202 protein-coding genes and 3 tRNA genes (2 of these 205 cut by a window edge) are annotated in these 230686 nt (G+C 54.8%); 76 read left to right on the top strand and 129 right to left on the bottom strand.

Going from position 1 to position 230686, the window contains the following annotated elements:
- The 3 genes from ACR3ZL_RS05445 to dusB all read left to right on the top strand — a co-directional run.
- On the top strand, positions 1 to 416 hold the final stretch of the coding sequence (locus ACR3ZL_RS05445; RefSeq protein ID WP_473648901.1) for a TIGR03546 family protein. It extends 490 nt beyond the left edge of the window; the window shows 416 of its 906 coding nt (coding positions 491–906); its start codon lies off the left edge, out of view; its stop codon occupies positions 414 to 416.
- Positions 413 to 2167 (top strand): TIGR03545 family protein, encoded by a 1755-nt coding sequence (locus tag ACR3ZL_RS05440; RefSeq protein ID WP_473648902.1) that lies wholly within the window; start codon positions 413 to 415, stop codon positions 2165 to 2167. Before ACR3ZL_RS05445 ends, ACR3ZL_RS05440 begins: the two co-directional genes overlap by 4 nt.
- Positions 2168 to 2340: 173 nt before the next feature.
- Positions 2341 to 3405: a tRNA dihydrouridine synthase DusB gene (gene dusB / locus ACR3ZL_RS05435; RefSeq protein WP_473648903.1), complete on the top strand. Its 1065-nt coding sequence runs from the start codon at positions 2341 to 2343 to the stop codon at positions 3403 to 3405.
- Here the strand turns inward: dusB and ACR3ZL_RS05430 are convergent.
- The 5 genes from ACR3ZL_RS05430 to ACR3ZL_RS05410 all read right to left on the bottom strand — a co-directional run bounded on the left by ACR3ZL_RS05430 (position 3402) and on the right by ACR3ZL_RS05410 (position 9025).
- Complete coding sequence (locus ACR3ZL_RS05430; RefSeq protein ID WP_473648904.1) at positions 3402 to 4193, bottom strand: 2-phosphosulfolactate phosphatase; 792 nt, start codon at positions 4191 to 4193, stop codon at positions 3402 to 3404. The two genes, dusB and ACR3ZL_RS05430, sit on opposite strands and share 4 nt — an antisense overlap.
- A gap of 11 nt (positions 4194 to 4204) precedes the next feature.
- Positions 4205 to 5518 carry a Fe-S cluster assembly protein SufD gene (sufD, locus tag ACR3ZL_RS05425; protein WP_473648905.1) on the bottom strand — a complete coding sequence of 438 codons (1314 nt, stop codon included), beginning with the start codon at positions 5516 to 5518 and terminating at the stop codon, positions 4205 to 4207.
- Between the two features lie 203 nt (positions 5519 to 5721).
- Complete coding sequence (sufB, locus tag ACR3ZL_RS05420; protein ID WP_283432722.1) at positions 5722 to 7128, bottom strand: Fe-S cluster assembly protein SufB; 1407 nt, start codon at positions 7126 to 7128, stop codon at positions 5722 to 5724.
- 119 nt (positions 7129 to 7247) lie between these two features.
- Positions 7248 to 8063 (bottom strand): Fe-S cluster assembly ATPase SufC, encoded by an 816-nt coding sequence (gene sufC, locus ACR3ZL_RS05415; RefSeq protein WP_473648906.1) that lies wholly within the window; start codon positions 8061 to 8063, stop codon positions 7248 to 7250.
- Between the two features lie 107 nt (positions 8064 to 8170).
- Positions 8171 to 9025 carry a helix-turn-helix transcriptional regulator gene (locus tag ACR3ZL_RS05410; RefSeq protein WP_473648907.1) on the bottom strand — a complete coding sequence of 285 codons (855 nt, stop codon included), beginning with the start codon at positions 9023 to 9025 and terminating at the stop codon, positions 8171 to 8173.
- Between the two features lie 142 nt (positions 9026 to 9167).
- Here ACR3ZL_RS05410 and ACR3ZL_RS05405 point away from each other — a divergent pair, with 142 nt between their 5' ends.
- The 4 genes from ACR3ZL_RS05405 (at position 9168) to ACR3ZL_RS05390 (ending at position 12163) form a co-directional block, all read left to right on the top strand.
- On the top strand, positions 9168 to 10271 hold the full coding sequence (locus ACR3ZL_RS05405) for a glucose 1-dehydrogenase (RefSeq protein WP_473648908.1): 1104 nt from the start codon (positions 9168 to 9170) through the stop codon (positions 10269 to 10271).
- 7 nt (positions 10272 to 10278) lie between these two features.
- The gene (locus ACR3ZL_RS05400) at positions 10279 to 11379 is read left to right on the top strand and encodes a D-2-hydroxyacid dehydrogenase (RefSeq protein WP_473648909.1); all 1101 of its coding nucleotides are present in this window, start codon (positions 10279 to 10281) and stop codon (positions 11377 to 11379) included.
- An 85-nt stretch (positions 11380 to 11464) separates the two neighbouring features.
- Positions 11465 to 11725, top strand: coding sequence for a hypothetical protein (locus ACR3ZL_RS05395; protein ID WP_473648910.1), 261 nt, complete (start codon positions 11465 to 11467; stop codon positions 11723 to 11725).
- Positions 11726 to 11794: 69 nt separating this feature from the next.
- Positions 11795 to 12163 carry a DUF3127 domain-containing protein gene (locus ACR3ZL_RS05390; RefSeq protein WP_473648911.1) on the top strand — a complete coding sequence of 123 codons (369 nt, stop codon included), beginning with the start codon at positions 11795 to 11797 and terminating at the stop codon, positions 12161 to 12163.
- Positions 12164 to 12318: 155 nt separating this feature from the next.
- On the opposite strand, the gene ACR3ZL_RS05385 is transcribed toward ACR3ZL_RS05390, so the two are convergent.
- Both ACR3ZL_RS05385 and ACR3ZL_RS05380 read right to left on the bottom strand, forming a co-directional pair.
- A complete protein-coding gene (locus ACR3ZL_RS05385) occupies positions 12319 to 13161 on the bottom strand; it encodes a PP2C family protein-serine/threonine phosphatase (RefSeq protein ID WP_473648912.1) in 843 nt (280 codons plus the stop codon).
- A 9-nt stretch (positions 13162 to 13170) separates the two neighbouring features.
- Positions 13171 to 14013 carry a serine/threonine-protein kinase gene (locus ACR3ZL_RS05380; protein WP_473648913.1) on the bottom strand — a complete coding sequence of 281 codons (843 nt, stop codon included), beginning with the start codon at positions 14011 to 14013 and terminating at the stop codon, positions 13171 to 13173.
- 177 nt (positions 14014 to 14190) lie between these two features.
- Here ACR3ZL_RS05380 and ACR3ZL_RS05375 point away from each other — a divergent pair, with 177 nt between their 5' ends.
- Positions 14191 to 15912 (top strand): vWA domain-containing protein, encoded by a 1722-nt coding sequence (locus tag ACR3ZL_RS05375; RefSeq protein ID WP_486173256.1) that lies wholly within the window; start codon positions 14191 to 14193, stop codon positions 15910 to 15912.
- Here the strand turns inward: ACR3ZL_RS05375 and ACR3ZL_RS05370 are convergent.
- Complete coding sequence (locus ACR3ZL_RS05370; protein WP_486173255.1) at positions 15909 to 16925, bottom strand: hypothetical protein; 1017 nt, start codon at positions 16923 to 16925, stop codon at positions 15909 to 15911. The genes ACR3ZL_RS05375 and ACR3ZL_RS05370 overlap by 4 nt on opposite strands.
- A 315-nt stretch (positions 16926 to 17240) precedes the next feature.
- On the opposite strand from ACR3ZL_RS05370, the gene ACR3ZL_RS05365 reads away from it, so the two are divergent.
- The 4 genes from ACR3ZL_RS05365 to ACR3ZL_RS05350 all read left to right on the top strand — a co-directional run bounded on the left by ACR3ZL_RS05365 (position 17241) and on the right by ACR3ZL_RS05350 (position 21327).
- Complete coding sequence (locus ACR3ZL_RS05365) at positions 17241 to 18434, top strand: phosphoglycerate kinase (protein WP_473648917.1); 1194 nt, start codon at positions 17241 to 17243, stop codon at positions 18432 to 18434.
- 273 nt (positions 18435 to 18707) lie between these two features.
- Positions 18708 to 19202 (top strand): hypothetical protein, encoded by a 495-nt coding sequence (locus tag ACR3ZL_RS05360; protein WP_473648918.1) that lies wholly within the window; start codon positions 18708 to 18710, stop codon positions 19200 to 19202.
- Positions 19203 to 19441: 239 nt separating this feature from the next.
- Complete coding sequence (bioB, locus tag ACR3ZL_RS05355; RefSeq protein ID WP_473648919.1) at positions 19442 to 20527, top strand: biotin synthase BioB; 1086 nt, start codon at positions 19442 to 19444, stop codon at positions 20525 to 20527.
- A complete protein-coding gene (locus ACR3ZL_RS05350) occupies positions 20524 to 21327 on the top strand; it encodes an SDR family NAD(P)-dependent oxidoreductase (RefSeq protein ID WP_486173254.1) in 804 nt (267 codons plus the stop codon). Before bioB ends, ACR3ZL_RS05350 begins: the two co-directional genes overlap by 4 nt.
- Before the next feature lie 299 nt (positions 21328 to 21626).
- Here the strand turns inward: ACR3ZL_RS05350 and ACR3ZL_RS05345 are convergent, their stop codons facing one another.
- The 4 genes from ACR3ZL_RS05345 to leuB all read right to left on the bottom strand — a co-directional run bounded on the left by ACR3ZL_RS05345 (position 21627) and on the right by leuB (position 25642).
- Positions 21627 to 22742, bottom strand: a complete 1116-nt coding sequence (locus ACR3ZL_RS05345; RefSeq protein WP_473648920.1) for a glycosyltransferase — start codon at positions 22740 to 22742, stop codon at positions 21627 to 21629.
- Between the two features lie 3 nt (positions 22743 to 22745).
- On the bottom strand, positions 22746 to 23279 hold the full coding sequence (locus ACR3ZL_RS05340) for an NADPH-dependent FMN reductase (RefSeq protein ID WP_473648921.1): 534 nt from the start codon (positions 23277 to 23279) through the stop codon (positions 22746 to 22748).
- Positions 23280 to 23489: 210 nt separating this feature from the next.
- Positions 23490 to 24449: a phosphatidate cytidylyltransferase gene (locus ACR3ZL_RS05335; RefSeq protein ID WP_473648922.1), complete on the bottom strand. Its 960-nt coding sequence runs from the start codon at positions 24447 to 24449 to the stop codon at positions 23490 to 23492.
- Positions 24450 to 24562: 113 nt separating this feature from the next.
- Complete coding sequence (leuB, locus tag ACR3ZL_RS05330) at positions 24563 to 25642, bottom strand: 3-isopropylmalate dehydrogenase (RefSeq protein WP_473648923.1); 1080 nt, start codon at positions 25640 to 25642, stop codon at positions 24563 to 24565.
- A 165-nt stretch (positions 25643 to 25807) separates the two neighbouring features.
- On the opposite strand from leuB, the gene ACR3ZL_RS05325 reads away from it, so the two are divergent.
- Complete coding sequence (locus ACR3ZL_RS05325; protein ID WP_486173253.1) at positions 25808 to 26803, top strand: alpha/beta hydrolase; 996 nt, start codon at positions 25808 to 25810, stop codon at positions 26801 to 26803.
- 114 nt (positions 26804 to 26917) lie between these two features.
- On the opposite strand, the gene ACR3ZL_RS05320 is transcribed toward ACR3ZL_RS05325, so the two are convergent.
- From ACR3ZL_RS05320 to ACR3ZL_RS05310, 3 genes are read right to left on the bottom strand one after another with little or no spacing between them, the layout of a single operon-like run.
- On the bottom strand, positions 26918 to 27895 hold the full coding sequence (locus ACR3ZL_RS05320; protein WP_486173252.1) for a hypothetical protein: 978 nt from the start codon (positions 27893 to 27895) through the stop codon (positions 26918 to 26920).
- The gene (locus ACR3ZL_RS05315; RefSeq protein ID WP_473648926.1) at positions 27892 to 28656 is read right to left on the bottom strand and encodes a hypothetical protein; all 765 of its coding nucleotides are present in this window, start codon (positions 28654 to 28656) and stop codon (positions 27892 to 27894) included. The genes ACR3ZL_RS05320 and ACR3ZL_RS05315 overlap by 4 nt, the downstream gene beginning before the upstream one ends.
- A gap of 20 nt (positions 28657 to 28676) precedes the next feature.
- Positions 28677 to 30620: a prenyltransferase/squalene oxidase repeat-containing protein gene (locus ACR3ZL_RS05310; RefSeq protein WP_473648927.1), complete on the bottom strand. Its 1944-nt coding sequence runs from the start codon at positions 30618 to 30620 to the stop codon at positions 28677 to 28679.
- Between the two features lie 580 nt (positions 30621 to 31200).
- On the opposite strand from ACR3ZL_RS05310, the gene ACR3ZL_RS05305 reads away from it, so the two are divergent.
- From ACR3ZL_RS05305 to ACR3ZL_RS05265, 9 genes are all read left to right on the top strand, one after another.
- A tRNA-Met gene (locus ACR3ZL_RS05305) sits at positions 31201 to 31274 on the top strand.
- Between the two features lie 524 nt (positions 31275 to 31798).
- Positions 31799 to 31939 carry a hypothetical protein gene (locus ACR3ZL_RS05300; protein ID WP_473648928.1) on the top strand — a complete coding sequence of 47 codons (141 nt, stop codon included), beginning with the start codon at positions 31799 to 31801 and terminating at the stop codon, positions 31937 to 31939.
- Positions 31940 to 32298: 359 nt separating this feature from the next.
- Entirely contained in the window at positions 32299 to 33495 is a 1197-nt protein-coding gene (gene tuf / locus ACR3ZL_RS05295) for an elongation factor Tu (protein WP_473648929.1), read from the top strand.
- 80 nt (positions 33496 to 33575) lie between these two features.
- Positions 33576 to 33770, top strand: coding sequence for an RNA 2'-phosphotransferase (locus ACR3ZL_RS05290; RefSeq protein ID WP_473648930.1), 195 nt, complete (start codon positions 33576 to 33578; stop codon positions 33768 to 33770).
- Positions 33745 to 34131 (top strand): RNA 2'-phosphotransferase, encoded by a 387-nt coding sequence (locus ACR3ZL_RS05285; protein ID WP_473648931.1) that lies wholly within the window; start codon positions 33745 to 33747, stop codon positions 34129 to 34131. The genes ACR3ZL_RS05290 and ACR3ZL_RS05285 overlap by 26 nt, the downstream gene beginning before the upstream one ends.
- A gap of 3 nt (positions 34132 to 34134) precedes the next feature.
- Positions 34135 to 34668: a macro domain-containing protein gene (locus tag ACR3ZL_RS05280; protein WP_473648932.1), complete on the top strand. Its 534-nt coding sequence runs from the start codon at positions 34135 to 34137 to the stop codon at positions 34666 to 34668.
- Entirely contained in the window at positions 34665 to 35324 is a 660-nt protein-coding gene (locus ACR3ZL_RS05275; protein ID WP_473648933.1) for a phosphatase domain-containing putative toxin, read from the top strand. Before ACR3ZL_RS05280 ends, ACR3ZL_RS05275 begins: the two co-directional genes overlap by 4 nt.
- On the top strand, positions 35321 to 36376 hold the full coding sequence (locus ACR3ZL_RS05270) for an ADP-ribosylglycohydrolase family protein (RefSeq protein ID WP_486173251.1): 1056 nt from the start codon (positions 35321 to 35323) through the stop codon (positions 36374 to 36376). Before ACR3ZL_RS05275 ends, ACR3ZL_RS05270 begins: the two co-directional genes overlap by 4 nt.
- A 12-nt stretch (positions 36377 to 36388) precedes the next feature.
- Positions 36389 to 37279 carry a M28 family peptidase gene (locus tag ACR3ZL_RS05265; RefSeq protein WP_473648935.1) on the top strand — a complete coding sequence of 297 codons (891 nt, stop codon included), beginning with the start codon at positions 36389 to 36391 and terminating at the stop codon, positions 37277 to 37279.
- 6 nt (positions 37280 to 37285) lie between these two features.
- Here ACR3ZL_RS05265 and ACR3ZL_RS05260 read toward each other — a convergent pair whose 3' ends face one another.
- Positions 37286 to 37546: a 4Fe-4S dicluster domain-containing protein gene (locus ACR3ZL_RS05260; protein ID WP_473648936.1), complete on the bottom strand. Its 261-nt coding sequence runs from the start codon at positions 37544 to 37546 to the stop codon at positions 37286 to 37288.
- 166 nt (positions 37547 to 37712) lie between these two features.
- Between ACR3ZL_RS05260 and ACR3ZL_RS05255 the strand changes: the two genes are divergently transcribed.
- Positions 37713 to 39146, top strand: a complete 1434-nt coding sequence (locus tag ACR3ZL_RS05255; protein ID WP_473648937.1) for a sigma-70 family RNA polymerase sigma factor — start codon at positions 37713 to 37715, stop codon at positions 39144 to 39146.
- On the opposite strand, the gene ACR3ZL_RS05250 is transcribed toward ACR3ZL_RS05255, so the two are convergent.
- The 3 genes from ACR3ZL_RS05250 to ACR3ZL_RS05240 form a co-directional block, all read right to left on the bottom strand.
- On the bottom strand, positions 39138 to 39431 hold the full coding sequence (locus ACR3ZL_RS05250; RefSeq protein WP_473648938.1) for a hypothetical protein: 294 nt from the start codon (positions 39429 to 39431) through the stop codon (positions 39138 to 39140). The two genes, ACR3ZL_RS05255 and ACR3ZL_RS05250, sit on opposite strands and share 9 nt — an antisense overlap.
- A 175-nt stretch (positions 39432 to 39606) precedes the next feature.
- A complete protein-coding gene (locus ACR3ZL_RS05245; protein ID WP_473648939.1) occupies positions 39607 to 40377 on the bottom strand; it encodes a nucleotidyltransferase domain-containing protein in 771 nt (256 codons plus the stop codon).
- Between the two features lie 56 nt (positions 40378 to 40433).
- The gene (locus ACR3ZL_RS05240; RefSeq protein WP_473648940.1) at positions 40434 to 41369 is read right to left on the bottom strand and encodes a nucleotidyltransferase domain-containing protein; all 936 of its coding nucleotides are present in this window, start codon (positions 41367 to 41369) and stop codon (positions 40434 to 40436) included.
- A gap of 152 nt (positions 41370 to 41521) precedes the next feature.
- Between ACR3ZL_RS05240 and ACR3ZL_RS05235 the strand changes: the two genes are divergently transcribed.
- From ACR3ZL_RS05235 to ACR3ZL_RS05225, 3 genes are all read left to right on the top strand, one after another.
- On the top strand, positions 41522 to 42280 hold the full coding sequence (locus tag ACR3ZL_RS05235) for a hypothetical protein (RefSeq protein WP_473648941.1): 759 nt from the start codon (positions 41522 to 41524) through the stop codon (positions 42278 to 42280).
- Positions 42281 to 42392: 112 nt separating this feature from the next.
- The gene (locus tag ACR3ZL_RS05230) at positions 42393 to 43211 is read left to right on the top strand and encodes a TIGR02452 family protein (RefSeq protein ID WP_473648942.1); all 819 of its coding nucleotides are present in this window, start codon (positions 42393 to 42395) and stop codon (positions 43209 to 43211) included.
- Positions 43212 to 43289: 78 nt separating this feature from the next.
- A complete protein-coding gene (locus ACR3ZL_RS05225; protein ID WP_473648943.1) occupies positions 43290 to 43853 on the top strand; it encodes a 3'-5' exonuclease in 564 nt (187 codons plus the stop codon).
- A gap of 73 nt (positions 43854 to 43926) precedes the next feature.
- On the opposite strand, the gene ACR3ZL_RS05220 is transcribed toward ACR3ZL_RS05225, so the two are convergent.
- The 3 genes from ACR3ZL_RS05220 to ACR3ZL_RS05210 all read right to left on the bottom strand — a co-directional run bounded on the left by ACR3ZL_RS05220 (position 43927) and on the right by ACR3ZL_RS05210 (position 46254).
- Positions 43927 to 44643 (bottom strand): hypothetical protein, encoded by a 717-nt coding sequence (locus ACR3ZL_RS05220; protein WP_473648944.1) that lies wholly within the window; start codon positions 44641 to 44643, stop codon positions 43927 to 43929.
- 91 nt (positions 44644 to 44734) lie between these two features.
- On the bottom strand, positions 44735 to 45445 hold the full coding sequence (locus ACR3ZL_RS05215; protein WP_486173250.1) for an alpha/beta fold hydrolase: 711 nt from the start codon (positions 45443 to 45445) through the stop codon (positions 44735 to 44737).
- Positions 45442 to 46254 carry an ATP-grasp domain-containing protein gene (locus tag ACR3ZL_RS05210; RefSeq protein WP_486173249.1) on the bottom strand — a complete coding sequence of 271 codons (813 nt, stop codon included), beginning with the start codon at positions 46252 to 46254 and terminating at the stop codon, positions 45442 to 45444. Before ACR3ZL_RS05210 ends, ACR3ZL_RS05215 begins: the two co-directional genes overlap by 4 nt.
- A gap of 815 nt (positions 46255 to 47069) precedes the next feature.
- Between ACR3ZL_RS05210 and ACR3ZL_RS05205 the strand changes: the two genes are divergently transcribed.
- The 8 genes from ACR3ZL_RS05205 (at position 47070) to ACR3ZL_RS05170 (ending at position 58525) form a co-directional block, all read left to right on the top strand.
- Positions 47070 to 47594: an RNA polymerase sigma factor gene (locus ACR3ZL_RS05205; protein WP_473648947.1), complete on the top strand. Its 525-nt coding sequence runs from the start codon at positions 47070 to 47072 to the stop codon at positions 47592 to 47594.
- Positions 47591 to 49291: a FecR family protein gene (locus tag ACR3ZL_RS05200; protein WP_473648948.1), complete on the top strand. Its 1701-nt coding sequence runs from the start codon at positions 47591 to 47593 to the stop codon at positions 49289 to 49291. Before ACR3ZL_RS05205 ends, ACR3ZL_RS05200 begins: the two co-directional genes overlap by 4 nt.
- 106 nt (positions 49292 to 49397) lie before the next feature.
- Positions 49398 to 51161 carry an alpha-L-fucosidase gene (locus ACR3ZL_RS05195; RefSeq protein WP_486173248.1) on the top strand — a complete coding sequence of 588 codons (1764 nt, stop codon included), beginning with the start codon at positions 49398 to 49400 and terminating at the stop codon, positions 51159 to 51161.
- Between the two features lie 116 nt (positions 51162 to 51277).
- Positions 51278 to 53053, top strand: coding sequence for a sulfatase family protein (locus ACR3ZL_RS05190; protein ID WP_473648950.1), 1776 nt, complete (start codon positions 51278 to 51280; stop codon positions 53051 to 53053).
- 385 nt (positions 53054 to 53438) lie between these two features.
- Positions 53439 to 54923, top strand: coding sequence for a sulfatase family protein (locus ACR3ZL_RS05185; protein WP_473648951.1), 1485 nt, complete (start codon positions 53439 to 53441; stop codon positions 54921 to 54923).
- Between the two features lie 415 nt (positions 54924 to 55338).
- On the top strand, positions 55339 to 57186 hold the full coding sequence (locus ACR3ZL_RS05180; RefSeq protein WP_473648952.1) for a sulfatase-like hydrolase/transferase: 1848 nt from the start codon (positions 55339 to 55341) through the stop codon (positions 57184 to 57186).
- Positions 57187 to 57966: 780 nt separating this feature from the next.
- Positions 57967 to 58257 carry a nitroreductase family protein gene (locus ACR3ZL_RS05175; RefSeq protein ID WP_473648953.1) on the top strand — a complete coding sequence of 97 codons (291 nt, stop codon included), beginning with the start codon at positions 57967 to 57969 and terminating at the stop codon, positions 58255 to 58257.
- Complete coding sequence (locus ACR3ZL_RS05170; protein WP_473648954.1) at positions 58247 to 58525, top strand: nitroreductase family protein; 279 nt, start codon at positions 58247 to 58249, stop codon at positions 58523 to 58525. Before ACR3ZL_RS05175 ends, ACR3ZL_RS05170 begins: the two co-directional genes overlap by 11 nt.
- Before the next feature lie 172 nt (positions 58526 to 58697).
- Here the strand turns inward: ACR3ZL_RS05170 and ACR3ZL_RS05165 are convergent, their stop codons facing one another.
- Positions 58698 to 59285: a transposase gene (locus ACR3ZL_RS05165; protein ID WP_473648955.1), complete on the bottom strand. Its 588-nt coding sequence runs from the start codon at positions 59283 to 59285 to the stop codon at positions 58698 to 58700.
- A 189-nt stretch (positions 59286 to 59474) separates the two neighbouring features.
- The gene (locus tag ACR3ZL_RS05160) at positions 59475 to 59990 is read right to left on the bottom strand and encodes a hypothetical protein (protein ID WP_473648956.1); all 516 of its coding nucleotides are present in this window, start codon (positions 59988 to 59990) and stop codon (positions 59475 to 59477) included.
- A 446-nt stretch (positions 59991 to 60436) separates the two neighbouring features.
- On the opposite strand from ACR3ZL_RS05160, the gene ACR3ZL_RS05155 reads away from it, so the two are divergent.
- The 3 genes from ACR3ZL_RS05155 to ACR3ZL_RS05145 are packed head-to-tail and all read left to right on the top strand — an operon-like array spanning position 60437 to position 62902.
- On the top strand, positions 60437 to 60628 hold the full coding sequence (locus tag ACR3ZL_RS05155) for a hypothetical protein (protein ID WP_473648957.1): 192 nt from the start codon (positions 60437 to 60439) through the stop codon (positions 60626 to 60628).
- Between the two features lie 43 nt (positions 60629 to 60671).
- Positions 60672 to 62408, top strand: a complete 1737-nt coding sequence (locus tag ACR3ZL_RS05150; protein WP_473648958.1) for a hypothetical protein — start codon at positions 60672 to 60674, stop codon at positions 62406 to 62408.
- Positions 62405 to 62902 (top strand): hypothetical protein, encoded by a 498-nt coding sequence (locus ACR3ZL_RS05145; protein ID WP_473648959.1) that lies wholly within the window; start codon positions 62405 to 62407, stop codon positions 62900 to 62902. The genes ACR3ZL_RS05150 and ACR3ZL_RS05145 overlap by 4 nt, the downstream gene beginning before the upstream one ends.
- Positions 62903 to 63090: 188 nt before the next feature.
- Here ACR3ZL_RS05145 and ACR3ZL_RS05140 read toward each other — a convergent pair whose 3' ends face one another.
- The 12 genes from ACR3ZL_RS05140 to ACR3ZL_RS05085 all read right to left on the bottom strand — a co-directional run bounded on the left by ACR3ZL_RS05140 (position 63091) and on the right by ACR3ZL_RS05085 (position 74733).
- Positions 63091 to 63459, bottom strand: coding sequence for a YciI family protein (locus ACR3ZL_RS05140; protein WP_473648960.1), 369 nt, complete (start codon positions 63457 to 63459; stop codon positions 63091 to 63093).
- Position 63460: 1 nt separating this feature from the next.
- Positions 63461 to 63865, bottom strand: coding sequence for a DoxX family protein (locus ACR3ZL_RS05135; RefSeq protein ID WP_473648961.1), 405 nt, complete (start codon positions 63863 to 63865; stop codon positions 63461 to 63463).
- Complete coding sequence (locus tag ACR3ZL_RS05130; protein ID WP_473648962.1) at positions 63862 to 64374, bottom strand: VOC family protein; 513 nt, start codon at positions 64372 to 64374, stop codon at positions 63862 to 63864. The genes ACR3ZL_RS05135 and ACR3ZL_RS05130 overlap by 4 nt, the downstream gene beginning before the upstream one ends.
- An 18-nt stretch (positions 64375 to 64392) precedes the next feature.
- A complete protein-coding gene (locus ACR3ZL_RS05125; RefSeq protein ID WP_473648963.1) occupies positions 64393 to 65244 on the bottom strand; it encodes a YciI family protein in 852 nt (283 codons plus the stop codon).
- Between the two features lie 24 nt (positions 65245 to 65268).
- Positions 65269 to 65655: a YciI family protein gene (locus tag ACR3ZL_RS05120; RefSeq protein WP_473648964.1), complete on the bottom strand. Its 387-nt coding sequence runs from the start codon at positions 65653 to 65655 to the stop codon at positions 65269 to 65271.
- Between the two features lie 120 nt (positions 65656 to 65775).
- Positions 65776 to 67020, bottom strand: a complete 1245-nt coding sequence (locus ACR3ZL_RS05115; RefSeq protein ID WP_473648965.1) for an RNA polymerase sigma factor — start codon at positions 67018 to 67020, stop codon at positions 65776 to 65778.
- Positions 67021 to 67407: 387 nt separating this feature from the next.
- Positions 67408 to 68127, bottom strand: a complete 720-nt coding sequence (locus tag ACR3ZL_RS05110) for a hypothetical protein (RefSeq protein WP_473648966.1) — start codon at positions 68125 to 68127, stop codon at positions 67408 to 67410.
- Positions 68128 to 68195: 68 nt separating this feature from the next.
- Entirely contained in the window at positions 68196 to 69794 is a 1599-nt protein-coding gene (locus ACR3ZL_RS05105) for a permease (RefSeq protein ID WP_473648967.1), read from the bottom strand.
- A complete protein-coding gene (locus ACR3ZL_RS05100) occupies positions 69791 to 70333 on the bottom strand; it encodes a hypothetical protein (protein WP_473648968.1) in 543 nt (180 codons plus the stop codon). Before ACR3ZL_RS05100 ends, ACR3ZL_RS05105 begins: the two co-directional genes overlap by 4 nt.
- A complete protein-coding gene (locus tag ACR3ZL_RS05095; RefSeq protein ID WP_473648969.1) occupies positions 70330 to 71283 on the bottom strand; it encodes an AAA family ATPase in 954 nt (317 codons plus the stop codon). The genes ACR3ZL_RS05100 and ACR3ZL_RS05095 overlap by 4 nt, the downstream gene beginning before the upstream one ends.
- A complete protein-coding gene (locus ACR3ZL_RS05090; RefSeq protein ID WP_486173247.1) occupies positions 71280 to 73547 on the bottom strand; it encodes a transglutaminase domain-containing protein in 2268 nt (755 codons plus the stop codon). Before ACR3ZL_RS05090 ends, ACR3ZL_RS05095 begins: the two co-directional genes overlap by 4 nt.
- Complete coding sequence (locus ACR3ZL_RS05085; protein WP_473648971.1) at positions 73528 to 74733, bottom strand: DUF58 domain-containing protein; 1206 nt, start codon at positions 74731 to 74733, stop codon at positions 73528 to 73530. Before ACR3ZL_RS05085 ends, ACR3ZL_RS05090 begins: the two co-directional genes overlap by 20 nt.
- A 310-nt stretch (positions 74734 to 75043) precedes the next feature.
- On the opposite strand from ACR3ZL_RS05085, the gene ACR3ZL_RS05080 reads away from it, so the two are divergent.
- A complete protein-coding gene (locus tag ACR3ZL_RS05080) occupies positions 75044 to 75250 on the top strand; it encodes a hypothetical protein (protein WP_473648972.1) in 207 nt (68 codons plus the stop codon).
- Positions 75251 to 75616: 366 nt separating this feature from the next.
- Here ACR3ZL_RS05080 and ACR3ZL_RS05075 read toward each other — a convergent pair whose 3' ends face one another.
- Positions 75617 to 76357, bottom strand: coding sequence for a sialate O-acetylesterase (locus ACR3ZL_RS05075; RefSeq protein WP_486173246.1), 741 nt, complete (start codon positions 76355 to 76357; stop codon positions 75617 to 75619).
- Positions 76358 to 76811: 454 nt separating this feature from the next.
- Between ACR3ZL_RS05075 and ACR3ZL_RS05070 the strand changes: the two genes are divergently transcribed.
- Entirely contained in the window at positions 76812 to 77504 is a 693-nt protein-coding gene (locus ACR3ZL_RS05070; protein ID WP_473648974.1) for a transposase, read from the top strand.
- 44 nt (positions 77505 to 77548) lie between these two features.
- Here ACR3ZL_RS05070 and rrtA read toward each other — a convergent pair whose 3' ends face one another.
- From rrtA to ACR3ZL_RS05055, 3 genes are all read right to left on the bottom strand, one after another.
- On the bottom strand, positions 77549 to 78202 hold the full coding sequence (gene rrtA, locus ACR3ZL_RS05065; protein ID WP_473648975.1) for a rhombosortase: 654 nt from the start codon (positions 78200 to 78202) through the stop codon (positions 77549 to 77551).
- The gene (locus ACR3ZL_RS05060) at positions 78199 to 80493 is read right to left on the bottom strand and encodes a VIT domain-containing protein (protein ID WP_473648976.1); all 2295 of its coding nucleotides are present in this window, start codon (positions 80491 to 80493) and stop codon (positions 78199 to 78201) included. The genes rrtA and ACR3ZL_RS05060 overlap by 4 nt, the downstream gene beginning before the upstream one ends.
- 174 nt (positions 80494 to 80667) lie before the next feature.
- Positions 80668 to 81993 carry a helix-turn-helix domain-containing protein gene (locus tag ACR3ZL_RS05055; protein WP_473648977.1) on the bottom strand — a complete coding sequence of 442 codons (1326 nt, stop codon included), beginning with the start codon at positions 81991 to 81993 and terminating at the stop codon, positions 80668 to 80670.
- Between the two features lie 165 nt (positions 81994 to 82158).
- On the opposite strand from ACR3ZL_RS05055, the gene ACR3ZL_RS05050 reads away from it, so the two are divergent.
- Positions 82159 to 82581, top strand: a complete 423-nt coding sequence (locus ACR3ZL_RS05050) for a DoxX family protein (RefSeq protein ID WP_486173245.1) — start codon at positions 82159 to 82161, stop codon at positions 82579 to 82581.
- A gap of 49 nt (positions 82582 to 82630) precedes the next feature.
- A complete protein-coding gene (gene ygiD, locus ACR3ZL_RS05045) occupies positions 82631 to 83503 on the top strand; it encodes a 4,5-DOPA-extradiol-dioxygenase (protein WP_473648979.1) in 873 nt (290 codons plus the stop codon).
- A 608-nt stretch (positions 83504 to 84111) separates the two neighbouring features.
- On the opposite strand, the gene ACR3ZL_RS05040 is transcribed toward ygiD, so the two are convergent.
- The 4 genes from ACR3ZL_RS05040 to ACR3ZL_RS05025 form a co-directional block, all read right to left on the bottom strand.
- A complete protein-coding gene (locus ACR3ZL_RS05040; RefSeq protein ID WP_473648980.1) occupies positions 84112 to 84450 on the bottom strand; it encodes a hypothetical protein in 339 nt (112 codons plus the stop codon).
- On the bottom strand, positions 84443 to 84652 hold the full coding sequence (locus ACR3ZL_RS05035) for a hypothetical protein (RefSeq protein ID WP_473648981.1): 210 nt from the start codon (positions 84650 to 84652) through the stop codon (positions 84443 to 84445). Before ACR3ZL_RS05035 ends, ACR3ZL_RS05040 begins: the two co-directional genes overlap by 8 nt.
- A gap of 318 nt (positions 84653 to 84970) precedes the next feature.
- Complete coding sequence (locus tag ACR3ZL_RS05030; RefSeq protein ID WP_473648982.1) at positions 84971 to 85987, bottom strand: DUF6807 family protein; 1017 nt, start codon at positions 85985 to 85987, stop codon at positions 84971 to 84973.
- Complete coding sequence (locus tag ACR3ZL_RS05025) at positions 85987 to 87327, bottom strand: Gfo/Idh/MocA family protein (protein ID WP_473648983.1); 1341 nt, start codon at positions 87325 to 87327, stop codon at positions 85987 to 85989. The genes ACR3ZL_RS05030 and ACR3ZL_RS05025 overlap by 1 nt, the downstream gene beginning before the upstream one ends.
- A gap of 526 nt (positions 87328 to 87853) precedes the next feature.
- Here ACR3ZL_RS05025 and ACR3ZL_RS05020 point away from each other — a divergent pair.
- Positions 87854 to 88579 carry a DNA alkylation repair protein gene (locus tag ACR3ZL_RS05020; RefSeq protein WP_473648984.1) on the top strand — a complete coding sequence of 242 codons (726 nt, stop codon included), beginning with the start codon at positions 87854 to 87856 and terminating at the stop codon, positions 88577 to 88579.
- A gap of 617 nt (positions 88580 to 89196) precedes the next feature.
- Here the strand turns inward: ACR3ZL_RS05020 and ACR3ZL_RS05015 are convergent.
- From ACR3ZL_RS05015 to ACR3ZL_RS04990, 6 genes are all read right to left on the bottom strand, one after another.
- Positions 89197 to 90210, bottom strand: coding sequence for a glycosyltransferase family 4 protein (locus ACR3ZL_RS05015; protein WP_473648985.1), 1014 nt, complete (start codon positions 90208 to 90210; stop codon positions 89197 to 89199).
- A 1-nt stretch (position 90211) separates the two neighbouring features.
- Positions 90212 to 91840, bottom strand: coding sequence for an alpha-amylase family glycosyl hydrolase (locus tag ACR3ZL_RS05010; protein ID WP_473648986.1), 1629 nt, complete (start codon positions 91838 to 91840; stop codon positions 90212 to 90214).
- Between the two features lie 102 nt (positions 91841 to 91942).
- Positions 91943 to 93388 (bottom strand): glycoside hydrolase family 130 protein, encoded by a 1446-nt coding sequence (locus ACR3ZL_RS05005; protein ID WP_473648987.1) that lies wholly within the window; start codon positions 93386 to 93388, stop codon positions 91943 to 91945.
- A gap of 112 nt (positions 93389 to 93500) precedes the next feature.
- Positions 93501 to 95765, bottom strand: coding sequence for a glycosyltransferase family 4 protein (locus ACR3ZL_RS05000; RefSeq protein WP_473648988.1), 2265 nt, complete (start codon positions 95763 to 95765; stop codon positions 93501 to 93503).
- Positions 95762 to 96910 (bottom strand): glycoside hydrolase family 130 protein, encoded by a 1149-nt coding sequence (locus ACR3ZL_RS04995; protein ID WP_473648989.1) that lies wholly within the window; start codon positions 96908 to 96910, stop codon positions 95762 to 95764. The genes ACR3ZL_RS05000 and ACR3ZL_RS04995 overlap by 4 nt, the downstream gene beginning before the upstream one ends.
- A 167-nt stretch (positions 96911 to 97077) precedes the next feature.
- Positions 97078 to 97551 (bottom strand): hypothetical protein, encoded by a 474-nt coding sequence (locus ACR3ZL_RS04990; protein ID WP_473648990.1) that lies wholly within the window; start codon positions 97549 to 97551, stop codon positions 97078 to 97080.
- A 454-nt stretch (positions 97552 to 98005) separates the two neighbouring features.
- Between ACR3ZL_RS04990 and ACR3ZL_RS04985 the strand changes: the two genes are divergently transcribed.
- Positions 98006 to 98203: a hypothetical protein gene (locus ACR3ZL_RS04985; protein WP_473648991.1), complete on the top strand. Its 198-nt coding sequence runs from the start codon at positions 98006 to 98008 to the stop codon at positions 98201 to 98203.
- Between the two features lie 227 nt (positions 98204 to 98430).
- Here ACR3ZL_RS04985 and ACR3ZL_RS04980 read toward each other — a convergent pair whose 3' ends face one another.
- The 5 genes from ACR3ZL_RS04980 to ACR3ZL_RS04960 all read right to left on the bottom strand — a co-directional run bounded on the left by ACR3ZL_RS04980 (position 98431) and on the right by ACR3ZL_RS04960 (position 108230).
- Positions 98431 to 99288, bottom strand: a complete 858-nt coding sequence (locus ACR3ZL_RS04980) for a hypothetical protein (protein ID WP_486173244.1) — start codon at positions 99286 to 99288, stop codon at positions 98431 to 98433.
- Positions 99289 to 99314: 26 nt separating this feature from the next.
- Positions 99315 to 102983 carry a secretin N-terminal domain-containing protein gene (locus ACR3ZL_RS04975; protein ID WP_473648993.1) on the bottom strand — a complete coding sequence of 1223 codons (3669 nt, stop codon included), beginning with the start codon at positions 102981 to 102983 and terminating at the stop codon, positions 99315 to 99317.
- A gap of 278 nt (positions 102984 to 103261) precedes the next feature.
- A complete protein-coding gene (locus ACR3ZL_RS04970) occupies positions 103262 to 104953 on the bottom strand; it encodes a sodium:neurotransmitter symporter family protein (RefSeq protein ID WP_473648994.1) in 1692 nt (563 codons plus the stop codon).
- Between the two features lie 227 nt (positions 104954 to 105180).
- Positions 105181 to 107328, bottom strand: a complete 2148-nt coding sequence (locus ACR3ZL_RS04965; RefSeq protein WP_473648995.1) for a vWA domain-containing protein — start codon at positions 107326 to 107328, stop codon at positions 105181 to 105183.
- Entirely contained in the window at positions 107325 to 108230 is a 906-nt protein-coding gene (locus ACR3ZL_RS04960) for a DUF58 domain-containing protein (protein WP_473653398.1), read from the bottom strand. Before ACR3ZL_RS04960 ends, ACR3ZL_RS04965 begins: the two co-directional genes overlap by 4 nt.
- A 200-nt stretch (positions 108231 to 108430) precedes the next feature.
- Between ACR3ZL_RS04960 and ACR3ZL_RS04955 the strand changes: the two genes are divergently transcribed.
- A complete protein-coding gene (locus tag ACR3ZL_RS04955) occupies positions 108431 to 109186 on the top strand; it encodes a hypothetical protein (protein WP_473648996.1) in 756 nt (251 codons plus the stop codon).
- 57 nt (positions 109187 to 109243) lie between these two features.
- Here ACR3ZL_RS04955 and ACR3ZL_RS04950 read toward each other — a convergent pair whose 3' ends face one another.
- The 8 genes from ACR3ZL_RS04950 to ACR3ZL_RS04915 form a co-directional block, all read right to left on the bottom strand.
- Positions 109244 to 110161: an SPFH domain-containing protein gene (locus ACR3ZL_RS04950; RefSeq protein ID WP_473648997.1), complete on the bottom strand. Its 918-nt coding sequence runs from the start codon at positions 110159 to 110161 to the stop codon at positions 109244 to 109246.
- A gap of 91 nt (positions 110162 to 110252) precedes the next feature.
- The gene (locus ACR3ZL_RS04945; RefSeq protein ID WP_473648998.1) at positions 110253 to 111308 is read right to left on the bottom strand and encodes an SPFH domain-containing protein; all 1056 of its coding nucleotides are present in this window, start codon (positions 111306 to 111308) and stop codon (positions 110253 to 110255) included.
- Between the two features lie 184 nt (positions 111309 to 111492).
- A tRNA-Leu gene (locus ACR3ZL_RS04940) sits at positions 111493 to 111576 on the bottom strand.
- Between the two features lie 83 nt (positions 111577 to 111659).
- Complete coding sequence (gene rplI, locus ACR3ZL_RS04935) at positions 111660 to 112202, bottom strand: 50S ribosomal protein L9 (protein WP_473648999.1); 543 nt, start codon at positions 112200 to 112202, stop codon at positions 111660 to 111662.
- A gap of 54 nt (positions 112203 to 112256) precedes the next feature.
- The gene (gene ssb / locus ACR3ZL_RS04930; protein ID WP_473649000.1) at positions 112257 to 112742 is read right to left on the bottom strand and encodes a single-stranded DNA-binding protein; all 486 of its coding nucleotides are present in this window, start codon (positions 112740 to 112742) and stop codon (positions 112257 to 112259) included.
- 69 nt (positions 112743 to 112811) lie between these two features.
- Positions 112812 to 113228, bottom strand: a complete 417-nt coding sequence (rpsF, locus tag ACR3ZL_RS04925; RefSeq protein WP_473649001.1) for a 30S ribosomal protein S6 — start codon at positions 113226 to 113228, stop codon at positions 112812 to 112814.
- A 93-nt stretch (positions 113229 to 113321) separates the two neighbouring features.
- A complete protein-coding gene (gene pth, locus ACR3ZL_RS04920) occupies positions 113322 to 113894 on the bottom strand; it encodes an aminoacyl-tRNA hydrolase (RefSeq protein ID WP_473649002.1) in 573 nt (190 codons plus the stop codon).
- A complete protein-coding gene (locus tag ACR3ZL_RS04915) occupies positions 113891 to 114520 on the bottom strand; it encodes a 50S ribosomal protein L25 (protein WP_473649003.1) in 630 nt (209 codons plus the stop codon). Before ACR3ZL_RS04915 ends, pth begins: the two co-directional genes overlap by 4 nt.
- Positions 114521 to 114754: 234 nt before the next feature.
- Between ACR3ZL_RS04915 and ACR3ZL_RS04910 the strand changes: the two genes are divergently transcribed.
- The 3 genes from ACR3ZL_RS04910 to ACR3ZL_RS04900 all read left to right on the top strand — a co-directional run bounded on the left by ACR3ZL_RS04910 (position 114755) and on the right by ACR3ZL_RS04900 (position 119112).
- A complete protein-coding gene (locus ACR3ZL_RS04910; protein WP_473649004.1) occupies positions 114755 to 116998 on the top strand; it encodes an NADP-dependent isocitrate dehydrogenase in 2244 nt (747 codons plus the stop codon).
- Positions 116999 to 117324: 326 nt separating this feature from the next.
- A complete protein-coding gene (locus ACR3ZL_RS04905) occupies positions 117325 to 118296 on the top strand; it encodes a hypothetical protein (RefSeq protein ID WP_473649005.1) in 972 nt (323 codons plus the stop codon).
- Positions 118297 to 118362: 66 nt separating this feature from the next.
- Positions 118363 to 119112 carry a 3-keto-alpha-glucoside-1,2-lyase-like domain-containing protein gene (locus ACR3ZL_RS04900; protein ID WP_473649006.1) on the top strand — a complete coding sequence of 250 codons (750 nt, stop codon included), beginning with the start codon at positions 118363 to 118365 and terminating at the stop codon, positions 119110 to 119112.
- A gap of 380 nt (positions 119113 to 119492) precedes the next feature.
- Here the strand turns inward: ACR3ZL_RS04900 and ACR3ZL_RS04895 are convergent, their stop codons facing one another.
- The 10 genes from ACR3ZL_RS04895 to ACR3ZL_RS04850 all read right to left on the bottom strand — a co-directional run bounded on the left by ACR3ZL_RS04895 (position 119493) and on the right by ACR3ZL_RS04850 (position 128186).
- Positions 119493 to 120410: an NAD(P)-dependent oxidoreductase gene (locus ACR3ZL_RS04895; RefSeq protein ID WP_473649007.1), complete on the bottom strand. Its 918-nt coding sequence runs from the start codon at positions 120408 to 120410 to the stop codon at positions 119493 to 119495.
- Between the two features lie 132 nt (positions 120411 to 120542).
- A complete protein-coding gene (locus ACR3ZL_RS04890; protein ID WP_486173243.1) occupies positions 120543 to 121379 on the bottom strand; it encodes a hypothetical protein in 837 nt (278 codons plus the stop codon).
- 14 nt (positions 121380 to 121393) lie between these two features.
- Positions 121394 to 122248 carry a DUF1559 family PulG-like putative transporter gene (locus ACR3ZL_RS04885; RefSeq protein ID WP_473649009.1) on the bottom strand — a complete coding sequence of 285 codons (855 nt, stop codon included), beginning with the start codon at positions 122246 to 122248 and terminating at the stop codon, positions 121394 to 121396.
- Between the two features lie 31 nt (positions 122249 to 122279).
- A complete protein-coding gene (locus ACR3ZL_RS04880) occupies positions 122280 to 122714 on the bottom strand; it encodes a hypothetical protein (RefSeq protein WP_473649010.1) in 435 nt (144 codons plus the stop codon).
- On the bottom strand, positions 122711 to 123256 hold the full coding sequence (locus tag ACR3ZL_RS04875) for a prepilin-type N-terminal cleavage/methylation domain-containing protein (protein ID WP_473649011.1): 546 nt from the start codon (positions 123254 to 123256) through the stop codon (positions 122711 to 122713). Before ACR3ZL_RS04875 ends, ACR3ZL_RS04880 begins: the two co-directional genes overlap by 4 nt.
- Positions 123253 to 123573: an acyltransferase gene (locus ACR3ZL_RS04870; RefSeq protein ID WP_473649012.1), complete on the bottom strand. Its 321-nt coding sequence runs from the start codon at positions 123571 to 123573 to the stop codon at positions 123253 to 123255. The genes ACR3ZL_RS04875 and ACR3ZL_RS04870 overlap by 4 nt, the downstream gene beginning before the upstream one ends.
- A gap of 59 nt (positions 123574 to 123632) precedes the next feature.
- Complete coding sequence (locus ACR3ZL_RS04865; protein WP_473649013.1) at positions 123633 to 125063, bottom strand: type II secretion system F family protein; 1431 nt, start codon at positions 125061 to 125063, stop codon at positions 123633 to 123635.
- 2 nt (positions 125064 to 125065) lie between these two features.
- Complete coding sequence (locus tag ACR3ZL_RS04860) at positions 125066 to 125899, bottom strand: hypothetical protein (protein WP_486173242.1); 834 nt, start codon at positions 125897 to 125899, stop codon at positions 125066 to 125068.
- Positions 125896 to 126954, bottom strand: a complete 1059-nt coding sequence (locus ACR3ZL_RS04855) for a type II secretion system F family protein (protein WP_473649015.1) — start codon at positions 126952 to 126954, stop codon at positions 125896 to 125898. Before ACR3ZL_RS04855 ends, ACR3ZL_RS04860 begins: the two co-directional genes overlap by 4 nt.
- Positions 126951 to 128186, bottom strand: coding sequence for a GspE/PulE family protein (locus tag ACR3ZL_RS04850; protein ID WP_473649016.1), 1236 nt, complete (start codon positions 128184 to 128186; stop codon positions 126951 to 126953). Before ACR3ZL_RS04850 ends, ACR3ZL_RS04855 begins: the two co-directional genes overlap by 4 nt.
- Before the next feature lie 89 nt (positions 128187 to 128275).
- Here ACR3ZL_RS04850 and ACR3ZL_RS04845 point away from each other — a divergent pair, with 89 nt between their 5' ends.
- Together ACR3ZL_RS04845 and ACR3ZL_RS04840 are read left to right on the top strand one after the other, a co-directional pair.
- Entirely contained in the window at positions 128276 to 129502 is a 1227-nt protein-coding gene (locus ACR3ZL_RS04845; protein ID WP_473649017.1) for a DUF1559 family PulG-like putative transporter, read from the top strand.
- 216 nt (positions 129503 to 129718) lie between these two features.
- On the top strand, positions 129719 to 130132 hold the full coding sequence (locus tag ACR3ZL_RS04840) for a hypothetical protein (protein ID WP_473649018.1): 414 nt from the start codon (positions 129719 to 129721) through the stop codon (positions 130130 to 130132).
- A gap of 47 nt (positions 130133 to 130179) precedes the next feature.
- On the opposite strand, the gene rarD is transcribed toward ACR3ZL_RS04840, so the two are convergent.
- The 14 genes from rarD to ACR3ZL_RS04770 form a co-directional block, all read right to left on the bottom strand.
- A complete protein-coding gene (gene rarD, locus ACR3ZL_RS04835) occupies positions 130180 to 131148 on the bottom strand; it encodes an EamA family transporter RarD (protein ID WP_473649019.1) in 969 nt (322 codons plus the stop codon).
- A gap of 151 nt (positions 131149 to 131299) precedes the next feature.
- On the bottom strand, positions 131300 to 132901 hold the full coding sequence (locus ACR3ZL_RS04830) for a glycerol-3-phosphate dehydrogenase/oxidase (RefSeq protein WP_473649020.1): 1602 nt from the start codon (positions 132899 to 132901) through the stop codon (positions 131300 to 131302).
- Positions 132898 to 133860: a glycerophosphodiester phosphodiesterase gene (gene glpQ, locus ACR3ZL_RS04825; protein ID WP_473649021.1), complete on the bottom strand. Its 963-nt coding sequence runs from the start codon at positions 133858 to 133860 to the stop codon at positions 132898 to 132900. The genes ACR3ZL_RS04830 and glpQ overlap by 4 nt, the downstream gene beginning before the upstream one ends.
- A 228-nt stretch (positions 133861 to 134088) precedes the next feature.
- The gene (locus ACR3ZL_RS04820) at positions 134089 to 134361 is read right to left on the bottom strand and encodes a hypothetical protein (protein WP_473649022.1); all 273 of its coding nucleotides are present in this window, start codon (positions 134359 to 134361) and stop codon (positions 134089 to 134091) included.
- 61 nt (positions 134362 to 134422) lie between these two features.
- A complete protein-coding gene (locus ACR3ZL_RS04815) occupies positions 134423 to 135379 on the bottom strand; it encodes an acetyltransferase (protein WP_473649023.1) in 957 nt (318 codons plus the stop codon).
- Between the two features lie 285 nt (positions 135380 to 135664).
- Positions 135665 to 135853 carry a hypothetical protein gene (locus tag ACR3ZL_RS04810; RefSeq protein WP_473649024.1) on the bottom strand — a complete coding sequence of 63 codons (189 nt, stop codon included), beginning with the start codon at positions 135851 to 135853 and terminating at the stop codon, positions 135665 to 135667.
- A gap of 19 nt (positions 135854 to 135872) precedes the next feature.
- Positions 135873 to 136112 carry a hypothetical protein gene (locus ACR3ZL_RS04805; protein ID WP_473649025.1) on the bottom strand — a complete coding sequence of 80 codons (240 nt, stop codon included), beginning with the start codon at positions 136110 to 136112 and terminating at the stop codon, positions 135873 to 135875.
- A gap of 518 nt (positions 136113 to 136630) precedes the next feature.
- Entirely contained in the window at positions 136631 to 140755 is a 4125-nt protein-coding gene (locus ACR3ZL_RS04800; protein WP_473649026.1) for a Kelch repeat-containing protein, read from the bottom strand.
- A gap of 162 nt (positions 140756 to 140917) precedes the next feature.
- A complete protein-coding gene (locus tag ACR3ZL_RS04795; RefSeq protein WP_473649027.1) occupies positions 140918 to 142027 on the bottom strand; it encodes an isocitrate/isopropylmalate dehydrogenase family protein in 1110 nt (369 codons plus the stop codon).
- Positions 142028 to 142030: 3 nt separating this feature from the next.
- Positions 142031 to 142333 carry a putative quinol monooxygenase gene (locus ACR3ZL_RS04790; protein ID WP_473649028.1) on the bottom strand — a complete coding sequence of 101 codons (303 nt, stop codon included), beginning with the start codon at positions 142331 to 142333 and terminating at the stop codon, positions 142031 to 142033.
- Positions 142330 to 142950, bottom strand: a complete 621-nt coding sequence (gene otnC / locus ACR3ZL_RS04785; protein ID WP_473649029.1) for a 3-oxo-tetronate 4-phosphate decarboxylase — start codon at positions 142948 to 142950, stop codon at positions 142330 to 142332. The genes ACR3ZL_RS04790 and otnC overlap by 4 nt, the downstream gene beginning before the upstream one ends.
- On the bottom strand, positions 142950 to 144278 hold the full coding sequence (gene otnK, locus ACR3ZL_RS04780; protein WP_473649030.1) for a 3-oxo-tetronate kinase: 1329 nt from the start codon (positions 144276 to 144278) through the stop codon (positions 142950 to 142952). Before otnK ends, otnC begins: the two co-directional genes overlap by 1 nt.
- Positions 144268 to 145983: a cyclase family protein gene (locus ACR3ZL_RS04775; RefSeq protein WP_473649031.1), complete on the bottom strand. Its 1716-nt coding sequence runs from the start codon at positions 145981 to 145983 to the stop codon at positions 144268 to 144270. The genes otnK and ACR3ZL_RS04775 overlap by 11 nt, the downstream gene beginning before the upstream one ends.
- Positions 145980 to 147257: an MFS transporter gene (locus tag ACR3ZL_RS04770; RefSeq protein WP_473649032.1), complete on the bottom strand. Its 1278-nt coding sequence runs from the start codon at positions 147255 to 147257 to the stop codon at positions 145980 to 145982. The genes ACR3ZL_RS04775 and ACR3ZL_RS04770 overlap by 4 nt, the downstream gene beginning before the upstream one ends.
- Before the next feature lie 206 nt (positions 147258 to 147463).
- Between ACR3ZL_RS04770 and ACR3ZL_RS04765 the strand changes: the two genes are divergently transcribed.
- Positions 147464 to 148384: a LysR family transcriptional regulator gene (locus tag ACR3ZL_RS04765; protein ID WP_473649033.1), complete on the top strand. Its 921-nt coding sequence runs from the start codon at positions 147464 to 147466 to the stop codon at positions 148382 to 148384.
- A gap of 638 nt (positions 148385 to 149022) precedes the next feature.
- Here ACR3ZL_RS04765 and ACR3ZL_RS04760 read toward each other — a convergent pair.
- Positions 149023 to 149096, bottom strand: a tRNA-Asp gene (locus tag ACR3ZL_RS04760).
- Positions 149097 to 149428: 332 nt separating this feature from the next.
- Between ACR3ZL_RS04760 and ACR3ZL_RS04755 the strand changes: the two genes are divergently transcribed.
- The gene (locus tag ACR3ZL_RS04755) at positions 149429 to 149737 is read left to right on the top strand and encodes a hypothetical protein (protein ID WP_473649034.1); all 309 of its coding nucleotides are present in this window, start codon (positions 149429 to 149431) and stop codon (positions 149735 to 149737) included.
- Between the two features lie 125 nt (positions 149738 to 149862).
- On the opposite strand, the gene ACR3ZL_RS04750 is transcribed toward ACR3ZL_RS04755, so the two are convergent.
- The 3 genes from ACR3ZL_RS04750 to ACR3ZL_RS04740 form a co-directional block, all read right to left on the bottom strand.
- Positions 149863 to 150378, bottom strand: a complete 516-nt coding sequence (locus ACR3ZL_RS04750) for a DinB family protein (RefSeq protein ID WP_473649035.1) — start codon at positions 150376 to 150378, stop codon at positions 149863 to 149865.
- A gap of 39 nt (positions 150379 to 150417) precedes the next feature.
- Positions 150418 to 151833, bottom strand: coding sequence for an acyl-CoA synthetase family protein (locus tag ACR3ZL_RS04745; RefSeq protein ID WP_473649036.1), 1416 nt, complete (start codon positions 151831 to 151833; stop codon positions 150418 to 150420).
- 322 nt (positions 151834 to 152155) lie between these two features.
- Positions 152156 to 152284, bottom strand: a complete 129-nt coding sequence (locus tag ACR3ZL_RS04740) for a hypothetical protein (protein ID WP_473649037.1) — start codon at positions 152282 to 152284, stop codon at positions 152156 to 152158.
- A 98-nt stretch (positions 152285 to 152382) separates the two neighbouring features.
- Between ACR3ZL_RS04740 and ACR3ZL_RS04735 the strand changes: the two genes are divergently transcribed.
- Genes ACR3ZL_RS04735 through ACR3ZL_RS04725 form a run of 3 tightly spaced genes read left to right on the top strand, consistent with a single transcriptional unit; the run spans position 152383 to position 154970 of the window.
- A complete protein-coding gene (locus ACR3ZL_RS04735) occupies positions 152383 to 153339 on the top strand; it encodes a hypothetical protein (RefSeq protein ID WP_473649038.1) in 957 nt (318 codons plus the stop codon).
- 2 nt (positions 153340 to 153341) lie between these two features.
- Positions 153342 to 154175 carry a hypothetical protein gene (locus ACR3ZL_RS04730; protein ID WP_473649039.1) on the top strand — a complete coding sequence of 278 codons (834 nt, stop codon included), beginning with the start codon at positions 153342 to 153344 and terminating at the stop codon, positions 154173 to 154175.
- Positions 154176 to 154199: 24 nt separating this feature from the next.
- Entirely contained in the window at positions 154200 to 154970 is a 771-nt protein-coding gene (locus tag ACR3ZL_RS04725) for a uracil-DNA glycosylase family protein (RefSeq protein WP_473653399.1), read from the top strand.
- Positions 154971 to 155003: 33 nt separating this feature from the next.
- On the opposite strand, the gene ACR3ZL_RS04720 is transcribed toward ACR3ZL_RS04725, so the two are convergent.
- Positions 155004 to 155249: a hypothetical protein gene (locus ACR3ZL_RS04720; protein WP_473649040.1), complete on the bottom strand. Its 246-nt coding sequence runs from the start codon at positions 155247 to 155249 to the stop codon at positions 155004 to 155006.
- Positions 155250 to 155453: 204 nt separating this feature from the next.
- On the opposite strand from ACR3ZL_RS04720, the gene ACR3ZL_RS04715 reads away from it, so the two are divergent.
- Entirely contained in the window at positions 155454 to 158186 is a 2733-nt protein-coding gene (locus tag ACR3ZL_RS04715) for a leucine-rich repeat domain-containing protein (RefSeq protein WP_486173241.1), read from the top strand.
- On the opposite strand, the gene ACR3ZL_RS04710 is transcribed toward ACR3ZL_RS04715, so the two are convergent.
- From ACR3ZL_RS04710 to ACR3ZL_RS04695, 4 genes are read right to left on the bottom strand one after another with little or no spacing between them, the layout of a single operon-like run.
- Positions 158187 to 161132, bottom strand: a complete 2946-nt coding sequence (locus ACR3ZL_RS04710) for a protein kinase domain-containing protein (protein ID WP_473649043.1) — start codon at positions 161130 to 161132, stop codon at positions 158187 to 158189.
- Entirely contained in the window at positions 161122 to 161772 is a 651-nt protein-coding gene (locus ACR3ZL_RS04705) for an ECF-type sigma factor (protein WP_473649044.1), read from the bottom strand. The genes ACR3ZL_RS04710 and ACR3ZL_RS04705 overlap by 11 nt, the downstream gene beginning before the upstream one ends.
- On the bottom strand, positions 161765 to 162850 hold the full coding sequence (ygfZ, locus tag ACR3ZL_RS04700; RefSeq protein WP_473649045.1) for a CAF17-like 4Fe-4S cluster assembly/insertion protein YgfZ: 1086 nt from the start codon (positions 162848 to 162850) through the stop codon (positions 161765 to 161767). The genes ACR3ZL_RS04705 and ygfZ overlap by 8 nt, the downstream gene beginning before the upstream one ends.
- Positions 162847 to 163944, bottom strand: coding sequence for an LOG family protein (locus ACR3ZL_RS04695; protein WP_473649046.1), 1098 nt, complete (start codon positions 163942 to 163944; stop codon positions 162847 to 162849). The genes ygfZ and ACR3ZL_RS04695 overlap by 4 nt, the downstream gene beginning before the upstream one ends.
- A gap of 375 nt (positions 163945 to 164319) precedes the next feature.
- Here ACR3ZL_RS04695 and ACR3ZL_RS04690 point away from each other — a divergent pair, with 375 nt between their 5' ends.
- Positions 164320 to 164907 carry a hypothetical protein gene (locus ACR3ZL_RS04690; RefSeq protein ID WP_473649047.1) on the top strand — a complete coding sequence of 196 codons (588 nt, stop codon included), beginning with the start codon at positions 164320 to 164322 and terminating at the stop codon, positions 164905 to 164907.
- Positions 164908 to 166737 carry a DEAD/DEAH box helicase gene (locus ACR3ZL_RS04685; RefSeq protein ID WP_473649048.1) on the top strand — a complete coding sequence of 610 codons (1830 nt, stop codon included), beginning with the start codon at positions 164908 to 164910 and terminating at the stop codon, positions 166735 to 166737. It abuts the gene before it with no gap.
- A 60-nt stretch (positions 166738 to 166797) separates the two neighbouring features.
- Here ACR3ZL_RS04685 and ACR3ZL_RS04680 read toward each other — a convergent pair whose 3' ends face one another.
- A complete protein-coding gene (locus ACR3ZL_RS04680; protein ID WP_473649049.1) occupies positions 166798 to 167955 on the bottom strand; it encodes a hypothetical protein in 1158 nt (385 codons plus the stop codon).
- 220 nt (positions 167956 to 168175) lie between these two features.
- Here ACR3ZL_RS04680 and ACR3ZL_RS04675 point away from each other — a divergent pair, with 220 nt between their 5' ends.
- Positions 168176 to 169090, top strand: a complete 915-nt coding sequence (locus ACR3ZL_RS04675) for a WecB/TagA/CpsF family glycosyltransferase (protein ID WP_473649050.1) — start codon at positions 168176 to 168178, stop codon at positions 169088 to 169090.
- Between the two features lie 88 nt (positions 169091 to 169178).
- Here the strand turns inward: ACR3ZL_RS04675 and ACR3ZL_RS04670 are convergent, their stop codons facing one another.
- Positions 169179 to 170639 (bottom strand): ammonium transporter, encoded by a 1461-nt coding sequence (locus ACR3ZL_RS04670; RefSeq protein ID WP_473649051.1) that lies wholly within the window; start codon positions 170637 to 170639, stop codon positions 169179 to 169181.
- Positions 170640 to 170985: 346 nt separating this feature from the next.
- Between ACR3ZL_RS04670 and ACR3ZL_RS04665 the strand changes: the two genes are divergently transcribed.
- Complete coding sequence (locus tag ACR3ZL_RS04665) at positions 170986 to 172182, top strand: PDZ domain-containing protein (RefSeq protein WP_473649052.1); 1197 nt, start codon at positions 170986 to 170988, stop codon at positions 172180 to 172182.
- Positions 172182 to 173405: an A/G-specific adenine glycosylase gene (gene mutY, locus ACR3ZL_RS04660; protein WP_473649053.1), complete on the top strand. Its 1224-nt coding sequence runs from the start codon at positions 172182 to 172184 to the stop codon at positions 173403 to 173405. The genes ACR3ZL_RS04665 and mutY overlap by 1 nt, the downstream gene beginning before the upstream one ends.
- A gap of 116 nt (positions 173406 to 173521) precedes the next feature.
- Here mutY and ACR3ZL_RS04655 read toward each other — a convergent pair whose 3' ends face one another.
- The 11 genes from ACR3ZL_RS04655 to thpR form a co-directional block, all read right to left on the bottom strand.
- Positions 173522 to 175234: a flagellar hook-length control protein FliK gene (locus ACR3ZL_RS04655; protein WP_473649054.1), complete on the bottom strand. Its 1713-nt coding sequence runs from the start codon at positions 175232 to 175234 to the stop codon at positions 173522 to 173524.
- Between the two features lie 135 nt (positions 175235 to 175369).
- Positions 175370 to 176020 (bottom strand): hypothetical protein, encoded by a 651-nt coding sequence (locus tag ACR3ZL_RS04650; protein ID WP_473649055.1) that lies wholly within the window; start codon positions 176018 to 176020, stop codon positions 175370 to 175372.
- Complete coding sequence (fliJ, locus tag ACR3ZL_RS04645) at positions 176017 to 176541, bottom strand: flagellar export protein FliJ (RefSeq protein ID WP_473649056.1); 525 nt, start codon at positions 176539 to 176541, stop codon at positions 176017 to 176019. The genes ACR3ZL_RS04650 and fliJ overlap by 4 nt, the downstream gene beginning before the upstream one ends.
- A gap of 104 nt (positions 176542 to 176645) precedes the next feature.
- Positions 176646 to 178010 carry a FliI/YscN family ATPase gene (locus ACR3ZL_RS04640; protein ID WP_473649057.1) on the bottom strand — a complete coding sequence of 455 codons (1365 nt, stop codon included), beginning with the start codon at positions 178008 to 178010 and terminating at the stop codon, positions 176646 to 176648.
- Entirely contained in the window at positions 178007 to 179026 is a 1020-nt protein-coding gene (locus ACR3ZL_RS04635; RefSeq protein ID WP_473649058.1) for a FliH/SctL family protein, read from the bottom strand. The genes ACR3ZL_RS04640 and ACR3ZL_RS04635 overlap by 4 nt, the downstream gene beginning before the upstream one ends.
- 32 nt (positions 179027 to 179058) lie before the next feature.
- Positions 179059 to 180420 carry a FliG C-terminal domain-containing protein gene (locus tag ACR3ZL_RS04630; protein WP_473649059.1) on the bottom strand — a complete coding sequence of 454 codons (1362 nt, stop codon included), beginning with the start codon at positions 180418 to 180420 and terminating at the stop codon, positions 179059 to 179061.
- A 190-nt stretch (positions 180421 to 180610) separates the two neighbouring features.
- Positions 180611 to 186310: a hypothetical protein gene (locus tag ACR3ZL_RS04625; RefSeq protein ID WP_473649060.1), complete on the bottom strand. Its 5700-nt coding sequence runs from the start codon at positions 186308 to 186310 to the stop codon at positions 180611 to 180613.
- Positions 186311 to 186591: 281 nt separating this feature from the next.
- Positions 186592 to 187908 (bottom strand): adenylosuccinate synthase, encoded by a 1317-nt coding sequence (locus tag ACR3ZL_RS04620; RefSeq protein WP_473649061.1) that lies wholly within the window; start codon positions 187906 to 187908, stop codon positions 186592 to 186594.
- Positions 187909 to 188130: 222 nt separating this feature from the next.
- Entirely contained in the window at positions 188131 to 190176 is a 2046-nt protein-coding gene (gene tkt, locus ACR3ZL_RS04615) for a transketolase (protein ID WP_473649062.1), read from the bottom strand.
- A 157-nt stretch (positions 190177 to 190333) separates the two neighbouring features.
- Positions 190334 to 191404: a tRNA (adenosine(37)-N6)-threonylcarbamoyltransferase complex transferase subunit TsaD gene (tsaD, locus tag ACR3ZL_RS04610; RefSeq protein ID WP_473649063.1), complete on the bottom strand. Its 1071-nt coding sequence runs from the start codon at positions 191402 to 191404 to the stop codon at positions 190334 to 190336.
- Positions 191405 to 191411: 7 nt separating this feature from the next.
- Positions 191412 to 192074: an RNA 2',3'-cyclic phosphodiesterase gene (thpR, locus tag ACR3ZL_RS04605; RefSeq protein ID WP_473649064.1), complete on the bottom strand. Its 663-nt coding sequence runs from the start codon at positions 192072 to 192074 to the stop codon at positions 191412 to 191414.
- Here thpR and ACR3ZL_RS04600 point away from each other — a divergent pair.
- Entirely contained in the window at positions 192073 to 193257 is a 1185-nt protein-coding gene (locus ACR3ZL_RS04600; protein WP_473649065.1) for a YheT family hydrolase, read from the top strand. The two genes, thpR and ACR3ZL_RS04600, sit on opposite strands and share 2 nt — an antisense overlap.
- Before the next feature lie 84 nt (positions 193258 to 193341).
- On the opposite strand, the gene ACR3ZL_RS04595 is transcribed toward ACR3ZL_RS04600, so the two are convergent.
- Positions 193342 to 194631: a rhamnogalacturonan acetylesterase gene (locus ACR3ZL_RS04595; RefSeq protein ID WP_473649066.1), complete on the bottom strand. Its 1290-nt coding sequence runs from the start codon at positions 194629 to 194631 to the stop codon at positions 193342 to 193344.
- Between the two features lie 515 nt (positions 194632 to 195146).
- Between ACR3ZL_RS04595 and ACR3ZL_RS04590 the strand changes: the two genes are divergently transcribed.
- Positions 195147 to 195725, top strand: coding sequence for a sigma-70 family RNA polymerase sigma factor (locus ACR3ZL_RS04590; protein WP_473649067.1), 579 nt, complete (start codon positions 195147 to 195149; stop codon positions 195723 to 195725).
- 2 nt (positions 195726 to 195727) lie between these two features.
- Complete coding sequence (locus ACR3ZL_RS04585) at positions 195728 to 197968, top strand: protein kinase domain-containing protein (protein WP_473649068.1); 2241 nt, start codon at positions 195728 to 195730, stop codon at positions 197966 to 197968.
- A gap of 108 nt (positions 197969 to 198076) precedes the next feature.
- On the opposite strand, the gene ACR3ZL_RS04580 is transcribed toward ACR3ZL_RS04585, so the two are convergent.
- Positions 198077 to 198256 carry a hypothetical protein gene (locus tag ACR3ZL_RS04580; protein ID WP_473649069.1) on the bottom strand — a complete coding sequence of 60 codons (180 nt, stop codon included), beginning with the start codon at positions 198254 to 198256 and terminating at the stop codon, positions 198077 to 198079.
- A gap of 11 nt (positions 198257 to 198267) precedes the next feature.
- On the opposite strand from ACR3ZL_RS04580, the gene ACR3ZL_RS04575 reads away from it, so the two are divergent.
- From ACR3ZL_RS04575 to ACR3ZL_RS04555, 5 genes are all read left to right on the top strand, one after another.
- Positions 198268 to 199929 (top strand): outer membrane protein assembly factor BamB family protein, encoded by a 1662-nt coding sequence (locus ACR3ZL_RS04575; protein ID WP_473649070.1) that lies wholly within the window; start codon positions 198268 to 198270, stop codon positions 199927 to 199929.
- 109 nt (positions 199930 to 200038) lie between these two features.
- A complete protein-coding gene (locus tag ACR3ZL_RS04570; RefSeq protein ID WP_473649071.1) occupies positions 200039 to 200935 on the top strand; it encodes a dienelactone hydrolase family protein in 897 nt (298 codons plus the stop codon).
- 322 nt (positions 200936 to 201257) lie between these two features.
- Positions 201258 to 201854 (top strand): sigma-70 family RNA polymerase sigma factor, encoded by a 597-nt coding sequence (locus tag ACR3ZL_RS04565; RefSeq protein WP_473649072.1) that lies wholly within the window; start codon positions 201258 to 201260, stop codon positions 201852 to 201854.
- Positions 201855 to 201870: 16 nt separating this feature from the next.
- Positions 201871 to 203361, top strand: coding sequence for a FecR domain-containing protein (locus tag ACR3ZL_RS04560; RefSeq protein WP_486173240.1), 1491 nt, complete (start codon positions 201871 to 201873; stop codon positions 203359 to 203361).
- A gap of 81 nt (positions 203362 to 203442) precedes the next feature.
- On the top strand, positions 203443 to 204912 hold the full coding sequence (locus tag ACR3ZL_RS04555) for a Gfo/Idh/MocA family protein (RefSeq protein WP_473649074.1): 1470 nt from the start codon (positions 203443 to 203445) through the stop codon (positions 204910 to 204912).
- Positions 204913 to 205025: 113 nt separating this feature from the next.
- On the opposite strand, the gene ACR3ZL_RS04550 is transcribed toward ACR3ZL_RS04555, so the two are convergent.
- The 14 genes from ACR3ZL_RS04550 to ACR3ZL_RS04485 form a co-directional block, all read right to left on the bottom strand.
- On the bottom strand, positions 205026 to 206207 hold the full coding sequence (locus ACR3ZL_RS04550) for a formylglycine-generating enzyme family protein (protein ID WP_473649075.1): 1182 nt from the start codon (positions 206205 to 206207) through the stop codon (positions 205026 to 205028).
- Between the two features lie 257 nt (positions 206208 to 206464).
- A complete protein-coding gene (locus ACR3ZL_RS04545) occupies positions 206465 to 207145 on the bottom strand; it encodes a hypothetical protein (protein WP_473649076.1) in 681 nt (226 codons plus the stop codon).
- 55 nt (positions 207146 to 207200) lie between these two features.
- Positions 207201 to 208754: an OprO/OprP family phosphate-selective porin gene (locus ACR3ZL_RS04540; RefSeq protein WP_473649077.1), complete on the bottom strand. Its 1554-nt coding sequence runs from the start codon at positions 208752 to 208754 to the stop codon at positions 207201 to 207203.
- Between the two features lie 429 nt (positions 208755 to 209183).
- Positions 209184 to 209384 carry a hypothetical protein gene (locus ACR3ZL_RS04535; protein ID WP_473649078.1) on the bottom strand — a complete coding sequence of 67 codons (201 nt, stop codon included), beginning with the start codon at positions 209382 to 209384 and terminating at the stop codon, positions 209184 to 209186.
- Between the two features lie 89 nt (positions 209385 to 209473).
- A complete protein-coding gene (locus tag ACR3ZL_RS04530; protein ID WP_473649079.1) occupies positions 209474 to 209659 on the bottom strand; it encodes a hypothetical protein in 186 nt (61 codons plus the stop codon).
- A gap of 272 nt (positions 209660 to 209931) precedes the next feature.
- Positions 209932 to 210975, bottom strand: coding sequence for an AI-2E family transporter (locus tag ACR3ZL_RS04525; protein WP_473649080.1), 1044 nt, complete (start codon positions 210973 to 210975; stop codon positions 209932 to 209934).
- A 264-nt stretch (positions 210976 to 211239) separates the two neighbouring features.
- Positions 211240 to 211488 carry a hypothetical protein gene (locus tag ACR3ZL_RS04520; RefSeq protein WP_473649081.1) on the bottom strand — a complete coding sequence of 83 codons (249 nt, stop codon included), beginning with the start codon at positions 211486 to 211488 and terminating at the stop codon, positions 211240 to 211242.
- 5 nt (positions 211489 to 211493) lie between these two features.
- The gene (locus ACR3ZL_RS04515; protein ID WP_473649082.1) at positions 211494 to 211985 is read right to left on the bottom strand and encodes a phage holin family protein; all 492 of its coding nucleotides are present in this window, start codon (positions 211983 to 211985) and stop codon (positions 211494 to 211496) included.
- Positions 211986 to 212005: 20 nt separating this feature from the next.
- Positions 212006 to 212233 carry a hypothetical protein gene (locus ACR3ZL_RS04510; protein WP_473649083.1) on the bottom strand — a complete coding sequence of 76 codons (228 nt, stop codon included), beginning with the start codon at positions 212231 to 212233 and terminating at the stop codon, positions 212006 to 212008.
- Entirely contained in the window at positions 212230 to 212661 is a 432-nt protein-coding gene (locus tag ACR3ZL_RS04505; protein ID WP_473649084.1) for a hypothetical protein, read from the bottom strand. Before ACR3ZL_RS04505 ends, ACR3ZL_RS04510 begins: the two co-directional genes overlap by 4 nt.
- 102 nt (positions 212662 to 212763) lie before the next feature.
- The gene (locus ACR3ZL_RS04500) at positions 212764 to 213201 is read right to left on the bottom strand and encodes a CsbD family protein (protein WP_473649085.1); all 438 of its coding nucleotides are present in this window, start codon (positions 213199 to 213201) and stop codon (positions 212764 to 212766) included.
- 233 nt (positions 213202 to 213434) lie between these two features.
- Entirely contained in the window at positions 213435 to 214856 is a 1422-nt protein-coding gene (locus tag ACR3ZL_RS04495; protein WP_473649086.1) for a DUF2254 domain-containing protein, read from the bottom strand.
- Positions 214857 to 214886: 30 nt separating this feature from the next.
- A complete protein-coding gene (locus tag ACR3ZL_RS04490) occupies positions 214887 to 216020 on the bottom strand; it encodes an endonuclease/exonuclease/phosphatase family protein (protein ID WP_473649087.1) in 1134 nt (377 codons plus the stop codon).
- Positions 216021 to 216101: 81 nt separating this feature from the next.
- Positions 216102 to 217316: a mechanosensitive ion channel domain-containing protein gene (locus tag ACR3ZL_RS04485; protein ID WP_473649088.1), complete on the bottom strand. Its 1215-nt coding sequence runs from the start codon at positions 217314 to 217316 to the stop codon at positions 216102 to 216104.
- Positions 217317 to 217663: 347 nt separating this feature from the next.
- On the opposite strand from ACR3ZL_RS04485, the gene ACR3ZL_RS04480 reads away from it, so the two are divergent.
- From ACR3ZL_RS04480 to ACR3ZL_RS04460, 5 genes are all read left to right on the top strand, one after another.
- Positions 217664 to 218005 (top strand): cupin domain-containing protein, encoded by a 342-nt coding sequence (locus ACR3ZL_RS04480; RefSeq protein ID WP_473649089.1) that lies wholly within the window; start codon positions 217664 to 217666, stop codon positions 218003 to 218005.
- A 272-nt stretch (positions 218006 to 218277) separates the two neighbouring features.
- Positions 218278 to 218481, top strand: a complete 204-nt coding sequence (locus ACR3ZL_RS04475; protein WP_473649090.1) for a CsbD family protein — start codon at positions 218278 to 218280, stop codon at positions 218479 to 218481.
- 79 nt (positions 218482 to 218560) lie between these two features.
- Positions 218561 to 219163: a PRC-barrel domain-containing protein gene (locus ACR3ZL_RS04470; protein ID WP_473649091.1), complete on the top strand. Its 603-nt coding sequence runs from the start codon at positions 218561 to 218563 to the stop codon at positions 219161 to 219163.
- A gap of 263 nt (positions 219164 to 219426) precedes the next feature.
- Positions 219427 to 219777, top strand: a complete 351-nt coding sequence (locus ACR3ZL_RS04465) for a hypothetical protein (protein WP_473649092.1) — start codon at positions 219427 to 219429, stop codon at positions 219775 to 219777.
- Positions 219774 to 220949, top strand: a complete 1176-nt coding sequence (locus ACR3ZL_RS04460; protein ID WP_473649093.1) for an AI-2E family transporter — start codon at positions 219774 to 219776, stop codon at positions 220947 to 220949. Before ACR3ZL_RS04465 ends, ACR3ZL_RS04460 begins: the two co-directional genes overlap by 4 nt.
- Before the next feature lie 73 nt (positions 220950 to 221022).
- Here the strand turns inward: ACR3ZL_RS04460 and ACR3ZL_RS04455 are convergent, their stop codons facing one another.
- Together ACR3ZL_RS04455 and ACR3ZL_RS04450 are read right to left on the bottom strand one after the other, a co-directional pair.
- Entirely contained in the window at positions 221023 to 222678 is a 1656-nt protein-coding gene (locus ACR3ZL_RS04455; RefSeq protein ID WP_486173239.1) for a FecR family protein, read from the bottom strand.
- A 60-nt stretch (positions 222679 to 222738) separates the two neighbouring features.
- The gene (locus ACR3ZL_RS04450) at positions 222739 to 223275 is read right to left on the bottom strand and encodes a sigma-70 family RNA polymerase sigma factor (protein ID WP_473649096.1); all 537 of its coding nucleotides are present in this window, start codon (positions 223273 to 223275) and stop codon (positions 222739 to 222741) included.
- 373 nt (positions 223276 to 223648) lie between these two features.
- Here ACR3ZL_RS04450 and ACR3ZL_RS04445 point away from each other — a divergent pair, with 373 nt between their 5' ends.
- Together ACR3ZL_RS04445 and ACR3ZL_RS04440 are read left to right on the top strand one after the other, a co-directional pair.
- The gene (locus ACR3ZL_RS04445; RefSeq protein WP_473649097.1) at positions 223649 to 224833 is read left to right on the top strand and encodes a DUF1559 family PulG-like putative transporter; all 1185 of its coding nucleotides are present in this window, start codon (positions 223649 to 223651) and stop codon (positions 224831 to 224833) included.
- 146 nt (positions 224834 to 224979) lie between these two features.
- The gene (locus ACR3ZL_RS04440; RefSeq protein ID WP_473649098.1) at positions 224980 to 225186 is read left to right on the top strand and encodes a hypothetical protein; all 207 of its coding nucleotides are present in this window, start codon (positions 224980 to 224982) and stop codon (positions 225184 to 225186) included.
- Positions 225187 to 225361: 175 nt separating this feature from the next.
- Here ACR3ZL_RS04440 and ACR3ZL_RS04435 read toward each other — a convergent pair whose 3' ends face one another.
- Positions 225362 to 225736 carry a hypothetical protein gene (locus tag ACR3ZL_RS04435; RefSeq protein WP_486173238.1) on the bottom strand — a complete coding sequence of 125 codons (375 nt, stop codon included), beginning with the start codon at positions 225734 to 225736 and terminating at the stop codon, positions 225362 to 225364.
- An 841-nt stretch (positions 225737 to 226577) separates the two neighbouring features.
- On the opposite strand from ACR3ZL_RS04435, the gene ACR3ZL_RS04430 reads away from it, so the two are divergent.
- Positions 226578 to 226997, top strand: a complete 420-nt coding sequence (locus ACR3ZL_RS04430) for a response regulator (RefSeq protein ID WP_473649100.1) — start codon at positions 226578 to 226580, stop codon at positions 226995 to 226997.
- A gap of 49 nt (positions 226998 to 227046) precedes the next feature.
- Here the strand turns inward: ACR3ZL_RS04430 and ACR3ZL_RS04425 are convergent, their stop codons facing one another.
- Positions 227047 to 230686 carry the 3' portion of a PAS domain S-box protein gene (locus ACR3ZL_RS04425; RefSeq protein WP_486173566.1) on the bottom strand. The gene runs 2168 nt beyond the window's last position, so the window shows 3640 of its 5808 coding nt (coding positions 2169–5808); its start codon lies beyond the right edge, outside the window — the gene reads right to left on this strand; it ends in the stop codon at positions 227047 to 227049.

Below are 230686 nucleotides of genomic sequence, written 5' to 3'. Positions count from 1 at the left end.
AAAGCGAGCTACACAAAGACTCAACGCCAGAACCTTTCGCAGATCAACGCACCCACGAAGCGCATCGCCAAGCCGGCCCGCATATTCGGCCAGCGACTCCGGCACATACGAACTCGAACACTTCAGGCCAGCCCACCGACACCGCGCAACGCTCGCCGATGATCGCCAGCTCAGGCCGCGTGTACGACGTCCGCCGGATCGACGACGCACAAACCGTCGCGATGCCTGCGGCTCACTCCACCGAGTCACCCAAGCAACAGCCGACCAAGGTGGCGATCGCCGCGGCCGGCTCTAGCAAATCACACATTGATGTCCAAGCTGACAATGCGTCGGCTGACGACCAGCAGAAAATTGACGAAGCACTGAATTACTTGCTTCGCCAGTTGCGAGATTCCAAAGATAAGGATGCGGCATGATTCGTTGGCGATTTATTTTGACGCGGCTCATTATCATGGTCGCCATTCTGATGATCTTGCGATGGGGCCTCGGCCCGATGGCAGGCTTCATCACCGTCACGGGACTGGAAGCCTCAACGGGCGCGAAAGCAGAGATCGGCAAGACCCGAGTGGACTTGTTTCCACCGCGGATCCGTTACACCAATCTGCACATCGCCGATCCTCGTGATGGCAAGGAACTCCGCGACGCCTTCGCCGCCGATTCGGTGGACTTGGTCATCGATGGTGACGCCTTGTTGCGTCGACGTTGGGTGATCAGCCAGGGCAAAATCTCGGGCCTCGAAATCGGATCCCAACGTGAGTTGTCTGGCCACTATGAAGAGGAAGCTCCGGCTACCGATTCGGACGGCGCTGGATCGATGATCGAAAAGCTATTAGCCAACGCCACCGAAGGTCTTGGCGACCAAGTCGAATCGATGGGCGAGAACCTGCAAACGGTTCGCACGGGTGACGAGATTCGTCGCAAGTGGAAATCGGAATACGAAACGCTCGTTACTCGAGCTCGCAACCTAGAAGAGCGCGTTCGCACCATCCGTGATGCCGCGAAGGGAATCGATAACCCTCTGCGTGATTGGCCTGAACTGGAACGCACGCTTAATGAAGCTCGCCAAGCTCGTGAAGACCTGCTTGTCGTTCGTCAAGCAATGGATCAACTTCCCGATCAAATGCGAGCTGACCTGCAACGTTTGGAACAAGCTCGCCAAGCTGACCTCGCGATGGTCGACCAATACGTCCCTGGCAACTTAGCCGACTCCAAGAACTTCGGTGTCGACCTGATCACTGCGGAGATCCGCAAATCACTAGCACAATTACGCGGCTATCTGGATGGTGGACGCACGCTGGCGAACTACACCGTGGTGGCTCCTGACGCGGAGCGAATTCGCGGTGAAGACTTCGACTTCCTAGGACGCTCGCGACGGCCCGAAATGCTGATCCGCGAATGCGAAGTCTCGGGTCTGATGCGAGCCGACGGGAAAGCCTACACCCTGACTGGTGTGGTCGAAAACATGACCCCACAACCACAACTACTCGAAACTCCAACCCGCGCACGTTTGTTGTTGGAAGGTCCTGAAACGGTCCAAGTCGATTACACCCGTGATCGTCGCGAAGGCGAGCAACTGGATCGACTGACACTCCACTGGCCGCAGATGAAAGCGGACACGATGCGTCTGGGCGATCGCAAGAAAGCTGGGTTGGCAATTTCCGGCGGTCAACGCGAAGTGTGGGTTCAACTGGACAGTCGCGGCGAAACGGTTCAAGGTCGCCTAGTCAGCAAACAAGTTGGCGTGAACTTGCACCTCGACGTCGCTGGCAAAGCCGCCACCTCGTCCGCCGTGATGAGCATGAATCAGTCTTTGGCCAACGTCGACACGATCGAAGTCGACGCCCAATTCAGAGGCGATTGGCGTGATATGGACTTGGATCTCAACACCAATTTGGGCCGTGTCTTCAACGATGCTGCCCGCGGAGTGATCGCTCAGCAAGTAGCGTCCAACAAAGCCAAGCTGACGGCCAAGGTCGAAGATGTTCACCGCGAACAAATGCTCGAACTTCGCGAATGGATGTCCAACCAACAAAACGAAGCTCAAAGCTTGCTAGCGAAGGCGGATCAATCCATCGAGGAAATGAGCCAAAAGGTCTTATCCGAAGTGGGCGACGCCGACAGCTACTTGGGCAAATTGCGAACCGCGTTTGGCAAAAGCCTACGCTAGATCCGCTACCGGTCGACATCGGGGTGGTTGAAATTCCTCGGTTTCGGCACCGGTATTTGATTTTCAATACTGGCATTCCGATCGATCGGCTGTCATCCTAAGCAGGGTTCAAGACCCTGCTTTTTTTATGCATGTGGGGTTCCTGTCTACACCGTTTCCCATCCGCCTGAACCATGCCTGTTACTGAAATTGCCCCGCTCCGAATTGGTGACCTCGTCATCGATCCGCCGATCCTGCAAGCTCCCATGGCGGGCTTTACCAACGCGGCTTTCCGCCAAATCGTGCGAGACTTTGGCGGCGCGGGATTGTTGGCGACCGAGATGGTGAACGCCCGAGGTTTTGTCTGGATGGACGAAAACGAAGCCGAACATCCCGATCGGCTTTGGGGCGTCGCTGATGAACCCCGGCCGCTAGCGGTTCAGATTTGGGACAACGATCCCGAGACCATGGCCAAGGTGGGCCGCCGACTGGTCGAGGAGTACCAGGTCAGCATCGTCGACATCAACTTTGGATGCCCCGTACGCCAGGTCACTCAAAAGGCTCACAGCGGAAGCTATCTGTTGCGTGAACCGCAGCGGATGCACGCCATCATCAGCCAGCTCGTCGAGGCGTGCTCGCCAACACCCGTGACGGCCAAGATCCGCCTGGGGTGCCATCCCGACAACATCAACTGCAACGAGATCGCCAAGGTCGTCGAAGAGGCCGGTGCGGCCGCGTTGACCGTTCACGGGCGTACGGCGGCTGACATGTTCCGAGGTAACGCCGATTGGGACCGAATCGGCGAAATCAAATCGCATCTTAGAAACATCCCGCTGATCGGCAACGGAGATCTCGACAGTGCGGAGAAGGTACTCGCCGCGTTTGAGAACTACGACGTCGACGCCGTCATGATCGCCCGTGCCTGCCTCGGTCGCCCTTGGCTGTTCGCTCAAGCAGCCGCAGCCCTACGCGGTGAGCCGGTTCCGCCAGAGCCAACCTTGGTGGAACAACGCGACGTGATGCTGCGACATTACCAATTGGTTGTTGATCGCTTTGGTGAAGAAAAAGCAACCATCCTGATGCGGAAGTACGCTTGCTGTTATGCACAAGGCAAACATGGTGCTCGCTTCTTTCGAACACACGTCGCCAAGGTATCGACCGCCGAAGAATTTCATCAGGTCGTCGACGAGTACTTTCCTGTAGCGGTCCCAGAGCCGACTGACACGCGGGCAGCGGATAAAGAGGCTCAATCGAGCTAGAGGGTGAACCGAGCCGGATCCGTTGACTGGCGAGTGGGCACGACATCGAAAACATCGATGCTCCCGCAATCAACCAGATCGTTCTGGTAGCCAGCGGCGATGAGGTTCTTCCCGCCCTGGGTCAGCGACAATCGGGTCGCAAGCGTTTCAGCGTCGGTCACCTTGTCGTGGCTAATACAGTGCTGCCAAGCGGCTAACGCGATCGCTCCGGAATCGTTGATCAAATCCAGCGGTCCGTCAAAGAAGCGTGCCGTGTCGCTAAGTTTCTTATGACAAACAGCCAGCAGGGCACCAGCCAACAAAACATCTTCGCCCGTCACGGCACCGTTGGTTCCCGCACAAACGATCCGCAGCAAACCGTCGCTGCTCATCGTGTCGGTGATCCGCTGCGCAACGGCGCTTAGATTCGCGAAGCACGCTAGCAACATTCCGTCGCAATTGGCGGCGGCCTCGATCGCACGCGTGCCATTCGTGGTCGTCATGATCAGATCACGCTCACCCACACCCGCGGGCGAATACTCGCTGGGTGAATTACCGAAATCGAATCCTTCGATTGGCTTGCACTCACGCTCACCGCACAACAACGGAACCATGTCGCCGGACGCCTCCGCCTTGATTGCGAAAGCTTCCTCGACGGACGAGCACGCCGTTATCGAGCGTGCTCCCGCGGCCATGGCCGTTGCCGCAACCGTCGTCGCTCGCAACACATCGATCACAACCGCCAGTTCCGCATGACTGCGTTCCGATGGCGCGACCGCGGACGGCGACAACCAAACTTCAACATTCACAGATCGTTGGCCTATTCGTAATCACGAACTTGTCGAGCGATCGCCAACGCCAATGCATCGCGAACACTTTCGATCGTGATCCGGTCGAAGATCTGCTGGAAGAACCCGCTAACGATCATTCGCACAGCTTCTTCCCGCGTGAAACCACGGCAAGTCGCGTAGAAGATTTGCTCTTCATCAACCTTGGCGGTCGTGCTGCCGTGAGTGCAACGCACGTCGTCAGCTTCGATCTCCAGTCCTGGAATCGAATCGGCACGTGAATGATTCGACAACACAAGGTTGTCATTACGCTGATAACCGTCGGTCTTTTGGGCTTTCTTATCGACCTTGATCATCCCACGCCAAACCGTCCGGCTCTTGTCCTGTTGAGCGGATTTATACAAGAAGTCGCTGTGACAGCTTGGTGCACGGTGATGTTGTTGCGTGTGATAAGCAATGTGCTGGCGTCCTTCGGTGAACAACACGCCATTGACTTGCGAATCCGCACCGGGACCGACCAAGTCGACGGTCTGGTTCACCTTTGCCAGGCCCGAGCCCATCGCGGCAACGGTCCACTGCAAAGTGGAATCACGATCAACGGTCGCTTTCTGGTGCGCGAAGTGATAGGTCTTGTGACCCCACTCTTGCATGTTGACGTAACGAAGGTGCGAGTTGCCTTTTTGAATAATCTCGACCGCACCCATGTGCAGTCCGCCGGCTTCGGTGTTCACGCTGTTGCACTCGTGAATCACAGTCGCTTCCGCACCTTCGTCCAAGACGATCAAGGTGTGGGACGTTTCGCTTCCGCCGTCGGTCATGACCGAACCGATGTAAAGCGGCTTCTCCAGTACGACCCCCTTGGGAACGTACAAGAATTGGCCACCGGACCAAAACGCGGCATGCAGCGCGGCGAACTTGTCGTAATCCGGATCAACAACCGTGTACAAGTACGGACGGACTTGGTCAGGCGTTTCCGAACAGTAACGTTCCAGGCTTCCGAACAGAACTCCCTTAGCAGCCAGTTCGTCGTCCAAGTGCTCGGACGTGATGCGGCTATCGACGGTCGTCATCACTCCACCGGGATCGATTCCCTCGCGAAGTTGAGCCACGTCAGGGATGTCGGCTAGGTCGGAGCCCACGCCAGGTGGCGAGTACTTCTTAAGCTGGAAGATGCGGTTGTCGGTACGAATCCATTCCTCGCTACGTCGCTCGGGCCAATCCATCGCATCAGCGTGGGAGAACGAATCACGGCGAAGGGTGGTTAACCACTCCGGCTCGCCGGCGCGAGTTTCGAGAAATGCTTCGAAGCCAACAGCGTCGAAGGTTTGGGTAGTAGTAGCAGTCATGAAAAAGATGTCAGTATTCAGATGTCAGTTAGCGGTAATAGCATGGCAGCGCCAGAAATCAGTTCCCTTGAAAGCCCGTGTGACGGGGTTTGCGATCAGCCTTTACGACGAGGCCCGGCGGCGGGCTCTTACAATCGGTCCAGGCTATGGTCAGGGATTCAGGATCAGGCATTTGTCGTGGGTTGGCATCGGCCAAGCGACCACTAGCCAACACTGCCTTCCATTTGCAATTGGATCAGGCGATTCATTTCGACGGCGTATTCCATCGGCAACTCTTTGACGAGCGGCTCGATAAAGCCGTTGACGATCATCGTGCTCGCTTCGGCCTCAGTCAGTCCACGTGAAAGCAGATAGAACATTTGCTCTTCGCCGATACGTGACACGCTCGCCTCGTGACCGATCTGCACATCTTGCTCAAGCACTTCGATGTACGGGTAGGTATCGCTGCGGCTTTGGTCATCCAGAATCAATGCGTCACAAACCACGCTGTTCTTACTGTTGTGAGCACCTGGTTCGACTCGCACTAAACCGCGATAGCTACCGCGGCCGCCATTCTTACTGATCGACTTGGAAACAATTTGGCCAGTCGTGTTCGGAGCCGCATGTACCAACTTGGCACCTGCGTCCTGGTGTTGTCCAGCACTACTGAAAGCGATCGACAGAATCTCGCCGCGAGCACCGGGTTCCATCATGTGAACCGCGGGGTACTTCATCGTCAGCTTGCTGCCCAGGTTGCCGTCGACCCATTCCATCGTCGCATCTTGGTAAGCGTATGCTCGCTTGGTCACCAAGTTGTAGATGTTATTGGCCCAGTTTTGGATCGTCGTGTAGCGGCATCGAGCGTCCTTCTTGACGACAACTTCCACCACGGCGCTGTGCAGGCTTTCCGTTGTGTACATCGGCGCGGTGCAGCCCTCGACGTAGTGAATGCTGGCACCTTCGTCGACGATGATCAACGTACGTTCGAACTGCCCCATGCTTTCCGCGTTAATGCGGAAATACGCTTGCAGTGGGAATTCGATATGAACTCCCTTAGGCACGTAGATGAACGAACCACCCGACCATACCGCACTGTTCAGGGCAGCGAACTTATTGTCCGTCGGTGGAATGATCGTACCGAAGTACTCACGCAGCAATTCGGGATGCTCGCGAACGGCGGTGTCCGTATCGGTGAAGATCACGCCTTGGTTGTGCAAGTCTTCCTGAAGCGAACCATAAACGACTTCGCTTTCAAACTGAGCCTTCACACCGGCGAGGAACTTCTTCTCCGCTTCCGGAATTCCGAGCTTATCGAAGGTGTCCTTAATCTCTTGCGGAACATCGTCCCAAGACTTCTCTTGGTTTTGAGTCGGCTTGAGATAGTAATAGATGTCTTGAAAATCAAGATCCAACGCACCGCCCCACTTGGGCATCGGGCGTGATTCGAATTCAGCCAACGACTTCAAGCGGAACTCCCGCATCCAATCGGGCTCGTTCTTGATGTCAGAGATTTGGTGAACGACTTTTTCGCTAATACCCTTTTCCGCTTTGAAAACACCCGTGGTCTCGGTGCGGAAGTTGTACTTATTGATTTCGTCGAATTCTGGCTTTTCGGTAACGTCAGTTGCCATGGGATTGCCTAGAGATTGGAGTGATGAGCGGAGGTAGAAAAGCGATTTGCTCGCGGTGAATCAACGGAGGCCAGAACCGGGAAGATTCATTCCCGGTCATGGCAACTTGCCGTTGGCCCCTACGAGACAGCTTCTTCAGCAAGCATTTCTTGGTTGGCAGCTTCGGCATCCGGATAGGATTTGCGAATGCGATCGTAGCCTTCTTCGTGCAATTCTTCGGCAAGTTCCTTGCCACCGGTTTCAACCAGCTTTCCACCCAACATCACGTGAGTGAATTCCGGTGGGTTGTGAACGAGCAGCTTGTCGTGGTGAGTGATGATCAACAATCCCATCTTTTCGCGACCGATTTCAGCGATCGACTCACTGGCCAAACGCACGGCGTCGGCGTCGAGACCCGAGTCGGTTTCGTCCAGGATCGCGAACTTAGGCTGCAACATGGCCAGTTGTAGGATTTCGGCTCGCTTCATTTCGCCGCCGGAAAATCCATCGTTGACGTAACGACGAGCGAACTCGACGTCCATGCGAAGGTGAGCCATCTTTTCCTTCAGCTCCTTACGGAACTCACGCATCGGAATCAGCTCTTCGCCTTCCTTACGGTCTGGGTTGCGAACATTGGTGGTCGCGTGACGCAAGAAGTCAGCCATCTTCACACCGGGGATCGCCATCGGGCGTTGGAACGCCATGAACAAGCCGGCACGAGCACGTTCGTCAGGAGCCATTTCGAGGACGTCGACGCCGTCCAAGGTGATCGAACCGTCGGTCACTTCGTATCCTGGGTGCCCCATGATGGCCAACCCAAGCGTGCTTTTGCCGCTACCGTTGGGACCCATCAAAGCGTGAGTTTCACCATGATTGATGGTCAGGTTGACGCCACGCAGAATCGGCTTGTCACCAACAGAAACGTGTAGATTTTCGATTTTCAAAACGTGGGACATAGCAGATTTAGCTGGGTTCTTAAAAATGGAAAGTGAGAGGGAGAATGATTCCACCAGCTCGGTTCAGGACGGCTGGCGAATCGATTAAGTCGGCTTGGGAAAGGCGACTAGGTTTCAGTAGTAAGAGACGAATCCGTCGGACGGACAGGCTGCGACTGCAGGACAGGCTTGGTTTTCGAAGCCGCCCCGGTGTCCAAAGCCGGTCTAGTTTCCGAAGCCGGTCTAGTTTCCGAAGCCGACGAAAATTGGCAACAGGAGTCGCCATCGAGCCGACATTGGCTCAGATGAACATCCTTGCCAAGGGCTTCTGAAAGCATCTTCTCTTCCAGGCGACACATCGTCCGATCGTCCGATGCGTCCGTTAGATTGGGATAAGGACATGCCTCAATATCGAGTACCGGCAAGTCCGACTCATCGCCAGGCGAAAGAATCGCGGCGATGTCGCGCACTTGCAACATCGCTGAAAGCTGCTTCATTCGCTGGGCAAACGGCCCCGGCGAGGAGGCCAGTTGTTCTTCATCGACGGTCGACGACTCTTCGTCCATTGCCGTCGCGTATTGTTGGCCCATGCGTTTCGCGATCGCGGTTACCAATCGTTCGCGAACTTCGCCTTCGGGCAATTCTAAAATTTCACGCCACATCGCTTCCGCAAGATCCGACGCGTCGGCGCCCGACTTGCGATAACCGGCAACGGTTAACAAATAACGAAACGTCGGCCGACCTCGGCCTGCGACGACCTTTTCGCGATCAATTAGCCCGGTTTCGAGCAAACGTTCGATTCGTTGCCGAATGGCAGTTGCGGTGACGCCCAGTATCTCGGTTAAATCCCCGATCGTTTTGGGTTCGCCACTTCGCAAACAGAGCAGCAATTGTCGATCCACGCTACGCACATTCACGCCATGAAGATCCACGCCAGCAAAAGCGGTGGAAGCGTGCTCGGTCGTGGGTGGCAAGGTGCTCATACAAGGTTAGTATTCACATCTCGCGATTTTTGACAAGCTTCGCTGCGAAAATTAGCGAACTGCCCCTCTCACTGGAAATGGGCGTTCTCGCTACGATACCCCCACAAGCCCCATTTATCCTCCCTTAGCCAGAGTTTAGTAGATGAAAGCCGTCGCCATTCGCCCCGGTACCCCCAACAGTGTTCACCTCCAAGATATCCCTCGTCCGTCCGTCAGCGACGTTGATGGCGGTGTCGGAGTGCTGGTGAAGGTTCTGAAGGTGGGCGTCGATGCAACCGACCGCGAGATCGCCGACGCTCTCTATGGGAACGCTCCCGAAGGCGACGACTTTTTGATCATCGGCCACGAATGCTTCGGGATTGTCGAAGAAGTAGGCCCCAACGTGAGGGGGCTCAAGCCAGGCGACTACGTTACGGCCACCGTGCGGCGTCCCGGCGGTTCGATCTATGACTTGATCGGCACCAACGACATGACCAGTGAGGAGACCTATTACGAGCGCGGCATCAACCTGCGTCACGGCTTCATGACGGAATACTTCGTCGACGACCAGGAATACATCGTTCGTGTGCCCGCCGGACTGAAACACCTTCACGTGCTTCAGGAACCAATGAGCTGCGCCGCCAAGGCCATCCATCAAGCTTACGAAGCTCAACGGCGAATGAAGGTCTGGTCACCCAAGGTTGCCTACGTTATTGGGTCGGGCCAAATTGGATTGTTGGCGACACTTAGCCTGAAGCTACGCGGATTGGAAGTTTATACGCTGTCTCGCAGCGAAGCCCCTAACCTGAAGGCGAGCATCGTCGAAGGCTTGGAAGCGACTTACGTTAGCACGAAAAAGACCCCGATGAAGGAACTGGTCGAAAAAACCGGCAAGCCAGATTTGATCATCGACGCGACCGGCTACAGCCCCATTGCGTTTGAAGCGATGGAATGCATCGGCCACAACGGCGTCGTTGTCTGGACCAGCATTACCGGTGGCGATCGCACCACCGAAGTCCCAGCGGACAAAATCAATATCGAATGGGTACTGGGCAACAAACTGCTACTTGGTAGCGTGAACGCCAACCGCACGCACTTCGAAATGGGCATCCGCGATCTGGCACTCGGCGACGTTATGTATCCCGCCGTCCTCGAAAAGATCCTGACCAATCCCGTCGACGGCATGGACAACCACGCCGAGATGATGCGATTGCTTGTTGAAGATGACGACGCTCTGAAAGTCTACGTAAACGTCGCCGACGAATAGGCCTCCCATGACCGCTACGAATCCAGCAACTGACACGAACCCAGCTCGCGACTTCAACGCCGTCAAACGCATTGTTCTGTGCTTTCCAGTCGAACAACATCACGTCGACCAGATGGCCCGAACGCTTGCGGAATTGAAGGCGGATCCCAACGTCCCGCTTCATCACGACATTGAAATCGTGGACGCGGGACAAGAGCGTGTCGACGAGTTGCTGCCATCGGCGGATATTTTCATCGGGCACGCGAAAGTCCCTGTGGATTGGGATCGCGTGCTCGCGGCTGGACGATTGCAGTGGATTCAATCGTCCGCAGCGGGACTGGATCATTGCTTGGTGCCCGGCGTGATTGCGGAACCACGAATCTTGGTCAGCAGTGCGTCAGGATTGTTTGCTCCGCAGGTTGCCGAACAAACGTTTGCATTGATGATGGGCGTTTTGCGCCGCATCGGGCTGTTTGAACGGGCTCGCCAAATCCCGGAATTCATTCGTCGTCCCACCGATGACCTTCGCGGCAAAACGGTGGGCATCGTGGGCATGGGTGGCAACGGTCGTCAAATCGCCAAGATGCTCGCACCTTGGGAAGTGAAGATCATCGCCACGGACTTCTATCCCGAACAAAAGCCCGCCGAAGTGGATTCGCTGTGGCCCGCCGATCGTGCTGACGACCTGTTCGCTCAATCGGACATTGTCATCCTGACCATGCCGCTGAACGAGTCAACGTATCGGTGCATTGATGAAAAACTGATCGCCCAAATGAAACCTGGCGGCTACCTAATCAACGTCGCTCGCGGGCAAGTCCTGAAGGAACAAGCACTTGTTGACGCCCTTAAATCCGGACACCTGGCCGGTGCTGGCGTCGACGTCACCGAAATCGAGCCACTGCCACCGGAAAGCCCACTCTGGAACGATCCCAACGTCCTGATCACACCCCACGTCGGTGCTCAATCTTCACGGCGAGTCGACGACACCGTGGACTTGGCATGCATCAATTTGCGCAGGTTCTTCACCAGCCGATCCATTTACAATCGCGTCGACAAACGCCTCGGCTTCCCGCACCCCAACGACTCTTACCGAGTCGCCGCACAAGCGGAAACGAGTCCTGAGTCCTGAGCAGCCAAAGAATCTTCCACATGTTCAGCACCTCGCCACGCCTCGATTCAAAGCCTTCATCAATTTTCCGCGAAAACCGTTTCCAATGAGTAGCAACCGTTTCTCCGTGCCGTCCGACGCCGTAGTTAGGCGAGACGAACAGCCTGTCGGAGCGATGCTGTTGCCGGAGGAAAACGGCCAATCGTTCGTCGAAGAGTTCAATCGGACCTATCGGTCGATCGGGCTGAGCTTAGAAATTTTCGAACCGGCACAGTCTGACTCGACAAGCATCTTGCGATCGCTTTCGGATGCCTCAGCCCTTCATTCCAACGCCGCGACTCCCTACACTGATTCGCTCGACAGTTGATCAGCGAGCAGCCTGTCCGATCGACTTCAGTACCTATCAACGCAACAGGCAAACCGGAACGAGTTAGTCATGAGTGAAGCAAAAGTACGAGGCGTGGTCCATTTGGTCGAGGAAACCAAGACCTACGGCCAAAAAGGGTTCCAGAAACGCATGGTGGTGCTTGAGCAAGACAAAGGCAGCTTCACCAACTACGTTCCCGTTGAGTTCACCCGCGATGGCTGCCAACTGGCTGACGGCCTGAACAAAGGCGACGAAATCGAAATCACTTATCGCTTGAACGGTCGTCGTTGGCAAAAAGACGCCAACAGCGAAGTGAAATTCTTCGTCAACCTGGAAGCCATGTCCTTCCAAACGATCACGGGTGGTTCAGCCGGTGCCAGCGGTTCGCCTAACGATGCCTTCGCCGAAGCAGTTGAAGAAGACGACGCACCATTCTAGTTCGAACTTGAGTTCGCTAGCTCCGACTTGGGCTCACTAGTCCAGGCTCGGGCTCGTCAGCTAGAACTTGGGCTCATGCTACGAAGCCCAGCTTCTGACTTGACTCGGACTGCCACCCCCATGCACTTCAACAACGGCGTCCACGTTCACGAAGCCTAAGGCGTCAACAACAACGCCGCCAAGTCATCGGGTTTACCGGGCACACCCGGTTCATCACAACGCATGCGTTGGTTGGCTAGATTGACCAACGCGTTCATCCGAGCGAGCGGTTTTCCGGATCCGGCCAAAACCGCCACTTCGGCAAGTTGCAAATTGTCGAACAAACCGTCACTGGCAATCACGACGGTGTCCCGAGCGGCCAGCGAAATCGCAGGCCCGATCTCGATGTGCATTTCTCGAGTGCCCACCAAATTCGACACAAAGTGTCGTTCGTCGTGTGTCATCGCTTCCGCTTCATCGATAGCTCCCGATTCGATCAGATAACCCACCGGTGAGTGCGACGTCGATTTCCACTTGATGCAGCCTCGTTGTCCCACCACCATCGCCATCGAGTCACCGACTTGATAGCCACGGGCAATCCCGTTTTGGACCTCGACAACGGATATCGTTGTTGCGGCCCCAGTGCCCATGTCCAAAATTTCAGCGTTGGCTCGCTCGATCCCATCCAGGATCGCTGGCCGCAAATCAGCGCCGTCGGCTCGGCCTTCCAGACTCTCTTGCAAACACTCGATCGCGATCGCCGAGGCTTTGTATCCCAACGGTGCACCGCCGACGCCATCGGCAACGGCCAAGACAATTGCACCATCAACAAGCGTGATCACCGCGGCACTGTCGTCGTTGGGCTCTTCTTTGCCCGGGCATGTTCGCGAATAGGCCACGATGTTCCCGGCTCGCCGTGACGCATCGTTGGTCAGTGCATCGGCGACCGGCCACGATAGCGGAGAATCCATCTCGCTTTCCAGGAATAGCTTCGCGGTCGTTTCAAAAGTGGTAGCCATGCCCTAATTCTACGACCCTTTCCGCTGCCGATTGGCAAATCGTGTGGCCTTCAGACGACATTTTTCCCAAGCTTCCGCTAACCGCGTCGCATCGGTGTATCGATCACGAGGTTTAATCGCAACGGATTTGCGGATCACACCAATCAAATCAGGGTGCACCCGCCGGCGTAGGTTCGCCGCCCCCGGAAGAGGCCATTCGTAGGGATATTCCGGCCACTTGCTGGAAAACATGCGATAAGCGATCAAACCGATCGAAAACACGTCCGCACGAGCCGACGGCTTGCCCATGGCCTGTTCGGGGGCCATGTAACCCAGCGTGCCGGTTCCCGCACTGGCAATCGTCTTGTGAGCGACCTTCGCGATCCCGAAGTCGCCCAGCCGCAGCCGCCCGTCATCAAACATCAAGACGTTTTCCGGCTTGATGTCACAATGAATGATTCCGCGTCCGTGAGCGTAAGAAACCGCTTCAATTAACTGCGAAGCGAAATCAAACGCGGTCTCGAACTTCATCCGCTTGCCCAGCCGATCATCGAGCGTTCGCGATGCCAACGGCGATACGATAACGAAATAATCGCCAATGAACCCTGCATCCCGAATCGGCAGGATATTGGGATGCTCCAATTCCATCGTAAGCTTAGATTCGCGGCGGAATTCGTTCAGCAATTCCTGAGAAACCCATTTCGAACTGGGGATCTTCAACGCCACCTTAATGTTCAGCAGCGTATCGCTGGCCGCATAAACATCCGCAAAGCCACCCGAACCAATTCGCTTGTCCAATCGATACTTTCCGATGCGACTGCCCACGCGTAGCTTCGGCGGCGAGTGAGTCGGTATCGGAGTGGTTCGAGCCATGTAAAAAATCCTGAGCGATTCTTCGCTTTGCTGTCGCCTACACTGTAAGGCCGATCAACCGCGAAGCCGGCAACAGCCCAATGTTCGGTCCCTTCAATCCACTTGTCCAGTGGCTCGCTGAGTTCGGCCCACTCTTTTTCAACTTCGTTTCGATTCCTTATCCCACCCGAGTCGGCCATGCCCCCTTCCAAACCGTCACCGCGACCACTGGGCGGAATCATTCACGCGTACCAAAAGTACGACCCCACTGCGTTCCCCCCGCCGACCCAAGCCCCCCCGGACCTAGTCACGCCAGCGTTCGAACAGGCGATGATGTACGGTAACTTTCAAGAGCTCACTGACGAACAACTCGCCAACGCAGTTCGCCTGGACCCGTCGCAAATTGCTGGGCTGGGTCCGAGCATCGATTTCCTTCGTGCGTTATTGGAAGAACGCAAGCGAAAGATCCTGGAAACCTACGAGTCGCAATCGGTTCAAAAGAAAGCTCGCAAGGCGTTTCACCAAGCCGCCAAACGCGTCAAGCCAACCGCCAAAATGGAAAAGCTTTTTCGCACTGCGATTAGCCAAGAGCAACCGTTCATGATCGAACGGCTTTGGTACGTCGCCGACGACGACAACGATAGTGATCTGGCTTCCAAATTGCTTTCAACCGGTGCAGCGATGCAAGATAAACACACCATCGAAGAATTAGCCACGAAGTACGACTTCACCGGCAACGAATCGATGACCGTCCCAAAAGCACTGGAGATCAAGGACGAATTGGAGAAGATCGATGAGCTGCTAAAGCAACTCGAGGAGGCCGAGAAGACGGCGCAGATCGGCATCATCGATATGGAAATGCTCAGCGAGTTCGCGCAGCCCGGCGATATGGAACAACTCGAGGAGATGCGCAACCAAATCGAAAACATGATGCGGGAACAGGCCGAACGCCAAGGCCTCGAACGCAACCCCGATGGCAAAGGCTATCGCTTAACACCGCAAGCCTACAAGATTTTCCAAGGCCGATTGCTGCAGCGAATCTTCAGCGAACTTGCCCCCTCTCGATCAGGTCGCCACGAAGGCGACGTCGTCGGTGAAGGAGCTGTCGAACTGCAACAAACCAAGGCTTATGAATTTGGCGATAGTGTTGCGAATTTGGATCTTCCGCAAACGATCATCAATTCGCTGATCCGGCAAAAAGACGAGCGTCCGCTGCGTCTGCACAGCGACGATATCGTCGTCCACAAGACTCGTAACCATCCCCGGTGCGCGACCGCAGTGGTCATGGACATGAGCGGATCGATGCGCTACGACGGCCAGTACATCAACGTCAAACGGATGGCTCTGGGACTACAGGGATTGATCAACAGCGAGTATCCCGGCGACTTCCTGAAGTTCATCGAAATGTACACGTTCGCGAAATTGCGATCGCCCGGCGAGATCGTCGAGATGATGCCCAAGATGGTCACGATCCACGACCCATGGGTGAGGCTAAAGTGCGACATGAGCAACCCGGACATTACCGAGCAACAGGTTCATCCGCACTTCACCAATATCCAGCACGCGCTTAAGCTGGCCAGACAAAACCTGGTTAACTGCGACACGCCCAACCGTCAAATTTGCCTAATCACCGACGGACTCCCAACGGCTCATTTCGAAGATGAGACGCTGTACATGCTCTACCCGCCGGACCCGCAAACGGAAATGGCGACCATGCGGGAAGCCCAGCTTTGTCACAAGGAAGGGATCACGATCAATATTTTCTTGATTCCAAGCTGGTCGCAAAGCCAGGAAGACATTCGGTTCGCTTACCGAATGGCCCAATCGACGAAAGGCCGCGTATTCTTTACCAGCGGCAAAGACCTCGACCGTTTCGTGTTATGGGACTACGTCAACAATCGCCGTGACATCATCGCCTAGCGAGTCTGCGTTTGACGTTCCGCGGCTGCCGTCGTTTGACCTCGATTCTCACGCTGCTGTTGAGCAATCGCGGCACTGCGGCGAGCGACCGTCACAATCGTATCGGAGAATGACTCACGGACCGGCGGGTCAACCTGTGGTAACCGCGACGCAATGTCGAGCATCGCCGAAGGATTGTGCGCACTGGACTGGCTCACCTGAGAAATGAACTGGGCCGTTTGCATGAAATTGCTGTCCGCTGACCGACCAATGATCGGACTGAGCGTGCGGGCGATTAAGTCCAACCCCAAACTCTCCAATTGCACGAAACAATCCAGCGTTCCTGAGATCGTGGTTTGTCCGTCCGTGCCCGCTGCATAAGTCGACCGCAACACGAACACTCCCTTGCCGCGGATCGGCGTCGGGACCATCCGCCCATCATAAGATCCGTCGACGACAAAGATATGTTGCTCGTCATCACCGTAAACCAAATCCACCCGGCAAATCGTGCCAACACCATCGCTGGCCTCTAACTGGAACGGAGCGATTCGCTTGGATTGCACTTTCGTGATCCCCATCAAATCCCACAAGCCGACCAGCACATCGGGATTGCGAGTCAGGAACAAAAACATATCCTGATCGCACGAAATGACCTGACTTGGCAATTGGCGAAACAGCGTCGGCTTTTCTGCAATGTCCAAAATTCGCTTGCGAGCATCGACGGTAAGCCGCTCCAGAGGCAGCGAGTTCAGAATCCCTTGTCGATGCGCCGCGGAACCGACACGGTGATCGTTCGCGTCTCGATTGCCCCAAGGATTCAGCAGCGAGGCACCGCCACCGGATCGCTGACCGGAATTCGCCTGCTGGGCGTAACCCACCGCCGGCGACGCGGCGATGCAAAGTGCCAACAGCGCAAGCCAGATAATCGCCGCCGATCGCCCGGCTGCCGTTGAAGCTGCCTCGCGGACGTGCTCAAGACCATATCGGCCCCCTGAGTCACTGCGGATTTCATCCATCAAGGTTCTGGATATCACCAGCACCGCCCCCGTAGGTTCGCAATCCGCCGTATTTGGCGGTGAAGATTAACAGACGCTTCGATCGCAAATCGTTCCACCAAACTTTGCGACGAATCGACACCCTCATCGCTGTTGGACACAACGAAGGACGGTATCCATCCATTTCGGTTGTGACGGTGGTAGGACGTGAGAAAAAGAATCGGCCCCTTCGCGATTGTTGCGATCTGGCCGATACTGTGGGCCGGTTCGCGGAACCTCACCAACAATCAACGAGCGTTGACGCTTTTCCGTTTCCAATCTTTAGCTTTTTCCGACAACCGGAGCAGATTCCCGATGGCCAAAAAATCAATCGACCAAACCGAAGTGCAGGGCAAAACCGTCTTGATGCGTGTGGACTTCAACGTCCCGCTCGACGATAGCTGCCAAATCACCGACGATCGCCGTATCCGAATGGCGTTGCCCAGTATCGAAAGCGTGATCAAACGCGGCGGCAAGGTCATCCTGATGAGCCACCTGGGCCGCCCCAGCGGTGGCGAGGGCGACGAAAAATACTCGCTCAAGCCCGCCGCCACCCGCCTGGGTGAAATGCTCGGCAGCCCTGTCCACTTCGCGGCCGACACCGTGGGCGACGACGCCACCGCCAAAGCTGGCGAACTGAACGACGGTGAAGTTCTCGTTCTTGAAAACCTGCGATTCAACGCCGGCGAAAAGAAGGGCGATGCCGAATTCGCTGGCAAGCTCGCCGCCATGGCCGACATTTACTGCAACGACGCCTTCGGCACCTGCCACCGCAAAGACGCTTCGATGGTCGCCGTTCCTGAAGCGATGGCGGGCAAGCCACGCGTCGTTGGCCACCTCGTCGCCAAAGAAATCCAGTACCTCAGCGATGCGATCGGAAACCCCGGACGCCCCTTCGTTGCGATCCTGGGCGGTGCCAAAGTCAGCGACAAAATTAACGTCATCAACAACCTGCTCGGGATCTGCGATTCCATCTTGATCGGTGGAGCTATGGCCTACACCTTCTCGCTCGCCCAAGGCGGCAAAGTCGGTAACAGCCTTGTCGAAAAAGATAAAGTCGATCTCGCCAAAGAATTGCTCGCCAAAGCCGACGGCAAGCTGCACCTGCCCGTCGACACCCATTGTGGCGACGACTTCGGAAACATTGCGGGCTGCAACAAGAAGGTTGTTGCCGCCGGCGAAATTCCTGACGGCATGGAAGGACTCGACATCGGCCCCGAAACCGCCAAGCAATACGCCGCCATCATCAAAGATTCCAAGACAGTTGTCTGGAACGGTCCGATGGGCGTTTTCGAAAAACCACCCATGGACGCAGGCACCAAAGCAGTCGCTCAAGCCGTTGCCGACGCCGATGCGGTCAGCATCATCGGCGGTGGCGACAGTGCCGCAGCGGTGGACCAACTCGGTTTCGCCGACCAAGTTAGCCATGTCAGCACCGGTGGCGGCGCTTCGCTAGCAATGCTGGAAGGCCAATCGTTCGCGGCAGTCGATTTGTTGGACGAAGCGTAACTCTCTTAAACGACAATTCACATCATCGAAAAGGCCAGCTCTCTCCAGAGCTGGCCTTTTTTCATAAAACGATGGCCTAGGCTTCCAGCCTGGGGTCCATTAACAACCATCTTGAAGACATGGAACACCTCCACAGGCTGGAAGCCTATGCCACTTTTCGTGATCGGTTGAGATTCGGATTGTGCTATAACGACCGCAGAAGCATCCTGCATTTTGGCTAGGCAAACAATATTTCGGCCAAACGATTCGACACTCGCCCGCCACGAAGCCACCATGGCCGCTGATCCAAAACCGCCTCCATCCGACGAACGCTCCAACGTAGTCAAAAGCGGTGAAAGCAAGCCTGGCACATCCATGCGTGCAACCTGGGCGGACTCTTTCCACTCGTTTCTGCTGGCCAGCATCCTGTTGCTGTCAGCGATCGTAGGCCTCTTGTATGTCATCTGGTCCTATAGCGGCCGAGACCCACTTGATGGAATCGAAGTGCCACCGGTGCGATTCGTCACGTCCGATCCCAGCGGAGGAGATGGGGATTCATTTGACACCCCCTCTCGGTTCGAAACCTCGCTTTTGGAACCACTCACCTTGGAACAGCGACTTGATTCGCTAGCAGCCGTTCCTGTCGATTCTGACGCACCGCTCGAATCCGACGATCCATCCGCAGTCCCCGCTCTGCCCGCAGCCATCGGGGAAATCGAAGACGAAGCTTCAATAGAAGAAGCGGCCCTACCCGATCCAACAACAGAATCAGCAGCTGATCCCAAATAGAGGTCTGCAATAAAACCGGCCAAGAGGTCAAAAGCCCCACAAACGAGGTCGATTCAGGCTAATCAGCAATAGACGCGGGCCACGTCAGCGACTGGCGAACGTGCCACCCCACCGTCACCAGTGGACTACTTGCGATTTTAGGCCGTGGCGATGACGATAGGGGCATGCTGGGCAGTGTTGACGCTGTTCGGTTCTCGTCATTCCGCCAGTCGCCGATCACTTTCGCAGGCCCCCAACGCATGAGTGTTGCTCCTTCGCCCCAATCGTCTTCCGACAACCAGCCAGCCGGAAAAACGCCAACCGGGAATCCACCTGTTTTCTCGCCTCCTGGCTACTTTGACGCGTTGGCGACCCGTGTCCTGGAGGGCTCACCGATCACGCGGCAAGAAGCGTTGTCGATTCTGAACGCGTCCGACCTAGACGTGCCCGCGATCCTGGCCGCTGGCTACCGAATCCGGCACCACTATTTCGCCAACTCGGTCCAGCTCTATTTCTTAATGAGTGCCAAGAGCGGTCTGTGCCCTGAAGATTGCCACTACTGCAGCCAATCCAAGATCTCCGAAGCACCGGTGCCGAAATACAACATTCTCAAGCGAGATGACCTGATGGAAGCGGCACGGGTGGCCGCCGAACGCGGTGCCAAGACGTACTGCCTAGTCATCAGTGCACGTGGCCCCAACGAGCGTGAAATGAAAGCGGTCGAAACCATCGTTCCCGAGATCAAGCAAAAATACAATCTCGACATCTGTGCCTGCCTGGGCCTGCTCGACGACGACCAAGCCAAACGACTAAAAGCCTGTGGTGTCGACCGAGTCAACCACAACTTGAACTCCAGCGAATCCCACTACGCCAAAATCTGCACCACCCACACTTACGAAGACCGAGTGCAGACCCTTCGCAATGTTCGCGACGCTGGCATGGAAATGTGCAGCGGTGGCATTATCGGCATGGGCGAAACCAAGGAAGACATCGTCTCGATGGCGTTCGATCTGGCCGATCTGGGTGTGCAGTCGATCCCGGTCAACATCCTCAACGCCATCGACGGCACGCCGCTCGAAGGCACCGATGCGATGTCCGCCCAGGACGCACTGAAGTCCCTGGCCATGTTCCGTTTTGTGAACCCCGATCGCGAACTGCGTATCGCCGGAGGACGAGAACTCCACCTGCGAATGCTGCAGCCAATGGGACTCTACGTGGCCAACAGTCTCTTCGTTGGCGACTACCTGACGACCAAAGGACAAGCCCCGCAAGCCGATTACGACATGATCAAGGATCTAGGCTTTGACATCACCGGATCTTGCGAAGAAGTGAGCATCGACGGTTGAGCCTTCGCGAAACGTTCGATACCGATGCCCCGGTCGCAATCGTGACCGGTTCCGGCGCACCCCGAGTTGGTCGCGTGATTGCCGAAGAACTCTCGCGACGTGGATGCCATGTCGCGTTGCATGCCAATTCCAGCGTCGACGAAGCGGAAGCCGCCGCTTCAACATGGCAATCCAAGTTTGACCGCGACGCCATTGTCGTTACCGGATCACTGGACGACGATGACGTGTGCGACGGAATCATTGATCAAGCCCACTCCCACTACGGCCGCCTGGACATCCTCGTCAACAGTGCGGCGATCTGGTCCCCCACCTCGCTGGAAGAAATCACCGGCGATGAAATCCGGCGTTACTTCCAAATCAACTCCGTCGCATCGCTCCTCTGTTCTCGCGCCGCCGGCCGACACATGGTCCAACAACCACACGGCGGTGCGATCATCCAAATCGGTGATTGGGCGACAGTGCGTCCCTACGCCGATCACGCGGCTTACTTCCCCAGCAAGGGAGCCGTTGAGGCGATGACCCGGTCGCTAGCCGTTGAACTCGGCAGCCGCAACTCGCGTGTTCGTGTGAACTGCGTGCAGCCCGGTCCGGTGCTGCTAGGCGATGACGTTCCCGCCGAAACCACTCAACAACTCATCGACAGCACACTCGCTCGCCGAATCGGCACCCCCGAAGACGTCGCCTCCGCTGTCGCCTTCTTATGCGAAAACACGTTCGTGACCGGCGTTTGCCTGCCGGTCGATGGAGGCCGAGGGATCTTCGCGCCCGACGGACTGCAAATCGGCCGCAACACCGGCTAAAGCATCTTCCCTGTAGCCACCGTCGCCAGACGGTAGACCACGTTCTGGCGAACATAGCGACATACGTTTTGAAGTTGCCATTCGCAATTGCGGACAAGCTGTAGGCCGGACCAAACGCAGCGACGTTACGGCATTCACGCGATTGCCGGATAGGCGTCGCAAAGCCTCCTTCATCCGGTCTACTTTGGGTGGTTACGTGATTGGTTTTTGTAGCTGGATTCGACCGAATTCAGAGCACCGGAGTCTGGTGACACCGCCTACATCCTTTTCTAAAACGCTCTAAACGCCCAGCTACAAAACTACTTGCAAAGCTTCGCATACAGCTCGTGATACTTGTTCACCATACACTGCACCGAAAACTCTTCACGCATGCGAAGTTGATTCGAACGTCCTATTCGGTCCGTGAGCGTTCGGTCATCCAGGAAACGGTTAAGACAACCGGCCATTGCCTCCTGATCGCCAGCCGCAAAACCCTGGTTCGGATCATCGCCAATCAATTCTTCGCTACCTTCGACCAAGCTACAGACAACCGGCTTACCCGCTGCCATCGCCTCTAATACCACGTTAGGCATCCCTTCATAGTGGCTTGGCAGCACTAGAACGCGGCACCCCGCCAAAAGTGATGCCACATCGGCTCGCCATGGCAATACGCGAACCCGGTCACCACTGACCGATTCGGACCAGTTAGTCAGCTCGGCACGTAGCGGTCCCTTTCCAATCAACACCAGTTTGCGGTTGCTGCCCGGCGGAGCAAACTGATCAATTCCCGACTGAAGCAAGCCAAGGTTTTTCTGCGGGTGCAATCTCCCAACGAACAACACGACCTCCGCATCGGAATCCCAACCGAAGGTCCGCCAATCCATCGGCGGCGCGGTCGCAAAATGATCCACATCAACGGAGTTCCCAATCACGCTGGTACGGTCCGGCGAAAGCCCCAAGTGCTGATGCGTGAACCGCTCCACGGCGCTGCTAACACAGATCGCATGATCGACTTGCCGAAGTGCACGACGCTCAATCGCACATCGCCAGCGATCAGGTTCGGCGACGCGTATCCCGGCCACCCGAGGCCCCGACGCCTTGCCTGGCTTTGCAAAGATATTAGTCAGCGTATTGGCATGAAAGAGAAACGTTTGGCAAACCGCATCGGGTCGCTGGCCAATCCACTGACGCAGCCTCCAAGCCGCTCGCGGGAACTCATGCACGCTCCTGGCATCGGCCGATTCCAGCACTACATGCTTCTCGCGAAGGGCACGCACGAGTTGATCTCGACCGTCACCGTCTTCATCGGTGGGCAGCCGACCTAGCGAATAAACGCGAACCGAATCGCCCTGTTCCTGCATACCGATGGCAAGCCGTGCAAGTGTTCGCTCAGCCCCGCCTACCTCAAACTCGGTGATGACAAAGTCGACATCCACTCGCTACACCGTCGCCGAATCACGCAGCGCGTCGGATAGACGCAGTGACTCCGACACCAACTGGTCCACCCGGCCAGCAATGTCGTCGTCAGCCAACGATTCACCTTCAAAGCTTTCTCCGGTCGCATAAACAAACCGAGGAACGATCACACACCGAAAATCCAGCATCAGGCTATTCGCCAGCCCCATCGCCGACATGTAGCTTCCCTGGCCACCAGCAGCCAACATCAGCGAAACGACTTTTCCCGTCCACGCTTTACCGGTTAACTCGACCGCATTCTTGATCGCCGCGTTAACGTCATAGTTGTAAACCGGCGACGCCACAAAAATAGATTCGGCCGAGCGAATCAACTCTGCCAATGCGATCACTTCCGGGTCGCCGTAGGCTTTCGCACCGTCACACGGCGGCAGCGTCCGCGACGAAAGATCAAAGACCTCAACTTCACGGTTCATCGCCCGCAATCGCGTCTCAACCTCACGAGCGAGAATTCGGCTGCGGCTGGTCGGGTGCAAGCTGGAACTAAGAATCAAATGCATAACGATTTAAATTAAATGTCAAACGAACGAGTAATTGAACCGGGTCGAATTTCAAGATGAGCCGCCTAGAAGCGATACCGAAATTTCAATCGCGACAAACCGCTCAGGAATCACCTCAACAAGTTTCCCCTTCTAGCGGAACGGCGAAAGCCGCCTGGTTTCGTATCGGTCCACCAACAATAAATTCGGAAACTTGTTCGTGGACGAACCTTAGGTAAAGAAGAAACGAGTGACGTGATAGAAGATCGGAGCCGCAAAACAAATGTTGTCGATCTGGTCCAAAACACCGGCGTGCCCTTGAACCAAAGTGCCTGTATCGGTGACGCCGCGGTCGCGTTTGATCGCGCTCATTGTCAGCGTTCCCACACTGGCCATGATCGTCACCACAACGCCCATCAACAACGCCTCCCACCAGAAAAACGGTGTGGCCCAGCGAAGCAGTGCGGCGATGATTCCGGTTGTCATTGCCGATCCCATCACGCCCTCCCAAGTCCGCGAGGCATTAATGCGAGGTGCGATGACGTGCCGCCCAATCCAGCTACTCCAGGCCCGTTCTAAGGTCAGCGAAAGCTGCGCGATCAACACGAAGAACATCAACAAGTTGATGTTGCTTCCATCCCAAGGAACATCGCCAGTACGAACCACATCCAAATACAACAACGCAGGGGCATGCGACAGGCAATACACACACACCAACAAACCAAACTGAATCTTCGCGCATCGCTCCAAGAACCGCTTCGCATCGCCCGCGATCGCAGCCCGCGCCGGAATGAACAAGCTCGCATAAACCGGGATCACGATGCTGTAAAACTCGTAGTACTTGCTGCCTGCGCCGATCAGGATGTATTGCAGCGGTGTGAAGATGAAGAAAATCCAGAACAGCGTCCGGTGGTCACCACGTCGCGTTGGCGTCATCGAAATAAATTCACGTAGCGCCCAAAACGATACCGCACCAAATAGCAGCACCAATCCAGTCCGCCCGGTCAATGAACCGATCACGAAAATCGCGACCATGGTCCACCACACCCGCAACTTCGCCCGAAAACGCTTCACCAACGCCGAATCGGTTTCCTCCGAACCGATACGTCCCATCACCACGCCTACGATCGTGGCGATGGACAGTGCCGCCAAGATGACGGCAATCAGCAGATAAGTCGTAAAGTCGGGCAACGATCACCTCTTCGCAGGAAATTTTTCAATACAACAACACCGACCGAAGCCGCTGTTAAGTCAGCTCGGCGGAGTGGAACTCACGCCGAACCAACAAGATTTGCAACAGCGAATTACGACGCCGCATTCACCTTGGCAACCACCGCGGCGCCCATCGCCTCGGTGCCGATCGATTCGCCACCTCGCGCCAAGTCAGCCGTTCGCAGTCCGTCGGTCAACACGCCCGCTACAGCGGCTTCGATCGCATCGGCTTCTTCATTAAGCGACAACGAGTGACGCAGCATCATCGCCGCAGCCAAGATGGTTGCCAGCGGGTTAGCAATACCCTTGCCCGCGATATCCGGTGCACTGCCGTGAATTGGTTCGTACAAACCAGGACCGTCGCTTCCCACCGAAGCACTTGGCAACATTCCCAGCGATCCAGGAAGCATCGAAGCTTCGTCAGTCAGAATGTCGCCAAACATGTTTCCGGTCACGACCACATCGAAATCGGCCGGACGGTTAATCAAGTGCATCGCCATCGAGTCCACCAACACGACGTCGTATTGCACGTCGGGGAATTCGCTGCTCATCACTTCCGCAGCCGTTCGTCGCCACAATCGACTTGGCTCCAAGACGTTTGCCTTATCAACACTGGTCAAACGATTCGAGCGTCCCTGCGCGGCCTTGGCTGCCATTCGCACAATCCGCTTCACTTCACCGACGCTGTACGTCATCGACTGATAAGCGGTCTCGTCGTCACCGCTACCGGACGATCCCGACTCGCCAAAATAAATCCCGCCGGTCAATTCACGGAAGAACAGAATATCGGTTCCGCGAACGATGTCCGCTCGCAAAGGCGACGCATCGGCAAGCTCATCAAACAACTTGATTGGACGCAAGTTGGCAAACAAACCCAACTCTTTACGAATCCGCAACAGCCCGGCTTCGGGACGAGTCTTCGCCGATGGATCATCCCACTTCGGACCACCTACAGCACCCAACAAAATCGCCGAGGCGGCCTTGCAGGCATCCACGGTCGCTTGCGGCAACGGATCACCGGTTTCATCAATCGCAATGCCGCCCAGCAAATGCGAACTGAAATTGAATTCATGACCAAAACGCTTGCCAATCGCCAAAAGGACGAGACGTGCCTGTTCGACGATTTCAGGACCAATCCCGTCACCGGGAAGAAGGACGATGTTGTGGTTCATATTCAGCGTGTGGGGGGAATGCGAGTCTGGGCGGATGAACAATCGGTCGTGTCACTCTTCGCAAAAACGGGTCGGAAGAATCGACTCCGATAGCTTAACCAACGCTTCGACGACGAACAGAAGGCACGGTTGCGGTGACACGTGAAAACACGATAGTTTGCGTCCGTGAAAAGCTGGAAAAACCTCAAACGCCACCTCGCACAACGATTTCTGGATCGCTGCGTACTTCGCCCCACCCGGAATCCCATTCCCAATGAAGACCTGATCCGCTGCCCAATCAGCCACCCTGGCATCCACATCGGGCAGAACGCCTCTCACGATGGCCCGTCCCAAAATCAGCATGGCGAAGTGCAAACCGAAGCGTATGTCTTCACGACACGCCAAGATCGCAAAACCCCACCGCTGGTTACATCCAAATCGCCGCTCGCTCCTTTGCCCCAGCCAAGGCAAGAACTTGAATCCGCCCCCAAGCATCTCGTGATCAAGTTCCCGGGCACCGGCGGCCGCGCCGAACGCAGCTCCGAAGCACCGCTGAATCTGCTGTATCCCAACCTTGCCAACACCACTCACCCAGCCGGACAACACGTCGAAGTCTGGACATGGAACCCGCCCGGCTACGGAAAATCCACGCCGCCAGCACGACTCGCCTATCAGGCTGACTTTGCCAGCGAGTTCGCTCGCCAGGTCGCAACCACATCCGGTGGCCCGCACACCAGACTTTGGCTCGCCGGCAATAGCCTCGGCTGCCTCTCGGTCCTACACCTTGCGGCCCATTTAGAAGACTGGCTGCCGGGCGATTTCCCTCGCCACCAAGTCGGTTGCTGGCTCCGTAACCCGCCGGACTTAGGCGAAGTCATCGTGCGAATATCCCAGCGTTATCACGCGGAAGGATTCATGCGCCGGGTCGTGCAGTGCCTACCGCCAACGCTCGACGCGCTGGCGAACGCGTCAGGCAGTTCGATCCCCGCTGTATTTCTGGCATCGCAAAACGACAAACTCGTGTTGCCTGAACTGCAAGACCGCATCCATCGAGCCTACTCAGGCGATAAGCAAATAATTGCTCTAGAAGGTCTCGATCACGACGGTCTTCTAGAAGAACAACACGTCCCCCCAGTACGCTCCGCAGCCCACTGGCTAGCCGACCAAACAAACCCCAAGTAACCACCAACGCCACGCCACCCAGCGTCCCTGCGTCCCTGCGTCCCTGCGGTCCTGCGGTCCTGTGGCCCTGTGGCCCTGTGGCCCTGTGGCCCTAAAATCACCATGCCCCAAAAATCACTGCAGCCCCTTTCCTCTCCCAATCGCCAAAAAACCGCAAACCAACACCCCACCATAAACCCAGTGCGATCCCAGCACTGCCAGCGTCAACGCCCAAGCCATCAACAGCCCAACGCCCATGCGGCGAGTTCGACAAACATGGCCTCGTCCCCATGCCAGCCAGACACCCAGTGGAACAGCTAAGAAAAGCCACACCGTGATCGTTTCGTACACAAGTGGATTCTGTAGAAGATCGACCATTGCGAACGTGCGAACACTTTCCGGTGCCGCCAATGCGATCGATCCCGTTCCGTTCCACCACACCGTTCCCGCCAACATCGACAACCAAGTTGCCACGGCGATCAAACTGGTTTGGACCGCCGTCAATCGGATCGCTAACCCCGTCGCAACACTCATCGGTGCCTTCGTCTCGTCGGGCATTGCTTCGTCTTTGGATACATTCGCTCTTTTAAGCGACAGCTTCCACGCCGGAGCAAAACAAGTCGAAAACAGCGTCAAGCTAAGCAGTGTCTCAGTCAGCCCGGCAAGCCACATCAAACGGTTGGCCCAAAACACCACACCCAGCCAAACAGCCACGCAAACACTCCGCCCGCCAAGCCCGAGCGTCATCAACAAGGCCAGCAAAATGGCAACCAAGCAATACGCCTGGTAAACCCAAATCGCATCCGTCCAAAACAACGGAGAGATCGAAACGGAAGCCGCATCGCCCAGCCCCGAAATCTGCAAGAATTCCGCAACGTTGCGCGAAGAGTGAACGCCATCGACTCCAAACCAGAACGCGACGTCCGTCAACGCGTCAACGAAGTACAGCATCACGGTCAGCCCCAGCCCAATCCGGATTGGCGCTATCGCTGATTGCTGCAGTGGACTCAACCACCACGCAACGCCGGCATCGAACCAACCCAAATGCTCCGACTCGACCACGTCGCTAGACCGGTCAACCATATTCGATTTCGATTTTGATTTTCTGCTCATCGTTTTGCATCCTGCTTCGAAACAGGCGGCACGAGTTGCTCGTAACTGGTGGATTTATTTGAGTCCGATCCAGATTTCCCAACTCGTGAGATTGCTGTCAATCTCTCGGGCAACAACCTCACCACTGCGATGCGATTCCCGTCCACCACCACGCGAGCCCGATAGGCGGGCGGCTCCTGATCGTCCAACACGCTGCTAAAAATCGTCGGCTCACGCAACAAACTGACGATCCCCGACTGCTCCTCCGATTCACCGGCCGGAGCAATCGCTGCAGACTCTTCAGGCAACTCAGCCAAATCGTTCTTCTGATGACGCATCAGTCCCAACATCAACTCAGCGACCAAGCTCGGCTGCTCCTCCGTCGCCAACATTCGTGCTGTCGCTAACCATCGCTGCTGACGGTCATCGGCGCCCGCACCAGGAATCGTTTCCGGCATCAGCTCGACGCCATCTAGTTCCAGCTTCAGCGGTTGTTCTTCGGGCTTACCATGGGCCAAATACACCGGGCGTCCATCAACACCGAAGTGCGTCGATTGAAGATAAACATGCCCGGCTTGCAACACACTCGACGTCCACTGTGATGGACGAACGCTCGAGCCTAGCGAGACCCAAACGAGGAACAGGTGCAACATCACCAGCAACACCAGGCATCTCGATCGCCAACCGATCGAAGGTATCGCGTTCGCGGGAGCTGAGGAACTTGCGTCACCGCTGGGACCGGACGACTGATTATTGTCTTCCGCCAAATTACCGTCTGTCATGATTCACGAAAAGTTGTTGGCTACTTGGACTCCGCTGCCTTGTACAACGGCAGGTGGCGATAGTAGACCTCCAAACAATAGATCGACAAACAGGTCGTGAACAAGCGTCCCGAATTTTTGCCCCATTCGTCCGGCTGAGGTGACCAGCTTCCCGATTCTCTCCCCTTCGTGACCTGCATCGCGGGAAGCTCCACTTTCATATTCGCATTCCAACGATCCCACAACGAACCACCGTAGTGATGCAAGGCTTGTGTCGCGTAATACCAATAGTAAACGTTCATGTCCGAGCGACTTAGCGGCCAATCAACCACAAGCGTTTCCAAACCAACTCCCATAGCCTCTTCTTCGCGTCCCCAGCCCAAATACTGGCGGCACAAAATTCCCTCGGCCGTCATTGCCGGAGTCGCCGGTCGCCCACGTTGATAGCTGTAGCCCGCTCCATCGTAGACGCCGACACTCTCAACATATCCATGAATGATCGACATCGTCGAATGAGGCACCGCTAGCCCGGCTGACTGTGCACTGGACAACGCCATCACGTACCAACCGGTTACCGACAAGTCAGAATCCTGACGAGGCTCGTATCGCCATCCGCCCTCACGCGACTGAGCTTCCAACGCGTAATCGACCGCCGCCTGAGCCGGAGCCCGCAAGGTAGAGTCGTTGGTCATCGCGTACAGTTCGCAAATTGCAATGGTCGCCTGAGCTTGCGCGTAAGACTTTTCATGGCTCGGCGCCGGAGCAACAAACACACCGTTACGTCGCGACTGAATCCGCAACAAATACTTCAGCCCGCGTTCGACCACGGTCTTGTACGGCCCGTCCAAGTGCGTGTTGCCATCACCTTGAAAAGCCAACAACGCCATCGCCGTCGCCGCCACGCGATTTTCACCATAAGAACCATCGCTGTACGGACCACGCATGCTCCAAGAACCCGCGTCGGATCCCTTCGTATCTTGTTGACGAGCCAGCCAACGCAAACCTCGCTCAACTGCGTCGATAGTTTCTTGGTTGCCGCCGTACATCGCTAACAACGCCGACTTCATCGCGCCGCTACGCCCACTGAACATTGGCTGAACCAATTCTTCAGACGCAATCCCGCCCATATCCACGGTCACCATGTCGACCGGTTCCGCAAACTCAACGGCGTCGACCAATGACTCGATATTGATCTCCGTCGGCACACTTTCTTCTGACTCATTTTCATTGAACTGCGAGTCTTCTGTTTCCAGCGAAAACTCTTCCAGCTCCAACGAATCCTGTTCCGTCGCCTCGCCAAACTCCAACACAATGCGGCTGATACCTTCGCCGATCGGCATTGTCCATAACGCCAAACCTAATAAGGCAGCGATGTGCACGATCATGCTTACCAACCAAGCCGGCATCGACTTACGAACTGGCAACAGCTTCCCGCCTTCATCATCCTGCTTTGCAGCATCCGAATCGCTGCCTGCCGAACCTTCTTCGCCTTCGGCAACCCGCCATCGCGAACGAGGTTTCGGTTGCGGCGTAACCGATGCGGGAATCGCTGCTGATGTCGCCGCCGCTTCAGCAGCAGGTGTAACCGCATTCGATACAGCGGCCTGCTGGCGTGCTGGTGCCGCTGACTTCGTTCCCGCTTGCTGATTCTTATTGTTGACCACCCGATTTGTCGGCACCGCGTTGTGAGTCGATGGTGCGGGTTGCCGTGCTCGAGGCGTTTGTACCGGCGGTAAAGTTGCTCGCGGATTCGGTGCTGGAGGGTTCGAAGCCGGTGGTTGAGGGGCTGGCGGATCCGGTGCTGGCTGCTGCACAGGCTGTGAGGACTGGACCGGAACCGGCGGCACAGGAGGCGTTGGCGGTGGCGGTGCTGGCTGTGAAGACCGAGGAGGCAACGGCGGCGGCACTGCGTCAGGACGCGCGTGCGACATTCCCGACGAAAAATCGTCCGACGAATCTGCGGTAGGCGGGTCGGAGTGCGTCATTAATGCGAAAAGCCGAGCGTTTCGAAGCCCCCTGATGAGTCAAATTAAAAGGATTATCCGTATCGACGATTGACCTCGGCGCCCATCACTTCGGCTTCCCGGAGCGAAATCTCTTCCCCGAGCAAGATCATCGAACAATACCAACACAGCCACCAGCAAAACTCGGCCGTGGTTATCAATTAGTCAACCGCCGCAATCCGAAACCAGTCGCTTCCTGCTTAAAAACAATTCACAATCCCCTCCCTGGCGCCCCTCTAGGTGGATTCCCGTCTTCCGGAACTCCACTAAAGAAGCACAAATCCGCAAACGAACCGCCAAAAAGTAGACCAGTGAACAGCGATCGAGCAACGAATAAACGTATGACTGTGCAATCCATGCTCCGAAACTCTAGGTCAGCATAGCGGATTGGCGAGACTTCACCAAAATTCTTTTGCCATGACAGCCAGTATCGGTTGACAGAACCAGCTCGATCGAGCATTCTCTGCCCCTCGACGAGGTCGCGAGGTTTTCACGAAAAATTGACAAAACGTCAAAGCAAACGTGAACCCAAAGCCAAGCAACAGCGTCGTAACTTTAATACCGCGGGATGGAGCAGCCCGGTAGCTCGCGAGGCTCATAACCTCGAGGTCGTCGGTTCGAATCCGGCTCCCGCAACTTGAGAAACCCCAGTCAAACTTCCGTGACTGCGGAGTAAACAAATTGGCCGACGATTGTTTTTTTAACGATCGTCGGCTTTTTTCGTTTATTGCAGCCTCTTTTGTGGGGTCAAACGTGGCTTGGCCGTCTCTCGTGGGTCTCTGATCGGCCGGCAGTGGAGAGTCTCAGCGGGGTTGGTCTGCTCGCATTTGGCTGCCAAATGGGCCAAGACTCTCCGCGCTCTCTGGCTCTGTGACCTCCGGCTAAGGTGAATTCCAGAGTTTTAGAGAGTCTCCACTTTTCGTCTTTCCCTGGCTGCTATTTGGGGCTTGGTTGGCGGATCCCGTTTCCGCCCAGATGAATTTGTTGAACGTACTGAGCGGGGCGTTCAGGAATCGAATCTAGGCAATTGTCCGAACACGCAAAGACTAACAGCGGAGCAACGTCAGTGCCCACCCTCAAGCTGACCCATCGCGGCTTGGCCGCTTTGAACTCCAATTCTTGCCTGCAAACATTGCAACGGTTACTCGGCTCCAGACAACTTGCCACCCGGTCACCCCGGCGAAGCCTATCCTGGAATGCCCGATTATCCCGTCGTGCATCCTGGTGATTGGGGCGACGATTGGCCGAGCTATCCCGGCATCCTCGACGACTGGCCACCGAGTTACGAAGGCGAAGGCTGAGTGAACCTCGTCGAGACCATGGTGTCTCTGTTCGCGTCCGTCATCTCTGGGAATTTGAAATGAACACTTTCACGACATTCACATCATCAACGACCGACTCGTCCTTTGAGGGCGAGGCGGGGATGGTGCGTCGTGAATAAGTTTGTTTTTTCAAAATTCTCCGCGATCCACAAAGCCCGCCTGGTGATTCACTTGGCGGGCTTTTTTTGTGTCGCAGCGACTTCTGTTTGACGGATCTCTCTGTTTCTTCGTTACCGGTCCTCTGGCGCTCATGCGAGCGAAAAGGCGACCGAGGCTGCTCACCTCGGTCGCTGGCGATCGGTGCGAAACGTTTCCTCTGAAAATGGAGTTTGCGAGCTATGGTTCAAAACGAAATGCCCCAAAAGGTCTCGGTCAACGTCGGCACCATCGGTCACATTGACCACGGGAAAACGACGCTGACGTCCGCGATTTTGCGTGTCCAAGCTGAAAAGGGTTTGGCTAAGTACAAATCGTACGAGTCGATTGCCAAGGGCGGCATTGTTCGTGACAAGAACAAGACCGTCACGGTGATCGCTTCGCACGTGAAGTACGAGACTGCCGGCAGGCGTTACGCCCACATCGACTGTCCCGGTCACGCCGACTACATCAAGAACATGATCACCGGGGCTGCCCAAATGCACGGCGCGGTGTTGTTGGTGTCGGCTGCCGACGGGCCGATGCCTCAGACACGCGAACACTTGCTGTTGGCTCGTCAGGTCGGCGTGCCTCACCTGGTTGTGTTCATGAACAAGTGTGATCTCGTCGAGGACACTGAACTGTTGGACCTAGTCGAAATGGACCTGCGTGAAATGCTCAGCGAGTACGGTTACTCGGGTGACGAAATTCCCGTGATCCGCGGCTCGGCCAAGCAGGGTCATGACGATCCCACCAACCCTGATTCGATCGCGTGCATTGAGCAATTGCTCGGCGCACTCGATGGTTCGATTCCCGATCCGCTACGACTGATCGACAAGCCGTTTTTGATGCCCATCGAAAACGTTTATTCGATCGCCGGACGCGGAACCGTGGTGACGGGTAAGATCGAGCAAGGCGTTGTGCGGGCTGGTGACAGTGTCGAAATTGTTGGCTTGGCCAGCGAGACCGGCAGCGACGTGATCACGCAAGTCGAATCGTTCGGCGAAGTGTTGGAAAGCGGCAATGCCGGTGATAACGTCGGTGTGTTGCTTCGCAAGACAGCTCACACGGCGATCACGAAGGGGCAAGTATTGGCGAAGGCTGGGAGCGTGACTCCACATCAGCAGTTTGAGGCGGAAGGCTACGTGTTGAAGAAGGAGGAAGGAGGTCGCCATACGCCGTTCTTCGACGGATACGCACCTCAGTTCTTCTTCCGAACGACGAACGTGACCGGCAGTGCATCGGTGATGGACGAAGTGCAGATGGCGATGCCCGGTGACGGCGTTCGCCTGAGCATCGCTCTGAAACAACCGATCGCCATTAGCGACGGCGACCACTTCGCCATCCGAGAAGGCGGCAAGACGGTCGGCTCGGGTGTCGTCACACGAGTCGTCGCCTAAAGAAGGACAGGCAATCGCTGAACGCCCGTGACAGAGCAATCTGTCGCGGGCGTTTCTCATTTTTCGCTACAATTCATCTCATGACAACAGACAAGAAACTGGTTTCAACCAGCAAGTTCCTCAGCCTCGTTCTTCGTCACCAACCCGAAGTCGTCGGTATGAATTTAGACGAAGAGGGCTGGCTCGAAATCAATGAACTGATCGCCAACGCAAATGCACGCGGAAAGCCTTTGTCTTTGGAGATACTTCATGATGTGGTCGCAACCAATGATTAAGAAGCGTTTCGCGTTGAGTGAGAATGGCCTGCGGATCCGAGCCAGCCAAGGCCATTCTGTGACCGGCGTGGATTTGAAATTAGACGCACAGACGCCACCCAACATGCTTTACCACGGGACGGTTGCCGCATTCATCGACAGCATTCAAGAACACGGCCTTCAAAAACGCTCACGCAACCACGTCCACCTTTCAGCCGATGAGGCGACGGCAACCAAAGTCGGTTCGCGACGCGGTAAGCCGATCATCCTTCGCGTCGATGCCAAAACGATGCACCAGGACGGACATCGCTTTTTCTTTTCGGCCAATGAAGTCTGGCTGGTCGATGCGGTGCCGCCAAGTTACTTGACCCTCCCGGAGTAGCTCATGCAGATTCAAATCCAAGTCGGCGATGTGCTCGAGACATCTGCTGATGTTTTGATTTCGACCGCGAACCCGTGGTTAAATTTATCGGGCGGCGTCAACGGAGCGATTCTTTCGGCGGTCGGGCCGACCGTTCAAGATGAACTTCATGCGTTTCTCAAACAGCAAGGCGTCTCTGCGGTGCCGGCAGCAACGGTCGTTCAAAGCCAGGCGGGAAGTCTGCCGTTTCGATTCATTCTTCATGCCGTTGCCATTGATCCGTTCTACGATTCGTCGATTGAGTTGGTGCGAAAGACCGTGGTTGCCGCTCTGCACATGGCGATTGACCAGCAAGCCAAGACGATCGCGATGCCAACCTTAGCCACCGGATACGGTCCGATGTCCATCACCGATTTCGGCAAGGCGGTCGCTCCGCTGGCCCAAGACACTCGTTTTGCTGGTCTCTCATTGACGATCGTTGTACGCAGCGAAGATCACCGAATCGAACTATCCAATGCCATTCCTGGAACCGATGTCGATCGGACGGGAGCCGAATGAAGTACGGTTTTCTTTTCTTGTTGCTGGCAATCGCCATCGGAGTCGCGGCCATTCGCGGCGGACCATGGGAGTGGCTGCTCTTTTACCCGGCGTTATCGTTTGGCGTGGTGGCTGCTGCGTATTCGTTCTCTGCACTCGGCGTCTTCGGCAAGCGTTTTGACGGGCGTCGTTCGCGGCTTGGGACGCTGTTGGTGCTGCCCTACGTTCTGTACGTGTCGGCAGTGTGGCATGTGGTTCGGTTGCTGTCGCGAGAACCCAAGATCAGCGTCCTAAATGACGACATCGTCTTGTCGCGTCGGTTGCTGGGGCATGAGATGCCGAAGAACATTGCCTCGGTCGTTGATCTGACTTGCGAGTTCACAGAACCGAAGGATGGTTGGGATCTTCAGTCCTACACGTGCTACCCGATGCTCGATGGAACCGCGTCGACATCCGCAAAGATACGTGAACTGGCGGACGAAATCATCAAAATGCCAAAGCCGGTGCTGATTCATTGCGCCCAAGGTCACGGTAGAACGGGCCTGGTCACCGCGGCCGTGTTGATTGCGTCCGGTGAGGCACAAACGGTTGGGGACGCCATCGCGATGATCCAAGCGGTTCGTTCCGGTGTCGAATTGAACAAGGCACAGCGATTGATTCTGGAAAAAAACAGATGAACCAAGACGCGATTATCGGATGCATCCTGGGTACCGCCGTTGGTGATGCTCTCGGGTTGCCGTACGAAGGCGTTTCGTCAATGCGAGCACCACGATTGCTCGGCCCGCCGGATCGCTACCGTTTCTTTTTCCGACGTGGCATGATCTCCGACGATACCGAACACACCTGCATGGTTGCGCAGTCACTGATCGAAGCGAACGGCGATGTGGATCTATTCGCACGACGTTTCGCGAGTCGGCTGCGATGGTGGATCCTGGCCTTGCCGGCCGGCGTCGGTAAAGCGACCGCTCGAGCGGGTATCAAACTCTGGTTGGGAGCCAAGCCCGAGAGCGCCGGCGTCTTCTCTGCAGGCAATGGTCCGGCGATGCGAGCGGCGATCTTCGGCGCGGCGTTCGACGACCTTCCCAAGATGCTGCAGTTCGTGCGATCTTCATCGCGTTTGACGCACACCGATCCCAAAGCGGAATACGGTGCGATCGCAGTGGCACTCGCCGCTCGACATTCTCGTGACCACGATTCGGTGGATGCGAACCTGTGGCTGTCTGATGTTGTCGATACCGTGGGCGATGACGGGTCCGAACTGACCGAGATGCTGCGTCGATCCGTCGACAGCGTGGCGGCCGGAGAATCAACCAAGTCGTTTGCTGATTCGCTGGGGTTATCGCAAGGCGTCAGCGGCTACACCTACCACACGGTCCCCGTCGCCATTCACGCATGGCTGTCGCACCCAAGAGATTATCGGCAGGCGGTCACGGCGATCATCCAGTGCGGAGGCGACGCCGACACGACCGCTGCAATTGTGGGCGGGATCGTCGGCGCCGGCGTTGGCGAGAGTGGCATTCCCCCGGAATGGCTCGCGGGCATTTGCGAATGGCCACGAAGTGTTCCTTGGATGCGGTATCTGGGTAAATCACTGGCCGACTCAACAGAAAAATCAACACAGTGCAAACCGCTCACCGTAAATCCCGTGGCCATCCTATTTCGCAACGTCCTCTTCCTGTTCATCGTCCTCTTCCACGGCTTCCGCCGACTTGCTCCGCCATACTCATGAGCTGATTCACAGATGACTGGGGACCGCAATCAAATCGAAGCCAACCTTCGTCTGCATGTCGATCGACTTGCGGGGCTGATAGGTCCGCGCACGTTGCAAAAGCCGAAAACGATTCAAGCGACCATCGGTTACATCGAAGGCCAATGGGCCGAGATGGAGTACACGAACGATCGCGAGTGCTACGACGCGATCGGCGATGAAGCCACGAACTTGATCGTCGAGCAACCCGGATCAAAACGTGCGAGTGAGATTGTTGTGCTGGGTGCTCACTACGACACCGTTTTCTCCACTCCCGGTGCCGACGACAACGCCTCCGCCGTGGCGGTGATGTTGGAAGTCAGTCGACTGCTGCGCGAGCACACCGGCAAGCGGACCGCACGTTATGTCGCGTTCGCCTGCGAAGAGCCGCCGTACTTCAACGTCGATGCGATGGGCAGCCAACACTACGCCCGCGAGTCACGCAAACGCGGCGACGACATTATCGGCATGCTGTGCTTGGAAATGGTCGGCTATTACAGCTTGCACAAAGGCTCCCAAGAAATCCCGCCAGCGATCCCAAAATTCCTCCACCGATTCTTTCCCAAACGCGGCAACTTCCTAGCCGCCGTTGGCAACATGCCGTCATGGAAACTGAACTGGCAATTCCGCCGTGGATTCAAACGAGGCACACGGCGAATGCCGCTGTTTTCAATCTGCCTACCCGAAAAGATCAACGAGATTCGGCTGAGCGACAACAGCTCGTTTTGGGACCAAGGCTATCCCGCACTGATGCTTACCGACACCAGCTACCTGCGCAATCCCAACTACCATCAAGCCACCGACACACCCGAAACACTCGACTACCCCCGCATGACCGAGGTCACGCTGGGGGTGGCGTCGGCCATGCTGCGATTGCTTGGCTAGCAGGAATCACTCGTGCGCGGACGGAAATTCCGCCGACTTGGTCGCATTGAGTGCGATGAAGCCTTTCCATTGGTCCGGCACGTCGTCTTCGTAGAAGATTGCTTCGGTCGGGCATTCAGGCACGCAGGCTCCGCAGTCGATGCATTCATCGGGGTCGATGTAGACCATGGGTTCGTCTTCGCTCGTGTGAAAACACTCGACGGGGCAAACCGGTAAGCAGGCTTTGTCTTTGCAACCGATGCAGGGCTGAGTAACCACCATTGTCATGATTTTCTCTCCATTGTCGTAGTGGATCTTGTTAAAGATCCCGAGCTGTTAGGATCTTTAACAAGATCCACTACCCAGGAAGTGAGAAAGCGAATTTGAAACCGGATACCAGTCGCGAAATAAATTCAAAATTCCCGAGTCGATCACGGATCGGCCCGATGGCTGGTTGCTGCGTGAGTGGAAATCAGGCGATGAGCGAGCCGCCGAAGTTCTGTTTGACCGCTACGCCATTCGCTTGGTGGCCTTGGTCGCCAGTCGCCTGAACCGTCGCTACCAGGCCTCGATCGATCCGAGTGACGTCGTTCAATCGGCGATGGGCAGCTTCTTCGACGCCGCCAGACATAGTCGAATCGAAGTCAGTCGAAGTGTTTCGCTGTGGCGTCTCCTCGCGACATTTGCTCGCCGAAAGATGGCTCGTTCGATTGAGCGTCAATCTGCGATCAAACGTGGCGGCGACCAGGTCCAACTTTCGCTTTCAGTAGTGGACGAGGCAACGAGTCCATTCAGTCTCGGTGCAAAAGGACTCGCTGACTCGTCCACTACAAACCATGATGAAGCAGACGTGTTTCTGACGACGTTGAAGGCAGAGCTACCGGACCATCTGTTCGTGATCATCGAGGGTGTACTGGCCGGACAGACGCAGCGGGAACTAGCCGAGTCGCTGGGGATTGACGAACGCACCGTTCGTCGCCGGCTGTCTCGTGTTCGCGAACATCTTTCCGTAGTGGATCTTGTTAAAGATCCCGCAACACTTGAAGGATCTTTAACAAGATCCACTACGGTTGTGCCAACGTTGCCGCGAGTGAATTACAACGAGTTCGTGCTCGGCAAACTGATCAGCAGCGGTGGTTTCGGAAAGGTCTACCGCGCGAGCACGCAGTCCGACGGCCGCACTGTCGTTGCAGTCAAATTCCTCCGCAAAGCGTTCTGGAAAAACGAGGGTGCTCGCGAGTCGTTCCTACGAGAGATCAACATCGCTTCACAAATCAATCATCCCGGTGTGATTCGTTACCTCGGTTACGGTGAATCGCCCCACGGCGGCCCGTACGTCATCAGCGAATGGATTGACGGACGCTCATTGCAAGACGTCACCAACGTCGCGCCGAAGCAGATCATCGACTGGCTCCGGCAGACCTGCGAAGCCATCGGAGCAGTGCATCAAGCCGGCCTGGTCCACAGCGATCTCACACCAAGCAACGTTCTCGTCGATTCAAACGACCGAATCACAATCACCGACTTTGGTTTCGCACAGGCAACAACGGATTTATCGTCACAAATGTTGGGCGGAACTCTGGGCTTTGCCGCCCCGGAGCAGATTGCTCCAGCTTTCGGCTCAATCAGCGTGAAAACAGACATCTATGCAATCGGCGGTTTGATCCACTGGCTGCTGTTCCGCACACCACCGAACCCAGGTGTCCGTTTTGAAGAAGCGTTGACGGAGACGCTTTCGGGCCTCGATTCAATAGTTCCGAAAAACGAAGCAGTCCCCGCCCCACTTCTCAGCATTCTGGCGGACACACTCCTTAAATCTCCCGCGGACCGAACGATCACGATCGCAGACATCGTGACGAAGCTCGATTCAGTTCCCCGATCAAGATGAACTCGGGACAAGAATCCTTCCTTGGTAGTGGATCGAAAAGCCTGAAGCGAACTCGCCAACCGGATCAGCGACGATGCGGACGGCGATCTCTCGCACACGCTGGTCCGAAAAAGCTCGGTGATGCCGGAACTCAATGACGCCAGGTTTGACCATCGCCGCCAACGCGTTCCGCGCCGAATCGTCTTCGTATTTCAGTCCCGCAATTTGGATATCTCGATGTTCGGTCGAGTGAGTCTGCGGATGACAACCGACGTGCACTGAATTTGAACTGGCAAGACGACTCATCTGGAATATGGCGGCGGTGACGGTGAATTCATCCTAGAGCAAACGGCAGAGGAATTCATGTTGGCTTTCGTAGTAGACGGGGCGTAAGAGACGGGGCAACAAAACCCGAGGGCTCTCGGGTCGCCGCCTCGTTCACTACCGTCGTTCACTACCGTCGTTCACTACTCATGCCAAATCATCGCGACGCGAGTCGAAGACGGACGATCAAGTCATTCAGAGCCGGCCTTGCCGATGGCAAGTCAGGAAGCGTGCAGCTGGCGTGCGAATCCTCCAGCTCGGCAGTCAGCCTTTCGTACTCACGCTCATAGAACACGAGATCCGCTGCATCGAGCGTTCCCTTCTCCGGGCCATTTGACTTTCGGTCGACCAGTTCGTCGATGTAGCTCAGTCCCGCAGTCTCGTTGAGCCGCAGGATATTGGCCTCGACTTCACCGGTACGCATCAGATGGATGCCGGTTAGCAGGACGCGGAAGACGTACAGCAGCGGTTTCACTCGCGGCGGAGACTCCTTGCCAAACAGCTTCCACTGTGTCGCTGCGAAGCCGAGGTAGTGATGGGCATGATGCTTGGTGATGCAGTCTGCAGCGATCGACTTGAGCTCCTCGTGCTCTGGAGTCGCGAAGACGACCAGCGGCGAGAATATCTGTTCGAGAACGTAGCCGTTCCGCTTCAGCATCAACGTGAAGAATTTTTCAGCGTCGTGCGTGACCAGGTCGATTTCGAGCCCGTCGTAGAAGCCCTCCTTTTCGACCGTTTGATCGCCTTCATCCAAGCCAACGACGGTTTCGAGTGGCAGCAGGTGAACGCCACGCAGATCGAAGTCCGAATCGGCCGACGGGAATCCGTACAGGTGCGCACCGCTGATCGTCACAAACAGCAGTGGATACGGATGCGATCGAACTTGGGCGATCAGCTTGTCGTTGTCGATGATTTTGGCGTCGTTCATGGTGGTAGTGGATCTTGTTAAAGATCCGTTGTGCTTGGGATCTTTAACAAGATCCACTACGGAAGTTCGGTTTCCATCGCTCGGCGTCGAGCATCGATCAGGAATGCGTTGGCTCGGTCGTAGTCGGGTCTATCGGGGAGTCCGGTTTGTTTGAAGGCGGATTCAAATTCGATTTGCAGATCTTTCCGCCAGCGATCGGCTTCGTCGAACGGCATCTCGCCGCGTTTGATCGTCAGCAGCCGATCGCGATGATCGCCAACGTCAACCGACATGCAACCATGCTGCAACACGTGCGTCCCGGATAGCAATAATCGAATCAGGTGCATGACGTGCTTCCACTTCACGCGACCTTGGTTGCGAATGTCGGTTTGCATCTTCTTGAACTGCGATGCGACGTATCCCGAGTAGGTTTGAAAGACGAGCTTGGACAAGAACGCTTCGCGGATCGTAAGCAATTCGTCACCGAGCGGCGTTGCCGCTTCAATGATGGGCGAATAGAGGCATTCGAGCACGTTCGGGTTCGCCTTGAGCGCGAGCACGATGAACTTCTGCAGCTCCCAGTACACCTCCTGCGTTTCATCGTTCTCCAGTTGCTCGGGCACTCCGTAGAGCGACCACTGCAACTCCGCCGGTGGCAGATAGATGCCGCGGCGATCCGTGTCGGATGCTTCGTCTTCAAGTCCATACGCTCGCGAACCGATCACACAACGAAAGATCACCCGTTCGTACAAATCGGAACTGGCCAGTGATGCATCGGCGTCGCGGATCGTCTCACTCTTGAACTCTGAAAGCCGAACGAGTTGATCGTGATGAATCGGAGCTTCCAAGCCGTCGCTAAACTTGACGCGATACGCATGAGTCCGATCCACAGGCGAACGAACAATGACGCCAACCGCCCCGGCCGGATGAGCAATCCGGTCATTCGCGGCCATAACATCCTTCTGAGCGACGACTTGTGTGCCTACGGAATAGATCAGAGGTGTATGCGTCATTTTGCATTCGGAAAGCTGTACGAGTCGTTGGGATACAGCATGACACGCGTCTCGCGATCAGTGTTCGCAGGTTGACGCGCATGGTCTTGTATTCACAAATTTGATACCACTACGATGATGGTTTCCCGATCGCACTGCGGACCGAGGTTTTTATGCAATCTACAACTAAAACATGGTCGCCTGATTCAATTTGCTTGAATTCAGACACTCCCGACTCGCGATCGCTCGCAGCATTGATCTATGAACGGACATGCCGCACTGATTTTACGCAACCTGGATTCAGTGTCGTCGACGTCGGCTCTGCCATCGACTCGAAAACGTTTCGACGGCTGATGTTGGAAATAAAGCACGACATGGCGGCGATTCATGAGGCACAATCCGGGAACACACTTATTTATCTATCCACCGCACGTTTCGATCAACAAGAGTCAACTCGCCCGCACTTGGATGGTGGGCCAGACGAGTGCTTCTTGATGCTTGGCTACGAGCCATCCAGCGTGGATTCTGAACTTAAAATCACCGACTACGCCAAATGTGCGTTCGATCTTGAACTCACACCCAAGGATTTGTTGGTCAAGCACAATCCGATGTTTGCGACCGGCTTCGACATCCTGCGACCGTACACCACTCGTGTACCATGCTTTTCAAAGACCAACTTCCAGATTGTTTGCATCAACAATTCGTCCGCCGCTTTTTCATTGTCGAAGCCAACTTGGCAGGGAACGCTCCACACCGCAACTATTTTGACGCCCAATGAGAATGAGCGACGAGTGATCAATTCGACGATGATCGCATCGGCACCTGCCGGCACGCCGGATTCCGTCGACGCGAGTACTCTCAGAGAGTTTGCATCCACAACAGCGGTCCGTCGCCGTGGATACGACAAACAGCACCTTGCGGATGACTCATGATCCGACCTATCACGGTATAGGATCGAAGAAGCAAATTGAAGACGAAGCGAACCTTTCGGACTGATTTCTTCTCTTGTCTCAGATTAGAGAATTGCTGTGAGGAGAACATGCAATGACGTTGAAGCAAATCGCAAAAGATACGCTTGACCTGATCGAGGCTGGCTCGTACGAAATCGGTGAGCAGACGGTTTCGTTCGCTGATGCGCAATCGTGTGCCGTGAACCAGACTCGTGTCTATTGCCCCGATGAGTTTGATTCGATCGGATCGCCCACGGGCGTTGGAACGCCAGCGATTCGCGTCGTTGATGGCACGACGCAGGTGGTGGCTCAGTCAATGGCGGGAGAGATGGCTGGCGATGGTCATGTCGCTCTGCTGAACTTCGCTTCTGCTCGCAACCCCGGCGGTGGTTTCCTAAACGGTGCCAAGGCTCAGGAGGAAGACTTGTGTCGATGCAGCGGTTTGTATCCTTGCTTGGCTGCGTGCGGGCAATACTACGACGCCAATCGTAACCAGTCCTCATTACTGTACACGGACCACGCGATCTTTAGCCCGATGGTTCCGTTTTTCAAGACTCACGGCACTGGTGATCTGCTTGCCGAACCGTTTCTTGTTTCCATCATTACCGCACCGGCACCCAACAGTGGCCCATTCCTGCGATCCAACCCGAACGCGACCGCGGAATTAGAGAGGGTGTTTGCTCGACGTTGGCGAAACGTGCTCCACATCGCAAAGGATCAGAACGTGACACGTCTTCTGTTGGGAGCGTGGGGCTGTGGCGCGTTCGGTGGTGATCCGGCCATGGCTGCACGAACCGCCCAAGCCGCCATTGGGACCAACGGTGCTGGTATCGACGAGATCGTGTTCGCGATCCCCGGCAAGGGACGGCAGAGTAAAGCAAATTTGGATGCGTTTCGCGAAGTGTTCGCTTGACGCGTTGCCGGTAGTGGACGAGGCGACGAGTCCCCTGCACATTGGACTCGTCGCCTCGTCCACTACGAAAGGAAAGTCATGGCACGCAAGCTTGATGAGATCTTGGTCGTCGACGTCGAGTCGACGTGTTGGGATGGAACGCCACCCGATGGCGAAGAGAGCGAGATCATCGAAATTGGCCTATGCGTTGTCGCCGCGGAAACACTCAGGCGATCCAGCAAGCACAGCATCCTGGTTAAGCCGGATCGCTCGTCGATCAGCGAGTTCTGTAGCGACCTCACGACGCTGCGCACGGAAATGTTCGTCGATGCAGGATCCTTCGCTGACGCGTGTCGCCGACTGAGAAAGGAGTTTGCAGCCAAGGATCGTTTGTGGGCCAGTTGGGGCGATTACGATCGACGTCAATTCGAGCGGTGTTGCCAAATATCCAATATCAGCTATCCGTTCGGGATCTCGCACCTGAACGTGAAAACGCTCTTCGCTGTTTCGCTAGGGCTTTCACACGAAGTCGGCTTGGACGCCGCGTGTCAAAAGCTCGGCATCGAGATGGAAGGCACACATCACCGAGGCGACGACGATGCATGGAACATCGCCTGTGTGCTTTGTCGTCTTCTTGCGGCGAACCGGAATAGGGGTGCATGATCCGGCTCAACGTCTTATTTGTTTCCAACAAGAACCAATGGCGGAGTCCAACTTCCGAGGGCATCTCAAATGTCTAATCAGCCTGAATTGCGTTCGCGAGGCTTTCGCCAAATCGCTTAATCTCTGGGGGAGAGTTCGTCGAGCCAACCAGAACGTCGTGGATCAGCTTTTTCCATGCCTTCGATTTTCGGCAATCGTTGAATATCTCCGCCTGGGACGAATGCTCGTATTCAGACGCGGCGATCAACTGAGTTGCTGTGGCGGAATCGCACTTGCCGAGCCAAACGAGCAAGATCTGGATGGCAACCGCGAAGTAGGGGCGGTCCCAGTCGCCAAATCCGGAAGACTGCATGCACCAACAAAGAAACTGCAGCGCGGCGGTCGTAGCCTCATTGCCAAGTTTGATTGCGCTATCAACAAGCTGAACTATCGTTGAGTCTTCACCCGTGAAGTAGCCCTCGTTAGCGGGATCGGCCGCGCCACGCAGTAGAACCGTGCACGAAAACAGTCGCATCCAATGCCCGCGGTTGCCCGTCGTTCCGGGGGACCAGGTTGGATCCTCAGGCTCGGACCAGCGAATCAATTCAAGAACTTCTTTCGGCTCCCAACGCATCGGTGCCAGAACCTTGCCACTCTTTATCGCATGAAGTTGCTCAAGATGCTCGTCAACGTCTTGCCCGTAATCCGCCGCCGCGATTTCACGCAGCATTGAGTCATCAACGCGCCCGAACACAAGACGCTGCAGTTCGTCAGGTGTAGGTTTAAATCGACTCAGGAAATCGTAGGACATTTAGAAAGACACGGATTTTGGGTCGACTAACCAGACATCAGACAATGCTGGGAATGGACAGCTGGAACGATCGAAGATTCGCTGCCGAAACTCAAGTGGTCGAAGATGCGTTGGGTTCCGAGAACGACGCCTCGCTGAAAACGTGCCGGATGTAGGAATTCACTTCGCCAGGGTGAGTAAGTGAAAGAACATGGCCGCCGCCTTCAATGATCGTATCAGGATCAGTAAATCGCAGCGGCAGGGTCCAGTCGCGATCGCCATGTAGATGATAGATGGGGCAGCGGACGGTCGGCGTCGACTTCCAATCCAGTATGCGTGACAGAGACCATTTGAAGATTGTCGGGTCCGAGTCGCGAAATTGACAGACAAGTCCGTATGCGAACGGAGCGTATCGTCGCACGACTCGAAACGTGAGTAGTCGGGTGAGAAACTGGATAAACCGAATTGGGATGAAGGGAATCAAGAACCGAAACGTCCGAGCAAAGCGGGCATAAAGTGGTAGTTGAGATGGCGACTTGATGCTGCCGATCAGAATCACGGCTTTGGCGTCGACGTATTCTGCCAAATGTAAAGCGATGATTCCGCCGAACGATGCGCCGCCAATGATGCACGGCCCGCCATCAAGTGTTGCAGCCAACCGCTTCGCGTATTCATCCATCGACTCGGAACGGTTTGGGACCAACCAACGAGGACAATTTAGCTGTGGAAATGAAATCTTCTGCGGCGCGAAAATTCGAACGTCAGCTGCAAGTCCAGAAAGCAGAACCAGCGGAGCATTCGGTTCGCCTTCGACGGTTTTCATTGGTGGTGTACCTTGATCGCGTAATCTGAGACAGCCTCAACAATCGCGACCGTATCGCAATCGTACAAGTCGGCTCCGCCGAACGGATTAAGTTCCATCAGACGATACTCGTCACCGACTTTGCAGATGTCCAGGACGTAAACTGGCGTAGGCGCTTCGAGCGAAGTAGCAATCTCATTTGCGAGAGCACTCGGGACGACGTCTCCGCCACTGTCGGCCGCACTTCGCGTGTCCGCGTTGTAGCTGCTACCGGCAACGACGCGGCCCTCGACTACAACAAACCGCCACTCGCGGCCCACGTTGACGATCGGTGCGACAATCACCGGGAGAGTCTCGTCTTCGTAGTAGAAACCGTGATCGAGAGTTTTGAGAGAGATCGAATCCACATCCAATACTCGACCGCTGAAAGGTTTCAACGGTGAGTCGGGACGAACAAATATCCGATCCGTGCTTCCCATCTCAGCGTCGACTTCCGCCGCGTTGGCGACGAGTTCGTTGGCCGGCAAACATCGCCACTGCTTGTGGAGCAACCACCGACTCGCTCGTGCGTACCAAGCTGTGCAGCAAAATGCATCTACCGGGCAGAATGAGCCAGGAACCCAGATCGCTTTCATCTCGATCACCGCCGCATTGCCAAGCGAACCATGAAAGACAATCGGAGTTCCCGGCTCAAATTCCGGCGGTTCATGCAGCCACCATTCGTCCTGAGAGTCGACGATACGGTGTCCAGCATCGGCAATCGCGCACCGTAATTCTTCGTGAGAATTCGGGAAGACATCAGATTCAAGGATCCAGGTAACCGACGTCATGATTTCGTTTGCATCCAAAAGGCAGATTCAATGTCAGTTGTTTGACCGACCACAATCGAAGTAGGTTCGCAGAATCTAAATCGCCGCTGCGAAAATCCCTCCAGTCAAATAAACCTACGTCGAGGGGTCGCTTTGGGTTTCGGCCCGGAGATCGAAGCTAGCCTATTTGATTTGCACTTTCGGTAAATCGCTCGCCATCATTGCAACATGTTTCATGCCACACACTTACGAGAGCAGGGCGGAATCGGCCGAGCTCTCACGAGCGGTTTGAGCGAGGTTCGGTTTGCTCAACTTCAGTGGGATAGGCATCTTGCCTGTCATCCACCACCAAATCAAAAAGCCAGCGTTAGTCACTGACCAACGCCGGCTTTTTCTTTGGTCTCTACGGACTTGTCTGCCACGTCGAACGCTGTTCGGCAGTGTCTTACTGGAGCTCTGGATTAAGAGAGTCTCCGTCTTAGAGGGTCTCAGTCAAGCGTGGTGGGAGAACCTGGGAAGCCCTCACGCCCGGAACTCTCGGCAAGCTCTAGTCTCTCCGACCCTCCCCTTATTTGAATCCCACCGCCCGAGCGACTTTTTGAGATCGGGCTTTAGACCCCATTTTCCGGAAAATCCACTCGCGCCGTTTTCATCAGTAACCCTGAGAGCAGTCGTTTAGTTCGGCTCGGTGTGTTTGGTTTCTTTTAGCATTCGCTGGAATGTGTCATTTTTTGAAAATTTGGATGTACAGACTCCACACTCTTCCGGCACCTCTAAATTGTCAGGACGATCGTTCCCGATGTCGCACCATTTCCCTCAGCCGATTCGATAATTTCATGTCGCTTAGCGAACCACAGCTTGTTCAACAGTTGCTGGCCCAGCGATCCAGTTTGCTGGCGTATATCTGGTCGATCGTTCGCGATGGGCAATTGGCTGAGGATGTTTACCAGGAAGTCGCGATCGCGGCGGTCTCCCGTCGCGAGACGCTTCGAGACGACAAGGCACTGCCTGCATGGCTGCGGGAAACGGCGCGTCGGCAATCGCTCGCGATGCTACGCAAATCGTCAAGGCAACCGATCTTCAATGACTCGCTGCTTGATCTGCTGGACAAGGATTGGAAGCAAGCTGAGGATCAATTGCCTGGAGAATTACTCTGCGCATTGCAGACCTGTCTTCCCAAGCTGACTCTTCAGGCTCGGCGGGTGCTCACATTGCGCTACATGGAAGGTTTGTCGGGAATAGAGGTGGCGCAAACAGTGGGGCGTGAAGTGAATACGGTTTACATGATGATAAGCCGCTCGCACAAATCGCTGCGGGAGTGCATTCAGAATTTCCTGGCTCAGGAGGAGATGGTGGTATGAGTGAACCAAGCAACCTTCCCAACGATGAATTTTTTCTTCGCGTCGTTCGTTACCTGGACGACCAGCTCACCGACGAAGAGTTTCGGGATCTTGAAATTGAGTTAAGCGAGGACGCTGCGAAGCGATCCGCGTTTGTCGAGCTGGCCCGGCACGCCGGTGCCATCGCTGAATCGAGCGAAAGTAGCTTAATGCAGACCCGAAACGTTCCGGTATCGCAAGATGAATCAAATCGTCCGGGAAAGAAAGCATTGCTTGGATCACTAGCGGTCGCTGCAACGATGCTCGTGGCGGTGGGATCTTGGTTTGTATGGAAATCAATTGAACGAGGTAATCCCGAGGTCGCGAAAAATTTCGCTTCGGAAGAAAAGGAATCGCTTGCATACATCGCAACGCTCAAGCGTGCCGTCGATTGTCAGTGGCAGTCAGACGAGTCCATGATCGAGAGCATGCGTTTGGCCACGGGGCGGATCCAACTGATTTCGGGCGGTGCGGAAATCGTGTTTGACAGCGGATCGAAACTCATTTTGAAGGGACCTGCGACTGCCCATCTGGATGGCCCCTCGGAGGCCACAATTCTATCGGGTGACGTCGTCTTTCGAGGCGACGAGACCACCACCACCTTTAAACTGCGGACACCTCGTTCCACGATTTTGGACCTTGGTACTGAATACGCGCTGTCGGTGGGTGACGAAAGTGATGAAGTCCATGTCTTCGGGGGCAAGGTCCAGCGTTTTAAGGCGGATGAGAATGCGGTCGATGAGTCACTCTCGTCAAGTCAACCGGACTATATCAATAAGGGGCAAGCGAAGTCCTATCGCGCCGATGGAAATCTAATCGGTCACGTCGTCAAGTTGCGGCCGGAAGGCTTCCTCCGCAAGTTGCCAAACCCCGAAGTGAGTGCTCAGGAGGTATTGTCGCAGCGCACTGCGTACGAATCGTTTTCTTATCCGAATCCGCTTGCCTTTGCTCGAAAAGAAGCAGACGGCGGCGAAGGTTGGAACCGGGGCTGGTTGGCTTTGAGTCGCGATGAAAGCAACGGCATTCAACCGTTGCCAGACGATGTTGCGATCGTCGACGCGACAGCCGGCCTTTCGAACGGTCAGGAGAAAGCGTTGCCGGGGATGCTGAAACACACCGGCTATGTCTGGGCCGTGCGAGAACTCGCGACTCCGATCGATTTGAGCCAAGATGGATTGTGCTACTTCAGTTTTCTGTTTCAGTTCGACGAACTTCCGAATCCACATGCGGAGGCTACGGATATCTTGCAGTTGGTCTTGCGTCCGAAGCGGATGGACATCATCGATCCGAATAACGCGGGGCAATTGCGAGTCGGAGTCGCTGCCCGTGCTGGACTTGTCTTCACGAAATACGCGGACCAGTCCTCTCGCTCACGCCTGCCTTTGGTCACCGGAGTGCCTTACCGTCTGGTCGGAAAACTGGTGACCCGTGCCAACCAAAACGACCAGTTATTGGTCACATTGTCGCCCGCATCACAGCGTGCCAGCGATGTCGAACCCGAGCAATGGATGTGCGTGAGTCCCGGTTTTTTAAGCGACCAATCGTTTGAGAGGATTCGGATCTCGATCAACACAAAGAGCCAAATCTATCGGGTCGATGAACTGTGCTTTGGAACTTCCTGGCAATCCGTCACGACACCATTACCTAAAGATGCGTTCGGACATTCGTTACCCAAATGAAGTGTAGCGGCAGGGCGCCAACCCTCTGGGTTCACCGATGCCCTCGGAACAACGACACGACCCTCGGCTAGCGCCTTTAAGCTCACAAACCCTACTCTTGAATTCAATGACACGCCCAATGACAACTCACCTCTGTAACGTTTCCGCCTTTCGTTTCGTCCTGACGACCTGTTGCATGGTCTTATCGCTTGCAGGCACTAGCCTTGCGGGTGACGGACTTGCCGAAAAACCGAATGAACCATGGGCCAAACCCGATCCCGCTTCGCTGAAGGCATGGCAGGAAGACCGCTTCGGCATGTTCATCCACTGGGGGCCCTGCGTCGTGGGCAAGGTGCGAATTAGTTGGTCGCGAGGGAGTGAAGAAATATCGACGGAGGACTACGACAATCTCTACAAAAATTTCAAGGCTGAGAAATTCGATGCAAGCGCATGGGTCGCTGTCGCCAAAGCCGCCGGGATGAAGTACATCGTATTGACCGCCAAGCACCACGATGGTTTCTCGATGTGGGATACCCAACAGAGCGACTACAACGTCATGCACTCACCGCTGGGCCGTGATGTTGTGAAGGAACTCTCGGAAGCCTGTCGAAAAGAAGGCATGCCTTTTGGTCTCTATTATTCGGTCGCCGATTGGCACCAACCCGATTTTCCGCGCACGAGCCCCGCTGGATTGGTACGACGCGAAAACTCTGACATGGATGCTTATCGCCGCTACTTGGAAGCACAAGTGGCTGAGCTGATCCACAATTACGGCCCACTTCAATCCGTTTGGTTCGATGCGCCCCAAGACTTCAACACGAAGATGGGTTGGGAGAATGTAAAGTACGTTCGCGGCCTTCAACCGAGTGTCCTCATCAACAATCGGGCGGGCGGCAAAGCCGGTGACTATGCCACCCCGGAGCATAAGGTTGGTGGATTCAACATGGAAGTTCCTTGGGAGACTTGCATGACGATGGCCACCCGAGGATGGTCGTGGCGTGATACGGTTGAGCCGATTTCCCTGCAAAAGTGCGTTCAGCCCCTTGTTCAAGCTGCCGGTGGTGACGGCAATCTGCTGCTCAATGTTGGCCCGCGTCCCGACGGTACCATCGAACCGGGTGATGCGGCGCGCCTGAAAGAAGTCGGCCAGTGGCTCGGCAAATATGGCGAGAGCATTTACGGAACTCGCGGTGGCCCCTACATGCCGGCCAAGCATCTCGTTTCGACTCGCAAAGGGAATACGATTTATGTTCACGTGATGGATTGGCCTTTGGATACATTGAGTCTTCCACCACTACCCGCCAACGTGTTGTCATGCAAATTGCTGACCGGCGGAGAGGTCCACTTAAAGAAGAGGGAGGAAGGATTTCAAATCGAGATTCCAGAACGTGACCGCAGCGATATCGACACGATCGTCGTACTGGAAATCGACAAGCCTGCCATGAAGATCGCACCGATTCCGGTCAAGAGTCTGAACGTGCCCGTCACCGAAGGCAAAAAGGGGACCGCATCGAGTGTTCGCAACATCGCGGGGAATGTTAAACGCTACGGAGCGAACAGCGCAATCGACGGGCGAGAGAACACGCGTTGGACAACGGAACTCGGCGACACGACAGGTTGGCTTGAAGTCGATTTGGGTAAACAAGAGACCATTGATCGGGCGGCAATAACGGTGACGCGATCCACCGCTGACCGGTTTGCCCTCCAGTACAAAATCGACGACGAGTGGCGAGCCTTCCATGAAGGAACCACCATCGAGCCAGGCTTCGATGTTAAGTTCGAACCCATTACCGCCCGCTACGTTCGTCTCAACATCCTTGAATCAAAAGACGAACCATCGATCTACGAGTTTCAAGTCTTCGCTCCGTTTCCTCCCAAGGATGGCAAGTAATCGACGCGGCACCTTAGACGCATCTATCGTACTTTTTCGTCGTTCCAGAACTTACAGTCGCGAAAGCGACGACAGGGTCGCTATCCCGACTACCCCCCTAACTAAAAACCAGTACCATGAAATCACTTTTGTTTGGCGGGGTCATACTGTTGGCAATCGCAACTACCAACCCGGTAGTTGCTGACGAAACACGTCCGAACGTCATCTTGCTTGTCATCGATAATGTCGATTTCAGTTACATGGGTGAATGTTACGGCGGAGATTCACTCACCCCTAACCTCGACCGCATGGCCAAGAACGGAGTGACATTCACGCGGGCGTACGCGACCACTCCGCTGTGCATCCCCAGTCGTTACACATGTCTCAGCGGACGCTATGCGACGCGTGGCGCGGAATATCAAGGGGTCGTTGATGGTCATATCGACTTGGAAACCGATTTGCCAAATATGCCCAACGTGATGCGCGATGCCGGTTACCGAACCGGTTACGTCGGCAAGTATCATCTTGAGCCGGACAATTACCCACGCTTCCCCGGCAAAGACAGCAATCTCTTCGAGCCCGAAACGGATCAGTGGCTGAAGAAACGCGGTGAGTGGCTGGCCGGTCGCATTAAGAAACGTGGGTTCGATTTCGTTGGTTCGCCGGAAGATACTCGCAGTTCGCAATTTAAGGGCATCGACCCTGCGTTCCAAAGATATAACCACAACCTCGAAGCCGAAGTGGAAGCGAGCCTTGATTTTATAGAACAGAGTAAAGACGAACCGTTCTTCTTGTATCTCTCGACGCACCTGTTGCACCTGCCAGTCAAACAGGACGCGCTCCTGGACGACTACTCAAAGTACGGCCGCATTACCGAGGCGGGACTGTTGGACGAAGCCCCCAAAGTTCCGATGCCGTCACGCAAAGAAATTCACGCGGCGGCAAAGGCCGCTGGTGCGGAGACGTCGCAGCAATTCGGCATGCACTGGCTCGACGCTGGCATTGGCGCTGTGGTAGGACGCCTGGAAGAACTCAGCTTGCTGGACAACACCTTGATCATCGTGTTTTCCGATAACAATCAACGCGGCAAGGAAACTCTCTATGAAGGCGGTGCTCGCGTGCCCATGCTGATGATGTGGCCGAACCGTTACAAGGGTGGCGAAGTTTGTGACCGCATCGTCGCCAACATCGACTTTGCACCGACGATCTTCGACGCTTGTGGCGTCACGCCGCCTGCCGACATGACGCTTGATGGACGCAGCATGCTGCCCGTGTTGGACAACAAAGACGCTCCGTGGCGCGACGCACTGATGCTTGAAAATGGTCACACGCGTGCGATTGTGACGGACCAGTGGAAGTATCTCGCACTACGCTATCCACCCAATGTCCAGGCCAAAATCGAGGAAACCGATCGCACGGGGGAGTTGACGTACATCACGGAAAAAGAAGAACGCTTTTTTGAAACCTTCAAACAGACGCTCAATCCCGAAGACTGGAAGCGTGCACGCAACTCGTGGCGTTGGCATACGCAGGGCACCAATTACATGAAGAACATTGACGATTTTCCGTTCATGTTTGATGCGGATCAGTTGTTCATGATCAATGGTGGCATCGCCCCGCAGGACGAAGAGAATGTCGCATCCAATCCGGAGTATGCCGCTGTGCTTGCGGATATGAAAGCGAAGCTCAAGGAAAAGATGGCAAAACTCGATCAGCCATTTGGCGAATTCGGGCTGCCCTATCCGGAGTCGGCGCATTCTAAGTTAAGAGACAACCCCAAGCCCAAGAATTTGGACGCGGAGGCGATGATGAAGTTGAAGATCCAAGAGAAGCTAAAGATGAGGGAAGAGAACAGGAAATTGAAAGTCCAGCAGAGAGAGAAGACGAGGGCTGAGAAGGCGGCGTCTTCATAGCGTTTCCCCACGAACGCAAGCGGCAAGACTTGAACGGCAAGGCGCTAGCCGCCGGCTGCCTTTGGGCTGCCGTTTTGCCGAACAAACCCGCGGCTAGCGTCTTGCGGCTCACTCATTTTTCTTGGCTATCGATGTAAGGCAAGCGCCTTTAGGCAATAACCACTGGCATCGCGGACGCCGTGACATTTTCACTATCTGCTTGCGTTTGACGGCTCACAAATTTTCAGACTTGCTATACCCCGACCTACCAATCAAACAAGTCAGCTACCGATGATGAATACTCAGGAAGGGAGGGCAATTGAATCAGATCTCACACAATTACAAAACGTCGTAAGCGGTTACGAAAATTGTCCCTCACGTATAATTTCAACATCTGGATCCAACAATGAAACTCATGTCCCGATTGCTCTATGCCTTGCTACTTACCGTTGCATTGCCGCATGCCGTACAGGCAGCCGACAACGACAAGCCGAACATTGTGTATATCCTTGCCGACGACCTTGGCTACGGGGATATCCAATCGCTCAATCCGGAACGTGGCAAAATCCCCACGCCCCATGTAGACCATCTGGCGGCGCGGGGAATGACTTTTACCGATGCGCATTCGAGTTCATCCGTCTGCACACCGACTCGGTACGGCATTCTGACGGGCCGATACAACTGGCGCACGCATCTGCAGTCGGGAGTGCTCAATGGCTATAGCGAACCGTTGATCGCCAGCGATCGGATGACCGTTGCCACGCTGTTGAAGCAACATGGCTACTACACTGGTATGATCGGCAAGTGGCATCTGGGAATGGGAATCGACAATGACGCCCCGTCCCCCGTCATTGAGGATGGACCGACGACGCGAGGTTTCGATCATTACTTTGGTATCAGCGCGTCGCTTGACATGCCTCCGTTTGCTTACATCGAAAACGATCATTTCACCAAACCACTCACAACGACCAAAAAGTTCAAACGCTCGGGGCCTGCCGCAGAGGGCTTTGAGGCCGAAGATGTGTTGCCGACATTTGCCAAAAAGTCAGTCGAATTTATCGCGGACCGAGCGGCAACCGCAAAACCATTCTTTCTGTACATGCCGCTGAATTCGCCTCACGGCCCGATTGCTCCAAGCAAGAACTGGAAAGGCAAAAGTGGTTTGAGCACGTACGCCGATTTTGTCATGGAGACGGATTGGGCAGTGGGCGAAGTGCTCAAGGCGCTTGAGGAGGCTGGCGTCGCCGACAACACTCTGGTGATCTTCACCAGCGACAACGGCCCCGCCCAGTTCAAACGCCTCAACAAAAGGGGGCACTTCGGCGCTGCCAATTTGCGAGGAGGCAAGGCCGACATTTTCGACGGCGGCCACCGAATTCCGTTCATCGCAAGCTGGCCGGATCGTGTCAAAGCTGGTACCCGCTGCGACCAAACGATTTGCTTAACGGACTTGATGGCAACCTGCGCTGAAATTCTGGGCACCACGCTTCCCGACAACGCAGGTGAAGACAGTGTCAGCATGCTTCCTATCTTACTCGGCACGGATCAAATTCCAATCCGCGAGTCGGTGGTGCATCATTCCGCCAACGGCAGCTTCGCCATCCGGCAAGGTAAGTGGAAGCTTGAACTCTGCGCGGACTCCGGCGGTCGAAGCGATCCGAAACCGGGAAGTAAGGCAGCCAAGGGATTGCCTAACACTCAACTTTACGACATGACAGTCGACATCGGTGAAACCAACAACGTCCAAGCCGAGCATCCTGAATTAGTCGCGCAGATGACGAAGAACTTGGAGCAAATCATCGCGAACGGTCGCAGCACACCGGGACAGGCACAGTCCAATGACGCGCCGATTCAGCTCCGGAAACAAGGTGCCGTAACCGACGATGAGTAGCCAAGCTTAGCCTGTAAACCTTCAAGCCTTTCTCTTCGCTCCCTTGTAACGATCGGCTTGCCATCACATCTCGTGCAGCCTCCCGCGGCCCTGCCTAGGAACCTCCGGGGCTCTGCCAAAAAGCATCTGGCAAAAAAGTTCGTCCGCTATCTTCCACACCAACCGCTTTGGATCCTGAGTCGGATTTCCCGAAACTCGTTGAAGTGAAGTCCTTTTTAGTTTGGGGCATTTGACCTTCCAGGGTGATGGTAGGTCTTGGTTGAACTATATTCGTCCCCGGCGTTGTCACGCCGCCTCTCAAAACACACTTACCTGTTCGCTGGAACGTTTTGAGAAACCACAATCTTCCGAGAAATACAGGACTACAACCGGCATGCTTCGAAGACTCCTCGCTTTGTCACTGACGATTTGTTCGATGAGTTCACTGCTTGCCGATGAGAGCGAGACCCGTTCGGCTAGCAAACGCCCCAATATCATTTGGCTATCCTGCGAAGACATCAGTCCTCATATCGGATGCTACGGTGATGAGCATGCGATCACACCGAACATCGACGAACTGGCTAAGCAAGGCGTCCGGTACTCCAACGTTTTCACAACCGCCGGTGTCTGTGCACCATGTCGATCCGCGATCATCACAGGGGTTTACCAATCGACGCTCGGAACGCATCACATGCGATGCCAGGCCGAGCTTCCTGATTTTGTAACGCCGTTTTCAACCTACATGCGGCAGGCCGGGTACTACTGCACGAACAGCAGCAAAGAAGACTACCAGTTCAAAACATCGAAGGGGTCTTGGGATAAGTCCAACCGCAAAGCACATTGGAAAAACCGCCAAGACGATTCGCAACCATTTTTCGCTGTCTTCAATTTCACGGGCTGTCACGAAAGCGGGATTGAGAACGAGGTAAAGTACAACGAAGTCACGAAGGTCCTAACCAGCGATCAACGACAGGATCCCACTAAACTCACGTTGCCGCCGTACTATCCCGACACGCCGATCGTGCGTGAAGACTGGAAGCGAAACTACGAACTGATCACTGCCATGGATCACTGGGTAGCGGAAAGGATCCAGGAACTCAAAGACCATGGTGTCTACGACAACACGATCATCATGTTTTGGTCCGACCACGGCGTCGGCCTGCCCCGTGCAAAACGCTGGCTTTACGAGTCGGGGACAAAAATCCCGCTTGTGATCCGAACCCCTGAATCGTTTCGGACCGCCGGCCAAGGCATGCCCGCAACGGTCGACGACCAACTGATCAGCAGTCTCGATTTTGCTCCAACGGTCATGAACTTGGCCAGCATCAAGCTGCCGGAATATTTTCAGGGTCGCGCTTTCCTGGGTCAAAACCTGACCCAACCGCGAGACTACGTGTTCGGCGCACGAGATCGAATGGACGAGCGTTATGACATCATTCGTGCCGTTCGCGACAAACAATTTCGATACATCCGCAACTACGAACCCTTCAAGCCGTACTACCAATACATGAACACGCCCGAAAAAGGCGAGACGATGAAAGAGCTACGTCGTGTTTATGCGGAAGGGAACCTATCCGACACGGCCGCATTGTTCATGGCGGACCATAAGCCAGCGGAGGAACTGTACGATCTCCACGCGGATCCCTACGAAGTCAACAATCTCGCAGCCGACGAAACCTACAAGGAAGTTCTCGACCGCATGCGTGACGTGCATCTGGACTGGGTGGTTCAGACCCGCGATATCGGCTTGATCCCCGAATCCGAAATCCAACGTCGCGAGAAAACGGCGGGCGCTCGATACAACATTCTGCTCAACGCCGATCCTAATCTGATCGAGCGAATCCGTAACGTTTCCAACCTAGCGATCGGTGGCCCAGAAAACTTCCCCCAGCTTGTTGAAGCTCTCGATGATGAGGATTCCGTGGTCCGTTACTGGGCAGCTATCGGAATCGGAAATCTCTCCACCATCGCCTCGTCAGCAAAACCAAAACTCATCTTAGCCTTACAGGACGAAGCCCCCTGCGTTCGAATCGCATCCGCCCGCGCGTTGTTGAAGTTGAACTCGCCGGAGCTAGCCTTGCCTGTTTTAAAACAAGAACTAGCCAGCGAGCATGAATGGGGACGCCTGCGAGCGGCGATCGTGCTGGGCGAAGCAGGAGAGATGGCCCGGCCATTGATCCCCGAAATGCAAGCCTGCCTGACAGACCAACCCAACAAATACATCACCCGTGTCGCAAACCGAACGCTAAATGTGCTGTTGGGCACCAACAAGGCAGTCAAGTAAACGCTAGGAGTTCGACCTTTCGCCTCTCTCACGAGAGCGAAATCAATTCCCAAGCATTCCAGAAACTCTGGAACGCAATCGAAAGCCCCCAAAGTGGGATAGGCTTCCAGCCTGTCATTACAAAACCAACAGCCTGAAAACCAATTCCCGCAAGTAGACGCCACGGCGAGTGCAGCACAAACCGTTTTCGGTCTACGTCCCAAAGGGTACCGCATAGTCGATACCCGAGTGTTCAGCCGTCGCATTCACTCGAGCGACCGCCGATCGTCACACGAAAGATGTCTAGTCGTTCGGCGGAAAGGGAAGTTGAAGCGAGCAAGTCATCAAGATCTCCGAAGCTCGGTTCCCGCAACTCATTGTGGCCGAACACTCCGTGGTCGGTTCAGACAAAACGAACAAGCCTACGCTGGCCCTCGTGACTGACGCCGGTCTTTCTTGTGGTTTATCAAAGACGGAGAAAGACTAACGTCGTTGCTCCTTTCGCAGGCCTTTTTTAGAAAGCTCTCTGGAAAAGTACTTTCAGACCGCTAGTAAATCGGGCCCTGAGGCGATCCCGGCCAAAGATCACTGTACGATTCAGCCCGAAAGCGATGGAGTCTCGGAGCGTTCTCCGATAAAAAAGGCGAGCGTTCCTCTTATCGCTCTAGCCAGAGACATCCCGTACAAATCAGTTCCATCGATTCCAAAAACTCAAACCACCTTCGAGACATCCGATATGCAAGTCAAAAACTTGCTATCTTCAACCGCCGAGCCATCAAGCACTTTGACGTCGACTACAAAATGACGGCTGCGGAGGAAAAGGAGCTGCTCGAAACCACCATCCAGGCTCCGACCAGCTTCAACATCCAGCACTGGCGTTTCGTCATCCTGCGTGATCCCGAGCTGCGAGCGAAAATCCGCAAAGACTTCGGTAACAACCAAGCTCAGATGACGGACGCATCGCTGCTGGTCCTGTTCACCGCCGACATGAAGGCATGGCAGAAAGAGCCTTCGCGATATTTTGCGAACGCGCCGAAGGAAGTGGCCGAAATGTTGGTGGGCTGGATGGGCCCATTCCCCAGTGTCAATTGACACTTGGGGCCGCGAGTGGCTGCAACGCGACGAAGCCCAACGCTCGATTGGCTTGGCAATGCAAACCATGATGTTGGCCGCCCAAGGCATGGGCTACCAGTCCTGCCCCATGATCGGCTTCAACATCGAAGAAGTCGCCAAGCTGATCAACCTCCCGGACGACCACGTCATGGGACCGATGGTCGCGATCGGCAAAGGCACCAAAGAAGCATGGCCAAAGCATGGCCAACTCCCGCTTGACGAAGTCGTCGTCGAAAACGGCTTTTAGTCGACAAGCATTTGCTCAACGTGTTGAAGGACGCGGACGCCAGTAGCAGAACAACCTGCACCCGTTTTTTACTAAGACTGAAACGATGTACATTTTTCTCGTGTGTTTTCGTAGTGGATCTTGTTAAAGATCCTTTGCTGATGGACTGGTCTCGGCATGGCAGGCGGGAGGTTTAACAACCTCCACTACGATTGCGTTTGGGTTTTTGGAAAAGGCCTTCGCGACGTAGGAACGCCACGGTTCGATCGAACTCGTCCCAGTACGTCGCCGCGAACGGACGAAGCGACGGGTAGCCTGGAATTAGGCAACCCGTGTACGGATAGGTTGCGTACTTGTCATCGGCAACCAAACCGGAACGTTCGGGATTGCGGGCGATGTAGTTACACAGCGTGTGCAGCTCCTCACTCAGTCGCTCTTCTTCACGAACAACATGCTCGAACGCTTGATCCTGCAATTCGTAGTCGATTCGACGAAGCGATTCGTTCACTGACTTACGAAAGTGCCTCATCGCAAGGAGTTGATCTGACTGCTCAAACAAGCCCATCCAAACCATGTGCATATGATCTGGCATCAGACAAAAGATCGGACAAGCAAAGCCGTAACGAAACGCGGCGTGTGTCAGAAGTTCGCGAAACCGGTAGTAGAACCGCACGTCTAACCAGCCGGTCTCCCGATCTCGCGTTGTCAGTATCCAGTGTACGACTGCGGTGCCCCGGTAGCTCTCCGGTTCAAGCCGCCGCAGATGATCGCGTTTGTTCATGAACCAATTGTAGTGGATTTTGGTAAAGATCTCATGCGGGAGGGATCTTTAACAAGATCCACTACGTCGCTTCACCCTTCTATCAGTCCCGGAAGCAAAGCCACCAACGCGGCGAGATCAAAGTGGACGGTGGCAAAATGCATGCGCCAACATTGCCTTCTACCCCCTTAGATTTGGCTGAGGAATTTTCTAGGTCGGATCTGCTGGCGGGTGATACGGGTTGTCAGGGACGGGAGAATTCTTTGCCGCCCTGGCTTCGTCTTCCGGTGGGGCTTCGACCGGAGGGCTGGTCGGTTGCTTGCGAGTCACCGTACGGATCACGAACAGGACCGCGGCGACCGCGATGAAAATCAAGAAGGCCTGAAAGCCGTAGATGAGAGGACCGAGTGCTCGATTGGCACCGTCAACAGTCAAGCCTTCGTATCCTTGCTGGGTCATCTCGGCCGGATGCGTGTCGGCCCACTCACGTCGGATCCGCCACTTTTCTTCAATGCCGGACGAAGACCACTGCGCTGCGATCATCGCTAAGCCAAAGATCGAAACCACTTTTAACATCCGGCGAAGGATGTTTTTCCGAATCAGTGACAATGCAACGAGCACACCAACGCCCGCCCACACCACTGCCGGGTAGCCCCACGAAAATGAATTCGTCCGCGACGATTCCCAAATCTGCTCAAACGCGTCCATCAGTCTTAACTTTCTCAACAACGGATGCCGGAATCAAATCACACAGAGTCCACACACTGGCCAGGTCCACATACCAGCCAGCCGATGAGTTGACCTGGAAAGCAACTTTTGTCGCATTCCATTCGACGTTCAGTAAAGCGAACAGCAGACTTCACGATAACCCGCATCCACCTATCCGATGAAAGCCTTGCTTGGCCGTCAGTAAATCTAGATCATGCAGCCCTCGGATCTACATTCCCGCGCAGGGGAGCCAGAACGATAAGCAGGGATATTGCTGATGAACATTTCGGACTGGTTTGTCCTGCGACGACAGGTCATCTCAATACATCCTTCCTCTCGGGAAAGAACTACGAAACCGCGGTCATCAGGTCACGCTGTTTGGAAAGCTGGATGCGGAATAGGCAGTCGCGAACGCGGACCTGGGTTACTTGCCCATCGGGGAAACCGAGTTTCCGATTGGAAGCATGACGAATGCGTCGAAGAAACTGGGACAGCTACGAGGACGTGCAGCGTTGGCCTACACGGTCCGTCTGTTTAACGAAAACTATTGGGAAAATCGAGAAGCGGAAAACTCAGCCATTTCGGCTTCGGGCAAGCTAGATTTCGGAGTGGTCTCTGCTCGTGATGGTTTCAAGCGATGGACGATCGGGATTTGAACGGTTAATTGAGCCGAACCTACTCGTTGTAACGAATTTGCGGATGAAATATGCTCTTGTCATCACCGGCATTCTGGCTGGGCTAGCGATCGTCGCTCCCGATCTGGTGGTGCTTGGGTATTTTCTACTAATCGTGCCGGGCCTAATTCTAACGCTCGCTCCCACGTTGTTTGTCTACTTGGCCGTGACGGCCATTGTCCGGCGCCTGTTGCCCATCTCCTCGCCCATGACGGCTACTGCGGTGGCATTGGGTATCGCGTTGTTGCTGGGCTGGGCTGTCATGCAGCCATTTCGTTTGAAGGCGATCGCTGCGTACCAGACGGAAGAGTTGCCCGACGTACTACTCGAACAAACTATCGAGCTTGACGGGCATGTACGCCTTGAAAGTCCCGATCAACGCCACGAACCCGAATGCGACTACTTGAGTCTCGCGCTGCTCGATTCGTCATCGGTGCAAAGCCTAACCACGCTAACCGCCGGGCGTGGTAAATCAACGCAACGCGAACACTCAGCCGGCTTCGCTTTGGTGTCAGCGAAAACAGATCCATCGGTGGGCATCTTCCCGACAAAGCCAGGTCAAATTGTTCGCGAGTATCCACCGTTGGTTCAAGCCAACCGTGGGATAAAGCTGATCGCGGCATCCAAAGCGGTGGAGGCGGATTGGGCGGTGCGGCTGGCTGGACTTGAGCGACTGCGAAAAGTCACTCCCGTCGACGCGAAGGCTGCCGATTGGGTGATCCGCATTCAAAACGAGAGGCGTCCACCGATTTCCACGCTTCGGCGAGTCACGATTCGCGACGCACAAGGCACGGTTCGCTATCGCGCAAGTTACCGTAAACAGGCTATTCCGGCTCGCATGTTTTACTTCGGCTTTCGCGCAAAGATGACGGGCAATAGTTCCTTCCACATTGGGCGACAGGTGTTGGAGTCTGGCCAACGGTCGCTTGAACCGGAAGCCGCTTTGCTGCAAGCGATCAAGTTCCGTGTGCCGCCCTGTGACGCGAAGTCACTGGAATTGCTGCGGGATCAAGCCACACAGGCACTCAATAATCCTACGGCAAATACCGCCCAGCTCGATCTGGCACGTCGCCACCTCGGCTTGTTCTTCTTCGACGCAAAAGATAGCGACCGCATTCTGGTCGCAAGGATTGTCGCCGATGATCGCATTACCGACATCGACAAGCAGATCAAAAACGTCTTCTCAAAGGACAAGACGCCCGTTGTAATGCGTGATGCATACGTGAAGCGAATTGGTATGGGGCATACTTCGGCAAGCCTGCGTCATTGGTTGGCTGAGCGACTGGCGAGTTATCCACCAGGAACGTTTGCCGAACCTGATCCAACGTATCTCGCGATTTGGAACTCGCCTGAGATTTATCAAGAAGCGGCACCGCTGATCGCGACCCTGGCCGACTGGGGCCCCGATCGTGCGCTGCCCAAGCTCGATGAAATTCTCGACGCCGCGATTGATTTACCGCACTGGCGTGATCGACGCTCGTTGGTCGCCGGCATCCGCGCGGCACTCATTCGTTTGGGGCCACAAGCATCGGCCATGTCGCCACGGATCGCAAAATTGTTTCTACGTCGTCCGTCACCGATCATGAACAACGCCGGCGAAGCCGATCAATGGCGATTCGCCTTGGCCAGAATGGGTGTGGCGATCGAGGACCTACCGGTCTTCCCCAATCAATCACCTCAATCCGTCGAGCGGAACTTGCGTCAAGTCGCCCATGAGCTCGAGCGGTACGAACAAGCCAACGCACCGGAGGAAAGGATATGATCGGCCAAACAATCTTTCATCTAGTCAGCTTCAGTCTGCCAATCGGATTGGTATGCTTGATGTGGAAACTGAACGCCCGGCGGTGGTCTCGCCTTTCCCGAGTCTATGGCGTTGTCGACCAAACGAACTGCATTGCATCACGAAACATGCAGACAGTGATTCTGGTTGCCGGTCACATCGGATGGAACTCATATAAAGGGATCGCTACCGTCGGTGTAACACGTAAAGGGATCGCTCTAAAGCTAATGGCTCCATTCTGTCTTTTCCATCCGCGGCTACTGATCCCCTACAACGACGTCCACATCGAGTCGAGACGATGGTACTTGGTCGGAAAGTCGTTCCAGTACACGATGCGAGGCGTGAGTAACGTGAAGTTGATCATCCACGATGACCTACAACATTGGCTTGAAGCACAAACCGCCGTGCTGGCGAGTACTCAGTCAGAAGCCCCAATCGACAAAGATGTATTCGGGCGCATGCCGACGACGATCTGATTTACGATCGCTGCGGCAGCGTCGTGAATCACGTTTCGACTCCGAAATATTATGGTTCCCGTCAAGGCGATATGCACAGCGACAAGCACGCGGTGGCTGAGCCTGCTCGGCCTGCAAACGCCGATATCATCATCGAAAACGATTTCAATACGCCGTGGTATTTCCTAGAGTTGTGGTATTTTCTAGCGTTATTGTGCGGCGATCGATTGCGGCATCTCGGGCAATGGAAAGACCGGACGAATTTCGACCGTGCCCTTTTTTGCTGGCGGAATCCGGGCAGCGATCGCAATGGCTTCATCGAGATCCTCCACATCAATGATGTAGTAGCCACCAAGTTGTTCGGTCGTTTCGGCGAAGGGACCGTCAGTGATCTGCCTTCGACCGTCACGTACCCGGACGCTGGTCGCCGTTTCGATCGAGTGCAGTGGCGACGAAGCGATCCACTTGCCTTCCGCTTCCAATTCCTTACAGATAGCCATCGACTCGATCATGCACTTTTCGCGTTCGACTTCCGTCCAGTTGTCTTCCGCAGAATAGATCAACAACATGTATTTCATGTCATGCCTCGGTGTTTGTCGGTTGGTGTGGTTTGCCGATTGCAAGACGGAATATCTCAGGTTGCCGGAGACCGAGAGCAATCCAAACTAGAACCCCCAATAGGATGGGGAAGTAGAATGGGTCTCCCACCCGGACATGCGTCGCCGTCGCCCCGCCTAGGTAAGCCGCCAATAAAACCGAAGCGACGAAGGCAGTACGTGGAACCAAGAACAGGACCGCGATGACTACCTCGACGATACCGATCTTGTAAATGAGAGTTTCATCCCATCCCAACTCGGCAAACATTTCGGTCTTACCTTCCCACGAAATAAATTTCCCGCTCGCGCTCGCGCCGATCAAAAACAGTGAGATAAGAACACTTAAAACCCATCCCGTTGTACGCAGTTTTCTTGAACCGTTCATCATTGACCTTGATGGGCTTGTTTGAGTTTTGCGATATCCAGCTTCACCATTTGCGTCATCGCTTGCATCGCGCGACGAGACTTTTCAAGGTCTTTGTCGTTGACCAATTGATAGAACTCTTCTGGCACGATCTGCCATCGCATTCCGTACTTATCCTTCAGCCAGCCACACATGATCGGCTCACCACCGTCAGCGGTGAGCGCATCCCAATAGCGGTCGACCTCCGCTTGATTTTTACAACTAACCGATAGCGATACCCGATCATTGAATGGCTCGCTAGGTCCCCCATTGAGTGCCTGACAGGACTGACCTTTCAGTTCGAACTCGACAAGGATGATGTCTCCAGCCTTGCCGCCCGGCCAGTCATCGCGAGCGATCATCTTGTGCAGGATTCTCGAATCCTCGAACACAGACGTATAGAACTCCGCCGCTTGCTCGACGTTATTGTCGAACCATAGGCAAGGCGTGATTGTTTGTCGCATTCGATCCATTTCCTTTTCGTTCTCGTTCATTGCTTGATGTTCTGCAACTTAGCTGCAAGATTGTTCGCCGGACACCATCACCATCCAGCCCAGGCCAAACTTGTCTGTGACCATTCCGTAAAGCGGTGACCAGAACGTCTTGGTGAGCGGCATGTCGACTTTACCGTCCTCTGCAAGCGAATCGAACACGCGAGTGCAGACATCTGCCGAAGGAAGCGAAAGTGCCAGGCGAAATCCGTCAAACGTTGATTTATCATCGCACCCGTCGGAACACATGACAATCAACTTGCCGATGTGGACGGTAGCGTGCATCACTTTGTTTTCGAATCCGTTTTGGAGCATCCCCTCGGGAATGGCGTCAGGACTTTCGTTGTAACGCATCAGCATCGCAACGGTTGCTCCGAGAGCATGCTTATAAAACTCAAGTGCTTCTTCACAGCGGCCTGCGAAAAACAAATATGGAGCGAGCGTGCTGTCCTGCATCACGACAGATGTGCGCAGTTCCTCTTCGTGCACGGCCACCTTACCATCGGGATCGCTGGCTGCGAAATCTTCCATTTCATAGAACTGGCGAATTTCGATGTCCGACTCTTCTTTCATCGGATTGGGACATCGCTTCACCCACTCGACGGCTTCGTCCATCGAAGCGACCTCCCACAACCAGTAGCCCGCAATCAATTCAGATGTTTCCGCAAACGGTCCATCTGACACGATTCGCTCGTCGCCACGGAAGCGAACTCGCAAGCCCGTGGAACTCGGCTTCAAGCCGTCACCCGATTTCATGATGCCAGCTTTGACAAGTTCCTCGTTGTACTTGCCCATTGCTTCAAGCAACTCCGTGCTAGGCAACTCGCCTGCTTCAGAACTGGGGGAAGCTTTCACGATGACCATGACTCTCATTGTTTCTTTCTTTGCTTCTGAAGGTTATCGAGCGGCTTGATTTCGTTGTTCGATCATCGCGTTGATAGTCTCGTCGGCAGGGCGTATCTCAAAGGGTCCGGCCTTGACTCCTGGATGCTTCGACATCAATTCCACAGCGTGCGACATGTCGTCGGCTTCGAGAATCAGAATGCCACCGAGCTGCTCTTTCGTTTCCGCATACGGCCCGTCCGTCGCTTCGGTTTTTCCGTCTCGATACCGCAACGTGACCGCTTGGTCAGCGGCTTGCAAAGCTTCGCCACCTGCGAAGTGACCACCCTGTCGCAGGACATCGTCGTAGGCAAAGCATTCTTCCATCAACTCACCCATTTCTGCCTCCGTCATCGCTTCGAACTTAGAATGATCCGAATAGCCAAGACAAATGAACTTCATGTCGTTCTCCCAAATCGCGTTGTTTTTCGAGTTTGTGCCATCTAGTCGAATGGCGACACGACGAATCGACAGCCGTTTGGACATTTTCCAAAAAAGTCGTACGGGACAACGAGCCTGAATTCATGCCTCCCGCAATCCTTGCAATTTCGCCGATAGAAAACGCTTCTCGGATGCCTGTTTAGTAAGCGACAACGCCTTTTCAATGGCTTCAATCGCTTCCGGCTTGCGTCCGACCCGCCGCAGCAGTTCACCTCGGGCGGAATGAGCCAGTGAATAGCCTTCGAGGTCACCGCGATCCAGAATCGCTTGGATGATTTTTAGCCCGAATTCGGGTCCGTCTCGCATAGCCACAGCAACGGCTCGATTGAGCTCGATGACCGGCGTGGGTTCAATCCGAAACAGCACGTCGTAGAGCGAGACGATCTGATTCCAATCAGTGCTGTCTGCATTTACTGCGTCAGCATGCACAGCCGAAATTGCGGCTTGGATTGTGTAAAAGCCAAACCGACGTGTTGCGAGTGAACGCTCGATCAGTCGCTGTCCCTCGGCGATCAAGCCTCGATCCCATCGGCCACGATCTTGATCCTCAAGCAGGACAATGTCGCCAGCAGGAGTCTGACGTGTTTCGCGACGGGATTCATGAATTAGCATCATCGCCAGCAATCCCATCACTTCGGGGTCCTCCATCAACTGAAGCACCAATCGGCACAGCCGAATGGCTTCACTCGACAGGTCGGCTCGCGTGATCGAATCCCCGCTCGATGCGGAGTAGCCTTCGTTGAAGATCAGATAGATTACCGAAAGCACCGAATCAAGACGCTCAGGCAATTCAGCGATGTCAGGGATGACAAATGGAATCGCCGCATCACGGATCTTCGCCTTACCACGAACAATTCGCTGCGCCATTGTTGCTGGCGTTGTCAGGAACGCCCGAGCAATCTCGTCAGTTGTGAGGCCACAAACCTCGCGAAGTGTAAGTGGAACTTGAACCTTCAAATCGATCGCGGGGTGACAGCAGGTGAAGATCAATCGCAACCGGTCATCTTCGATCTCGGTTACGGCACGCGAAGCGTTCGCGCCGGCGACTTGTTGCATCCGCAGGGCAACATCGGGACTGATCTCCTTTAACTTTTCGCGGCGGCGAATCGTATCAACTGCTTTGAATCGCCCAGTTGTGATCAGCCAAGCGACCGGATTCTCGGGTATGCCTTCACGAGGCCACTGTGCCGCCGCGGTTGCAAAAGCCTCCTGCATCGCATCTTCCGCCAAATCAAGATCACGTAGTGCACGAGCGAGCGACGCGAATACCTGTCGGGATGCTTCGTTAAAAATCTGGTCGATCTGCTGGAATACCGGCTCAGTCATCTAGACGATTTTCGCAGCAGCACGTTCGATTTGGAAGCAGGGACGCGGCTCCGTTGAAATCGCCGCCAGTGACCGATCATTTGACTGCGAACAGATAGCTCCTGCAGATTTCCTGTCATAGATGACACCAATCTCAATTCGCCAGCCATATGATCCTTAGTTGCAATCATGGGAAAACAATCCGAAGGAACGAAACGAAAGCAAAGACACCCCGCGAATCGCCGTAATGCGTTCACCTTGTTCACAAGGTGGGAAAGCGACAAAAGGCAGGCTCTGCTGGCCAAATCTGAAAGCAATTTCAGCACTGCACACTTGAAATTTCCCGCTCCTGGAGACTCCCGCTGCCGCATTGCAAAAGCTGCGTCTCGAAATCAGATACACATCCATTCATGCGATGCACATCATGTAAAACCCCAAAGAACCGACGGCGGACAAGTGCATCACCAAAATCAGGTACGCGATTGATCGTTTCGGGCCCAGGCCAATCACCCAGATGCCGACCACCAGCTCAAGTGCAGTCAACAGATACATCAGCCATTGTGATTCTAAAAAATGCTGCCCAAACAACTGGCTGATCAATGCCGCTGGAAAAATGGCTGGCATGCCTGCAAAAAACACCACCAATTCGGGCAAGAGCCGGTCGAGTTCGTCGTACCCGACCACCCAGGCATACGGCAACACTTGGCACGCTACCAAAGCGGCACCAGCCATGCGATGCGGAGGATTTCTTACGCAGAACGCGATGAGGTATATAAACGCGGCGGCGCAAATGATCCCACTGAACACAAGCGGGAACTTGGTAAACAAAGGAATCGTCATTGCCACACCGGCGGTCACCAGCAGCATGGTGCGAACCGAGAATCGCATCGGCGTCCGTGGGGTGTCGCTCGACGGCTTCTTCGTGATCAGTAACCACGGCAGAGCTATGCAAAATACCGACGAAGCAATCGCCGAGCCAAGCGGTACCTTCCACAATAGCGGCGATGGCCGACTCTGGTCGGAGTCGGTCCACGCATAAAATTCAGGGATGAACCAGCCCACGAGCAAACTCGCGGCAATGAACAGCGGGAAGATCCGTATTCGTGAGGTCTGCCTAAATACCGTCATGCTTCTTCGAGTGCCTGTTCGGATGCTTTCCCGCTCGTACCCAAGCTGGGCCTGAGTACAAGGCAAACCTACCGATCGCGACGAAACGAGCGAACCCAGCGGGAATTGGTACCCAGAATATCCGATACAACCCGCTTGGTCTCATCGGGTTCGAACGGGTCGTGCTCGAGTTCGTGTTCGAGCAATTCCAGCTTTTTGCGGATCAGATAACCCTGCATCCGTTGATAGGGCCGAACCTCGCCGGCCCGGATGAAGGTGCCGACTTCCAATCGGCGACTCCAATCTTCCCATACCGGCAACCAAAACAATGCGTGATCGACCTGGCCACTGTTGGCGGCTGACAAACACTCGGCGCGAGCCATTCCGATTTCGTCGAGGCATTCGTCGGGCGAGGGGTAATACGCGTAGCATGCGACGACGCTCAAGGCGACCAAGCCGGTCAACATGGTCGCTCCGATCACGCCCGGCGGCACGATAATGTCAAGACCTTGTCGCGGAGCGGCGTCTTCGGTTTGCATCGACGAAGCAAACGAACCCGCCTTCGCACTGGCGATCAAGGACGCTTCGTCGATCTTCAGTATTCGAAACAGCAGCCCGAACATGGCGACAATTCCGAGAGCGATCAACGAAGCGACAATGCTGACGTCCAATTCCTTCGTCACCATCTCGCTGATCGTTGTCAGATTGATGGTGTGATAGGCAGACAACGGGTTGGCGTAGATGTCGAAAGCGTGCGTGTGACCGGCCGGTTCGACGCCGGGTGGAACGAGTGGTTTGTTGATCGCGTAAGACAGACCCAACACAATCAACAACAAAGACGCCAACCACATCGACGCGGCCTTCCAACCGTAATGACGGCCGAACCACAGCGGCGTTGCGAAGTTCATGCCCGCGCCTAAGATCAACAACGTGAACGACGCACCCGGTGAATTAGCATGTTGGAACATCATCCCCATTTGACTCATCGCCAACATCGGCGTCGCGTATACCGGAACGGCAACAAACAACATTTTGAGAGGCGCCCACCAATCATCTCGCTCAACCGAGTGTTGCATTGCACCGTATGGCAGCACGGCGGCTAGAAGGGCAAGTCCCGACAAGGCGACCAAAGCGACCAGCATCGTGACGCCGGTGGCCTCGCGTGCGAAATGAACCATCGTTGCGAAAACACGTCGAAGTCCAATCAGGTGGTCGGCGGTGATTGGCTCGGCGGGAGCCTTGCCCTCCCTGGATGCCTTGTGTTTTGCGAACATGTCCCAGAACAAACCCAAGGCCGTGACGACGACCAGTGAACCGAGTGCAAATAAGATGATTACCAACGGACGGCTGAGCGTCAGGCCATAAAGCAGTGAGAGTGGATTGAACAAAGGAGCCGACAGTGCGAACGCTGACATCGCGCCGGGTTTCACTTTTGCTCGCCGCATTTCGAACAGAATCGGCAGCACGCCAATGGAACAAACTGGCAACAGCATCCCGACCAACCAGGACTGCGGAAGCGATCGCCATTGGTCGCCGCCGAACAGACGTCGTGTGCCGGTGGCACCGAGGTAATATCGCAAGATCGACGCAATCAGCAGTCCAACCAACAGCGTCGGCGCGGCTTGCGCAAAACCTTGCAGGACGCGAATAAGTCCGCCGGCCAGCATCATCGAAACGGATTGACTCATGAGTTTCCCTTTGCCAAGTGGGGCAGTTGTTCGGGGATCTTGTTCACTGCGTCGTCAACCAATTTGCAAAGTGATTCCAGTTGCTGGCGGTTTTGATCGGTCAGGCTTCCACCGGCTGATTGCAAGTTAGCCGTAAGAGATTCGGTGGCGTTGTAAATCGGCACCCAATCGGCTTCGGCCAGGTTCGTGTCGGCGGCGATTTCGGGAATCCAAGAAACGATTTCAGTGATTTCGGCCCAAGGATCGCTTTCGTGGTCGTGAGAGTGATCATGACCATCAGGTTCAGGCAATTGGCAATCTTCTAAACACGCGAGCCGATCGCGGATTTTTGTCGCCGCGTCGGACAGATCACTTGGCCAGTGCGGTGCAATCACATGATCGTGTTCAAAATGCGACGTCTTGGGTTCCGTGGACGGCGTGCAGCCGAGAAGGAAGAGCAATGCGAAACTCGCCAAAAGTTTCGATAGCGTTCCAATGTTGCCCTTCACCCTCCCGACGGGAGGGTGAAGATGAAGCTTGTTACCCAAGAAAATCATCATCGGTACTCCGGTGCGGGAACGGTGTCGAGCAAACGGTTGATCACTGCGTCGACATCATCGTTTGTCGTTAACAGACGCACTGACAACACCGGACGTGCCACATGCAGCACATCGCTGGGCGTCACAAAGTTACGGCCTTGTAACATTGCCCACGCTTGTGCAATTCGTTGCCACAACAACATGCCTCGCGGGCTAACACCCAATTGAATCGCCGAGTCCTCGCGAGTCGCTTCGACCAAATCGACTAAGTACTCTCGCACACGTGGATGCACCGTAATCGTTCGCACCTCTTCTTGGATTCGCGCAAGTTCAGTCAACGACAAAACCGATGGCGAACTTTCGGAGGACGACGCCGCACGCGACGCCGCTTCCAAAATGTCGATTTGCGATGCTCGATCGGGGTATCCGATTTTTAGCTTGATCGTAAATCGATCCAACTGTGCTTCGGGAAGTGGATACGCCCCGTGCGAGTCGATTGGGTTCTGTGTAGCGATCACAAAGAACGTCTTCGAAAGCGTATACGGCACCGCATCGATCGTGACCTGCCGTTCGGCCATCGCTTCGAGCAATGCGCTCTGTGTCCGCGGCGTTGTGCGGTTGAGTTCATCGGCTAACAAGACATCCGAGAACACCGGACCCGCGTGAAATTCAAACTCGCGCGTCTTCTGGTTAAACATGTTGAACCCGGTCACGTCCGATGGCAACAAATCGGGAGTGCATTGGACTCGCGCGAGTTTGCCACCAAGACAACCCGCGATCGCTTTGGCGAGTGTCGTTTTGCCTGTTCCCGGAAGATCATCCAGTAGCAGGTGACCTTGGGCTAGCAAGCACGCAATGACCAATTCAACGGCATCCGTCTTGCCCAACAGGACGCCATTGAGTCGGCGTCGCAGGTCATCGAGCGTTTCGCGGACGCTTTCGACCTGAGGAGGATGTTCGAGCGTGTTCATGCGTTGGCCTCAATCGTCAATTGCCGAAGGACGTGGATTTTCAGATTCATCATCAGCTCTTTGGAAACAGTGTGTTCGTGGAATCGGTTGTCGTCGCCGGCGAACGCGGCGTGATCGGCGGCGTCGCAAAAACGGCGAGCGGACTCGCGTAATTGATCGTGGGTGGATGTGATCGCCAGTAACCAATCGCGTTGCGGTCGTCCCGCCACACGAGGGCATCCGGCGTATTTGGCTCGCGTTTGCAAAACCCGCATCGCCAACGACATGCGGCCGCGTGGCCACACGATCGCGCCGATCGGATACAACACGCTGAGTCCGAGTTCGATCCAGAACAATCGCGTCGCAAAAAGGAAGCAGGCTACGGCCAAAAGTCCCAACGCATGGGGCCATTTTGCCGCCGCAAATTGGGAGGCAACCAGCCAAACCGATGGCGTGTAGATCGGCTCTCGGTATCCCGGCGTCGGTTCGATCTCGAACCAGCGACCGTCGTCCAATCGGATTTCTGCCCAAACGTGAACGTCTTCGGGCAACACGTTGGCATGTCGCGCCGCGATGTCGATGGCTGACGGTCGAACGTAGAATCCGGTCACCAATCGTGACTGCAACCCGATCTCGCGTGCCATCAACGCCGCGGTGGTCGCGAATAGGTGGTCGCCACCGTGACGAGTCTGCAGGAAGGTTTCGATCGGGGCTGATGAAGAGTTCTCGGCCGAACGATCGAAGGTGAATTCGGTTCGTAGATATTCGACGATCGATCGAAGCTGTTGGTATGTATGATCCCCGGGAGGATGAGGCTCCCGCCGAATCAGTTCTATCTCTTTCTGAATCAATTCCATCATGGAAGGCATCGAAGGCTTGGCGGGAGCCGCGCCCTCCCGCTCGACGGTTGGAGTTGTTTCTGGAAGCCTGTCCCACAATTCATCTTCCATCACCGTCGTTGCTGCGATATTGACGACCGTCAATTGCGGCACCTTCTCGCGGCCCGGCATGAAAAACGAACCGTCGTCATCGATCGCAAAAAAGTCCTGGCGATCGACGTCTTTGATATGCAAAGCCGACGCCAACATTGGCGTGGGCAACCGCGTGGAATCCAGTCGCAGCACTTTCAATAAGTTCACTTCGGTTGTCGATCCTGACAAAGGTCCCGCCGCCGGATCGCAAAACCAAACGGCTTCCGCAATCTCACGCCGTGTCAACTTTTCATTGCGATGCATTGCCTCATTCGTCCAATCCACGCCGTCGAAAGTGTCGTAGCGATTCATAGCCAACCGGATTCCCGTCGGGCCCGCCCACTGGATTACCGCACGCTCCGCCGCGTCATTCAGATCCAGGTGTTTCTTTGCCGGCATCCGGTCGGTTGAAAACGAGTTGCCGCCCTTCTCACTTTTGGATGTCTTCGCGTGAGCCTCCAGGACTTGGTCGGCCGTCATTCCTTGGCGTCGTTCCCACTTGTTTTTCTTCTTGGGTTCGCCAATCGAATCGCTGAACATGTCGAACAAGGTCGATTCGGTCGATTCCAAAAACAGATCGGACTCCACCGCACCAAACGACTCCGCATGGTCCTTGGCCGCGATCGCGGCATCGCCGGTGCCAACGCCGCTACGGGCGGCCGGATCGGACCACTGCGTCCCGCCGCTGGTGGGCATGATTCCGAATTCAAAACGCTGCGAGTCACCGAATCGATCTTTCACGACCAATCCACTGACGATGCAGATCGCGATCGCAGCGAGCACCGACACCGGCCGAACGCCGGATCCGCGGCGCACGTGGTGGGCAGCACACAGTTCGAGTCGTTCCCAGTGATTGGCAACCAAGTGCCAGACGCACACGGCCATCCAAGTAATCGCCAACAGCACGGCATATTTGCTGTCGGATATCGCGACGGCGAACAGCGTTAAGAATCCCGACGCGATCAACGACATCGCTCGCGTGCGATCGTTTCCCAGTGTCATTGCCAATGACGCCGAGCCCAATGTCGTGAGTGCTGTCATCTCGAAGGCAATCGGAGACCCGGTGGCTCGCGCGATGATTGCGAAAAGGATGGGCGAGATCGGTATCGCGATGGCGACCGTAGTCTGTGCGACCGTCTTGTTGCTCTTCGCGACAAACATGGCCGCGATAAAGAGGACCGCGATCGTTGACATCTCAGCAATGAACAACGTCCGCGGTTCGACGCCGATTCGCAGCGCCGCCACTGCCGTGATCGACAGCACCGATAACACGATCGTTTCGGTTGTCTTGCGTTCAAGCGGCAACGTCGGCATCACGCACCTCCTTCCACAACGTGGACATCGCGGCGGCCAAATCGTCACGCGGGCCAATCATGATCTCGCGAACCACTCCACCGGCGCGGCGGCCTCCCATCGGATTGGCAATGCGAATAAAAACGCAACCGGACGATTTGCCTGAGATCGTTACACTCGCGTGAGAACTGATTCGTTGATCGAGCTCACACGACTCGCCCTCAACGGGGACGCTGGCCAAAGCATCGAGCATTTGACGCCGAGCGTGGGCATCGTGTTTGCACGTCAATCGCCTGTTTCCGACGCAAGCCCGGGTTGTGATCCGGGATTGATGCAGCGACGACAAAACGCTGGCTGCGACCCGGATGCGGCGGGCCAACGATTCGCGATTGCCATGACTGTTGGTGTCGATCGAAACGTCTAGCGTGACCGATTGCGGCCCACCTCGCTCGGTCACGATCAAAGAGTCTGATCGTGCCGATGCGATCCAATTGACATGTTTGGCTGAATCACCACGGCGGAATTCACGCACGCCCACAAAGTCTCCGCTGCGACCACCACGACTTCCCTCGCCTTGGTCCGAATTCGTTTGCCCGATAATCGGCAATACTCCGCGAATCGCAAAGAGTTTGGGCCAAACCGTCAACGGTTGAATCTCTTTCATCGGACGCCGCGCGGTCCAAATTCCGAACGGGAACGAGCAGGTGACCTGTGGTTTGCTGGTCGGATAATGCCCACGCAGCGACGGTGTCACGTCGACTCGGTAGTCGGCCGTGCAAAGCGGCGGAACGCAGGCCAGAGCAACGGTTGGTTTCGCATTGCCGTCCGCGTCGCAATCGAGATAACCTTCGATCGCAAGTCCCCAAACGGGAATCGGAATGCGATTGCGAACGCTCATTACCATCTTGCACGGTGTGTCTTCATGGACCGCGTCGGTCTCCGGTTTCAGCGTGCACTGCGTCACACGAACAGCGACCCAAGGCCATGCCATGCCGGTGACCATGATCGCGGTGAGCGACGCGGCCAACGTCCAGCCGATGGGGCTGAAGTAAAGCCCGATCATGACACTGACGGCGGTCGCCAACGCGAACCAGCCAACGGGTTCTTTCAGCCAATAAACGAAACGATTCGCCCACGGGCAAAAATCAGTCGTCATCAAACGCGACAACCAACCTTGCTCGTCGGGCGCAGCATGGACAATTGCCATGGGAGCGCACCTTCGGTACGAGGAATCCAAGAGGTTGTGGCATAGGCTTCTAGCCCGTGCATCGCGCAACCACAGGCGAGAAGCCTATGCCACAGAAAAACAACGAACGTCTTTAAACGTTCGGTGGTCCTCGGACAGAAAGTCCGCTCAGAAAGACTGGTTCAATCGAGACTTCACAAAGCTCGGGGCGCAACCAATCGATAGCCAACGGTTCCCAAACTACCGTCGGGCTGGATGTCAGAACCGCATGCCGGGATGCGAACAAATTTTGGCACACATGGCACGATTCGGAATCGTGAGGAGTCGATTCTTGATCTGGATTCGACGAATCGTCAGCTGCGGATCCGCTGGATTGGTGTCCCGCATGACAATGGCAGTGGCTGCAGCAAGAAGCCTGGGCCGTGACGCTCGCGTGATTCGCACCCGAATTACCGGACTCTGCGTCGCAGCAACCGACATGCATCCACCCAGCGACGTTGCTGAGCAACATGGTCGCCAGCAGAAGGCAAGTCGTTAATGGCCGGTAAGAGGACAAGATCAGTAGACACGCAGGGTAAAAGAGATTTCGTGACGTTATGTAAAACGTCTCAATTCAACTAATCGGTCCGACCAAAGACTGTACGAATTGTTATTGCCTGGCTACGCACCGTCAAGCGATTGCGTTCGCGCCACCGGGAAATTCCGAGTCGTTTCACCAAAACCACACGGTTTTCGCATAAGAGCTTCGTATCGAAAGCGAAACGAGAGAATTGATTATGGATTCTTTGGGTCCCCATTTTGGTGGACCGACTCGATTCCATTGTTTACCTAATGTGTCGACTGTGTGCCTAACTCGATAGCACTGGTGCACGTGTAATGGCCTGACGTGAGTACCGGTCTCGATCTACTCAGGCCGACCGTTTTCCGCTGGTTCTTCCCCCTTGATGAGACGGACCGCTTGGCGGGCAAGCCGGCGGCCGAACAAGTCGTAGCCTTCGGCGGTGTAGTGCAGGTCGTTGTTCGGCTTGCCGCTCTTGGTCTTGTTGTTGCAGTCGTCAGTATCCACCCACGCACCATGCCGATCGGACTGGGCGACATCCACATGTATTTGCCGCACATGATCCCACCCTGATTGCATCGACTCACCGGGAGAATGGTCACTGATGCGACCGATGACGACGTTCATGTTGGGCGCGTCAAGGTCGCGGCGAAGATTGCCGATTAGTTGCTTTAAACTCTCCTCATAGGCTGCGTCGAGATTCGTCTTCGCATCTTTCTCACCCTGCATCCAGAGGAATGTGACCGTGTCGGGCTTCTCGTCACCCGGGAATTTCTCTTGATAGGCGTCAATGATTTGGGAATAGAACGTCGGCTTTTGGTTCAGTGCCTTAAGCCCGCGTTGTTCCGCGATTGAATCCCATTCGGCCACCCACAACCGAATTGGCCTTCCACCTATCGCGACCTTGATGTGCTGGATATCCGCATTAGGTAATAGCTTGTTGAGTTCCGGCAAAAAAGAATTCTCTCGAGCTTCTTTTAAACCTGCCATATTCGATTGGCCGGACAAGATGAACAGATGCGTTTCAGCAAACGCATGAGTAGTCACAGCGAACAGGAACGCAAATATCCACAAGGAATTTTTCAAGCAACAACGCATGACTCAAGCACATCAGTAAGAAAAATAGAAAACAGACCAACAAAGTATCAGTTTACCGAATCACCACTCCGGTCGTTGGCGGTCCATCTCCTTTGTTCATTCTTTGCAAATACGATTCGAAATCGTAGCTACCACTGATTCAGCCCGGTGAAATAAGTAAAGAAGATCTTCGTCAGCGGTAAAGCAGCACGAATAAGCGAAACGGGCTGCTCATGAAGCAAACAGTTTGGCTTTCAGGCTTAGACATTTTTCTGTAACCGCCGCCATCTTGATCGCGCAGATTGCTCCCAGACGCCGGCACACCAATCTTCTACCCAACGTAACCGACTGAGGCCTCTTAGTCGGAGACACATCCTCAGCTTCACTGCAAGTTTTCAGTGCTCGGCCGACTGAGAGGCCTCAGTCGGCTACGTGGTGGGTGGCTGGAGGCTACATTGAATGCATGTCGAACGTTCGCCTTCAGTTTGGGTTCTTTGATCCGAAGCAGGAGTATTCGGTCACGCACGGTGTTCTTCCTCATTGGGAACAACCCGGTGCGACTTACTTCATCACGTATCGAACTCACGATTCGATCCCGCAAGCCGCATTCGAATTGTGGCAGCGACAACGAGCCGATGCACTGCGGCGGTTGGAAATTGATCCAGACGATCCCAACTGGACGTCGGCATTCGGTCGTTTGGACTGGGGAGTTCGACGCCAGTTCGCTCGCCAATTCGCAACGATCCTGGAAGCCAGTCTGGATGAATTGCACGGCGCGTGTGCGCTGCGATACCCGAATGTTTCCAACGTGGTCGCTGAGAACCTCCTGCATTTTGACGGCATGCGATACAGCCTGGGTGGATTCGTTGTGATGCCCAATCATGTGCACGTTTTGGTGTGCCTGGATCGCAACGTGACGTTGAAGGAGCAGTGTCGAAATTGGAAGCACTACCAGTCGCTACGGATCAACGAGTTGCTCGGGCACAAAGGCCGGCTGTGGCAACCCGAGAGTTTCGATCACCTCGTGCGTGATGGAGACCACTTTCAAAGGTTCCGGAAGTACATCCAGAACAACCCTGTCAAATCAAGGCTGAAAGAAAGCGAGTTCAGATTGTATCTTCCAAACCTCCAAAACGCCCACTTCGTAACCGACTGAGGCCTCTCAGTCGGTTGAGGATGGATGCTGACCGAGGGCCTCGGTCAGCTACGGTCAGCTACGGTCGCTGCGATCGCTCCGAGCACGGCACCCGACAGGTGCGATTCGACCAGCGGTTGGAATCCTTCGGCGTTGACGAAGAGGATTTCTCCGGTGGTGGATTCGTAGGCGAGTTTTGCGAGGAGCAAGATTCCGGCGGCGGTCCAGAAGCACGTGAACGTGCGGTCTCGGTCGGCGTGAGATTGGCGGATTTGGATGGCGAGGAACCAAACAAACAATCCCGTGTCGATGCCGCTCAGGCCTCGATAGGTCGTGACGTCTTGGCACGTGAGCAAGATGGCCGCAGAGATACCAACTGACATTGCGATGAGTGCGACGGGAAAGAGCCGAGGTTTTTTTCGTTCGCAGGCGGCACCCAAGACCGCGAACATCAGCACGTCCCAAAACAAATGGCCGCCGCCAAAGTGGGTGAGGTGACCGGAGAGAAGCCGCCACCACTGCCCGGAGGAAACGGCGGCGAAGTCGAGTTGCAACCCAGCGGTTAGGCTGGGGGAGGCGTACGCTGCGATGGCGATGACTGACATCAGTAGCGTCACTGGAATCTGTCGGAGCCAGACGCTTCCCTGACGGCACAACGATTGGATCGATGTGCCGTTGGTCTTGGGAAGCGTTGGGAGCAGTGATTCACCAGCACTCATCGGACCACATCCTGATGGTTGCTTCGAGACTTGCGTCGACGCATCATCGCGGCAGCCGCACCGCCGAGGGAAACAATCCCAGTGATCGGGCCGATCGGTCCGCCGCCTCCTCCACCGCCGCCCCCGTAGTTGCCACCGCTCGATCTTGGAGCCGGTGAGGGTGCTGAGGCCGGTGTTGGTGTTGAGACGGTTGCCGGTGCAGAGGCGGCTGGCACAGCGGGTGTTGAGTTCGCGGATACCTGATGTCGAGGTGCTGGCTTCGCAGCGGCGACCGATCGACCGGCTGATTTTTGGGTCATGCCTTCAGGTGTCATGACTGGGACGGCTTCGGTGACCAATCGTCCTTGCGGTGGTTCGGAAAGTTCTTTTTCGACGGCGATGAACGAGGTGTACTGAGTCATCAGTTGGTGCTTCAGTCCCAACTCGGTGATCTCGGCGCGGCCCGCGGGGGTTTCAGCTCCCACGTCACGGTTCCAAATTTGCCGTATTCGTTGGCGAGCCCAGACCGGACCGATCGAGTCATGCTCGGCTTCTTGTTCGGGAAGTTCGAGCTCCATTCCCATCTGAACAGGTTGTCCTGAGACGTTGCCCTTCAGCGTGATCGTACCGGTTGCTGGTCTGTCGTAGCGGCCCAGGACGATCAGAGGTTTCCCCGCGTACAGATCGGGAAGCCGCGAGGGCACTTGGTCTTTCACTACCAGTCCTCCCCAATCGATTTGCAAATCGGTCATGTAAGGTTGGCTGGTCAGTTCATGGAACCGGCGAGCGATCTCCGGCGTGTTGTCTTGATTGGTGACTTGCATCGAAAACCCGCGTCCCATCTCGGCCGCGCGGCTGATCAAGTAATCATTGGGTGCGGCTCCGAATGCAATGGGGAACACGCGAGCGTCTTGGAACTCAGGCTGTCGCAAGTAGCGAAGGATCGAGTGGTCGTTGCCGACAAGTGCATCGGTCATCAGGACCATGTAGCGAGGACGCGCGGATTCGTCTGCCTCGCCGCCGAGTGCCAACTTGAGTGCGGGCAACAGGTTGGTTCCACCACTTGCACGCAGGACGCGAACAAATTGTTTGGCGGATTGGATGTTCGCGTCGGTTGCCGAGACGGCATTGGGTTGGAACGCGGTCGTACGGTTGCTGAAGGCGATGACTCGGAATTCGTCATTGGGGTTCAAGTGATCCAGCACATGATCCGCGAACAAACGCAGTTGGCTGATCGCGGGCCCGTTCATCGATCCGCTGGTGTCCAACACCAAGATCACTTCGCGAGGTGTGATTTCGGTGGGCTCGATCGACCACTTGGGTTGCAACGCCAACATCACGTAACCATCTTCTGCGTCGGATTCGCGATGGGTTAGTGAAGCCAGGGTGCTGTCATCACCAGCCAAGCGATATTCAATGATGAAGTCCTTGTCTGCGATGGTGGATTGGTTCTTCAGCGTGATCGCGGCATGGGTATCGGAGGTTTGTTGAATGTCCAGCTCATGAGTGACTGGCACGATTTGCTGAATCGGCATCGCGGCGTCAATCTTCACTGACACGAACACGTCGTTGCCGTTTCGCATGCCTTCGGGAAGAGAGTCGGGCGTGATCCGTGAGGCGTCGGGGACTTGGTCGGTGTCGGCCGCCCAACCGCGTCCCACGTTGGGACGAGTGACCGGGGTTCCTGGGACGTATCGCGGGCCAACGACCATGGGGAAACGGAAGACGTAGCGATCTTCGTCGATCTCCAGCGGGTGCACGTACTCAATGTGGACGGTCACTTCGCTGTTCGCTGGGATGTTGGCGACGGCTTGAGAGAACACGTTGGCTCGCTCTTGTTCCAACAGTGCCGCTTTGCGACCCTCGTCGCGAGCTTGTTCGTATTCTTGGCGGGCTTCCTCTTTGCGTTTCACTTCGCCGACGATCACTCGTTCGCCGATTTGAAACGAGTAAGCGTCGACGGCGCAGTTCTCAGGCAGCGGGAACACGTACAACGCTTCCAACCGTTCAGGATGCGGATTCTGGAACACTTGCGAGACACGGACACGAGCCAGCACCCCTGAGATCTCAGTTTCCACCCGAGTCTCTTTGAGCGTGAAGCTTGGGTTGGGCGCCGGCAGTTTGGCTTTGAGTTGTTCGAAATCGTCTTCGCCGACACGCATCTGCCCCTGCGTGACGGGCACCCCGCCGAGCACGGTGTAGCCGGCCTGTGCGATGGCGGAGAAAAGGAAGGCGGAGGCCAGAACGACGACGGGCGCGATCAAAGGCAATCGTGTCGATTGCATCCGATGGCCGGGGGATTGAGCGTTCACGAGACGAGGTGCTCCAGGATCGAGAATCGAAGTGACTCCCTAGAAAGATCCCGTCGTTGCGGCGGTGGAGCGCGGAATCGTGAGACTTATGCTGAAAACCTCTCTGAGCTTGTAGCAGACTATCAATCGCGAAGCCTCATCAAGGCCGTGGCCAGGTCGCCGTTTTTCGGCTGCTTAGCCGGCGGGATTGCGGGCTTTGACAAGCAGGCGGTTGAACTCAGCAAGTTCGCCTTCGGAAAAGTGAGAGAGTTGTCGACGATGCAGGGCCAGGATGGGGCTGTCGAGTTTGGAGAGGAGTTGTAAGCCGGCTTCCGTGATCGACAGCATGCGGTTCGGGTGGGAGACAGAAACCAGTTGTGCTGAAACCAATTGGTCGACAAGCGATTGAATATCATCTTCCGGAAGAAGCAATTGGTTCAAGAGTTCGTCCTGTGCCTGAGGAATGCCTTTCCCGCGCAGGATTCGCAGGATGTTGTAGAGCGAACCGAATAGTCCGTGTTGATTCAGCAACGAGATGAATGGTTCCTGCATCCATTCCGCGGTTTTGATCAGATTGAGTCCAGCCTCTTGTTCAGGAACGGTGAAGGGATCGCGTTTCTTGAGTTCCAACTGCAGTTGGGAAGACGTGTGCGATTTCGCTTTTGCTTGTCGACGAAGTTGCCCGGGCGAAATTCCGAACTCGCGTCGAAACGCTTTTCCGAATGCGGCTTCGGATTGGTAGCCAGAATTTCGAGTGACTTCGGTCAAGGTTACATCACCGGTGCGAAGTCTCGCGGCGGCTCGCTGCAAACGCCACCAAGTCAGATACTCGAGGGGCGGTCGTCCCGTGATCGTTTTGAATCGTGCAGCAAACGCTGATCGAGAGACGGACAACTCATTTGCCAATTCGGCGACTGTCCAGCGATGCTCGGGACGCTCGTGCATCAATTTCAACGCCGCCCCAATTTCGTCGTCTGCCATGGCGCGAAGCCAACCATTGCTTTCGCTGTTTGACTTGGAACAGGTTCCTCCCGATCTGAGAGCGGCAATGAACAATGCATTGACTATGCCCAAGCTCACCGACTTCCAGCCACCTCGCTGTTCCTCGAATTCTGTTCCTAAGCGACGAACCAGTTCGCTTGAAAGTGATTCATCATTCGACCGAACGATGATCGTCGAAGCCAAGTTAAGTACTGAGAGGCCGATGGAACCCGATGTGAACTCAATTTGGCCAGTCGTGACTCGCGTGTCTTCTGAACGCGATTCGAGTCGGTGCTCCTGACCTTCGATGGCGAAGATCGTATCGCCGCTGTTCAGCGAATGGTCAGCGGCGGCGGACGTGAAACGGATTTGTCCGCTGACAACCGCGTAGAAGGACAGCCGCTGTGCTGCTACTGCCATTGTGGGGGAGGATCGGGGGATGGATGCAACCTGATGGACCCACGTCTTTCCTCCGCTCAGTGATTCGTCGAGGTGGGCAACCATCCCAGCAACACTCAAGAAATCAGCAAGAACGTCCATTGGCTTCGCCCCTCGCTTGGGAATGGCTGAGTTGCTCACATCGCCTAACTTTGGACGATCGGACTAGAAGTATGGCGATTTGGATATTTAAAGTCCAGCTGACCGGTCGTAATATGGGCACATGTTTTGGATCAAGAACGATTGCACCATGAAGGCGAGCGAGTGATGAAAGCGAAACGAATTGGTTACTGGGTCACGTTGGCGTTGTTCTGTCTTGCGATGGCAGGCGGCGGATTTGCGGATTTGACACAGAACGCAGCCATCATGGAGTCGATGACGAGACTGGGATTTCCAAGCTATGTGGCGACCATCTTGGGCTTTTGGAAAATTGCTGGAGTGGTCGCTCTTTTGCTGCCAGGGTTTGGGCGGTTGAAGGAGTGGGCTTACGCAGGCTTCTTCTTCGATCTGACGGGAGCCACTGCGGCTCACTTGTTTGTCAAAGATGCGATGCCCGAGCCGATCGTGCCGTTGATCATCCTGGCAATCGGAATGGCGTCTTGGTATCTCCGCCCCGCGTCACGCTGCATTGGGCAGATGTCGATCGCAGCGGCCGCCGACATGACGACGCATTCTGTCAGCGATTCATGAAGGCCTGATCAGGATCCGTCGAAGTGTGTTGTTCCCAAGGAGGGTTGAAATGTTACGCCAAAATTTCTTGAAGACGATCGCAATGGCAAGTGGAGCTGTGACGATAGGAGCCTCGCTGCAAGCGATGGCAGAGACATTGCCCGAAGATGGCAACGTGATGCCCGCGTTCTTCATCGGCCACGGTAGCCCTATGAACGCGCTGGGAGACAACGAGTTCACTCGCGGTTGGAAAGCGGCGATGGAGGACGTGCCCAAGCCTAAAGCGATCCTTTGTGTTTCTGCTCACTGGCTAACGCGTGGAACGTGGGTCACTGCAATGGACCGACCGAAAACGATTCATGATTTTGGTGGATTCCCTCGCGAACTTTCGGAAGCTCAGTACGCGGCACCGGGTGATCCTAAATTGGCCGGGCTGGTCAGCGACACGGTGAAAGGCACGCCCGTTGGTTTGGATCAAGGTTGGGGACTGGATCACGGTACTTGGTCGGTGCTCAAGCCTGTTTTCCCGATGGCAGACATCCCTGTGGTGCAAGTCAGCATCGACATTGCGAAACCGGGAGCGTGGCACTATGGATTGGCGAAGGAGCTGATGAGTCTTCGCCGTCGAGGTGTGTTGATCATCGGCAGCGGCAACATTGTTCACAATTTGGGATTGATGAACTTTCAAAACTTCGAACGAGGATTTGATTGGGCAATTGAAATCGATGAGACGATCAAGCAACTGATTTTGAATCGTGATCATGGCAAGCTTTGCGACTATCGATCGCTCGGCAAGTCAGCAAGACTCGCGATTCCGACACCTGATCATTACTATCCGTTGCTCTACGCATTGGCTTTGCAGGATGCAAACGAGGAAGCCACGATTTTCAACGACAAAGCAGTTGCGGGAGCCATCACGATGACCTCTGTGCGGATCGGCTGACGGATGCGAACCGATTGAATCAACGCTGGAAATGGCAGCGTTTCGAAGCCATTCCATCTGTACGCTTCGCCGCAGCCGAGAGGGGACACGGAGGATCGACCGAGCCGACAAAAGGACCGGCGGTCATTGCGGGCAGCGGTTTCTCCGATATCTTTTGGGGACCATGAGCGATCCTCCTAATCCTGGTTCGAACAACCATCGAGACCGAATTTGATGGTCTCGTTCACGGATTTGCGGGACGTTTCAATGCCACCGCTGCACCGCCAACGCTACTGGTATGCGGCGAGCCAGAAAAAGAATAGGCGGTAATTGATGACCAATTCGCACTTTTGAATGAGAGACACCACCTGGTCAATTGGTTGACCCTAAATCCGAGCAACCGTTCCAGTAAAACCAACTCCGGGACAATCACTCTTTCTGTTTGTTCTGTTCGATGAACAGTCGTTCTTCAGCTTCACTTTTCAAAACAGCAGGCTTCGTCAAGAAATCAGCAGGGCAATCAAGGAAAGCGGCTGGCCGAACTGTTGTTTAAGGATCTTGCGGGCCAAGTCGGCACTAAAAGGATGCGTTGTCAGACACACCGCAATGTTGGACGTGGTCGCCGCGAATCAACGGTTCATGATTAGTCTCGCGATCCGCAACAACCTCAGCTCAGTCGACGGGATACCAATTCGTTGCAAAAACCGATTGTTTGCGTTGCCGCCGAATCGGGCGACCGATGCACCGGCAACCACAACTTCTACCGTTTGGTCGACCTGGCTCAACCAACGACCGACATGACTAAGTGACTTTGCTTTTCCCAATAGCCTGCGCAAGCTGAACAACGCCTTCGCATTAGGCAACTCACAAACGATCTTGCGTTCATCAACACTGCGAATGCGAATCAAATCTCCGTTCCATTCGCATTCTAAGTCAGCATCGATCCGAAGACCGCGAAAATCACGCATTAGGTTCTTGGCTGCGTGTTGAGATTCGAACAGTACCGTTCATCTTCCAAGATGCATGTTTCGCGTCCGCGGACGTGGAACTCGGGATCGCCAGCTCGAAATCATCGAACGAGTAACTGATCTCCGCATTACGCCCGGTCAGCTTGTCATACAGACCAATCGCGAGATCAGGCCAAGTCTGGGTGTCAGTTTCGGTAGTCATTTCAACGTCCTTCTTAAAGCGTTGTGAGTTAGGAGACAACCCGAATGGAAAGTCCGAGTGAACCATACACAACCGGCAAGTCAGTCATTCCCAAGACGACTGGGTCACCACACTAACACGGAATAAAGGCTCTTGAAGAACGCCCGCAACTCAGCCGAACAGGGTCCCAAATCCGCTGATTTTGGGTGACGTCGCTGTGCCCGCCTGCGAACCGCAAGTGGCACAAGACCTAGCTTGCCTGAGCACAAACTGTGGCGATTAATCCAGCTAGTGAATCTCTTCAGGACGAGCAGGTCAAACGATCTATTGAAAACTGCTTCAATCTTGGTACTTGTCGAAAACTTCTTGGTAGGTCTCCGTTAGATCAACTAGTGGCCCGTGCACCCAGACACCGAACCGCAGCCGTAGCGATTGCCCTGGCTCCACTTTTACTTCACTTTCTGCACCCTGCTTCATCGCTTTGCGACCAAACGAATTCGCAACGATCAAACCGTAGTCACGGGCATGCATCCAACTCTCTCGAAAGTTGTCCTGGTTCACCAACACTGCGAGGCCGACCTGGTGGCCTTGCACCTTGCCGTCGTAAGCACACCATCGGGCTGGTTGCCCCCAAATCGTTTTGGCCGTCCTCATTCGCCCGGAACTCAACAACCCGCCGCCATTCTTTTCGCTTATGGACGTAGCGACACGAACCCCTAACCCCATCTCCTCCTGGTCACCGAACCGGAAAGTTTCGTCTGACCGAAAGACGCTGTCAAAAGACAACAACCATCCATCGCTTTGAGCGTCGACTGTACACTGAAACTCTTCGGTGCATACAGTCTTGCCGTGCGGGTCTACATATCGCTTCAGCTCCTGAAAGCCGCCACGTTGCCCTTCAGCAAACGGCTCCCCTATCCATCGTTCATGCTGAACCGTTCCTCGGTTGCGCCAAAAATCGACTCCATTAATGTCACCAAAGGCCAACCAAATCCCCGGATGCATGGTGGGGTGATCACCAGGATCGATGCCCTCAATCGGTGGATGGTTGCGAGTGACTTGTATCCCCGCGGTAGTCTTCACATCGCAAAAATACGGCCGTTGGATTTCATTCTCTTTCCACACATATCTTGCTACCGCTTGGTCACCTACCTTGATCACCACACTATCGTCACGCTGTTCCAAGCGGACGGCTGTGCCTTCTTTTAAAGGTACGCCTTCCGCGGTTCCAACCAAAGGCATGCCCAACCACACCGCGACGAACACAAGCAATGTGCAGGGCCAAGCACGAGACAGCAAACCAGCAAGCGGACTTGTCCGTGCGTCGGTCCGCCGACATAAGCTGAATTCACTCATCACACGACTCCTCTGGGAATGGACCAGTGGCCTGACTCTCGATACTGGCGGCGAAGCAACGCCTGAGCGGTTGGGTCGTTGGGAATCTGCTCTGCAACCGGATCGACCACCAATCCGGGCGAAGAACGCAGAGCGGCATTGGCAAGATGAACAAGTGCCGTCGAATCGTGCCCGATCGCAATCTCAGCCGCCGGTGGACGGCCATCACGGATCGCTTCCAGGAAATCGACCTGATGATTTGGGGGCAACCTTTGCTGCAGTTCCGGTAGTGTGTCCGTGATCACCCGGTTGCGGTCGTCACGCACTTCCAGCTTTCCACGCTTACTGACAAACAACATGCCCTGCGTCCCGTAAAACTCGACACCGGTGTCGCAATTATGCGGGTAGTTGCGCGACCACAATTGCAATTGAAAGGTCAATTGTCGAGGCGGCATTTTACCTTTGGTTGACGGCCACTCAAATGCGCACGATGCCGTATCGGGAAACTGTTGGTCGTCGTCAAAGGAGTACTTACCACCAACCGCCGTCACCTTCGACGGCAGGCCTGTCACGCCTAAACCCCATCGAGCGATGTCCAGCTCGTGCGTGCCATCATTGCCGATATCACCGGTGCCAAAGTTGTGCCACCAATGCCAATCGTAATGCAAACGATTCTGTTGATACGGTACCCATTCTGCGGGTCCAACCCACGCATCGTAATCGAGATGAGCTGGCGGCTTGGTCGGTGTGTGATGGCCAATATTTTTACGTCGCTGAATGTTCCAGGCACGCGCGGTCAAGACTTCACCGATCGCACCGCCGCCCAGCAACTCGATCGCTCGCACGATAAGCGGATTGGTACGACTCTGCGTTCCATGTTGGACCACAACTTGGTTGCGTCGAGCCGCATCGACCAACAATCGCCCTTCCAACAGGTTATGGCTGCAAGGTTTTTCTACATACACATGTTTGCCCGCCTCGCACGCCATGATCGCGGCCGGAGCGTGCCAGTGGTCTGGCGTGGCTATCACAACCGCGTCCACGGACACATCGTCAAGCACATGCCGCAGGTCGTTGGTGGACCGCTTTGCACCAGTAGCTTGCACTAATTCTTCGGCACGCTGTTGATCTGGATCACAGGTCCAAGCGAAACGTACTGAGCCTTGAAACCCTTTCAACAATTGTTTGGACCGGCCACCGCAACCGATCAACCCAATCGTAGGAGAGTCCGACCCTGCAGTCGCCCAAGCCCGAGTCATGGGTAGTGACGCAAGTGTTCCGGCCGCTAATGCACCAGTCGACAATCCGCGACCAAGAAACCCACGTCGCGAGACCGAATCGGTTGTGGAAGTGGTAAGCAAGATCAAACCTTTCCAAAGTGGATTGATAGAGACGAATAGCGACCAGCAATTTCACAGAATCTAATCGCTAACGAGGTCGCCAGTGCCTTCGAATGGACTCACTGTCGCCGAAACGCAGACATATCGCTACGTAACGCCGCGATCTTAATCTATAGATTTCCTCGCCGCAAATACGGCGACGTTCCTTCGGCGAACCAACCTTTACCCGATTCGATAGGCCGACTACGTCTTCCCAACCGAAATCACTGCTGCGAAGGTCAACCAACCGATGAACAACGTCACTAACCATTCTTGACAGTTAGGTCGTACCGTAGGTCCAGCAACTCCTTTGAGTCAGCGTTAACACTTTCAACCTAATCATGTGCTGTTTCCAAAAGAAAACGATAAGCCAGCAACGGTTTACCGACCGGTATCGGGCAGTCCACTCTTAGCTAAAACGCTAGCGGATGCGATACAATGATCGCGATTCCGCCCAATCCCAGTGAAGCGAATCGATAAATCGCCTCCACCCCGTGAGTCTTCGAAAATGACGGCAGAGCGAGTCCTATTTGCGTTGCGTGCCGTGTCGTGCGTTGAAAAAGCAAAGTCGCTCCCTATCTTTGTCCAGGCGGTGCCAGGCGGCTATGGCGAAGGCGATCGGTTCCTGGGCTGCATGGTGCCTGACCAACGCGCGGTCGCTCGTCAATTTCGAAACCTAACGCTTGACGAATTGCAAAAGCTACTTGCTTCCCCCTGGCATGAGTGCCGCATGACGGGACTGTTCATTTTAGTCGATCTTTACGAACGAGCGGCCAAGACAAAGAACCCCAACCGCGAAGCAGATTGTCGCCGCTTGGTTGAGTTCTATCTGGCGAACCTGGCGGCCGTGAACAACTGGGACCTCGTCGACTCTACCGCACCTAAAATCCTTGGTGCGTGGTTGGTGGATCATCCTGGCGAACGGGACATCCTCGACCAACTTGCTGCCAGCGAAGTGCTATGGGAGCGACGTGTCGCTGTACTGTCAACGTTTGCCCTGATTCGCAATCACGAGTTCTCCGAGATCATCAATCTCGCCGAAACGCTACTTCATGACGAACATGACCTGATGCACAAAGCGATCGGCTGGATGCTCCGTGAAACCGGCAAACGCGATCAGCCCCGACTGGAGAGTTTTCTGAGAAAACACGCCAAGACCATGCCCCGCACAATGCTGCGTTACTCCATTGAAAAGCTGTCTAAAGAAGACCGCCAAAAGTGGATGAGCCGATGAGAAGTCAACTGGTCTAGCAACCGAGGGTCCGGCATTCGCAACAGCAGTTCCATCGTGAGAACGACGAACTCCCCGACCGGAACATTACAAGGAAAGAGTCGACGGTACACGTGAACAATCGTGAAACGCTAATTCATCGTTTACAAGTAGATACACCGCGTCTAGCGTTCAAGAATTCACAGCCACATCGGCTACCCATGCCATTCGGACATGGCGAAGTGGCCGAAGCAAGCTTACAACGCATCCGCGACTTTTTCTTATACAAATCGCTCGGCCGCTACGGCTACTATCACCACTGCCTGAGATTTGAAGCCATCACTAAGCTTTTGTAAAAAGGTGAAGCCTGCAGCATCAAGGCGAAACTTCGCAAGAAAGCCAATTGTTTCTATCGCGACTGCGAAAATTGAGACACTCAAAACCTGCTACACACGAATCCAGCACCGAAACAAGTTGCAATCCATAGCCGCCGCATTTAGCGAACAACGTAGCCGGTCCCAGAGACCAGACGGTTTCGATGAGACAAACATAGAGCGCAGGGAGCGTCGAGACGCACCCTACAGAAGAAGATGAATAAGTGCGGCTGAAATGCCGACTTGACCGCCGTCGTCACGGATCGATCACTGGTTGCTGAGTATTCGTTGATAGAGGTCTAGGTAGGTGTCGGCCATTCGATCGACGGTGAACCTTTCTGCAACAGCGTGGCGGACCTTGTTGCGATCAATTTCGTCGATTCGTTCGACTGCCTGACTTGCTTCTTCGAGACTGTCGACCAGAAAACCGGTGACACCGTGCTCGATCAGCTCAGGCATCGAACCGCGTCGCGAGGCGATGACGGGCGTCCCACAGGCCATGGCTTCGATGACCGATAATCCGAAAGGCTCATCGAAGTTGATCAGGTGCAACAGCGCGCGTGCGTTGCCCAACGCATCGAGTCGCTGCTTCCCGCCGACGGCGCCATGATAAGTCAATTGAACGGAATCGTTGGCCGGGACGACTTCAGCTTGATAGTAGTCGTCATCCTGCACGATGCCGTACATGTTCAGATGACGTCCACTGCCACGAGCGACTGTGATAGCTTCGGCGGCGCCCTTGTCAGGATGAATTCGGCCGAAGAACAATAAGTCATCACCAATATTCGGATTGAACGGGAAATCATTGATCGGAATGCCATGATGGATGGTCGCTGCGTACGGCAAACCGGGGTGTCGATCGGCATCGCTGATAGCAACAAAGTGGACAACGTCCTGAAACTCCTGATACATCGGCAAAATGCGGTCGGATGAGAACCCGTGAATCGTTGTGACAATGGGCGTGTCAATCAATCTGGCAAACGCGTGAGCGGGAAAGTCGGCCTGGTTATGAATCAAATCGAACTGACTGGCTTGCTCAAACAGATGAGCCAGATGCCGGAATTCCCAGACCTTTGCGTCTACGGATTGATCTTCGCCATAAGGTGTAGGAACCACACCGTCGAGAGTACCGGATGTCAGGCTATCGAGAGTCGCGAAAAGCGTCACGTCCACGCCGCGTTGGACGAGTGCTTCGGTCAACATGCTGGTGACCAGTTCCCAAGGACCATAGGTTCGAGGAGGCGTGCGCCAGGCGATCGGGGCCAGCATTGCAATTCGCATCTCAGTGTTGCCTTCTTAGTTGCAGGATGAGGCCTTCGTTTGGCATGAGCGTGCCACTGAAAGGACTCGCTACTCCGGACAAACGAAGCGTTTCCGTCGAACAAAGTGTTTCAGTGATGACTAAGTCGTCAGACAGAACCAGCGCTCGTGTTTGGTCGCCAAGATTCAGTGCGATCAGCAAACGTTCATCGTCATGATGTCGCACAAAGGCGAGCACGTCGTCGTCTGAATCAAGCAGCTCAGAATCTCCGATAGCCAAAGCGGCATGACGTCGTCGCAACGCGAGCAGTTTCCGATAGAGCGACAGCATGGAACTGGGATCCTTATCCTGCGCCACCACGTTGCGTTCCGGCCAATCTTCATTCAACGGTAACCACGGTTCGCCGGTAGTGAACCCAGCACTGGCTGAGTCGTTCCACGGGAACGGTGTTCGGGAGCGATCACGTCCGATCCCCAAATCCGGTTGGCGAAGGTCCTGTGGGTCTCGAACTTGATCCGCGGAAATGGCTACCTCACCGATACCGATCTCGTCACCTTGGTAAATCGTTGGCGTGCCACGAAGGGTCAACAGAAGCATAGCGGCGACTCGGGCTTGCGCATCGCCAATCCTTGCGGCGATGCGTGGCGCGTCATGACTACCGATCACCCAATTGGGCCAACCAAATTCAGGCAATGACGCTTCGTAATCGGCAATGATCCGCCGGAGCGAGCGAGCCTTCCAGTCACTTCCGATGAGATGAAAGTTAACAGGCAGATGCACTTGAGGACTTTCCAAAGTGCCGAACCAACGAGCGAGGCGATCGTCGGGCAAACTGATCTCACCGATTAAAATTCGGTCACCGTAATCGTCGGCTAGCTTGCGGAACTCGGCTGCTATTTCGTGAGCTTCGGCTTGATCGGTGGAATGAACCTGAACCAGTCGATCTCGTTGAGTTTTGTCCGGCGTCCAGTCCGGATTAACCGGATTGTCGCGAAAAGTGGCATCTTTGATGATGTGCCAAAGCACGTCGATCCGAAAACCGTCGACGCCGCGGTCGAGCCAGAACCGAAGCACATCCATCATTGCCCCACGCAATTCCGGGTGTCGCCAATTAAGGTCGGGCTGTTCCGCGAGGAATGCATGAAGGTAGTACTGTTCCGTGGCTGCATCCCATTGCCAGGACGAACCACCGAAGTCGCTGATCCAGTTGTTCGGTGGGCCTCCGCCAGGCGAAGAATCTCGCCAAATGTACCAATCGCGTTTCGGATTATCCCGCGATGCACGGCTTTCGACGAACCATGGGTGTTGGTCCGATGAATGGTTGGGAACGAAATCGAGCAGTAGCTTCATTCCTTTCGTGTGAACCGATTCCAAAAGTCGATCGAAGGCGTCGAGATCACCGAACAGCGGAGCGATGCCGCAGTAGTCGGCGACGTCATAACCAAAGTCGGCCATGGGGGACGGGTAGATCGGCGAAAGCCAAATTACATCGATCCCAAGGCCGACGAGATAGTCCAACCGAGACTCAATTCCCGCAAGATCGCCGACGCCGTCTCCATCACTATCTTGAAATGACCGTGGATAGATTTGGTAGATCACACCCGATTCCCACCAAGGATGATCGCCCCTAGTTTGCGACGGTGTCTTCATCGAGGTTCGTTTGGTAAACGGGATGGTATTGGGGATCGGTGCGGGTCCTTCAGCGACGCAGAACCGCACGGTTCGCGCGGTTCCTCTGAAAAAGTGGTTTCCCTATGACATGGCGGAGAGTAGCTCGTGAACCTTGATGGTGGCGAACGTGGTGGCGTAGTCAGACATGGCGTAAGGAATGATGAGGTGCTTTTGATGCACGATCGCACCGCAGGTATAGACGACGTTAGGCACATAACCTTCCCGTTCAACTTCGTTGGGCGTGATCAGAGGCTCATCCAGTCGTGCGAGAATCTTTGAGGGGTCTTTCAAGTCCAAGAGCATGGCACCGATACAGTATTTTCGCATCGGACCCACACCGTGGGTGAGCACCAGCCAACCGGCATCGGTTTCGATCGGTGAACCGCAATTACCCATTTGCACATATTCCCATGGCTTGGTGGGTTTGATGATCAGTTCACTGGTATGCCAAAAGTACAGCATGTCGGAATACATCAAGAACAAATGCTCGCCGTCTTGCCGCCCGAGCATCGCATAATGGCCGTTGATCTTACGGGGGAACAACGCCATTCCTTTGTTGGAAACGGCCGGACCATTCAAGGTGTGCATCTTGAACCGCAAGAAGTCTTCGGTTTCCAATAGCTGTGGCAACACCATTCGACCGTCATAGGCACTGTACGTTGCGTAATAACGACTGCTGCCATCATCGTCTTTGAAATGAACGAAGCGAGCGTCTTCAATCCCGTTAGTTTCCGTGGGACTGAACGGAAAGATCAGACGCTCGGAAAGGTCATGATCGGACGTGTACTGAATCTCATAGTTGGATTTCGCCAACATCACCACTTGCTCGAACATAGGTGCGAGTTCGTCATGATGGGAACGGTGCTCTCGAAGTGAAGCATTGAGTTGGGTCTCGAGTTGTTCGAGAGTGAACTCATCGGGTAACTCGCCTAAGGCTGAATAGGTGAAAGCGTTGCCAAGCCCCAGTTCGATCAGTTTGCGCCGGAACAACCCATTGTCGTAAGACGAATCGGGTACATACCGTGGCGTTGTGACAAAACGCACGGGTTCATCGATCGCAATCTTCAAGTCGCTGTTGATCGTGCCGCTGCGAAATACGATGGAAGAAACGTGACCTTCGCCAACGGCCCGCAGGCTCATCGCGAATCGCCGCGATCTTGACGGCAAACCCGATTGGTCCGGGTGCCAAACCATCGAGGGATTGAACAGTGCGGCCGATTCCAAAGCGTATTCTTGTGTGAAGTACGCCCCTAACAGTAACCGACGATTTTCGCTGAGAGGATCATCGGTAAGCAAGTGATGTCGGAGTTCGCGAAATCGACGCTCAAAGAATTCTTTCGGCTTCTGGTGACGACCATGGAATTCCTCGAACACGTTGGCAAGCAAGTGGTTGATTTCGTCTTCCGACAGCGTGCATACACGTGCGATCACGCGAAGCACACGATCGTCACCAGGCGGCTGAAACGGCCGCAAGACCACACGTTGCTTGTTCGGAGAAAGAACGATACCGGTTCGTTTGATGTGCATAGATTTTTGGTTTTGGTAGTGGAGACGACGACGAGTCCGTTAACTAGGTGCACGCAAAGAACTCGTTGCCTCATCCATGACGGTGCCTTCTAAAAAGAGAACTGACCGAGCCTTACGATGCTGACGCGACCCGCATCGTGGCACTGAGTCCACGCATCTCGACAAGAGAAAGTAAGAAAGCGAGCGTCGATTCAGCGCCCTGATTCTCGTTGACTCGGTTTTCCATCAAGCCGTCGTAGCAGCCGCCTGTGGACGCGTCATAGATTGGTTGACCGAGATCGTTGCGACCTAGGAACCAATCGAACGCGAGGTGGGCTTGTTCATTCCAAAACGGATCTTTGGTAGCTGCATAGGCCTCGATCGAAGACGAGACCATCGCGTGGGTTTCGATCGCCTGTTGATCATAGACGGCCGATACACTCCCCTCGCGACTGAACCCGTTCGAACCAATCGGACGGAAACGACCTTCGGGCGAAAGCTGCTTTTCACATAGCCATCGCAAGGATTTCAAACCGATTTCCTTCGCTCGTTGATCGTCGGACCAACGACCATGGGCGATCAGCGATTGGGACAGTTTCGCATTGTTGTAGGTTGCAATGTTTTCAAACCACGGCCAGTCATTGGTAGCGATCTCGTCGTACATGTCCATCAGCCGATCAGCGAGTCGCTGGCTCATCGTCGTGGCAGCACGATCACCGCTATACCGCCGCAGATATTCTTGAATCCCCATGATTCCCAGTGCCCAAGTTCGGGGCGATGTGGTTTGATCACACGCTGGCATTGCCATCAGGAACAATTCACGAGCCCAAGCAGCCATCCCTCCGCGACGAGACCGGCCAATGCATGTTCCCAAAGCCCATAACGCGCGGCCTTGCGAATCGTCCGAACCGTTGTCTTCAAGCCATCGACGATCAAAACTCATGAAGTTACGGAACCGACCTGTTTCCCGGTCGAACGCATGGTTCAGGAAGGCGGCATAACGCGAGGCAAGTGAATGCACGAGCGGCGAATCCTTCCCCAACTCCTCAAGCAATACGGTCAGGATCAATGCTCTCGCGTTGTCGTCGGTGCAATATCCATGGGCGTGCTCAGGGATCGTATAAATCGCGTGCTGGATGATGCCTGTCGAGTCGCTGAGATGCTCGAGATGATCGAGCTGCATCTGGGGTAAAGCGAGCGGTTGCTCATCGAGCGTGCGAACGGCCAAAGGCTTCCGCTGACTACTACGCTCTTCCAAGGCCTGCCGAAAAGACTCTAAATACGACTGCGAAACATGGTCCCAGGTCATGCTGCGACCGAGCCGATGAGCCTGTTCCCGCATTGCCAACCGACGGTCATCATCGCCAAGCAACCCGATCACCTCGCGAGCGATCGCCGACGGATCAGCGAACGGAACTAGCACGCCGCGACCATCGGCTAGCAATTCTTCGGCGTGCCAATAGGGAGTCGAGATCACCGCCTGGCCGCACCCGAACGCGTACGCCAGCGTGCCAGACACGGCTTGTTGCACGTTCAAGTAGGGCGTGATGTACAGATCCGCCGCACCAATGAATTCGGTCAGCTCATCCAACTCGACAAACCGGTTGTAAAAACTGACATGCTTGGTGATGCCCAGTTCTTTGGCCATGCGTTCCAAACTGATCCGGTACCGTTCCCCCTGTTCACGAATCAGACTGGGGTGGGTTGCACCGAGGACGAGGTAGATGAAATCGGGAAACTGAGCGACGATTTCCGGAATCGCTTGAAGGACATGCTCGACTCCCTTTCCAGGCGAGAGCAAACCAAAGGTGAGCGCCACCGCCTTGTCCTCTACATTGAATTGCTCTTTCAATATTCTTTGGTCAGTATCGGGCACGGTAGGAATGCCGTGGGCGATCAAGTCGACTTGGTCGCTATCGACTGAATACGTATGGATAAGCGTTTGCCGACAACGTTCGGTCATGACAACCAAACGTGTTGAAAGCCGAATCAGTTGCGTCATGACGGCACGCTGCGTTTGATTTGGTTCTGACAAAACCGTGTGCAGCGTGGTCACCACGGGCATCCGCAAGTCATGCAACAGAGCCAGAACGTGGCTTCCGCACGGACCGCCGTAGATTCCAAACTCGTGCTGCAAACAGACGATGTCAACGTTGCTAAAATTCAGGAAGTCAGCCGCGGCTCGGTAGTCTTCGAGCTCCTGCTCAACGACTTGAAACTCGACCTCGCTATCATAATCGTAGCCACCGGCAATGTCGTCCATCGGGACTACGATACACTTCGCACCAGAAGCTTTGGCAATCGCCGTTCGCAGATCGTGGGTGAAGGTGGCAATTCCGCACTTGCGAGGTAGATAGTCACCAACGAATGCGATATTTAGTAGTTCGGGCTTGGTCATGATGGTGTTACCTTGTTGACGGAACGGCGCAAGCGGTCCGGAGTCATGAAACCAGAGGGCTCGCTTCCTTCCGCTACAGTGGATTGGGTTGGGACGAGCGAATCGAAGACCGCCTGCTTTGAAAATCGAGCCATGGCGACATTGGTATCGGCAGCTCCATAGAAAACGTGCCATTGGTCCGCGACGTCCAACATGGCGGTCGGAAAAACGACGTTGGGTACGAAACCAAGGGTTTCATAGTCGGTGGTGGGCACCATAATCGGCTTGCCTGACCGAGCGATCACACGACTAGGGTCCTCGCGATCGAGCAATAGTGCACCGGCGGCATAACACCCCACTGTGCCAATGACGTTGGATGATGCACTGCCGTGGTAGAGCGTCAGCCAACCTTCGTCGGTCAAGATTGGCGGCGTTCCGCTGCCCACACGATCACTTTCCCAGGACTCTTGACCACTGAGAATCGGTTCATGGCGGCCCCAATGAGTCAAATCGGGCGAACGGGCCAGCCATATTTGTGGCCGGCTGAAGTGGGAACTGGGATTGGGTCGGTGCAGAGCCAGGAAGTCGCCAGCGATGCGATCGGGAAACAACACAACGTCTTTGTTCTCGCAAGCAAAGATGATCCCATGGCGATGAAACTTGACCATATCAGTCGAGGATAGGAGTGCGGTCGCAGCACCCGATCGAGAGACCGCAACATACGTGATCCAGTAGGTGTCATCAATCTTGGTAATCCGAGGATCTTCAATGCCGTACTCTTCCCAATCACCGCTGGGTAATAGCGTGTCAACGAATTCCCAATCTGCGTCACCCGATGCAGATTGACGAAAAACTTGAAAGTGGGACACCGAGGTCAATCGGAGATCGCCACTTGCTTTCAACGCAACAACGCGAGCATCAGACTTTCGTAGGTCTTCGTCTCGCACCCAATCAACCGACAAGTTTCGCTGATCAGTCCACCGTGGAAGTGCCGTCCATCCTGGACGCTTCTCACTAGGGCGTTCGGCAACTCTCGCGAGCATGATCAAACCTCCATTGACTTCAGCTACCGCTGGATTGAAAACACCAACGACTTCCCATCCGCTTTGCGAAGGTTGGATATCGCAAGGTTGCAACAAGAGCGAGTCAGAGAGACGGGGGATCATGGGATACGACGTACTTAGAATGTAATGTCTCCAACCAATCATGTTTGTTGGCGGCTTCAGTGACGTTCGCCACCGGCAATTCATGTTCAGAATCAAGATCGTTTCCGCACCGCTACGCGAGTGCACTACCGTACGACTGCATGTCGGTTCAAGAAACTAAGCTCAAACTAAGAGACCGAGTTCTCAGGAATTGCACCGGAGACCACTTCAACGCGGTACTCCCCAGACAACTCATCGAAGAGCAATTGATGCGAGATCGCGACGTTGTCTGCCCCTGACTGAAACGCGTCCAGCACCGACGTGAACGTCGCCGCATGAACGACAGGCTGTTGAGGACCGGCCGCATCCAGTGCAATCAATTTCAATGGCCCAGATCGCAAAGCGATCTGATTTTGCAGATACCCCTTCACCATTGGGTAGGGCATCAATGCGACAGAGCTGGCCTTTAAGAAAAGGTCGTACTCAGGCTTATCAGAGAAGCCGAAGATGACCGTGGCCGGAACGTCGGACTTTGTTACCGACACCATCGGACTAGTTGGAAGAGAACCATCCTTCAGGACGTAACGCGGTGTCTTAGCAAAACAATCCGCCATGCTCGCCTCCTTGGGCAAGAGCAAGACCTGCTGCCGATTGTCTGCCAAGGAGAATCCTTAACGAGAACAAAAGGCGGATTGCGAATAGCGAGCTTTCAACCGCAACAACGGTCAAAACTGGCAACGGCAAGTGAGTGCTCGTTTCGCGCAGGCCAACATCTCAAGCTACCACGATTCAAACTCAACGCAATCGCAAAGTGATCGTCCGGCAGCGAATACCCGCTCGTGGTGACAGATTCTAACACTCTTGGCGTATCGCAACCGAAAAACAATTCGCGGTAGCAGTCTGTCGCCACTGTACCGCGTACTTTGCTTTCGAGGGCGATGACGAAATCAAGTCTGGTCAGCCAGCTTGCCTAGATGACTCCCAACGGTCAAACGGTGTTTGAAATGCTAGCAAGGGAATCTATTGCAATTCCTACCACTACAGGCATGCCCGGCACGCGAAATGCACCTACTTCATGACTGTAAACACGCAATCACTTCCAATTCAGGTTCAATCATGACTCACGATCAAATTCAAACCGTTCATGGCGTTTCGTCCCCCGTTGTTCGCGGCTTCACCCTGAAAGCCTCCAGCCCCAATGACGAACCTCCAAAATCATCGCATAAAATCAGCACGCAACTGTATCGTGATGAAACCGCTCGACGCCTCGAAGAGAACAACGAGAAGGCCGAGGTACAGCGCGTCGCTAGCTAACGGTCGCGGACTGGACTAAGCCCGGTTCTGTATGCACTCAAACGAGAGGTAGAGCGTGAGCCCTACCGTGCCGCGTGAGTTGCAGAACTCTCAGCACTACAAATGGTCCATTAAACCGTGCGGAACCGAACGGCTCATGCGTTCCGCGTACAAGACTCGCACCGCACGACGTAGTAATGATTGACTCGCGGTGTGGCAGCGTGGCAGCTAATCGAGCTTACGCCGAACTACTTGTTCGGTAGTCTCGCTCCTGCAGGCATCGAAGGCACGGTGATCGGTTGATTCGAATCAGACTTAGCGTCTGAGTTGGATCGCATCGCCACATTGACGCCGCTCGTGGTGGACGATTGGTTCACCAAGTTCCAAGTGGACGAACTAAGGATGTGGCCAGGTTCCGTCGGCATCGAACGAGCCGGAATGGCCGAACGCTGAATGGTAGTTGTGGTCAGACCACTCGCGGGCGAGGCACTTCCCGAGGCGGCAGCTTGCCACTGTCGGTATTGAGGCGAGAATCGCTGGGCCAACGCGGAATCGCGATCAGTTTTTGCGCCAGGCAATAGCGTGGTTGTCGATGATCCCTGCAAGGTCTTTCCGGATGCGGCTTTGAATGAAGCAACTAATGCAACCCGTTGTTGACGACCACCGACAGCATCCCAAGGAATCCAAACGCTATACGAAGCACCGAGGTCGGTGCTGCTGAAGTGAGTCGTGAATTGTTCCGGAGTGAATTCATACCGTTTCACTTCCGGCTTTTCTGACTTGGAATCTTCGTCGAAAGCGTGCACAACCAGCGTCCCTTCGACTGGGACGGGACGCGATTTTTCGTCATAGAAAAACACTCGACCACCAAAACCCCGAGTGGGAACTCGTCCCGCTTGAGTGAGTGTTTCCGGCGACCACACAGCGACCAACTTGACCGGATTAGGATAAGGCTCAGGTTGCTCATCTTTGTCGGTCTTGGACCATGGCATATGGTCACGTAATCGTTTCGACATGCTGGACGAATCGCTGTCCTTCTGGAAAGTCGTGCATCCAACCAGCGTGACGGTGGTCGCTATCATGGCGACGATGGCAGAGTATTTCATAATGCTTACTGGAGTGAAGGTAGAACCTACTTCTTGAACGAGCTCAGACGAGCATTGAACTTCGACCAACGAGTCGTCGACGCCTGTGATGAAGCAGGTGTTTCAGACGAGACCTTTGGCACAACAGAAGCTTGCGGCATCGGTAGTTCTTCGGTCTGACGTGCCGGAACCGACTCCGGTGGAGTCGCTTGCCGTACTGGCTCAGGAATCACAGCGGGTTCGGCTGGAACAACAACTCCGGATCCATAGGATTGTGGAGCGTAGGATTCCGAACCGATCATGTCCGCATGCTCGACGATCGACTCGCCGGGCCCCAACTGAATGCCAGCCGGAAGAGCTCCGTTGACGGACACGCCCGAGTCCACAGGGACGTAACGCTCCGCAGCACTGCGTGGCATGTCGGCGGCTGGGAAAACGTCCACGGTTGGATGCACGTCGGGATAAATCGTTGGTCCAATTGCAGGTCCCCACAATCCATAACCGCCCGACAATCCGACATCACCGTGAGCCTCAACGACGTCGGCCAAGCACCAGCTCATGCGGCTAGATTCAACTTGCTTGACGTACTCGAGATCTTCATGGCCCGTCACCAATGTCGGTGTCATGACAATCAACAGTTCGGTGCGTCTCTCTTCTTCGCCTTCGTACTTGAAGAAAGTGCCCAGCACAGGAATATCACCGAGGTAGGGCACCTTTCGCGAGAAGTTGCTACGTCGCTTGGTGATCAATCCACCGAAGACTACCGTCTGTCCGTCGAACGCGGTTACCGTTGCCTGGGCGTTGGTGGTGTCGATGGCCGGCACGAAAATCGGGTTATTGTTGTTGTCAAATCCGATGTTTTGGCCGGTACTGAAGTTCACGTCGCTACGGCTCGCATCGATATCCATCAAGATCAGTCCATCCGCACCCACACGAGGTGTGACACGCAGGATGATCCCGATATCGACATCTTCAATTCCGATCAGGGTTTGCCCTAACTGAGTGACCTGAAGGTCGGTTGGTCGCGGGAAGTTCTGACCCACTTGAACGAAGCCTTCGGTATTGTCAGCCGTCATGATCTCAGGACGACTCAGAATCTGCAGCCGGTTGGCAATCTGCAACGTTCGCATAAAGACGTTGATCGATTCACTAGCAGCCGAGAACACAAACCCGCCCGAACCGAGATCGCTGATCTGGCTCGCCGCCGCGTTGAAGTTAGTCAAACCTTGGGCAGCGAGGTGTTCTTGGTTATAGGAGTTTGCGTTTGGTAGATTCGTTCCACCAAAGTTGAATCCTGGATCTGAAGCCGGGTTTGCGGCTGCAATGGTTCCAGTCGCCTTCCCACGATCAAACAGAATCGAATCTTGTAACCCAACTTCGCCACCGATTTCAAAGCCGTCTTCTAGAATGACTTCCGCGATCAAGGTCTTGATCAAGATCATCGGTGGACGACGATCCAGGCGGTCGATCAAACGTCGCACCTCTTCATACAAGCGAGGCGAAACACTGATCAATAGGCTATTCGTTTGAGCCTCAGGAACGACGATCACATCACGATCGGGAAGATCGAATGGGCCGAGTCCTTGTTGGAATTGAGGAATAATGTTTTGGAACTGCTGCCGCTGGGTGACATAGTCCTGAATCGCCGTGGCAATGTTGACGGCAATTTGATTCTTCAACCAGATCACTTCAGTGATTCGCTCGGCAAAGCCCGTGCTATCAAGCCGTAGCAAAATGCTCTCGACAACTTCGAGGTCCTCGGCCGCTCCGCTCACAATGATGCTATTGGTGCGAATGTCCGTTGAGAATCGCAATGGGACCAAGGCACTCGGGGATGCCGACAATGCGGGCAAACCAGCTTGGTTTCCGGCCCCGATGCTGGTTCCGGATGTAGCGGCTTCGTCACCGAACAAACTCTGCAGTGCAGTGGTGAGCTGGGCAGCGTCACCGTTTTCAATGGTGAATACCTTAACCAAGGAATCGATCCCTGGGGCTTGGTCAAGCTGGCGGATCAGTTCAGCGATCAATGGCAATCCCGCAGCGGGTGCACGCACGATGATCGCATTGGCATTGTTGTCGGCGGTTACCAGAGCCCCGGTCAACACACCGCTATCCAACACCGAGTTCGCGGATCCGTCTTCGCCACCTAACGCAACGATCGATAACGTCGTCGCCGGTGCGGTCGTGTCACCAGGTACGTCTTCGGCTTCACCTGAAATGGCATCTTGTAATACCGGTGCCAAGTCTTCGGCGCGTGCGTTACGCAGCGGGAAAACCTTAATCTGACTGGATGACGGGATGTCTTGAACGTCCAAGTCCGTGATCAAGCGGGTGACCTCGGCCATGTCGCGTGGCGAGGCACCGATCACCAGCGAATTGGTGCGGTAATCCGCCGAAATTCGTACGCGATTACCAAGTCCAGGACGGTTGTCCGAATCGCCACCGGGTTGGTTACTAAAGAATTCACGAATCGTCGTTTCCGCGTCTGTCGCCGAAGCATGCTTCAAGCGGAACACTCGCAAGCGATCAGTCTCAGGAATCGGCTGGTCGATCTTTGAAATCAGATCAACAACGGCCTTAATAGCTTCGGCGCGACCAATTAACAATAGTGCGTTGGGCGCGTCCAATGACGTGATGCTGACTTCGCCTTGGCGAGCAGACAAGACGTCTTCGTATAGTTGTGAAAGCAGTGTCGCGACAGCGTTGGCGTCGGCGTGTTCAAGTTGCCGCACTTCGACTTCGGGCTGGGTGAGTTTGGCTTGTGCTTCAATTTCAGCGATCACTTTCTTGATACGCTGCACATCCTTTTCGGCACCCTTGACAATGATCAGCCCCGAATCGGGAATGATTTGAATATCGGTGTCACCAATCACGCCGCCTTCTGTGATCATACCGCTTTCGGCAGTAGCGACTTCCGCGGATTGGGTTTCGGAGTCTTCTTCCTCCGTAGTGGTGCTTTGAAAAGCAGCCGTGCGGAATTGGTTTGTATTATTCCGATTCGAAACAGGTCGGTCCTTGCGGACCGGGCGTCGCTGTGTCGCGTCCAATTCCCGCATCAGTCGAATCGCACGCTGCACAGGCGCGACATCGGCGTTGACCAATCGGTGGACATGAGTTTGTTCACCGCGGAAGCGTGACGGGCGGTCCAACGCACTGATGAAGGCCTTCCACGAATCCAAAGAAGACTCGTCCGCGGTCATCGTTAGCTGGTTCGTGCGGCGGTCGACCTCGAATTGAGTCGAACTGCCTGCCGCGCCATTTAGCTTGATTTGAAAGGACGACTTTTCACCATTGCGACTGGTGGTGAATGGAGTATTCCCACCGGCAATCAGTTTTAAAGCGTCTTCAGTTTCACGCCAGGTAACATGAATCAAATGGACCGTCGCGGAACTGCTAGAGGCCGAGTTCAGCTGAGGCTCAAGTCGCTGGATCAGCTTCAGCGTGTCTTCAGCGATCTGCTGATGCAGATCAGGAGACGCCATCACCAAGATGCTGCCATTTTTCCCGTCGGCAGCGACGCGGTCATCGGCCGTGATGCTCACACCGACTTCGCTGTGATAGTGCAGGTTCAAGCGCGTGGAAATCGCCTCAACCAATGGCATCGGAACGGTAAGTTGCCTTAACTCCGGTGCATTGGGTCGATCGGCTTGCACCGTTGTGGGGACAGCGAAGATTCCACAAAACGCAAAAGCGGATAGCAGAACAAAACTGCGCACCAACGGCGCAAAAATACAACTGTGAGCAATCCGGCGTACAAACACGGCGACTTCCTTGTCCCAACACACGATCTCGGGGGAGGAGAAAGCCTCCCGCTACTGCAGCGAATTACGAACCCGCCGCACGATGTGTATCTTCGTCACAATAGGAACCGCTTCTTGAGCCCTTTAGTCGTCTTGGTCCGGCGGAATGGTGAACGTTTTGTATAGACAAAACGTCAAAAGCGTCAGCACCGAGCCGATTGAAAGCGACATTACAATCCATCCACCCAAAGTCATTAGTGTGCTCCTGGAAGGTCTGCGGTATCTGAATTTTCATCTGTTTGAGACTGCATGTATTCAAACCGGCCGTCTCGGATCCAGTTTTTTCCAGCAAGATGAATCATCAGCAAGAGGAAGAGGGTCACACAGAAAATGAAGATAACCGACATCGAAGCAACCGAATCGCTAAGCAGCGTATCGAAGTAGCCCGGTACGTATTCTCCGGTTTCCGGATTAGTGGTGCCAAAAACGTTCAAGTAGCAAAACGCAATGAAGATCCCGCCCAGGTAAACCGGCACGACATACTTCAGCATGTACTGCACAAACCGTGGGATCCGAATGTGAGCGCCGATGTGGGCTTGCCGTTCCCCTTCGTCGATTCCGAAGACCCATCCGTAAACGACCGACTGGATCAGCGCGAGTACAAAGATCAACAGCGTTCCAACCCAGAAGTCGAGCGTGTCGAGAGCCTTGAGGCCAGCGGAGAAGTAGATGACAAAAAACGCACCGCCCAGTGCAATGATCCCCAAGAATGGCGTCGAGACATGGCGTTCCATGTTGAAGCCTTCTTCGAAGAATGCGATGACGGGCTGCAACATCGACAAACTGCTAGTGATCGCCGCCAAGAACAGCATGAAGAACCACAGAAAGCCAAACAACTGTCCGGCGGGCATTTGAGCGAAGACGTTCGGCAATGCGTTAAATCCCAAGGCAAACGTCCCAAACGAGGCCACGCCGGCACCAAGAAACATGAACGCTGCGGGCAAGGTGATCAGTCCACCCAAACACACCTCGAAGAACTCGTTCATGCTCGAAGCGGTCAACCCGCTGAGCACGACATCATCTTTCTTGGTCAAATAGCTCGAATAGTTAATGATCACACCGAAACCGACCGACAGGCTGAAGAAAATTTGCCCGGAAGCGGCCAACCAAGTTTTTGGATTCAAAAGGGCTTCAGGCTGCGGATTCCACATGAACCCCAATCCGCCTTCGACGTCCGATTCGGGCAAGGTCAAAACTCGAACCAACACGCACAACGCACAAACCACCATCGCTGGAATGGCAACCTTGCAAAATGTCTCGATGCCCTTAGCGACACCGCGGTAGATCAGGACGAAGTTGGCAACGAACGTGATCCCAATGAACACGAGCAAACCGGCACCATCGCCGAACACATGCCCGTCTTGGTTCACACCGACGACCGAATCGAAAAACGATTCATAGGCTTCCGCGTCGCTTCCCATCATCAAAGAGCCGGTCGCGTAATTCCACGCGTAACACAGACACCATGCTTCGATCACGATGTAGTACATGTAGATCACCAGCGGGATCAGCAACGCGAACACGCTTAGATAGCGAGCCTTGGGCGTTCGGCAGATCACGCTAAAGATGCCCGGAGCGGAGTGAAAACCACGCATCCCCCCGTAGCGTCCCATCGTCCATTCCGCCCAACAGAGCGGAATTCCTAGGATCAAAAGCGAGATGAAGTAGGGCAACAAGAACGCCCCGCCACCGTTTTGGGCCGCTTGGCCAGGGAAACGCAGGAAGTTGCCGAGCCCCACTGCCGATCCGGCGACCGCCAGGACCACCCCAATACGACTACCCCATTCTTCTTTGGGGCGTCCCGATGGCTGGGTGAGTTCGCTTGGTTCGGTAGGAGCAGCCGGCTCAGGAGTCTTGTCCGGTTGGTGAGCTGGTGAATCATTCATCGACGCGACCTTTCTTTTGACGAAGAGAGACCCCTGTTGTAGAGAACATGCCTGGTGGCATCGACCGGTGGGTTGGCTTGTGTGATCAAGAAAGCCGTATTTAGTTCCTGGGGTTCAGTACAAAGACACAAGATACAATTATGGTGAGAATGGATTGCCCGAAGCAACTCGCCAACTCCCGGCCCGGTGGTTCACCCCCGATCGACGGAAACACCGCGAAGCACAACTCAGGCTAATCGGCGCGTGTAAACCCACCATTCGATCGCCAGAATCGCTAACACCACCATCAGCAAAAGACGCCAATACTCGCGGCGTGTTTCAATACCCTCTTGGGTCGCGGCGACCGTTTCGTACCCTAGCTCAATATCCGGCTTGGTCGCCAAACCACTCTCACGGGTATCGAACAGATTGATCGCAAAACGATCGACCACCTGGGACTCACCGCCGTTGATTTTGCTGACCAACTGAAAATTACCAGTATCGTGAGTCTGTGAGATTTCCACCGCACCACCCTCTGCGACGGCAAGTTCGCCAAGCGTTTTTTCTTGATCGTCGTCACCAATACGAACCAACGTCACCTCACGCAGCGCGCTTTCCAACCGGGTCAACACCATCTCACCCGGACGATACGACGGAGCGGCGGTCGACGCCGAGGCCCCAGCCATTTGCCGCAGCACGTTGAATAAAAACACAGGCCAGGATCTTTCCGCGTACCAGTTGGTATTCGCCTGAACGCCACCGTCATCGGTTTGACTGACCAGATCGAAACCCAGCACCAAATCTCGATAACTGCCCCGAGGCGAGATCGCCATCACCGTTCCTCGATCCGACTCAATCAAATCGAGAGTTCCGTCGGGTCCGTCGATGGCTTGTCCTGAAAAAACGAGCAGGGAATAGAGTTCAAGATAACGCAGCACGGGATGCGTGCGATCCACATCGATTAGCGTCAAGCTGCTCGGGTCACTGGTGTACGACCACTCGTCGCTGGGCAGGGCACCGATAGAAAACGTGCTAGTTGCTGGCAGGCTTTTGGGCCGACAACGATCATAGATGATCAAATCATCCACTCCGGCAACCGACCGTTTCAAGTAAGCCTCCGTTTCTAAGAAATCCGGCGAAACAAACTCACACTCGGCGATACGTTTGATCTTGTCGGTCGTTAACCCCAGCTCGAGCGGACGATTGCCTTCAGTCACAATCAACACGGACACGAGGCCCGAAGGTGTTAGTGCCGCATAGGCCAAGTTGTCCAGTGGAAGATCGTCCTCGACATCCAATTCCAATCGCAAGCGGACCGAATCCTGGGACTCGATCCCGAATGACAAACCCGTTTGATCGCCGGGCTCTAAACTGACCGACGCAGCATCGATCAACTGCCCATCTAGAAACAACGATGCCTCGCCACTAGCCGATTGTTGTCCGGTGTTGACGATAGTGGCGAACGCTTCGACTTGAGTCGAATCATTCAGGTCGCGATTGGCCGAAAAAGAAACGATTGCAAGGTTCGTAGTTTGCGATGAGCCGATTGCATGATAGGTCGGCTGCAAATTGCCGAGGCTGAATTCGGTGACTTCTTCGAAACCCCCGTCGCTGTACAGCAACAACTCCGCGGGCAACGCATCGGCGACCTGCACATCGCCGATGTCATCGATCTGGCTGGTTCGCCGCGGATTGGCAAGCCCATCGGCCGCCTTCAATGCCCCCAAGATATCGGTGGGTCGGTTGGTGACCTCGCATCGATTTAGCGCGTCTCGCAATCGGTTGCGGTCCGACGTGAACGCCTGCATCACCTCGGCCCGGTCACTGAAAACGATCAACATGGCGGTTTCCGTATCGGTCATCGAATCGATGCGACCACCGATCTGCTCAACCGCTTGCTCAAAACGGGTTTGCCCCGACCGATTGACGTTCGCGTCACCGGAAGTTGCACCGTTTGCTTGGGACGAATTGGGTTGAGCACCTCCGCTAGAACCCTGGGCGTTGCCAGACGAAGCTGGCTCGACGGGTGAAGCTGTTCCAACCGGCGCCTGCATGCTGGCCGATGCGTCAAGCAGGAAAACCAAACGGCCTAGCGAGGCGGACTCATCACGCACCCCGGGCCGAAACAACGCGAGCCCGGCTAACAACACGGCGGCAAGCTGCAAGAACAATAACACGCTGTTACGAAGCCGCTGCAATAAACTGTTGACGTGCAAGTCTTCAATCGTCCGCGACCACAAGTAGGTGCTGGGGACCTCCACCGGTTCGCGACGCAGTTTCAAAAAATACAACAACACGATGCCCAGCGGCACAGCCCCGAGCACCAACCAAGGCCACATTCCGGTTAAGGCAGGCGTGAAGTTCATTTGACTGAAATACAAAACGAGATCGCTCATCGCACAATCCCTCGCGACCGCAAATACTTCGTCATGACGGTTTCAATAGGCGTGTCCGTTGGCACCAGCACATGCACGATCGATCGCTTGGCACAGTAGTGGCGTGCCTCTTGCAAGAATGCTTTCAAGTTTTCTTGATATCGATCCAAGACATATTGGTTAACGGTGATTTCGGCTGCGTCACCGTCTTCGACATCGATCAACCGCCGGTCCCCTCGTAGTGGCGGTTCGAGTTCCTCTTGTGACAGGACCTGCAATACGAACACATCCATTTGGCGACCGATCAACATCCGTAGTGCCGATTCATAGCCCGCCTTATCCATCAGATCCGTGATCAGGACAACCACGCCGGTGGACATACCACGCGTCACAAAGTCCTTGACTCCATCGTGCAAGGAAACGTTATTCGAGTTCGCATTGTCGACATCGGAAGCGATCGCTCCATCCCGTCCGACCGACTTGCCCGGTTGAATGCCGTCGAGATACTTCAACATCTTCCAAAGTGCCCCACGCGAGCGAACGACGGGTGCGTTGCGGCCTGACGGGCCTAACGCCTGGACTGACACACGATCACCACGGCACAATCCGATATAGCCCAACGCCGCCGCCAACTGCTTCGCCACACGAAGTTTATTAGGCGTCCCAAAGTTCATCGACGCGCTGGCATCGATCAGCCCATAAAAGTGCAGATCCTCTTCCTCTTGAAAAAGCTTCAAGAACAATTGATCTAATCTCGCGTACAAATTCCAATCGATCAGCCGTAGGTCATCGCCAGGAACGTAGTTGCGGAAGTCAGCAAACTCGACGCTCTGGCCTTTCCGGCGACTGATTCGCTCGCCCTTCATACGGCCGCGGAATATCTTGCGAGAGACCAATTCGAGCCGTTCCAAACGCTGCAGCATCGCGGGCGAAAGCAACGGACCGTTTTCGCCGTCGCGGCTACCATCGGCTTGATCGGAACGGCCTTCGCTGTCCGGCGAAATTTCGGCTTGAGTGGTTGGAATTGCCATGCGAATAGCTTAGCTGATTTCACCGCTACCTGAGACGTCGGGTTCATTCTAAGCTGATGGTTTCCCGAGCCATTTTTGACCAAAGCTCCCCCATGCCTAAAGAACCCCAGCAAGCCTCTGTCCCCGATGACGAAACACCCGGCGATGCGAACTCAACGGATAACAAGCAGAACGACGAAGACGTCTCCGTGAGCAAAGCGGAGGACGAATCCCCCGGTTGCATGCCGGCGGTAGTCGCAGGCACCTTACTGATGCTAATGGTGGGTTTCATCCTTTGCGGGGTGACCACTTGGATCTTGTTCCAAAAACGCACCGAGATTGCTGCCCGCTCGCTACAGGGATTCATCCCCAACATCGAACAAAGCTTACTCGAGCCAGACGACAAAGCACGCGTAATCCAGCAACTCGAAGAACTCGTTAAAGAGATGCAAAACCCGAACTACGAGCCCTCTCTCGCGTCGGCGGTCATGCAGCGAATCGTTCGGTTGCCCATACCCCACTGGGGCGAACTCGATGCGGTGGACACCTTCGTCGAAACCAATTTTGCGGACGAAGACAAAGCGGAGGCACTAAAGCAACTGTCCCGTGCCCGCCGTGCCATCGAGACCAACCAAGCCACCGTTTTTGATATCGTCGATGTGCTCGATCCCGTTGCCGTAGTCGACGACACGCCAATCGGTCGAGCACTGAAACAACCGTTACAGCAAGACGATGTTGCCGAGGTGGTTAAGCGAGCCAAGCTACTCGGCGATCGCGCCGAAATCCCCGACCAAGCGTTCGCCCGAACCGACATGGCCACCATCCTTGAAAAGGAAATCCACACGGCCAAGACGGAAGGCGGCTTCTAGGCGATCGGTCCAACCGCTTGCCAACGTCATGCTTGACAAAGCGGCGTCGTTCCGAAGTTATGCTTCGTAAACGTTAATCGGCTCAGCAACCATCGGGCTTCTGCCGCCGCCGTTCCCGCCAACCTGGTAAAGCATGTTGCCATTCTCAGGCAGGATATCGATCGCGGCTCCAGATTCGATCAATCCATTGACCTCCATGATTTCTAGCACGGTGCTAAGAACCTCGGCGTCATCTTTACCAATCTCGTTGAGCTTCTTACCCACGATTTCTGGTCGAGCGGCAGCCGCATCCGCCATCTTTTGCGAAACCTTGAACGCGGTTTCACTCTTGATCAGACCAACGCGGTTCTCACCGTCCTGCTTCATCGCACTGGTGACCTGCACAAGTCGTTTGACCACCTTTTCGGTAATGTTGTCGACCATTTGTCGGTCGGTGAACTCCACCTTACGGATGTAGACCGAACCGAGCCGGTAGCCCCACTTTTCCGACAATGGCGAGACAGCCTGCCGTACCGTCCGGCTCAAACTGTGGCGATCCTCGAGCATGGTTTCCATCTCGAGGTTGCTCAAGGTTGAAATGGTCGAGCTCGTCACGTTGGCCTGCAACGAGCCGTCTGGATTGGCGTTGATGAAAAGATACGAGACGGGCTCCTCAACTTGCATTTCGTACCAGATCCCAACACCCATCGGCGTGCCTTCTTCCGAGTTCACCATTTGGCCTCGCAAGTAGTGCTGACGCAAGGCAGTGTTGACGACGTACCGTTTTCCAAAAAACGGAATTAGCATCGCGTGCGGGCCGAAGTGAGTGACCGGGAAATGCAGTCCGGCTTTATCGAGCGTGCCGATCACTTTTCCAAACAACGTAAAAACTTGGGCCTCGCATTCTTGCACGCACGTGTAAATGCCAAACGCGCGAGCGATCCACAACACAATGGGCAGGAAGAGTAGACCAGCGACGAAGAGGAACATGGACATGGTATTCGTTCCGAATAATAAGGGTGACGAAGCAAAATCGCTTCAGATGAATGAGCGGTGACTGCGGACAGGCAAAGCCTGCCCGGCGGAACTAGCGGGACTTCTTGCTATCGGTCATCACAACGCGACCAGCACGACTGAACAACGGAACGCGAGCGTTACGAAGGTAGGCACGCAAACATTCCGAACCGCCTTCCTTTTTGATCGAAGACAACGTCCCGGCTAACTCCTGCAGTGGAGCCACTTCGGCTTGTGCGTTATTGGTCGCGATCTCAACCGCTCGAGCGCTCATCGTGATCTGCTGCTCAGCATCCGCCCGCGCGGTACTGATGTCGGCCGCCACTTGGTTACGCGTGCTATTGATAGCTGACAACGCACGGTCGACTTCCGGGGGCGGGTCGATTTCAGTGATCAAAGCTGCATCCAATTCGATCCCGTAACGCCCCGTCGTGCTGCGACACTGCTCTTCCATGTACTGATTCAACAACGGCAAGTTCTTACGCAAATCGTTGATCGAAACCCCCTCGGAAAGCTCAACCGCACTTCCGCTCGAACTCGCTGTGCCGTCGGCGGTTGTCGCTTGCTCGGAATCACCCCCTTCGAGTTCCGCTTGATCGACCAAGCTTTGACCTCGCGGGTCGACGAAATTGGCAATGCGTTCACGGAGTACTGAAACGAAGTAACCCATCACGTGCTCAAGCGGGCGACTGACACCGAAAAGATAAGGATACAGATTGTTTTCACTGACGCGATAACGGATCTGTCCGTTGACCCCGGTGGTCAGGTTGTCTTTAGTGACCGCCTCGATTGTGCTTTGCGCCTTGGAAGGGTCCCAAGAAATATCGATGGCCTGGGTCGCAACGCTGACCTTGTAGACGTTCTCCCAAGGCAACTTGAAGTACGGCCCGCCGGGCCCGATCACTCGCACTTGAGGGTACTCGTATCGCTTGCGTTCATCTTCGCTGAGCGACGGATCGATCGGCGGCTGAATGTCGGGGGACTCTGCGACCATCGGCAAGATCTGGGCCGCGCCAAAACTGGTTTTCACCGCCCGCTGATCGGGCGAGACCGTATAGAGACAGCCAGGCAAAATTTTAATTGCGGCGTAGACTGCAATCCCGATAAAAAACCACGACAAGCTGAACATCTAAGACCTCTCCGAGTGACATCGAAATTACGGCACCCGGTTGGCGGGTGTGAGTCCAGTCTTTATAGCGACAGCAACTGGGCCCTAGTAGGTAGGGCTCATGTCCTAGCGGGAGAGGGCGCTGAAAACTCGTAATGGCATAAAAAAAGGACCCGAAGCCAAAAGCTCCGGATCCTTTCATCAATAGGGCCGACAGGAATCGAACCTGCACTCCAGTAAAGGAACTGGATCCTAAATCCAGCGCGTCTGCCAGTTCCGCCACGGCCCCTTCGAAACGCGTCAGTTATCGGGCGACAGTGCTCAACAGGCCATTAGCCCGATAACAACCATCGCCGAAAACCGACACTTCCATTATGCGCCCAGTTCGCCACCTTCAGCGGCGACGGTTGGGACAACCCAAACCTTCAGGCTTGCATCTACTTCACTATGCAAATGAACCTTGACTGTGTAAAGCCCAAGTTCCTTCAAAGGACCATCCAAACGGATTTGGTCTTGAGCCAAATGAATGCCAGCGGCCTTGAGCGAGTCGACGATCTCGTGAGGACCGACGCTGCCGTAGAGGTGGCCTTCGTCGTTGGCATTGGCTTCGATGGTGATCGACTGCTTGCCCAACTCGTCGGCTTGCTCTTGGTAGCTGCGAAGCTTTTCCAATTCGAGAGCACGCAGTTTTTCGCGGTGTTTGTCGACCATACGCGTATGGTGGTCCGTCGCGATGGTGGCAAGACCTTGTGGCAACAAGTAGTTCAACGCGAAGCCGTTCTTGACTTCGACGATATCACCTTGCTTGCCGAGATGCTCGACATTATGGATCAGCAGTAGTTGAACACCACCGTTTTGGCCCTTAGGCAATCGTTTGAAGTGGCTGTTGGCACGCCGGGTAGCAGCTTTGGTCATGGCTAAAAGTTCTGGAACTGGAAAGGGTATGTTTTTAAATCAATATTGTCGGTGTTAAAACGGAATGTCGGGTTCATCGTACCCGGGGCCGTCACCAGTCGGTTGGGCATCACGAGCAGGCTGCGAGGCGGGTGGTCGCGATTGCTGGCTATAGTCTGAACCAGACTGGCGAGCAGGGGCACCGCCTCCTCCTCCACCACCGTTGCCGCCGCCTTTGGCGCCGACCATCTGCATTCGCTCGCCAATGACTTTGACCTTAGAACGCTTTTGACCGTCTTTTTCCCAGGTGTCTTGTTTGAGACGCCCTTCGATTAATACCGGCGAGCCTTTGGAGAGGTACTCGCTGGCAACTTCTGCTGTTCTTCCAAACAGCGTGATATCAAAGAACGAAGGATCATCGACCCACTGTCCATCTGATGTTTTACGTCGATCGTTCACCGCCAACCCGAACTCCGCAACCGCCATTCCACTAGGTAGATAGCGAAGCTCGATGTCCCGAGTCAGATTCCCCATCAAGACAACGCGATTGAAACTAGCCATGGGGGACGTTTCCTTTGCGGATCAAGTGGTGAAGGGGAGAGAATGAAACAGGAAGGAGGACGATGTAACTTAAGCTTCGGCGACAGCTTCGGTCGCATCCGCGTCAGCGGCGCCTTCCTCTGCAGCACCTTCACCGGCAGGGCCAGCAAAGTTTTCGCCACGAGCGTTGGCCAGAATCGGCTCAACCAAACGTGGGTCCAAGCGGATTGTGAGCTCACGCACGACAGGCTCACAAAGCTTGAAAGCACGATCGATCTTCGGCAGGCTTGGTCCGTCCATGCTGAAGTAGATTAGGTAGTAAGTACCTTTTTGGTGCTTGTCGATTGGATAGGCAAGCTTCTGTTCCATCCACATTCGGCTGACGTGAATTTCACCACCAGCTTCGGTAATGATTTCCTCGATTTGCTTGCTAACGCCGCCTGGATCGCGGGCGTAGTGATTGCTGTCGAGGATGAACAGAGTTTCGTAAGTGTTGACTTTGGCCACGGCTAAGGATCGCGGGGGAATCGGAGTTGAGGATATGGAACGACGATAAAAGGATCGGAAGCGACGAACGATAGATGATAGGTGGAAAAATTACTAGGTTTGCGGTGGAGCGTTATACGCCGTCATCGCCTCAGTAATCCCTTCCTTGACCCAACATTCTATCGCATCACATGAGCGTGAGATCGCGGGGTCGATGTTCGTTCGTTCCTCTTCGGTAAAGTTACCAAGTACAAAATCGGTCACCTGCCACTTCGCCGGCGGGCGGTCGATGCCAATTCGAAGTCGTGGGTACTGGTCAGTACCCAGATGTCGAATCGTGTCGGCGAGCCCTTTTTGGCCACCGGCAGAACCGCCACGACGGAGTCGAATCCGGCCGCAGGCCAAATTCAAATCATCGCAGATGAGGATCAAGTCCTCAGTTTCTAGTTTGTAAAAATCAATTGCCTTGCGAACACTTTGCCCGCTGGCGTTCATGTATGTGTGAGGGCAAAGTATCAGCACCTTTTCGGAGCCAATGCGAGCTTCGCTCACTTCGCCTTTGAACTTGGGTGTCGGCGGCGAACCCATGAACCGCCGAACGAGTTCGGCGGCAACCATAAAACCGACATTATGACGGGTCTGTTCGTACTCTCGGCCAGGATTCCCCAGCCCCACGATCAGTTTCACGCGTCTTCTTCTGAGTCACCACCACCCTTGCTGATCACTTCAGGCTCGGCACCGACTTGAGCTTCCGCACTGTCTTCTTCTTGTTGAGCACGTGGGGCTTCAACGTGAGCCAAAACAGCGTCGCCGTCGGTCAGCAATTCAACGCCTTCAGGCAACTGAAGCTGGCTGGCGGTTGCATTTTCGCCCAGGTGCAATTCGTTAACGTCGAGGATCAGGCTTTCTGGGATCGCACCAGCGGAGCAGCGAACTTCGACTTCGCGTAGGTTTTCCAACAGGATACCGCCTTCGCGAGTACCAGCGGCTTCGCCATGCAACTCAACCGAAACGGTCAATTCGACCTTTTCTTTCAAGTTCACACGAATCAGGTCCATGTGGATCACTTCGATCCCCAATGGATCCCACTGCATTTCACTAACGAGTGCGGTTTCTTCCACATCGCCGGTCAATTTGATCATCTTGCTGTGGTGTCGCAGCAAGCCTTTGACTTGGGCTTGAGGCACGGCGAGGTGTTCGTTGGCTTCGCCGTGTCCGTAAAGAACAGCAGGAACGTTACCGGCTCGACGCAAGCGACGGGTGGCAGCCGTTCCAGTGGAATCGCGTTTGGTGGCTTGAATAACGTCCGTCATGGCTTGACCGGTTGATCGAAAGTAGGGGCGAGGAAGCGGGAGTGAATTTTTTTGAAGCACGGCAGTATGGCGATTTTAGTCTTGGACGCAAGCCCAAACGACGCGGATGCCGCGGCATTGACAGATGACCGGGCAATCCACAGGATTTTAGACTTCAAGCGTCGTCTTTCCGACACGCTGGGAATTCCCTTTTTCGGGATTCCGCCGTCACCTGCCTGATATGAAGTCGCCGCCATGCCAGCCAACGCCTCCGCTTCCAAGACCATCGTTTACACCCACACGGACGAAGCCCCGGCGTTGGCGACTCGGTCACTTTTACCGATCCTCAATGCCTTTACGGCATCGTCCAAGCTTTCATTTGAGCTAAAGGATATTTCGCTAGCTGGTCGTATTTTGTCGAGCTTTCCAGATCGGCTGACCGAAGCACAGCGAACCCCCGATGCGTTGGCCGAACTGGGCGAATTGGTCAAACAGCCCGAAGCGAACGTGATCAAGCTTCCTAACATCAGCGCTTCGATCCCGCAGCTCACCGGGGCAATCAAGGAATTGCAAGCAAAAGGATATGACGTTCCCGACTTCCCCGCTAACCCGCAAACGGACGAAGAAAAAGACATCCGGGCCAAATACGCCAGAGTGCTCGGCAGCGCCGTGAACCCCGTTTTGCGAGAAGGCAACTCGGATCGACGGGTAGCTGGGCCCGTGAAGAAGTACGCTCAAAAGAACCCGCACTCGATGGGTGACTGGTCGGCCGACTCCAAAACACAAGTCGCCCATATGCAAAAGGACGACTTCTACGGTAGTGAACAATCGGTCGTGCTCGATGCCGCCGACACGCTCAAGGTCGAATTGGTCGACGAAGCCGGTGCCGTAACCGTCCTGAAAGATGCCATTCCGGTCGAAAAAGGCGAGATTTTTGACTCGGCTGTGATGAGCTGCTCGGCTCTGCGCCAATTCATCGCCGAATCCGCTGCGAAAGCGAAAGCGGACGGCGTTCTTTTGTCGCTGCACCTGAAGGCGACGATGATGAAGGTTTCCGACCCGATCTTGTTCGGTCACGCAGTCAGCGTTCTGTACGCCGAAGCGTTCGAAGAACACGCCGATGCCTTCGCCGAAGCAGGCGTCGCCCCCAACCAAGGCCTTGGCCAAGTGTTCCAAAAGATCGAGCACATGCCGGCTGACACGCGTGCGATCGTCGAGGCCACCATGGCCAAGATCACATCGGAACTTCCTGAAATCGCGATGGTGGATTCGGATCGCGGCATCACCAATTTGCACGTTCCTAGCGACGTGATCATCGATGCATCGATGCCCGCAGCGATCCGACTGGGCGGCAAGATGTGGAACCGTGAAGGCAAACCGCAAGACACGCTGGCGATGATCCCAGACCGCTGCTACGCGGGCGTTTACCAGGCGGTCATCGACGATTGCAAAGCAAACGGCAAGTACGACGTGACCCAAATGGGCAGCGTCGCCAACGTTGGCTTGATGGCAAAGAAAGCCGAAGAGTACGGATCCCACGACAAGACTTTCGAAATCGCCGCGACAGGCAAAGTCCGCGTCGTTAACCAAGCCGGCGAAACCTTGCTGGAAACGCCCGTTCAAACAGGTGATATCTGGCGTGCCTGCCAAACCAAGGATGTCGCCGTAGTCGACTGGGTCAAGCTGGCGGTGACGCGTTGTCGCGCAACCGGAGCGGCGACCGTGTTTTGGCTGGATTCCAACCGAGCCCACGACCGCAACCTGATCGCGAAGGTCGAAACCGAACTGAAGAAGCACGACACGGAAGGCCTGGACATCCAGATCCTCGCTCCGGTGGCTGCGACTCTTCATGCTTGCCAGCGTGCTCGCCAGGGCCTCGATTCGATCTCCGTCACCGGTAACGTCTTGCGTGACTACCTAACCGATTTGTTCCCAATCCTTGAATTGGGAACCAGTGCAAAGATGCTCTCGATCGTTCCGCTGCTAGCCGGCGGCGGCATGTTCGAAACGGGTGCGGGCGGTTCGGCTCCAAAGCACGTTCAGCAATTTGAATCCGAAAACCACCTCCGTTGGGATTCTCTCGGCGAGTTTCTTGCGATCGCGGTTTCACTCGAAGACCTGGCCGTCAAAAGCGGCAGCGGTTCGCTCGCCGTCCTCGCGGCAACCTTGAATGACGCCACCGACCGGTTCCTCGAAGAAGACAAATCTCCATCTCGCAAGGCTGGCGAACTTGACAACCGGGGCAGCCACTTTTACCTGGCTTTGTACTGGGCCGAAGCTCTGGCTTCGCAATCGGACGACCCTGAGTTGCAAAAACAATTTCAGCCCATCGCCGCTGAAATGGCCAAGAATGAAGAAACAATCGCTAATGAATTGAACGAGGTCCAAGGCTCAGCAATGGATATCGGCGGATACTATTTCCCTGACGAAGACGCGGCCAACGCGGCCATGCGACCGAGCTCGACATTCAATGCGATCATCAACGGCATGAACTCGTAGTCAATCGTGGACAAGCCTGCCCGTCGAGCAACCCTGCTCGATAGGGTTGGGCGGCTCGTTTCATTGGGCGGCTAGGTGATTCTTCCGGCCATGCCCCGCCTCCGCCCCAACTCGACAATCCTGCTACCGAGCCAACCGGAGGCAATCAGCCTCCACTAAACGACTCTAAAGACGCCTCCTCCGCCATTAACCTAAATGGGGGGCAAGCTAGTTTTACTTCCGCTATCCCTCTGGCATACTAGACGGCTGTCTATCACTACATTAGCCGGATCATTCCCCATCCAGGGAAGACGCCGGTCATTGGCTAGCCTTTGCCGGAGCGACGGGTGGAACAAAGCGAAGAATTGCGATGGGTCCGTGGTCGAGTCCCCCATGGTTATTGGGACGAGAAAGAACATCGGCTCGCCTATCTTCAGTGGCTCGGCCAAAAGCTAGGCATGAAACGGCCCGAAGACTGGTACGCCATCCAGCGGCAGCACTTCATCCGAAACTTCGGCGGTGGACTGCTGGCGGTGTGGTATCGAGATTCTCCACAGGCCGCCGTTCGCGAATTGCTGCCGAATTACCCATGGCATCCTTGGCTGTTCAGCCGAACTCCCCAAGGCTATTGGATGCTGGCCGAGAATCGTCGGGCCTACATGAAGTGGCTCACCCGCAAACTGAAATATCGGCAGCGAGACGACATCTACCAGCTTTCCAAAAAGGACTTCACCGAAAACGGCGGTGCCGGGTTACTGGGCAATCACTACGACTGGTCCGTGATCGCAGCGGCGAAGGAATTCCGTCCTTCGATGCATCTACAGGAATGGAAATTCAACTCCGTCCCACAAGGGTTTTGGAACGCTCCCGAAAACCGAGAACGTTACATGAATTGGCTTAGCGTGCGACTTCGGATCCGCACGCCGGAATTGTGGTACCGGGTCACTGGGAAGGACATCGAACAGAATTACGGAACCACTCTGCTAACGCGTTTCGGCGGTTCGGTGCACCGCATGGTTCAGGATCACTTACCACACTTCGACTGGAAGCCCTGGTTGTTTGAATCGACGCCATCTGGATTCTGGGGCGTGCTTGAAAACCGACAACAGTACCTGCACTGGCTTGGTAGTAACTCGAACTTCAAGCGTCCACATGACTGGTACAACTTGCACGGTTCCCACTTTTACCGAACCGGGGCCGGGCAACTCTACACGAACGTGTATCGCTATTCGCTGCTAAACGCAGTCCAGGAACGCTACCCCAATTTCAGGTGGAAAGCGGAACGATTCGGGCAATCGCTGGCTTCCAGCGGGGTGTAACTGATTTCGATTATGATGACTGGGTTGGGCCCTCCCATTATTGCCTTTCCCCACTTGGTCACTTCGATGAATCTTAATTCTCTCTCTAGGATCAGCCTTGTCGCGAGTCTTTCTTGGCTCGCCACAATCACCACCGGTTTCGGTCTTCCCGCAAACCCCTGCAATGCCGACGAAGTGTTGCTGCACGACACCTTTGACCGCGATGAACCGATGGCCGGCAAAGAGGCAATCGGCAATGGCTGGGCAACCAACAGCAAGTCTCGGGCTCAAGGCAACCAACAGGTCGACCTTATTGACGGTGCAATGCACATCACACGGCATCCCGTTGCCGATCACGGCGTGTCGGTGACCCACGAGGTAAGCTTCCGCGACGCCACGATCGAACTGCGTTTTCAGCTTGGCGCTCAAGATGATTTGGGAATCAACATCGCTGATATGAAAGAAAAGTCCGTTCACGCTGGGCACATTTGCATGGCGAGGATCACGACCAAATCCGTCGAAATCCACGACCTCAAAACCGGCCGCATGAATCAGGAGATACGGACGGCAGCTAAGGCGAAAACCTTGACCCCCGATCAGGAAAAGTTCCTAGCGACCAAAAAGAAACGATTCCCCAATCCATTAACCGCCAATCAGTGGCACTCGCTGAAGGTGCAGATTCAATCGGAAACGATGACGGTTTCAATCGACGGAAAGGAAGTCGGCAGCTTTCAATCTGCTGGCATCGGCCACGCCACCAAAAGCCGTCTACGTTTGGCGGTCAATCATTCCGCCACGGTCGACGATGTGCGGGTAACAGCTCACGATCCCTCCTAAGGCAACTGCCGCTAGAGCGTTTTAGAAAAGGATGTAGGCGGTGTCACCAAACTCTGGTGCTCTGAATTCTGTCGAATCCAGCTACAAAAACCAATCACGTTACGACCCAAAGTAGGCCGGATGAAGGAGGCTTTGCGACGCCCATCCGGCAGGCGCGTGAATGCCGGAACGTCGCTGCGCTTGGTCCGGCCTACGAACCACAAACTGAATTCTGGCGAATCCAACTACCGGGATCGGGCACGTCAAATCTCAAAATGCTCTAGCCTTCTTTTTGCTAAAGCCAGAACGATCAATACCAACGTTTTTCAATAACCTGGCTGTTATCGCTTGGGAGACGCAGCGACAGACAACCGCTTTCGCCGCGGATTGCTTGCCACTGACTAATTATTTCCGGGCCAATCCACCGCGGACATCTCCGCGAGTGCCTTCATCAGAGCCTGCGTTCCGTCGCGGCCGCCGCCGTTGGCAATCACGCTTTGATAAAGTTGTTCGGCGAGAGCCAACCCAGGTAAGCAAAGATTCATTTTACGACTCTCCGCCAACGCGATCCCCATGTCTTTGACAAAGTGCTCCACGTAAAACCCCGGGGCAAAATCGCCATCGATTATTCGCGGAGCAAGGTTGCTAAGCGACCAACTTCCAGCCGCTCCACTACTGACGCTCTTCAAAACGGTTCCTAAATCGAGACCTGCCCGATGGGCGTATAGCAAGGCTTCGCACACACCGATCATGCCGGTCGCGATCAAAGTTTGGTTGACCATCTTGGTATGTTGCCCCGCACCCGCTGGTCCTTGGTGCACGATCGTTTTACCGAGAACTTCCAAACATGGTAGAACGCGACGCACGGTTTCGACGTCGCCACCAACCATGATGGACAGTGTTCCGTTCTTGGCTCCCGTGTCACCGCCCGAAACCGGTGCATCGATCGCGGCGGCACCCTTGGCCAGCGCTGCCTGTGCAATTTCAATCGCCAACGATGGTTCACTGGTCGTCATGTCGACCAAGATGCCCTCCTGGCGAATTCCAGCGACTGCGCCGGTGTCCGGATCCAAAAACACCTCCCGAACATCCGCGGGATACCCCACGATGGCAAACACCACATCGGACCTCTCCGCGACTTCGCGTGGCGAGACGGCCCAGTCGGCACCGCGGGCGATCAAGCCTTCTGCCCTGGAACGACTTCGTGTAGTGAGCGTGACGGAGTATCCGGCACCAAGCAAATGCCCACACATGCTGTTCCCCATCACCCCGGTACCGATCCATCCAATCTTCGGCAAAGTGGTCTGTGCTTGACTCATAATTCAACTTTTCAAAATGGCAAAGAGACGGAGTTCTAACAACAAACACCGCGGCACCGAAATCGTGCCAGCCTACCGCGATCAAGACACTCAATAAAGACGCCACGTCCGAAGCCTCGCCCCGTTCGCTGATCACCCTTTGGGCAAAGCCTTCGTCGCCAGCCAACGATGACCGCTGGACCGCATCAACATTAGAAACAGCATCGAAAAGAAGAGAAAACCTAACATCACTCCGCTATCTTGCGATATTTGCATTTCCACTTTCCGACCACGCAAGTCGATTAACGACGTCACCAAAATCCACTGGCCAATCGCCAGCGGGAAGACGGCGAATATTCCCCACCACCATCGCCCCAGCATGGTCGACAACGCCCACAACCAAAGCAAGCCATTCAAAGAAACCAACGCAATGGATGAACCAGTCAAATCACACCAGCGAGAACACAACTTCACAACTGCAAACGCGATTGCCACCGTGAAGGCAATGCCAAGAATTTCTCGGATACTGCGGCGGGGCATCTCCGGCATGTCGCCGCGATAGATTCGGCGCTGCGTCCACTGCCGCATGACCACCGTCCCGGAAACGCCAACCAAAGCGACAAGCAATATCTCCGCGGTGATTGCGGGATCAGCCCAACCGACCAACGCGAGCGCTAGCACGTTACACAGCAACGAGATCTGCACGACTGTGCGAGAACGATCTTTCACAATACCGGTGTTCTCCCGTGCAGGAGAATGCAGACGGCTCGGCGGACAAACCAACGCCAGCCAGCTACCAGCCGTTGCCCATGTTGCCATTAAGACACCCATCGCCAGCCCGAAGCTGAATTGTGCTTCCTCCGGAATCCGCCTGCTAGGCTCGCCGTTCAACATCACACCAATCACAAGTGTTGAAACGGATCCCCAAACGAACAACCAGCTCAGCAAGAGCCGATCGGGTTGGTTACTTGTATAACTTGCTGCATTCATCGGTTGATGTGAGATCACTGAACATTTCGGCGACGTTGCGCCTCAAGCGATTGAAACTGGACTGGCAACTGACCGTCTTGCCGATCGACCATTTGTTCCAAAGTCCGTTGATCAACATGAATAGTCAAAAAACGAATCTCGCCCGATCCATACAATACATGCACGCCAGCTCCATGACGACTGCCGATGGATCCCACCGCTAAAGGTAGACTCTTATCGGACCCTTCCTCCAATATCGCGACACCGCCGCCCACGTTGCGAAGTGTTGCTCGGGTCCCGCTGAGCCACCCCAGATCCTTCGCTTCGGGCAACTTTTCCGACACGAACGCCGTATTGGCTAAGCCGTCCGAAATATCATCTCGGCTAATTGTCGTGTTCAGCACAAACACTCCGTTATTGGACTCATCAATCGGCGTCTCTGCGGAATGATGTAATCCGACATAGCTGCTGGTTCCGATCAAACCGGTGGATTGATTCCCGGACGAAGGACACTGCACACCCGGGTAACTCAACTCTAAAACCGCGGCATTGGCTTCGTCATAGATGCTAACGCTTCGATCGATTTTGTCCGCGATCACAGGCTGATCCAAAAGGTCAAGAATCCGCCCCAACCAATTGTGATGGGTCCCTGACGCGACGTTTTCCACAGGACCAGAATCCGCAAGCGTGCCTACAGGAAATCGCAGCCAACGATCGTGATAACTTTGCATCGCCATCCCAATCGGGACCAAACGCGACTGACAAGCCGCCCGACGAGACGACTCTCGCATCGTTTGCACTGCCGGAGATGCGAGACCGATCAATACCCCAATGATGGCGATGACAACCAGCAATTCAACAAGCGTAAAGGCATGACGATTCGAATACATGGAACGTTCTAGGGCAGGTGGGAAACAGAAACTAATTCTGACGTTCAGCGGGGCGACGGATGGAAAGACCGGGCTGATCGTTCTGATAAAGGGTTGCTTGAAGAGCCAAAGACTCGTCCGACTCGGCAACCTGTTCGACAATGATCCAGCGTGAGCCAGTCGATTTGCCACCAGGTCCATTCGCTCCGTCGTTCAAGCTTATTTTCTGGGTAGTTTCATCCAAGGGAAGCCGAACTGGAGACTCCAACTCCGACGTAGATTCAGCGACGGCCTCAATGGCGGCCTCCAAAGTTGCAACGGATTGATGCTGAATTTCACTACGTCGTTCGTGAGCAGCACGACTGCTGATCGAAATCGCAAATGTGCCGACCAGCAATGCCAAGATCAACACCATCATCAATGCCACCGCCCCCGAGCGGTCGACGCCAGTGTCTTTCTGACTGAAACGAGAATGCAGCAAATTCATTCCTGCTCCCTCCGTACCGCAAGGATTGCAATAGGTTGAACTGGACGATCTGGGTTAGCGATAGTCCAGCGAACCGCATTGATCTCGTCTAGCCGATCCACGCTGATTTCAGCATCGACTCCGACCGCATAACTGTCCTGGGCCATGGTCGTTTGGTCCTCGCTTACCACCATGCGACGAAGCGGTGATCCCGACACAACCTGATACTCAATCCGCACAGAGTCTTTTCCGTTTGAAAGAACTAACTTGGATTGCTCGTCATTAATCTCGACTTCGATACTGCGAGCCGCCGCGACGTCTCGGCGGACATCATCAGCAAAACGCCGGATCCCTTGCCGATTTTGCAGGTTCAGTTTCGCTTGATGCTCGCTCTGACGAACGATTGCGATCAACGCAATCGTCCCGCCTAACAGAGACCCGAGCAACGAGACAACCAGCAACAATTCGATCAGCGTGAATCCGCTGGGTCTGGGCCTGCGAATGCGGGCGTGGACGGGCAAACAAAGACATTTGCATTGGCGGCTTGGAGCAATACGCATCATGACGCGGGCTCCAGTCGCCAAGTATGATGACTTAATGGCCCACTCTCGGACTCGATCGTGATAGTAATGTGCAAACCCGAGGCCGATTCCGATTCGAATGGAAGGACAAGAAGCTCGGTTTCCGTGTCTTCGCCTAGACGAACTGCGGTCTCTTGAATTTCGGCGTAGGGAACCGTAGCGAGCTCTTCAGCAATATTTTCAATCGTCAGTTGATCCGACAGTCGGCTCATCGACACGCGATCAAAATCGAGCCGTCGCTGGTGCATCTGCAGGGCCAAGCCGGTGGCAATCGCCAGAAAGCTTAGTGCAATAAGCACCTCCACCAACATAAACCCATTCGAGTGTGAAAATGTCTTTGAACGCTTTTTCGATCCTATCATGACAACCCCACGATCAGAGCAAACAGAAAGCGGAACACATGGATCGTGTGCACAAGCACGAAGACACCTACAAGGATAGTCACCACCGGCACCAGCCAAGAAATACGAATTCTCCATAGCAGAGTTTGGCGACGTTCAATGCGGCCCACCAGATGCTCGATCGCATCGGCTAAGTTGCCATTGGCTTCTGCAAGCGACAACCATGTTTGCTCCTTCGCCGAAATCAACTTGGACTTTTGCATCGCCGCGGGAAGCGTAGCACCACCGTCAACCGACGTACTTGCCATCCGGCATCGCTTACGAATCCAGTCGTTTCGAGTCGCTGAAGCGGCAAACTGAAAAACTTCACTAGCCGGTTGCTGGTTTCGAATGCCGCGTGCCAGCGTACCGAGCACATCGCGTCGCCAACGATTAATTGAATGCCTGCCAAACCAGGGCACCCACGATACCATCCAAGGCGGCAACTGGCCGATGACCGCGGCAGAAAATAGCCAAACCGCTAAGACAAACAAAAGGCAATTGGCACTCAATGCCGCAGCGTTCAACGCCGTCTTATCAAGAACCGCCAAAGGCAAGAAATAATCCGTCATCTTATCGATCGTATTCATGATGAGCGATCGAATCAGCATGCCAAAAAACCATGCTAAGATCAGTGTCACCACCAAGTAAGCGGCTTGCTGCTGCAACTGTGAATGCAGCCGAGTCGCATCATAGTCTTGGTACCATTGCTCTCGAGAATGGCTCAATCGATCCAATCGCACTTGTTTACCCGCAAGCGATCCAGAATCGGAAAGCGAAACTTCATTCGGGTTCAGCAATACCGCTAATGTGTCCGCGTCCAACGGCAACCGCGAACGCCGGGTTGCGTCCACGATCGACTCACCTCGACTCAATCGAATCACAAACGTCTTTGCTTGCCGAGCGAGTCGACTGTGAAACCCCTGGGCAAGGCTTTCGACTAAGACAGGAATTGACACTCGCGAATTCACCACACGCATGCCAGAGGTTCCCGCATTGAGAGCTCCCGCATTCAAAGAACCTGCATTTAGCGGGCTAGTTCCTAACGCATCTGGGTCAAACGGCGACGCATTTTCCACCCTCGCATCGGATTTCACACCGTCAGCCGCCATTCGCAACCAGCGGTTCAGTGACTGACTCTCTTCGCGATATCGCAATCGCCCTGCTGTCACAACCGATACGGCAAACAAGCCGACCAATAGAATCGTGATCGGATGGGGAGCCGCGATCACGAAGGCAATCGGACACAACACCCACAAGCACCATTCACACAATTCCAATAGTTCGATCACGCCACGACGCATCCGAGCGGCTGGCTGCCGGATCAAGTTCAACTTAATCGACCGGAAGGTACCCGCCAGCAGTGCCAGCCCAATCGCTCCGGCTAAAAACAGAATCGGTGTAGCCATGGTTAAGTCAAGCCTTTCAGCATCGTCAACATGAACATTGTTCCGACCAACATTGCCAAAGCTGCCAACGCGACTGATACCAACAAACACGACACCGAAACAATTTGCGTTGCTCGGGCAAGCCTGGATTGCGACTGCAGGTGACATTCCGCTGCCGCGCGATGCCACAATCCAATCGTTTCCTCCTTAGTGAGGTCGCTTTGTGAAAATGCAGCCATTGCGGCTAGCGGAGCTGCATGCACCGGAGACGACAACAGCACGCTTGCGAGCGACTGTCCACCTGCGACTCGCAAGGCCGAATCCGCCGACCAAGATCGCAAGCTGGTATCCCCCGTTTCGCGAGACGCCACCGAAAATGCGTCTGCATACGTTCGCGAATGAGCGACCGACTGGTACATCGACTGGCAAAAATCACCGACAGATACCATCTGCGCTGTCGCACCGATCGCGGGGACCAGCCCCATAATTCGGCTTAAAAACGGCGGTAGTTTCCCCTGAATCAATAACACCAACAATCCGTAAAAAATCACCGCAACGATTGCCAGAATGACGTACCCCCAGGCGATCTGAGACATCCAGTCCACATGCAGTTCACTCGCTTCCCAGGAATCCAAGACAACGGAATCCCGCCCCACCTCGGTTACCTTTCGAATCAAAAAAACACCGACGGCAAGCGACGCCATCAGATACAAAAAACCGATCGTAATTGTTCCGGTAAGCCGTCGGCGAATTTCGCTGCGGACCCCTTGCCAAGTTTCGATTTCCGCCACTTCCGCGATACTTTGGTAACCGGATCGAATCGACGGCGAATCCAAAACGGGATCTTCATAATTCATCGCGCCACCTCGCCGACAACTTCTAGAAGTGGTGCGATGATCGTTTGCAACAATAAAAAGATGATGCTCACGACAACAACTCCACCGATCCATCTCGGCAATCCGTCCACCCACCACGCCCGGCGAAACTGTGACCTTTGCACATACAGATCCCCAAGCCGATTGAGGTCCGACGAAATGGACTGGCGATCACGACTGCCCGTTACTAGGTCCACCACGCACTGTTGCAGTGGTGGTGGAGTCGATGCTGGCATCGCCAACGCGGCCGGAGTTTGTGAACCACTGCGGATACTTTGCACCACCGGCTCCCAAGATTGTGCAAACGCTTCACCCGTGACTTCAGCCGCGGTCTGGATCGCGAGGCCGGCATCAGCGTTCAACTCAGAACGAATTTGCAACGCCAACCAGCGGCAAAAGACTGCGTTCGCTCGCGGCACATCGTTCACACCGGTCACTCGGCTAAGTCCCCAATACAAAGCCGCTGCGAACAATCCAGCCACCAACACAACGGCAATTGCGGCACCGGTGAAGTTCAATGCAAAGGTTTGAAAAAACTCCGTCGTCGTCGGCGCAAACGCGGACTTGATTGGTGCAGCCTCGGACGCCGACACCATCACCCAAGGCATAACGAAAAATAAAACGATTGCCCCCACCAGCACATTCAAAATGGGGTTGATGGACGCGAATCGCAATTGACGCTGGTCTTCGCTGCCTTGCCGAATCAAACGAATGGTCTCATAGATCGGGACTGTCGAACCGGTCCTCGACATCACTTCCATCGCGATGCGAATGGGAGCCTGGTATTGACTGGACAAGCTCGCGATCGCCGCCGAAGTCGACTGCCCCTGCGCGATACGCGATCGCACCACAGCGGTGGCTCGCCCCAGTCTTCCCATGGCTGGATCGTCGAGTCCAGCCAAACCCATTACCAATGAACGGCCTGACGATGCCATCGCCGCGACCTCTTGAAGTAACAGGATTAGCGACTCATCATCGATCGCAATCGGACGTTCATCCGGATTTCCGTGCAGAGGATTAGGAGGCGGCAAACTCACAAAGATTGCCCCAACGTCGCAAGTTCGTCTTTCGCACTGCCCGGCTTACCGTTCCCCCGATCCGTACTTCCCAGTACACGGAACACTTCAGCCACATCCGTCTTGCCTTCGTCGACCAATCGCGACGCCTGATCGCTTAACGACTCTATCCCGGAATCGGTCAAGATCGTATCCAGATCACTGGCTGGCCGCCCCGCAACCAGGCCTGCAAAAACCGCTTGTCCCGCTGGCGATCCATCAAAGGTGACCAATTGCGAAATCGGCACCCGACCTCGGTACCCCGTTCCATGGCAACTTTCACAGGACGCGGAATCCAGTTGCTTCGCGCGACCGCCGCATTTCAAACAACTTAGCCGTAGCAAACGTTGACAAAGGATTCCACGCAGACCGCTTTGGATGGCGAACGTCGGCAAATTCATCTGCACCAAACGCCGCAAGGTTGCTCCGATTGTTCCAGCATGGATAGATGAAAAACAGAGGTGCCCGGTCAGCGAAGCCGCCAGCACCGCTTCGGCCGTTTCCACATCACGGATCTCGCTAACCAATAACACTTCGGCGTCCTGACGAACCGCCGCTCGCATCGCAGCCGCCAGGGTCAGCCCGCCGCCGGAATTCAATTGACTTTGGCTGATCGAATCGATGACGGACTCGATAGGATCTTCGATGGTCAAAACGCTGCGGCGAAACGCACCAGCCGCAATGTGTGAAAGACATGCGTACAAGGTCGTCGTCTTGCCACTTCCGGCCGGCCCGGCAACCAACAACCAGCCATCTCGCGAGTCGCATACGGTCTGCAATTGAGCTTGTGTGGTTGGGTCGAATCCGAGTTGATCGACGAGACGAACCGAATCGCGGTTATCCATAATCCGAATCGCGGCCCGGTTACCATGAACCGTAGGAAAAATTCCTAAACGCATTTCGCGTTCGACGTGGTCATCACTTTGCCATCGCAACGCACCTTCTTGCGGAACACCTCCGCGATAGGACGGAAGCCCGGCCAATGCCATCAACCGAGACACCGGATCGCTCGCTTCGCTTCGTTCAAACGAGTCCACTTGTTGCAAAACACCATCAATGCGAAACGCGATCTCCCACGTCGTGCGTCTCGGTTGAAAGTGCACATCACTGGCCCCGCATTTCAGAGCCGCCGTTAAACACTCCTTCACCACCTCAATAGCGAAGTTCGGATCCGAAGGGGACCTGCGAGACGATGGTGGGACGGAGACTGTCATGACTCTTTCTGAAAAGTTCGCTTCACGACCCCCGCGACACAAACGGGACCGTTAAACTGATGTCTTTCCAATCGACAAGCGGGGACACCATGAACCGACATCGCAATTGTACCGGATTCACGCTGTTGGAGTTGTTGGTAGTCGTCGGCATCATCGGAATCTTGGTTGGCCTCTTGTTGCCGGCCGTCCAAGCGGCCCGCGAGGCAGCACGTCGGATGAGTTGCAGCAACAACTTCATGCAGATCGCTTTGGGCGTCGCTCAGTACCACGATGCTTTCGAACATCTACCGCCTCACGGGACGGGCACTTTCAGCAATGCGAATGATCCCAACACCACCAACCAGTTCCGTTTGAGCTACTTGGTTCCAATCACTCCTTTCATGGGTGCCACTCCACTCTGGAAAAAAATCAGTCAAGCTCATCTCGGTGCATCGCCGGTCAACAGTTTAGATGGAGAGTTTGCTTACGAGATGATGGGAATGCTTGAAGGCCCCGAACCCGATTTTCTCTACCCCAGCATGGGTCCGGCCCCCACAATATCGTCGTACGAACCGTGGATCACGGAAATCCCGACCTATCGATGCCCGTCCGATCCAGGCGTCGGCTTGCCTGCTTTGGGCCGGACGAATTACACCGCATGCCTGGGTGATGCGATCGAAGGATTGGATGAAGGGTTGTGGCAGTATCAAGCTTCCAAATGGTCTCCTAGTGGTGCCGCACAGATGGAAGCGACCGGGCGAGGAATGTTTGTTCCCAGAATGGTGACATCGTTCGCGGATGTGACTGACGGGCTTTCCAACACAATCATGCTCGGCGAAGTCGCGACCGACCTCGGTGATAGGGACACTCGAACCCAACCTTCGATTGGCAACGGATGGGAAGACGGTGTGCTCAGCGACGTGCATATCTGCCAAAACCTGATCGACATTACTCGCCCCCAATTCTGGGATCTACAATCCGCTCAACCCGCAGCCAGCAACATGCAGGGGCGCGGCTATCGCTGGGCCGATTCAATCCCATTGATGACGGGCTTCAACACGATTCTTCCATCCAATACACAACTGTGTTTCGGCGGTGACGAAAACACGATCGGCACCCTTCCGCCCAGCAGTCGACATCAAGGCGGCGCCCATTTCGCGATGGGCGACGGTTCGATCAAGTTCATAACCGATTCGATCGAATGCGGTGGAGGCCAAAAGGCCACCGTCACGCTCAACGGGCAAGGCGACTTGGCTCCAGGAAGTCCAAGCGTGTTTGGCCTTTGGGGAGCTTTGGGAACTCGCAATCAAAGCGAACTGTTCGGCGAAGACATTTAGGACGCCAAAGGAACACCACTCTCGCATGCTGATCAATTAACTCTGATCGCATTGGACCGGTTATATCGATTGGGCCCCCTCACGTTGTTATCGCGCCTCAGACGATTTAATGAACCGAGAGTTGGCGACAGCGAATCCTGCCCGGTGACCTAGCGTTGAGCATTCGAGATGTCGCGATGGACGCGGCACTCGTTCGCTTCAACCTTGGAGATTCCTATGGCACGCCGTCTGTCGCTGGTAACCGCATTCCTATTCGCTGCTGCCTTGCTGATTACTGCGGATGCATCGAACGCATCAGCGCAAGGTTTCATCTCGTCCGGTTACGGCTATGGCCTTCCGCTCTACGGATCTCGATATGGAGCCGGCTACGGTTCAGGCTACGTGTACGATCCCTATGCCAGTGGCAGCTTCAAGGCTCCCGATATGCACGACGATCCCCTGTTCCAAGCTCAACATAAGTTCGACAGCCACTTCCCAGGTCGCTACACCCAACAGCAAAAACTGGAATTCAAGTCAAACGTTCCCCAGTATTCAAGACCGACACACGGTCACTACCAAATCTCACCCAGCCATCGCCATTCGACACCCAGTCACCGTCGCTCGGCGCCACGCTTTTTCCGTAACTGGTGAACGCCTCCCCGATTAGAAAGCGTTCGCTGGCGGGGGTAGCCCGACGATCAAGCCGCGGCGCCGGATAACTTCAAACGTTTGGTCGGCCGATAGGTCGCTGTGACGAAAACGATCAGGGCGACCCACACGAATGCAAAGCCGGCTAAGCGACTGGTTGCCAATGGCTCGCTATACAAAACCGCTCCCACCAAGAACTGTAGCGTGGGACCGATGTACTGCAGAATCCCGATCAGCGACAGATCCACGCGTTTCACAGCGACAGCGAATAACGCAAGCGGCGAGATCGTGATCAATCCAGCCATCAACAACATCGTCGTCACCATCGGTGATCCAAACTGCAGAGCGCTGACGCCGTCGTTAACTCGTACCCCAAGATAGATCGCGGCGGGTACAAACAGGATGGACACCTCGAGCATCAAGCCAACCAGGACCGGCAGGTGGACCTTCTTCTTGACCAAACCATAGGTGGCAAATGATGCCGCCATCGCAAGGGAAACCCAGGGCAGTCCGCCACTGCCAACGGCCATGATGCCGACACCGATCGTCGCGATCCCAACGGCCCACCACTGCAAGGGTCGCAACCGTTCACCAAGCACCAATACGCCCAATAGGACATTAAAAAGCGGGTTGATGTAATAACCCAGTGAAGCCTCCAGCACACGGCCATGGTTAACCGCCCAAAGAAACGCGAGCCAGTTAATCCCGATCATGACCGCGGCAACGGCATATAACATCCATACGCGTCGATCTCGCAAACTTTGCAATACGATTCGCCATCCGCCCCACCATCCCAAACGCAGCAAGATGGGCAACAGAATCCCGAGTGACACGAAGGACCAAACGATTCGGTGGCACGCCAATTCAAGCGAGTCCGCCCCTTCAATCTGCCGCCAGTAGATAGGAAACAATCCCCACATTGTGTGGGCCGCGACCGCGCAAAATAGACCAACCCGACTGATCGTCTCCCCTTCATTGGATGCGGCTGCGTTAGCAAGGGAAGCGTTTGTGCGGGACAAGGTGAAGGCTTACGAATAGCGGGTGACAGGCAGGATTAATCGGAAGGTTTGGCCGCTCAGGACGCGCCAAACTCTAACTATCAATCAAGAGCGCAACCACCACCAACATGTTCACCAATCTCGAACTCCCGCCAACTACCAGCTTCTGGCCTTAGCCGGGCCCGCTCATATCATCGCCGGCAAAACGACTGGGCATATCAAAGTGCCGAGCAACCTCTAAGAAATCAGCCACCTGCTGCTCTTGCCATTCGGGACTACGGTTCAGTTCGTTGGCCATCAAACGAGCCACCTCGGGTGCCATCTCTTCCGCTGCACTCCGATTAAGGAAAACCGCTCGCGTGCGACGCGCCAGCACATCGTCCACCGTCCGAGCCATTTCCTGCCGGACGGCCCAAACAACTTCCGCCGCGCGGATCGGCAAGTCGGGATGCAGAAACCTGTCGAGTTCGGGTGTCTCGGCAACCATCCGATCAATCAATTTCTGATCCGTGCCGTAAACCGTGGCATCGGGAGCGTCCGTCGCACCGTGAATTTTACGGTTCACCGTTGATCGACCATCGGACTGCCAACTCGCCAGTTCGATAGCTTGATCGACGCAATCTTCGGCCATCTTGCGAACCGTCGTCCACTTCCCACCGGTAATGGTGATCAATCCTTGTTTGGAAACCAAAATCGTATGATCGCGTGACAGAGACTTCGTATCCCCACCGTCGTCTCCAGACGCAGGTCGAACCAATGGACGGATTCCAATGAACACGCTCAGACAATCCGAACGCGTAGGGGCCTTCGTCAAATAGTCCGTCGCGGTCGCCAGCAGAAACTCAATCTCCTCGTTTTGAGCCAACGGTTCTAAAGTCGCCGATTCGATTGGCGTATCCGTCGTTCCGACCAAGACATGCCCATGCCAGGGGATCAAAAACAGGACTCGCCCATCAGACGTCTTGGGCACAATCACCGCCGTGTCGCCCGGCAAGAACTCACGCGGCAACACCACATGCACACCTTGGCTGGGTGCGATGATCGGTGCGGCAGACGCCTCGTCCATTTGCCGAATTGCATCGCAAAACGGACCCGTCGCATTGATCACGCATTTTGCCGAAACGGAATGTCGTTGCCCGGTTTCCAAATCAGTGAAATCGACTCCGTCGACAACCTGGGACGAACCATCCGTTCGCAGCCCAGTCACACGGCAATAGTTCAACAAACAAGCTCGTTGTTCGGCTGCCGTCATCACCATGTGAATCAACAACCGACTATCGTCAAATTGGCCGTCTTGATAGACCACGCCACCCCAGCGAAGTCGATCCGGCTGTAGCGTTGGAACGATCTGCTGTGCCGCTGCCGCGGTTGCACCAAAAGCTTTTGCAAATTGACTGCGGCCCGCCAATCGGTCGTACAACCAGAAACCAACCCGCGTCAAACAACGCTGACATAACGTTTGACAGGGCACGATGAAGGACAAAGGATGAACCAAGTGCGGTGCATTGGCTTGCAATCTGGACCGTTCCCGAAGTGAGTCGCGGACCATCGCCACGTCACCTTGCTGAAGATAGCGGACACCGCCGTGAATCAACTTGGTGCTACGACTGGAGGTGCCCTTCCCGAAATCACTTTGTTCAAGCAGAAGGGTCTTCAAGCCACGAAGCGATGCGTCCATGGCGACACCAACACCCGTTGCCCCACCGCCGATGACAATTAAGTCAAAGGGCTTCGATTTGTCGGTCGCCCGCCGCAAGGCATCGTCTCGGTTCATAAGTCGTTCGAGCCCCGACGCTGCAAGTAAGAGACGACCTTATCGGGATGATCCGCGAACAATCCATCAATGTTTGCGGTTTGGAAACAGGCGTGAAAAAACATGTCATCCGACGTCACGCCCGGTGGCAATGCGTCAGCTCGAAACGTCCATGGGTGCACCTGTAATCCGAACGCGTGCGCGGTTTCGGTCAATTCACTGGCGGTCAGGTCACCACTGGGCGATACCCCTAAAACATCCCCCAACGACGGCCCAATTCCATCAACGATCTCAGCTAGTTCAGCCAACCCCTCGCGTGTCTTTAAATACTCGTAATTGGTTCCCGATGCCGAGTCGTATCCACCACCGATTAACTGGACCAAGCGTCCCTGGTACTGATAGTCTTTTCGGATCCGCAACACCTCACCAGCATCAAAGCACTGCACAAAGCAAAGATCTTGTTTGTCCGTGTAGCCATTGTGAGCCAGCATGTCGATTACCAAACGTGACAGATCAATGCCTTGTTTGCGGTGCCAAGCCGGACTTTTGATTTCGGGATACAAGCCAGCCTCGCGTCCCATTGATCGGTTCAAATTCTGAATGAACTGAATTTCTTCATCTAAGGTCGAGATCTGAAAGTTACCTTTCCCGGTCGGATATCGGCTCGGGAAAACGGCTTGCCCCGTTAAGCGATCGAATCGCTCAAAAACGTTCAGCGTTTTCAATTCAGCTAGCGTGAAATCGATTGCGTAGTAACGTCCATCATCTCGCTTGCGGCTTGAAAACTTCTTAGCCACATCGGTCACCGTGTCCAAGTGCACATCATGCAAGACCACTGGAACCCCGTCCTTACTGGACACCACATCTTGTTCAATGAAGTCCACCCCCATCGCGTGAGCCATCCCTTTCGCCATCAAGGTATGCTCAGGCACATAACCACTGGCTCCTCGGTGAGCGATCACGATCGGTTGCTTTGACATCTCAGTTTCCAACGAGTTCACCTACATGCCAGTTCAACTTCCATGCCACATCAACTTCATGCTTTAACATCGCTACACTTTCGCTGATCAAAACTAACTCCAACTGGCACATCGCTAATGCGAGTCGTGTTATTTGGCACTTTTAACATTCGAACAACTTGCGACAAAACACTTTGTCCAATCCATCAGACCGTCAATCTCGACGTGCCCGGCCCCAGACAGTGCTTGCTAAATATCGGTTAACGATGTCAGTGCGGCGACCCCCGTCATCAATGTCGCAACGAAGAAAACCAGCAAGCCAGCACACCCCGATTTAGCCTGCAATTCAAAACGTGCCGGCGAGGATGACTTCAGCTCTTCGGTAAGCTTCTCCACCGCTGCCTTCGCTTCGGCCAACGAACCACCACAGCATTCCCGATAACGCTTGACGGCAGCGAGCTTCTTTTCTTGAAAGATCAGCTCGTTGATCTCGTCGGCTTGTTCTGGTGTTAGCTCATTCATCTACGGATTGTCCGACTAGCGAAACACTGGTGGAGAGAATCTCCATCCTAACACATTCCCGCTAGACGAATTGAGCCTGCATCGCGTCCATAAACGCTTGCAACTGGTCACCCGGCAATTGGTTGATCCCAGCCGCCGCCTGTCGACCACCACCGGTTGGGAATTGACGACACAACTCGTCGGCACCGCTCTTGGTTGCCAACGGTGCTCGCACGCTTACAAGATAGTCACCCGATGGCAACAAACTGGCCAAAGCATGGGCGCGTTGGGGATTATCTCGGGCAAGTTGATTGCTATAGACGCCGCTCACCCGGCGGGAAAACGATTCATTGGGAAACACAAACGCCGCACACTGCTCGGTTTCTAAAACCGGCTTGATCGATTGAGCGCGTTTCATATCGCTCTCGAAACCATCCCGCAATGTTTGGAAAGTCGTATCCGTTGCGATGAATTCAAACGGATCCGCATAAGGCTGGATGCTACGATAAAGTTGATCAGGGGCAAAATACAGGTCTTCTAACGTGCTTCCATATCCGTTGTAGTTCAGCAATGTGCCCAGCGTTTCAAGCTGGCCAAGCTGAGCCTCGTCCAATCCTAGCGGTTCAGCAGCTTCACGGGCCGCGTCATGCAAATTGTCACCGAACAAAGCGGTGACCGCCCAAGGCAAGAACTGCCCTTCCAGGAAACGGTTAACCAACAAACCGGTACATACGTCTCCCGCAGTATCGATTTGGGCCTCGAGCAAATCCGTTTCGGGGATCTCGCCCGCGTAGTGATGATCGAAATACACGACCGGAATCCCGTCTCCCAAGAGACGCTGCAAATCATCCCGATTTTTGTCCAAAGAAACGTCCAGCACCGTAACGGAATCACCCGAACTGGCGGACACTCGCTTCAATAGGTTGATATCCCGTTTGACTCCCGTGACCAATGTGCTCTCTCGAGGCTCCGCGAGACGAAGTTGATGAAGAGCACAAATGCCATCGGCATCGCCATTAAACACGTCGAAATGAACCACGGTTGAAACCAGCCAGTAAGAGAAAACAGGACAGGGAAAAGAGTCCGGAAATCAAAATTAATAGCTGGAGCACAGGCTCTGGTCAATGATCCTTCGGCAGCAGCCAAAGACGCACGATAACCGATCTTTCGCTCCCAAAGCCTTGCAAAACACGGATTCCCGAAGCCTCCACTCGCCGTGATTCGGCCACGGAATGGGCGGACAACCATGCATGCACCCGATGCAGTCCCTTGAAAGATCAACCGATACACGCATTATGCGTGCGCCGGCCAAGTGAATCCTTCGCTACGGGATGCGTTGTTCAATGAGACAAATTGATAGTGGCGGAAGCACAACGACTTGAATTTGCATAGCGACCTCGGGGAAGCCACTTTGATCCATCGGAAAGATCGGCCAGTCATCCAGATTCGATAACGTAAATGCGTGAACATCCCACAACGCTGAGTTCGTGATTCCATCTAGAGAAACGTTCATAGGAATCGGACGAGGCGTCTTATTGATCGCCAAGATGGTGACCTTGCCGTCGCGGATTACGGCTTGTGCACAGACAGCGCGGATGTGCTCGGCAACGTCCGGCGATCATGATCGCGTGATCCGATTCCAACAAACTTAAATACGTATCCGCCATCGCTAAGACACTAATCGCGTTGTCACCGCAACTAACCGACCACTCGGTGACCCATTGTGGCTTGTCCGGAAAAACGCGGCTGAGCAATTGCGACACTTCACGCATAGTATCACGGATGTTGCTTGCCTCATCACGAACCGCATCGCTACGTTGCTTTTTCCAAAAGATCTCATCTCCCAGCTCAATCCATTTCAGCGGAAACCCTTTACTCTTTCGATCGGCTATCCGGAGTTCACGTTTTCGGCACTGTCGTAGTTCACGTTCCAGGTGTGTATCACATCGAACCCAAGGTCATGGTGCAATTGGATTTTGCATCCGGAGCCCGACTGGTGTGTCAGGGGCCAGCGGACCTTGAACTCGTCTCAGCAAAATGCGTGCGAATTCGATCCGGCGAAGCAACTGGTTACGTCGGTGAACGAGGCAAGGGATTCCAGGTCCTGACCGGCGATAGGCCACGCCTTCCCAAATCGCTCAGGGCGAGGACTATCGTTTCTTTGGTGTGATTGACGAGATCATTGTCTCCAAGCGTGCTTTCACTCCTGAAGACATGCAAAAGATCTTTAACATCGGTCGCCGTTCATCGGCTGATTGAACGGCGTGACAAATCAATGCGTCGGCGGTGACTAGCTAGCGTTCTTTCGAGGCTGCAAATGCAGGACTTCGGTTGAGTCCAATTCTTTGGAACCACCTCGACTGCCAGCACCACCAGCGGTGAACAACGAGTTCTCGAAACGACCGATCCCCGTTCCATGACGACCTTGGGCGAACACGGACATTTCTCGCCACTGGTTGTCTTTGGTGTTCAACGCATGAATCTTTTCATGAGCAGTCTTCGCTGTGCTTTCGCCACCAGCGATTAGCAGCTCATCGCCAAGTTCGAATGCAAAGCAACCCGCTCTCGGTTCGGGCAGGTTGCTTGATTCGGCAAGCGTTGTCCACGATTGATCCTGCATGTCAAAAACATCGACCTGCGGGATGGTCAGGTTAAAAACCTCCTTGGTCGCTCCTGATGTTTTACGTCCGCCAGCGGCGTAAAGTTTTTCGTTGATGATAGCGGCTTGAAAGTGATCTCGCTCGCGAGGTGCATCGGGTAAGGAATGCCACTGCCCCGTCGCCAAGTCCAATCGATCCAGCCACGCGACACAGCCGTCCCAATGGCCGTTCTGAATTCCGCAAACCAAGTACAGGGATCCGTCGGAAATGACCGCCCCCGCTCCGCCACGACGACGGCCTTCAGGAATCTCCGGCCCCCATGTCCACTTGTCCTCACGAGGATCATAGATCAACACTCGGTCCAACGCGGTCTCGTGAGGATAACGCCCGGTCATCGCACCGGCCAACCAAATGCGATCTTCCCAAACCACCGGCTGCACATGGTGAACTTCGACCGGTGGTGCTGCCGCATGGGTCCACGTCAAGGTTTGTGGATCGAAAACATCCACGGGTTGAATACGGCGGCCGCCCAACAAATACATCTTGCCGTCGTACTCGATCATGCCCGCTTCGTGGCGTGCGTGAGGCTTTCCGGAGGTCGCAACCGGTTGCCATCGCAACCACTCCTGTGCCACGTCAGCCTTCGCAACGCGGACCACTGCCAACCAATCTTCACTGGCGTCTGCAGGTGGCAAACCAAGTGAAATCGATCCGCCACCTGTCACGCGAGCGACCGATCCGGTTACCAAGTCACCGCCGACCCGTGGGTTGAACCACTGCACAGTGTAGTCGCCCTTGGTGCCACTTAAGTCGAGTTGCGATTGGCCGCCTTCGGGAAGGTAAACCAGATACACTTCATCTTGCTTGGCAAAACAGAACTTACCGGGGTCATGTTTTGGGTTGCCCACTAATTCGTCAGCGTTTTTCATTTCCCAAAATGGGATTTGGTTGTCGTGAAAGAACCCGATCGCGATGCGACAGTAGTCCCAACTCTGGTCACGACTTCGCCAATCTTCGCAAACGATATCGTTTTGATCGAATTGGTAACCAAAGTAGTATTCACAACCGGCACCACCTGCCATCAAGGTTCCCCACAAGGTTTGCTTGCGAACCTTGTGCTGGGTGTAGGCCATCTTTCCGCTGCGATCGTGACCGTCGAAACCGTTGTACCCTAGGTCAGGACACTGGGCGTGCCCGGCGGAACCGGATTCATCGAAAGCCACGATCCAAGGTTTTCCTGCTTCGTTCGAAGCTTCCACCCATTTCAATGTTTGGGCATGTGTGGTTTCGAGGCTGCTGTTTTGCAGCGACGCACCGGTCAGCTTGGATTGATCACCCAGCAAAGGTCGATACACATCATCCTGTTGACCAGGGAAGGTGTGAATCACAATGTTGTGATTGTAAGGATCCAGCTCGGCAATGTAATCAATCATCGCTTTGACTTGGGCAGTCGACTGAGTGTTCTCTTCGCCGATGTTCCAGTTGAGTGCCAAGTTATGACCGAATCGAGCTACCAGCTCGCGACAATAGAGCTTTCGCTGGACGCCAAGATTGCCTCCATCCAAACTCTCGTTAACGCGACCGCCGTTCTTACCGTTGCCTCGCTTGTGGTCATCGTTTTCGGTTTCTTGCATTTTAAAGTGCAAGTACATGCCTCTCGCGGTGCCGTGATCAAAGACGGTCCCCCACTGATCAAGCTTACTACAGTCGTAATGCAGCTTGTCATCGCGGTGAATGAACGGCCACACATTGTCACCGTCGCCACCGGCGTTGTATGTCAAAAACGAAAAGGCGTTGCAGCCTTTACCTGACAGGTAATTCACGGCGCCAATCAGCCCCTTACCCTTACCATTCTTCCAAGTTGGGTCGCCATCGTTCCAGTCTTGTTCGTGAGCCGACCAAGTCTTGATAGGTGCCTTCTTGAGGTTGCCGCCAATCGTGTTATCAAAGTCAGCGTAAGCGAGCAGCGTCTCGGGCGCATCAGCGCCTACCTTCAAGAAATACTCTTTGGACCCGGCAAACTGAAGATAATTTTTGCCGACATATTCAAGGCGTCCATGAGCCCGCAAATCTCGGCCAGACTTATCGGTTGCGGCAATTTCAAACGAGCCAGTTTTCGCATCGAATCCAGCCACCGGTTCTGACGCAGCATCCGCATCCAAAGCGGCCAGCTTTCCATTACGAAAAGAAATGTCATAGGTCCACTTGCCCGGTTGATCCGGGGCAAAGTGGGCACGCCACACGGTTCCCTCTTGAGCGGACGAATTGGCCGCATCGCCATCAGCGGCAAAGTAGCCTGGGACTACATATTGCTTGCCACTGGAATGCCGGAACGTCACCGTCATGCGGCAATCCGTGAATGGGTTGGGTGCATTGTCTTGCTCGTGAGCATATGGACCATTCAAGTCCAACGTGACCTTGTGCCATGCCTTCAGTTCGCCGTTGACTGTGACCGATCCGTCACCATCGCTCTGACGAGGCTGATACAGCGGTTCGCTGCTGACGGGCTTCGTCGGACTGGACTGCGGTGATGCATCGGGGGCCTTGGCGACAGCCTTCGCTTCCTCTTTCAAGTGAGGCAATGCGGCCTTTTGAGTCGCTTCATCGGCCGGCTTAAACGCGACCCCGCCCCAGCGTGCACGGCTGAACTCTTTCCCGTCTTCACTACCGACATTCGCGGTCACTCGGACGATCGCTCCTTCCGTAATCTCAATCTTGTCCCAAGTCTTATGGAACTTAGATGCATCGTCCATGCTCGCGGTTGCCAGAGGACTCTCGTGGGAGCCAACAGCCTCTTCGTCAATGCTAACCGTATAGGTCGACTTCCCGTCGTTCTCACCAACGGCGATCAGAGTCACGTCGTAGACACCCGACGGATACGGGAAAGTGCGTTCGGCAGCACCGCTGCGAGCTTGATCGGGATTGACTGCAAGCCATTTCCCCTTGTCTAGATAGCAATTTTCAACCTTCCCATCGGCGAACATGGATGCGGGCATCGTTAGCCTGCGGTTGTCCCACTTGGAAGCGGTCGCACTCGCCTTGGGTGTAGATCCCTTTGCAAAAGCGGCTGGCATCTTTCCAGAGTGAACTCGCGATGCAGGCCCAGCATCTTCGGGACGAGCGAATTCACGGTTGGTCGTCATGATCCACTTGTCGAACTCGAAGCCATCTTCACGCATCGAAAAATGAATCGTGTGCAGGCCCGGTTCGTTAATGTCCAAGAAAATCTTGTAGGGTTCGCCGCAATGTTGCTTTTCAGTTCGCTGCCTGCTTTCCCATCGCCAAGTTTTCTTACCCTGGCACCATTGCATCCGTTGCCCACTTTCAGGCCATTCGCCATCCAGCCCGACGTGCAATCCGTTGTCCTCTGGACCGGTTGAATGAGCTCGTACCCATACATAATAGCGACCGGTGTTTTCGAAGTTGACCTTGTAGGTCAGGACCGCCAGCTTGCCCGGCACGTTCGAAAAATTCGTTCCGCCAATTAACTTGTCAGCATGCGTTTGGCGTGTATCTGGCAGGATTTCGAGATAGGCACCACCACTGGCTCCGTCAACATGAGGTGGATCGGCATCGGGCTTCAGAGCGGGGATTTCTCCAGCATGAGTTAGATAGAATGCACGGACATCCGTTTGGGTTTGCTCGGCGAAATGCTCAGCTTCAACGGCAACAAGGCCATCTCGCTCGGCAAAGACCACCGATGATGGATCGGATGCACCAGCGTTCTGATTGGCTTGGGCCTGCACCGCTGGCGTGCCCAAAATCAGGCCGCTGGCCGTCAGACAAAACGCTAACAAGAAATGTGGTTTCGACATGGCTACTGTGGGGTGAAGTGTGTCAGGGAGAGAAAGGGGAGGGAAGAAATACGACCCCGACGACGCGTCGTGGATCGTGGTGGGAAACGAACAGGATTGAAACTTTGGGAAGGCAAGCGAACTGCCGGTCCCGCTTTGGCTCGGTACGGTTACGCAGTACCTTTACACAGTGACGATGGCGTCAACGAGGGCGTCGGCGATTGCCTCAGCCACTTCGGTTGTCGATGCGGAACCGCCAATATCAGGCGTCCGGATCTGACCATCCTTCAATACCGCAGCAACTGCGTTTTCGAGTCGTGCACCGGCATCGATACAAACCGCATCGTTGTGTTGGTCACCGAGCCAATCCAACATCATCGCGGCCGATAGGATCGTTGCCATCGGATTGGCAACATTCTTACCGGCGATTTGCGGAGCCGTGCCATGGGAAGGCTGGAACAGTCCGTGCTTCTCGCCGATTTCAGCGGACGGGCCCAGCCCGAGTCCGCCTACCAAGCCCGCACCAAGATCCGACAAGATGTCGCCAAACTGATTTTCCATGACCAGGACATCGAAGTCCCAAGGGTTTTGGACCATGTACAAACTCATCGCGTCGACATACACAGCGTCTCGATCAATGTCCGGATACGTCTTCGCCACGTCCATGAACACTTCTCGAAAGAACGCCATGCTGCGAAACACATTCGCTTTATCAACACAGGTCACCATTTTCTTGCCATCGCGGGGACGTCCGTTGCGACGCTGAGCCAATCGAAACGCGAAGTCGGTCACTCGCGATGTTCCCTTGCGAGTAACGACCAGTGTGTCCGTCGCCACTTCGTCGCCCACCTTGGCGCCACCACCGAACGAGGCAAACAAGCCTTCCAGGTTTTCACGGATCACGATGAAATCGATCCCTGGTCCCGTGTCCTTCAACGCACAAGGAGCCCCCGGATACAACTTGACTGGACGAATGGCCGAGTGAACGTCCAACGCGCGACGGAGCCCCACCATCATCGTTGGCTGCACCTCAGTTCCATCGGGGTACCGCACGTCCGGCAAACCAATCGCCGACAGCAATACGGCGTCCGCTTGCAAGCACTTTTCAAGCACACTCGCCGGCAGTGTCTCGCCGCTTTCGCGGTACAACTCCGCGCCCGCCCGATGTGGCGTGATCGTTAACTCAAGTCCATCGGTTTGGGACACCAAACGATCCAGCACAATGCAGGTCGCGTCCATACACTCCGGGCCGATCCCATCGCCGGGCAACGCGGCAATTTCATAATTCTTCACTAGTTAGTTCTCCAACAGATTCAATCGACGCACCTCTTTGGCTTCAATCCAATCAGCGACTTGCTGATCAAAGTCCAAGAAGTGGGAGGTCGTTTTGTGGGCAATGAAAGCGTCCGCGTTCGCATAGGTCTCATACAAGAAGAAGACCGACGAATCGGCTTCTTCGGTCATCACATCAAACTGAAAGCATTCCGGTTCAAGCTGCACGGAGTCACGTGCTTGCTGTAACACCCGAGCTCGAAAAGCGTCCACGAATTCCGGTTTGATGCGGAATGTGACCGCGATCGCAAAGGTAGGTTTTGTCATTTCAAAAGTGGCTTTTGTTGTTCTTCAGTAAGGAAACGAGTGGGCATGCCGCGAAGCATTAGGAACAACTTCGCGGTCTCTTCAAGTTCTTCAATCGCGTACACGGCTTGATCCAAATCGGCCGCACCGATCACGGGTCCATGGTTGGCTAGCAAAGCCCCGCGTGATGACTTGGCAGCATCCGCAACCGCATCAGCTAATTGTTCGTCACCCGGCGGAAAATAGGGCACCAGCGGCAACCTGCCGACACGCATCACAAAGTAAGCAGTAACCGGCGGGATCGCGTTTTCAGGGTCCAAATCGGCCAGGCAACTGACCGCCACCGACCAAGTCGAATGCAGGTGCACGACAGCCGTTTCTTTGGCCCGCGCGTTGTAGTAAGCCAGGTGCAAGAATGCTTCCTTGGATGGCGGCTTCCCCGAGATCAAATTCCCGACCGAATCGAGCCGCGAAATTTCATCAGGATCCAATCGCCCCAGGCACGAATTGGTCGGCGTCACCAACAATCCGTCAGGCAACCGAACACTGATATTCCCAGAGCTACCAGCTGTTAAGCCGCGGTCGTAAATCGACCGACCATGTTCGGCCATCCGTTCGCGCAGTTCACGTTCGCTCATCACTGTGCCTCCAAAGCATCAAAGAAAAATCGCGGTCCACCGAAGTTGCCCGACTTCAGTGCCAACGATAAGGACGGCCCCGAAACGGAAGTTACCCACGGAACACCGGGCGCAATTTCGCGACCAATTCGCACCGCCGTAATATTCAATGCATTGATCACCGCACCGGAAGTTTCGCCGCCGGCTACCACAATTCGGTCCACTCCCTGGCGTGCTAATTCCGTTGCTATCGCGGCGAAGACAGCTTCAGTGAAATCCGCCGATTCACGTTCGCCAAGATGCAAACGCGCCGCTGCGACGGACTCTACGTCCGCACTGGAACAAATCAGCACGGGCTGACTTCCATCAACGTCGGGACTTTCTTCCCAACGATCGCGGCACCACTGGACAGCTTCGGCGGCCATTTCGTCGGTGGTTTGCGAGCCGTCGATGTCCAAGTGCAATACCGGATGTGATCGCGAAAATTCCGCCACCTGAGCTCGAGTTGCGTCCGAGCAACTCCCCGCCAAGATCACACTGGGACTATTACTGGGACTATCGCTGATAACAACTTGACAACCATTTGGTTTGATGCCGTTAACGGACTGCTCACGCGCTGGTTGTGGCTCAGTTTGCTGCTGGCGGTGCGTTCCTATTCCCATTGCTTCCGCCCAGTACTGCGCAACGGCTGATCCGCCCGTCAACAGCACATGCGACTTGGCGATCCAGGCTGCTGACCGTAGGTCATTGTCGTTTATCGCATCAACGATGAAGTGGGTAGGAACATCCAAATGTGGTAGTTGCCCCGACGCCAACCAAGCCACATTTCGTTTTGACTGCATCTTCAGAACTCGCACCAAGTTGCTGTCCAACATTGGATTGAGCGGATGATTCCGCATTCCTGATTCGTGCAGCGGTAAACCGTTTACGAAAAGATGACCACAATAAACCGTTCGTCCGTTTTCCGGAAAAGACGGGCAAAAGAATAGCGTTTCAACATGCAATGCGTCGGCCAAAGCATCAGCGACCGGACCAATGTTTCCTGCCGAGGTCGAATCGAACGTCGAGCAATATTTGAAGAAGAATCGGCCTACCCCCATCGATTGCAGAAACCGCAAAGCGTCCAGCGATTGCTCGACAGCTTCCGACGCCGGAATTGATCGGGATTTTAAAGACACCACAATCGCATCCGCCGCATCGAATTCCGTTGAATCGAAACTTTTCGAATGAAAGTCATTGGGAATGCCAAAGCACTGCACCACACGCAAACCGGCACGCACCAACATCGACGACAAATCCGTCGCGCCTGTGTAATCATCGGCAATGCAACCCATTCGCTCAGCAATCATGTCCGACTCCCTCACTTACAATCGCGATCGCACGCACCGGACATCCATCGCCACCGACAATCCGCAATGGTAGGGCAACGAACTCGACTTCTTCACATGGGATCTGATCCAAGTTGGCCAGACCTTCCACAATCACCACGCCGCCTCGAAACAAGGTTTGATGAACGTTCGTCAGCTCTTCGATGTGATTGACGTCAGCAACGGAGGGCGGCTCGACACCAATCATCGCAACCTGACGCTGCACCAACCACTCGGCAAGTTCTATCGAAATCCGAGGCAACTCATTTCGATAAGCGGGAGTCCCGAAACGTTGATGCCAATCCGTTCGAAACAGCAACCGATCGCCAGGATAAACCTCGCCAATTGCCGACATCACATCGTCAACGGTGATCAGGTATCGTGGCAATGTATTGGGTAGCGACACCACTCGGGCAGGACCACAACAAGCGGATAAATCTTGTTCGTCCAACGAAGCACCACCTGGCACGAAATGCTTGGGGGCATCCATGTGAGTTCCAGCATGCGAGTACAGGTGCAAGTTCGTCGCGTTCCAGCCTTCCTTTTCGATCGTCTTGGCAGTTGAGATCTCGACGCCCGGCATTTCCGGTGTAACGGGCAAACTCAGGTCGATCACCCGTCGATGATTACCAGGCTTCGCGATAGTCGATGCTTGCAACCGAACAGACTGCCCCCGGCGATTTGATTCGTAAGCCGCTTCAACTACTTGCAGCGTCTTGCGGTACTCTGCTGGCGAAGTTTCGCACTCTGCTTTGCCATCCAAGACTTCTTGAAAATGCAACTGGCAAGCGTGAACGCAATCACCCGCAAACCCCAATTTCGAAGGGGTGTAGTCGTGCGTGTACTCGGCCTGCCCCAGCGGGTGCACCTTGATCGTTCCATCATTGGCCAATGTCAAACTGCCGCCGTCACCTTCGATCCACATCTCACCGAATGTGTAGCGTGGGTTGTCGCAAGATGATTCGTTGTATCGGTTCGCGTCCCAGGTTGCGACAATGCCGTTTTGCAAGCGAAGCGTCATCACTCCGGCGTCTTCACCGGCGATCACACTGTTCAGTTTCTGCAAGCGTGCTGAACACTCCGCGACCTCGCCACCGAGGTACCGGAAAATATCAACGAAGTGCACGCCCGTTTCTTGAATCAGTAGACGCGGCATCGTACGGAAATAGGGTTGACGATCTAAATAGGCATCGTCTCCCCAACCATCGCCCATGCGAGTTCGGATCGTCATCGTATGCAAGTGCTGGCCGATCACACCTTCGTCGATCAATTGCTTGATCTCGCGATGCCAAGGCTGAAAGCGAAAATTGTCGTGGACCATGAACGGCTGCCCACTCGCTTCCGCTAACTCCAATATCCGTCCTGCTGAACGCTTGTCACTTGCTAGTGGCTTTTGACAAATCACGGGCAAGCCTCGGCCAATGACCTGTTCAATCAACTCCAATCGTCCTGTCGGACCAGTCGCCACGTCAATGAAGTCCAGGTCCTCTCGCGACAAAGCTTCCGACACACTGGTATAGACATGATCGATGCCGTACTTCGCTGCCGCATGCTCGGCTTTCGACCGATCCAGATCACAGATCACGACAATTTCCATTCCCGTGATTCGCACCCACGCACTCAAGTGGAAGTCACTGAAATAGCCTGCGCCAATCAACAGACCGCGTCGCTGAGTCGCTCCGCTCATGATTGCTCCTCTAGCAATGGAGTGGCCGGATCAATACGAAACCACAACACGATCGCTGCAACGTTGAGTATTGCCGCAACATAGAAGAATGGGATCGGAGACCCCGTCCAACTCAGCAGATACGGGAAAGCCAGCGATGTGACAAACGCGCCGATGTTCCCGGCCATGTTCATCGTCCCCGACACGACGCCTGCATTGGATTTGCCAATATCCACACACGTGCTCCAAGAAGGCGACAAAGTCATGTCGGCTCCGAAGATGCAAAGACTGAACCACATCGACGACGACAGCGGTGTCACCGCATAAGCGCTTCCAACGATCCCAATCGCGGCCAAGGTAAAACCGACCGCCGCAGGCAATCGCCTCGACAAACGCCACTTTCCGCGTGAATACAAACGATCCACCCACCAGCCGGCGGTCCAGTTTCCAATCGCACCACAAATCATGGGCAAGGCGGTGAACAAACTCGCCTGCATGCCAGTCAAACCGTAACGCGACATCAATTGTGGAAAGAACCAAGTCAAACCAAAGAAGAAAATGAAATTCGACGCGAAGTACTGAATACATAGAGCCCACACACTTCCCGATCGCCACATCGTCGATGTCAACGAAGCTTTTGTCGCAACGTCCACTGGACGATCGATCGTTACATCCGATTTCGAACTGCTCTGTCGGTTCGCCAAGATGTAATCGCGTTCGGATTCGCCGAGCCAGCTCGCATCTTCAGGATCATCACGAAAGAAAATCAACCACAACACCGACCAGACGCAGCCGACCAGCATCAAAATCACAAAAGTGGGTCGCCATCCAATCTGGGCAATTAACCCCGCAACCAATGGCAGTGTTACCGCGGCACCAATTCGTGAACCGGAAAAATTAATCCCTTGAACTAACCCCCGTTCCTGCATCGGAATCCACGAATACATCGCACGTGCCATACCAGGGAATGCACCGGCTTCTCCTGCACCGAACAAGAACCGCACCACGAGCATGCTCGCGAATGACCCCACCGCCGCCGTCAATCCAGTGAACAGCGACCACACAGCCACAATCGAAGCCAATACTCGCCGCGGCCCTAACCGGTCCGCTAACAAACCGCTTGGTGTTTGAAACAATGCGTAACCCAACGAAAAAGCAGCAAATACCCATCCCATTTGCTGGTCGCTGAGGGACAGTTCCGTGGCCACATCGGTTTTGGCGGCCGAGATGCAAACACGGTCCACGTACAGGAGCACCGAGAGCAAAAACGTGCCGGCGACCAAGAATGATCGCATGGGGATTCGCATTGGCTGGGTCTCGGAGAAGAAGAAAATCGGAAAGAACGAACTCGAAGTATTAACTCTCGATCAACAGCGGGACTGCCCCGCTCCAGCCATTAATCGACTTTTATGGTTGGGATTGTACCAGCAAGAAACTGCGGTTCTATTGTATAATTTCGACCATTCATTCAGCGTGCCCTAATGATCAGCAGATACAGCCAATGACATTAGTCAACCTTGCGCAAGCCGATTCCCTGACCATGCAGCAGGTCAATACGTTTTGCCACGTGTATGAACGAGGCGGTTACGCTGGCGCCTCTGAGGTTCTCGGGTTGGCCGGGCCGACCATTTGGGAGCAGGTCAAAGCACTCGAGAAAATCTACAAAACCAAATTATTCGTGCGTTCCGGGCGCAACATCGTCCCTACCAATAGCGGTCAAGCGTTGTACGAAATGTTCCGTCCGTTGCTGGCGAACGTGGAATCAACCTTCGAACGACTGGCCGAACATCAAGACCAATCCATCACGCAGTTCACGCTGGTGACCGGCATGCGGATGATGATGGAAGAGCTCGGCCAGCCCCTGCGTCATTTCCAGAAAGCATTCCCAGGCACACGAATGCAATTGATGACCGCCGATAACGTATCGGCGCAACAATTGGTACTCGAAGGCCGAGCGGATCTCGCCTTCTTGATCGAGCCGCCTGAAGAAATGGTCGCCGACGGCATCGACTACGAAATGCTGTATCCGCTGGAATACCTTGCCGCACTACCACCGCGTCACCGCCTGATACGCCGATCCAAAGTCACGCTCGCCGATTTGATCAACGAGCCCTTGGTGGTCGGCAGTGCCCATACGATTGGCCGCAAACAATTGGAACAAGCCCGCTTTCGACTAGGGATGAAATCCCCGCTCAATATCGTCGCCGAAACCGACAACAGCGCCGTCACGCTTGCCTGCGTCCGGGCTGGCTTAGGCGTTGGGATCATCGCCAGCCAACCCGATGGGTTCCTAACCGGTCACGTCAAAACACGATCGATCGCAAGTGAAATTGGCAATGTCAACGTCGTAGCCGCGTATCGCAAAGGCCGAACGCTAACCAACGCCCTGCGCACCCTGGTGGAAATGATCCAAGCGACATAACCCTCCGCACCCCGGGAGTGCGAGGCTCCCGCCGAGCCACCACCTGCCCAAACAACGCACAAACATCAGCAGGAGCTTCGCACTCCCAAATCCCTGCTGCTCCAGTCCTTGCCCAACACCCGCACCTCGGGAGGGCAAGGCTCCCGCCGAGCTACCAACAACCCAAACAACACACAAACATCAGCAGGAGCTTCGCACTCCCAAATTCCTGCTGCTCCAGTCCTCGCCCAACGCCCGCATCTCGGGAGGGCGAGGCTCCCGCCGAGCCACCACCTGCCCAAACAACGCACAAACATCAGCAGGAGCTTCGCACTCCCAAATTCCTGCTGCTCCAGTCCTCGCCCAACAACCGCACCTCGGGAGGGCGAGGCTCCCGCCGAGCCATCACCTGCCCAAACAACGCACAAGCTCAGCAGGAGCTTCGCACTCCCAAATCCCTGCTGCTCCAGTCCTCGCCCAACACCCGCACCTCGGGAGGGCAAGGCTCCCGCCGAGCTACCACCAGCCCAAACAACGCGCAAGCTCAGCAGGAGCTTCGCACTCCCAAAACGACCAGTGCGTCGGGCTGGCACACGGGCGAGTTTGGATTTCCGTGGGCGCATAAAAAAAGCTTGGTTCATAAACCAAGCTTTTAGAAGCGACGCGGACGGGACTCGAACCCGCAACCTCCGGATCGACAGTCCGGGGCTCTAACCAATTGAGCTACCGCGCCTCAAAGAGGCGTCTTGTGTGGTTGCTTTCGCATAACACACAACGAAGTCGATCAACAAACGAATCGTTGGGTCGGCTTCGATGGCTGGAAGTATATCTATGCTGCCGGCTCGTGCAATAGGTGTCTGCCGTCAGATCGGAAATTCTGAAAATCAGTGCTCCGGAGAAGCAACGGATATGTCGAATGTGCCGGTTTTCCCTAGTAATCTCGGCATATTCAACCGCTTTCTTTAGCCGTTCTGGCTTCCCGATCAGCTTGTCGATCGACTCGACCTAGCTTTCATCTGAGGCTTTTTCAGGCTTCGACCGAGTTGTTTGCGCCGACAAACGGCCTTGATCGTGTACTTGCTCCCCAAGGGCGAACCGCACGAGTGTTTCGCGCACCTGGAATTTTTTCAGGGGAGCACGAAACCAGCCGCACGTTGGTCGGTTGCATTGACACGCTGCCCCACCTCCGCTTTTGACAGCAATATCATGGACTACCTCTTTTTCGCCTTCTCGCTGACCGACTGGTTGTGGGATTCGTGGTACGAGCTCCGGCACTACACCACGAATTTGAACAAAACCCAGTGGGGAATCATGGCCGCCAGCTCTGTGCTGTTCGGCTTCGTTTGCCTGAAGGGCAACCCGATCAAACACTAATCCGGAGCTGGCGGAGCCCTTGAGGCCTCGACATCCAGCAACGGCAAACCATCGGGCTGCGGCCTAGCGAACGCACCCGAACAAATCGGCCCTAGTGAATCCGTTCCAACAAGGTGGCTGCTTACTTAAGCAGGGCCGAGTCCCTGCATCCGTCGCCATGCACTGAATTGGCCCACATGCAACATGGTGTGGCCACCCAAATAGAATGCGTGGATCCCGCCCTTGGTGGCAAACTTGGCTCGCATCCTTTCGTTCGGATTCTCAGCGGCGAGGGTTGCGTCATCCGCTTGAAGCACGGCATCAATCGCCGCTTGATGAGCAGTGAAGAACTTACCGACGACCTCATCCATCGGCGGATATAGCGTGTTGTCAGGATCGTCCAAGCAAGTCGCGTCTTTAGAGAACAACGCGATGTATTTTTCCGAGGGCAGAATCGAGCTCGCATCGCCCCCCAATTCCTCAACGATCCGGCTCGGGTAAATGCTCAGGTGCCCCAAAATGAAAGCCGGGTGATTGGACTCCACTAACTTGCCGCCAACTTCGGCAAACCGAGCGAACTGATTGGGCTGAACGTCTTTGAGAAGTCGCTCAATATAACCAATGCTCATTTTGGCGGATTCAGCAATCATCGGACCGATCATGGGATTTCCTATCAATGGTGGGGAGTTTTCAAGAGTTTGCTAAATTGATTTTCGTTCGTCGATCCAGCGTTTAGATTTCGCTTCGGATCGAGGCAGGGTGCCGTCGGGAACGCAGGCAACTGGAACCCGCAGGGCCAGTCGTTGTCGCAAAACTTGTTCGAGTTTTGTCACGCTATCGGAGTCGGGATGAACCTCCAGTTCGATTCGCAATTGATCCATCGAATCGATCTGACTAGCGATCATCCGAAACTCCGCCGTGGGTTCAGTCTCACGAACAATCGCCTCGACGCTACTTGGAAAAACATTGACCCCACGGATCACCAACATGTCATCGGCTCGCCCTAAAACCCCGCCGGGCAAATGCACAAAGCGACACGGCAGCGAATGGTTCCAAACGGGAGTCACAATGTCGCCGGTACGATACCGAACCACCGGACCGCCGTCACGTCCCAGACTGGTGATCACCAATTCGCTGCGTTCACCCACCGAGCGATTTCCATCGTCTGAGCTTGTTCTAGTTTTGTCGTCATGGGCGTCACACTGCTCGAGAGGCCGTGGATTGCCTTGCGAATCGAAAACCAGAAACTCCGCGATGAATTCCGATTCGATGATGTGCAACCCCGTGTTGTCTTCGCTGGCGAATCCCCACGCTCCGATCTCGCTAGCACCGGCATGATCGATCACGCGGGCACCCCACTGAGACTGTATGGCATCTCGTACGCTGGGAACGCTACCGCCAGGCTCTCCGGCGACGATGATTCTGGAAATATTGTTTTGCGATAAATCGATGGCGTGTTGTTTGGCCACGCTGGCCATGTGCAGGGCGTAAGTAGGCGTGCAACACAAGACCGTGCACCGCCGCTGTTGGATCAACTGCAAACGAGCGAGCGTGGTTAATCCACCACCGGGAACGACGAGTGCACCACGCTGCACGAGAGCATCGTTCGCCGACCAAAAGCCGATGAACGGTCCAAACGAAAACGCCATCATGGCAATGTCGCTGGCACTTACTTCAGCGGCATCCAATACATATTGCCAACAGTGAATCCACCAATCCCAATCGGATTGAGTGTCCAAAATCGGCATCGGCCAGCCTCGTGATCCGCTGGTTTGGTGATAGCGGACATAAGACTCCTTGGGGCCAGCAAACAAAGGTGGCAAGGCTCCGAAATTCCGCGAGGCTCCGGCCGGGGAAGCAACTTCAAGCGGCGACGAATCTTGCGATGCAGGGCCAGCGAGATCGCTTTTGGTCAGCAAGGGAAATTGGCTCAATTCATCGAGCGATTGCAGCGGCAAACGGATTTCCGACAACGCCTGGCGATAAAGCGGGTGATCCGTCAACGTTCCCAGCAACCGGTTTAACTTACCCAGTTGCAATGAGCAAAGTTGACGCCGATCGAGGGTCCGGCATTCCTGGCGGTTCAGTGAGTCGGCGGATTGATCCGTGGCGGTCATCGTGGGCTGCGATCCGGGCGAGCGTCATAAGGGCGAAGGAAATAGCATACTCGGCAACGCCCTTGGATAACGAGTCGGCTGACTCAATCAACGCGCTGAACCAAATTAAGGCGGAAAGCAAATCAACGATACAAGTTGTCAATCCATCGTGTCCCACCACCAAGCCTAAAACACTGGCAGTGGCTCGGCGCAAATGCAAAATGACTTTTGGGCGTTCTGGCCCGCTAACTTGGTTCTGGCCCGCTAACTTGATTAAGGAATCGATCCAACGGTGTGATTCGGAACGGCATTTCGGAAAGCCCCGTTTCGGCACCCAAGTTAGCTAACCTAGCCATCCACCTGTTGAGCTGACACGGATATTCGCCAGCGTGCTACCGTAACCCGTTGTTGGCAGCATTTTGCAATCCAGCGGGTGGTCCAATACCGCTGGCAAGTCTAGCATCAACGTCATTCAAGAAACGCGGGAAGACGGACATTTCAACGTTGTCGCGAAGCGGTTTCGGCCAATCGCGGTAGGCAGTTTATTGATTCGCAAAGGCGAAATGCAGGATGGATGCAACGACCGAACCCATTATCGCCGTTGTGGGGTACCCGATCGCCGGAAACCCCACGCAATTTGCGTTGGAAACCGGCCTAGAAGCAGCGGGAATTGATTGCCGCATTTTCTCGATCAATCTTTCACCTGACTCAACGGCGGACGCCCTGAACGGAATGGCGGCGATGAAATTCGCAGGCGTTTGGGTGGCACGGTCGTCGATGGCTCCGGTTCAACGGTGGCTTGTAGGTAACCATGACCAGGACCCGAGTGTTGATTTTCTGATCCCCCCGACCCAAAAGTCCGCAAAGCAGCCCGCCGACTGGGGAAGATTCAAACTGCGAGCCGAAACATGGCCCAAATTGGTCGCCTCGCATTTAGCGACGTCGGGCTATTCCATCAAGAAAATCATCTTCGCTGGCGAAGCGAGTTTGCGAACCGACACCCCGACACCGGCCGAAAAAAAAACCAATCCTGACGCGGGTTCTGAAAAAACAACAAACGAGAACTCGCCAGCGGATCAACCGGCGCCCCCAGCGGTGACCGGAATCCGAGACCAGCTTTTGAGCGAATGCCGAGCCCATGAGGGGAAAGCGTTTGACGAGGTTACGGAGGACGATGTGGAATTATTCCGTCGGCCGCCCACAAATACCGAAATCACCAGCCGACTTCACGGGCTTGCTGAAGACGAGGGGGTTCTGGTGATCCTCGATCCTAATACCGATCGAACGACTTGGAACGCATCGATGAACTCGATCCCCAAGCGAACCGTGGTGGTCGACCTAAATGGCGCGTGGGAACCGACCGATGTCGCGCACGCAGAGCATTTGAAAGCATCATCGGAGGGCTATCTGATCCGCAGCCTGGACATTCATGCCCAATGCTTATCGACCTTGGTCCAACGATTGTTTGACACTACCGTGGCGGCGGAAGTTTTTCAGGAAGCGATCGACGAATATTTGGCGGTCTAGAGATGCAAACGTCCGAAGCCTTTCCCGTACCCGACAACGTTAACAACGCCCTGCAATTGCGTGACGACTTTATTGTCGAAACGATCGGAAAACTGCAGCAACGGATCAGCGAACGTTTTCCCGACAGCGGGCTGTGCTGCCTTTGCGGAGAACTGTTGCAGGTCGCGCGTCAAGCCTCGGAGCGTTCCCGGATCATTGACCGTCCGATTTTGTGGATCCGCGCGGCGGGTTACACGATGGCGGCATCGGTGGTCATTTTGCTGTTTTGGGTATTAGCAACCTGGGTTAGGCCGCCGACCGAGGACATGACGGAACAACGCATCTCGCTATCGTTGTTTCTTGCCACAATCGAAACGGTGTCCAACGAAGTCATTCTATTGGGGGCAAGCATTTATTTCTTGATCTCGCTTGAAACACGCATCAAGCGGAAACGAGCGTTGTCGGCCGTCCATGAATTGCGATCGATGTGCCACATCATTGACATGCACCAATTGACGAAAGATCCCGAGCGGATTTTGGCCGGCTGGAAAGGCACTACCAATTCGCCGCGTCAGCACATGACACCGCTGGAATTGAATCGGTACCTCGACTATTGCAGCGAGATGCTCTCTTTAACCGGAAAGATTGCGGCCCTGTACGTTCGGCGTTTTGACGACTCGGCATCCGTCGCCGCGGTTAGCGAAGTGGAACAACTCAGCACCGGATTGTCTCGCAAGATATGGCAGAAGATTATGATTCTGAATCAGTCCGTCCCAGCGACGAAGACGAACGAACCACCGCCAGCGACGACCACAATCAAAACGGAACCTGTTGTTAGCGACGAATCAACCTCATAAACACCGCCCAACGATTTGCCTGGAATCAGGATGCCTTCCACACCGACCGACGACTTGGTCCGCAAGCAGCTAACAGCGTCTGCGGATCGGCTACGACAATCGATGAATCAACTCGAGTTTGATGAGCCGGTTAGCTACATTTACAATCCGCTGGACTATGCCTGGGATTTGCACCGGCAATACATTGAATTAGCTAGCAGCGAGGCTGAGGTGTTGTTCCTGGGCATGAACCCCGGCCCTTGGGGAATGGCACAATCGGGAGTTCCGTTCGGAGAAATCGCTACCGTTCGAGAATGGCTGCAAATTTCCGGTGATGTTTGCCAAGTTGATCCAGAGCATCCTAAACGCCCGATTGAGGGCTTGGATTGTGAACGAAGTGAGGTAAGTGGGCGGCGATTGTGGGGGCTGATGCGAGAGCGGTACGAAACGCCAAAAGCGTTTTTTCAAAAGCATTTCGTCGTCAATTATTGCCCGTTGGTATTCATGGAAGAATCGGGCCGTAACCGAACACCTGACAAGTTACCTGCCGACGAACGGCTAGCGTTGCAAACACATTGTGATCGACACCTTTTGGAGATAATCCAAACATTGCCCTGGAAGCATTTAGTGGGCGTGGGTGCATTCGCCGAGACGTGCCTGAAAAGGGTCGTCAGCCAACTGGGTACCGAATCTGAAGCAAGTTCAAAGCTACAGGTGGGTCGGATCCTGCATCCGAGCCCTGCCTCGCCAGCGGCCAACCGCGATTGGGCTGGCACGGTGACCTCCCAGCTAATCAAAATGGAAATATGGCAGTAACGGGAAAAGGCAGTATCTCGTGCCCCATCTTCGTCAGCGCTCAACCTTCTCCAAACACCGGTCTTCCCCTAAGCCAGGCCGCTTCCCCAATAGCAACGCACAAGGCTCAACCCTGCTCAACCCAATTGCTAGCGACAAGACAGGCATGAAGTTCACCGGTGCTGAAAGCAAGAACAGACGCCCCAATTCGCCACACTTTGCGGCCGGAAGCTCTTCGTCCGCCACGCCGGGGCCGCCGGCTTGACCATGTAAATGGTCTAACAAAACGGCGGGAGTCATTGGGGACAGACTGCGTGTTTGCACGGCCGGGCACGCGTCCCAGAAAAACTTCTCGCCTTCGCCTTGGAAGGAAGAAAATACGGAGACCTTTTGCCTGTAACTATGTATAGAATGCTACGTTTCGCATTGATCTCGTCCACTTGGAAATGATGCCTGGGAATGTACAACGCAGTTGAAAACCGCCGTGCGATAATATGCAGTCTCATGTTCGCTTCAGTAGCCGCTTTGATCGTGCTACTGGTGAATCTTCCCGCTAACCGGGTGCAGGTCGCCGAGCGTATTTATGGCAACGTTGAATACTGGCGAACCAGCCATTTTTCAGTCACCGAAAGCAGCCTTGAAAAAGCCGGCTGGCCGCTGACGTATCAAGTCCGGCTGCGGCCAAAAGGCGATCCCGAAAACATGCTAACACTTGCGTTTTCGGCTTGGAAACTGCTACTGAATCTATTGATCGGGGTGGCGATCGTGGCCGGGGTTGGGGGCTACACATACTATCGCCAACAACACATCAACCGGTCGGTCAACGCGATGCGAGCTCGCCGGCGTTTCGACGTTGCAACTGCGTTGGTTTGCTTCCTGTTGCCGTTTGTGTATTACGCCGGTGCAAGCTGGACGGCCAGCCGCCACCAGAACCTTGCTGACCAGATCAGCAAAGAGGGAACCTGCAACCTGGTCGCGGAACTGCCGCAGTGGTTTGCGAAACGATGTCCCAAAGCATTCCATTCTGCGTTCATGCGAATGACGCAGGTACAAATCAGCGAACCATCGCCAACCCTTTTTGATCAGCTCGCCCAGATCGATACCCTCCGAGACCTGCAGATTGTCCGAAATGAAATCGGCGAGAAACAACTCCGACTTTTGAAGAACTCACCAGTTCTGACAACGCTTCGAATCGAAGATTGCCGTCTCGGGCCTAATGCCATCGAGGCGATTGCGGACCACTCGGTACTGCTCAATCTCTCCTTACGTGGCTGTACAATGTCCGACGCTGACCTCGTTCAGCTTGACCGGCTTCCGCACTTGGTCAACGTCGACCTAACGGAAACCGGCATCCGGCTTGCTAGCCTAAACATGCCCAATTGGGAAAAAACGGTTCAGGCATTGGATCTGTCGCGGCCTGCTCACGGACAAACGGACCGTCTGTCGCTGAGTCAATGGACTGAACTGGAAAAGCTGTTAGTCGCGAGTGAGGGATACGCCCCTAACGATGAAGTGCTCACAGTCGAACTGGCCGATTGCCCTAAGCTAAAAGAGATATTGCTGGACCGTCAACAAAAGCACACTCTGATCGCAAACAACCTTCCGGTTCTAGAACGGATCAACGATCCTCATGAATCCTATCTATTCGACGAAGGTTCTGCCCACTACCCATCACTGGCCCGCTGGCAACGGTTAGATCTGAAGGACGTCCCCAGCTTACAAGTGCTTGAATTCCAAGCGTCTGATATCGAGTCCGTTGCGATTACCAATGCGCCCCGTCTTCATACCGCTTGTCTGGTATTTGATGAGTTTGTTGGACTGACACCCAGGACCGGCACCTATCCATCGAAGGAACACATCGGATCCTGGGTCGATGCGTTCAGTCAACTCAATTCGCTTCAACAGTTGACCATCGAAGGCGTTGAATTGTCCGCGTCGCAATTCCAAAGACTTTGTCATCTGCCTTTTTTAAATACGATCCACTACGACAATGTGAATCTGGACAACGAAGCGATCCAGGCAACCAACTTTTCCGATTCCATGCAGCACCTGGATTTCGGTCGCGCGAGCCTTTCCCAAAAAACGCTCGACAAACTTTTGACGTTGCCCAATCTGAAAACAATCCGTGCAGACTTTTCTAGCATCAGGCAGTTTCAGGCCAGCGACTGCAACAAGCTGGTCATGATCGATTCGCCTCCCTTCGATACTTTAGAAACCGTCAAACTAGAAAACCTTCCGCGGATGACTAGCGGTGTTGTCGCCAAAAACGGATTGCAACAAATTCAGATCGTTGGAGTGCCGCGTCTGCAAGAGATCATCGTTTGCTCGGCATGGCCTAAAAAGTACAAACTCGGGCAACTAACCGGCGTCACTCGATTTGCTGTAGGTGGGCCAGAAGTAACCGACGACCTATTCGATTCGCTGCTCACATGCCGAAAACTGGATGAACTGACGTTCGCCTATCCATCGTTGTCGCCACCCATCTTGGAACGAATCTCCGAGCTTCCGCATCTGACCAAGCTGGAATTGCCTGGCTGCCCGCTCAACGATGCGATGATCGCCAAATGGTCGGGGCTCAGTCGACTTCGTCGGATTTGTTTAGACGACACACAAATCGGCGCCGTCACAATCGGTTGGCTAGCTACCTTAGAAAGCTTGAGATCACTTAGCCTGAACTATCTTGATCTGGACGCCGAGGCTCAACAGGCGATCTCGCTGCTTCGGCAAGTCCCAAGCTTAACGCTGGTGGAAACGCAAGTCGATTCGGAGCCACTGGTCGAATTGTTGTCGGGACCATCGGTCGAGCACCTCGATATTTCGGGAACCACGGTATCTAACGATCTACTCGAAGCAATTGCCAATAACAGTTCGCTGAAACGCTGCGTGCTGAACGACTGCAAGCTGGACCGAGAACTTCTTACCCAGTTGCTGGAAGACGAATCTTACCTAAGAGCTGAATCGACCGAATCCGAACTGGAATTGACTCTCTCGATACCGGCTGGCACCTCATTCGAGGCTGACTATCGCTCGCACTCGCATTCTTCAATGGGCAGGCGGCGGCGAAGTGGTATCGGCCGACCACGACGCCCTCATTACCCAACTCCTCAATCACCATCGACCATCGATGAAGCCATTTCCGAAACGTTTTCGATTGAACGCTTTCGCGAAGCGGCGATTAACCGTGATTCAGAACTGAATCGCAAAGCTTCACTGAACAAGCCTAACTCCGATAGCTGATTAACTAATCTTCAGCACCGGGAAGGTCTCGACCGCTTGCTCTAAGAGTGTCATCGAAGCGAGTGCGGGGTGTTTGCATAAAACGAGCGGAAGCATCGGAAGTTGCGAAGAAATCAAGCGAGCCAACATCTGATCAGCCGGTTCGCGATTCGCAGTGTCCTTGCGACGAATCTGCAAGATTGCCTCGTTCAGCATGTCACCAAAAGGTCCATACGGCAACGCTTTCAATCGGCGTTCGCGGGCCTGGAAATACTTCGAATCTCCATCACCCGCTGACCATTCTAAACCGGGATCGATTTGGGCTGCTGCGGTATAGTTTTCGGCCTGTTCGTAAAGATCAATCAAGAGCCCTCTAACAAACGATAGCGCAACCTCGTCCTGCCCTTCCTTCAACAAGGCGAGGTTAGCGTTAATCGCGCGGTTGGGATAACCACGAAACCAATCCGCTCGAGCCAAATCGGTCTTTAGAAAATAGGATGCCGGATGCAGCCCCGTCGCCCGACGCAGCAACTGCAAACCGTTCGCTTCTTCAAACCGAATCAATTCAAGCCATCCCGCTTGATGCTGAATCTGCCAGCGGTTGGGATACTGTTGAGCCAAGCGATTCAGCTTCATGCTCGCTGAATCAAAATCGTTTAGGACTTGGTATTCAAGCATTGCATTGGCAAGCAACGCGTCTGGACTCTCGGGATCGAGTGCCAATGCTCGGCTAGTCGATTCTTGCGACAAGACGATTAACTCACCAACACGGGGAACTGATTCCCGTCCTGCCAGAGTGATCGCGGTCAATCCCAAGCCTGCGTGTGCTTGGGCATAATTAAAGTCCAACGAAAGCGCATGCTCAAAGCAGCGAAGCGCCATCTCCAGTCCTGCCGTCGAGTCTGGATCGGAGCGTACGCGGCCTTTAATCAAACAGGTGAACGCCTCGGGGTGCTCGACATCCACGTCGCTACCCACTGTCAGTTCGCGACCAATCCGTTCAGCGAGACGGTGAGCGAGAGCCGATTGCTCAATCAAGTTTCCACCTGCCGACGTCGGAACATTCATCGCCTCGATCAATTTTCCGGTCCGTCCAGAAATGATCTCCAAGTTCACCGTCTTGATTTGCTGACTGGTTTCCTCTTCGGTGTAAGTGCCCGTTACGATTGCGTCGACTTCCAGCAACCTAGCTGCCTCGCGAAAGTCGGCAGGCTGCGAAGCGGTCATCGGAACAAATTTTGGCACCGTGAAATCGCTGATTCGAGAAAGCTCGTTCACCAACAACCCAGACAAAAGTTCGCCGGGATCGAAGGTCTTTTGACCGGCCGGTCGAGGCGTCACGCCGTTGGTTGATTGGCCATTGGCGACCATCCCCGTCCCAGCTTTTTGGAAGCTGAGTACGCCGATCGACTTGATGTCGCTCAGTCGGCCTGCCGAAGCTCCTTGCAAAAATGCTGCCCCAAGAACGCCACCTACTGTCGCACCAATCCCCAGTTCGACCAACCGCCGCCGGCTGATGACCACTTCATCAGGGACCGTCGTGGGAACAATTGAACGAGTGACGTTAGGCGGTTGAGACTTAGTACCGGAGTGCTGGCTATTGGGCCGTAGAGACTCGACAATTTGCGTCGCAGTCGGCCGCTTCGCAGGCTCTTTGGCAAGCATCGCCAAGATCAGGTCCGTCAATTCAACATCGTCACGCCGGCGCATGGGGTCCGGCAACGCCTGCCTTTCAAGTACCGCCGCGAACCGCTTCGTCGCGGTGTCGCCCTCAAACGCAGGCCGCCCAAACATCGCTTCAAATAACACACATCCCAGAGCGAATACGTCCGTCGCCGTTGTGATAACGTCTCCCCGAGCCTGCTCGGGTGCCATGTAACCAGGCGTCCCTAAGATCATTCCAGCACGCGTTGCCGAATCATATTCAGACTGATCGGATTCCGAGCTCGATTCCGCCTTGATCATCTCACTCATCGAAGTGAACGATGTCTCAGGCGCAGGAGTGTGCACCATCGACTCATGATCGGTTAACAGGGAGACGCTGATGCGCGACAAACCGAAATCAAACAGCTTCAAACTGGCATGTTCTTTCGAAGCCCCTTGTGCAGCCGACGAGTGACTGACCACCATCACGTTTTCAGGCTTTAGGTCACGGTGAATGACACCATTTTGGTGAGCGACTGAAAGCGCTTCGGCCAACTGCAGCCCCCAACGCCGGATTTGGTGAACGGGGATCTGTTTGCTACGCGATGCACGCAAAACCTGCATCAAAGTTTGACCGCGAAGGTGCTCCATGACTGCATAAGGCAATCCTTCAAACACACCGACATCGAAGAGTTCAACAATGTGTGGGTTGGTTAATCCGGCAACCGCCTTGGCTTCACGCTGAAACCGCTCAATCAATGAAGCCGATTGCTTTCCTCGGACCGACAACATCTTGATCGCAACGGAACGATCCAGGCGCGAGTCGGTCGCCCGGTAAACGATTCCCATTCCGCCGCGTCCAAGCACGCCCGTCAATAGATAGGGACCAATTTCGGTTCCCAACGGTGGCAACCCGTCGACGGCAAGTTTCGCATCATTGGATCCCGCACCTTGATCGCTAGGCTTGTCTAGCGGGAACGGTGGAGTCAACGCTTGAGTAGGGAAGTCATGTTGATCCGTTCCCGCGGCCGTGCTCGAGGCGGAACCGGAACCAGTTTGGGATGCGTCTGACGCGGTGGAGGATGGCGATTTGCTTTCAGACTCTACCTCCAGACGTATCGCCTCCAACTCGTCTCGCAATAGTTCGGAATACTCTCCGCCGAATCGCTGGATCAGCGGCTCGATATCAATATCGGAATCCGCCGCCGAGGATACCAATTGCCCGGAACCACCTCGTCGAGATTCTCGCAAACGAGTTTCGTATTCCAAGCAAACCGCATCTAGCCGAGCTAACTCGCGTGCTGGCAAATCACTAAGATTCATCTTCGCCTTCCTCTGACGTACGTCGTTCGGACCAAGTCTTACGAATCAATTGCAGTCGCCGTTCGACAGCTCGCTTGCTTAATTCCAATTTGGTTGCAATTTCATCAACTAGGTAACCGTCCATCCGCAAGACTGCAATTTCACGCAGTTGTTCATCCGGTAGATCGTCTAACAACTCTTCACAAGCCTCTGCCAATTCAACACGAAGGTCCGGTGGCATCGCATCGTCGCCACCGTGTCCGCCGAGCTGTTCCAGCCCTCCCTGGTTCGCTTCGCCAGCGGAGTCCAGGAACACCGATTCACCTCGCACGTTCCCGCCACCTCGTTTTTGCCGCGTTTGGCGACGCAAATGGGCGTTCACTTTTCGACTGGTCAAGGTGATCAGCAAACCCCACAAATTGTCAGGGCCTGCCAAGTCCGGGAACTGGTCGCGTCGCACACCCGCGATGAAACTATGAAACGCCGACAAAGCAATGTCTTCCTCGTCGCCGGTCCGCCGTAAGTTCTTCGGCAACCGAGTACCGGCTAAACGCACCAACGGCTGGAAGTATCGTTCCCATAGAATGGTCGTTGACTCTTCATCCCCGTCACGGACCTTTTCGAGTAAATCCGCAAAGTGCTCAAGCGATAGATCATTCACTGTGGTTTCTCTTACTAAGGTCGGATGCGACGACGACAGCCGTGAATGCATGATCACCGACATGTCCAAAAGCGGTGGCGCCCGGCTCGAAATGGCTGCGACGGGCAAACCCCAACGCCAAGCAAGCATGCGATTGGCGATCAGAATTCGCAGCCACGCTGGTCAATCGCCCCACCGGTTTCGACTTGGTCGCCGGGTTGGGGTCCGCCATAGCGAGAGCTGCTTCAGGCGATTCAAACAACTTTAAATTGGCTTCGGGAACGGCATCACCGGCCCCACATTGGATTTCCCAAGCAACCAGTTTCTTTTGAACTTGACCCAACGCGTCTAACCGAGCCACGGTCTCTTGGCCCAAATAACACCCCTTCGTAAAGGAGATCGTTTGAGGCTCGCGGTTGATTTCTTGGGGCAAGTGAGAATCGTCAATATCGATTCCATACCAAGGAAACCCCGCAGCTACCCGCAAGCGGTGAAATGTATCGTTGGTATCGGCGTCGGCAACCACTCGCACGTCGCACGTCTCGTCAACCATACCCGCTCGCCTTGCCGCCTTAATCACCTGAGCAGCTGTAACATTCGCCTCGGACGGCGTTAGCATGAGCCAACCTTGATCATCTTTACCGGCTAGACACCAGGGCACCAAATAGGAATCCACCGCGATGGAATCCGTGTCGGTCAATTCGACATCCAAGCGGCGATACGTCCAGTTTGATAAAGAGGCTTCACTATCATCCTTGGCCTTACCGGCGGAAACGATCAGCCAAGCGGTGTACTGCGAATCCAAGATAACCGGTAAAGCGTCTTCCCGAATGGTGTAACGATCCGCATGTGCGGCGATCACCTCGGATTGCCCGGCGGCGCCCAAGAACCGAAATCCATCCGGCGTCCGATGAACGAACCCGTGTCCCAAGCATTTGCCTTTGACATTGGTAATGAACGTCTCGGTGCCCGCCTGACCGACTTGCAGCGATTTAATTTCGTTGGTGGTCAAGTTGTGCATGATCGCTTCGGCATCTTTGCCGTTTAGATCCATCACACTCAACGATGGCAATTTGATTAGTTGTCCGTGCGACATCATGCGGGCAGATTCGATTCAGAGCTGGTAACAGGGTGACCGTTGATTTGGTTGATCAACATTCGCAAGCGACCGAGTGCGCGTCGATTGAAACGGAAAACCAATCGCGGCAAGTGAGCGAGATCAACCTCGCTGGATTCTTCGGGTAGAGCCCCCGTCAATTCAAACTTGCCTTTAACAACAATGTCAGCAAACTTGTCTTGAATGATCTCAAGCTGCTCATCGGACAAAGGCGATCGCAAACGCAGAACCAGTCGATCTCGCACGTATCGCATGGAGTGATAGACCTGATAGAAGGTCAACATTTCATCGACGGCTTCGTCGACCGAGTTAGTGATTTTGAACAACGCTCCGTCTTCGGGGCTGATCATTCCATTTTTCAAAAGCTGGTTCTGGAAGAACTTGCCTAAGTCTTTCCAGTAGCTGCCTTCGGGATGATCCAACAGCACCAATGGAATCATCGTCTGCTTGCCCGTTTGTAGCAGCGTCAATGTCTCGAGCGCTTCGTCGAGTGTGCCAAATCCGCCCGGCAAACAGACCACGCCGCTGCACTCTTTAACAAACATCAATTTGCGGGTGAAGAAGTATTTCAGCGTCACCAGCTTAGGATCATTGTCGATGTACTCGTTTGCACCTTGTTCGAAGGGCAACATGATGTTCAGCCCCATCGATGCGTCCCGGCCAGCACCTTTGTGGCCCGCTTCCATGATCCCGCCGCCAGCGCCGGTGATCACCATCCAACCATGTGCCGCCATCCGGCGTCCCAAGTCGACGGCACTTTGATAGTCGGGCTGATCAGGTTGGGTCCGCGCCGATCCGAAAATCGTGACCTTGCGGCGTTTGCGATAAGGACGAAATACCTGAAACGCGTAACGCAACTCTCGGAGAGTCCGCGAAAGGATCTTTAGATCGCCGCGAGCGGTTTCGTTTTTCTCAAGTCGATCGATGGTGTGACGCATGACTTGATACAAGTCCTGCGAATCAATCTTCGAGATTGGATCGTCGGCAGGTTGAGGTCGGTGCAGTTCATCTTCACCGATCGCTTCGGTTGGCAGTTGTCCGGTCGGTTGCTTCGGATCGGGCAGGTGACGATTCATTCAATATTCCCAGGATCGAAGGTGGGGGTACGAAAGGGCAAGATGTGGATAAAAGTGACGCCGCACATACATTCCATCGGCGGCTCAAGCTTGCGCGAACGGCTTAATTCTACAGGGCTGCCTGATCCAACCCCAGATGCTTAGGCGTGGCAGACTTTAAGGGTTAGGGAAACGTCCCCGAATACTCCGGCGAGACCGTCCTAAAACGGTAAATATCGTTGAAATTTCACTTCAAAATCACGTCGCAAATTCGTTGCAACTGGCTCAAGTCGAACCGAAATTCAAGCCGAAATGGGTTGGGTGCCACTCAAAATGGACCGCATCTGCGGCCACATTTGGCGGATGCAATGGCCTGACTGGAGAAATCAGCGAAGTATGGGATCTTGTAAGGACGTAACGATTGGATACTTCAGTACGGTGAACACCGAGGCAGCCGGATGGACGGGGGGGTTGCTTGTCCTCAACGCCGCTGGACGCCCACTGGAATTCCAGTGCACGCTCCCCATCCGCCCGTCGAAAGCTCACCAAATTCTATTTGGCAACACGCTTCGTGAGCATCTGATCAGCGAAGTGATCGGCCCCACGCTACTGCAGAAGTGCCGCACACCGATTTCATTGTTGTGTTGCCAACAAGTCGAGGCACTCGCCTTGCAAGAAAACCTGCCAAGGGTCGCCAGTTCGCCTACCGTTACCAGCGGCACATCCGCTACCAATCGCCAAGCTACCCTGGTCGGCTACATGCATGGCGCCAACGAGTCGGGCAAATCAAAAATTGCACATTCTTTGGCGGGACACTGCGAGCTCGAAATCGGATCAGCAACTCTCTTCGTTGCCATGGAACACCTCGAGGCGACTCAAGCCGCTATCGACAGCCTTAACGAAGTCATCGATGCCACAGAGCCATTCGAACGGATCACCGAAGCGATCCGTGAAGCCCAAAGCCAAATGGCAAAGGCCGCCTAAATGTGGTTCCGATCCAAATCGAACGAGTCCGTCAGTGACGACGTGGCATCAACAGGTTCTCAACGCCCATCGCTGTCATGTGAAATTGATGACACGTTGAGTTGGTCGCTTCAAAGCGATACCAACGTGCCTACGCAGACACTGCAGTTGGCACCTTTGCAAACAACGCGGGTGCCGATCAAGCTGCCGCCACTGCGTGTTCAGACCAACGGGTTCCTGTTCCCCGAAGCGGCTTCCTGGATTCCCAAGGTCGATCCGAATCCCAAGCCAGCCATCGCGGGACGAATTGGTGAAGAAGACTCACCTTCGGCTCCGAAAAAGCCGCGACGTCGACTCGGTAAGCACGCCCGAATCAAACCGCCCAACGACATCGTCAAGCTGCAAGATCGACTGTACTACTTGTTGCAGCCACCGCTGGACCTGTTGGTCGGAAGCGGGCAATTGAATTTCCCCTTCGAACCGTTTCCTTACCAACTGGACGGCATCGCTTTTCTCTTTCCTCGCTACGCATGCGTGCTTGCCGACGAAATGGGATTGGGAAAAACGATGCAAGCGATCAGCACGATGCGGATGCTGCTATGCAGTGGCGAGCTTCGCAGCATCTTGCTGGTATGCCCCAAACCGTTGGTCAGTAACTGGATCAGGGAATTCAGTGTTTGGGCGCCTGAGATTCCAGTTTCGGCAATTGAAGGCAACGCCGCCAAACGTGAATTCCAGTGGCGTGCGCCGGAATTCCCCGTCAAGATTGCCAACTATGAACTGTTGATGCGAGACAAAGAAATTGTCTTGGACAGCGGATTGCATTTCGACTTAGTCGCCCTCGACGAAGCGCAGCGAATTAAGAACAGTAACAACTCAACCAGCGAAATCGTCCGAGCAATTCCCCGCACCCGATCGTGGGCGTTAACCGGCACGCCGGTTGAAAATTCGCCAGACGACCTAGTTGGGATCTTTGACTTCTTGTCGCCTGGATATTTGACGACCGGCATGCCGATGCCGCAGATGGCCAAGGCTGCTGGCGACTACATCCTGCGTCGCACCAAAGACATGGTGCTCGACGACATGCCGCCAAAATTGTTCCGGGACGCGGACATCGATCTGACTCCCGAACAATGGCAGCGGTACGAAGCCGCCGAAACCGAAGGCGTCGTTCATTTGGAAGAACTGGAAGAAGCCCTAACCATTCAGCACGTTTTCGAACTAGTTTTGCGGCTGAAACAGATCTGCAATTTTGACCCAGTGACCGGGGCGAGTGCGAAGCTACAACGACTTGAAGCTGACATGGAAGAAGTCGCGGCCAGTGGGCACAAAGCGATTCTGTTTAGTCAGTGGACCAAAACGATTGAGAAAATGAAGCCAGCGTTGGCTCGGTTCAACCCACTTGAATATCACGGCAAAATTCCGCATAAGCAACGCGAACAGGTGATCGATCGCTTCAAGAACGATCCTGAAGCAAACATCATCCTGATGAGCTACGGTGCCGGCAGTGTGGGATTGAACCTGCAATTTTGCCGATACGTGTTCCTGTTCGATCGTTGGTGGAATCCCGCTATTGAAGATCAAGCGATCAACCGAGCCCACCGGATTGGTGCCGCCGGCAGTGTGACTGTCACACGGATGATGGCTGCAAATACGATCGAACAACGTATCGCTTCGGTCCTGGACCAAAAGCGAGAGATGTTCGACGCATTGTTCTCGACGCAAAACAGTAACGAAGTTGCCGCCAAACCTCACAAGAACAGCCCGCTATCACGAACCGGCGGCCTAAGCCGAGACGAGATCTTTGGACTGTTTGACCTGCGTGCACCCGGCGGAAAGAAGGTCGCTTAACCGGGTCGCTACGGTTTTAAGATCGGTTTCGTAAAACTCTGACTACGCAAACGAGCGAGATCAATCGGTCAGCCAGGCCTGCATGGTATCGACCGTGTCAGGACGCAACCTTGCGACGTCATTCACGTCGCACGCGTCATCCGGTTTCAAGTACAGACTGCCATCGGTTGCTGATTCACCACTGGGTTCGGTAACGTAAAACCAGCGATCGGTTGTCGCAGCGATCCGGTCGCCCGCATGTTCGGTAATCACGGATTGATCGGCAGGGGTCGCGGCCCAAGACTCGGGACCGATCAGGTTCTGATCCGATTGCGTAAGGATGGTTCCAACCTGATCCGCATTGATCACATTGCAATTGCGAACGCCCATCGCCCATCCAGGCGGTTTCGCATCAGGATCATCTTGTTGGCGATGCCCGACGATGAATGGGACGTGCAAGTGACACGAACGTACCGGGCCGCTGCGATGGCCGATCGCATTGTTCTGTCCCAGAGCGAAACCACTGGTTCCCGCAATCACAACGGGGTCACTGACGCGGTCGGCACTGATGTCACAAAGCAATTGCACGACGGCATCGATCAATCGAATCTGGCATCCGTAGGTCCGCATCCACGCCATGATCCAATCGGGATCGTCGCCACTTGCGATCGTGCAATCGGGAGGCTGCCAGTCATCCAAAATAGCCGCCACGCTCTCGCGGACAACTGCCACCGGTTGATCCTGCGCTCGCATCTCTTCTTCGATCGTTTCCGAAGGATCCAGTGGACCGTCATCGAGGTCATCAAAGTAATCGATTGGAAACAGGTCGCGAGGCGCGTCCCAACACCGCGTCAGAAACCGACTGTGCAGCCAGACGTCACGACCGGTCACTAATTGCTCGGCGGCAACGGCGGCCAACGCGGCTAGCGTGGTCTCTTCAATCGAATCGGCCACCAACTCGTCTCGACTCGGGACGTGGGTCAATTCGGCGACACTTTCGACGGAGGATCGCTGCACCAGTCGTTCGTCGTCGGTTACCAGCGTCATGCCCCGCAGTGCCGACTCTGGACTCCCCAGCCATCGGTCAATCTGCACGAGCGGATCGGTCGTGCTGGTAATGACTCGATCCCACGTTGTCCCGCTGGCAGCAAGCGCATCCATCGTTTCCGTTCGATTCCAGGACGAACCGTAGCAGGACAATGCGGCGGGTGAAAAACCCTCGAAAGTAAGCAGCAGCATCAAAAATGATCGTAGGAAGGCAATTTCGTACAGTTTCCAGGCAATCTAAGCATAGGAACTCGCGCATGCACCCTTTTCGCGGCCTAGATTTCCAGCAGACAGTCTGTTCGCCAGACCAGGCAACCGTAACCCGTCATGGTCTGCGTTTCGACCAGATTCTTCGCGAACCACCTCATTCTGTACCACATTCCGATCGTACCCTGTTCTACCCACACTTGTTATGACGAACTCGACATTCTCTTCGGCATCAACTCCGGCGTCCGCCTTTGTGGTAGCCCCCAGTCGCCCCACCGCACCGCCAGTATCCGACACGCCAGTCGCGTATCCCGGTTCGCCGGCGAAACCCGCCGTAACCGTCCCGCGTGAACGGGACACTACCGAAGTATGGAACATTCCGTTCGATCGGCTCGACATGGCGCAAAGCATCGATGCGATCGGAGATCTAATTGCCCAAGATCGGCCCAGTTACGTCGTCACCGCCAATCTGAACTACTGCATGCTGCACGAGCAGGACGCATCGGTGCGTGACATCACGCGAGATGCGGACCTAATTCTTGCCGATGGCCAACCGATCGTGTGGCGCAGTCAGCTCGACGGAAACCCACTTCCTGAACGAGTCGCTGGCAGCGAAATGATCATCCACTTGTGTGAACGAGCGGCCAAAGAAGGATGGCGAGTGTTCTTCTTAGGCGGCGTTGAAGGCGTTGCGGAAAAATGTGCTGCCCGTTTACAAACCGATTTCCCCGGATTGCAAATCGCCGGCACAGAATGTCCACCGTTTCGTCAGCTATCGGACCAAGAGCACGCCGAGCAACTCGCTCGCATCCGTTACGCGGAGACCGATCTACTGTTCGTTGCCTTCGGACAACCCAAGGGCGAAAAGTGGATTCATGAAAATCTGAGTTCTCTGGGCAACGCTTGCTGCATCCAACTCGGCGCGTCCTTTGACTTTATCGCTGGAACCGCCGTCCGTGCTCCCGAAGCGTATCAAAAGTTCGGCATGGAATGGGCGTACAGGATGGTCAGTGACCCCAAACGTTTGGTTCCACGTTACGCGGGGAACGCTTGGTACCTGGCCAAGGCATTGCTTCGTGACTGGCAGCGCCAAGTCAAACGCTGGGGCATGTGGGACTGAATCCATCGAGGATTCAGTTTGCCACAAATCCCGCCAAGCAGGGCCGATCAAGACAGCCCCACTTTGTACTTGGTAAACCATGCTCGCTTTAAGCGAACTGATAACCTTCTTCACCGTGATCGACGATATCCAAACCGCGTTGCTCGCTTTCAGCAGGAACACGGATGCCGATGATTGCATCGATCAGCTTCAGCAAGATCAAGCTGCCGATACCAGCGAACAGGAACGTGATCACCACGGCAACGATTTGCCCGATCACCAACGCTGGATCGCCACCGGATTCGATCAACCCAATCTTTCCGCCCGATTCGGTAACGTCCCAAACCGCACGTGATGCGAAGACGCCGGTCAGGACGGCGCCCAAGATGCCACCGATACCGTGGATCCCAAACGCATCGAGTGCATCGTCGTAACCAAGTTGATGCTTTAGCTTTGAACATGCCCAATAGCAAGTAGCGCCCGCTGTGGCACCCATCAAGAGTGCTGGCATCGGTTGCACGAAACCGGCTGCGGGTGTGATGCAAACGAGGCCGGCAACGGCACCACTGCTAGCGCCCAGTACGGTAGGTTTGCCCAGTACCATCCACTCGATCATCACCCAAGCAACGGCCCCGGCGGCAGCCGAAAAGTGCGTCACGGCGAATGCGCTGCTGGTGATTTCGTCGGACAGCAATTCGCTACCCGCGTTGAATCCGAACCAGCCCACCCACAACATCGAAGCGCCAATGGCGGTGTAGGTCAAGTTGTGAGGTTGAAGCGGCTCTTTGGGATAACCCATTCGCGGCCCGATCAAGATCGCAGCCACCAACGCCGACACACCGCTACTGATGTGAACGACCGTTCCGCCAGCGAAGTCCAACGCACCGCCCATGATTCCGTCATCGCCAAAGGCCAGTGGACCACCGTCCCAAACCCAGTGGGTCAATGGACAGTAAATGAACGTGCCCCACAAAATTGAGTAAACCACCATGGCACTGAACTTCATACGTTCGGCGAACGCACCACAAATCAGTGCCGGCGTGATGATGAAGAACATGCCTTGGAACAACATGTGTGTTAGTAATGGGATCTCGGGTGTGTACATCGGCGTGATCACACCACTGGCGCCTTCGGGCCAACTTCGCTGCACACCGTTCATCAACAGGTGATCAAAGTTTCCGAACCAGCGTCCGTCACCGCCGAACGCGAACGAGTAGCCGTACAACGCCCACAGCACCGTCATCATTCCCATCAGGAAGATGCACTGCATCATCACGCTCAAGACGTTTTTACGCCGTACCAATCCGCCGTAGAACAACGCCAGTCCCGGCGCGGTCATGAACAGAACCAGTGCACAACTGACAAGCATCCAGCCGTTGTGGCCGGCCAACGCCGCCGAATCCACTTGAGCCTTGAGACTTTCCAGTGTGAGTTCTTCTGCGGCGACTTCCGCCGTTTCGCTCGCTTGGACAGACTCGGCGACTTCGGCAGCCGACTCGCTTGCGGAATCTTGTGCGAAGCTTGGAACGGCGATCACGGTCAACGCCGCAGCCAACAAACCAACCAGCATTTTGCTGGCAAATCTACCCGAACGGCCGCCCAAAGTGCGGTTGCAAGAATCATCGAAAACGCCCGATGTCACTCTTGTCGCCACACGAGGCGCCATCACAACAGGCACCATCGTTGTATGACGGGAACCCCAAAGCGGCTCTCCGGATTGCCTACGAGGCTTCAAACGTGAAAACATGAGATCTGGGGGCTCCATGACGGTAAGGATCTGATGACGCAACCCGCCTACCTTTCCGAAAAGGTTGTTGGTCATCGTCGGCAATTCGCTAGAATAATACGGCTACTCGAGATGGTTCGATACCCGAGGATTCATGTCGCTACCATCGTTTCACCCACAAGGGGCTCCATTGCGTTTCTCATTCATTCGTCCCGCTGTGCTCGTGATTGCATTGTTTTGCGTTGGCGGGCTTCCATTGGCCGCCCAGACCGCGGTTGGACCGGCCGAGAGCTCCCAGGACACTCCGTCTGAAACCGCTCAAATTGAGTCCGCAATTTCGGACCTGGCCAGCGATTCTTACCTGCGTCGCAAGCGAGCCACCACCCAACTAATGCAAATCGGTGCCGCCGCAGTCGCCGCGCTAGTTGATCAACTCGAATCCGGCGATCTGGAAACGACCGAACGCGTTTTGAGCGTCCTTCAAGAGGTTGCGATCCGGTCGCCCATCGGCCCGAGCAGTGAAGCGGATTCGGCGGCGCCAGGGTCTAATTCTCAAGACCTAGCCTGGGAGCAACTCGAACGGATTTCGACCCTCGGTGGCAGTCGCGGCACCCGAGCCAAGCTGGCCGTCAAAGAAGTCCGAGATGTCCGGCGGACTCGGGCGGTCCAAATTCTGGGCGACAACGGCGTCTTCATCGGGATGACCGACTTCATCATCGGGGCTCGCGAGCAAATCAAAGAGATCGTTGAAATCGATGACACCTTCACCGGCGACATGCGATTGATGGATCTGTTGCGATGGGTCGACGGAATTGAATTCGCTCGCATCAAAGGCTCGGCGATTCGCAACGAAGTCCTGGCCGGGATCATCCAAATGCCTGACCTGCAAACCCTTTCGATCATGCAAGGGGATTTGTCCCTGGACGAATTGAAGACGCTCGGTGGAATCGACGAGCTTCGCAATCTTGAACTGCGTTACGTGCCGATGAACGGCGAACGGGTTGATCAACTGGCAAAACTTCCAATTCGAGTGTCACTGACACTGAACGGAACCGCTGCTCCTATTGATCGAGTTGAAGCGTTACGCCGCACGGTTCCCGGTTTGACCATCGATTTGAAACAAGGCGGATTTTTGGGCGTTCGTTGTTTTGACAATTTCAACGAGTGTCTAATCAACGAAGTAATCATCGGGAAGGCTGCCGAGAAAGCGGGACTGTTGCCTGGCGACGTAATCGTGAAAGCCGATGGCAAGCCGATCAAGCAATTCAAAGATCTACAGGAAGCGATCAACGCCCACGTTCCTGGCGATACGATTGAGATCAATTACCGACGCGGCATGACTGACTTTCAAACGAAGGCCAAACTGGGCAAGTTGGAAGACCACTGATGGAATCGCCCAAGGTCCCACGCGGCAAGGATACCCGCACCAACGTCCAAAGCCCTCAGTCTGCAACACCCGATTTCCAACGACTCGCCGACACTCGTGTACGCAGTCGCTTGCGGAAAAACCTGCTTGGTTGGTTTGCGGATACGGCTCGTGATTTACCCTGGCGACGCGACCCGACGCCCTACAAGGTGTGGGTCAGCGAGATCATGTGCCAGCAAACGCAAATCGCGACCGTGATCCCGTACTTCGAACGTTTCATCGAAAAATATCCCGATGAATCGGCGTTAGCACAAAGTGATGAAGCCGAGCTGATGCGGTTATGGGAGGGCCTTGGCTATTATCGTCGTGCCCGCAGCCTACGTGCCGCGGCACAGGTCATTGTAGAACAACACCATGGCAAGTTCCCGCTTACCTTTGATGAGGTGCTCGCGTTACCTGGGATTGGACGGTACACCGCCGGAGCGATCCTTTCGATCTCGCAAAACCAACGGCTACCGATTTTAGAAGGCAATACGATCCGGGTTTTCAGCCGGTGGATTGGGATGCGAGATCCCGTAGACGAAAAGGCGACTCAAGACGTCCTTTGGCAACTATCCGAAACCATGTTGCCAGCGATCAAGTCTCGGCAGGCGAACCAATCACAAAGTCGCGACCTGGGGCCGGCCGCTTTCAATCAAGCCGCCATGGAACTGGGTGCATTGATTTGCACGCCACGCCAACCAAAATGCCTGTTATGTCCCGTCGCCTCGCAATGCGAAGCCTATCGGATGGGTTGGCAAGAAGAGATCCCTCGCAAGCTGGGCAAAACCAAATACGAATCACGCACCGAATACGCCGCGTTGCTTCAAGACACTTCCAAGCGTTGGCTTGTCCGGCAATTGCCCAAAGGCGTTCGCTTCGCCGGCATGTGGGACTTCCCCAAGGCGGGACCGCCTCAAGCAAACTCGGCCCAGAACTTCGAACGCTGGCTATCGAGTGAACTGGGTGGCGAAGTTTGTCTGGGTGAAGTGAATCACACCATGAAGCATGCCGTTACGAAATACCGCATTACGTTGCAGGTTCACCGTGCAGACTGGAAACCCGATCGAGATACCGCGTCCAAAACAAAAACCAATCCACTACCGGCAGGATGGAAATACTGCACGGCGGCGCAACTGTCCAAGCTTCCGATGAGCGCGACTGGACGAAGGCTGCTTGAGCGGGTCACATCGCAAGCCGGTTGACGCATTACCGCGTCCATCGAGCGGAAAACGTTTACTGTCACTTCCACTCGCGATTACGATCTCCTGCAAAAAGTCATGACACGTGTGGTGAACGACGTGAGTTGCTCGAAGTTCGGTTACGCTCTCAGATCGACACCCGATTGTGGCTGACTGGCCCAACGGGAGCTCGACGTGGTGACCGCGGGCGTCTCCTTCGGCGCAGCCCTTACACCGGACCATCCCGCACGTTGACGCGATTCGGCACGCTCTTGCTGTTGCATAAACGCGTTGCCTCCGGATTGTCCCGAGGCATCCCCAAAACGCTGTCCAGACAGATCAGCATCCATGGAATCTGCTGCCGACTCCGTATGGATGTCGAGCCGCTCTAAGCGAATGCCTTGACTTTCCAGCGAGCTGCGCAGTTGCGGCAATTGCTCACGAAGTGCCTGGCTGGCGGCTTCCGTTTCGGTGATCATCTGACCGCTGAGCTGGCCGTTTTGAATATTCAATTGCAACTGCACCGCGCCCAGTTCGTGGGGCGACAATCGCATCCGAATTTGCCCGCCACCGGCCCCCAAGTGCTGGAACCCGCGGCTAACCCGTTGGACCAGCTTGGCTCGTTGCACGGCCGAGAGCGTGTCTGTCCCGGCGGCGGATTTCGTTTCGGTTCCTTTAGTCGCAGCGTTAGATGTACCAGTCTTCATGCTGGTATCAATCTCAGGCGTTGAGGCGGTATCCGTTGGGCTTGAGGTGCTCGTTGAAGCTGCCCCCGCGGAGGCGATTCCCGTCACGGACTTGGCCAATCCTGCGCCACCACTGGCCATTTTCGTTGCCGCTGACGACACCGCGGCCGGTGTGATTCCCGCTGCTGCAGCCGATGCCGGGCTGGGGGCTACCGGCGTCAAGCTGGAAATGTCGATTCCCGCTCTGCCGCCAGCCGACGAACCCGATTTCGGCGACGCGTCCGAAACTTTCCGCTCCGCTGCAACCGCTTCGTTGCCGCGTTGGCTTTCGCCGACGGGTTGTTCAGCCTCTCCGTTACCAGAGTTGCCCCGCGCATCTCGGTCGGAATAGCGTCGGCGTTCCACGCGATCGGGGTTCTTCACGCCATGTTCAGAACCGGAATTCAGTTCGCCGCCTGATTCAGAATCGGCTTCGACTTCGTTGGCTGCTGACTCTTTGGTCGTTTTGATCTCGGGCATGCCATCGCCGGAATCAGCGGATTCAATTTTGGCGTCCGCCTCAACAACCACTTCGGCGTCACGGTCATCCTGTTTCTGTTCCCCGGACTGCGACGCAACAACCGCGATCTCAGCATCGACGACGGCCTCGGGATCTTCCGAGTCAGCATCAGCTTGCGACAGCGCCACCTCGGCTTCAGTCAGTGCGATTTCATCTTCACTGGCATCGGTATCCACCACCTCGGCACTACTGCCGGATTGCTGATCCGTCTCTTGTTCTGTCTTCAGTGATTCAGCCACTTCCTGCTGTTCGACGGACTCGTCGTCTTTAGCGAGCGTTAACTCCGCTTTGGCATCACTGACAGCGGGGGCAGTGTCATCATCCTCATCATCGAGGGCTTCCAAATCGGCAACAGCGTTCCCGTCGGACGATGGTTGCTCGCTCGTGGCGTCGGACACCGGGGCGGCAGGCGGAACGGGTGAATCCGCGATCGCAATCGCTGCAAAGATCTCGGCAAATGGATCGCCCATCCCCGACATGCTGAGCGACTCGGCAGTGCCGCCAATGCGCTGCCGTAATTTAGCGGTGCTACTGTCTAATCGAGCCGATTGGCTAGACGAGGTCAGTAGACTCGCATCTTGCGTAGTTCGTAATTCCGTTGTGCTCATCGCCGGCCCCCCAGCCGTGATCGAACTACATCGAATCAACCAGCGTGATGGATACCGCCGGTGCTATTCGCCACGAAAACGATCGCTGCAAACCAACCCGACAACCCCGTCCATATCGGTGACAGGTGCGGGAAACTAGTTCCCCTGTGCCTCATCAATGAGCGTGGTCGTTGGCATCCCTTCGCCGATTCGACGTAGGATTTCGTGAAGCTTGTCCGTTTCGTCCGGTGTATCAAACTCCGCTAATATATCTTTTCGTTTATCGATGGGCATGTCTTGAATGATATTCACGACATCATCAATTCTTTTATCGTCATACATTCTCATCAGCAGCTCTTTGGACTGTTCCGCTTCGAGGGCTTGTAACGTCCGCTGAACCTCTTTAATGCCTTCTTCTTGGGCTCCCTTGCGAATATCCTCAAGTCGTTGGTCGAACGATTTCCGCCGCTCGTCGAACCGATCACGTTGTTGTTTTAGCTGTGACAACATGGTCGCCAACTCGTCTTTGAACTCCCGCTGACTACGCAAACGCATGTCGATATCGAGACTTTCGCGTTGCCGAGCTTCCAGGATTTCATCGAAGTCAGGTTGCTCGCGGTCTTCATCTTCCTGCAAAATCTGACGCAATTGGTTGCCGGTGATATCGATTCCGTTGACCAACGCGAGCATCTTGGTGACCGATTCACCGCTTAGATTGCCCTTCAAAAAGAAGTATCCAAACAAAATCACTTGGGTCAGGCAGGTCGCAACGCAGACGATACCGATCATTCGCATTAAAAACTTCATCGGTAGAGGTCTCCTTTAAGTTTTCGGGCTGCATTGCGTTTGGCAATGACCATGCGAGCGGTAGTCAAATCATCGGCCTCAGCCTGTTCCCGCTGCAATTGCAAATGGTTGTGTTCGGTTTGACGAGTTTCACGAAGTCGTTCCAAACGTTTCACTTCGGCTTCCGCTTCAACCAGTAACACCCGCCGACGATCCAGTTCTTGCATCAGCGTGCCGCGGGTTTGCCGCAACGACATCTGTTCGGCTTGTAGCTGCAAATCATACCGTCCTTGTTGCAACATACGGTCGACCGACAAATCGGCCGGACGTGACATTGTCCCGCTCTTAGCATCCCCGCCGGTCTGGCCAGCGATCACGCCGGCCGCCTGAGCTCGTAATTGATCGCGTTCTGATTGTAGTTGCTCGATCTGCTCTTCAACGCGGCGAATCGCCTCGTTGGCCTTGCCGACTTCGTTACCCACGTCGTCACGCTGACGCTCGCGAAGTTGCAAAAGAGAATCGAAACGGAACTGAAACGCCATTAAGGCCACGCAATGTGGTGAGGATAACGTGGTAGTGAAATAAACGGAGTGTGCAGTTCAGCTCGGCAAGATGAACGAACGAGACGGCAATCGCTTGATTGCGTCTAAGTTTTCGCGACGGTCGGCGGTGGCGAATTGGCGAGTGCGACGATGACTTGTTGAGCTTGTTCCAAAGGCGTGCGTTCCTCGCTGGATTGCCGCAGCAACAAGTTGATGGGGTCTCGCATGGCGATTGCTGAATCGATGCGTGGATCAGTGCCGCTTCGGTAGGCACCAATCGAGATCAAGTCCTCGCTGTTTTCGTACTGCACCATGTGCTCACGAATCTGCTGCACCGCTTGTCCGACTTCGGGCGTAACCAAATGGTTTTGCAATCGGCTGACGCTTTGCGGAATATCGATCGGCGGAAAGTGACCTCGGTGAGCCAACCGACGGTTCAACACGATGTGTCCGTCCAACAAACCTCGAACGGCATCGGCAATCGGTTCGTTGTGATCGTCACCTTCAACCAAGACGGTATAAAACGCCGTGATCGAACCCTTTTGAGTCCGTCCCGCCCGTTCAACCAACTGAGGCAACATATTAAAGACACTAGGCGGATAACCGCGGGTCGTCGGCGGTTCACCAGCGGCCAAGCCTAGTTCCCGTTGGGCCATCGCAAAACGCGTCACGCTGTCAACTAACAGCAATACGTTGTGCCCTTCATCGCGAAACTGTTCGGCAATACTGGTCGCCGTCATCGCCGCTGACAATCGCTGGGCAGCAGGTCGATCGCTGGTTGCAACAACAACGACGCTCTTCTTTAGCCCGTCAGGGCCGAGTGACTTTTGGATAAATTCGTTGACTTCCCGCCCCCGCTCACCCACCATCGCGATCACCACACGATCGGCATTGGTGCCACGCGTGATCATGCCGAGCAACGTACTCTTCCCCACACCGGAACCCGCAAAGATCCCCAGTCGTTGTCCGATACCGCAGGTCAGCATCGCGTCAATCGCGCGAACCCCGGTTTGCAAAGGCTGATCAATCGGTGGTCGTGAAAGTGAATCGGGCGAGTGGTGCGAAACATCGACGCGGGTCAGATCTTCGCTTAAAGGTTGACCATCGATCGGGCGTCCAAACGCGTCGATGACTCGCCCGCAAAGCGATGCTCCCACACGAAGGCTGAGTGAATTGGAAACCAAACGCACGCGATCGCCTGCGGCCAATCTTGTGATCGATTCCATGGGTGCCAGAATAGGACGCGTGCCATCGAAACCAATCACTCGGGCGAGCGTAGGCTTGGCGTTCGGCGGCATCAATTCGCACAACGCCCCCAACGGTGCAGTCATCCCTTGAACTGTCACAGCATCTCCTGTCACCGATGCCACGCGCCCACGAATTTGGAACATAACCAACGGTTCCAGCGATTCGACAATCGTTTTCGGATCCGGCAATTTAGGAAACGTTAGGGCAGGAACGTCGCTCACAAGTTGTCTCCTAAGGAGCGAACTTCGTCACCCAGCAATTCCTGACGCAAGCGTTCCAATTGGGCGTTCATCCCCGCTCGAATTTCGCCGCCATCTTGCCGCACGACGATGTCGCCGACCGATAGCGATTCGTCCGGAATAACCATAGATTGTTCTGGCAAGTCTGGATTGCTAAGTAAATCGTCGAACGCGCGTCCCAACTCGGCCAACGTGTCGGGATGAACCGCCAACGTCAGCTTGCCTGCCGAACGGGTACTGTGCAGTGCTTCTCTCGCCCATCGCACCAGCAGGTGATCTTCGCCTGTTTCGACGGGACTAACTGTGTCCTCACCGGGTTCCGCAGGCACGCTCAACAGCGAGTCGTTGGGCAATCTAATTTCCCGACGGGTTAACTTTTCTGCTGCCGCGATCGCCGTGACGGTAAGCACCTCCGCGTATTGCTGCATCCAAGCGTCGTACTGGGTCCGCATGAGCATCACGGCTTTGCGTAGTGACTCGACTTGAGCTTGTGCTTTAACTTCCGCTTCGGTTGCGATTCGTTTTTCGATCTCCGCAGCGGCAACCTTTTTGCCTTCGGCGTGTCCGGCTGACTTGGCAGTTTGCTTAATCGTCTCGCCTTGAACGCGAGCCTCTTCCAACATCGCCTCGACCTGTTGCCGACAACTGTTGATTTGTTCGCGGCCCTGCTCAACCAAGTCCGCCAGATTGAAATCCACCAATCCGTTGCTGCCGCTGCGTTCTTTACCGATCACACTGCTCGGCAACCTCGCCGCGACGCCGCCTTTGGCGATCGGCGTCGGATTCGCTGGATCGACATCGTCTTCGCCTGCCTCTAATGCAGTCGCTTCGGTATCCGGTCCGCTGGCTTTCAAAATACGCGCCGAGCCCATCTTGGGACGCAGCCGAATTGCTTCGCCCGCCTTGGTTTCCGCCAGGGTGGGGCGGTCATCTTCAGCACTCGGATCACGATCACCGCCACCGACGGCTTGCTGGAATCGCTTCAGTATCGTTGCCATATTGATTCCGTAGGATCAGCAGTCCGCTTGAATTAAGCGACCGCCATTGCTTGCTGGTTTGCCAATGCGGCGGACGAGCCAGCCTGTGTTGCCGACTTCGTGTTCGGCGCGTCCTCAACCCGACCACGAACCCGTGCGGCTTGTGCCACAATTTCTTTCGCCTGGTCAATCTCGCGAATTTCCATCGAACCAACGGACATCAAATGCTGACGAACTTGGTTGGCTTGGGTGCGAGGCAGGCATCCGATGGCGGCGTCTGCAGTTTGGTTAGGCAGCCCGCAAAGCGTCAAAATGGCGACCCGCGTGTCGACTCGGCCTAACGCTTCGCACAACTGACGAGCAGGCAACTGCACCAATTCACGATGCACATCATCGGTCGATATTCCTGACTTAGATTCGGTTTGGGTTCCCACCGCTGGAGCGTCTTCTCGCGTGATCCGTCGCAAACGATCGGCTGCCAAATCAGCATGTTCAGTACCCCGATCAGTTGTTTGTGGCGAACCAGCATGCCGCGAGACAGGATCGATGTTACCCGACGCAACATGTGTATCTCGTGAACTGGCCCCTGGCTTCGAAGCGGTGGGCATCTCCGCCAAGATCGCTTGCAATCGTGGCGAGACCGCAGCCGCATTGGCCGGAACATGCTGAGCCGCTGACGATGCGTCCCAACTCGACGAACCGAGCTGATGTTCGTTGAGCAGTTGCTGCAGCGGGTTCACGTTGCGGGCCGATTGCATTTGTTCGACGCGACTTTGGAAGCTGCTGGCTAGGTCCGCCAACATTTCTTCAGGCAACGTCTGCAGTCGTCCAATCCGGCTGAGCATGTCTTGTCGCTCGGAATGGTTCAGCCGCGGCAAGAACTGCGCGGCACGCGATGGATCAATCGACGCCAGTACGACCGCTTTGGTTTGCGGATGCTCGTTCTGCAACAGACTCATTAGATCGTCGTCATTCACACGATCCAGGAATCCAAGCGAGCTCGTGGGCTGCGGTTCGGATTCATGTGCGGCGGAATGCGATGAGGAGAATTCCGAGGGATCCTGATTTCCTAGATTTTCCCGGTGGCTCGACGCCATGCGACCGGCGGCACTGAAGCTGACTTCGTCTTCCGCTTCGGTTCGGTAGGATGCGGTCGTTCGTTGACCGGCGTCTCCGTGAGCAGCCTGGCGTTTGATGGTACCTGTGAACGACTCAAGTGCTCGCTTTCGTTCCAACGGATCAACATCGACCAAGGACGCCAACTCTCGACGCACGCGCCGACGGGCTTCGGGACCTAAATCAGCCATCAATTGAGCGGCAACCGACTCAGGCAGATCGCTTAATACGATCGCGATCCGGCGCAGCGAAGCCATGCGGCGAGCTTCGTGTTCAGCTTGGGATGCGGTCGCGTTCAAAATCAATCAGCTCACAGATGGGACGCGGCGAGGAAAACGCAGCGATGTAGCAAAGCGAAAAGGACTTTTTCCGATTCTTTCTCACTTCTACTAAAGTTCCGCTACTCCCGTGAAGGCGAGTTTTTTCACGTGCAATCCACTACGCCTCAACTCCGCCGCCATCCGCTCACCATTCGTCCCCGATTGCCAGCTAATCCCAGGTTGCCAGTCGGTCGGACCAACGTTGTAGCTGGTCGCGATGCTTTTCGATCCCCGCCAAAACGCTCAACAGCACCAATCCCGTGGTGATCCCAAACACCCACCAAGGCCAAACCGCGTCAATTGCCTGCCCAGCGTGCCAAACCATGCTCATCACACCTAAGAACGTGAAGATCGTGCCCAGGTACAAGAACGGTTTCACTCGCAATGCCACTCCCGCCAACATCCCGATCAACGACAAAACCACCAACACAATCGGCCCCCAAAGCGAGGAGCCAACCTCACCGATCAACATGTCCGCCGTACTCGCCAGATAGATGGTCAGCGTGGCAGCGTATCGAATCGCAGACCCGATTTTGGGGTCCAGCGTCTGACGTTGCCAATGTGCAATTGCTAGCACGCACGCAGCGGGCGGAATCAACCAAGCCTGCGGATGCGTCAGGAATCCCCAGCCGGGCGATTGGGTTAGCATCACCCATAACCCCGCATTGGCGAGGACCACGGTTGCCACGCGTGGAAAGCCGTTTTTCCACATCGTTGACATGATCCCGTAGTAGATCGCCCCGACAATTAACAAACCTTGATAGGACGTCGTCCCTCGGTAAAACGTCCAGGACCAATCCTGGTTATGCAAAAAAGTGGCGTACGAACCGCTCAGCCAGAATCCCACAACCGGGATCATTGGCAAGAACATCGCCGTCCGCCGCATAATTTCAGACAACACCTCGTCACGACGATGAATCGCCCACTGAGTCAAACCCACGCTGGTGAACGCGATCACCATGACGACGTACGGCCAAAACTGCCGCAGCCCCAAGTAAGCGATCCCGCTGCGACACAGGAACAAGTGCAGCCACGTTACCGCCGCCACCGCTTGAGCACCGTACAACAGCCACGCTCGGTGACGGTCCGATAGTCGCAACAAGTTGCCCCGCGCCGACAATTCGAACCCTGGACCACTCAGGATTGCAATCAGCCCTGCGATCAAGGCAAGCCCACCCAGCACGAGTCCGACCACCACAATCAGCGGCATTGGCAACCCCACCACGCCGAAGTCAGGGTCACGTAACACCGCTTCCAACCCCAGCATCACGACGAGCGAAACCGACGCCAAGATCGCGCCGATCAAGCCACCTCGTCTCAACGCAGACTGCCATCGATCAACGAACGATGCACTCAATAATTTGGGGATCACCAACATCAACACCGCGATCGCAAGCGTCGAAACGATCAATAACCGCATGGCGGCAACCAGGCTAAACAGTCCAATCTGACTGCCGCTAGCGCCTACAACGGCCAGCAACGAGATTGCAGCCAGCCCAATTCCGACGCATCGATTTCGGCGTCGCCCCGCGACAGCAACGTCACTGAGGTGGGACTGTTCAGCGAGTGCAAACATGCCCCACGCCAACATGCCCAAACTCAAAACGCTCAATCGCGTCCAAGTCGCTGACAGGGTTCCATCTACACCGGCCAAATCGAAACCATGCACCGCGAAACCGACTAACACCAATGTGCACATCGCAGCCAAGCCCATCATCACCCGCTCACTGGCGACACCCAAGGCGGAGTTTGCCAGCCGAGGAATAAGCCATGCCGAAGCGGCACCCGCGAACGAAGCCGCCAAACTCACCACGAGCCAACGCACTTGCTGATCCGCACCAACCACCGTCGCTATCGCCACGGACGCTAACGCGATTCCACCCACGATCAACCATAGCGAACCGCCCCATAACGCTCGAGATTGCCGCCGAGTCGGGTCCAAGTCGACAGCCGAACGTCGCAGCCACGCTGAAGCTCCTACGACCAAGGCAATTCCGCATTGCAAAACGCTTTGCGAGATCGTCGTCTTCAACCGAACAGCGGATGGCCAGTCCTGAGCACCGACTAGGAACAGAATCGCAACGCCCAACATCGGTAACATCAGTGCCGATGCTTCCACATCCGCTCGGTGAGCGGCGTTGGCCTCGTTCGCGAACACTCGATCGCTACGCCACAAAATCACACATGCCCCCGTCCACGCCATCACCCCGGTCAACATCGCATAATCCAAGTCATTGTCGTGGCAAAATAGCATCACCAAGAAACAACCACCGACCACTATTAGCCAACCGAAGATTCGCAAGACAGGCTCAGGCACCGCAGGCACCATTCCGGCTCGCGTCACACGAGCGTTCATCCGCAACAGGCAAATCGCACCGATCACCAATCCCAACATGGCAACGATGCCGAAGAAATCGGTACTCGAAACACTCCAAGACAGCAATGAAAGCTGCCCCTCACTGGAGCGACCGACGTAAACCAGCGAGGTCACAAATAACACCACTGCTTGAACAATCACATGCCAGCTATGAACCGATACGACGCTTCCGGACACGACGCTTTTGGACACAAGGGCACCGGACTCAGCGACATCGCTCCCATCCACTGAAGGATTCCATTTTCTTGCGGCCAACCAGACCAGGGTCGCAGACCCCAAACTGCCAATCAATCCGCACACGATCACGATCGCCCACATCTCGTTCGCATCGAACCATCGCAACGCCAAACCACCGCAAGCCAAATGCCCACTCATCAGCGGGATCGCCAAGGGTATTTGCGAAACCCACGTCCAACGACGCAGCGACAAACTTGCCAGTGCGAACAACGTCATCGCCCAACCCAGCGGCAGGCTCAACTCAACGATTCGTTCAACACCAAAAGTCCAATTGGAACCGAATGCAATTCCCAGCATCACGCAAGCCGCGCTGCCAAATCCAATCAACCGAACCCAACCTGAAGACAACACCGTAGCCGTATCGTCACGCCAGCCACCTGGTTCCACCACCCTCATGTACCGGAACCACTGAATCCCAATCATTGATAACGCACCCAACGCCGTGGCTTGGAACCACACGACGGGCGAGTCGAGTCCAGAGATCGATGCCAACAACCCCGCCGCGAGCGGTAACAACCCCGCCGAAGCAATTCGTTTCGAAACCGATCCTGACCACGCCAGTACAACCGATGCCAAAATCCACCACGCAGCAACGGCCAAGCAGATAAGCCGATCGGGCCCGATCCCAGCGTCTATCGGTTCCCACCATGACGACTGCAACAGAACCGCTGAACCAGCTCCAATCAGCACGGTTGCTGCGACCACAGATACGGCAGACAGAATCGTGTCGGACACCGATCGCCAGCGTGTGATCCCGATCAAACCAACACTTGAGAAGGTGGTCGCCAGCACCGTTTGCCAAGTCGCCACCTCGGTGATCCATTCAGCGCCGATCGCTGCTATGAACAGACATCCGATCCAACCTGTAATTACCACCAGTCGGAAACGATTCTCGGTTGTGGAACCTCGCATACCAAAGAAACACGCCGCTGCGAGTGCAACCAAACCGATACACCGACCGCCAAGATGCCATAGCGACGATGACGGCAACGCCAAAGCCGTCAACGGATTCACTGCAGAATTCTCGAGTGGACCGAAGATAACCGACGCATACTGCCAAAGCGTTGCCACACCAAAAAACGTTGCCGCAGCGGTTAGCACGTTCGCGATTATCGACTCTGCCGTATTCGAATCACGGATCAGCCTTCGCATCGTCAGAACTTCGCGGAGCAGGATCCATGTCACTCCCACACCCAAGATCACACCGCCTAAGCTCCACAGTGCTTGGCTATTCCGCAGGGTCTCCCATCCCCAAAGATCACGCCCCCCCACCAAAGTTGCCATCGAAAATGCGGCGATTAGCGATGCCCCCAGTCCAATCCGCACGCGTTGTAAAATCGGTCGCAACAAGCTAGCGATTCCGCTGGCGACCACGATCGCTGCCAAACAAGCCGCGATCACGATCATCGGCATTCGGCCCCACCACTCGACTGGCGTGTACGACAACACGATGGCCTGGACAGTGACCAACGTCCCCCAAATCCCGGCCCAGCGAAACAGCGACGCTGGTGGCTGGAATTGCCCTGCCTCGTCTCGCCAGCGGCCGAACGAATGCATCACCGATACCAACAAGAGACCAATTAGCAGACAACTCAATGAAACAGCCATCGGTTCACCGCCGATCATCATGCGGTGCAGATCAACCTGATCCCATGCTTGCCCCGCCAGCCACGATGGTGAAGTCATCATTGCTGCCAAACCCATCGGGATCAGCCCATCGACGGTCGGCAACCCGCGTCGCAACAAGCCCGACAAAGCCAATAGTGAAAGGCTGGTCACAATCGCGTGAGCCCACAGCCAAGATGTTTGCTGGATCGCGGCCGGCAAAATGGCTACGACAAGCCCGATGGCAACCACCGTCAAAACGCTGCAAATGAAACGTCGCGTCGCCAAATGTTGCGTCGATTGATCGATCACCGCTCCCAACCGATAGGCTCGATCACCGAATACCAAGGCAATCGAAACCCATGTCGGAATGGTCGAGAGTGCAATCTGAATCCAGGTCGTCCGGCCCCCGTCGCGAAACAGGAACGCCGCATAGGCAATCACACTGACGAAGGAGGCAATCGCGATTCCCAGGTGCAGACATTGGTTCTTCCAAACCCGCCGACCGGTCACTGATGATCGTTGACGGATTCGCTGCGTGGGCTGTGAACGTTTGGACCGATCCAGCCAGAGCATTGAGATCGCGACCGCAATCGATGGCACAATCACGACCCAGCCCGCGGTCGAACCGAGCCAGCGAGCGGCAGAGGGCAACAAGGGTAGTGTGAGCGACGAGGCCACAACACTGGATGTCAGTGCCGCAGCGCCGCCACGTCCAACCAACGCCAACGACGACTGCCAAAGCAACCATCCACAACCGCCGGTCGCCAACAGAATAACCGCAAGCGTTACAGGATCAGCAAGCGACACCGAGTTGGCACTCGCCCCAGCGGCGGCCAGTCCAGCCAGCACACACAACGGAACCAACAACGTCGCGACGATCAAGACAGCACGACTGGTATGCCGTAGTTTCCATCGCCGCATGGTGTAAAGCCCAGCGGCAAAGATGGCCGCGTCGGCTGACATAAACACGACCGCAGGAACCACACGGTGCGCCGCGGTCAATGTGCTCCACAAACTCAGTACAAGCCCGATCGAGCAAACGACAATCAACATGCCCGCGATCAACTCGCCCCAACGAATGTTGTGCTGGGCGAGGAACGATGCAACAACCTCGGCAAAAGCACGGCGAGGATGCGAGGCCGGCTGAACTTTGCCATCCGATGCAATGGCACTCGATTCGAGGACGCTCGATCCAACAACACCGGCTGGCGAAACCGTTTTGGCTGTCACCGCAAGCGGAACGCTCTGAACGCTTGCCGTCTGATCCGGCACCACCGATTGCTCTGGCAAGCTAGCAACCTGACGCGAAGGATCGTCCAACGAATCGACGAACAACTGGGCGGTTCGCTTCATCGCCCTCGCTTCGTCTTCAGGCACACGCCCGGTCGCGATCATTCCATCGATCATTCGCTCAAAGGCGATTAAATCCCGACGCGGGTCCGGCGTTGCGACCGAATCCGACGGTTCGGCTGCACCAGCGGGTTCACTGCCAGTTGATCTACCGCCAGGCGATTGTTTCGTAGAGGCCGACTGACTTGATGAATCAGACGTCAAGCTCGAGAAGATGAGCCGCAGCAGCACCCAAGTTGCGTGTCCCAGAAGGGTAATGATTCCCCATCCGACCACGCAAAAAAATATAATTTCCATCACTGCCGCTCTCGTGAAATCAACGCAAACCTATCAGGAAGCCTAGCTTCCAAGAGGCCACCAACGTTGGACCGGAGCGCGAAAAACAGTGATTTGCCTGGCGATCATCTTGTCGCCGGCCGGAATCCGCCTGAAAAATCGTCCATCGGCCGCCAATCGGCCGATGGGAATCAATAGACGATTCACAAAGATAGGTTACGAGTACGCAATGGCCTGCGAAATGACCTGGCCAACTCAGTAACTCGGATGCCCCAGCTAAATAGCTGGAGGCCGGGATCGGGCTAGCCCAATCCCAAAGCAGCAGCTTCTTCGGTGAAGATCGTTTGAGCTCGATCGGGACCGACCGAAAGCACGCCGACAGGCACACCTACCAGCTCTTCGATGCGTTTCACATAAGCCAACGCTGCTGGCGGGAAGTCGGCCATGGTTCGAGCATCGTCGACCGGTGTATTCCAACCCGGGATCGTTTCTAAGATTGGCTTACAGCGACGCAGTTGATCCGGGTGCGACGGCACGCGATGGATTTCTTTGCCGTCCAGCTCGTAGGCGACGCAGACCTTGAGCTCTTCAAAGTGAGCCAAAACGTCCATCATCATCAACGCTAATCGAGTCACCCCCGAAAGACGAGCGGTGTAGCGAACTGCAACGGCATCAAACCAACCGCAACGACGTGGGCGACCGGTCGTGGTGCCGAATTCATTGCCAAGAGTTCGAATTTTTTCGCCGGTCGCGTCATCCAGTTCCGTCGGGAAAGGACCGCCACCCACACGTGTGCTGTAAGCCTTGCAAACACCCAAGACATGATCGATCCACTTCGGTGGCACGCCGGCACCGGCACAAACGCCGACTCCGCTGCTGTTGCTGCTGGTCACGAACGGGTAGGTCCCGTGGTCGATATCCAAGAGTGCACCCTGGGCACCTTCGAACAGCATTTTCTGGTTTGCTTCGGCGGCATCCAGAATCATGTCCGTCGTGTCAGCAACCATCGGCGCGAGTCGTTCGGCCCAACCGGCTGCCAACGTAACCATCTTGTCCGGTGCGATTGTCTGCAGGTCTTCTTCGGACGCACCAAGCTGTCGCAGTGTGGTGGTTTTCTGTTCGGCAACCTGTGCGATTCGTTCGTCGCGGGAAGGTTCCAACAAGTCGATCATGCGAATCGCGTGAGTCCGGCCGACCTTGTCACGATAGCAAGGACCAATTCCGCGATTGGTCGTGCCAATCGATTCGCCACGAACGGCGGTCGCGTTGATCGTGGCATCTTCGATCATGTGCCAAGGCATAACCAAGTGAGCCCGTTCACTGATCTTCAAATTGTCTTGAACGTTGACGCCGCGAGGCAGCAAGCCATCAATTTCTTGAAGCATCGTGGTCGGGTTGATCACCACACCCGGCGTGATGAAGTTCTGCACATCTTCGTGCAAGATCCCCGAAGGAATATGGTGCAGTTTGTAGACTTCGTCCCCCGCAACGACCGTGTGACCGGCGTTCGCACCACCTTGGTAGCGGATCACACAATCAAAACGTGGGGCAAGCAGATCGACGAGTTTGCCTTTGGCCTCATCGCCCCACTGAAGACCAATCACACAAGTACCAGACAATGGAATATTCCTTAGGAACAAAGATGACAGATATCAAAGATTAGATGTCAGACGGACCGATTCAAAATGCAATCTGAAATCGGTCAACTGTCACCTGAACGGTGCCCACGACTCAAGAACGGCCCGGTTGAAATCACCGGACATAGAGAACGAATCGCGAACGCTGAACTCAGACGAGTTCAGTGATGAAATACAACGCACATACCCAACGGCAACTGCAGACTAGCAGCTAGCCGCTTTTTCAACGGAATCCGCATTGATATTGAAGTGCTCGTAAACTTGATCGAACGGGCCACTGGCTCCGAAGCTATGCATGCCGATGAACTTGCCTTGTGAACCAATCCAACGATCCCAGCTCATTTGAATTCCAGCTTCGATCGCAACTCGGTTGGTAACCGCCGGTGGCAAGACTTCGTCGATGTAGGACTGGTCTTGTTGGGCGAAAATGTCCATGCAAGGCATGCTGACCACGCGAACCTTCTTACCCGCTGCGGTCAACTTCTCACCCGCTTCGACAGCCATGTAAAGCTCACTGCCGCTGCCCATCAAGATCACGTCCGGAGTCCCGTCGCAATCCGACAAGATGTAACCACCCTTCAAGCAACCCGATGCCGGTGCAAACTTGCTGCGGTCCATTGTGGGCATGTTTTGGCGAGATAGAACCATCGCGGCAGGGTGATCGCTGATCATCATCGCACTGCGATAACATTCGGCAACTTCGTTCGCATCGCCAGGGCGATACACGTTCAAGCCAGGAATCGCTCGGCAAGCGGTCAGGTGTTCGATCGGCTGGTGAGTCGGGCCGTCTTCGCCTACGCCGATCGAATCGTGCGTCAGGATATAAAGAGTCGGCTGGTGCATGATGCTGGAAAGTCGCATCCCGCCACGCATGTAGTCGGTGAAGACAAAGAATGTCGCACAGTACCCACGCAATCCCGACAGGCACAAACCGTTGGTGATACCGGCCATCGCGTGTTCGCGGATACCGAAGTGCAAGTTGCGTCCGCCGTAGGAAGTTGGCAGGAACTCGCCCGCACCTTCGAACTTCAAGTCCGACTTGTTACTTGGTGCCAAGTCAGCACTGCCGCCGATCATGAACGGGATGTTCTTGGCGATTGCGTTAAGAACCTTGCCGCTGCTGTTTCGAGTTGCATCGCCCTTTGCGTCGGCTTCAAAGACAGGAATGTCCTTGTCCCAACCTTCAGGCAACTTGCCGTCGAACATCGCTTGCAACTCAGCAGCCTTGGCTGGTTCAGCAGCTTGGTACTTGGTCCAAACGTCTTCCCAGGCAGCGGAAGCTTCCGCACCCCGTTTGCCAACGCCTTCGGCGAAGTGTTCTTTGACGCCTTCGGGGACATAGAATTTTTCGTCTTCAGGCAAGCCGTATGACTTCTTCGCCAATGCGACTTCGTCCCAACCCAGTGGAGCCCCGTGGGCACCGTGAGTGTTTTGCTTGTTAGGTGCACCGTAGCCGATGATGCTCTTAACGATCACCAAGGTTGGCTTGTCGCTGCAGGCCTTGAAAGCTTCGACCGACTTGTTCAGTGCGTCGACGTCGTTGGCGTTATCCACCTTCAAGACGTTCCAGCCCATGCCTTCGAACTTCTTGCCGATGTCTTCGCTGAAGGCCAGATCGGTGTCGCCTTCGATCGTGATGTTGTTGTCATCGTAGAACCAGCACAGGTTGTCCAGCTTCAGGTGACCGGCGACCGACGCGGCTTCCGTCGCAATGCCTTCCATCAAGTCACCATCGCTGCAGATCGCGTAGGTGTTGTAATTGAAAAGCGTCAGGTCGTCGGTGTTGTAGTTCGCGGCCAACCACTTTTCCGCCATCGCCATGCCGACGCTGTTACTGACGCCCGCACCGAGTGGTCCAGTGGTGGTTTCGATACCAGCGGCTTCAGCGTATTCGGGGTGACCGGCACACACGCTGCCGATTTGGCGGAACTTTTTGATGCTATCCAGCGTGATCGATTCACCGCCGGTGGGGTTGCCGTGGATGTCGGTTGCCTTGGTGCCGATCAAGTGCAAAGTGCTGTACAGCAACATCGATGCGTGACCGCAGGACAACACGAATCGGTCGCGTCCTGGCCAGTGCGGCTTGGCGGGATCGTAATCCATCGCATTTTGGAACAACTGGTAGGCGATTGGAGCCAATGCCATGGGGGTTCCGGGGTGACCACTGTTGGCCGTTTGCACTGCGTCCATGCTGAGTGCGCGAATGGTATCGATCGCCAAAGTTTGAATGTCGGTGGAGGTCGCTGTCATCTGCCGCGCCGCTGGGTGTCAGGGGAAAGAAATTTCTAAAAACAGTGGTTTTGCCCGCAATTCAGGCAGCCAAAGAGTACCGACGAAGAATGCCCAAGGGAAGGGCTGACGCGGAAGGATTCGAGGGAAGACACCCTCCATAAAAGGGGGATCCGGATCAGAATCCCCGCTGCAATCCTGGAGTGATATCCAGATCGAGCGTCGCGAATTGCCCCCGCTCCATTTGTTTCCAAGCGATCGCGCCCATCACGGCGTTGTCGGTGCAAAGTTCCGGAGGGGCGATCACTAATTCGAAACCATCCTGTTCCGCCGCTGCGGCAAAGTCCCGTCGTAACCGCCCGTTCGCCGCCACGCCGCCGCCAACCAACAACCGTTTGACGCCATGCTTTCGAATCGCACGGCGGCTCTTGCCCACCAGTGTGTCGACGACAGCGGCTTCGAACGAAGCACAAACGTTCGCTTTGGTGGAATCATCCAACTCTAGCGACGAAAAATCCTGACGGCCTGGCCCCACAATCGCATACCGAACCGCGGTCTTCAGACCACTGAAACTGAAGTCGAACGAGCCGTCATGCATCTTCGATCGAGGGAAGTCGTACGCTTTGGAGTCCCCGCGGGCTGCCCACCGCGAAACCTCGACACCGCCGGGGAACCCCAACGACAACATCGCAGCCACCTTGTCGAACGCCTCCCCTGCGGCATCATCGATCGTGCCGCCGAGGTACTTCAGGTCAATCGGATCTTCACAAAGATACAGCGTCGTGTGCCCACCACTGACGATAAGCCCAATCGCCGGATACACACTGTCGCCAGCCGCTTGACTCAATTGACAAGCATACAGATGGGCGTGCAAATGATTAATCGCGACCAGGGGCTTTCGCCAAGCCAAAGCCAGTGACTTCGCCGCCACGACACCCACCAGCAACGAACCAGCCAGCCCAGGACGGTCCGCCACCGCAATCGCCTGCAAATCCTCGCCTCGCACGCCCGCTTGGGTCATCGCCGTATCGACAACCGGCAAAATCCGCTCCAAATGTGCTCGGGCCGCAATCTCGGGAACGACCCCGCCAAACCGCTCATGCAGCTTTTCTTGGGTCGCGATGCATTCACCCAAAACGCGTCCGTCGCGGGTCACCACCGCTGCCGCGGTTTCGTCGCACGTCGACTCGATCGCTAGCAAGAAATCGGATCCCGCCCAGGATTGGGACTGGGATGAAGCAGTGGACACGGGCAACTTACAATTCCACCGTGTTCATCACGTTGTAGGTCGGTCCCTGTTTTTCTAAGAAACTTCCGATGACCTGAACCTTCGAAACTGTCATCGCACCTAACTGATCATCTTGATGACGCTGCCACTTTTCGATGACCGTGCTGGACGCCCGTCGCGAACCGCTGCGAACGCGTCCCAGGGTCAAATTGGGAACGTAGTCTCGGGGCTCTCGCTTGAATCCCATATCGGCGTAACGGTCCTCCATCAGGCTGACGATCCGGGTTAACGAGTTGGTCGGATCCTCAATCGATATTGTCAACGCTCGGGCCCGCTCCACGTCGGGCAGGAAACTCGTCCCACCGAAAAGCAACTCAAATGGATCAAAATCGCTACAGATATCCGCCAGTACCTTGCAGATCTCCGGAGTCTCAACGTTCTCGACTTCGCCCAAGAATTTCAGCGTCAGATGCAAATTGTCTTCGGGAACCCACTTAATCCCCATCGACGAGCTGCCGTCAGATCGCGATGCTGAAGGGGACGGAGCCTGCTTTTTCTTGGCGGGCGGTTTCCAAATCGATAATGGCTTGGCTTGGCCGTCCTCTTCCCGCATTTCATACACCCATTCCAACGCATCGCCGGCGAGTGATGATGGAAGCGGGATCGCCAAAAAGGTTCGGATCGTTCTCATGACGGATAGTTGTACGTTAAAGCCAAGCGGTGTTGAAGGATCGGCAATCTTGAACGCACACGGTGCAGCTAGCAACCAGCATTCTGGGGACAATTTGCCAAAGACGAACACTCTCGCAAGCGAAGCGGACCGGGCTCGCTGGCTGGCTTCGTTCACCCCGCCCCCGTTTCAATCCCATCGCCTTCTTCGCGGCGGGCACCTACACACGTTGATCGGTGCGAAAAAAGCCAGCACCGTCCAGGCGATTGCCACGACCCACCAGCGGCACCAGATCGACCTGCCCGATGGCGACGCACTGGTGGTGCACGACAACCAGCCTGAAAACTGGCGGCCGGAAAATGGCAGCGTCCTGATGATTCACGGCATTTGTGGCTGCCACACGGCGGACTACATGATCCGGTTCAAACGGCGTTTAGCCTCATCCGGCATCCGCACATTTCGGCTCGACATGCGTGGCTGTGGCGATGCGGGGGCCTTGTGTCAAACCATCACGCACGCCGGGCGCAGCGAAGATGTGTTGGCGGCGATTGAGTTCATTGGTGGCCTAGTCGATGACGCATCCAGCCCGATCGGCGCCGTTGGCGTTTCGCTGGGTGGCAACCAATTGCTGTTAGCCGCCGGTCGCGTCGGCAACGGATTTCATCCAGTTCCCCGTGCTTGGTCGCGAGTCGGGCCGATCTTGGCCATCGCCCCACCGCTAGACCTGCAAGCTTGCAGCGACGCGATGCAGTCGCCGAAGTTGCGGTTCTATAACTGGTACTTCATTCATCATTTATTACGCCGAGCTTCACCCGCCCTGCGACGCAACCCCCAATACCAAGCCGCACTGCAACAAGCTCGTCCCAAGAAGCTGCGCCAGTTCGATCGCATCTTCACGGCCCCGCTGGGAGGCTTCGCATCGGAAGCCGATTACTATCGCAAGTCATCAGCCGTCAACGTGATCCAGCACATCAAGAAGCCAACGCTGATCGTGACCGCGGCCAACGATCCGCTCGTCCCAATCAGCTCATTCGAACCTGTACGCCAAGTGATTCAAGATCGCACCGGAACTTCACCTGTGCGTTTGCATGTCACGCCTCAAGGCGGCCACCACGGTTTTCTGAAACCCGATCGCACTTCATGGGCAGACGATTTAGTTGCCAGCTATTTTGGCACGGGCCTTTCCAGCAGCTCGCTCACATAACAACGAGTGCATCGATCGTCTCTGTTCATCTAAAGGAACACGCACTTCGCCGCTTGCACGAACTGCTGCGATGATTCAGTAGAATCAGTTGCCTTCCGGCTTTTCAATTTCCGCTGAGAGACTGGCGGGAATCCCAAGACGATCCGGGTCATCAGGTCGGGAAGGATCGAACGAGCCCACGTCGGACCGCAGAAACTGGGCAAGTTCCGGAAGCTCGGTCTTGATTCCCTCGACGACACACCTAGCTAATTCGTAGCCACCGTAGGTGTTGTGGTGCGTATCGTCTTTCAGTGCTTTGTCCTGCCCAGGAAATGCATTGGCGGGGTAGTGGACAAAGGCCCGTTTGGATCCCTGTTCGCCTAACGCGGAATACAGCTCCAAACTCATCGCATGCAGATCGATCACCGGGACGTTTTTTTCCTTACCGACCTGCCGCACTGCATCCGCAAAATCAGTCAACGTTTGGCCAGGCTTGCCGCCGCTCCAACGCCGGCGCTCCATTGGCGTCACCAATACCGGGCGAGCATTCCGATCACGAACCGCGGCGACGTAGTCTTCGAGATCGTTCTTGTAAGTGGTGAACGGCCCGGCTCCCTCGCTCTTGTTCTTTTGGTCGTTGTGTCCGAACTGAATGAACAGATAGTCGTTCGGTTGGATCGTGCTGAGGATTTTCTCAAGACGTTTCTCCCAACGAAAGCTGTACAAGGCGCGACCTGATTCCGCGTGGTTGGCCACGGCGACGCCCGGCTGAAAGAATCGCGGCAAAGCCTGCCCCCAACCGGCCCACGGTTCGCGTCGCTGATCGGCCACCGTTGAGTCGCCCGCGATGTAGACCGTGATGGCCTTCGGCGACGGAGTGATCTTGACCGACTCCACACCTTTTCGATCCGGCAAGAATTCCAGTGTCAATTTGTCGTCCCACTGAACGGACATGGGCTGGGTCTCGCGGCTGTTCAACCGAACCTTGCCTCGGCCTTCTTCGCCAGCGAATTCTGCGTCACCGCTTTCGATGTCAGGACGCCGCACGTTAACCGTGAACCGACGATGCGACGCTTCGCTGCGATCTTGGTTTCGTAACATCAAGCGTCGCGATTCAGCCTTAACAGTGCTGGACGCGGCTGCTTCCAAGCTCGCGTAGGAAACGGTGACGTCGTAGTTCCCTTCAGGGATCTGGACCGCGAAAACATTCGTTCGTCCAGCGATCCATCCGTAGCCAACTTCTTCCGAATACTTGTCTTTCGCCTGAACCTGTACGGCACCTGCCGACGCATTACCACTTCCGAAATAATAGGTATTCGGGACAGCAGTTTCGGCGTGTACCACCGAGGCTGCGACCGCACAGAAAAGCAGGATAGATGTCAGCATCAATTTCATGGATGTCGTTTCTAACGAAGTGAACAAATCAGCGGGAGCGGAGGTCTTTCCACGCTACCGTGCTGTGAATCTCTCCAAGAATCTCTGCCCAAAGTCGCTGCCCAACGAAGACACAGATCAATTCGATTGGCTACCCCGATTGTGGGCTTCGATGATAGGGCCATCGATACTCGCAAGATCGATCCGGTTTTTACCATTAAAAAAGATATTTGCGGTCATTTCGCTTCGGCCCAATCAAAATTCCTGCCACAGCGACTTCTCGTCAGTCTAAATTTTGGCCCCGAAACAAGATGATTTTCGCATTACCAAATAACTTCATCTTCCTCCGGCTTCGCGGCTCAACGGCTGGCAAAGCCCGGAGGGCTAACTTTGGATAAACCCCTCCAGACGATTGCGTCAGGTCTGGCTTATCGATGAATGTCACCAGCTCACAAAAGCTTCACTTCTTCCATGGATGATAAGATGGAATAACGCTTTACCGCATCCTTCGCCGCCGCAGCATCGGGAATAGTTCCTTGACCGAAGTCACCCAAATCCTCAACCAGATTGAACAGGGCGACGCATCCGCTGCCAGCGAACTCTTGCCGCTCGTTTACGCGGAGTTGCACAAACTCGCAACGCATCGCATGAAACGGGAATCAGCCGACCAAACCCTTCAGCCCACCGCGTTGGTACACGAAGCCTACATGCGGTTGGTCGGCAACGATAATAGCGAAGCGATTCAGTGGGATAGCCGAGGCCACTTTTTCGGGGCGGCTGCAGAGGCGATGCGGCGCATCTTGGTCGAGAACGCTCGTCGGCGGCAAAGCCTAAAGCGCGGCGGACAATTCGCGAAATACGAGATCACCGAAGACGACGCCATCATCAACTCCGGTGACGCAGAGGAATTGCTCGACTTGGATGCCGCCTTAACCCGATTAGCCGACGAAGAACCGGAACTGGCCCGATTGGTCGAACTGCGGTACTTCGCCGGGTTAAGCGTTGGCGAAACAGCTGAAGCCCTCGACGTTTCGCCGCGAACGGTAAAACGCAACTGGGCGTTCGCCCGAGCCTGGCTGGGGCGACAAATGCACAAGGACGAGGAAGCCGAATAGCAATGGCCATTGGACAAGAACGAGACATCTTCGCCGACGCGATCGAAATCGATTCCCTGAAGCAACGCGCACGATTCGTCAGTGAAGCTTGTGGTAACGATGAACAGTTGCATGCCGTTGTAACCGACTTGCTGCGTGAACATGATCGCGTCGATAGTCCAGTCGATCGTCCTATCTTAAAAGGCTTGATGCCAACGATCGTAAGCAACGAACCCGACGATCCTCATTGCCAACATAAGATTGGCGCGATGGTCGGCCCTTACAAGCTGATGGAAAAAGTGGGTGAGGGTGGCTTTGGTTTAGTATTTGTTGCCGACCAACAGGCACCGGTTCGTCGACGGGTCGCACTGAAGATTATTAAACCGGGCATGGAAACCCGAGAGGTGATCGCTCGCTTTGAAGCGGAACGTCAAGCGATCGCGATGATGGATCACGAGAACATCGCTCGTGTTTTCGATGCCGGTGTCACTGAAACCGGCCAGCCCTACTTTGTCATGGAACTGGTCCGCGGTGTCCCGCTGAACGAGTTCTGTGATAACCACCGCCTCGATACCCAAAGCAGACTTAGTCTGTTCATCTCGATCTGCAACGCCGTCCAGCATGCACATCAAAAAGGCATTATCCACCGTGACCTAAAACCGTCCAACGTGCTGGTCACGCTGCAAGACGGTCGACCGATCGCCAAGGTGATCGACTTTGGGATCGTCAAGGCAATCGGCGGCCAAAGCTTAACCGACAAAACGATCTACACGCGTTTGGCTTCCATGATCGGCACGCCAGCCTACATGAGTCCCGAACAGGCCGAGATGAGCAATGTCGACGTGGATACCCGCAGTGACATCTATTCACTTGGTGTGATGCTGTATGAATTGCTAGCCGGTTCGACACCTTTCACTCGCGAACGACTAAACAGCGTTGGCTTCGATGAACTTCGTCAAATCATTCGCGAAGAAGAACCACCTCGGCCAAGCACCCGCTTCAGCACTCTGGGAAGTCATTTGGCGTCGACGGTATCCGCCAAGCGTCGATTGGAACCTACGAAACTAGCCTCTCTGATGAAAGGCGACCTGGACTGGATCGTCATGAAGGCGCTCGATAAGGATCGCGCCCGGCGTTACCCCAGTGCAGTGGCGATGGCGGAAGATGTGCAGCGTTTTTTATTGCGCGAGCCTGTGGAAGCTCGCCCACCTTCGGCCGCATACCGGTTCTCGAAGTTTGCGCGGCGAAACAAGGTGGCTCTATTCACTTTCGGATCCGTTGCCGCAGCGTTGTTAATCGGCAGCGCAGTCAGCCTTTGGCAAGCGAAGGTGGCACTGGATGCACTGCGAAAGGCTCGCGTTGCTGAAACCGAGGCGACTCAATCTCGAGATGAATTGGAAGGCTTCACCGATCGACTCAAACAAGCCAACCAACTTTTAACCTCTGGTCGCGCCTATGCGGAAAGCGGTGATTGGGCGAATGCCCATGATGCTTACCTGACGGCGACCCAAACACAGCCGCGATATTTTCATGTGTGGATGGAACGTGGCTCTTTGTATGGCAAGTTAGGATTGTGGCAAAACGCGGCGGCTGACTTCGCCAAAGCACTCGACTTGGGTGCCCCGGTCAACGGCGCCGAATTCATTGGCGTACCGCAATTGTTCCTATTCACCGGCGACGAAGCCGCACAACAACAACTCAGTGCAGAGATGAGCAAGTCCGGCGACAGCGGTTCTTGGGGAACCACATTACGTGGACGCCTGATTGGCAAGCCTTCTCTTGCAGAAGCTGCTGTGATGGCAAAGCAAGGCGAACAGTTGGTTGGCGGCGATCAAGTTAACGCCTTCGGCCGGACACCCTTCCGATCTCGGATGCCCTTCGGTGCGAAGCTGTATATCGCGGGCTGGGCTCATTTGCAGGCCGGTAATTTGGACGAAGCGATCCAGCGACTCGAACAAGCTTACGAGCAGGACCAAAACTGGGGCGGGCACGGAATTGAATTCCCGCTACTGGCAATCGCCTATCACCAATTGGGCGACCACGCCAAAGCACGCGACCTGTTGGAACAATCAAACAAACAACTCGACCACTGGCTAACAGAATCGTTGTCCAAACACCGTGGCACGCCTCCGATTCCATGGTTCGATTGGGTGGAATTCTTGTTAATCCACCAAGAAGCGACCGAGTTGATCACCGGCCAACAGCCACCAGCTGATCCGCGATTTGCTCGACAAAAAGAGATGGCCAGAGCGGCTATCCAATAACACCACCGCGTTCGGCTCGGTCACACGACGCTTTCGCACCAGATTCCCATTAAACCGTGCTGGACGAGTCCAAAAATCGAACCGGAACTTACGTCGCCTGTGGGGGTTTCATGACGAATTGTGCCCATTTTCTAGCTCGTCGGCGAGATCCTTCAGGTGAACCGAAATCGGTCCACTGACGGTGAAAGGCGTCCGAAGAGCATTCGCCAGATGCGAGTTGGCCACAATTCTAACGATGTCATCGTAGTGACACCCCGTCACCGCTTCGCGATTTGATTCGGAAAACACTTAGGAAACTCATGAAGATTCGTCCGCAATTCTTTGCCGCAGCACTGGTCGCTGGTCTGTTCGGTGCTTCCATATCTAACGCCGATGATTGGCTGCGGTTTCGCGGCCCGAATGGTTCGGGAGTGGTCACTGATTCAAAAGAGGTTCCGGTTCGCTGGAGTCCCACGCAAAACGTAGCGTGGAAAGCCAAACTACCTGGTGCTGGCGTTTCCAGCCCGATCATCGTGGGCGACCGAGTCTTCGTCACCTGTTATTCCGGCTACGGCCTGGACCGCGGCAATCCCGGCGACATCAATAACCTGAAACGACACCTGGTTTGCCTCAATGCCGAAACGGGTGATGCGATTTGGGACAAAACCATCGACGCGGTTCAGCCCGAGGATCCTTACACCGGTGCTGGCGTTCCCTCACACGGTTACGCTTCGCACTCACCCGTTTCCGACGGCAAGCATTTGTTCGTGTTCTTTGGCAAGACGGGTGCTCTGGCCTTCGATTTCGATGGCAACCAATTGTGGAACACGCCCTTGGGCACGGAATCGGACTCACACCGCTGGGGTTCAGCCGCCAGCCCGATCTTGTTTGAAGACAAAGTCATCGTGACCGCTTCAGCGGAAAGCCAAGCATTGGTGGCTCTGGACAAAGCCACCGGCAAAGTGGTTTGGCGACAAGAGGCGAAAGGTCTTGACAACCTTTGGGGCACACCTGCATTGGCGGAAACTCCAAATGGTGATACGGAATTGGTCGTAGGTGTCGCAGGCGAAGTTTGGGGACTGAACCCCGACAATGGAAAACTACGCTGGTATTGCCAAGCGGGACAAGCTGACCAAGCGAGCACCAGCGCCATTGTCGACGATGGCGTGGTTGTCGTCGTCGGCGGCCGTGGTAGTGGTTCGATCGCAGTCCGCTCCGGCGGCAAGGGTGATGTTTCGGATTCACACGTTGCTTGGGCTGGCCGCGACGCAGGACGTTTTGCGTCACCCGTCGCTTACAAGGGTCACGTGTATTCGGTTACCAGTGATGTGCTGTCACGGATGGAGATGGAATCGGGCGAACAAGTTGACCGAATTCGTCTATCCGGCGGCAGCCGCAGCACCGGTGGTGGACGCGGTGGTGCCGACTACGCCTCACCAATCATCGCCGACGGCAAGTTCTATTACCTCAAAGGCAATGGCGACATGTTCGTCGTCAACGTCCAGGATGAACTAGAACAAGTCGGCGTCAATCGAACCACAACGGACTCAGAAACTTTCAGTGGCAGCCCTGCATTCAGCAACGGCAAGTTGTATCTGCGATCCGACAAGCATCTGTATTGTGTAGTCAACGGCTCCTTCGACGAATCGGCTGATCCGAAAGCGGAAGCTGCGGATACAGACACCGACGATTCTGGCGAAGCAGACGATCGCCGTGGCGGCCCAGGCGGCTTTGGTCGCGAAGGCCAAGCAGGCCGTGGACGGGGTGGGGATGATCGCGGCGGAGATGGAAGAGGTAACGCTGGGCGTGGAGGCCCAGGAGGAAACGGGCCTGGTGGTTTCGGCGGCCGTGGTGGTCGAGGCGATCGAGCCGGTGGCCGTGGCGGACGGGGTGGTCCAGGCCGAGGCGGCCAAGGCGAAGACAACCGCCCTGACCGACCTCAACGTCCCGAACTCGACGACGGGATCGTCGCCAAGAACTAACAATCGATTTCGTTGCACGAAACTCTTCAGTACTCCCGCATTCATTGCGGGAGTACATTGCGTTTGTTCGCTTAGTAAATAACCTTCACTTCCCCCAAGGTCTTTCCCGATGAATCGCAAATCCGCTAACCAGTTCGACCAACGAGTTCTTGATCTCTACGATGATTTTGCACACGGTCGTCTTTCACGCCGGGATTATGTCAAAGGCTTAGCCGCCTTCGCTGTCGGCGGGTTAACCGTTGAAGCTCTCGAGGAAAGTCTCGCTCCCAACTACGCTTGGGCTGAACAAGTGAAGGCGGACGATCCGCGAATCGTGACCGAAACAATCACGTACAACTCGCCCAATGGTGGCGGCAAGATCAGCGGTCTGCTCGCCCGTCCGGCTGGTGATGAGGGCAAGAAGTTCCCCGCCGTCTTAGTCATTCACGAAAACCGCGGTCTGAATCCTTATATCGCTGACGTCACTCGTCGGTTGGCCACCGAAGGATTCTTGGCATTTGCGCCCGATGCATTGTCACCCCTGGGTGGTTACCCCGGCAACGACGACGACGGTCGGGCGATGCAAGCCAAACGAGATCGCGCCGAGATGACTCAAGACTTCATCGCCGCCACGAAGTTCCTCGACACCCATGAACTATCGACCGGTAAAGTGGGTGCAGTTGGATTCTGCTTTGGTGGCGGAGTCGTTAATCAACTTGCCGTGCAATTGCCTGAGGTTCTTGATGCGGGTGTCCCGTTCTACGGTAGCCAGCCTGACGCGTCCGACGCGGCTAAAATCAAAACGCCATTGTCGATTCAAAACGCGGAACTTGATCGCCGGATTATGGCCGGTGCGAAAGCCTTCGACGAAGCACTCGCCGCTAACAACGTACCCTACGAATCGCACGTCTATCCCGGCGTCAATCACGGCTTCCACAACGACACCACGCCTCGCTACGACGAAGCCGCCGCCGAACTTGCTTGGCAGCGAACCCTCGCTTGGTTCAACAAATATTTGCGTTCATAGACCGCTGCTGACCAAGAACATTCCTACAGCGATACTGCTCGCTGTAAATAGCCATGCTGAAAATCGACTCGCCGAGGTACCACTCGGCTTTCAGCGTTAATTGATTAGCTCGCCTGTCCAACCGCGATCAGTATCGCGGCAAAGGACGCTTGACGGCCCAAACAAGCGGCCTCAAATTCGCGATCGAACAGTCTGCTCTGACTCGGAAAACCTGTCATTTCCGCGGTATTCTGAGCCAATCCAAATAAACAGAATTTCTAAACGGATTTATCGGTAAAAAACGGCTGCTGGCATCGATATCAGATGACGATAGGTCCCCGGCGTGAGCGATTGGCGTTCGCACCGTAGCGTGACGACGAACATCCGGCAGCATCTAATCATGGTTCAACCCGAACGACAATCGCATCCAGACGATGAAGATTTCGTTCGCCAGATGACAGCCAGTCAGCGTGATTTGCGTGCATTCATCGTCGGCCTGGTTCCTCATCAAGTGGACGCTGACGATGTGTTGCAAGAGGTCAATATCGCGTTGTGGAAGAAACGCCATTTGTACGATCCAGAGCAGATCTTCCTGCGATGGGCGTTTGGTTTCGCCGCGATGGAAGTTCGTAGCTTTCGCAGTCGATCGGCCAAAAGCCAGCTTTGGTTCAGCGAATCGGCAGTGGAATCTTTGGCTAGCGACTGGCCCGAGGCAAAAACATTCATCGACGATTGCCGACAAACCCTCGCTAAGTGCATCCAAAAACTGGGCGGCCCCGAAACGCTCATCATCGAGGGACGGTACAAGAACCGGTTGTCAGTTAAACAAATCGCTGCGGACACCGGAAAACCGGCAAGCACGATTTACAAGATCTTACACCGATCCATCGAGTCGTTGCGTGAATGCGTGAAACGAACTCAGTTGCAATCACATCATTGAGCGGAGTCATTCAGCGATGAGCGAATCACCCAACGCTTCCAAAATGAAACGTGTGCAGCAATTGACGCTAGATAAGTGCAGCGGAATCCTCACCGACGAAGGGGTCAGCGAATTATCGGACGCGTTGGCGACTTCGGAAGAAGCCCGAACGGTTTACTGGGAAATGATCGCTGTCCATTCACAACTGGAGTGGGAACTAGGTTCATCCGTTTCCCCCGTCGTCCCGACAACCGACAAGGTCGATGCGCCGAAAAACGTTTCCGATCGTTCGTCCACTCTCCGCATCGCCGCGTGGACACTCGCAGCGTCAGCATGTCTGGTGATCGCCTTTCTTAGCACTCGATGGGAACGCGGACAAAAAGATCAAACGCAGACCAAGGTCACTCAACCAACGGATACCTCGTCCACGCTCGCGCCCATATTAGGAACACTGACCTCACTTGTTCCCCAATGTCGTTGGACGTTCGGCCAGCTGGGCGACCAGAACTCCAACTCGTTTCGCCAAGGCGACACACTTTGGCTGGAAGAGGGAGCATTGGAACTGCGGCTAACCAGCGGGGCGGTTGCGTTACTCGAGTCGCCGTTGGTCATGCAGGCTTCCGCACTGGATCGCGTGCGTCTGATTCGCGGTGCGGTCAAAGTAGGTACCGGAAACCAGACTTCGGGATTGTCCGTCGAAACCTCAATGGCGGAGGTCACTGACTTGGGAACCACGTATTCGGTAAGCGTGGAAGATGGCAACACCGACGTCGTCGTCTTTGATGGTGAAGTCGATCTGAAATTGGCAACTCAAGCAAAAGCCCAATCGATATCTTCCCCGACTGCTAGAAAGCGAATCCAAACGGGCCAAGCCGTGCACGTCTCAGTCGACGGCACGCTTTCACGGATCATCAGTGTCCAGCAATCGTCTCTCGCGACGAAATCGTCCCCCGCACAACGTTCCCGTCGTTCATTGATTAGTTCCGTTCGCGACAACAACGCTCGCGATGACTTTTTCAGTTTCTATGAGATCATTCCTGGTGGAATGCAAGAAGACGCACCGGCCTTTGTCGATCGCCCACATCAATGGAACGGAATCAGTCGAGAGGGCATGCCCCCGTATTTGCTTGGCGGTGATTACGTCAAAACATTCAACGACGACAAAATTACCAATGACCTGCAGATCGAAGTTGCGGTTAACCAACCGGTGACAATCTACGTGCTATTGGATGACCGAGTTCTCGTGCCCGATTGGATATCAGAATCGTTCGAAGACACCGGTGACGATATCGGTGTCGATGAAGTCGATGTGCGTGCCGGTAAAACCTGGCAAATCACGACCGAGAATCTTCCTTTCGGTGCGGGTCGCAGTATCAACCGTCAGCACTCGATCTGGAAACGAGTTATCCGACAGCCCGGTTCAATTGAACTGGGCTGCAACGGATGGCTACCAGATGACAAGACTCGTCGCCGCAGCGCAGCGAACATGTACGGCATCGTTGCGGTTCCGTTGGCGCCCGAAATCTAGTTTCGCAGTTGGTCAATGCACTGATCCCCCCACTCCCCGCTTCCCACCCCTTTCCAACCTCTCCAAACGAAAGTGATTGTTATGTTAAGACGTTCCCCCAACCGTCGCGAATTCCTACAGGTCTCAGCCGCCACTACCGGCTCACTGATGATTACTGGAACGAAGTCATCCTACGCCGCCGCCAGTGCCAATGACCGCGTTCGAATCGCAGTGATAGGATTGAATGGGCGGGGACAATCCCACATCGCCGGGTTCGGCGGCGCTGGCAACGTCGAACTTGCCTACGTGGTTGACCCAGATGCGGGCGTGTTATCTAAAACGATGAACGGGCTCGAAAAACGCAGCAAAGGCGAGTTCAAAACCAAAGGCGTCGCTGATCTTCGCACTGTCCTGGATGACCCGACGGTGGATGCCATTACGATCGCGGCCCCCAATCACTGGCACTCGCTAATGACGATTTGGGGTGCACAAGCGGGTAAACACGTTTACGTCGAAAAACCGATGAGCCACGACATCTCCGAAGGACGCGTCGTCGTGGAAGCTCAAAAGAAATACGGCGTCGTGATCCAGCACGGAACCCAACGCCGTAGCGATGCGGGGATCGCAGGCCTGCACGAAGCGCTGAAAACAGGAAAGCTTCCGAGGCTTAAAATTGCCTATGGATATTGTTGCAAACCCCGAAACGGCATCGGCAGCAAGTCGCCCGGTACACCACCGAGCCAATTGGACTGGAGTCTTTGGAAGGGGCCCGCTGTGATTGACGACTATCACGCCAACTATGTGCCCTACAACTGGCATTGGTTCTGGAACACCGGCAATGGCGATATGAACAACCAGGGAACTCACCAACTCGATGTGGCGCGTTGGGCCATCGACGATGATCAAACGCACCCCGTTCGCGCGATGGGAATGGGTGGCCGATTCAAATGGGACGACCAAGGGGAAACGCCCAACACGATGTTCGCGATGGCAGAATACCCCAACGGTCAAATGGTGTTCTTCAACGTCCGCAACGTGAACTACAAGGGTTACCAACGGCAAGTCTACAACGAGTACTACCTAGAAGACGGCAGTGTGATCACCGGTGAAGGTAAGTATCAAATCCGTCGCCCCGGCAGCAACAAAGCTGAACCGTTGGTTCTGGAACCTGGCAAAGTCACCCCCGGTGGCAATTGGCGTAGCTTTACCACTGCGGTGCGAGCCAACAATCCGGACATGGTGAACGGGAACGTCCGCGAGGCCCATGACGGATGCGTTTTGGGTCACTTGATGAACAACTCCTATCGCCTTGGCGAAAAAGTTCCCTTCAACAAGCAAGCCGGACGTTTTGGTGACAATGCCGATGCAGCAGAGCATTTCGGCAAGCTGCATGACGTCATGCACAAAGGTGTTGGTATCCCTGAAGACGGCGAGCACTACGTCGTCGGACCAACTCTAGAATTCGATCCCGCTACCGAGCGACACATCGGGGCACATGCTGATCGAGCGAACCAGCTATTGAAGGATCCAAACAACGCCGGCTTCCAAGTGCCCAGCGTGGACGCGGTTTAAGCCGCCAGTCAAATGCGGCTTCGGAGTTTGCCGAACCGTCGATAACCAGAACGGCATATCAGCCGTAGTTGCCAACCGGGCAACTACGGCAGGTCATGTCTTGCCGCCAAGCTCTACTCGTTTAGCTTGGCTGCTTCGCTTGGAAGTTCTTTGTCAACCAAGCCGTAACCGCCACGGCCTTCTGCGACCCGGCTTTCGACATCCATCTTAGTTTCTTCCGGCTTTGGTTCCCAAAACTTGACGATTCTATCACTCGGAAGATTTTCCGCTGATCGGAACAAGCGAAAACCAACACCGCGAGCAGGGTCGCTGGTGAACCACCATGGACTTCGTGGGTAGTTCGGGTCTTCCTCTTTCCAAGTTTCGTCATCCGACGCCAAGCGAGCGGCACTACGAAGTTCGGCTGGATCCATTTCCCAGCTACCGCCACGTGCAACACAGGGCGATGGGTTCTCTGGAAAACGCGAAGCAGCGTTTGCGTCGCTGATCTTTTCATCGACGATCCATTGGTAACCATTCTCGGTGTACTCGTTGACCGTCCATTCCGCTGCATTGCCATGCATGTCGTACAAGCCGAACGGATTGGGCTTCTTGGTGCCCACTTCGCCGGGACCATCTAAGCTATTGTCAAAGTACCAAGCGTAGTCTTCGATATCGTCGGCACTGTCACCCCAACTGAACGCGGTTTCGGTCCCAGCCCGAGCGGCGTATTCCCATTCCGCTTCTGTAGGCAGGCGGTACTGGGTGCCAGTGATTCCTGACAACCACTTCGTGAACTGTTGAGCGGCGTACTGGGTCATCGTGACGGCCGGCTGCAGAGGCTTGTCGCCGTATTCGAACGTGAACGAAGGATCGTAAAGCTCGGTCGGTGCAGTAACCGCATCAGCTCGGTTTTCGTCATTCACCTCACGTACACCATTGGCTTCAAACTCTTTGAAGACGGCGTACATTCGCATGTACTCTTTGTACATATCCCAACGAGTTTCTGTGCGAGCGACCCACATCGGTGCCACATTCATCTTGACCGTAGGCCCCTCGTCGGCAACGAAATCTTCAGCATCTTCAGGCGTTCCCATTTCAAACTCACCACCCGGAACCGGGATCATCTCGAACGAGAGATCAGTACCAGGAATCCGCTGGGTGTACGGGACCATGAACTGCCCGTTTGCCAGCTCGACGCTAGGACCTTCGGCAGGTTTTTCGGTAGCGATCCCAACCGGAAGCGAAGCGACTGATTCGGCTGTAACCGACGATCCGGCGAAGACGACAAGCGAGGCGATTGCACAAACGGACAATGCGAAACGACAAACGTTGGACCGCTGGGAAATTGACTCCCGGGGAAATGGGACTACCGAGCTCGGCATGGGGTGCGACGAATATTGGATTGACATGGAGCGGAAACTGGGCGAGAGGCAGGTAGGAAGGGTGAAGTGATTTTCGCCCATTCTAAACCTATTATTCGCGGTTACCACCCAAACCGTTCTCTCCACCCCCGATCTTGCGGTCAGATTTTTTGCAAAATCGGGGGGGAAACACAACTTTCTCTACCAAATCACTCGATCATGCCGCTTCCTGAAGAAAGGGGCGAAGTCGCAACCTTAGGCACTCGAACCCATCCGTCCGCTTCGGGGCTAGCCGATTCAAGGGCTTGTACCAGGGCGACCGAGACCTTCTTGGTTGGAAGGTTGGTAGCGACAACCACTTCCGGAATCTCAACGTCGAGACCTGCGTCACGAGCGGGTTGTGCAACTTGCGACTGAGCCAGCAAAGCAGAACTCGCGTCTTCAGTAGCACAACAGGGAACGTCGCCGCATGGCATTTCGATGTAGGCGTCGCAGCAACCAGTCGAATCGCAACATCCCGAATCGCCACAACCTGACGATCCACAGCAGTTACGAAGCTTGCTGCGGCAATCGGGGCAACACACGATGGCGGACCATTCGTAAGTGCACTCTTTACACTTAATCGGCTTGCCCGACGTCAGTTTCTTAACAACGCGGACCTTGCCGCATTTTTTTAGCGGTCCGCATTCCCATGGGAAACGCAGTGGTGGGATGCAAATAGCTTCACACTCACAATCCAATGTTTTGATTTCGACATCTTCCACGTCGACTTCAACTTGGCAACGGCCTTTTTGACAAAAGCAGCAACATGGGCCGAAAGCGAATGCAGATTGGGTGGCGACCAGCATCGTCGCTGTCGCGGCAAGTGCCGCAAATAGGTAACGGTTCATCCGAGATCCTTCTTATGAATGAGTTGGTGGTTTGGCGGTTTCCGGAACGGTTGACCTAGAAGTCGACCATGAAACGAGCACCGTAAACGTCATAGTCACCTGTCCCAACCAAGTCCGTACGGTTCTTGATCTCGCCGGTGATGTAGTTGAACTGCATGCGAGCATTGGTGTTCCAGTGCCAGTTCAGTCCAAGAGTCAGTGATTCAGCCTCGCCGCCTTGCACGTCCTCGTCACTAAAGTCGGCGTACGACAATCGAGCAGCAACTTGCCATGCACCCCAACCGGCCGCACGTCCACCACAAGCACGATCGATTAGCCAGAAGTTCTCGAACGGTGTCACGCGTCCAAGAGTTCCGCTCTCGCGATCCCAAGGCATGTGCTCACCCGTCAGGAAGTAGCTGACGTAAGCGTATGCACCATGCAGATGAATATCTTCGGCGCCATCACGTTCGCCCCAGTTGCTTTGGTATTCACCAACAAACTGCAACGCACCCAGGTTCACCACGGATTCCAAACCAATCAGGTTGTAGTAATCCAACCCTGCAATCCGTCCAGTGTCCAACCAACGTGTACCGGCGGTACGAGCTTCAGGACGAGTTCGGAATCGGCTTTCAGCAACCGCACCTTCGTCTTCATCTTGGTTCGAGCTCACATCAGAGTGTGAACCTGAAATCGCCCAGTGGGCGTATCCACGACCACCGCTGGTCTGGTCATACCAAATTGTGTTTGCCATTCGGCCGGCGACTTCCAATTGCAAATGGTCGCCAACGTAATTGCCTTCGTCCTGGACATTGCGCCCGTTGAAGACACCGTAACGCCAATTCCACGCCAGGTCATTCGAGTTCCCATAAGCTTGCAGACCGAGACGACGGGCGTCTTCGTTGAAAGCTTCAATTACAAAAGGACGCTCGATGAAAACGTTGTAGCGTGAACTGTTCAGGTGATCGAGACCGTAAGGGCGTTTCTGGTTACCCAGCAACACTTCCCCTAAGAATGGCAAGTCAGTCCAGCCGATAAATGCATCACGAAATTCAGATGCATTCCCGCCAGCCAATTCCATCTCGATCTTGTAGATCATGTTGTCTTTGATCTTGCCCTTGACGCCGAAACGCAGGCGGCGGAACCCAAGCCTATTGTTCTCGTCGGTATCGTTGGCAGCGATCTCATTGATGTTCTCGTCATGATCGAAGCCCCACGCATCAATGTGCACACGCCCACTGACTTTCATCGTGGACTTGCTGGTTCCGCTGACAACGATGCTCTTGTTACCGGCCAACTCCTCGACCTTCTCAAGAGACTCCTCGTAGTCCGATAGCTTCTCGTCGAACTCGTCGAGCTGCTTTGAAAGTTCTTCCAACGAGGGTTCGTTCGCTTCTTCCTCATCGGCCTTGGTCTCGGCCTCAGCTTCTTCGGCAACGTCGTCGGAAATGACTGAAACCGAACCCTCAACAATCTGTTCCGCTTGGAACGCGTTGGAGGAGTTTAGAAAGCTATTGAAGCCTTCCGCTTGGGCAGGTGCTAAGAATGCGAGCGATGCTGCGCCGAAGGCAGCCGTACAAATCCATTTCTGGAGAGCCCACCTACGGGCTAAACTTGAATGCAAAATCATGGGTCCATCCCGAAGATTCAATAACTGGTTGGCAACTTGCCCGGGCGCTGACCAGCGACCCCCAGCTCAGCGGTGCAGGGGATGCGATCGAATGGGAGCTCTTGCGAACTCAGAAGAATCCATTTCTTCTCCTCATAAGGATGATCGGCGGCGGAACCTCTCTATCCACTTATCCTCCCAGGGAGAATCTGGACAATCGTTTCAACGCCTCTTGAAAGCCGTTACAACCCGCAGTTCCACGCTAGAAACCTTCGGCTTTTTGTTAAGATTTGGAAACCTTCCAATTCTTAATCGAGTGCCAAGGAAGCTGTTGGAAGGCCGCGCTAGCCCTGCTTCAATTTGAGCGTTCGCAAGAGCGTTTGTCGTAAGACCTTGCCGTTCAATAGGTTATCGCTCCTAGGACTTGAGAACGAATTCAAACAACGTTGACTAAAACTCACTGTCTGTATCGATACGGCGATTGACCTCATCAGCGGCATCTCCAGCCTTTTCGACTAAATTCGCTGTGTCTTCCCTCACCTTATCGGTATTAACCCGCACAGCCGGATCACCTTCGGCAGTACCGAATTGCAACCAACCGACGAATACGAGGGCAAGCAATACGAGGGCTGCAAAAATGAGAACACGCATGAGATTTCTTTGTAGCTAAGGTGCGAAACAACTCGAAGGACATAAGCGACCAAACCGCTCACGTTGACGTTACTCTGGCAACGATTCGACTAATCCTTGTCGCTGATATTGACGTCAACTTCGCCAGTATCGATCGATCGTTCGACTTCGATGCTCGTACCCGGAGTGTCGACGTCAAGCACCGTCTCCTTCCTTTCACACCCTAGAATCAGAAAACCGGCTGCGACAACCAGCAATAACAAGTAGGCTCGGATACTCTCGTGGAAACGGTTCATGGTTCAATCCAATCTAGTAGGGAAGGCTCTTCGTCAGCCTTTCAGCATCCGCTACCCAAACGGGTAACGTAGGCGAAGTTGCGGAGACAACGGTATCCGCAAGAGATGTGCCAACAGACGCCCTTAGCCGCTATTTGCGTTGGGAAGGTATAAAACGACATCGGACTGAACCGCGTTCAATCAGCGTGGTTTCAAATCGAACAGCACAGGCGTCTGTGTAGCTTCATCTCAACCAAAAGAAGCCGATAAAGCAGGCCATCTGAATTGCATCGCTATGCCGCTTCTAAGCAGTCCTCAACGTACAATCGCCGTATCCACAGCATTGCTAGTGCGACCAATGGCGTCGCGAACATGATGCCCCAAACGCCAAACAGTAACCCAGCTACCACCTGGGCCAGAATCACCATCGCGGGTGGCAAGTCCACCTGCCGCTCCTGCACCAAAGGTGTGATCAAATAGCTTTCAGCGAACTGAATGACGAGATACAAAAGCAACACTCCAAGGACTGCAGAGGAGCCTTCGTTTGAAGCCAGTAGCAGTGCTGGAACCACGGCGGCGATCCCTCCTAAATTGGGGACGAACGTCACCAATCCAGCGAAGATCCCAAGTTCTAACGGCATTGGCACACCTAATACCGCCAAGCCGATTCCGAACGATATCCCCACGATCGCCATCGCAAGCAGTCGGCCGAGCATCCAATGCCACAACGTGGATGCAGACTCACTTAGCAAATCGGACGCCTTGTCTCGCCAAGCAACCGGCAGCACTCGCAAAACGCCCGATTGATAAGTTCCTGGCGAGGTGGAAAAGTAGGCACCAAGAATGATCAGGATAAGAATGTCCGTTAACGCACCAAACGTGGTCGCAAATAACGTTTGCGCTAACCCAAGCGATTTCCCGGACGACGGCATCATCGATCCGATGCTGACCTCTTCACGCAAGCGTTCGATAATAGGTTGCTTTTTAGCAGCCTCCAGTACTTTGGTCGCCGACGCGTCGATTCGGTCAGAGAATTGAATAATCTGGTCGTCTATCGAGCTAGCAAAGCCAAAACCGCCAAGTATGAACAATGCAACGGCTAAGAAGAGCACCAACCCAACTCGCACGCCCCGGCTCCACTTCCAAGGTAAAACCTTTGCGACAAGACCAGCAAGGCGGTTGACCACGACACCGATCAGGACAGCGCCGAACACCAGCATCAAAAAGTGCCGTGCTACGAATAGAATGCCTACCACGGCCAGCGTCGCCAAGACCAATCCGATGATGGTCATCGTATTGGCAACAAGCTGCTGGCGACGATCGGGAAAGTCAGACATGGCGTTTACAAAACAGATGAGAGAAACGCCCCGTAGCGGGCCGCAGACCTGAGACAAATACCCGGGCCTGCGATTAGTAAATCGTGGCACGGCCGAGCAGAGGCGTGAACAAGGGCGTGGAATAGAAAACTGCTGTACGAACAGATCTTGCTGGAATCCACACATTTCATGCCACACCAACGGGCCGCGAGAGGCTCAGCCCAGATACGTAGCCAGGACCAAGCCTGAGCTACGCACGATGCCAACAACGGCCGTCGATGCTGACTACGGCTTGAGCTTCCAACCGACGATGACACCCAGGCCAAATGCCCACATCGCGGCGACGTCGGGCTTGTCCTTGGCATAATCTTTGGCCAGGGCAAATAAATCCTTGGCTGGCGCTGAAACGTAATACTCAGCACAGTCCTGAGTTGCTTCTGCGGCCGAATGGGCAACGCGATTGGCTGTTTGACGAGCCTGATCGCTCACGTTGCTAGTACCGCGGTTCAAGTTTGTAGTTGATGGTTGTGACATCGTATTTACCTTTGGTGTAAAGAGGTTTCATGGAAAACGGAATTGCTTGATCTCATGCGATCATCGAGCCCTTGCTTGAATGAGTCGGCCCTTAATTGATTCCGAGCCGACTCCTTCGGTGTGATCAAGACTGCCTTGATCCACTTCAGGTTTTCGACAAACTCAGACTTGGTCTCTTGGAGCGAAGCGGCTGCGTGCTTCAGGGACCTGACTGCGATAAGCAGCAAAATAGCCGCCACGGCAAACACACCCAACGAAACAGTCAGCAACGAAACCCCAGTAGACCAACCCGCTAACTCATGAAGCAGGAAACCGGCTCCCACCATTAGCGTTGTCAATGCAGAGCCCGCGATGGCGACAGCGATTGCCGTCACTATTCCTGCGGTAGTTGCTCGGCGTCTTGCCTCCTGACTATCAACCGAAATTAACTGCAACTGCAGTTCGCAAAGATCGGCGATGTCGCTGAGGACGCGCTGAAAGCTCGAGTTTTTGTTCATCTGGAATTCCGTTACGGTTATTAGCTTCGCTTGACCCACCAGCCAGCGGCAATACCGATGGCTGCTGCGGTTGCGATCGCAGCGATTGGATAACGACCCACGGCGGCCGAAAGTCGATCGGACAACCCGGTTTGGGCATCTTCGAAATGGTGTGTGTGCATCGACGTGCGGCCGACGCCCCAAACCTGTTGATCCACAAGCGGGTCACGACCATTGGTTTCTCTAATTCGTTTTGCTTCCGCGATCATGAGTGGTGTACCTCGGTTGTTTCTTGGCTAGGGCGAATAGATTGTCTGGAGGTCGACCCAGACAGAAAAGCATCGGACAACTTCCGCGTCGCGATCGTCGTTCCTTGCCTGACCGCAAGTGTGACCAAAGCGCCAACGACGCCACCAACCATGCTCTTCTTGGGGGCGGGTGGAACTGAGCTACCAGAGCCGTTCCCACTGCTTTGGGATAGTCGTTCCGCACGCTTGGCTGGAACAAGCAGGTACCCAACAGTAGCCGCCGCTACCAAGATCGGCAGCGGATGCTTTCGCATATGGTATTTCCAGTCGGTCAACTCTTGCACACGTGCCCGAGCGGCATCGGCGTCGTATGGCAGTTCATTGCGAATGGCCTGCATCCGATTTCGAATCGCCTCAGACTGTTTACGTGTTGCAAGTGTCGTTGTCATAGCTGTCCTCTGTTGGAAATACCCTTCTTTGCGGTTAGGTGCGGGGACTAAACAGCGATCGCAAGTCGCTATCCCATGTTTTCGCAGTGTCGCAAACGTGGTTTAGCGACGACCTTTGAAGAACAGAAACGCTCCTGCTGCGATGCCCAACCCAAAGGCGATTGCCATCGATTCGGCAGGCCGCGTTCGCACGGTGTGTGCGATCTTGTCGCTATATTCACCGCTTACCTGTGATGCACGCCGGTAGTTTTCTTTCAAGTACTCACCAGCCTCGTTGGCGTATTCGCTTGCAACGTCGGCATATTGCTGGGCCGCCTCAGTGACCTTTTCCTTGATACGGTCCGAGTCACTAAACATGCTCGATAGGAACTCTTCTACCTCGCGGCGAGTTGCACCAGTCTTTTGCTGAACGACGCCGACCAGTTGATCAGCCGAACCGCTCACTCGATTGAGATCGTCGTCTGTCAACTGCCCCCAATGCTCTTGCAGGCGGCCCTTTACGACGTTCCATTGTCCCGTTAGTTCTTGCTTAGTAATCATCACGAGTCATCCATTTGAGTTGTATTGTTATCCGAGAGCCGGACACCGTCCCTCGTGAAGGAACTACATCCCTCGTGTTGGAGTTAACTCGCAAAGGCTGTGCCGAAGCATCAAACCAGCAAACTTTGCGGGAAACGCGGAACTCGCCGCGCGTTTATCGACCAGGCTGGTCAATGCGCCGCTAGATCGGTCTTAGCAACCGGTGAATACGATGCCCCCAGCGAAAACGCCCGCTATGCGGTCGCGATACCGATCCACTGGCCGGTTTCACTTGACCGTTGTCTCGCTTGCACACTGCTCATTAGCATCAACACATCTCGGTAGCGCCTGCCGATCGCGTTCAGGGTTCGCACGTCAGTCATCGTTCGTCTACATTCGCGGCGAAGCGCACAAGCATGGCGAACCAATAAACGGCGGTCATCTTCAGACGAAACACTAAGCGACAATGAACCGAGCATTTCCATCATTTTCAAAGACGCGTTTCGGTCGGCCGCGACGTAAGGCCTAAGTTGGTCAAACACAAGCGATGCGAATGATTCGAAGGTGACCGGCTCGGCTACCAATCGCAGCTTCTGGTTATCGTCGTACCGGTGTGCGTCCGGCATCACCCGCTGGGCCAAATTTTCGAGGGAAGACTGCAACCAGTCCATGCAACTGATTGCAGTGAACGGGTCGTTCACACCTGGCGATAAAGCTCGCATTGCCACTTCAACGAGTTGATTCACCTGGAATCGAAGGTCTTGGGTCGTCGTCCGCTGAGCCCCACAAATGAGCATCGCCGCGAGTTCCTTCTCCACCGCCTGATCGACGCGATCGCTGGGTGACACCAGCAGCAACAGGGTTTGTTCGGTGACAAAGTCGCCCGGCTGTGGCAAGACCTGCACCACGAGGTCGTGCTCGGTCGCAACTTCCAGCAGTGCATCGCCATCAATGTATTCCAGGTATCCGACTTTTTTAGAACCAATCCGAACCGCCGTTTCATAAAACGAGTCGGGCAAGTCCGCTTTTGCTACGCGATCCGTTTCGCTTTCGCTGGGTACCCCAACCCTAGCGGGGAATTGGGACTCGATCTGACGGTTCAGCCCTCTCCCTACGCCAGCAATGATGTTCGACACGTGAATGGTTTCTGGGATGTGGTGCACGAAGAAGATCAACACCCCAACACTCGCGATCGCCATTAACACGCCAACGATGACGGCGATGTGGGGCACAAACGCTGCGATGGCTTCCGTTGCGTTGCCACCGTCCGCCGATCCAGACTCCGCATTGCGAACCGCTTGCAAAACCATCAGGCAATAAATGAACGTTGAGATGAACACGCCGAGGGTGAACTGGTTCGCCTTGTCCCCCATAAAGTTCTTCAGCAGTCGCGGACCGATTTGAGAAGTCGTGTGAGAGATCGAGAGGATCGTCATTGAAAACGTGACGCCAGCGACCGTGATCATCGAACCTGCAACTGTCGACAAAACCGCTCTCGCGCCATCTGGCTTATTGGCGTACAGCCATCCACTGTCGTCGATCCAGTCCGAGCCGATTCGGCTATCGATTGTGGTCGTTAAAAACGACAAACCGATCGCACCCAACACCATCAGCGTCGGCACAAACCAATAACTGTTTCGAATCTTTTCCCAAAGCGTGACAAGCAGTGCATTCATGAGGTGTTTAACGTTTTGGACTACAGGGTGTTACGACAACGATGCATTGACTTGATCCACAATCGGATCGGCGCGAACTTCCTCAGCCTTCTCCGCTCGATCCAGCCGCAGTTCGATTTCGTCTTCATCTCCTGGCTTTTGCTCAAGCGTCTCATGCTCTTCGACCTCTTCAGGCTCAAGTTGCAAATCGATCAGGATCGGGAAGTGATCTGAACCGACGTAGGGCAACCGCTCGATCCCAGCCACCGTGAAGTGTGGCGAATGAAAAATGTGATCCAGTGGGAAACGCATCCACCAATGATCCGCATGAAAAGTATTAAACAGACCTCTTCCACGTCGCGGATCCAGCAACCCGCTGGTGCGAAGAAACAGACGCGTCGTTTGCGACCACGCCACATCGTTCAGGTCACCTCCAATTACGACGGGTACAGTCTCGTGTTCCAGTTCTTTGCCCCACAAAACCAACTCAGCATCCCGGGCTGTCGCATCGTTATCTCGAATCGGTTCAGGAGGCCGGGGGTGAACACCAATCAGCCTTACCTTTCGGCCATCATCCATTCGCAAAATGGCATCCATGGAAGGAATATCATCCTGAACCAGAAACCGAATCTGATGCTTCTCGATCGGTAACCTCGACAAGATCATCATCCCATACCAATTCTCTTGAGGATGAACGATTCGATGCGGGTACTTTTTGTGCAGCGACTTCGTTTCCGCGACCCACTGCTCACCCGGCTCCAACGCGATAACGACATCGGGGTTCGCAGCTAGAACAAGCTCACACCATGGTTGGTACCAATCATTTTCGAGCTCTAGGTTGGAAACCATGATTCGCAGATGAGAGTCACTCTTGACCGCTGTTCCAGCAACACTCTCCGTCGATACCGCTTGTGGTGCCATCAGGTTGGTAAAAGGCAGCACCCGACATGTATGCCAGACCAATATGACCACCGTAACGACTCCGATCGTCCACGATGTCCTTGATGATGCAGGAACCCAAATTGCGGTCACAAAATGAGCCACGCAAACAACTGCCATCACAACCATGATCTGGATGCGAGGAAAATCCCAAGCACGAATGAACCAATGCGGGTGGGAACTAAGGCTTAGCAGCGACCCTCCCAAGAGAACCGCAGCTAACAACAGATAGATGCTATGAATCATGCGTCACTCCTAATGAAGATAAACACCGTCGGATCACGTAGCACCCGACGTAAAAGCAAGAAACAGACGACGAGCGGTCGCTCACGAGTTACCGCCTGATATCTTCGCCGCATCATCGGACGACTTAAACGTCAGCGTTCGGTATGGGAATGGGATTTCGATGGCCGCATCATCCAAACGACGCTTCACCGCAGCAATGACTTGATCGCGGCTACGGCGGATATCCGTGGGCTTGGAGCCTGTCCACCAAGAAACCTCAAAGTTCACGCTGGAATCGGCAAATTCCTTCGCAAAGACCTCGACCGTCCGAATCCCCTCAACAGAGTCACATGATTGGACAGCATCCGTAATCACATCTCGAGCCGCATCGATATCTTCTCCGTAAGCGACACCACATATGATTCGCACACGGCGGTACGGTTGGTCGGTTAGCACATCAACATTGTTTTTGAACAACGTGGCGTTCGGCACGACAGCCAACTCTCCGTCGAGCTGCCGGATCATCGTGTTACGGATTGTGATCTGCTCGACTTTCCCCGTCACGTCTTCGCACGAAATAAAGTCACCCCGATCAAACGGATAACGCCACAATATCAATACACCGGCAAAGAAGTTCTCAAAGATGTCCTTAAAGGCGAAACCGATTGCGACGGAACCAAGCCCAAGCACCGTCAGCGCTTTCGCTGGGGTCATGCCAGGAAAAGCAACCACCGCCGCAGCAAGCAATCCAACGACCCACACACCAATCGACGTAAGTTGAAGGATCAAGTCTTTCAAACTGGTTCGAATCTTGCGATTCGCAAAGACCGTCGAAACGACCCAGGCGACGAACTTCGCGAACAATCCGGTCAAAAAAAGCAGCAAAACCGCGGCGGCAAGCAGTGGCGAACGGACCAGAAAGTCCTGCCACAAAGTATCGAGACTCTTTTGTACCGTGTCTTTGCTCGTAGACAGATCGACAACCGACTCTACTTCCAGCTTATTGATCACCGCGATCACATCTTCGGTCTTCCGAGCGACATTCGTTGCCCATTGGCTGTGCTCTTCACTGTCACTGGTCCCTTCAATCGTCACGATTCCATTGTCCGCGACTACTGAAATGTCGGTAAACCAGCCCGACGCAGTAAACACCTCCGACAACCGCTCTTCGATAGACGAGTCCTCCACGACATCGTCAACAGAAACTGTCGCTGAAGGGGAATTGTCGTCGGATTCCTCCGCATCGGACTGCTCCTGCTGGGCAGCGAGCGGCGCGATCATCAAAAGAAGGAAAAGCAGTGATAAGTAACGGGTCATGGATTGCTCGCAAGAAAGTCTAACTGTTCGATTGCCAGACAAGGCAAACGGCGTGCCACCACTCTCGCCGATGCTAAGACTTCAATTACTGGAAGGTAAACGACCCATGCGAACGCCAATCTTCCAACCAAGCAGCGAATATTGACGTCTTGCGATTCGTCTCTTTGATGCCGGCGGTGTGGCACCAGCGGAACCGATTGCTCACCTGCACGAATTAGCGTCATCACCAAGCATCTGTCGGTTTGTGCAAAGTTGGACCGTTTTCGTGTCCTGATGCGGCACATCGCTTGCGGCACTTCATCCCATCCGACATTCAAGCAAACAACACACACTCAAAGGAATTGAAAATGGATATCCCTCAAGTTATTTCCAACCATGCTGCCGAAACGGGCGACATGGGCCAGGACTACCTGGCAACTGGCAAGCAAGTTTCGATGCGTCGTTGGAAACACGATGTCTGCGAATACTGCGAAACACGCTCCCGAGAATACGAGACCGTGGGGATTCTTATTAGCGGCGTCCTAGAACTCGATCTCGACGGACAGACCGCTACGCTCACCGCTGGCGACTCATGGCTGGTTCCCGAAGGTGCCCCGCACCGCTATCGGATCCTGGAACCCATTGTTGCAATCGAGGCGACCAGTCCGCCGGCACGGTTCAACAACCGCGATGAACCGGCTGCAGAGTAGGCAGAAAGCCTCTTCGTCACGCGCTAGCCCTAAACGCGACGGTGGCATTGGGTTGCCAGCCAAACCACCACGCTGAACGCGTACCCGCCACAGCAATCAAATCCTTGCCACAACGATTCAGTTAAACGTCGTCAAAACGAGAATGATTGTCGATTGCCCGTCGTTGGTACGCGACATGCTTCGCTTAAGTGGTATCAGCTTAGCATCAGTTGCTAAACGACGCGGCGATCAATGTCGCTCGCGAATCAATACTCACACACGGGAGAGACAGAATGAATTGGGATCAAATCAAAGGTCAATGGAAACAAGTCAAGGGCCAAGCTCAACAAAAGTGGGGCGACCTGACCGACGACGACTTGGATGTCATTGATGGCAAACGAGAAGAACTGGTTGGCAAGGTGCAAGAAAAGTACGGATGTGCCAAAGAAGACGCTGAAAAACAGGTGCAAGAATTCGAATCAAGTTGCAACTGCTAAACAAAGCCTGCGGCCGTCGGTCGCTCGCATCACACTACAAGACACTGAATCCAAAACTCCTCCCCCAAGGATCAAAGACATGTACAGCCAAATGAAATACGCTTCAGCAATTCTTGCAATCGCTTGCTTGGCGATGACGTCCGTGACCGCCCAAGCGGATACCACGGCAAACGACAAGGCAAATCGACCGCAAGCTGCTGCTAACTCCAATGGTCTGAGCGCAGGAAAGCTTGATACCAAAACAAGCGGCCACAGTATTCGTGCTAGCCAGCTTATCGGGATGAACATTCAGAACTCCCAAGGCGAAAGCGTTGGCGAGATCAACGATATCGCTCTGGACAGCCAAAGCGGGAAAGTTCGCTACGCTGCGGTCACCTACGGAGGCCTGTTGGGGGTCGGCGACAAACTGTTCGCAGTCCCTTTCGATGCTTTCAAGGTTCAGCCTGATCCAGACGACAACGATGATTACGTGATGGTTTTAAACGTCACCCAGCAGCAGCTTGAAGGAGCTCAAGGCTTTGACCAGGAACACTGGCCAAACCTTGCTGATCGCAAGTTCACGAACGAACTCGACCGTCGTTACGGCATCGAGCGACGCAGCAATCGCGAACGTCTTCGAAACGGTCGCGTTGATATTGATGTGAATCGTGACGGAGTCGATGTCGATGTCGACAGCGAGTAATCACTGATTCGAGAAAGCAGTCTCACACGGCCGCTCGGTACCTACCGGGCGGTCGTTTTTTATTGAATTGCCTAACTCTCCAAAATCGACGCATAGTCTGGAAACCGTTGATCAACGGCACACTAATTGCGACCTCCGTCTTTTTCCAAAAAGACTCTTTCGTGTTCGGTAACCCCGTTTTCACACGGGCCCGTTTTCGCACGGGTCAGGGTTTCACCTGGTACCGACACCAATTTCCCAACCGCCTACTTCAAGGCCAATTAATGAATCAACTCAATCCCCAAATCGAGAACCAGCTCGATCGGCTCGCTGAAATTTGCGTTCAATCTGTCAAGGGTGAACAACCTATTGCATCCGAAGAGTGTGACGCGGTTCTAAAATCGCTTGTCACCAATGGGTACGCCCGAGTTGAAGATCATTCACTTCAGGTAGATCTTGAAAATCGCGTCAAAGACAAATGGCCCGAACCTTCCATGCACCGCGGAGGCGAATTGTCAGCAATCACGGGTGAGCTGAAGAAAAAGTTCGACAAGATCGTGAAGTGGGAATCCCGTCAACCGGACGACGAACTCGAATCGAAACCAGCGAACATTAGCTCGGCAACCGACGCATGAACGCAATCGCATCCCCATCGACTGATCAGACGACTGAAACTGATCCCGCCACGGTAGCGGTCGTTTTGCCAATCGAAAAAGATGCTGACACCGATATAGCGTCAATTGAGGTCTACTCAACTGCGACCCGGATCTGTGCGATCTTATTGGTTCTGTACGCGATGTACTTTGCCCGTTCGCTGTTCGTTCCAATCGTAACAGCAATGTTCGCGTATTTGACCCTTCGTCCCATCGTCCGACAGACGAGGAAATTTGGGGTCCCACCCAGCGTTAGTGCTGCCGCGGTTATGGCGTTGCTATGTGGACTGCTGGCACTCGGCACTTACTTAGTGATTGATCCTGCGAGAGAAATCATCAGCGAAGCTCCGGCCAACATTGCGATTGCAAAAGAAAGACTCTCGTTCGTGATCGAAAAGGTTGAATACTTCAACCGAGCGACGGACGATATGACCACAGCCGATACTGATGCAACGCAAGACGAAAACGAGCCGGTTCCGGTCGAAGTCAAACCCGCAGCATGGAGCACGAACCTTCACATCCTTAACGGCACCGGAAACTTAGTCTCCTTCTTTGTCGTTGCTGGCGTACTTCTTTATTTTCTACTGGCAACCGGTGATGATCTCCTTCGCAACATCATGCGAGCGTTGCCAACTCTGACCGCGCGGAAGCAACTCATCGGGGTCGTCGAGAACGTTCAAGAAGGCCTCGGAAGTTACCTGGCACAAGTAACCGCGATTAACATTGGCTTGGGGATTGCCGTAGGACTCTCGATGTGGGGCTTGGAAATGCCGACTCCCGTGCTGTGGGGTGTCATGGCAACCATGTTCAACTTCATCCCAATTGTGGGTGCACTATTTGGTGCGTTGATTATTTTCCTAGTAACACTGGTTAATTTCGAGGCGGCGTATTACGCCTTCGTGGTCGCGGGCATCTACGTCACGCTAACCACCATCGAAGGCCAGATAATCACACCTGCTATTCTGGGACGGTCTTTAGAGATGAGTCCCGTGTTGGTGTTTTTGTCCGTAGTTGTTTGGGGATGGATGTGGGGAATGATGGGAGTCTTTCTTTCAGTGCCTATCTTGATCGCAGCTCGAATGGTGTGCGAACAATACTCAAACATGAGACCCCTCGCCGCCGTTTTAGGCAGTCGTATTGAAGAGGCAGAATAAAGCGAATCGAAGTTCTTTGCAGGACTTCTCGTCAGCCTACGTGCGGTCAGCGAGCCGGGTGCAACGCAATTAACTAGTGCCGAATAGGAACGACCGAACTCCAAGTTTTCCCTATTCGAATCTCATCGAACGCAACGATCGCTGTGGCACCCGACCATAATCGCATCTGGTCCACGATTCCGTCTTGATGAGACGGCATGCTGGCGACATCCCAAAGGATTGGCTCCCTTGCGGCGGGAGGATCGTCCACTGCATACGCTCTCGCAAAAAGTTGGTCCGGCAAGTCTCGGCGTAAGGCGAGTTTTAAGACCAGCAAGTAAGTGGTATCCGGCTCCAGATTGGTACCGCCAAAGTACCGTTCGCCATTGAAGAGCGTCAAACGCTCACGCATATCGATATTCAATTCGAATCGCTTGATGTCGAACCCAGTTCGAAGCGTAATTCCACCTCCACAACGCTCATCACGCGGGGTTTCGATGACACGCTTCCGAATGATTAAGCTCAGGAAAAGATCTTGATCAGCGGATAGATCAATCGGTTCGACAAGTTCTCTCGATGAGACTGACGCGAGAGAAACAACCGTGTAACGCGGCGAACTTGGCTCGAGCCAAGCCGGTTCAACCAAATAGCCGCCCCGACGGATGACCCCACTGGGTGCCATAACTGAATTGTTGTGCTTGAACCACGGTTCCTTCCACCCCTTACCTCCCTCGTCTTTACGCATAATGCCTAAAGGATAGTCGAACGATTCACGAACCAAGGGTTGGTCATCATTCTCTCGGCTGTTGACCCGAGACGTAAACGCTCGTAGTTCTTGTAGTCGTTCATCTGCATCAACCAACTGCAAACCATGGGGATCCGAAGGGGAACGAAACCGCAATGACCCACCCGCCGTTAGCATCGAGCGACCGAGAATTACTGACCGATCAACCGGCAACCAAGTAATCGCACCATCCAGAACCGTCACGTCACTTCGGCCATCCGGCTCGACCTTGACGGCGAACTCGGTGCCAATATCGACAACACTCGTGGTGGGTGTACGCAGAGCAAAACCAATCGCTTGGTCGTACGCTTTTGCAAAGACCGTTCCCTGATGAACCGTCAATGAGCGGTCCGGTTCGATCTCCACATCAACGATACTTTCTCTCGCATCGAGAATGACGACCGCGCCGTATGCTGTGTTAAGCCGGGCGACCCCCGCGTTTAAACGCAAGTGCCCCACATCGATCTGGTCCCCAATCGCAACTTGGCTGTCCCAGCGTGCATTCTCTTGGTAAGTGACCGTCATGATGTTCGCGAACGCAAGCTCGGACGATTCCAGTGGCTTGGTCAGAATCGGACGCGAATTTTTGCTAGCGAATTGCACCGACGCTTGATTGTTGTTGTAGAGCAGCGTTGAATAAATCACCGCAAAGCCGATAACGCTCGCGGCCAAAACGAGCTTCCAAGCGCCGTACCAGGTCACTCGCTCTCGGTCGGAACGAGCTGTCACAGGTGCAGTGTCGATAACGTTTCCGTCCGCGCCCGACGGCACACTGCAGCGGGTTGCTGTATTTCGAACCTGAAACTCGTCCTGCAACATGGAATCGAGTTGCAGAAAACGTGTGGCCACCAATCGCAACTCAATATCATTTCGCAACAAGTCGTTTAACTCGTTGACGTGATCCGATGTAGCTTCACCTTCTTGGCAAACCTGAAGCAGCTCCTCGACTCGGCGGCTTTGTTTCATTGAGTTCATGTTTTACGGCAATGGAACAACTAAGTTGCAATTGTTGCTGGATGTGTGAGGTCAAACCGCCTCGGTGGAAATAAGTCGGTGCTCGATGCATTTCCGAAGTGTCTTACGGCTTCGAAGCATCAGACTTTTGATCGCATCGATTGTCTTGTTCGTCGTTTTAGATATCTGCTGTAGCGATTGATTATCGGCATAACGCAACGCAAAAACTTGTCGCGTATGCTCGTCCAGTTCTTCCAAACATTGATGAAGTGCCAATTGCCGATCTGGCCAAAGTCCCATCTCGGCATCCGCGACATCACACATCAAGTCCACGACGTCCGTGTGAAATACCACTCGCTCCTGCTCTCGATTTCGATCTCGCAAGTATCCAAGCACTTCATATCGAGCGACCCCGAATGCCCATGGAAGAAACGGTTCGCCGGTTCGATACTCAGCCGCCTTCTTCCACAACGTCAAATTTGTCTTCTGCAATACGTCTTGCGCGTCGTCCCGATTCCCAAGAGATGAGTACACGAAGCCCTTCAATTGGCTTTGATGAATGGTCAGAAGGCTCACGAACTGGTCGCTGACTTCGTTGGGATTCGACATTACGCACTCAGCCTTAACTTGTGAGTTATCAACATTGTCCCCACCCCACGGCAGAACGGGTCGAACAACTCCACGAAGGCTGCAGTGGTAATCACCACAAAACAGCCCGAAGTGTCAGAAATTGTGAGGGGATTTAAAAGATCTCCGATCTAAACAAGCAAATCGCAGAATCCATTTCTTTTTCTCGCCACCATCGCGAGATAGCTGGAGAAGACTACTACAAGCCTGCCGCCATTGCATGACGGTTATTAACAATTTAACGCCGGCAACCTCCTTATGCCACCTTCGGTAACAAAAGCACTGAAGTCAAGCAAATTGAGCAGCCAACGCATCCAGGCGGGCAAATCTCCTCTTTTCCCCAGGACATAAATTCATGCGTAAGACTTACTCAACCCGACCGGGGTTTACCTTGGTCGAGCTCCTCGTAGTTATCGCAATCATTGGCGTTCTTGTCGGCTTGCTACTGCCGGCTGTTCAGGCTGCTCGTGAAGCGGCACGTCGGATGAGCTGCAGCAACAACTTCAAGCAGATTGGATTGGGCATCCACAACTACCACAGTGCCTATAAGAACCTGCCCGGCCACGGTATCGGAACAATGGATGCTTCGATCACCAAATGGTGGCATGGCTCGAACAAATCGAATTCGATGCGATTGAGCTTCCTAGTCGGCATCACGCCATTCATCGAACAACAAGCGGTTTGGGAAGTCATTTCCAACCCGAATGACTTCGATTCTGATGGCACGGTGGATTTCCCAGCCATGGGACCAATCCCGTCGAACATCGACTACAAACCTTGGGAAACGAACATTGGCACCTTCCGATGCCCAAGTGATCCTGGATTCGGTTTGCCTTCACTCGGCCGAACCAACTACGCCGCTTGCATGGGTGATGTCGGTCGCTACATCACGGGTGGCCCCTGGGATGACAGCAAACCGCTGCCAAACAATGACAAGGCAGAACAGGTACGAGCATGCCACCGCGGAGTTTTCCGTATCCGAACCGCCCCTGGTAAGTTCCGCGACATTCTCGACGGTCTTGCGAATACGATTATGGCCGGCGAAATCACCACTGACTTGGGCGATCACGACGCCCGTACCGTCGGCGTTGACCGTGACACCTACGTGAATATGCAAAGCCAGCCACCGAACTCGTGCGACGGAATGGTCGATCCGGAACGCCCTCAGTTTTGGGATGGCGACCTAGCCTTCGACGAACCCATCAATGTGCGTGGCTATCGCTGGGCCGACGCGTTGGCGGTGTTCTCTGGCTTCATGACCGCAAGCCCGCCAAACAAACCTCTTTGCACGTCGGATAAGGGCAGCGGCGAAGGTTACTACACCGCTTCCAGTCGTCACCAAGGTGGTTGCCATGTCCTGATGGGCGACGGAGCCGTGAAGTTCATTACCGACTCGATCGAATCCGGCGACCAAAACGGTAAGCCCGTAGTGGAATGGGCTACGAGTGGCAACCGTGTGCCTGGATCTGCAAGTCCCTACGGCTTGTGGGGAGCACTCGGAACCCGCGCGAACAAAGAAGTCATCGACGCCGAGTTCTAGAACCTCGTTTTGATCGTCTGCTCAGCCTACTTTTTGGCGGACAATCTGAAACTTCCAGCGGCCTGCTTCTCGCTCCCGGGAAGCAGGCCTTTTCTTACTGACCGGATTTTGCGGTTCTTTTCTAATCTCTAACTTGTGGATCTCCTGTGACTCTCAGACTTCTATCCCTTTGCACGCTACTGACCCTTAGTTGTTTCTGCATCGGCTGCGACTCCTCAGCTAGCAACAGCAGCGTTTCTGAAGGCGCCGGCGAAGACGCCAAGGAAGAATACCGACGACTGCTGAAGGAATCCGAACAGGGCATGGCGACCCTCGACGATGACGCTAAAGCGGCAGGAAATCGACCTGACTGACGTTCATCGTCCTCGTTAGCAGGCGGAGGCGTTTACGCACGTCTGCGGCAATATCCATGACAAAAAAAGCCCGGTTGTTTCTAAGAACAGCCGGGCTATCGCAGCAGTGACTTAACGGTCATTGCAAATGTGGTTTGGCATGCAGTCGCAATTGCTACTTAAGCATGAGACTTGATTATTCGTCTAGATCTTCAAGAGCGTCTGCCTTGGCTTCGCCACGATCTTCCACGGCATCAGCCTTCTCTTCACCTACCACTTCCTTTCGGTCAGCAGCTTCCTCTCCACGTTCTTCGATAGCGTCAGCCTTGTTTTCGGCTCGGTCCTGGACAGCTTCCGAAGCGTTGTCCGTTCGATCCCGAATTTCTTCGGCAGCATGCTGAGTCGCGTCGCGAGTTGCGTCGGCTGCGGACTGCGAGTAATCGCGGATGACTTCTGCTTGCTCTTGGGTTTGTTCACGAATGGCATCGGCCTCGCGATCAAGCGCCGACTCGTCACAGCCAACGGTAGCGAACATCAAAGCAGCGGCAGCACAGGTTGATAGAATCTTCATTTGGTTTCTCCAGGTTGGTCGTAGTTCGACACTAGGTCAAATTGATACTTCGTTTTGGTCATGTGCGGAATCATCCGCAGTAACGAGAAAACACTTGACGCAAAGTGCATGCCAATCGAGCTAGCCTTCCTTTGAAGAACTCTGATAGCGCAGCACGACTGCCTTCCAACCAGCCATTCGGGAATCGGTTCGGCGGCCTGCTCTAAATCTTGCATCTACATCGGGGGCGCCCGTTCCGGTTTCGGACCACTCTCAAGTTTTCGCACATTCCCCGGCCAGGTCGAGGCTCGTTAGCGGGAGATTGGCTACTGACTCCAATCAAGCTGGCCAATTGCTCAATGAGACACCGATTTCGCCGCGAGACGCAGGCAATCGGCCGCCAATCGTTCACGCTGGCTGCTTACCCAACAACTTTGTGGGCTACCCCGCTGCAATTCGAGATGCACGGAAAGAATACCCGGCTAGCTTCAGGTGCTTCGGTTCCGCCCTAATTAGCGGACAGGGAACGGAGAACTGTCACAGAACGCATATTCAGATAGGGGATTGTCGACTCGGCCCCGATTCGTTACGCGCGAGCCGACATGACGGCACGTCCTTTGCTGCAATATTCCCCACGCAGGTCATAGCCACGTGTTTGCCTTCCATCGCATTGCCAGAACCCGATTTTCAAGCGATGCAACAACTCCTCCATTCGCCGTATTGTTGTCGACTTTTAGCGTCACGATTGCATACCTGAATGGATGATAGTCGGATCAACATCCGCGTGGCGAAGCGATAGCCTTTAAAAGTTTTTATTCATGTCATTTATGGTAATGCAAGCTACTCGAATCTCGTCCTACCCATGATTCATAGGCTCAAACCATCACCCCACCCACGCTTACGCCCTAGGGAGAATTCCATCTCCATCCTAATCGTCGACGATACCGAATCGATCGTTCATTTACTGACACATTTCTTAGCTGGAATCGCAGGCAAAATTCAAATCGCACGAGACGGTGAACAGGCGGTCGAACTTGTTTCCGGTGCATCGGAATCAGACGAACCCTACGACATCGTGTTAATGGATCTACAAATGCCTATCAAATCAGGACTAGAAGCCGCTAAAGAGATTCGAGAACAGGGCATAGACGTTCCCCTCATCGCGATGACTGCGGGGGGTCTACCCGAAGAAGCCTGTGCCAATGCTGGTTTTGATGGTTATGTGACCAAACCATTCGACCGCAAAAAGTTGGTTAAGTTCATCTCGGCATTCATCAAATAGCTAACTTCACCACTCTCTATCGCGTGCACACTACGTCATCGCGTGCACACTACGTCGTTAGCTTGTAAGCAACGCTCAACAACAATCCCGCATCGATCGGCTTGCTAAGGTAGTCATTACATCCACTTTCGATGCATCGGTTCATGTCGCCATGCATCGCATCGGCTGTTAAAGCGATAATCGGACCGGCGAACCCTAGTTGCCGCAATTGCTTGGCCGTTTGATAGCCGTCTAACTTTGGCATCTGCATATCTAACAAGACCATGTCAAAAACATCGGCTGATGTCATCGCTCGCTCAACAATCTCGATCGCTTCTTGACCGTCTTCTGCTTCGGTTACCTCAGCCCCAGCGTTTGTCAAAATTCGCTTACTCAAGAAGCGAATGTCTCGGCTGTCATCAACCACCAAAACGTGGCAGCCCAGTTCGATCGCATTGGAATTGATCGCGACGCTGCCTTCCGCTGGACCGAACGCCCCGTTGCTTGATGCTGACCTTCCCGCTTTGGGAACACTGACGAGCGTGTCGTCTACAACGCCAGCAGCGACGGTAACCGTAAACGTGCTCCCGACGCCCGGTTTACTTTGGATTGAAATGTCGCCTCCCAACATTCTCGCCAAGCGTCGACTGATCGCCAAACCGAGCCCTGTGCCACCGAAGTCTCTCGTGACTGTTCCGTCCGCTTGCGAGAACGGTTGGAACAACTTCTCCTGCTGGTCCTCCGTTATCCCAATGCCAGTGTCGATCACCCGAAGTTCCAATTGGGGTTGAGGCTGAGGCTGATCTGACGAACGATGTCCATGCTGGTCATAGGCAATCGTGATCCGCACACCGCCTTCCTTGGTGAATTTGATCGCATTGCCCACCAAGTTAATCAGGATCTGCTTGAGTCGCTTCGCGTCACTCTCTACCTCTCGAGGCAGATCGGTCTCATATTCTACTTCCAAGCTGAGTCCATTTTCGCTCGCGCGAACTTCCATAATCGAGCGAACATCCTCGATCACACTGTGGGGAGAGAACCGTTCGGGAACGAATTCCAACTTGCCTGCTTCGATCTTGGAAAGATCAAGAATGTCGTTGATGATTTCAAGCAGGAAGTCACCATTGCGACGAATGGTCGCCAAATGCTGTAGCCCTTCATCATCCTGGACGTGCTCAGACAACAATTCCGCGTACCCCAGGATCGCTGTCATCGGTGTGCGAATTTCATGGCTCATGTTTGCTAAGAATTCGCTTTTTGACTCGTTCGCTCGCAACGCACGTTGTTCGCTTTCACGCAGCGCATTGGCTTGCAGATGCTCCTGAGTCGAGTCCCAGTAAAGCCCAGCCATTCGCACAACACTGCCGGCGTCGTCACGAATGACTTCCCCCACACCTACAACCCAACGAATCTCGCCCCGACGAATGATTCGGAACTCGCATTCGTAAGGTTTGGTGCCACTGACCGCTTCCTGCCACCATTCTTGGAAACGTTTCAGATCCTCAGGGTGAATCACTTTCGAAATCAGCTCGGGACCGGCAGTTTGGTCCGATGAAACACCTAGCAGCTCATAAACTTCATTCGTCCAAAAACTTTGCCCCGGCGACCATTGCCAAGCCGCCAAGCCACCTGCCTTCAACGCCATCTTCAGACGGTTAGCATAATCTTCGATTGCCTGTTCGGATTGCTTTCGGGCGGTGATGTCTGCGACGACGCCAAAGAAGTCATCGACCCGGCCATCCGGCGATTGCTCCGTTCGTCCTCGACCTCGCATCCAGCGTGTCACACCCGCCGATTGGTTAACGCGATACTCCTCATCAAACACTTCCGCGTTTTCGATCGCATACTCAATCGCCGACTGGACCCTAGAACGATCCGCTTCATCAATCCGGTTCATGAAGTCGTCAAGATGCACGTTTGCATCTTCTTCGAAACCAAACAGTCGACGCAGGTTGTTGTCCACGACAACGTCGTTGTTGCCCATGTCCCAACTCCACACGGCGATCTCGCCGTATTCCAGAGCCAAATCGAACCGGGCTTTGGATTCAGCAAGCTCTTGCTCGGTGCGTTTTCGGTCATCGATATCCAAACCGGACGGAATCAGATGTGTCACCTCCCCATCGGCACCGAAAATCGGGTTCATCATGAAATCGAGCGGTCGCCGCTGATCACCAACAATTCGATAGGTGAGATCCTTTCGAACAGCTTCCCCGGCAGCGACCCTTGCGACCAATTGCTTTAGCTCGGCAACCACATCGGGGTCAAAATTCCACCAGTACAAATCCCAGAACTTCTGGCCAATCACTTGTTCTCGAGTCAACCCGGCCGCTTGCAGTGCTGGCGAGTTCGCTTCCAACAGGGTTCCATCCGGCTTCAACACACCGATGAACCCGAGTGTGTTGTCGATAACTCGTCGCAGTTGGGCTTCGCGGTCTTGGATACTATCAACAAACTGTTTTTGTGCGGTGATATCACGTAGGTACGCAGTGAAGAACGGTTCGCCGCGTCGCGTCACCGCCGCATTGATCGCGATCTCGATAGGAAATTTACTACCGTCCGCTCGCAATGCGGTCAGCTCGCTTCGTTGGCCGACGACCTTAGATTCGCCAGTCTGCAAATAGCGATGCAAGCCGTCGATATGTACGTCCCGATCCTCGACGGGCACCAAGATTTCAGCCATTAAACGACCAACCACGTCCGCATGCGAATACCCAAACGTACGCTCCGCAGCGGGATTAAAATCGACAATTCGTCCATCGGTATCCATCGTAATGATTGCGTCCAATGACGCTTCCATAATGGCCGACTTTCGCGATTCTTGATCTCGCAATTGCTCATCCAGGCGTCGGCGATTGATGAATTGCCCGATCTGCAGCCCGACGGAACGGAGCATGCCTAAAATCGCTCGATCACGTTCGATTTGGGCATATGTGAACAATTCAATCACACCGTAGCACTTTGTCCCTACGATGATCGGCATCGCCATGCTTGTCCGCAACCCAATCGTAGACGCCTCTACCCGCTTGAACGCTGGATCTTCGGCGATATCAACAATCCACTGCGGCTTCCTCGATGCCAAAACCCGTCCTGGCAAACCCTCGCCGCTTGCAAACTGCACACCACTATTCTTGGCGGCAAACTTCTCGAGGTTCGCATCGCCGGGCTGAATCGAAAAGCTCTCACATTGCAAAGAATGCGACTTCGAATCAACCAACCAAAGTGAACAGAGGTCAGCACCGAGTGACGTTCGGATTGAATCCAAGATGTCTTGGCTGACATCTGAAAACGATTCAGCGGCGGTCAAGATTTCGGCAACACTATGCTCGGTAGCCTGCCTTACCGAAGCCTGTTTCTGGGTCGTGATATCAATGTAGGTCAAGATCACGCCGTCGGGCTTATCACCACGAAGAAACGGTAGCACGCGACGCAGGTACCAGCGTCCGTCATCACGCTGAATTTCTTCTTCCTTGGGTAGCGTTGGCTTTGCAGCGTTCGCATTTGCCGACGACTGTTTAGTCCCAATGTTGATGCCTGTCATCTCAAGCATATTGTGCGTGATATGACGTAGCGGACGTCCGATGTCGGTTGGAATCAGGTTATAGATTTCACTGGCCGAAGGAGAGAACCACTGCACCAGCCCGGCTGCGTCCAGAAACACGGTCGCAATTTGGGTGCTACGAAGCAGGTTTTCCATTGTCGCGTGGGCGCGG

Source organism: Rhodopirellula sp. J20-39 (genome assembly GCF_057365095.1).
The sequence above is the reverse complement of the archived record's forward strand: the minus strand, read 5'-3'. Positions and strand labels throughout refer to the sequence as shown.

What these genes read in the sequence shown, in the direction of transcription:
- ACR3ZL_RS05440 (WP_473648902.1), top strand. Translation starts at nt 413, where the DNA reads ATGATTCGTTGGCGATTTATTTTGACGCGGCTCATTATCATGGTCGCC.
- dusB (WP_473648903.1), top strand. Translation starts at nt 2,341, where the DNA reads ATGCCTGTTACTGAAATTGCCCCGCTCCGAATTGGTGACCTCGTCATC.
- sufD (WP_473648905.1), bottom strand. Translation starts at nt 5,518, where the DNA reads ATGACTGCTACTACTACCCAAACCTTCGACGCTGTTGGCTTCGAAGCA.
- sufB (WP_283432722.1), bottom strand. Translation starts at nt 7,128, where the DNA reads ATGGCAACTGACGTTACCGAAAAGCCAGAATTCGACGAAATCAATAAG.
- sufC (WP_473648906.1), bottom strand. Translation starts at nt 8,063, where the DNA reads ATGTCCCACGTTTTGAAAATCGAAAATCTACACGTTTCTGTTGGTGAC.
- ACR3ZL_RS05410 (WP_473648907.1), bottom strand. Translation starts at nt 9,025, where the DNA reads ATGAGCACCTTGCCACCCACGACCGAGCACGCTTCCACCGCTTTTGCT.
- ACR3ZL_RS05405 (WP_473648908.1), top strand. Translation starts at nt 9,168, where the DNA reads ATGAAAGCCGTCGCCATTCGCCCCGGTACCCCCAACAGTGTTCACCTC.
- ACR3ZL_RS05400 (WP_473648909.1), top strand. Translation starts at nt 10,279, where the DNA reads ATGACCGCTACGAATCCAGCAACTGACACGAACCCAGCTCGCGACTTC.
- ACR3ZL_RS05395 (WP_473648910.1), top strand. Translation starts at nt 11,465, where the DNA reads ATGAGTAGCAACCGTTTCTCCGTGCCGTCCGACGCCGTAGTTAGGCGA.
- ACR3ZL_RS05390 (WP_473648911.1), top strand. Translation starts at nt 11,795, where the DNA reads ATGAGTGAAGCAAAAGTACGAGGCGTGGTCCATTTGGTCGAGGAAACC.
- ACR3ZL_RS05385 (WP_473648912.1), bottom strand. Translation starts at nt 13,161, where the DNA reads ATGGCTACCACTTTTGAAACGACCGCGAAGCTATTCCTGGAAAGCGAG.
- ACR3ZL_RS05380 (WP_473648913.1), bottom strand. Translation starts at nt 14,013, where the DNA reads ATGGCTCGAACCACTCCGATACCGACTCACTCGCCGCCGAAGCTACGC.
- ACR3ZL_RS05375 (WP_486173256.1), top strand. Translation starts at nt 14,191, where the DNA reads ATGCCCCCTTCCAAACCGTCACCGCGACCACTGGGCGGAATCATTCAC.
- ACR3ZL_RS05365 (WP_473648917.1), top strand. Translation starts at nt 17,241, where the DNA reads ATGGCCAAAAAATCAATCGACCAAACCGAAGTGCAGGGCAAAACCGTC.
- ACR3ZL_RS05360 (WP_473648918.1), top strand. Translation starts at nt 18,708, where the DNA reads ATGGCCGCTGATCCAAAACCGCCTCCATCCGACGAACGCTCCAACGTA.
- bioB (WP_473648919.1), top strand. Translation starts at nt 19,442, where the DNA reads ATGAGTGTTGCTCCTTCGCCCCAATCGTCTTCCGACAACCAGCCAGCC.
- ACR3ZL_RS05340 (WP_473648921.1), bottom strand. Translation starts at nt 23,279, where the DNA reads ATGCATTTGATTCTTAGTTCCAGCTTGCACCCGACCAGCCGCAGCCGA.
- leuB (WP_473648923.1), bottom strand. Translation starts at nt 25,642, where the DNA reads ATGAACCACAACATCGTCCTTCTTCCCGGTGACGGGATTGGTCCTGAA.
- ACR3ZL_RS05320 (WP_486173252.1), bottom strand. Translation starts at nt 27,895, where the DNA reads ATGAGCAGAAAATCAAAATCGAAATCGAATATGGTTGACCGGTCTAGC.
- ACR3ZL_RS05315 (WP_473648926.1), bottom strand. Translation starts at nt 28,656, where the DNA reads ATGACAGACGGTAATTTGGCGGAAGACAATAATCAGTCGTCCGGTCCC.
- ACR3ZL_RS05310 (WP_473648927.1), bottom strand. Translation starts at nt 30,620, where the DNA reads ATGACGCACTCCGACCCGCCTACCGCAGATTCGTCGGACGATTTTTCG.
- tuf (WP_473648929.1), top strand. Translation starts at nt 32,299, where the DNA reads ATGGTTCAAAACGAAATGCCCCAAAAGGTCTCGGTCAACGTCGGCACC.
- ACR3ZL_RS05290 (WP_473648930.1), top strand. Translation starts at nt 33,576, where the DNA reads ATGACAACAGACAAGAAACTGGTTTCAACCAGCAAGTTCCTCAGCCTC.
- ACR3ZL_RS05285 (WP_473648931.1), top strand. Translation starts at nt 33,745, where the DNA reads ATGATGTGGTCGCAACCAATGATTAAGAAGCGTTTCGCGTTGAGTGAG.
- ACR3ZL_RS05280 (WP_473648932.1), top strand. Translation starts at nt 34,135, where the DNA reads ATGCAGATTCAAATCCAAGTCGGCGATGTGCTCGAGACATCTGCTGAT.
- ACR3ZL_RS05275 (WP_473648933.1), top strand. Translation starts at nt 34,665, where the DNA reads ATGAAGTACGGTTTTCTTTTCTTGTTGCTGGCAATCGCCATCGGAGTC.
- ACR3ZL_RS05270 (WP_486173251.1), top strand. Translation starts at nt 35,321, where the DNA reads ATGAACCAAGACGCGATTATCGGATGCATCCTGGGTACCGCCGTTGGT.
- ACR3ZL_RS05265 (WP_473648935.1), top strand. Translation starts at nt 36,389, where the DNA reads ATGACTGGGGACCGCAATCAAATCGAAGCCAACCTTCGTCTGCATGTC.
- ACR3ZL_RS05260 (WP_473648936.1), bottom strand. Translation starts at nt 37,546, where the DNA reads ATGACAATGGTGGTTACTCAGCCCTGCATCGGTTGCAAAGACAAAGCC.
- ACR3ZL_RS05250 (WP_473648938.1), bottom strand. Translation starts at nt 39,431, where the DNA reads ATGAGTCGTCTTGCCAGTTCAAATTCAGTGCACGTCGGTTGTCATCCG.
- ACR3ZL_RS05245 (WP_473648939.1), bottom strand. Translation starts at nt 40,377, where the DNA reads ATGAACGACGCCAAAATCATCGACAACGACAAGCTGATCGCCCAAGTT.
- ACR3ZL_RS05240 (WP_473648940.1), bottom strand. Translation starts at nt 41,369, where the DNA reads ATGACGCATACACCTCTGATCTATTCCGTAGGCACACAAGTCGTCGCT.
- ACR3ZL_RS05235 (WP_473648941.1), top strand. Translation starts at nt 41,522, where the DNA reads ATGCAATCTACAACTAAAACATGGTCGCCTGATTCAATTTGCTTGAAT.
- ACR3ZL_RS05230 (WP_473648942.1), top strand. Translation starts at nt 42,393, where the DNA reads ATGACGTTGAAGCAAATCGCAAAAGATACGCTTGACCTGATCGAGGCT.
- ACR3ZL_RS05225 (WP_473648943.1), top strand. Translation starts at nt 43,290, where the DNA reads ATGGCACGCAAGCTTGATGAGATCTTGGTCGTCGACGTCGAGTCGACG.
- ACR3ZL_RS05220 (WP_473648944.1), bottom strand. Translation starts at nt 44,643, where the DNA reads ATGTCCTACGATTTCCTGAGTCGATTTAAACCTACACCTGACGAACTG.
- ACR3ZL_RS05215 (WP_486173250.1), bottom strand. Translation starts at nt 45,445, where the DNA reads ATGAAAACCGTCGAAGGCGAACCGAATGCTCCGCTGGTTCTGCTTTCT.
- ACR3ZL_RS05210 (WP_486173249.1), bottom strand. Translation starts at nt 46,254, where the DNA reads ATGACGTCGGTTACCTGGATCCTTGAATCTGATGTCTTCCCGAATTCT.
- ACR3ZL_RS05205 (WP_473648947.1), top strand. Translation starts at nt 47,070, where the DNA reads ATGTCGCTTAGCGAACCACAGCTTGTTCAACAGTTGCTGGCCCAGCGA.
- ACR3ZL_RS05200 (WP_473648948.1), top strand. Translation starts at nt 47,591, where the DNA reads ATGAGTGAACCAAGCAACCTTCCCAACGATGAATTTTTTCTTCGCGTC.
- ACR3ZL_RS05195 (WP_486173248.1), top strand. Translation starts at nt 49,398, where the DNA reads ATGACACGCCCAATGACAACTCACCTCTGTAACGTTTCCGCCTTTCGT.
- ACR3ZL_RS05190 (WP_473648950.1), top strand. Translation starts at nt 51,278, where the DNA reads ATGAAATCACTTTTGTTTGGCGGGGTCATACTGTTGGCAATCGCAACT.
- ACR3ZL_RS05185 (WP_473648951.1), top strand. Translation starts at nt 53,439, where the DNA reads ATGAAACTCATGTCCCGATTGCTCTATGCCTTGCTACTTACCGTTGCA.
- ACR3ZL_RS05180 (WP_473648952.1), top strand. Translation starts at nt 55,339, where the DNA reads ATGAGTTCACTGCTTGCCGATGAGAGCGAGACCCGTTCGGCTAGCAAA.
- ACR3ZL_RS05175 (WP_473648953.1), top strand. Translation starts at nt 57,967, where the DNA reads ATGACGGCTGCGGAGGAAAAGGAGCTGCTCGAAACCACCATCCAGGCT.
- ACR3ZL_RS05165 (WP_473648955.1), bottom strand. Translation starts at nt 59,285, where the DNA reads ATGAACAAACGCGATCATCTGCGGCGGCTTGAACCGGAGAGCTACCGG.
- ACR3ZL_RS05155 (WP_473648957.1), top strand. Translation starts at nt 60,437, where the DNA reads ATGACGAATGCGTCGAAGAAACTGGGACAGCTACGAGGACGTGCAGCG.
- ACR3ZL_RS05150 (WP_473648958.1), top strand. Translation starts at nt 60,672, where the DNA reads ATGAAATATGCTCTTGTCATCACCGGCATTCTGGCTGGGCTAGCGATC.
- ACR3ZL_RS05145 (WP_473648959.1), top strand. Translation starts at nt 62,405, where the DNA reads ATGATCGGCCAAACAATCTTTCATCTAGTCAGCTTCAGTCTGCCAATC.
- ACR3ZL_RS05140 (WP_473648960.1), bottom strand. Translation starts at nt 63,459, where the DNA reads ATGAAATACATGTTGTTGATCTATTCTGCGGAAGACAACTGGACGGAA.
- ACR3ZL_RS05135 (WP_473648961.1), bottom strand. Translation starts at nt 63,865, where the DNA reads ATGATGAACGGTTCAAGAAAACTGCGTACAACGGGATGGGTTTTAAGT.
- ACR3ZL_RS05130 (WP_473648962.1), bottom strand. Translation starts at nt 64,374, where the DNA reads ATGAACGAGAACGAAAAGGAAATGGATCGAATGCGACAAACAATCACG.
- ACR3ZL_RS05125 (WP_473648963.1), bottom strand. Translation starts at nt 65,244, where the DNA reads ATGAGAGTCATGGTCATCGTGAAAGCTTCCCCCAGTTCTGAAGCAGGC.
- ACR3ZL_RS05120 (WP_473648964.1), bottom strand. Translation starts at nt 65,655, where the DNA reads ATGAAGTTCATTTGTCTTGGCTATTCGGATCATTCTAAGTTCGAAGCG.
- ACR3ZL_RS05115 (WP_473648965.1), bottom strand. Translation starts at nt 67,020, where the DNA reads ATGACTGAGCCGGTATTCCAGCAGATCGACCAGATTTTTAACGAAGCA.
- ACR3ZL_RS05110 (WP_473648966.1), bottom strand. Translation starts at nt 68,127, where the DNA reads ATGACGGTATTTAGGCAGACCTCACGAATACGGATCTTCCCGCTGTTC.
- ACR3ZL_RS05105 (WP_473648967.1), bottom strand. Translation starts at nt 69,794, where the DNA reads ATGAGTCAATCCGTTTCGATGATGCTGGCCGGCGGACTTATTCGCGTC.
- ACR3ZL_RS05100 (WP_473648968.1), bottom strand. Translation starts at nt 70,333, where the DNA reads ATGATGATTTTCTTGGGTAACAAGCTTCATCTTCACCCTCCCGTCGGG.
- ACR3ZL_RS05095 (WP_473648969.1), bottom strand. Translation starts at nt 71,283, where the DNA reads ATGAACACGCTCGAACATCCTCCTCAGGTCGAAAGCGTCCGCGAAACG.
- ACR3ZL_RS05090 (WP_486173247.1), bottom strand. Translation starts at nt 73,547, where the DNA reads ATGCCGACGTTGCCGCTTGAACGCAAGACAACCGAAACGATCGTGTTA.
- ACR3ZL_RS05085 (WP_473648971.1), bottom strand. Translation starts at nt 74,733, where the DNA reads ATGGCAATTGTCCATGCTGCGCCCGACGAGCAAGGTTGGTTGTCGCGT.
- ACR3ZL_RS05070 (WP_473648974.1), top strand. Translation starts at nt 76,812, where the DNA reads ATGTCGAACGTTCGCCTTCAGTTTGGGTTCTTTGATCCGAAGCAGGAG.
- rrtA (WP_473648975.1), bottom strand. Translation starts at nt 78,202, where the DNA reads ATGAGTGCTGGTGAATCACTGCTCCCAACGCTTCCCAAGACCAACGGC.
- ACR3ZL_RS05055 (WP_473648977.1), bottom strand. Translation starts at nt 81,993, where the DNA reads ATGGACGTTCTTGCTGATTTCTTGAGTGTTGCTGGGATGGTTGCCCAC.
- ACR3ZL_RS05050 (WP_486173245.1), top strand. Translation starts at nt 82,159, where the DNA reads ATGAAAGCGAAACGAATTGGTTACTGGGTCACGTTGGCGTTGTTCTGT.
- ygiD (WP_473648979.1), top strand. Translation starts at nt 82,631, where the DNA reads ATGTTACGCCAAAATTTCTTGAAGACGATCGCAATGGCAAGTGGAGCT.
- ACR3ZL_RS05040 (WP_473648980.1), bottom strand. Translation starts at nt 84,450, where the DNA reads ATGCGTGATTTTCGCGGTCTTCGGATCGATGCTGACTTAGAATGCGAA.
- ACR3ZL_RS05035 (WP_473648981.1), bottom strand. Translation starts at nt 84,652, where the DNA reads ATGACTACCGAAACTGACACCCAGACTTGGCCTGATCTCGCGATTGGT.
- ACR3ZL_RS05030 (WP_473648982.1), bottom strand. Translation starts at nt 85,987, where the DNA reads ATGAGTGAATTCAGCTTATGTCGGCGGACCGACGCACGGACAAGTCCG.
- ACR3ZL_RS05020 (WP_473648984.1), top strand. Translation starts at nt 87,854, where the DNA reads ATGACGGCAGAGCGAGTCCTATTTGCGTTGCGTGCCGTGTCGTGCGTT.
- ACR3ZL_RS05015 (WP_473648985.1), bottom strand. Translation starts at nt 90,210, where the DNA reads ATGCGAATTGCAATGCTGGCCCCGATCGCCTGGCGCACGCCTCCTCGA.
- ACR3ZL_RS05010 (WP_473648986.1), bottom strand. Translation starts at nt 91,840, where the DNA reads ATGAAGACACCGTCGCAAACTAGGGGCGATCATCCTTGGTGGGAATCG.
- ACR3ZL_RS05005 (WP_473648987.1), bottom strand. Translation starts at nt 93,388, where the DNA reads ATGCACATCAAACGAACCGGTATCGTTCTTTCTCCGAACAAGCAACGT.
- ACR3ZL_RS05000 (WP_473648988.1), bottom strand. Translation starts at nt 95,765, where the DNA reads ATGACCAAGCCCGAACTACTAAATATCGCATTCGTTGGTGACTATCTA.
- ACR3ZL_RS04995 (WP_473648989.1), bottom strand. Translation starts at nt 96,910, where the DNA reads ATGATCCCCCGTCTCTCTGACTCGCTCTTGTTGCAACCTTGCGATATC.
- ACR3ZL_RS04985 (WP_473648991.1), top strand. Translation starts at nt 98,006, where the DNA reads ATGACTCACGATCAAATTCAAACCGTTCATGGCGTTTCGTCCCCCGTT.
- ACR3ZL_RS04980 (WP_486173244.1), bottom strand. Translation starts at nt 99,288, where the DNA reads ATGAAATACTCTGCCATCGTCGCCATGATAGCGACCACCGTCACGCTG.
- ACR3ZL_RS04970 (WP_473648994.1), bottom strand. Translation starts at nt 104,953, where the DNA reads ATGAATGATTCACCAGCTCACCAACCGGACAAGACTCCTGAGCCGGCT.
- ACR3ZL_RS04965 (WP_473648995.1), bottom strand. Translation starts at nt 107,328, where the DNA reads ATGAGCGATCTCGTTTTGTATTTCAGTCAAATGAACTTCACGCCTGCC.
- ACR3ZL_RS04960 (WP_473653398.1), bottom strand. Translation starts at nt 108,230, where the DNA reads ATGCTGCAGCGTTTGGAACGGCTCGAATTGGTCTCTCGCAAGATATTC.
- ACR3ZL_RS04955 (WP_473648996.1), top strand. Translation starts at nt 108,431, where the DNA reads ATGCCTAAAGAACCCCAGCAAGCCTCTGTCCCCGATGACGAAACACCC.
- ACR3ZL_RS04950 (WP_473648997.1), bottom strand. Translation starts at nt 110,161, where the DNA reads ATGTCCATGTTCCTCTTCGTCGCTGGTCTACTCTTCCTGCCCATTGTG.
- ACR3ZL_RS04945 (WP_473648998.1), bottom strand. Translation starts at nt 111,308, where the DNA reads ATGTTCAGCTTGTCGTGGTTTTTTATCGGGATTGCAGTCTACGCCGCA.
- rplI (WP_473648999.1), bottom strand. Translation starts at nt 112,202, where the DNA reads ATGACCAAAGCTGCTACCCGGCGTGCCAACAGCCACTTCAAACGATTG.
- ssb (WP_473649000.1), bottom strand. Translation starts at nt 112,742, where the DNA reads ATGGCTAGTTTCAATCGCGTTGTCTTGATGGGGAATCTGACTCGGGAC.
- ACR3ZL_RS04915 (WP_473649003.1), bottom strand. Translation starts at nt 114,520, where the DNA reads ATGACGGACGTTATTCAAGCCACCAAACGCGATTCCACTGGAACGGCT.
- ACR3ZL_RS04910 (WP_473649004.1), top strand. Translation starts at nt 114,755, where the DNA reads ATGCCAGCCAACGCCTCCGCTTCCAAGACCATCGTTTACACCCACACG.
- ACR3ZL_RS04900 (WP_473649006.1), top strand. Translation starts at nt 118,363, where the DNA reads ATGAATCTTAATTCTCTCTCTAGGATCAGCCTTGTCGCGAGTCTTTCT.
- ACR3ZL_RS04895 (WP_473649007.1), bottom strand. Translation starts at nt 120,410, where the DNA reads ATGAGTCAAGCACAGACCACTTTGCCGAAGATTGGATGGATCGGTACC.
- ACR3ZL_RS04890 (WP_486173243.1), bottom strand. Translation starts at nt 121,379, where the DNA reads ATGAATGCAGCAAGTTATACAAGTAACCAACCCGATCGGCTCTTGCTG.
- ACR3ZL_RS04885 (WP_473649009.1), bottom strand. Translation starts at nt 122,248, where the DNA reads ATGTATTCGAATCGTCATGCCTTTACGCTTGTTGAATTGCTGGTTGTC.
- ACR3ZL_RS04880 (WP_473649010.1), bottom strand. Translation starts at nt 122,714, where the DNA reads ATGAATTTGCTGCATTCTCGTTTCAGTCAGAAAGACACTGGCGTCGAC.
- ACR3ZL_RS04875 (WP_473649011.1), bottom strand. Translation starts at nt 123,256, where the DNA reads ATGATGCGTATTGCTCCAAGCCGCCAATGCAAATGTCTTTGTTTGCCC.
- ACR3ZL_RS04865 (WP_473649013.1), bottom strand. Translation starts at nt 125,063, where the DNA reads ATGGCTACACCGATTCTGTTTTTAGCCGGAGCGATTGGGCTGGCACTG.
- ACR3ZL_RS04860 (WP_486173242.1), bottom strand. Translation starts at nt 125,899, where the DNA reads ATGAATTATGAAGATCCCGTTTTGGATTCGCCGTCGATTCGATCCGGT.
- ACR3ZL_RS04850 (WP_473649016.1), bottom strand. Translation starts at nt 128,186, where the DNA reads ATGACAGTCTCCGTCCCACCATCGTCTCGCAGGTCCCCTTCGGATCCG.
- ACR3ZL_RS04845 (WP_473649017.1), top strand. Translation starts at nt 128,276, where the DNA reads ATGAACCGACATCGCAATTGTACCGGATTCACGCTGTTGGAGTTGTTG.
- ACR3ZL_RS04840 (WP_473649018.1), top strand. Translation starts at nt 129,719, where the DNA reads ATGGCACGCCGTCTGTCGCTGGTAACCGCATTCCTATTCGCTGCTGCC.
- ACR3ZL_RS04830 (WP_473649020.1), bottom strand. Translation starts at nt 132,901, where the DNA reads ATGAACCGAGACGATGCCTTGCGGCGGGCGACCGACAAATCGAAGCCC.
- glpQ (WP_473649021.1), bottom strand. Translation starts at nt 133,860, where the DNA reads ATGTCAAAGCAACCGATCGTGATCGCTCACCGAGGAGCCAGTGGTTAT.
- ACR3ZL_RS04820 (WP_473649022.1), bottom strand. Translation starts at nt 134,361, where the DNA reads ATGAATGAGCTAACACCAGAACAAGCCGACGAGATCAACGAGCTGATC.
- ACR3ZL_RS04810 (WP_473649024.1), bottom strand. Translation starts at nt 135,853, where the DNA reads ATGAACGTTTCTCTAGATGGAATCACGAACTCAGCGTTGTGGGATGTT.
- ACR3ZL_RS04805 (WP_473649025.1), bottom strand. Translation starts at nt 136,112, where the DNA reads ATGCGTGAAGTGTCGCAATTGCTCAGCCGCGTTTTTCCGGACAAGCCA.
- ACR3ZL_RS04800 (WP_473649026.1), bottom strand. Translation starts at nt 140,755, where the DNA reads ATGTCGAAACCACATTTCTTGTTAGCGTTTTGTCTGACGGCCAGCGGC.
- ACR3ZL_RS04790 (WP_473649028.1), bottom strand. Translation starts at nt 142,333, where the DNA reads ATGACAAAACCTACCTTTGCGATCGCGGTCACATTCCGCATCAAACCG.
- otnC (WP_473649029.1), bottom strand. Translation starts at nt 142,950, where the DNA reads ATGAGCGAACGTGAACTGCGCGAACGGATGGCCGAACATGGTCGGTCG.
- otnK (WP_473649030.1), bottom strand. Translation starts at nt 144,278, where the DNA reads ATGATTGCTGAGCGAATGGGTTGCATTGCCGATGATTACACAGGCGCG.
- ACR3ZL_RS04775 (WP_473649031.1), bottom strand. Translation starts at nt 145,983, where the DNA reads ATGAGCGGAGCGACTCAGCGACGCGGTCTGTTGATTGGCGCAGGCTAT.
- ACR3ZL_RS04770 (WP_473649032.1), bottom strand. Translation starts at nt 147,257, where the DNA reads ATGCGATCATTCTTGGTCGCCGGCACGTTTTTGCTCTCGGTGCTCCTG.
- ACR3ZL_RS04765 (WP_473649033.1), top strand. Translation starts at nt 147,464, where the DNA reads ATGACATTAGTCAACCTTGCGCAAGCCGATTCCCTGACCATGCAGCAG.
- ACR3ZL_RS04750 (WP_473649035.1), bottom strand. Translation starts at nt 150,378, where the DNA reads ATGATCGGTCCGATGATTGCTGAATCCGCCAAAATGAGCATTGGTTAT.
- ACR3ZL_RS04745 (WP_473649036.1), bottom strand. Translation starts at nt 151,833, where the DNA reads ATGACCGCCACGGATCAATCCGCCGACTCACTGAACCGCCAGGAATGC.
- ACR3ZL_RS04740 (WP_473649037.1), bottom strand. Translation starts at nt 152,284, where the DNA reads ATGACGTTGATGCTAGACTTGCCAGCGGTATTGGACCACCCGCTGGAT.
- ACR3ZL_RS04735 (WP_473649038.1), top strand. Translation starts at nt 152,383, where the DNA reads ATGGATGCAACGACCGAACCCATTATCGCCGTTGTGGGGTACCCGATC.
- ACR3ZL_RS04730 (WP_473649039.1), top strand. Translation starts at nt 153,342, where the DNA reads ATGCAAACGTCCGAAGCCTTTCCCGTACCCGACAACGTTAACAACGCC.
- ACR3ZL_RS04720 (WP_473649040.1), bottom strand. Translation starts at nt 155,249, where the DNA reads ATGACTCCCGCCGTTTTGTTAGACCATTTACATGGTCAAGCCGGCGGC.
- ACR3ZL_RS04715 (WP_486173241.1), top strand. Translation starts at nt 155,454, where the DNA reads ATGTTCGCTTCAGTAGCCGCTTTGATCGTGCTACTGGTGAATCTTCCC.
- ACR3ZL_RS04710 (WP_473649043.1), bottom strand. Translation starts at nt 161,132, where the DNA reads ATGAATCTTAGTGATTTGCCAGCACGCGAGTTAGCTCGGCTAGATGCG.
- ygfZ (WP_473649045.1), bottom strand. Translation starts at nt 162,850, where the DNA reads ATGATGTCGCACGGACAACTAATCAAATTGCCATCGTTGAGTGTGATG.
- ACR3ZL_RS04695 (WP_473649046.1), bottom strand. Translation starts at nt 163,944, where the DNA reads ATGAATCGTCACCTGCCCGATCCGAAGCAACCGACCGGACAACTGCCA.
- ACR3ZL_RS04690 (WP_473649047.1), top strand. Translation starts at nt 164,320, where the DNA reads ATGGGATCTTGTAAGGACGTAACGATTGGATACTTCAGTACGGTGAAC.
- ACR3ZL_RS04685 (WP_473649048.1), top strand. Translation starts at nt 164,908, where the DNA reads ATGTGGTTCCGATCCAAATCGAACGAGTCCGTCAGTGACGACGTGGCA.
- ACR3ZL_RS04680 (WP_473649049.1), bottom strand. Translation starts at nt 167,955, where the DNA reads ATGCTGCTGCTTACTTTCGAGGGTTTTTCACCCGCCGCATTGTCCTGC.
- ACR3ZL_RS04675 (WP_473649050.1), top strand. Translation starts at nt 168,176, where the DNA reads ATGACGAACTCGACATTCTCTTCGGCATCAACTCCGGCGTCCGCCTTT.
- ACR3ZL_RS04670 (WP_473649051.1), bottom strand. Translation starts at nt 170,639, where the DNA reads ATGCTGGTTGGTTTGTTGGCTGCGGCGTTGACCGTGATCGCCGTTCCA.
- mutY (WP_473649053.1), top strand. Translation starts at nt 172,182, where the DNA reads ATGGAATCGCCCAAGGTCCCACGCGGCAAGGATACCCGCACCAACGTC.
- ACR3ZL_RS04655 (WP_473649054.1), bottom strand. Translation starts at nt 175,234, where the DNA reads ATGAGCACAACGGAATTACGAACTACGCAAGATGCGAGTCTACTGACC.
- ACR3ZL_RS04650 (WP_473649055.1), bottom strand. Translation starts at nt 176,020, where the DNA reads ATGAAGTTTTTAATGCGAATGATCGGTATCGTCTGCGTTGCGACCTGC.
- fliJ (WP_473649056.1), bottom strand. Translation starts at nt 176,541, where the DNA reads ATGGCGTTTCAGTTCCGTTTCGATTCTCTTTTGCAACTTCGCGAGCGT.
- ACR3ZL_RS04635 (WP_473649058.1), bottom strand. Translation starts at nt 179,026, where the DNA reads ATGGCAACGATACTGAAGCGATTCCAGCAAGCCGTCGGTGGCGGTGAT.
- ACR3ZL_RS04625 (WP_473649060.1), bottom strand. Translation starts at nt 186,310, where the DNA reads ATGGAAATTATATTTTTTTGCGTGGTCGGATGGGGAATCATTACCCTT.
- tkt (WP_473649062.1), bottom strand. Translation starts at nt 190,176, where the DNA reads ATGACAGCGACCTCCACCGACATTCAAACTTTGGCGATCGATACCATT.
- ACR3ZL_RS04600 (WP_473649065.1), top strand. Translation starts at nt 192,073, where the DNA reads ATGACGGATAGTTGTACGTTAAAGCCAAGCGGTGTTGAAGGATCGGCA.
- thpR (WP_473649064.1), bottom strand. Translation starts at nt 192,074, where the DNA reads ATGAGAACGATCCGAACCTTTTTGGCGATCCCGCTTCCATCATCACTC.
- ACR3ZL_RS04595 (WP_473649066.1), bottom strand. Translation starts at nt 194,631, where the DNA reads ATGAAATTGATGCTGACATCTATCCTGCTTTTCTGTGCGGTCGCAGCC.
- ACR3ZL_RS04585 (WP_473649068.1), top strand. Translation starts at nt 195,728, where the DNA reads ATGGCCATTGGACAAGAACGAGACATCTTCGCCGACGCGATCGAAATC.
- ACR3ZL_RS04575 (WP_473649070.1), top strand. Translation starts at nt 198,268, where the DNA reads ATGAAGATTCGTCCGCAATTCTTTGCCGCAGCACTGGTCGCTGGTCTG.
- ACR3ZL_RS04570 (WP_473649071.1), top strand. Translation starts at nt 200,039, where the DNA reads ATGAATCGCAAATCCGCTAACCAGTTCGACCAACGAGTTCTTGATCTC.
- ACR3ZL_RS04560 (WP_486173240.1), top strand. Translation starts at nt 201,871, where the DNA reads ATGAGCGAATCACCCAACGCTTCCAAAATGAAACGTGTGCAGCAATTG.
- ACR3ZL_RS04555 (WP_473649074.1), top strand. Translation starts at nt 203,443, where the DNA reads ATGTTAAGACGTTCCCCCAACCGTCGCGAATTCCTACAGGTCTCAGCC.
- ACR3ZL_RS04545 (WP_473649076.1), bottom strand. Translation starts at nt 207,145, where the DNA reads ATGAACCGTTACCTATTTGCGGCACTTGCCGCGACAGCGACGATGCTG.
- ACR3ZL_RS04540 (WP_473649077.1), bottom strand. Translation starts at nt 208,754, where the DNA reads ATGATTTTGCATTCAAGTTTAGCCCGTAGGTGGGCTCTCCAGAAATGG.
- ACR3ZL_RS04535 (WP_473649078.1), bottom strand. Translation starts at nt 209,384, where the DNA reads ATGCGTGTTCTCATTTTTGCAGCCCTCGTATTGCTTGCCCTCGTATTC.
- ACR3ZL_RS04530 (WP_473649079.1), bottom strand. Translation starts at nt 209,659, where the DNA reads ATGAACCGTTTCCACGAGAGTATCCGAGCCTACTTGTTATTGCTGGTT.
- ACR3ZL_RS04525 (WP_473649080.1), bottom strand. Translation starts at nt 210,975, where the DNA reads ATGTCTGACTTTCCCGATCGTCGCCAGCAGCTTGTTGCCAATACGATG.
- ACR3ZL_RS04520 (WP_473649081.1), bottom strand. Translation starts at nt 211,488, where the DNA reads ATGTCACAACCATCAACTACAAACTTGAACCGCGGTACTAGCAACGTG.
- ACR3ZL_RS04515 (WP_473649082.1), bottom strand. Translation starts at nt 211,985, where the DNA reads ATGAACAAAAACTCGAGCTTTCAGCGCGTCCTCAGCGACATCGCCGAT.
- ACR3ZL_RS04510 (WP_473649083.1), bottom strand. Translation starts at nt 212,233, where the DNA reads ATGATCGCGGAAGCAAAACGAATTAGAGAAACCAATGGTCGTGACCCG.
- ACR3ZL_RS04505 (WP_473649084.1), bottom strand. Translation starts at nt 212,661, where the DNA reads ATGACAACGACACTTGCAACACGTAAACAGTCTGAGGCGATTCGAAAT.
- ACR3ZL_RS04500 (WP_473649085.1), bottom strand. Translation starts at nt 213,201, where the DNA reads ATGATTACTAAGCAAGAACTAACGGGACAATGGAACGTCGTAAAGGGC.
- ACR3ZL_RS04495 (WP_473649086.1), bottom strand. Translation starts at nt 214,856, where the DNA reads ATGAATGCACTGCTTGTCACGCTTTGGGAAAAGATTCGAAACAGTTAT.
- ACR3ZL_RS04490 (WP_473649087.1), bottom strand. Translation starts at nt 216,020, where the DNA reads ATGATTCATAGCATCTATCTGTTGTTAGCTGCGGTTCTCTTGGGAGGG.
- ACR3ZL_RS04485 (WP_473649088.1), bottom strand. Translation starts at nt 217,316, where the DNA reads ATGACCCGTTACTTATCACTGCTTTTCCTTCTTTTGATGATCGCGCCG.
- ACR3ZL_RS04480 (WP_473649089.1), top strand. Translation starts at nt 217,664, where the DNA reads ATGGATATCCCTCAAGTTATTTCCAACCATGCTGCCGAAACGGGCGAC.
- ACR3ZL_RS04475 (WP_473649090.1), top strand. Translation starts at nt 218,278, where the DNA reads ATGAATTGGGATCAAATCAAAGGTCAATGGAAACAAGTCAAGGGCCAA.
- ACR3ZL_RS04470 (WP_473649091.1), top strand. Translation starts at nt 218,561, where the DNA reads ATGTACAGCCAAATGAAATACGCTTCAGCAATTCTTGCAATCGCTTGC.
- ACR3ZL_RS04465 (WP_473649092.1), top strand. Translation starts at nt 219,427, where the DNA reads ATGAATCAACTCAATCCCCAAATCGAGAACCAGCTCGATCGGCTCGCT.
- ACR3ZL_RS04460 (WP_473649093.1), top strand. Translation starts at nt 219,774, where the DNA reads ATGAACGCAATCGCATCCCCATCGACTGATCAGACGACTGAAACTGAT.
- ACR3ZL_RS04455 (WP_486173239.1), bottom strand. Translation starts at nt 222,678, where the DNA reads ATGAAACAAAGCCGCCGAGTCGAGGAGCTGCTTCAGGTTTGCCAAGAA.
- ACR3ZL_RS04450 (WP_473649096.1), bottom strand. Translation starts at nt 223,275, where the DNA reads ATGTCGAATCCCAACGAAGTCAGCGACCAGTTCGTGAGCCTTCTGACC.
- ACR3ZL_RS04445 (WP_473649097.1), top strand. Translation starts at nt 223,649, where the DNA reads ATGCGTAAGACTTACTCAACCCGACCGGGGTTTACCTTGGTCGAGCTC.
- ACR3ZL_RS04435 (WP_486173238.1), bottom strand. Translation starts at nt 225,736, where the DNA reads ATGAAGATTCTATCAACCTGTGCTGCCGCTGCTTTGATGTTCGCTACC.
- ACR3ZL_RS04430 (WP_473649100.1), top strand. Translation starts at nt 226,578, where the DNA reads ATGATTCATAGGCTCAAACCATCACCCCACCCACGCTTACGCCCTAGG.